Origin of the sequence: Rhizobium leguminosarum bv. viciae USDA 2370, assembly GCF_002008365.1 — a bacterium.
GTDB classification, from domain to species: domain Bacteria; phylum Pseudomonadota; class Alphaproteobacteria; order Rhizobiales; family Rhizobiaceae; genus Rhizobium; species Rhizobium leguminosarum.
Window position 1 is genome coordinate 506,740 of the sequence record NZ_MRDL01000051.1, and the last position, 225,341, is coordinate 732,080.

227 protein-coding genes, 2 tRNA genes, 1 pseudogene and 1 riboswitch (2 of these 231 only partly in view) are annotated in these 225,341 nt (G+C 61.3%); of the genes and pseudogenes, 122 read left to right on the plus strand and 108 right to left on the minus strand.

Features of this window, described 5'->3' with window-relative positions; genetic code table 11:
• On the plus strand, positions 1-120 hold the end of the coding sequence (locus BS629_RS29230) for an MFS transporter (protein WP_018242242.1). Its footprint begins 1,101 nt before the window's first position; the window shows 120 of its 1,221 coding nt (coding positions 1,102-1,221); its start codon lies off the left edge, out of view; the stop codon is at positions 118-120.
• Here the strand turns inward: BS629_RS29230 and dgcA are convergent.
• On the minus strand, positions 72-1,055 hold the full coding sequence (dgcA, locus tag BS629_RS29235) for an N-acetyl-D-Glu racemase DgcA (protein ID WP_018242241.1): 984 nt from the start codon (positions 1,053-1,055) through the stop codon (positions 72-74). The genes BS629_RS29230 and dgcA overlap by 49 nt on opposite strands.
• Positions 1,056-1,155: 100 nt before the next feature.
• On the opposite strand from dgcA, the gene BS629_RS29240 reads away from it, so the two are divergent.
• From BS629_RS29240 to BS629_RS29260, 5 genes are all read left to right on the plus strand, one after another.
• The gene (locus BS629_RS29240; protein ID WP_018242240.1) at positions 1,156-2,325 is read left to right on the plus strand and encodes an ABC transporter permease; all 1,170 of its coding nucleotides are present in this window, start codon (positions 1,156-1,158) and stop codon (positions 2,323-2,325) included.
• 1 nt (position 2,326) lies between these two features.
• On the plus strand, positions 2,327-3,172 hold the full coding sequence (locus BS629_RS29245) for an ABC transporter ATP-binding protein (RefSeq protein ID WP_003559847.1): 846 nt from the start codon (positions 2,327-2,329) through the stop codon (positions 3,170-3,172).
• Positions 3,173-3,181: 9 nt separating this feature from the next.
• Complete coding sequence (locus BS629_RS29250; RefSeq protein ID WP_018242239.1) at positions 3,182-4,552, plus strand: MlaD family protein; 1,371 nt, start codon at positions 3,182-3,184, stop codon at positions 4,550-4,552.
• A gap of 24 nt (positions 4,553-4,576) precedes the next feature.
• Entirely contained in the window at positions 4,577-5,188 is a 612-nt protein-coding gene (locus BS629_RS29255) for an ABC-type transport auxiliary lipoprotein family protein (RefSeq protein ID WP_018242238.1), read from the plus strand.
• 147 nt (positions 5,189-5,335) lie between these two features.
• A complete protein-coding gene (locus BS629_RS29260) occupies positions 5,336-6,589 on the plus strand; it encodes a sensor domain-containing diguanylate cyclase (RefSeq protein WP_018242237.1) in 1,254 nt (417 codons plus the stop codon).
• 145 nt (positions 6,590-6,734) lie between these two features.
• Here BS629_RS29260 and BS629_RS29265 read toward each other — a convergent pair whose 3' ends face one another.
• Complete coding sequence (locus tag BS629_RS29265) at positions 6,735-7,610, minus strand: D-alanyl-D-alanine carboxypeptidase family protein (RefSeq protein ID WP_018242236.1); 876 nt, start codon at positions 7,608-7,610, stop codon at positions 6,735-6,737.
• A gap of 371 nt (positions 7,611-7,981) precedes the next feature.
• On the opposite strand from BS629_RS29265, the gene BS629_RS29270 reads away from it, so the two are divergent.
• Positions 7,982-8,731: an aminoacyl--tRNA ligase-related protein gene (locus BS629_RS29270; RefSeq protein WP_018242234.1), complete on the plus strand. Its 750-nt coding sequence runs from the start codon at positions 7,982-7,984 to the stop codon at positions 8,729-8,731.
• Positions 8,732-8,784: 53 nt separating this feature from the next.
• Here BS629_RS29270 and BS629_RS29275 read toward each other — a convergent pair whose 3' ends face one another.
• A complete protein-coding gene (locus tag BS629_RS29275; protein WP_018242233.1) occupies positions 8,785-9,345 on the minus strand; it encodes a cysteine hydrolase family protein in 561 nt (186 codons plus the stop codon).
• Between the two features lie 113 nt (positions 9,346-9,458).
• Positions 9,459-16,370 (minus strand): apolipoprotein A-IV repeat region-like domain-containing protein, encoded by a 6,912-nt coding sequence (locus BS629_RS29280; protein ID WP_018242232.1) that lies wholly within the window; start codon positions 16,368-16,370, stop codon positions 9,459-9,461.
• Between the two features lie 462 nt (positions 16,371-16,832).
• Between BS629_RS29280 and BS629_RS29285 the strand changes: the two genes are divergently transcribed.
• Together BS629_RS29285 and BS629_RS29290 are read left to right on the plus strand one after the other, a co-directional pair.
• Positions 16,833-17,216, plus strand: coding sequence for an Hpt domain-containing protein (locus BS629_RS29285; protein WP_017964526.1), 384 nt, complete (start codon positions 16,833-16,835; stop codon positions 17,214-17,216).
• Between the two features lie 262 nt (positions 17,217-17,478).
• On the plus strand, positions 17,479-17,799 hold the full coding sequence (locus tag BS629_RS29290; RefSeq protein WP_003540151.1) for a 2Fe-2S iron-sulfur cluster-binding protein: 321 nt from the start codon (positions 17,479-17,481) through the stop codon (positions 17,797-17,799).
• Positions 17,800-18,115: 316 nt separating this feature from the next.
• Here the strand turns inward: BS629_RS29290 and BS629_RS29295 are convergent, their stop codons facing one another.
• On the minus strand, positions 18,116-18,742 hold the full coding sequence (locus BS629_RS29295) for a DUF922 domain-containing Zn-dependent protease (RefSeq protein WP_018242231.1): 627 nt from the start codon (positions 18,740-18,742) through the stop codon (positions 18,116-18,118).
• 101 nt (positions 18,743-18,843) lie between these two features.
• Between BS629_RS29295 and folP the strand changes: the two genes are divergently transcribed.
• The 3 genes from folP to folK are packed head-to-tail and all read left to right on the plus strand — an operon-like array spanning position 18,844 to position 20,586.
• Positions 18,844-19,713 (plus strand): dihydropteroate synthase, encoded by an 870-nt coding sequence (folP, locus tag BS629_RS29300; RefSeq protein ID WP_018242230.1) that lies wholly within the window; start codon positions 18,844-18,846, stop codon positions 19,711-19,713.
• Positions 19,710-20,075, plus strand: coding sequence for a dihydroneopterin aldolase (folB, locus tag BS629_RS29305; protein WP_003540148.1), 366 nt, complete (start codon positions 19,710-19,712; stop codon positions 20,073-20,075). The genes folP and folB overlap by 4 nt, the downstream gene beginning before the upstream one ends.
• On the plus strand, positions 20,068-20,586 hold the full coding sequence (folK, locus tag BS629_RS29310; RefSeq protein WP_018242229.1) for a 2-amino-4-hydroxy-6-hydroxymethyldihydropteridine diphosphokinase: 519 nt from the start codon (positions 20,068-20,070) through the stop codon (positions 20,584-20,586). Before folB ends, folK begins: the two co-directional genes overlap by 8 nt.
• Before the next feature lie 68 nt (positions 20,587-20,654).
• On the opposite strand, the gene BS629_RS29315 is transcribed toward folK, so the two are convergent.
• Positions 20,655-21,206: a hypothetical protein gene (locus BS629_RS29315; protein ID WP_003540146.1), complete on the minus strand. Its 552-nt coding sequence runs from the start codon at positions 21,204-21,206 to the stop codon at positions 20,655-20,657.
• Positions 21,207-21,215: 9 nt separating this feature from the next.
• Here BS629_RS29315 and BS629_RS39015 point away from each other — a divergent pair, with 9 nt between their 5' ends.
• Positions 21,216-21,353, plus strand: coding sequence for a hypothetical protein (locus BS629_RS39015; protein ID WP_155256908.1), 138 nt, complete (start codon positions 21,216-21,218; stop codon positions 21,351-21,353).
• A 63-nt stretch (positions 21,354-21,416) separates the two neighbouring features.
• Here BS629_RS39015 and BS629_RS29320 read toward each other — a convergent pair whose 3' ends face one another.
• From BS629_RS29320 to BS629_RS29330, 3 genes are all read right to left on the minus strand, one after another.
• Positions 21,417-22,496, minus strand: a complete 1,080-nt coding sequence (locus BS629_RS29320) for a YcjF family protein (protein WP_018242228.1) — start codon at positions 22,494-22,496, stop codon at positions 21,417-21,419.
• Positions 22,493-23,968 carry a YcjX family GTP-binding protein gene (locus tag BS629_RS29325; protein WP_018242227.1) on the minus strand — a complete coding sequence of 492 codons (1,476 nt, stop codon included), beginning with the start codon at positions 23,966-23,968 and terminating at the stop codon, positions 22,493-22,495. The genes BS629_RS29320 and BS629_RS29325 overlap by 4 nt, the downstream gene beginning before the upstream one ends.
• Positions 23,969-24,044: 76 nt before the next feature.
• Positions 24,045-24,539 carry a SixA phosphatase family protein gene (locus tag BS629_RS29330; RefSeq protein WP_018242226.1) on the minus strand — a complete coding sequence of 165 codons (495 nt, stop codon included), beginning with the start codon at positions 24,537-24,539 and terminating at the stop codon, positions 24,045-24,047.
• Positions 24,540-24,815: 276 nt separating this feature from the next.
• Between BS629_RS29330 and dksA the strand changes: the two genes are divergently transcribed.
• Positions 24,816-25,235 (plus strand): RNA polymerase-binding protein DksA, encoded by a 420-nt coding sequence (dksA, locus tag BS629_RS29335; protein WP_017964517.1) that lies wholly within the window; start codon positions 24,816-24,818, stop codon positions 25,233-25,235.
• A 138-nt stretch (positions 25,236-25,373) separates the two neighbouring features.
• On the opposite strand, the gene BS629_RS29340 is transcribed toward dksA, so the two are convergent.
• Both BS629_RS29340 and BS629_RS29345 read right to left on the minus strand, forming a co-directional pair.
• The gene (locus BS629_RS29340; protein ID WP_018242225.1) at positions 25,374-26,009 is read right to left on the minus strand and encodes a DUF1062 domain-containing protein; all 636 of its coding nucleotides are present in this window, start codon (positions 26,007-26,009) and stop codon (positions 25,374-25,376) included.
• 418 nt (positions 26,010-26,427) lie between these two features.
• Positions 26,428-27,486, minus strand: a complete 1,059-nt coding sequence (locus BS629_RS29345; protein WP_018242224.1) for a flagellar biosynthetic protein FliO — start codon at positions 27,484-27,486, stop codon at positions 26,428-26,430.
• A gap of 297 nt (positions 27,487-27,783) precedes the next feature.
• Between BS629_RS29345 and cckA the strand changes: the two genes are divergently transcribed.
• Positions 27,784-30,387, plus strand: a complete 2,604-nt coding sequence (gene cckA, locus BS629_RS29350; RefSeq protein WP_018242223.1) for a cell cycle histidine kinase CckA — start codon at positions 27,784-27,786, stop codon at positions 30,385-30,387.
• A 262-nt stretch (positions 30,388-30,649) separates the two neighbouring features.
• Here cckA and BS629_RS29355 read toward each other — a convergent pair whose 3' ends face one another.
• Positions 30,650-31,576, minus strand: coding sequence for a pseudouridine-5'-phosphate glycosidase (locus BS629_RS29355; protein WP_018445184.1), 927 nt, complete (start codon positions 31,574-31,576; stop codon positions 30,650-30,652).
• Positions 31,577-31,660: 84 nt separating this feature from the next.
• Positions 31,661-32,605 carry a carbohydrate kinase family protein gene (locus BS629_RS29360; RefSeq protein WP_018242221.1) on the minus strand — a complete coding sequence of 315 codons (945 nt, stop codon included), beginning with the start codon at positions 32,603-32,605 and terminating at the stop codon, positions 31,661-31,663.
• 229 nt (positions 32,606-32,834) lie between these two features.
• On the opposite strand from BS629_RS29360, the gene recA reads away from it, so the two are divergent.
• Both recA and alaS read left to right on the plus strand, forming a co-directional pair.
• Positions 32,835-33,929 (plus strand): recombinase RecA, encoded by a 1,095-nt coding sequence (gene recA, locus BS629_RS29365; RefSeq protein ID WP_003540131.1) that lies wholly within the window; start codon positions 32,835-32,837, stop codon positions 33,927-33,929.
• Positions 33,930-34,083: 154 nt separating this feature from the next.
• The gene (alaS, locus tag BS629_RS29370) at positions 34,084-36,738 is read left to right on the plus strand and encodes an alanine--tRNA ligase (RefSeq protein WP_018242220.1); all 2,655 of its coding nucleotides are present in this window, start codon (positions 34,084-34,086) and stop codon (positions 36,736-36,738) included.
• A 94-nt stretch (positions 36,739-36,832) separates the two neighbouring features.
• Here alaS and BS629_RS29375 read toward each other — a convergent pair whose 3' ends face one another.
• The gene (locus BS629_RS29375) at positions 36,833-37,465 is read right to left on the minus strand and encodes a LysE family translocator (RefSeq protein WP_032980421.1); all 633 of its coding nucleotides are present in this window, start codon (positions 37,463-37,465) and stop codon (positions 36,833-36,835) included.
• A gap of 128 nt (positions 37,466-37,593) precedes the next feature.
• On the opposite strand from BS629_RS29375, the gene BS629_RS29380 reads away from it, so the two are divergent.
• Positions 37,594-38,445 carry an AraC family transcriptional regulator gene (locus BS629_RS29380; RefSeq protein WP_018242218.1) on the plus strand — a complete coding sequence of 284 codons (852 nt, stop codon included), beginning with the start codon at positions 37,594-37,596 and terminating at the stop codon, positions 38,443-38,445.
• Positions 38,446-38,499: 54 nt separating this feature from the next.
• Here BS629_RS29380 and BS629_RS29385 read toward each other — a convergent pair whose 3' ends face one another.
• From BS629_RS29385 to BS629_RS29395, 3 genes are all read right to left on the minus strand, one after another.
• Positions 38,500-39,126, minus strand: coding sequence for a glutathione S-transferase family protein (locus BS629_RS29385; RefSeq protein ID WP_018242217.1), 627 nt, complete (start codon positions 39,124-39,126; stop codon positions 38,500-38,502).
• 88 nt (positions 39,127-39,214) lie between these two features.
• Positions 39,215-39,661 (minus strand): GNAT family N-acetyltransferase, encoded by a 447-nt coding sequence (locus BS629_RS29390; RefSeq protein WP_018242216.1) that lies wholly within the window; start codon positions 39,659-39,661, stop codon positions 39,215-39,217.
• Between the two features lie 71 nt (positions 39,662-39,732).
• Positions 39,733-40,944, minus strand: a complete 1,212-nt coding sequence (locus BS629_RS29395) for an NADP-dependent isocitrate dehydrogenase (protein ID WP_018242215.1) — start codon at positions 40,942-40,944, stop codon at positions 39,733-39,735.
• Between the two features lie 186 nt (positions 40,945-41,130).
• Here BS629_RS29395 and BS629_RS29400 point away from each other — a divergent pair, with 186 nt between their 5' ends.
• The 11 genes from BS629_RS29400 to BS629_RS29450 all read left to right on the plus strand — a co-directional run bounded on the left by BS629_RS29400 (position 41,131) and on the right by BS629_RS29450 (position 52,894).
• Positions 41,131-41,679 carry a hypothetical protein gene (locus BS629_RS29400; protein ID WP_026188412.1) on the plus strand — a complete coding sequence of 183 codons (549 nt, stop codon included), beginning with the start codon at positions 41,131-41,133 and terminating at the stop codon, positions 41,677-41,679.
• A 103-nt stretch (positions 41,680-41,782) separates the two neighbouring features.
• The gene (locus tag BS629_RS29405) at positions 41,783-43,816 is read left to right on the plus strand and encodes an FUSC family protein (RefSeq protein ID WP_018242213.1); all 2,034 of its coding nucleotides are present in this window, start codon (positions 41,783-41,785) and stop codon (positions 43,814-43,816) included.
• Positions 43,817-43,820: 4 nt separating this feature from the next.
• Positions 43,821-44,651 (plus strand): RNA methyltransferase, encoded by an 831-nt coding sequence (locus BS629_RS29410; RefSeq protein WP_018242212.1) that lies wholly within the window; start codon positions 43,821-43,823, stop codon positions 44,649-44,651.
• Entirely contained in the window at positions 44,632-45,435 is an 804-nt protein-coding gene (gene murI, locus BS629_RS29415) for a glutamate racemase (protein WP_018242211.1), read from the plus strand. The genes BS629_RS29410 and murI overlap by 20 nt, the downstream gene beginning before the upstream one ends.
• 97 nt (positions 45,436-45,532) lie before the next feature.
• A complete protein-coding gene (locus tag BS629_RS29420) occupies positions 45,533-46,708 on the plus strand; it encodes an MFS transporter (RefSeq protein WP_026188411.1) in 1,176 nt (391 codons plus the stop codon).
• Positions 46,709-46,839: 131 nt separating this feature from the next.
• The gene (locus tag BS629_RS29425) at positions 46,840-48,351 is read left to right on the plus strand and encodes a helicase HerA domain-containing protein (protein WP_018242210.1); all 1,512 of its coding nucleotides are present in this window, start codon (positions 46,840-46,842) and stop codon (positions 48,349-48,351) included.
• A gap of 224 nt (positions 48,352-48,575) precedes the next feature.
• A complete protein-coding gene (gene rpsD, locus BS629_RS29430) occupies positions 48,576-49,193 on the plus strand; it encodes a 30S ribosomal protein S4 (RefSeq protein ID WP_004676212.1) in 618 nt (205 codons plus the stop codon).
• A 102-nt stretch (positions 49,194-49,295) separates the two neighbouring features.
• Entirely contained in the window at positions 49,296-50,225 is a 930-nt protein-coding gene (locus BS629_RS29435; protein WP_018242209.1) for a glutaminase, read from the plus strand.
• A 60-nt stretch (positions 50,226-50,285) separates the two neighbouring features.
• Positions 50,286-51,155: a tRNA 2-thiocytidine(32) synthetase TtcA gene (gene ttcA, locus BS629_RS29440; protein WP_018242208.1), complete on the plus strand. Its 870-nt coding sequence runs from the start codon at positions 50,286-50,288 to the stop codon at positions 51,153-51,155.
• Positions 51,156-51,201: 46 nt separating this feature from the next.
• A complete protein-coding gene (locus BS629_RS29445) occupies positions 51,202-52,029 on the plus strand; it encodes an inositol monophosphatase family protein (RefSeq protein ID WP_026188410.1) in 828 nt (275 codons plus the stop codon).
• A gap of 40 nt (positions 52,030-52,069) precedes the next feature.
• Positions 52,070-52,894 carry an inositol monophosphatase family protein gene (locus BS629_RS29450; protein WP_018242206.1) on the plus strand — a complete coding sequence of 275 codons (825 nt, stop codon included), beginning with the start codon at positions 52,070-52,072 and terminating at the stop codon, positions 52,892-52,894.
• A 23-nt stretch (positions 52,895-52,917) separates the two neighbouring features.
• Here the strand turns inward: BS629_RS29450 and BS629_RS29455 are convergent, their stop codons facing one another.
• The 7 genes from BS629_RS29455 to BS629_RS29485 form a co-directional block, all read right to left on the minus strand.
• Entirely contained in the window at positions 52,918-53,391 is a 474-nt protein-coding gene (locus BS629_RS29455; protein ID WP_018242205.1) for a GNAT family N-acetyltransferase, read from the minus strand.
• A gap of 74 nt (positions 53,392-53,465) precedes the next feature.
• Positions 53,466-54,305: an acyl-CoA thioester hydrolase/BAAT C-terminal domain-containing protein gene (locus BS629_RS29460; protein ID WP_018242204.1), complete on the minus strand. Its 840-nt coding sequence runs from the start codon at positions 54,303-54,305 to the stop codon at positions 53,466-53,468.
• A gap of 102 nt (positions 54,306-54,407) precedes the next feature.
• On the minus strand, positions 54,408-55,688 hold the full coding sequence (locus BS629_RS29465) for a multidrug effflux MFS transporter (RefSeq protein ID WP_018242203.1): 1,281 nt from the start codon (positions 55,686-55,688) through the stop codon (positions 54,408-54,410).
• Positions 55,689-55,725: 37 nt separating this feature from the next.
• Positions 55,726-56,931, minus strand: coding sequence for a multidrug effflux MFS transporter (locus BS629_RS29470; RefSeq protein WP_032980411.1), 1,206 nt, complete (start codon positions 56,929-56,931; stop codon positions 55,726-55,728).
• Between the two features lie 137 nt (positions 56,932-57,068).
• Positions 57,069-57,404 carry a Grx4 family monothiol glutaredoxin gene (gene grxD, locus BS629_RS29475; protein ID WP_018242201.1) on the minus strand — a complete coding sequence of 112 codons (336 nt, stop codon included), beginning with the start codon at positions 57,402-57,404 and terminating at the stop codon, positions 57,069-57,071.
• 145 nt (positions 57,405-57,549) lie between these two features.
• On the minus strand, positions 57,550-58,371 hold the full coding sequence (locus BS629_RS29480) for a c-type cytochrome (RefSeq protein ID WP_018242200.1): 822 nt from the start codon (positions 58,369-58,371) through the stop codon (positions 57,550-57,552).
• Positions 58,372-58,420: 49 nt separating this feature from the next.
• Positions 58,421-58,651 carry a hypothetical protein gene (locus tag BS629_RS29485; protein ID WP_018242199.1) on the minus strand — a complete coding sequence of 77 codons (231 nt, stop codon included), beginning with the start codon at positions 58,649-58,651 and terminating at the stop codon, positions 58,421-58,423.
• Positions 58,652-58,816: 165 nt separating this feature from the next.
• On the opposite strand from BS629_RS29485, the gene BS629_RS29490 reads away from it, so the two are divergent.
• Entirely contained in the window at positions 58,817-60,040 is a 1,224-nt protein-coding gene (locus tag BS629_RS29490) for a hypothetical protein (RefSeq protein ID WP_018242198.1), read from the plus strand.
• Positions 60,041-60,074: 34 nt separating this feature from the next.
• On the opposite strand, the gene BS629_RS29495 is transcribed toward BS629_RS29490, so the two are convergent.
• From BS629_RS29495 to BS629_RS29510, 4 genes and pseudogenes are all read right to left on the minus strand, one after another.
• Positions 60,075-60,308: a BolA/IbaG family iron-sulfur metabolism protein gene (locus tag BS629_RS29495; RefSeq protein ID WP_003579540.1), complete on the minus strand. Its 234-nt coding sequence runs from the start codon at positions 60,306-60,308 to the stop codon at positions 60,075-60,077.
• A 19-nt stretch (positions 60,309-60,327) separates the two neighbouring features.
• A complete protein-coding gene (purL, locus tag BS629_RS29500) occupies positions 60,328-62,559 on the minus strand; it encodes a phosphoribosylformylglycinamidine synthase subunit PurL (protein WP_018242197.1) in 2,232 nt (743 codons plus the stop codon).
• Positions 62,560-62,691: 132 nt separating this feature from the next.
• Positions 62,692-63,023: pseudogene (locus BS629_RS38660) on the minus strand (acyloxyacyl hydrolase); the annotation flags it as partial.
• A gap of 169 nt (positions 63,024-63,192) precedes the next feature.
• Positions 63,193-64,611, minus strand: a complete 1,419-nt coding sequence (locus BS629_RS29510; protein ID WP_077988702.1) for an aminotransferase-like domain-containing protein — start codon at positions 64,609-64,611, stop codon at positions 63,193-63,195.
• Between the two features lie 81 nt (positions 64,612-64,692).
• On the opposite strand from BS629_RS29510, the gene BS629_RS29515 reads away from it, so the two are divergent.
• The gene (locus BS629_RS29515; RefSeq protein WP_018242195.1) at positions 64,693-64,950 is read left to right on the plus strand and encodes a DUF1127 domain-containing protein; all 258 of its coding nucleotides are present in this window, start codon (positions 64,693-64,695) and stop codon (positions 64,948-64,950) included.
• Positions 64,951-64,993: 43 nt separating this feature from the next.
• On the opposite strand, the gene BS629_RS29520 is transcribed toward BS629_RS29515, so the two are convergent.
• The 7 genes from BS629_RS29520 to BS629_RS29550 all read right to left on the minus strand — a co-directional run bounded on the left by BS629_RS29520 (position 64,994) and on the right by BS629_RS29550 (position 70,963).
• Positions 64,994-65,386, minus strand: a complete 393-nt coding sequence (locus tag BS629_RS29520) for a hypothetical protein (protein ID WP_018242194.1) — start codon at positions 65,384-65,386, stop codon at positions 64,994-64,996.
• Between the two features lie 88 nt (positions 65,387-65,474).
• Positions 65,475-66,146 (minus strand): phosphoribosylformylglycinamidine synthase subunit PurQ, encoded by a 672-nt coding sequence (purQ, locus tag BS629_RS29525; RefSeq protein ID WP_018242193.1) that lies wholly within the window; start codon positions 66,144-66,146, stop codon positions 65,475-65,477.
• Complete coding sequence (locus tag BS629_RS29530; RefSeq protein WP_018242192.1) at positions 66,143-66,697, minus strand: RNA 2'-phosphotransferase; 555 nt, start codon at positions 66,695-66,697, stop codon at positions 66,143-66,145. The genes purQ and BS629_RS29530 overlap by 4 nt, the downstream gene beginning before the upstream one ends.
• Before the next feature lie 44 nt (positions 66,698-66,741).
• Entirely contained in the window at positions 66,742-66,984 is a 243-nt protein-coding gene (gene purS / locus BS629_RS29535; RefSeq protein ID WP_018072257.1) for a phosphoribosylformylglycinamidine synthase subunit PurS, read from the minus strand.
• 15 nt (positions 66,985-66,999) lie between these two features.
• The gene (purC, locus tag BS629_RS29540; protein ID WP_018242191.1) at positions 67,000-67,764 is read right to left on the minus strand and encodes a phosphoribosylaminoimidazolesuccinocarboxamide synthase; all 765 of its coding nucleotides are present in this window, start codon (positions 67,762-67,764) and stop codon (positions 67,000-67,002) included.
• A gap of 250 nt (positions 67,765-68,014) precedes the next feature.
• Positions 68,015-70,312 (minus strand): putative bifunctional diguanylate cyclase/phosphodiesterase, encoded by a 2,298-nt coding sequence (locus BS629_RS29545; protein WP_018242190.1) that lies wholly within the window; start codon positions 70,310-70,312, stop codon positions 68,015-68,017.
• Between the two features lie 96 nt (positions 70,313-70,408).
• Positions 70,409-70,963: an RBBP9/YdeN family alpha/beta hydrolase gene (locus BS629_RS29550; protein WP_018242189.1), complete on the minus strand. Its 555-nt coding sequence runs from the start codon at positions 70,961-70,963 to the stop codon at positions 70,409-70,411.
• 175 nt (positions 70,964-71,138) lie between these two features.
• On the opposite strand from BS629_RS29550, the gene BS629_RS29555 reads away from it, so the two are divergent.
• The gene (locus BS629_RS29555) at positions 71,139-71,945 is read left to right on the plus strand and encodes a DUF2189 domain-containing protein (protein ID WP_026188409.1); all 807 of its coding nucleotides are present in this window, start codon (positions 71,139-71,141) and stop codon (positions 71,943-71,945) included.
• 121 nt (positions 71,946-72,066) lie between these two features.
• Entirely contained in the window at positions 72,067-72,546 is a 480-nt protein-coding gene (locus BS629_RS29560) for a low affinity iron permease family protein (RefSeq protein ID WP_018242187.1), read from the plus strand.
• A gap of 52 nt (positions 72,547-72,598) precedes the next feature.
• Here the strand turns inward: BS629_RS29560 and purB are convergent, their stop codons facing one another.
• From purB to BS629_RS29585, 5 genes are all read right to left on the minus strand, one after another.
• Positions 72,599-73,906 (minus strand): adenylosuccinate lyase, encoded by a 1,308-nt coding sequence (gene purB / locus BS629_RS29565; RefSeq protein ID WP_018242186.1) that lies wholly within the window; start codon positions 73,904-73,906, stop codon positions 72,599-72,601.
• A 73-nt stretch (positions 73,907-73,979) separates the two neighbouring features.
• On the minus strand, positions 73,980-74,465 hold the full coding sequence (locus tag BS629_RS29570) for a hypothetical protein (RefSeq protein ID WP_026188408.1): 486 nt from the start codon (positions 74,463-74,465) through the stop codon (positions 73,980-73,982).
• Positions 74,466-74,497: 32 nt separating this feature from the next.
• Positions 74,498-75,223, minus strand: a complete 726-nt coding sequence (locus BS629_RS29575; protein ID WP_018242184.1) for a DUF2259 domain-containing protein — start codon at positions 75,221-75,223, stop codon at positions 74,498-74,500.
• The gene (gene rpe, locus BS629_RS29580; protein ID WP_018242183.1) at positions 75,220-75,897 is read right to left on the minus strand and encodes a ribulose-phosphate 3-epimerase; all 678 of its coding nucleotides are present in this window, start codon (positions 75,895-75,897) and stop codon (positions 75,220-75,222) included. The genes BS629_RS29575 and rpe overlap by 4 nt, the downstream gene beginning before the upstream one ends.
• A gap of 64 nt (positions 75,898-75,961) precedes the next feature.
• Positions 75,962-77,044, minus strand: a complete 1,083-nt coding sequence (locus tag BS629_RS29585) for a branched-chain amino acid ABC transporter substrate-binding protein (RefSeq protein ID WP_018242182.1) — start codon at positions 77,042-77,044, stop codon at positions 75,962-75,964.
• Positions 77,045-77,330: 286 nt separating this feature from the next.
• Here BS629_RS29585 and BS629_RS29590 point away from each other — a divergent pair, with 286 nt between their 5' ends.
• Entirely contained in the window at positions 77,331-77,825 is a 495-nt protein-coding gene (locus tag BS629_RS29590; RefSeq protein WP_018242181.1) for a flavin reductase, read from the plus strand.
• Between the two features lie 32 nt (positions 77,826-77,857).
• Complete coding sequence (locus BS629_RS29595; protein ID WP_018072246.1) at positions 77,858-78,175, plus strand: TfoX/Sxy family protein; 318 nt, start codon at positions 77,858-77,860, stop codon at positions 78,173-78,175.
• On the opposite strand, the gene BS629_RS29600 is transcribed toward BS629_RS29595, so the two are convergent.
• From BS629_RS29600 to BS629_RS29620, 5 genes are all read right to left on the minus strand, one after another.
• On the minus strand, positions 78,176-78,598 hold the full coding sequence (locus BS629_RS29600; RefSeq protein WP_018242180.1) for an NUDIX domain-containing protein: 423 nt from the start codon (positions 78,596-78,598) through the stop codon (positions 78,176-78,178).
• A gap of 7 nt (positions 78,599-78,605) precedes the next feature.
• Positions 78,606-80,168 carry a DEAD/DEAH box helicase gene (locus BS629_RS29605; protein WP_018242179.1) on the minus strand — a complete coding sequence of 521 codons (1,563 nt, stop codon included), beginning with the start codon at positions 80,166-80,168 and terminating at the stop codon, positions 78,606-78,608.
• 138 nt (positions 80,169-80,306) lie between these two features.
• Positions 80,307-81,626 carry a peptidoglycan DD-metalloendopeptidase family protein gene (locus BS629_RS29610; RefSeq protein WP_018242178.1) on the minus strand — a complete coding sequence of 440 codons (1,320 nt, stop codon included), beginning with the start codon at positions 81,624-81,626 and terminating at the stop codon, positions 80,307-80,309.
• A gap of 105 nt (positions 81,627-81,731) precedes the next feature.
• Positions 81,732-82,559: a ferritin-like domain-containing protein gene (locus BS629_RS29615; protein WP_018242177.1), complete on the minus strand. Its 828-nt coding sequence runs from the start codon at positions 82,557-82,559 to the stop codon at positions 81,732-81,734.
• Positions 82,556-83,029, minus strand: a complete 474-nt coding sequence (locus BS629_RS29620) for a peroxiredoxin (RefSeq protein ID WP_018242176.1) — start codon at positions 83,027-83,029, stop codon at positions 82,556-82,558. The genes BS629_RS29615 and BS629_RS29620 overlap by 4 nt, the downstream gene beginning before the upstream one ends.
• A gap of 125 nt (positions 83,030-83,154) precedes the next feature.
• Between BS629_RS29620 and BS629_RS29625 the strand changes: the two genes are divergently transcribed.
• Positions 83,155-86,553 (plus strand): YhdP family protein, encoded by a 3,399-nt coding sequence (locus BS629_RS29625; protein ID WP_026188407.1) that lies wholly within the window; start codon positions 83,155-83,157, stop codon positions 86,551-86,553.
• Positions 86,554-86,775: 222 nt separating this feature from the next.
• Positions 86,776-87,096 carry a hypothetical protein gene (locus BS629_RS29630; RefSeq protein WP_026188406.1) on the plus strand — a complete coding sequence of 107 codons (321 nt, stop codon included), beginning with the start codon at positions 86,776-86,778 and terminating at the stop codon, positions 87,094-87,096.
• 58 nt (positions 87,097-87,154) lie between these two features.
• Here the strand turns inward: BS629_RS29630 and tyrS are convergent, their stop codons facing one another.
• Complete coding sequence (gene tyrS / locus BS629_RS29635; RefSeq protein WP_018242174.1) at positions 87,155-88,411, minus strand: tyrosine--tRNA ligase; 1,257 nt, start codon at positions 88,409-88,411, stop codon at positions 87,155-87,157.
• A 131-nt stretch (positions 88,412-88,542) separates the two neighbouring features.
• On the opposite strand from tyrS, the gene BS629_RS29640 reads away from it, so the two are divergent.
• Both BS629_RS29640 and BS629_RS29645 read left to right on the plus strand, forming a co-directional pair.
• The gene (locus BS629_RS29640) at positions 88,543-89,661 is read left to right on the plus strand and encodes an anhydro-N-acetylmuramic acid kinase (protein WP_018242173.1); all 1,119 of its coding nucleotides are present in this window, start codon (positions 88,543-88,545) and stop codon (positions 89,659-89,661) included.
• Complete coding sequence (locus tag BS629_RS29645; protein WP_018242172.1) at positions 89,658-90,185, plus strand: GNAT family N-acetyltransferase; 528 nt, start codon at positions 89,658-89,660, stop codon at positions 90,183-90,185. Before BS629_RS29640 ends, BS629_RS29645 begins: the two co-directional genes overlap by 4 nt.
• Here the strand turns inward: BS629_RS29645 and BS629_RS29650 are convergent.
• Together BS629_RS29650 and BS629_RS29655 are read right to left on the minus strand one after the other, a co-directional pair.
• A complete protein-coding gene (locus BS629_RS29650) occupies positions 90,182-91,357 on the minus strand; it encodes an acyltransferase family protein (protein ID WP_018242171.1) in 1,176 nt (391 codons plus the stop codon). The two genes, BS629_RS29645 and BS629_RS29650, sit on opposite strands and share 4 nt — an antisense overlap.
• Positions 91,358-91,501: 144 nt before the next feature.
• On the minus strand, positions 91,502-92,179 hold the full coding sequence (locus tag BS629_RS29655; RefSeq protein ID WP_003559715.1) for an alpha/beta hydrolase: 678 nt from the start codon (positions 92,177-92,179) through the stop codon (positions 91,502-91,504).
• A 217-nt stretch (positions 92,180-92,396) separates the two neighbouring features.
• Between BS629_RS29655 and BS629_RS29660 the strand changes: the two genes are divergently transcribed.
• From BS629_RS29660 to sufA, 8 genes are all read left to right on the plus strand, one after another.
• Complete coding sequence (locus tag BS629_RS29660) at positions 92,397-93,563, plus strand: cysteine desulfurase family protein (protein ID WP_018242170.1); 1,167 nt, start codon at positions 92,397-92,399, stop codon at positions 93,561-93,563.
• A 142-nt stretch (positions 93,564-93,705) separates the two neighbouring features.
• Positions 93,706-95,175 carry a Fe-S cluster assembly protein SufB gene (gene sufB / locus BS629_RS29665; RefSeq protein WP_018242169.1) on the plus strand — a complete coding sequence of 490 codons (1,470 nt, stop codon included), beginning with the start codon at positions 93,706-93,708 and terminating at the stop codon, positions 95,173-95,175.
• A 78-nt stretch (positions 95,176-95,253) separates the two neighbouring features.
• On the plus strand, positions 95,254-95,436 hold the full coding sequence (locus BS629_RS40595; protein WP_370090849.1) for a GIY-YIG nuclease family protein: 183 nt from the start codon (positions 95,254-95,256) through the stop codon (positions 95,434-95,436).
• A 239-nt stretch (positions 95,437-95,675) separates the two neighbouring features.
• On the plus strand, positions 95,676-96,431 hold the full coding sequence (gene sufC, locus BS629_RS29675) for a Fe-S cluster assembly ATPase SufC (protein ID WP_018445225.1): 756 nt from the start codon (positions 95,676-95,678) through the stop codon (positions 96,429-96,431).
• Between the two features lie 24 nt (positions 96,432-96,455).
• Positions 96,456-97,730, plus strand: a complete 1,275-nt coding sequence (gene sufD, locus BS629_RS29680) for a Fe-S cluster assembly protein SufD (RefSeq protein ID WP_018242167.1) — start codon at positions 96,456-96,458, stop codon at positions 97,728-97,730.
• Positions 97,731-97,742: 12 nt separating this feature from the next.
• Positions 97,743-98,984, plus strand: coding sequence for a cysteine desulfurase (locus BS629_RS29685; protein ID WP_077988703.1), 1,242 nt, complete (start codon positions 97,743-97,745; stop codon positions 98,982-98,984).
• 12 nt (positions 98,985-98,996) lie between these two features.
• Positions 98,997-99,377, plus strand: a complete 381-nt coding sequence (locus BS629_RS29690) for an SUF system Fe-S cluster assembly protein (protein ID WP_003559708.1) — start codon at positions 98,997-98,999, stop codon at positions 99,375-99,377.
• 93 nt (positions 99,378-99,470) lie between these two features.
• The gene (gene sufA / locus BS629_RS29695; protein WP_018242165.1) at positions 99,471-99,863 is read left to right on the plus strand and encodes a Fe-S cluster assembly scaffold SufA; all 393 of its coding nucleotides are present in this window, start codon (positions 99,471-99,473) and stop codon (positions 99,861-99,863) included.
• A gap of 66 nt (positions 99,864-99,929) precedes the next feature.
• Here the strand turns inward: sufA and BS629_RS29700 are convergent, their stop codons facing one another.
• On the minus strand, positions 99,930-100,235 hold the full coding sequence (locus BS629_RS29700; RefSeq protein WP_018242164.1) for a flagellar basal body rod protein FlgC: 306 nt from the start codon (positions 100,233-100,235) through the stop codon (positions 99,930-99,932).
• Positions 100,236-100,427: 192 nt separating this feature from the next.
• Here BS629_RS29700 and BS629_RS38665 point away from each other — a divergent pair, with 192 nt between their 5' ends.
• The gene (locus tag BS629_RS38665; protein ID WP_131585898.1) at positions 100,428-100,664 is read left to right on the plus strand and encodes a hypothetical protein; all 237 of its coding nucleotides are present in this window, start codon (positions 100,428-100,430) and stop codon (positions 100,662-100,664) included.
• A 265-nt stretch (positions 100,665-100,929) separates the two neighbouring features.
• Entirely contained in the window at positions 100,930-103,215 is a 2,286-nt protein-coding gene (locus BS629_RS29705) for an FdhF/YdeP family oxidoreductase (RefSeq protein WP_077988759.1), read from the plus strand.
• 33 nt (positions 103,216-103,248) lie between these two features.
• Here the strand turns inward: BS629_RS29705 and BS629_RS29710 are convergent, their stop codons facing one another.
• Positions 103,249-104,295, minus strand: coding sequence for a glycoside hydrolase family 25 protein (locus BS629_RS29710; RefSeq protein ID WP_018242162.1), 1,047 nt, complete (start codon positions 104,293-104,295; stop codon positions 103,249-103,251).
• Positions 104,296-104,693: 398 nt separating this feature from the next.
• On the minus strand, positions 104,694-105,317 hold the full coding sequence (locus tag BS629_RS29720; RefSeq protein ID WP_018242160.1) for a TetR/AcrR family transcriptional regulator: 624 nt from the start codon (positions 105,315-105,317) through the stop codon (positions 104,694-104,696).
• Between the two features lie 95 nt (positions 105,318-105,412).
• Between BS629_RS29720 and BS629_RS29725 the strand changes: the two genes are divergently transcribed.
• A complete protein-coding gene (locus BS629_RS29725; RefSeq protein ID WP_018242159.1) occupies positions 105,413-106,381 on the plus strand; it encodes an SDR family NAD(P)-dependent oxidoreductase in 969 nt (322 codons plus the stop codon).
• Between the two features lie 290 nt (positions 106,382-106,671).
• Here BS629_RS29725 and gcvP read toward each other — a convergent pair whose 3' ends face one another.
• The 3 genes from gcvP to gcvT are packed head-to-tail and all read right to left on the minus strand — an operon-like array spanning position 106,672 to position 111,058.
• Entirely contained in the window at positions 106,672-109,536 is a 2,865-nt protein-coding gene (gene gcvP / locus BS629_RS29730; protein ID WP_018242158.1) for an aminomethyl-transferring glycine dehydrogenase, read from the minus strand.
• On the minus strand, positions 109,536-109,898 hold the full coding sequence (gene gcvH, locus BS629_RS29735) for a glycine cleavage system protein GcvH (protein ID WP_017994172.1): 363 nt from the start codon (positions 109,896-109,898) through the stop codon (positions 109,536-109,538). Before gcvH ends, gcvP begins: the two co-directional genes overlap by 1 nt.
• A gap of 23 nt (positions 109,899-109,921) precedes the next feature.
• Positions 109,922-111,058 carry a glycine cleavage system aminomethyltransferase GcvT gene (gene gcvT, locus BS629_RS29740; RefSeq protein WP_018242157.1) on the minus strand — a complete coding sequence of 379 codons (1,137 nt, stop codon included), beginning with the start codon at positions 111,056-111,058 and terminating at the stop codon, positions 109,922-109,924.
• Between the two features lie 156 nt (positions 111,059-111,214).
• Positions 111,215-111,307, minus strand: a riboswitch (glycine riboswitch).
• Between the two features lie 157 nt (positions 111,308-111,464).
• Here gcvT and BS629_RS29745 point away from each other — a divergent pair.
• Together BS629_RS29745 and BS629_RS29750 are read left to right on the plus strand one after the other, a co-directional pair.
• Positions 111,465-111,845: a hypothetical protein gene (locus tag BS629_RS29745; RefSeq protein WP_018242155.1), complete on the plus strand. Its 381-nt coding sequence runs from the start codon at positions 111,465-111,467 to the stop codon at positions 111,843-111,845.
• Between the two features lie 73 nt (positions 111,846-111,918).
• Positions 111,919-112,920 (plus strand): DUF1775 domain-containing protein, encoded by a 1,002-nt coding sequence (locus tag BS629_RS29750; RefSeq protein ID WP_018242154.1) that lies wholly within the window; start codon positions 111,919-111,921, stop codon positions 112,918-112,920.
• Positions 112,921-113,040: 120 nt separating this feature from the next.
• On the opposite strand, the gene BS629_RS29755 is transcribed toward BS629_RS29750, so the two are convergent.
• The gene (locus BS629_RS29755; protein WP_018242153.1) at positions 113,041-113,307 is read right to left on the minus strand and encodes a hypothetical protein; all 267 of its coding nucleotides are present in this window, start codon (positions 113,305-113,307) and stop codon (positions 113,041-113,043) included.
• A 122-nt stretch (positions 113,308-113,429) separates the two neighbouring features.
• On the opposite strand from BS629_RS29755, the gene crcB reads away from it, so the two are divergent.
• The 7 genes from crcB to BS629_RS29790 all read left to right on the plus strand — a co-directional run bounded on the left by crcB (position 113,430) and on the right by BS629_RS29790 (position 119,037).
• The gene (gene crcB, locus BS629_RS29760) at positions 113,430-113,807 is read left to right on the plus strand and encodes a fluoride efflux transporter CrcB (protein WP_018242152.1); all 378 of its coding nucleotides are present in this window, start codon (positions 113,430-113,432) and stop codon (positions 113,805-113,807) included.
• A gap of 94 nt (positions 113,808-113,901) precedes the next feature.
• A complete protein-coding gene (locus tag BS629_RS29765; protein ID WP_018242151.1) occupies positions 113,902-114,894 on the plus strand; it encodes an RluA family pseudouridine synthase in 993 nt (330 codons plus the stop codon).
• Positions 114,891-115,544 carry an HAD-IA family hydrolase gene (locus BS629_RS29770; protein ID WP_018242150.1) on the plus strand — a complete coding sequence of 218 codons (654 nt, stop codon included), beginning with the start codon at positions 114,891-114,893 and terminating at the stop codon, positions 115,542-115,544. The genes BS629_RS29765 and BS629_RS29770 overlap by 4 nt, the downstream gene beginning before the upstream one ends.
• A gap of 9 nt (positions 115,545-115,553) precedes the next feature.
• A complete protein-coding gene (locus BS629_RS29775) occupies positions 115,554-116,339 on the plus strand; it encodes an ATP12 family chaperone protein (RefSeq protein WP_018242149.1) in 786 nt (261 codons plus the stop codon).
• A 67-nt stretch (positions 116,340-116,406) separates the two neighbouring features.
• The gene (locus BS629_RS29780; RefSeq protein ID WP_026188404.1) at positions 116,407-116,865 is read left to right on the plus strand and encodes a calponin homology domain-containing protein; all 459 of its coding nucleotides are present in this window, start codon (positions 116,407-116,409) and stop codon (positions 116,863-116,865) included.
• Positions 116,866-116,972: 107 nt separating this feature from the next.
• The gene (locus BS629_RS29785; RefSeq protein ID WP_018242147.1) at positions 116,973-118,505 is read left to right on the plus strand and encodes an acyl-CoA carboxylase subunit beta; all 1,533 of its coding nucleotides are present in this window, start codon (positions 116,973-116,975) and stop codon (positions 118,503-118,505) included.
• A 139-nt stretch (positions 118,506-118,644) separates the two neighbouring features.
• Positions 118,645-119,037, plus strand: coding sequence for a DoxX family protein (locus tag BS629_RS29790; RefSeq protein WP_018242146.1), 393 nt, complete (start codon positions 118,645-118,647; stop codon positions 119,035-119,037).
• A gap of 42 nt (positions 119,038-119,079) precedes the next feature.
• Here BS629_RS29790 and sugE read toward each other — a convergent pair whose 3' ends face one another.
• The 8 genes from sugE to BS629_RS29830 form a co-directional block, all read right to left on the minus strand.
• Positions 119,080-119,394, minus strand: a complete 315-nt coding sequence (gene sugE / locus BS629_RS29795) for a quaternary ammonium compound efflux SMR transporter SugE (RefSeq protein WP_018072208.1) — start codon at positions 119,392-119,394, stop codon at positions 119,080-119,082.
• A gap of 166 nt (positions 119,395-119,560) precedes the next feature.
• Positions 119,561-120,028, minus strand: coding sequence for a YaiI/YqxD family protein (locus tag BS629_RS29800; protein ID WP_018242145.1), 468 nt, complete (start codon positions 120,026-120,028; stop codon positions 119,561-119,563).
• Between the two features lie 43 nt (positions 120,029-120,071).
• On the minus strand, positions 120,072-120,470 hold the full coding sequence (locus BS629_RS29805; protein WP_018242144.1) for a hypothetical protein: 399 nt from the start codon (positions 120,468-120,470) through the stop codon (positions 120,072-120,074).
• Between the two features lie 151 nt (positions 120,471-120,621).
• Positions 120,622-121,749, minus strand: coding sequence for an S-(hydroxymethyl)glutathione dehydrogenase/class III alcohol dehydrogenase (locus tag BS629_RS29810; protein ID WP_018242143.1), 1,128 nt, complete (start codon positions 121,747-121,749; stop codon positions 120,622-120,624).
• 99 nt (positions 121,750-121,848) lie between these two features.
• The gene (locus BS629_RS29815) at positions 121,849-123,870 is read right to left on the minus strand and encodes an acetyl-CoA carboxylase biotin carboxylase subunit (protein WP_018242142.1); all 2,022 of its coding nucleotides are present in this window, start codon (positions 123,868-123,870) and stop codon (positions 121,849-121,851) included.
• Between the two features lie 75 nt (positions 123,871-123,945).
• Complete coding sequence (locus BS629_RS29820) at positions 123,946-124,650, minus strand: hypothetical protein (protein WP_018242141.1); 705 nt, start codon at positions 124,648-124,650, stop codon at positions 123,946-123,948.
• Positions 124,651-124,747: 97 nt separating this feature from the next.
• Entirely contained in the window at positions 124,748-125,698 is a 951-nt protein-coding gene (locus BS629_RS29825) for a DMT family transporter (RefSeq protein ID WP_018242140.1), read from the minus strand.
• A 97-nt stretch (positions 125,699-125,795) separates the two neighbouring features.
• A tRNA-Leu gene (locus BS629_RS29830) sits at positions 125,796-125,880 on the minus strand.
• Between the two features lie 182 nt (positions 125,881-126,062).
• Here BS629_RS29830 and lipB point away from each other — a divergent pair.
• On the plus strand, positions 126,063-126,782 hold the full coding sequence (gene lipB / locus BS629_RS29835) for a lipoyl(octanoyl) transferase LipB (RefSeq protein ID WP_018242139.1): 720 nt from the start codon (positions 126,063-126,065) through the stop codon (positions 126,780-126,782).
• A gap of 306 nt (positions 126,783-127,088) precedes the next feature.
• On the plus strand, positions 127,089-127,733 hold the full coding sequence (locus tag BS629_RS29840; protein ID WP_018242138.1) for a methyltransferase family protein: 645 nt from the start codon (positions 127,089-127,091) through the stop codon (positions 127,731-127,733).
• 61 nt (positions 127,734-127,794) lie between these two features.
• Here BS629_RS29840 and BS629_RS29845 read toward each other — a convergent pair whose 3' ends face one another.
• The 3 genes from BS629_RS29845 to BS629_RS29855 form a co-directional block, all read right to left on the minus strand.
• Positions 127,795-128,160: a hypothetical protein gene (locus BS629_RS29845; protein WP_018242137.1), complete on the minus strand. Its 366-nt coding sequence runs from the start codon at positions 128,158-128,160 to the stop codon at positions 127,795-127,797.
• A gap of 321 nt (positions 128,161-128,481) precedes the next feature.
• A complete protein-coding gene (locus tag BS629_RS29850; RefSeq protein ID WP_018242136.1) occupies positions 128,482-128,991 on the minus strand; it encodes a BON domain-containing protein in 510 nt (169 codons plus the stop codon).
• An 83-nt stretch (positions 128,992-129,074) separates the two neighbouring features.
• A complete protein-coding gene (locus BS629_RS29855) occupies positions 129,075-129,569 on the minus strand; it encodes a peptide deformylase (protein ID WP_018242135.1) in 495 nt (164 codons plus the stop codon).
• Between the two features lie 242 nt (positions 129,570-129,811).
• Between BS629_RS29855 and mgtE the strand changes: the two genes are divergently transcribed.
• Together mgtE and BS629_RS29865 are read left to right on the plus strand one after the other, a co-directional pair.
• Positions 129,812-131,227, plus strand: coding sequence for a magnesium transporter (gene mgtE / locus BS629_RS29860; RefSeq protein WP_018242134.1), 1,416 nt, complete (start codon positions 129,812-129,814; stop codon positions 131,225-131,227).
• 63 nt (positions 131,228-131,290) lie between these two features.
• On the plus strand, positions 131,291-131,683 hold the full coding sequence (locus BS629_RS29865) for a MerR family transcriptional regulator (RefSeq protein WP_018242133.1): 393 nt from the start codon (positions 131,291-131,293) through the stop codon (positions 131,681-131,683).
• A 24-nt stretch (positions 131,684-131,707) separates the two neighbouring features.
• Here the strand turns inward: BS629_RS29865 and BS629_RS29870 are convergent, their stop codons facing one another.
• The 3 genes from BS629_RS29870 to rpiB form a co-directional block, all read right to left on the minus strand.
• Entirely contained in the window at positions 131,708-132,697 is a 990-nt protein-coding gene (locus tag BS629_RS29870) for a heparan-alpha-glucosaminide N-acetyltransferase (RefSeq protein WP_018242132.1), read from the minus strand.
• Positions 132,697-133,461: a DUF599 domain-containing protein gene (locus BS629_RS29875; RefSeq protein WP_026188402.1), complete on the minus strand. Its 765-nt coding sequence runs from the start codon at positions 133,459-133,461 to the stop codon at positions 132,697-132,699. Before BS629_RS29875 ends, BS629_RS29870 begins: the two co-directional genes overlap by 1 nt.
• Before the next feature lie 246 nt (positions 133,462-133,707).
• Positions 133,708-134,157, minus strand: coding sequence for a ribose 5-phosphate isomerase B (rpiB, locus tag BS629_RS29880; RefSeq protein ID WP_018242130.1), 450 nt, complete (start codon positions 134,155-134,157; stop codon positions 133,708-133,710).
• Between the two features lie 312 nt (positions 134,158-134,469).
• On the opposite strand from rpiB, the gene BS629_RS29885 reads away from it, so the two are divergent.
• Complete coding sequence (locus BS629_RS29885; RefSeq protein ID WP_018242129.1) at positions 134,470-135,666, plus strand: acyltransferase family protein; 1,197 nt, start codon at positions 134,470-134,472, stop codon at positions 135,664-135,666.
• 3 nt (positions 135,667-135,669) lie between these two features.
• Here the strand turns inward: BS629_RS29885 and BS629_RS29890 are convergent, their stop codons facing one another.
• Positions 135,670-136,107: a VOC family protein gene (locus tag BS629_RS29890; RefSeq protein WP_018242128.1), complete on the minus strand. Its 438-nt coding sequence runs from the start codon at positions 136,105-136,107 to the stop codon at positions 135,670-135,672.
• A gap of 447 nt (positions 136,108-136,554) precedes the next feature.
• On the opposite strand from BS629_RS29890, the gene BS629_RS29895 reads away from it, so the two are divergent.
• Together BS629_RS29895 and BS629_RS29900 are read left to right on the plus strand one after the other, a co-directional pair.
• Positions 136,555-137,958 (plus strand): L-serine ammonia-lyase, encoded by a 1,404-nt coding sequence (locus tag BS629_RS29895; RefSeq protein WP_026188401.1) that lies wholly within the window; start codon positions 136,555-136,557, stop codon positions 137,956-137,958.
• A gap of 61 nt (positions 137,959-138,019) precedes the next feature.
• Positions 138,020-138,457 (plus strand): DUF1489 family protein, encoded by a 438-nt coding sequence (locus tag BS629_RS29900; protein WP_026188400.1) that lies wholly within the window; start codon positions 138,020-138,022, stop codon positions 138,455-138,457.
• Between the two features lie 90 nt (positions 138,458-138,547).
• Here BS629_RS29900 and BS629_RS29905 read toward each other — a convergent pair whose 3' ends face one another.
• The 7 genes from BS629_RS29905 to BS629_RS29935 form a co-directional block, all read right to left on the minus strand.
• Positions 138,548-138,823 (minus strand): hypothetical protein, encoded by a 276-nt coding sequence (locus BS629_RS29905; protein WP_003559631.1) that lies wholly within the window; start codon positions 138,821-138,823, stop codon positions 138,548-138,550.
• Between the two features lie 113 nt (positions 138,824-138,936).
• Positions 138,937-140,535: a D-alanyl-D-alanine carboxypeptidase gene (locus BS629_RS29910; RefSeq protein WP_018242125.1), complete on the minus strand. Its 1,599-nt coding sequence runs from the start codon at positions 140,533-140,535 to the stop codon at positions 138,937-138,939.
• 134 nt (positions 140,536-140,669) lie between these two features.
• Positions 140,670-141,455, minus strand: coding sequence for a hypothetical protein (locus BS629_RS29915; protein ID WP_018242124.1), 786 nt, complete (start codon positions 141,453-141,455; stop codon positions 140,670-140,672).
• A gap of 204 nt (positions 141,456-141,659) precedes the next feature.
• Complete coding sequence (locus tag BS629_RS29920) at positions 141,660-142,265, minus strand: transglutaminase-like cysteine peptidase (RefSeq protein ID WP_018242123.1); 606 nt, start codon at positions 142,263-142,265, stop codon at positions 141,660-141,662.
• 383 nt (positions 142,266-142,648) lie between these two features.
• Positions 142,649-143,614 carry a prolyl aminopeptidase gene (gene pip, locus BS629_RS29925; protein ID WP_018242122.1) on the minus strand — a complete coding sequence of 322 codons (966 nt, stop codon included), beginning with the start codon at positions 143,612-143,614 and terminating at the stop codon, positions 142,649-142,651.
• Between the two features lie 371 nt (positions 143,615-143,985).
• Positions 143,986-144,597, minus strand: a complete 612-nt coding sequence (locus BS629_RS29930; protein ID WP_018072182.1) for a PilZ domain-containing protein — start codon at positions 144,595-144,597, stop codon at positions 143,986-143,988.
• A 124-nt stretch (positions 144,598-144,721) separates the two neighbouring features.
• Positions 144,722-145,366: a PAS domain-containing protein gene (locus BS629_RS29935; protein WP_018242121.1), complete on the minus strand. Its 645-nt coding sequence runs from the start codon at positions 145,364-145,366 to the stop codon at positions 144,722-144,724.
• Between the two features lie 260 nt (positions 145,367-145,626).
• On the opposite strand from BS629_RS29935, the gene BS629_RS29940 reads away from it, so the two are divergent.
• Complete coding sequence (locus BS629_RS29940; protein ID WP_018242120.1) at positions 145,627-146,418, plus strand: rhomboid family intramembrane serine protease; 792 nt, start codon at positions 145,627-145,629, stop codon at positions 146,416-146,418.
• A 91-nt stretch (positions 146,419-146,509) separates the two neighbouring features.
• Positions 146,510-146,944 carry a CBS domain-containing protein gene (locus tag BS629_RS29945; RefSeq protein ID WP_018242119.1) on the plus strand — a complete coding sequence of 145 codons (435 nt, stop codon included), beginning with the start codon at positions 146,510-146,512 and terminating at the stop codon, positions 146,942-146,944.
• 68 nt (positions 146,945-147,012) lie between these two features.
• Here the strand turns inward: BS629_RS29945 and BS629_RS29950 are convergent, their stop codons facing one another.
• The 3 genes from BS629_RS29950 to folE form a co-directional block, all read right to left on the minus strand.
• Positions 147,013-147,975 (minus strand): patatin-like phospholipase family protein, encoded by a 963-nt coding sequence (locus tag BS629_RS29950; RefSeq protein ID WP_018242118.1) that lies wholly within the window; start codon positions 147,973-147,975, stop codon positions 147,013-147,015.
• Positions 147,976-148,091: 116 nt separating this feature from the next.
• Positions 148,092-148,544: a phosphoribosyl-AMP cyclohydrolase gene (hisI, locus tag BS629_RS29955; protein WP_018242117.1), complete on the minus strand. Its 453-nt coding sequence runs from the start codon at positions 148,542-148,544 to the stop codon at positions 148,092-148,094.
• A 25-nt stretch (positions 148,545-148,569) separates the two neighbouring features.
• The gene (gene folE / locus BS629_RS29960; protein ID WP_003559608.1) at positions 148,570-149,184 is read right to left on the minus strand and encodes a GTP cyclohydrolase I FolE; all 615 of its coding nucleotides are present in this window, start codon (positions 149,182-149,184) and stop codon (positions 148,570-148,572) included.
• 307 nt (positions 149,185-149,491) lie between these two features.
• Between folE and BS629_RS29965 the strand changes: the two genes are divergently transcribed.
• The 4 genes from BS629_RS29965 to thrS all read left to right on the plus strand — a co-directional run bounded on the left by BS629_RS29965 (position 149,492) and on the right by thrS (position 152,990).
• Positions 149,492-149,938, plus strand: a complete 447-nt coding sequence (locus BS629_RS29965; RefSeq protein WP_018242116.1) for an iron-sulfur cluster assembly scaffold protein — start codon at positions 149,492-149,494, stop codon at positions 149,936-149,938.
• A gap of 5 nt (positions 149,939-149,943) precedes the next feature.
• The gene (yidD, locus tag BS629_RS29970) at positions 149,944-150,357 is read left to right on the plus strand and encodes a membrane protein insertion efficiency factor YidD (RefSeq protein ID WP_018242115.1); all 414 of its coding nucleotides are present in this window, start codon (positions 149,944-149,946) and stop codon (positions 150,355-150,357) included.
• The gene (locus BS629_RS29975) at positions 150,354-150,881 is read left to right on the plus strand and encodes a DUF1697 domain-containing protein (protein WP_026188399.1); all 528 of its coding nucleotides are present in this window, start codon (positions 150,354-150,356) and stop codon (positions 150,879-150,881) included. The genes yidD and BS629_RS29975 overlap by 4 nt, the downstream gene beginning before the upstream one ends.
• A gap of 123 nt (positions 150,882-151,004) precedes the next feature.
• Positions 151,005-152,990 carry a threonine--tRNA ligase gene (gene thrS / locus BS629_RS29980; RefSeq protein WP_018242113.1) on the plus strand — a complete coding sequence of 662 codons (1,986 nt, stop codon included), beginning with the start codon at positions 151,005-151,007 and terminating at the stop codon, positions 152,988-152,990.
• Between the two features lie 226 nt (positions 152,991-153,216).
• Here the strand turns inward: thrS and BS629_RS29985 are convergent, their stop codons facing one another.
• Complete coding sequence (locus BS629_RS29985) at positions 153,217-154,314, minus strand: hypothetical protein (RefSeq protein ID WP_018516374.1); 1,098 nt, start codon at positions 154,312-154,314, stop codon at positions 153,217-153,219.
• A 114-nt stretch (positions 154,315-154,428) separates the two neighbouring features.
• Between BS629_RS29985 and BS629_RS29990 the strand changes: the two genes are divergently transcribed.
• From BS629_RS29990 to BS629_RS30000, 3 genes are all read left to right on the plus strand, one after another.
• Complete coding sequence (locus BS629_RS29990; protein ID WP_018242111.1) at positions 154,429-155,013, plus strand: nitroreductase family protein; 585 nt, start codon at positions 154,429-154,431, stop codon at positions 155,011-155,013.
• The gene (locus BS629_RS29995) at positions 155,013-155,624 is read left to right on the plus strand and encodes a flavin reductase family protein (RefSeq protein WP_018242110.1); all 612 of its coding nucleotides are present in this window, start codon (positions 155,013-155,015) and stop codon (positions 155,622-155,624) included. Before BS629_RS29990 ends, BS629_RS29995 begins: the two co-directional genes overlap by 1 nt.
• A gap of 108 nt (positions 155,625-155,732) precedes the next feature.
• Positions 155,733-156,875 carry a DUF2336 domain-containing protein gene (locus BS629_RS30000; RefSeq protein WP_018242109.1) on the plus strand — a complete coding sequence of 381 codons (1,143 nt, stop codon included), beginning with the start codon at positions 155,733-155,735 and terminating at the stop codon, positions 156,873-156,875.
• Here BS629_RS30000 and BS629_RS30005 read toward each other — a convergent pair.
• Positions 156,872-157,294: a hypothetical protein gene (locus BS629_RS30005; protein WP_018242108.1), complete on the minus strand. Its 423-nt coding sequence runs from the start codon at positions 157,292-157,294 to the stop codon at positions 156,872-156,874. The two genes, BS629_RS30000 and BS629_RS30005, sit on opposite strands and share 4 nt — an antisense overlap.
• Positions 157,295-157,423: 129 nt before the next feature.
• Here BS629_RS30005 and BS629_RS30010 point away from each other — a divergent pair, with 129 nt between their 5' ends.
• On the plus strand, positions 157,424-157,882 hold the full coding sequence (locus BS629_RS30010; protein WP_018242107.1) for a GNAT family N-acetyltransferase: 459 nt from the start codon (positions 157,424-157,426) through the stop codon (positions 157,880-157,882).
• A 19-nt stretch (positions 157,883-157,901) separates the two neighbouring features.
• Here the strand turns inward: BS629_RS30010 and BS629_RS30015 are convergent, their stop codons facing one another.
• The 3 genes from BS629_RS30015 to parE form a co-directional block, all read right to left on the minus strand.
• Complete coding sequence (locus BS629_RS30015; RefSeq protein ID WP_018242106.1) at positions 157,902-159,098, minus strand: AI-2E family transporter; 1,197 nt, start codon at positions 159,096-159,098, stop codon at positions 157,902-157,904.
• Positions 159,099-159,214: 116 nt separating this feature from the next.
• Positions 159,215-160,348: an esterase-like activity of phytase family protein gene (locus BS629_RS30020; RefSeq protein ID WP_026188398.1), complete on the minus strand. Its 1,134-nt coding sequence runs from the start codon at positions 160,346-160,348 to the stop codon at positions 159,215-159,217.
• A 160-nt stretch (positions 160,349-160,508) separates the two neighbouring features.
• On the minus strand, positions 160,509-162,608 hold the full coding sequence (parE, locus tag BS629_RS30025) for a DNA topoisomerase IV subunit B (RefSeq protein WP_026188397.1): 2,100 nt from the start codon (positions 162,606-162,608) through the stop codon (positions 160,509-160,511).
• Between the two features lie 208 nt (positions 162,609-162,816).
• On the opposite strand from parE, the gene BS629_RS30030 reads away from it, so the two are divergent.
• The gene (locus BS629_RS30030; protein WP_018242103.1) at positions 162,817-163,716 is read left to right on the plus strand and encodes a phospholipase; all 900 of its coding nucleotides are present in this window, start codon (positions 162,817-162,819) and stop codon (positions 163,714-163,716) included.
• Positions 163,717-163,767: 51 nt separating this feature from the next.
• Here the strand turns inward: BS629_RS30030 and BS629_RS39405 are convergent, their stop codons facing one another.
• Complete coding sequence (locus BS629_RS39405) at positions 163,768-163,992, minus strand: hypothetical protein (protein ID WP_163925544.1); 225 nt, start codon at positions 163,990-163,992, stop codon at positions 163,768-163,770.
• Here BS629_RS39405 and tpiA point away from each other — a divergent pair.
• The 4 genes from tpiA to BS629_RS30050 all read left to right on the plus strand — a co-directional run bounded on the left by tpiA (position 163,940) and on the right by BS629_RS30050 (position 167,615).
• Complete coding sequence (tpiA, locus tag BS629_RS30035) at positions 163,940-164,710, plus strand: triose-phosphate isomerase (RefSeq protein WP_018242102.1); 771 nt, start codon at positions 163,940-163,942, stop codon at positions 164,708-164,710. The two genes, BS629_RS39405 and tpiA, sit on opposite strands and share 53 nt — an antisense overlap.
• Positions 164,711-164,849: 139 nt before the next feature.
• A complete protein-coding gene (secG, locus tag BS629_RS30040; RefSeq protein WP_077988704.1) occupies positions 164,850-165,299 on the plus strand; it encodes a preprotein translocase subunit SecG in 450 nt (149 codons plus the stop codon).
• 143 nt (positions 165,300-165,442) lie between these two features.
• Complete coding sequence (locus tag BS629_RS30045) at positions 165,443-167,071, plus strand: CTP synthase (RefSeq protein WP_018242100.1); 1,629 nt, start codon at positions 165,443-165,445, stop codon at positions 167,069-167,071.
• Between the two features lie 73 nt (positions 167,072-167,144).
• Complete coding sequence (locus tag BS629_RS30050) at positions 167,145-167,615, plus strand: SRPBCC family protein (RefSeq protein ID WP_018242099.1); 471 nt, start codon at positions 167,145-167,147, stop codon at positions 167,613-167,615.
• 41 nt (positions 167,616-167,656) lie between these two features.
• Here the strand turns inward: BS629_RS30050 and BS629_RS30055 are convergent, their stop codons facing one another.
• The gene (locus BS629_RS30055; RefSeq protein WP_018242098.1) at positions 167,657-168,745 is read right to left on the minus strand and encodes a citrate synthase/methylcitrate synthase; all 1,089 of its coding nucleotides are present in this window, start codon (positions 168,743-168,745) and stop codon (positions 167,657-167,659) included.
• An 84-nt stretch (positions 168,746-168,829) separates the two neighbouring features.
• Here BS629_RS30055 and BS629_RS30060 point away from each other — a divergent pair, with 84 nt between their 5' ends.
• The 6 genes from BS629_RS30060 to BS629_RS30085 all read left to right on the plus strand — a co-directional run bounded on the left by BS629_RS30060 (position 168,830) and on the right by BS629_RS30085 (position 175,823).
• Complete coding sequence (locus tag BS629_RS30060; protein WP_018242097.1) at positions 168,830-169,975, plus strand: citrate synthase; 1,146 nt, start codon at positions 168,830-168,832, stop codon at positions 169,973-169,975.
• A 139-nt stretch (positions 169,976-170,114) separates the two neighbouring features.
• Positions 170,115-170,633: a FecR domain-containing protein gene (locus BS629_RS30065; protein WP_018242096.1), complete on the plus strand. Its 519-nt coding sequence runs from the start codon at positions 170,115-170,117 to the stop codon at positions 170,631-170,633.
• 5 nt (positions 170,634-170,638) lie between these two features.
• On the plus strand, positions 170,639-172,495 hold the full coding sequence (locus tag BS629_RS30070) for a CHASE2 domain-containing protein (RefSeq protein WP_018242095.1): 1,857 nt from the start codon (positions 170,639-170,641) through the stop codon (positions 172,493-172,495).
• A gap of 99 nt (positions 172,496-172,594) precedes the next feature.
• Entirely contained in the window at positions 172,595-174,550 is a 1,956-nt protein-coding gene (locus tag BS629_RS30075; RefSeq protein WP_018242094.1) for a DEAD/DEAH box helicase, read from the plus strand.
• A gap of 144 nt (positions 174,551-174,694) precedes the next feature.
• The gene (locus BS629_RS30080; RefSeq protein ID WP_026188396.1) at positions 174,695-175,129 is read left to right on the plus strand and encodes a GNAT family N-acetyltransferase; all 435 of its coding nucleotides are present in this window, start codon (positions 174,695-174,697) and stop codon (positions 175,127-175,129) included.
• Between the two features lie 28 nt (positions 175,130-175,157).
• Positions 175,158-175,823, plus strand: a complete 666-nt coding sequence (locus tag BS629_RS30085; RefSeq protein WP_018242092.1) for a class I SAM-dependent methyltransferase — start codon at positions 175,158-175,160, stop codon at positions 175,821-175,823.
• A 78-nt stretch (positions 175,824-175,901) separates the two neighbouring features.
• On the opposite strand, the gene BS629_RS30090 is transcribed toward BS629_RS30085, so the two are convergent.
• From BS629_RS30090 to BS629_RS30115, 6 genes are all read right to left on the minus strand, one after another.
• Positions 175,902-176,579 (minus strand): hypothetical protein, encoded by a 678-nt coding sequence (locus BS629_RS30090; protein WP_018445289.1) that lies wholly within the window; start codon positions 176,577-176,579, stop codon positions 175,902-175,904.
• Positions 176,580-176,673: 94 nt separating this feature from the next.
• Entirely contained in the window at positions 176,674-177,897 is a 1,224-nt protein-coding gene (locus tag BS629_RS30095; protein WP_018242090.1) for a molybdopterin molybdotransferase MoeA, read from the minus strand.
• Positions 177,894-178,391, minus strand: coding sequence for a cyclic pyranopterin monophosphate synthase MoaC (gene moaC / locus BS629_RS30100; protein ID WP_018242089.1), 498 nt, complete (start codon positions 178,389-178,391; stop codon positions 177,894-177,896). The genes BS629_RS30095 and moaC overlap by 4 nt, the downstream gene beginning before the upstream one ends.
• Before the next feature lies 1 nt (position 178,392).
• Entirely contained in the window at positions 178,393-179,205 is an 813-nt protein-coding gene (gene trpC / locus BS629_RS30105) for an indole-3-glycerol phosphate synthase TrpC (protein ID WP_018242088.1), read from the minus strand.
• A 9-nt stretch (positions 179,206-179,214) separates the two neighbouring features.
• A complete protein-coding gene (gene trpD, locus BS629_RS30110; protein WP_018242087.1) occupies positions 179,215-180,231 on the minus strand; it encodes an anthranilate phosphoribosyltransferase in 1,017 nt (338 codons plus the stop codon).
• Between the two features lie 8 nt (positions 180,232-180,239).
• Positions 180,240-182,132: a peptidylprolyl isomerase gene (locus BS629_RS30115; protein WP_018242086.1), complete on the minus strand. Its 1,893-nt coding sequence runs from the start codon at positions 182,130-182,132 to the stop codon at positions 180,240-180,242.
• Between the two features lie 219 nt (positions 182,133-182,351).
• Between BS629_RS30115 and BS629_RS30120 the strand changes: the two genes are divergently transcribed.
• Positions 182,352-182,633 (plus strand): hypothetical protein, encoded by a 282-nt coding sequence (locus tag BS629_RS30120; protein WP_026188395.1) that lies wholly within the window; start codon positions 182,352-182,354, stop codon positions 182,631-182,633.
• A gap of 79 nt (positions 182,634-182,712) precedes the next feature.
• On the opposite strand, the gene BS629_RS30125 is transcribed toward BS629_RS30120, so the two are convergent.
• Complete coding sequence (locus BS629_RS30125; protein ID WP_018242084.1) at positions 182,713-182,967, minus strand: GlsB/YeaQ/YmgE family stress response membrane protein; 255 nt, start codon at positions 182,965-182,967, stop codon at positions 182,713-182,715.
• Between the two features lie 899 nt (positions 182,968-183,866).
• Here BS629_RS30125 and BS629_RS30130 point away from each other — a divergent pair.
• The 3 genes from BS629_RS30130 to BS629_RS30140 all read left to right on the plus strand — a co-directional run bounded on the left by BS629_RS30130 (position 183,867) and on the right by BS629_RS30140 (position 186,346).
• Positions 183,867-184,022 carry a hypothetical protein gene (locus tag BS629_RS30130; protein ID WP_018242081.1) on the plus strand — a complete coding sequence of 52 codons (156 nt, stop codon included), beginning with the start codon at positions 183,867-183,869 and terminating at the stop codon, positions 184,020-184,022.
• A gap of 517 nt (positions 184,023-184,539) precedes the next feature.
• A complete protein-coding gene (locus BS629_RS30135; protein ID WP_018242080.1) occupies positions 184,540-185,421 on the plus strand; it encodes a transglutaminase family protein in 882 nt (293 codons plus the stop codon).
• A 97-nt stretch (positions 185,422-185,518) separates the two neighbouring features.
• The gene (locus BS629_RS30140) at positions 185,519-186,346 is read left to right on the plus strand and encodes a transglutaminase-like domain-containing protein (protein ID WP_018242079.1); all 828 of its coding nucleotides are present in this window, start codon (positions 185,519-185,521) and stop codon (positions 186,344-186,346) included.
• Between the two features lie 18 nt (positions 186,347-186,364).
• Here BS629_RS30140 and BS629_RS30145 read toward each other — a convergent pair whose 3' ends face one another.
• Together BS629_RS30145 and BS629_RS30150 are read right to left on the minus strand one after the other, a co-directional pair.
• Positions 186,365-186,586 carry an alkylphosphonate utilization protein gene (locus tag BS629_RS30145; protein WP_018242078.1) on the minus strand — a complete coding sequence of 74 codons (222 nt, stop codon included), beginning with the start codon at positions 186,584-186,586 and terminating at the stop codon, positions 186,365-186,367.
• 574 nt (positions 186,587-187,160) lie between these two features.
• Complete coding sequence (locus BS629_RS30150) at positions 187,161-187,886, minus strand: 3-keto-5-aminohexanoate cleavage protein (protein WP_018242077.1); 726 nt, start codon at positions 187,884-187,886, stop codon at positions 187,161-187,163.
• Between the two features lie 881 nt (positions 187,887-188,767).
• Here BS629_RS30150 and BS629_RS30155 point away from each other — a divergent pair.
• Positions 188,768-189,100, plus strand: coding sequence for a hypothetical protein (locus BS629_RS30155; protein ID WP_018242075.1), 333 nt, complete (start codon positions 188,768-188,770; stop codon positions 189,098-189,100).
• 758 nt (positions 189,101-189,858) lie between these two features.
• Here BS629_RS30155 and BS629_RS30160 read toward each other — a convergent pair.
• Together BS629_RS30160 and BS629_RS30165 are read right to left on the minus strand one after the other, a co-directional pair.
• Positions 189,859-191,103, minus strand: a complete 1,245-nt coding sequence (locus BS629_RS30160; RefSeq protein ID WP_077988705.1) for a tyrosine-type recombinase/integrase — start codon at positions 191,101-191,103, stop codon at positions 189,859-189,861.
• Positions 191,096-191,746, minus strand: a complete 651-nt coding sequence (locus tag BS629_RS30165; protein WP_077988706.1) for a hypothetical protein — start codon at positions 191,744-191,746, stop codon at positions 191,096-191,098. The genes BS629_RS30160 and BS629_RS30165 overlap by 8 nt, the downstream gene beginning before the upstream one ends.
• A gap of 168 nt (positions 191,747-191,914) precedes the next feature.
• On the opposite strand from BS629_RS30165, the gene BS629_RS30170 reads away from it, so the two are divergent.
• From BS629_RS30170 to BS629_RS30220, 11 genes are all read left to right on the plus strand, one after another.
• The gene (locus BS629_RS30170) at positions 191,915-192,133 is read left to right on the plus strand and encodes a hypothetical protein (protein WP_077988707.1); all 219 of its coding nucleotides are present in this window, start codon (positions 191,915-191,917) and stop codon (positions 192,131-192,133) included.
• Positions 192,134-192,325: 192 nt separating this feature from the next.
• Positions 192,326-192,595, plus strand: a complete 270-nt coding sequence (locus tag BS629_RS30175; protein WP_077988708.1) for a hypothetical protein — start codon at positions 192,326-192,328, stop codon at positions 192,593-192,595.
• On the plus strand, positions 192,585-193,823 hold the full coding sequence (locus BS629_RS30180) for an AAA family ATPase (RefSeq protein WP_077988710.1): 1,239 nt from the start codon (positions 192,585-192,587) through the stop codon (positions 193,821-193,823). The genes BS629_RS30175 and BS629_RS30180 overlap by 11 nt, the downstream gene beginning before the upstream one ends.
• A gap of 201 nt (positions 193,824-194,024) precedes the next feature.
• Positions 194,025-194,285: a hypothetical protein gene (locus tag BS629_RS30185; protein WP_077988711.1), complete on the plus strand. Its 261-nt coding sequence runs from the start codon at positions 194,025-194,027 to the stop codon at positions 194,283-194,285.
• 69 nt (positions 194,286-194,354) lie between these two features.
• Positions 194,355-194,678 carry a hypothetical protein gene (locus tag BS629_RS30190; RefSeq protein WP_077988712.1) on the plus strand — a complete coding sequence of 108 codons (324 nt, stop codon included), beginning with the start codon at positions 194,355-194,357 and terminating at the stop codon, positions 194,676-194,678.
• Positions 194,679-194,767: 89 nt separating this feature from the next.
• Positions 194,768-195,793, plus strand: a complete 1,026-nt coding sequence (locus BS629_RS30195; protein WP_077988713.1) for a phage major capsid protein — start codon at positions 194,768-194,770, stop codon at positions 195,791-195,793.
• A 15-nt stretch (positions 195,794-195,808) separates the two neighbouring features.
• Positions 195,809-196,006, plus strand: a complete 198-nt coding sequence (locus BS629_RS30200) for a hypothetical protein (protein WP_077988714.1) — start codon at positions 195,809-195,811, stop codon at positions 196,004-196,006.
• Positions 196,003-196,212 (plus strand): hypothetical protein, encoded by a 210-nt coding sequence (locus BS629_RS30205; RefSeq protein WP_077988715.1) that lies wholly within the window; start codon positions 196,003-196,005, stop codon positions 196,210-196,212. Before BS629_RS30200 ends, BS629_RS30205 begins: the two co-directional genes overlap by 4 nt.
• Positions 196,213-196,451: 239 nt before the next feature.
• A complete protein-coding gene (locus BS629_RS30210; protein WP_165422532.1) occupies positions 196,452-196,712 on the plus strand; it encodes a hypothetical protein in 261 nt (86 codons plus the stop codon).
• 127 nt (positions 196,713-196,839) lie between these two features.
• Positions 196,840-197,622 (plus strand): hypothetical protein, encoded by a 783-nt coding sequence (locus BS629_RS30215; protein WP_077988716.1) that lies wholly within the window; start codon positions 196,840-196,842, stop codon positions 197,620-197,622.
• A gap of 178 nt (positions 197,623-197,800) precedes the next feature.
• Positions 197,801-199,252 (plus strand): HEPN domain-containing protein, encoded by a 1,452-nt coding sequence (locus BS629_RS30220; RefSeq protein ID WP_077988717.1) that lies wholly within the window; start codon positions 197,801-197,803, stop codon positions 199,250-199,252.
• 48 nt (positions 199,253-199,300) lie between these two features.
• On the opposite strand, the gene BS629_RS30225 is transcribed toward BS629_RS30220, so the two are convergent.
• From BS629_RS30225 to BS629_RS30235, 3 genes are all read right to left on the minus strand, one after another.
• The gene (locus BS629_RS30225; protein ID WP_077988761.1) at positions 199,301-199,828 is read right to left on the minus strand and encodes a hypothetical protein; all 528 of its coding nucleotides are present in this window, start codon (positions 199,826-199,828) and stop codon (positions 199,301-199,303) included.
• A gap of 52 nt (positions 199,829-199,880) precedes the next feature.
• Positions 199,881-199,968, minus strand: a tRNA-Ser gene (locus BS629_RS30230).
• Positions 199,969-200,407: 439 nt separating this feature from the next.
• Positions 200,408-200,725: a hypothetical protein gene (locus tag BS629_RS30235; RefSeq protein ID WP_018242074.1), complete on the minus strand. Its 318-nt coding sequence runs from the start codon at positions 200,723-200,725 to the stop codon at positions 200,408-200,410.
• A gap of 309 nt (positions 200,726-201,034) precedes the next feature.
• Between BS629_RS30235 and BS629_RS30240 the strand changes: the two genes are divergently transcribed.
• Together BS629_RS30240 and BS629_RS30245 are read left to right on the plus strand one after the other, a co-directional pair.
• Positions 201,035-202,090, plus strand: coding sequence for a type I restriction endonuclease (locus BS629_RS30240; RefSeq protein ID WP_020493390.1), 1,056 nt, complete (start codon positions 201,035-201,037; stop codon positions 202,088-202,090).
• Between the two features lie 234 nt (positions 202,091-202,324).
• On the plus strand, positions 202,325-202,651 hold the full coding sequence (locus tag BS629_RS30245; protein WP_018242072.1) for a GYD domain-containing protein: 327 nt from the start codon (positions 202,325-202,327) through the stop codon (positions 202,649-202,651).
• A 93-nt stretch (positions 202,652-202,744) separates the two neighbouring features.
• Here the strand turns inward: BS629_RS30245 and BS629_RS30250 are convergent, their stop codons facing one another.
• The gene (locus BS629_RS30250; protein ID WP_018445297.1) at positions 202,745-202,948 is read right to left on the minus strand and encodes a hypothetical protein; all 204 of its coding nucleotides are present in this window, start codon (positions 202,946-202,948) and stop codon (positions 202,745-202,747) included.
• 116 nt (positions 202,949-203,064) lie between these two features.
• On the minus strand, positions 203,065-203,574 hold the full coding sequence (locus BS629_RS30255) for a hypothetical protein (protein ID WP_018242070.1): 510 nt from the start codon (positions 203,572-203,574) through the stop codon (positions 203,065-203,067).
• 395 nt (positions 203,575-203,969) lie between these two features.
• On the opposite strand from BS629_RS30255, the gene BS629_RS30260 reads away from it, so the two are divergent.
• The 4 genes from BS629_RS30260 (at position 203,970) to BS629_RS30275 (ending at position 208,177) form a co-directional block, all read left to right on the plus strand.
• Positions 203,970-205,064, plus strand: coding sequence for a septal ring lytic transglycosylase RlpA family protein (locus tag BS629_RS30260; RefSeq protein WP_018242069.1), 1,095 nt, complete (start codon positions 203,970-203,972; stop codon positions 205,062-205,064).
• Between the two features lie 71 nt (positions 205,065-205,135).
• The gene (locus tag BS629_RS30265; protein WP_018242068.1) at positions 205,136-206,329 is read left to right on the plus strand and encodes a D-alanyl-D-alanine carboxypeptidase family protein; all 1,194 of its coding nucleotides are present in this window, start codon (positions 205,136-205,138) and stop codon (positions 206,327-206,329) included.
• Between the two features lie 133 nt (positions 206,330-206,462).
• Positions 206,463-207,143 (plus strand): dTMP kinase, encoded by a 681-nt coding sequence (gene tmk / locus BS629_RS30270; RefSeq protein ID WP_018242067.1) that lies wholly within the window; start codon positions 206,463-206,465, stop codon positions 207,141-207,143.
• An 8-nt stretch (positions 207,144-207,151) separates the two neighbouring features.
• Positions 207,152-208,177, plus strand: a complete 1,026-nt coding sequence (locus BS629_RS30275) for a DNA polymerase III subunit delta' (protein WP_018242066.1) — start codon at positions 207,152-207,154, stop codon at positions 208,175-208,177.
• A gap of 39 nt (positions 208,178-208,216) precedes the next feature.
• Here BS629_RS30275 and BS629_RS30280 read toward each other — a convergent pair whose 3' ends face one another.
• Positions 208,217-209,005 carry a sulfite exporter TauE/SafE family protein gene (locus tag BS629_RS30280; protein WP_018242065.1) on the minus strand — a complete coding sequence of 263 codons (789 nt, stop codon included), beginning with the start codon at positions 209,003-209,005 and terminating at the stop codon, positions 208,217-208,219.
• Between the two features lie 234 nt (positions 209,006-209,239).
• Here BS629_RS30280 and metG point away from each other — a divergent pair, with 234 nt between their 5' ends.
• From metG to BS629_RS30295, 3 genes are read left to right on the plus strand one after another with little or no spacing between them, the layout of a single operon-like run.
• Positions 209,240-210,790 (plus strand): methionine--tRNA ligase, encoded by a 1,551-nt coding sequence (metG, locus tag BS629_RS30285; RefSeq protein ID WP_018242064.1) that lies wholly within the window; start codon positions 209,240-209,242, stop codon positions 210,788-210,790.
• A 4-nt stretch (positions 210,791-210,794) separates the two neighbouring features.
• Entirely contained in the window at positions 210,795-211,577 is a 783-nt protein-coding gene (locus BS629_RS30290; RefSeq protein WP_018242063.1) for a TatD family hydrolase, read from the plus strand.
• Positions 211,578-211,581: 4 nt separating this feature from the next.
• Positions 211,582-212,406, plus strand: a complete 825-nt coding sequence (locus tag BS629_RS30295; protein ID WP_018242062.1) for an MBL fold metallo-hydrolase — start codon at positions 211,582-211,584, stop codon at positions 212,404-212,406.
• Between the two features lie 39 nt (positions 212,407-212,445).
• Here the strand turns inward: BS629_RS30295 and BS629_RS30300 are convergent, their stop codons facing one another.
• Entirely contained in the window at positions 212,446-213,051 is a 606-nt protein-coding gene (locus BS629_RS30300; protein ID WP_018242061.1) for a TerC family protein, read from the minus strand.
• Positions 213,052-213,315: 264 nt separating this feature from the next.
• On the opposite strand from BS629_RS30300, the gene BS629_RS30305 reads away from it, so the two are divergent.
• Positions 213,316-213,981 carry a hypothetical protein gene (locus BS629_RS30305; protein ID WP_018242060.1) on the plus strand — a complete coding sequence of 222 codons (666 nt, stop codon included), beginning with the start codon at positions 213,316-213,318 and terminating at the stop codon, positions 213,979-213,981.
• A 66-nt stretch (positions 213,982-214,047) separates the two neighbouring features.
• Positions 214,048-214,425, plus strand: coding sequence for a hypothetical protein (locus BS629_RS30310; protein ID WP_018242059.1), 378 nt, complete (start codon positions 214,048-214,050; stop codon positions 214,423-214,425).
• A 79-nt stretch (positions 214,426-214,504) separates the two neighbouring features.
• On the opposite strand, the gene BS629_RS30315 is transcribed toward BS629_RS30310, so the two are convergent.
• Positions 214,505-215,767, minus strand: a complete 1,263-nt coding sequence (locus tag BS629_RS30315) for an MgtC/SapB family protein (protein WP_018242058.1) — start codon at positions 215,765-215,767, stop codon at positions 214,505-214,507.
• A 288-nt stretch (positions 215,768-216,055) separates the two neighbouring features.
• On the opposite strand from BS629_RS30315, the gene BS629_RS30320 reads away from it, so the two are divergent.
• The gene (locus tag BS629_RS30320; protein ID WP_018242056.1) at positions 216,056-216,877 is read left to right on the plus strand and encodes a universal stress protein; all 822 of its coding nucleotides are present in this window, start codon (positions 216,056-216,058) and stop codon (positions 216,875-216,877) included.
• Between the two features lie 148 nt (positions 216,878-217,025).
• On the opposite strand, the gene BS629_RS30325 is transcribed toward BS629_RS30320, so the two are convergent.
• Positions 217,026-217,550: a PAS domain-containing protein gene (locus BS629_RS30325; protein WP_018242055.1), complete on the minus strand. Its 525-nt coding sequence runs from the start codon at positions 217,548-217,550 to the stop codon at positions 217,026-217,028.
• A 367-nt stretch (positions 217,551-217,917) separates the two neighbouring features.
• On the opposite strand from BS629_RS30325, the gene BS629_RS30330 reads away from it, so the two are divergent.
• The 5 genes from BS629_RS30330 (at position 217,918) to BS629_RS30350 (ending at position 222,303) form a co-directional block, all read left to right on the plus strand.
• Positions 217,918-218,697: a LamB/YcsF family protein gene (locus BS629_RS30330; protein ID WP_018242054.1), complete on the plus strand. Its 780-nt coding sequence runs from the start codon at positions 217,918-217,920 to the stop codon at positions 218,695-218,697.
• A gap of 105 nt (positions 218,698-218,802) precedes the next feature.
• On the plus strand, positions 218,803-219,510 hold the full coding sequence (locus tag BS629_RS30335; RefSeq protein WP_026188393.1) for a 5-oxoprolinase subunit B family protein: 708 nt from the start codon (positions 218,803-218,805) through the stop codon (positions 219,508-219,510).
• Positions 219,498-220,469, plus strand: coding sequence for a 5-oxoprolinase subunit C family protein (locus BS629_RS30340; protein WP_018242051.1), 972 nt, complete (start codon positions 219,498-219,500; stop codon positions 220,467-220,469). Before BS629_RS30335 ends, BS629_RS30340 begins: the two co-directional genes overlap by 13 nt.
• Positions 220,470-220,565: 96 nt before the next feature.
• Positions 220,566-221,255: a DUF599 domain-containing protein gene (locus tag BS629_RS30345; RefSeq protein WP_026188392.1), complete on the plus strand. Its 690-nt coding sequence runs from the start codon at positions 220,566-220,568 to the stop codon at positions 221,253-221,255.
• Between the two features lie 166 nt (positions 221,256-221,421).
• The gene (locus BS629_RS30350) at positions 221,422-222,303 is read left to right on the plus strand and encodes a LysR family transcriptional regulator (RefSeq protein ID WP_018242049.1); all 882 of its coding nucleotides are present in this window, start codon (positions 221,422-221,424) and stop codon (positions 222,301-222,303) included.
• 19 nt (positions 222,304-222,322) lie between these two features.
• On the opposite strand, the gene BS629_RS30355 is transcribed toward BS629_RS30350, so the two are convergent.
• A complete protein-coding gene (locus tag BS629_RS30355; protein WP_018242048.1) occupies positions 222,323-223,276 on the minus strand; it encodes an alpha/beta fold hydrolase in 954 nt (317 codons plus the stop codon).
• 302 nt (positions 223,277-223,578) lie between these two features.
• On the opposite strand from BS629_RS30355, the gene BS629_RS30360 reads away from it, so the two are divergent.
• On the plus strand, positions 223,579-224,022 hold the full coding sequence (locus BS629_RS30360) for a VOC family protein (protein WP_018242047.1): 444 nt from the start codon (positions 223,579-223,581) through the stop codon (positions 224,020-224,022).
• 84 nt (positions 224,023-224,106) lie between these two features.
• Positions 224,107-225,341, plus strand: the 5' portion of a protein-coding gene (locus BS629_RS30365; protein WP_018242046.1) for an epoxide hydrolase family protein. 76 nt of this gene lie beyond the right edge of the window; only the first 1,235 of its 1,311 coding nucleotides appear in the window; its start codon is at positions 224,107-224,109; its stop codon lies beyond the right edge, outside the window.

The window sequence follows — 225,341 nt, forward strand, 5'->3', positions numbered from 1 at the left end:
GTCGTCAGCTATTACGTCATGGCCGTGGTCGCGTTCTCCGGCCTCGGCCTCGTCATCTCAGCCTATTATCTTCAGCCCCAGAGGGTGGTTTCGGGCGGAAAGACCAGGGAAGCGGCGTAACGAAGACCGGGTTCGCGGTCGCGGGCAAGCAGCAGCGGACCGTCGAGATCGACAAAATCGGCATTCTGAGCAAGCAGAACGGCGGGCGCCATGGCAAGCGAGGTGCCGACCATGCAGCCAATCATGATGCTGAATCCAAGCCGTTCGGCCTCGGCCTTCATCGACAGCGCCTCCGTCAGGCCGCCCGTCTTGTCGAGCTTGATGTTGATCGCGTCGTAGCGGTCGGCAAGGCTTGCGAGATCGCCGGTGTGGTGGACGCTCTCGTCGGCGCAGACGAGGAGCGGGCGGCGGATTTCAGCAAGCAGCCCATCGCGGCCGGCCGGCAGCGGCTGCTCGACGAGGGCCACACCCGCTTGCGCCGCGATATTGAGGTGACGTTCCAACACCGCTTCCGGCCAGCCTTCATTGGCGTCGAGGATGATTTCGGCATCGGGCGCGGCGGCGCGGACGGCGCGGATGCGGCTTTCATCGTCGCCGGTGCCGACCTTGACCTTGAGCAGGGCGCGGCCGGCATGCTCGCGCGCCTGGGCGGCCATCACCTCCGGTTCGCCGAGCGAGATGGTGTATGCGGTGGTGAGCGGCTGCGGAGCGGAAAGGCCGAGGCGGGCGGCGACGCTGTCTCCTGTCTGCTTCGCCTCGAGGTCCCAGAGGGCGCAATCGACGGCGTTGCGGGCCGCACCCGGCGGCATGGCGGACAGCAGGTCGCTGCGTGAGATGCCGGCCTCGATCAGCGGTCGAGCCGCCTCGATTTGGGCGAAAACGCTCTCCATCGTCTCGCCGTAGCGGCGATAGGGCACGCATTCGCCGAGCCCCTGCGCTCCCTCTTCGACAAGCGTGCAGGTGATGACCTCGGCTTCGGTCTTTGCCCCGCGCGAGATGGTGAAGGTCCCGGCAATCGGAAAGGAATTCATCTGGATATCGAGGGTGCGCGGCATTATTGCTCTCCTGCAAGCATGGAAATTGCACGGTGCTTCTGTATATTGACGCGCCGGGCGAACGATCTGCTTCGCGATTCGCGCAATGTCGCTGTAAGCCTTGAAAGACACAAGTATCTTGAACGCCGAGAATCGCAACGCCGCCTCACTGCAAGTGGACGACCAGGCTGATGGCTCGGGACAGCGTGTGCGTCTTCAGGGAAATTGGCGCAGCGCCTACATCCATCTGGTGCTGCGCGATTTCGAAAAGCTCCTGCAGAAGAAGACCGGCGACCTGACGGTAGACCTCTCGGACATTGCGGAGATCGACACAGCCGGCATCTGGCTGCTGTGCCGGCTGAAGAAACAAGAAGAGGCTGGCGGGCGTACGGTTCGCTTCGAAGGCACCAACCCGCATATCGACGAAATGCTGGAGATGTTTTCCGAGGAGCCGGCCAAGCCCGAGCCGGAGCAGACTGAAAAAGTATCGCTTGCCGCGCGCATCTTCGCGCCGATCGGCAAGATGACCTACGACCTCTGGGACAATTTCGCCGCCTCCATGTATATCCTCGGCTCGGCGGTGCGCGGCGCGCAGATGAAGTTCGGCCGCGGCAGCGGCGTTTCGCCAGCCTCCATCGTCAACCAGATCGACCATATGGGCGTTCGCGCCGTTCCGATCATCTTGCTGATGTCTTTCCTGATCGGGGCCATCATCGCCCAGCAGGGCGCCTTCCAGCTGCGTTACTTCGGCGCTGAGGTCTTCGTCGTCGATCTCGTCGGCATCCTGCAATTGCGCGAAATCGGCGTGCTTCTGACGTCGATCATGATCGCCGGCCGTTCGGGCAGCGCCATCACCGCCGAAATCGGCTCGATGAAGATGCGCGAGGAGATCGACGCGCTGAAGGTGATGGGGCTGAACCCGATCGGCGTGCTGATTTTCCCGCGGCTGGTGGCGCTGACCATCGCGCTGCCGCTCTTGACGGTGCTCGCAAATTTCGCTTCGCTGGGCGGGGCTGCCGCTGTCGCCTGGGGCTATTCCGGCATCACCTTCGCCAATTTCCTCTCGCGCCTGCATGAGGCGGTGACCCTGTCGACGGTGCTCTCAGGCATGATCAAGGCGCCGTTCATGGCGCTGGTGATCGGCATCGTCGCCGCCGTCGAGGGGCTGAAGGTTGGTGGCAGCGCGGAATCGCTCGGCCAGCATGTGACGGCCGCGGTGGTGAAGGCGATTTTCGTCGTCATCCTGATGGACGGGCTTTTTGCGATGTTCTATGCAGCGATCGATTTCTAGGATGGCGGACCGCGTGGACGAAAAACCGATCGATACGGAAGACAAGGACGAAAGGGACATCGTGCTGTCGGCGCGCGACGTCACCGTCGGCTTCGGCTCCAAGGTCGTGCTCGACAATCTGAACCTCAATATCTACCGCGGCGAGATCCTGGGCTTCGTCGGCGCGTCCGGCACAGGCAAATCGGTGCTGATGCGCACCGTGCTCCGGCTGCTGCCGCGCCGCTCCGGCACGATCAAGATCCTCGGCCAGGATTTCGACGAACTCGACGAGCCGCAGCGCAACGCGCTCGACATGCGGCTCGGCGTGCTGTTCCAGCAGGGGGCGCTGTTCTCGTCGCTGACAGTCAAGGAAAACATTCAGGTGCCGATGCGCGAGTATCTCGACCTGCCGACCTCGCTGATGGACGAGCTGGCGCATCTGAAGATCCGTATGGTCGGGCTTGCAGCCGATGCCGCCGACAAATATCCATCCGAACTGTCCGGCGGCATGATCAAGCGCGCAGCCCTTGCGCGCGCGCTGTCACTCGATCCGGAACTCGTCTTCCTGGACGAGCCGACCTCCGGCCTCGACCCGATCGGCGCGGCCGAATTCGACGAACTGATCGCCAACCTGCGCGATAGTCTGGGATTGACCGTGTATATGGTCACGCACGACCTCGACAGCCTGTTTTCGGTCTGCGACCGTATTGCCGTGCTCGGAAAGAAGCGAGTAATGGTGGAAGGCACGATCGACGACATGCTGGCCTATGACGATCCGTGGGTGCAGGCCTATTTCAAGGGCAAACGCGCGCGGTCGATCGTGCCGCAGAACGCTGCTGCCGCGCGGCACGACAGCAGCGGAAAGTGACCGGATAAGATGGAAACCAAAGCCAATTACACGATTGTCGGTTTTTTCACGGTGCTGGTGATCGCAGCCGCCTTCGGCTTCGTCTACTGGATGGCCGAATATGGCCGCGGCGGCCCGATGACGGAACTGATCGTTCGTATTCCGGGCTCGGCCAACGGCCTCAGCGTCGGCTCGCCGGTGCGCTTCAACGGCATCCAGATCGGCTCGGTGCAAACGCTGTCGATCGATGCCGACGATCCGCAATATTCGCTGGCCTTCACCCAGGTGCGCACCGATGCGCCGATCTACCCCTCCACCAAGGCCGCCCTGGAAATCCAGGGTTTGACCGGGGCTGCCTATATCGAACTGTCAGGCGGCCGCAAGGGCGAGGAAAGCATCCTCCAGCATGCGATCGACAACGGCAAACGCGCCGTCATCGTCGCCGACCAGTCGAGCGTCACCAATCTTCTGGCGACGGCCGACAAGATCCTCGATCGCGCCAACGACGCCGTCGGTGAACTTCAAGGTTTCATCGAGGATTCGCGCGGGCCGCTGACCGAGACGTTCAAGAATGCCGAAACGTTCTCGGATGCACTGGCCAAGAATTCCGGCAATATCGACGCCTTCCTGCAGAGCGTCGGCCAGCTCTCGGAGACGGTGAAGGCGGTTTCCGGCCGAGTCGATTCGACGCTTCAAGCCGTCGAATCGCTGGTCAAGGCGGTCGATGCGCAGAAGATCGACAACATCGTTTCCAATGCCGAGAAGATTACCGCCAATGTCGCCGATGCCTCGGGCGACCTCAAGGGCGCGATCCAGAAGTTCGACCAAACGGCCACCACCTTCAATGATTTCGGCAAGCAGGCGCAGGCGACACTCGACCGCGTCGATACGCTCGTTGCCCAGATCGATCCGGCGAAGGTGAAGGGCTCCGTCGACGATATCTCGCAGGCGACCAAGGATGCGCGCGCCGCCGTCGCCTCGATCCGCGATGTCGCCAACACGGTTTCGGCGCGTCAGAAAGATATCGACCAGACGATCCAGGACGTGTCGCAGCTTTCCAACAAGCTGAATTCGGCCTCGACCCGCATCGACGGCATTCTCATCAAGGTCGATGCGCTGCTCGGCACCGACAATACGCAATCGCTGTTCGCTGAAGCGCGCGATACGCTGGAATCCTTCAAGAAGGTCGCCGACAACCTGAATTCGCGCATTGGGCCGATTGCCGACAATCTGCAGAAATTCTCGAGCGGCGGCTTGCGCGACGTGCAGACTCTCGTCAACGACATGCGCGGAACCGTGAGCAATCTGAACGATACGATCACCAACTTCGACCGCAATCCGCAGCGCCTGATCTTCGGCGGGGACACGGTGAAGCAATATGACGGCCGGACGCGGCGTTAACTGGGAAATCAAGGGTAGCCTAATATGGTCGCATCGCATCTGTTGTCGCACCGTTCTTGGATCAGGGGAACGGTGATCGCGCTGCCGCTGACGGCGATGATTCTTTCGGGGTGCGGCACCGCGGCCAAGAACGACACCTATGACCTGCCCGCCGCCGTCGACGGCAGCGGACCCGCGGCCAAATCCCGCCAGATCCTGATCGCCAGCCCCACAGCGCTAAGGTCGCTCGACAGCGAGCAGATCGTCATCCGTGTTTCGCCTTCGGAAATCCAGTATCTCTCAAAGGCGCAGTGGGGCGACAAGCTGCCGCGCATCGTGCAGTCGAAGCTGGTGGAAGCCTTCGAGAACTCGGGCAAGCTCGGCGGCGTCGGCATGCCGGGGCAGGGGCTGGCGATCGACTACCAGATCGTCACCGATATCCGCTCCTTCGAGATCGATGCTTCGAACGGCAACCAGGCGGTGGTCGAGATCTCCGCCAAGATCCTCAACGATCGCAATGGCTCGGTGCGCACTCAGAAGGTTTTCCGGGCCATGGCGCCGGCCGGCGGCGACAATGACGGCTTCGTCAAAGGCCTCGATCGCGCCTTCTCCACGGTTGCCTCCGAGATCGTCAGTTGGACCCTGCGCTCAATCTGAACTGGAATTCCGCGGCCACCCCGTGAATATCGGGGGTTGTCGATTGTGAAAATTATTTGATCCCATGGCATAGGGGTCGTCATCGTATTCAATTTCTTCATGAATTTGTGGAACGCATCATGTTATCGCTGTCAGGAGGCATGCTGCATGGTGGCTGCACGAGTATTCGGGAAATCGTCATTGGAGGCGATCCAACGCGAAAATGATCGCCTGGCTGCGCTGCAGCAGCTCGATCTCCTCGACACTCCGAGGGACGAGGGCTTCGAGCGCATCGTACGCCTGATAAAGGAAATCTTTTCCATCGACATCGGCATTGTGTCGCTGATCGATGCGCATCGGCAATGGTACAAGGCTTGCTCCGGCCTTTCGGCCGACGAAGTGTCGCGCGAAGACACGTTCTGCCGCTACGTCGTGGACTGTGAAAGGCCTGTTGTCGTGCAGGACGCCACCAAGGACTCGCGGTTTTCACAGCATCCTTCGGTGACGGGCGACGACAATATTCGTTTTTACGCCGGCGTGCCGTTGAGAACAAAAGCCGGGCACATGATCGGAACGGTATGCGCGATCGACCGCAGGCCACGATCGTTCGGCAACAGAGATCTCGGCATTCTCGAGGAACTGGCCGGGGCTGCGATGGACCGCATCGAGCTCATGCAGTCGGCCGCGATTGACAGCCTTACCGAGGCGATGACGCGGCGGGCCTTCAAGCAGGAGGCCGATCAGCTCATTTCGCTCGCTCTTCGGCACAAGCACGACCTCTCATGCATCGTCTTCGATATCGACCATTTCAAGAAGGTGAACGATACGCATGGACATGCCGCCGGAGACGAGGTCCTCAAGGTGGTGGCATCGACCTGCAAGGCGACCCTTCGAGCCGGTGATCTGTTCGGCCGTCTTGGCGGCGAGGAATTTGCCGTCATCCTGCCGCATGTCGATCGGGAAGGTGCCGTCGCAGTCGCCGAGAAACTCAGAGCCGCCATCGCCTCTGAGATCATTCGCGGCGATCATGGCGCTCTGACTGTTACAGCCAGCTTCGGAACTTCGGCACTCTCGATCGTCAGCAAAGAGATCGAAACCCTGCTGGCTCAGGCGGATGCGGCGATGTATCAGGCCAAGCATGGCGGACGGAATCGTTGCGTGTCGTGGAGTTCCATCCACGCCGATCACGCCATTGGCGCTCGACGGCGGGTGCTGAAGGCGGGTTCGATCCTGTTCAACGATCGACGCTCGACCATCGACTGCACAGTCAAATCCATTGGATCGGAGAGCGCCGGCATTTCGGTCTCCAATACATCAGGCATTCCTTCGGAATTCATTCTGGCCATCAAAGGCGAAGGATTCGAAACGAATTGCAGGGTGATCGCGCAAGACCGGCAGCATCTGGAAGTGGCTTTCAGTTAACCCGTTAGAGCGCCGTGCGTCCTTTCGGACGCATTAAGGACGCTCTAACTCTTTCAATCCTCGTATCGTGCTTTCCGAAAATCGATTCCGATTTTCGGGCCGATGCGCTAGCAAAAACCTGCCGGCAGGTGTCTGCTCATCGGGCCTATTTGGTCGGCTGCGAATCCGTCATCGTCGCTCCCGGCTGGCTGCCCGGTGTCGTGGAAGCTGTGGCGGTCGATGACGGCGAGAGAGTGCTGTCCAGCAGGCTTGCCATCTTGTCGTCGCGTATGCTCGCGGTCTTTTCGCCCATGACGACGCCGACCACGCGGCGGCCATCCTTCAGCGCCGACGTCACCACATTGTAGCCTGATGCGTCGGTGTAGCCGGTCTTGATGCCGTCGACGCCGTTATAGCGATACATGAGGTTGTTATGTCCGCGCAGCTTCATGCCGCGGAACTGGAATCCGCGCATCGAGAAGAGCTTGAACTCCTCTGGAAAGTCGCGCATCAGCGAAACGCCGAGTGTCGCCATATCACGCGCGGTGGTGACCTGCTCAGGATCGGGAAGGCCCGATGGATTCTTGAAGACCGTATCCTTCATGCCGAGCTGACGTGCCTTGTCGGTCATCGCCTTGGCGAAAGCCGGTTCGGAGCCGCCAAGCTGCTCGGCGATCGCCACGGCCGCATCGTTGGCGGACAGCACGACAATCCCTTCGACCGCTTCGCGCAGCGTCACCTTGCGGCCGGCGCCGACGGCGAGCTTGAAAGGCTCCTTGCTCTCGGCATTTTCCGACATGGTGAGCTTCTGATCCCAGTTGAGGCGTCCGTCATGCAGGGCCTCGAAGGCGAGATAGAGCGTCATCATTTTGGTCAGCGACGCCGGATAGTTCAGATCGTCCTGATTGGAGCCTTCAAGGACCTGACCGGACTGCACATCAACGACGAAGCTTGCCTGGCCTGCCTGAGCCAGAGTGAAAGCGCCCATCAGGAAAACGGAAGAGAGCGCGGTGGCAAGGAGCCGGGATGTCGTCTTGGTCATCAATGTTGCTGTCTCTATCGTTTGGATGGTGGAGTGAGCCATTCGCTTTAATGTGAGCGGATCAGAAAAGTTTGTGACGGAATGAAGGACAGGGGGCAATAAAAAAGGGTCATCCACAACTGATTCCTTTTGTCTCACCCTCTTCGGTTTTGACAATGATGCGCTCGGCTCGTAGAAAACTCGCCATGAGCATGAAGCGCGCGCCTTTCTCCCGTCATATCAGCACCTGCCTGCAGGTCGCGATCGCGCGCGCTTTTGGCGGACGAGGTCTTCGCGTCCTGCTGTGACGTTGGGGCGCTCAGGCGTCCGGCGCGCTGCTGGACGTAAAGCCCCTCACCACGTCAATCAAGGCTGCCAGGGAGACAGGCACCGTGCTCAATATTTATCATGTCAATTCGCTCGTCCATTGGGAGGAGCGCGAGATCAATCTGCGCGATCATATGGTCGGCTTCCTCTCGCAAGAGGTCCGCAGTTTTCTTAGATCCGTCAATCCGGCCTGGGATGTCAGGAGGGTCGAGGCGCCGGCCCTGATGCCGCGGTCGCTGGTTTCAAGCGCCTATTCGAACGCCGATATCTGGGTTCAGGAACAGCTCTCCGCCAGCGATACTATGCTGGTGCTGAGACCGGAGACGACGCCGTCGACCTACATCTACATGCAGCATATTCTCGGCAATCACTCGAAAACACGGCTGCCCCTCTGCGTCTGGCAGGCCGGCAGATCCTATCGTCGCGAGCAGGAGCAGCCGACCAAGCAAATGCGGCTGAAGGAATTCTGGCAGCTCGAATTCCAGTGCGCCTTCACGGCCGACAGCGGCAACGACTATCACGCCGCCTGCCTCGAGCCGGTCCGCCGCATGATCGCATCGCTGATCCATCTGCCGACGCGGATCGTACCCTCCGATCGGCTGCCGGCCTATTCCGAGGTGACGATGGATATCGAGGTCGACAATGGCGACAAGTGGATGGAGGTCTGCTCGATCTCGCGACGCACGGATTTTCCCCAGCGTTACCGGTCGCAGCCGAAGAAGGGAGCGGCCGTCGACCACGACGTGCTGGTGCTTGAGATCGCCATCGGCCTCGATCGGTGCATTTATAACTGGAGCGTAGCCGCCGATCGATGAGATATCGGGAACCGGGACCGCCAAACGGTCCCGGTTCCCGGTGGTCTGAAAATTTATGAAAAGTCGATCTCGGCGGCGAGGCGGATTTCTACCGTCGCCTTGCCCGCATCGAAACCATCGAGTGTTTCATTGTGGTAGGCAATGATCTCGGAGAAGGTGAAGGTCGCCGTGTCGCCTGTCGTGTGGCCATCGGCAATCAACGTCACATCATATCCGAGCGACACGGCTCGCCTGACTGTCGTGTCGACGCAGAATTGCGACATGCATCCACCGACGACGAGGTGTGTGACCGATCGTTCGCCCAGGCGTTCTGCAAGATCGGTCTCGAAGAAGGAGTCGGCGCTTTTCTTGCGCACAACGACGTCGGCCTGCCTCGGCGCGATCTCGTCGCGCAGCGCCCAACCCGGCGTGCCGGTGGCCAGTCGATGGCCGCTGTCGCCGTCATGCTGAACGAGCACGATCGGCGCGCCCGCCTGCCGAGCTTTTTCCTGCAGCACGGCCAGCCGTGCGACGGTCTCGTCGAGTGCGGCATCAATATCAGGTTGCCGCTCCGGCGAGGCTTTGCCGGAGAGGATGGCATTCTGGACGTCGATGATCAGAAGGGCCTTGGTCATTTCGGGCGAGGTTTCCGCGGCTGGATGGCGAATGGACAACACTCGCGCTTCAAAGAGCGAAAGCCGCCCGACACGTGGTCAAGCGGCTTTCCAATTGCGGGCACCAGTCAGGCTCAGCCGAGCCTGCCTGCGGCGTGGGCGAGCATGGTGTAGACCTTGCCCGTATCCGAGGTGAGGTAGGACTGCGTCACCGTCCGGTTCGGGTCGGTGCGGGCGACGTCGGCGAGCAGCTTTTCGAAATCACCAATGTAGCGGTCGACGGCGGTGCGGAACTCCGGTTCGCGGTCGTATTTGCGCTTGATCTCGTCGAAGGTCTGTTGGCCCTTCAGCGTGTAGAGGCGGCGGGTGAAGACGTCGCGCTCGCCGCGCTGGTAACGGCGCCAGAGATCGACCGAGGCGTCATGGTCGATGGCGCGGGCGATATCGACCGAGAGCGAGTTCAGCGATTCGACGACGTGACGTGGATTGCGGCTGTCGTTGCTGCGCGCGACCGGTGCGGCAGTTTCCGCCGGGCGGGCCGGAACGCGGGCAGCCGCCTCGTCGGCGGCCTCCTCACGCGATGCGCCACGCAGGAGGTCGCTGATCCAGCCGCCGCTTTCCGGACGCGCCGGCTCCTGACGGCCTGTTTCCTGGCGAGTGGGGACAGGCTGCGGGGCGGCGCGCTGGGGAGCGGCAGCCGGCGCAGATGGTGCGATCGTTCCGCGCAGACCTGCCGCTTCGATCGGCGGGGGTGCTGCCGGCTGCGGCGGCTGGGCTGCGACCGGCTGGGCGGGACGCGGGGCAGGCTGCACCTGAGCGAGCGTACGGGCGACAGGCTCGGAGATCTCGAGCTGCTGGCTGGAGCGGCCGACGAGCTGGGAGATATCCTGCAGCGCCTTGATCTGCTCGGCGACGGCCCGGCGCATGGCCGAGGCGCTTTCCTTGGCTTCCTCGGGAAGATCGAAGGCGCCACGCTTCAGCTCGGCGCGAGTGGCGTCGAGCTCGTTACGGATGTCGGCGGCGGAGCGGCGGATATCCTCGGTGGCGCCGGAGAAGCGGCCGACGGCATCATCGATCGCTTCGCGCAGCGCTTCCCGCATGTTCTGGGCGGCACCGTCGGAGGCACGGCCGGCTTCCCCGAGCATACGCTCGACTTCCGACAGCGAGGCCGTGAGACCGCCGCGAATGCGATTGGAGAGATCGCCGGAACGGCGTTCGACATTGGCGAAGGTGCCGTCGATCGTCGTATTGGCCTCGTCGCCGGCGCGGGTGATCGCCTCGCGCATCGTCTCTGCCGCTTCCTGGGCACGCTTCTCGGTTTCGGTGAGAATGCGGCCGATATCGGCGAAGGAGGATTGCACACCTTGGCGCAGATTGCCGGTGACCTGGTTGGAGCGTTGCTCTGCCCGCTCGAACACAGTCTCGATCATGCTGCCGAGGCCTTGCATGGTCTTTTCGATCTCGGCGGAGCGCTGGACGAGGCCGACGGAGAGTGTCTGCAGCGCGCTCTCGCGCTCTTCGAGCGTCGAGGCGAGGTTGGACTGGGCGGCGCCGAGAAGCTGCGAGGCCTGAGTCAGGACCTTGGAGTGTTCGTCGAAGCGGCCGATGATCCCGCCGACCTGCGCCAGCGTCTGGCCCGAGATGTCGGAGAGGCGGTCGATCTTGCCTTCGAGGAGCCTGGTCGAGGCGGAGACCATTTCAGCGGCCTTGGTGGCGGAGTCGGCAAAGCGCGTGGTGGTGTCGCCGAGAAGGCCGTCGACGCTGGCCAGTTGTTCGGCGGAGCGGTTCATCATCATCGCCATCGCCGCACTGCTTTCCGACATGCGCTGGACGAGGCCGTTGACGTTGCCGACCAGGCTGTTTTCGATGGCGCTGACGGCATTGGCGACATTCTCGGTGCGGGCGGCAACGGCGCTGGCGAGTGCTTCGTTTTCGGCGCGCAGACGGTCGGCGCTGAGATTGGCCGCGGCGGTGATGCGGGCGGCGGCCTGCTCGCCGGCATCGGTATAGCGGTCGATGATCGGGCGGGCCGTTTCGTCGAGGATGCGCGTCAATTCGACCGAACGGCCTGATAGCATCGAGTTGAGGTCGCGGGTGCGCTCTTCGAGCGTCGAGCGGATCGAGTTGCCGCGCGTTTCCAGTGCCCGGTCGATGTCGGAGAACGTCGTATCGATCTCGCGGGCACGCTCCTCGAGATTGGTGCGAATGGCGCTGCTGCGCGCTTCGAGCGCCCGGTCGACATCCGCCATGGTGGCGGAAATCTCGCTGCCGGCGCCCGACAGTGTCGAGCGGATGGCATTGCCGCGTGTCTCCAGAGACTGGCCGGCATCCGACAACACCTTGGAGATGGCATTGACCTGCGTGCCGACGATGGTCTCGGCCTCGGCGACCTTGTTGACGATGGCGTTACCGGCTTCCGAGAAGGTCTGGGCGACGGCAGCGGCCTGGCTTGCCAGCCGGTTCTGAGCTTCAGCGACACGGGTGACGATCTGCGACGAGCGCTCATCCATGGTGCGGGTGAATTCGTCGCTTTTCGCATTGAGATCCTCGGCGAATTGCTGGCCGGTCTTGCCAAGCAGTTCGGTGGTTCTCGTCGCTTCGCCTTCCATTCCCTGGGCCGCGTCGGCAACCGCGCTGCGCAGCGTCGAGGCGAGACCGGCGGCCTTGCCTTCGATGGTGCGGTTGACGGCCTCGAGACCGACGGTCAACGCACGGTCCATGGTGGAGAGGCGTTCCTCAATGCGTTCATTGCCGCGGTCGAGCGTTTCGCCGAGGCTCGCGGTGCGGCCCTCGATGGCGCCCGTCAGGCTGGTGGTGCGGCTGTCCAGCGTCTCGGCCAGATTGGCGGTGCGGCTGTCGATCGCCTGGGTGAGGTTTGCGGCACTGCCTTCGAGCGTCGCCGAGATGCGCCGAGTGGTATCGTCGCTGAGCGCGCCGAGACGGGAGACGCCGTCGGCAAGCACGCCGGACAGCTGGCCGGTGGCCGCTTCGACCTTTTCGGCAACGCCGCCGACGCCGTCGCGGATGCGGGTCTCGATCGCTGCGAGACCGGTTTCCACACGTGATCCGGTTTCTTCAAAACGGCCCGTCAGGCTTTCGACCGACCGATCGAGATGGGCGGAGAAATTCTGGGTGGAGCTCGAAATCGCATGTGCCGCCTCCTGGAAGCGGCTGGCGATCTGGCCGGCGCCGGCATGCATGCGATCTTCCAATGTCTGGGCGCCGGCATCGATCGCCTGGCGGATCGCGGCTTCACGGTGCTCCAGCGACAATTCGAGCATGCCGACACTCGTCGCCACCGATGTGCCGATGCTGGTAGCCTGTTCGGCCAGCGTATCGCTGATCAGCGCATGGGCCTGGTTCAGCGATAGGTCGATGGCGTTGGCGCGGTCTTCGAGCGTCGTGCGGATGCGCTCATGGGCAGAGGCGAGCCCACCCTCGATGCGCGCTGCGGCCTCGTCGGCGAGGCCTCCGAGCCGTGTATGTGCATCGGTCAGACGGCCTTCGATGCGGCCGGTCAAACCGCCGACGAGATCCTCGAAGCGGGCGCCGCCCGTATCGAGAACGCCCGAGAGGGCGGCGCTATGTTCGGAAAGCGCATTTTCGAGCCGCTGCTGATTGTCGGTATAGGCGGTGCGGATCGCATCGGTCTTGTCGGAGAAGGCGCCGGCGACTCGTGCCTCGGCACCGGAGACGGCCTCCATAATGGCGTTGCTGCGGGCTTCGAGCACACTGTCGAAGCGGCTCTGGTTATCGTCGAGCGAAATGGCGAGCGCCATGGTCTTTTCATCGAGCGTATCGGTGAGCCGGTCGTGGGTTGCCGTCACGGCGCCGATGATCGCGGCGGTGCGGTGCCCCAAGGCTTCCTCGAGGCGGGCCTGGCCTTCATTCAGCGAGGCGGCAAGGGCGGCGGCCTTCTGGTCGAGCACACCGTTCAGGCCTTCGTGCGTGCCGGAGACCGCATTGGTGATCGCTTCGGCGCCTGTTGTCAGCGTCTCCTCGAGACGGCTCTGGCTCTCGTTCAGCGAGATGGCAAGCGCCATCGCCCGATCGTCGAGTGTCTCGGACAGGCGGTCGTGGGTGGCGGAGACCGCATTGAGGAAGGATTCCGAGCGGCTCTCCAGCGTGTCCTGCAGGCGGCTCTGGCCCTGGTTCAGGGAGGCGGCGAGCGCCGTCGCTTTTTCGTCGAGCGTGTCCTCGATACGCGTCTGAGTTTCGTTGAGCGAAATGGCGAGCGTCATCGCCTTTTCGTCCAGCGTCTCGGAGAGGCGATCATGGGTGCTGGAGACGGCATTCAGCAGAGCTGCGGAGCGGGTTTCGAGCGTATTCTCGATACGGGCCTGGCCTTCGCTCAGCGAGGTGGCAAAAGCTGCCGCCTTGCCGTCCAGAGTCTCCGAGAGACGGTCATGAGTGCCGGAGACGGCGTTCAGCAGGGCCGCGGAACGGGTTTCGAGCGTGTCCTCGATGCGGGCCTGGCTCTCGTTCAAGGTAATGGCCAGCGCCATGGCCTTCTCGTCGAGCGTCTCGGCAAGGCGATCGCGCGTGCCGGACACGGTGTTCAGCAGCGCCTCGGCGCGCGCTCCAAGCGCATCCTCGATGCGGGCATGGCGCTGGTCGAGCGAGGTCGTAAGGGCGGCCGCCTTGCTGTCCAGCGTTTCTGACAGGCGATCATGCGTGCTTGATACGGCGTTGAGGAAGGCCTCGGAGCGGGTCTCGAGCGTATCCTCGATACGAGCCTGGTTTTCGTTGAGCGAAATGGCGAGAGCCATCGCCTTTTCGTCGAGCGTCTCGGAGAGGCGGTCATGTGTGCTTGATACCGCATGCAGCAGCGCTTCGGAGCGGGTCTCGAGCGTGTCCTCGATGCGGGCCTGGCTCTCGTTCAGAGAGATAGCGAGGGTCATCGCCTTTTCGTCGAGCGTCTCGGCAAGACGGTCATGGGTACCGGAGACGGCATTGATGATGGCGTCGGAGCGGGTCGCCAAGGCTTCCTCGAAGCGGCCGTGATGGGTGGTCAGCGCCTCGACGAGCGCGCCACCGCGCTCTGCCATGACGCTGTCGATACGGCCGTGGGCCGTGCCGAGCGCTTCGCTGATTTCGGCCGCACGGGCAGTAAGCACGCCGCTTAGCTCCTCGGCGCGACCGCCGAAGGCAGCGGTCACCTGCTCGGTGCCGGCGGCAACGGCAGTCGTCAGATCGGTGGTGGTGGTGCGCAGAGTGTCGCGGAATTCGGCCGAGCGTGTCTGAAGGTTGTTCTGCAGCTCGGAGGTACCGGTCGCAAGCGTCAGCGCGATGTCAGACGTAGCGCTCTGCAGCGCCGAGGTCAGTTCGCCGGTGCGGCTGGTGAGTACTGTGGTGATTTCGTCCGCGCGGCTGCCGAGGGTGCTTTCCAGCACTTCGTGGCCGGTGGCGAGCGTGGTGGCGAGCGCCAGCGACTGGTCGGTCATCGACGAACCAAGGCGGTCGATGCCGGAATTCAGGATGCCGTCGATCGAATCCGAGCCGCCGGTCAGCGTCTCGTTGATACGGGCGAGGCTCTCCATCAGCTTGGTGTCGAGCGAGCCTGTGCGTTTGTCGAAGGCGCTGGTGAATTCGGCGACGCGTTCGTCGAAGGCGGTCGACAACTGGGCGACAGTCGTCTGCAGCCGCTCCTCGAAGAAGCCGGAGCGCACGTCGAGATCCATGACGGCGTCGTCGGCGGTGGTTTGCAGGCTCTGGCGGAAGCTTGCACCCTTTTCGTCGAGCGCGCTGTTCAACTTCGACAGCACGTCGTCAAGCGTGCCGCCGATCGTGCGTTCGCCTGACGTCAGGCTCTCGTTGATCTCGCGGGTGCGGGCGATCAGGATCTCATTGAGCTGGTGCGTACGCTCGTTCAGCGCCGCATTCAGCTTTTCCGTGCTGCTGTCCATGGTCGAGGCGCGCGTCTCGAACTGGCTGAGCAGCCTTTCGCCATGATCGTTGAGATTGACGGAGAGGGCTTCGAGGCGGTTGTCGAATTCGGTAGCCAGCGCAAAACCCGATGCGTTCAGTGTCTGCAACAGGGTATCGGTCTTGGCTGCGAGCAGGCTGCCCATCGACTGCAGAGCGCTGTCCGACTTTTCCAGGATCGTCGCGGCGCGTGTATCGATGAGCGAGGCGAAGGCTTCGCCCGATGTGGCAAGCCGTACCGCGATCTCTTCGGTCGCAAGCGAGAGCTCTTCCTTCAACTGATCGTGTACGCTGCCGATCGAGGTGCGGATACGGTCGGCATGGTTGACGATCGCTTCGCGCTCGGAGCCGAGTTCGTGGACGAGACCGCGCACGCGCAACTCGTTGTCGGCATAGGAACGTTCAAGGGCATTGACTTCGGAATGGACGAGCGTTTCCAGCTCGGAGGCACGAGCGATGGTGCGTTCGATGCCCTCATTCATGGCCGAGACCTCACGGCGCACGGCCTGGCCGACCGTCATGATGCGCTCGGAGGCGATGGTTTCCGGCTCTGCCAGGCGCAATGCCACTTCTGCCATGGAGCGGGCGGCGTTGCGCATGTCCTGGGCGCGGGAGATCATAATGGCGAAGGCATAGAACATCATCACGGGAATGACGATGCCGACGAGGCCGGCGATGACGCCGGGCAGGGCGACGAGATCGGCGAGCGAACGGATCTGCCAGATCTGCGGAGAATAAAGCAGCGACATCAGACCGAGGCCGGCCATGACCCAAAGCACGGAAAACAGGGTGGCGGTACGCACCGCCGAGCGGCTGGAGGCGCCGTCAAAGGATTTCAGGATCGAGGCGGGCGTATTGCGGCTGGCATCGTTGGCGGGCGCGAAGGTCGGGCCCCTAGAAGCCTGCTCGCCGGCGGCACCGCGGCGGCTACGGCGCTGCGCTTCTTCCTGGGCCTGCTGATTGCGCGCATTCACTGGATCAGACACATTAGCCTCCGGGGCCTGGGGCGCGTCGCCGCGGCGAGACGGTACGTTATCCTTGCTGAAGTCGATCTGGAGCGCCTCGTCCAATGCCTTGAACGCCTTGTCCTCAATTGACTCGTTATATTTGTTGTTCGCCATTCGGGTATGCCTCGTTACTGTCAGCCGGCCCAACCGCGCATCCGGGGCTTCCGCCTCACCCGGGAACAACTTTGCCGTTCCAGCCTCCCATCCCAACGAAGGACGGATAAGCATGTCATTTCAGAGTAGATAGCCGCTTTTTCAAACGGAAGGTATCAAAACACTACCATTATCCACTCGCTCGGCAAAGGCGCGTACCATAAACCCGCTCCACCAGTATCGTAGTGACACATCTGTGCTCTTCACACAATTAATGAAGGCTTGAGATTCACGGCCCGTTAACCCGTTGTTAACATCTTTGAATCCTAGACACCGCTTAAAAACCAATAATTTAGGGATGTTTAACGGACGTTAACCATATGGCGAGATTTCCACCCTGAGTGTGCCGGAATTTAACGTGATAGCCACCCTCCTGACGCAGAACTGTTGCAACTGCGGACGACAGAGACGGGAGAATTGGCAATGGCAGCCCAGATGGCAGCATTGAACATCGTATTCGAGGCGCCGGATAATGCAAAGGGACCGTGTCCCTCGAAGGTCCGGCCGATCGATCTGGTCCATCTCGCAAAGCAGACGATGGGCGACAAGACGCTGGAAATCGAAGTCCTTCAGATGTTTGCGCGCCAGGCCCGTGCATGTCTACAGGATATTGCGAGCGGTGAAACCATCCGTATCGGGGCAGCCGCGCATCGGCTGAAGGGCGCGGCAAGCTCAGTCGGCGCGTTCCGCGTGTCGCAGACGGCGGAAGCGGTCGAGGAAACCGGTGGCGATGCCGGCGCGACGGCAGCGCTGGGTGCCGCCGTCATCGACGCCGAGAATTTCATCTTGAAGCTCTGCCGCGGCTGATCTCTAAGTCTTTATTTAATGCATGTCATTGTCCCAAAACCGCTGCACACAGTTGGACGACGTGCAGGAGATAGTGTTTTAACGAGGCCCGTTGTTCCATTGCGGAACCGCGGGTCTTTTTGCGACGTCCCGTATGACGCTTTGAAGACGGCGGGCGAAGGCCCGATCTGCGAGGCTATGGCGGATTTCGCCAATATTGACTGACGCGTCGAATTGTCGGAAGAAAATCCGCCCACCCACCTGAAGACCGGAAATAGTCCTGATGCCCAAACTTACCATCGTCGCCTTCGACGGCACGCGCTTCGACCTCGACGTCGACCAAGGCTCCACCGTGATGGAGAATGCCGTGCGCAATTCGGTGCCCGGCATCGAGGCCGAATGCGGCGGCGCCTGCGCGTGCGCGACCTGTCATGTCTATGTCGATGAGGAGTGGACGGAAAAGGTCGGCCAGCCGGAAGCGATGGAAGAGGACATGCTCGACTTCGCCTTCGATGTACGCCCGACTTCGCGGCTGTCCTGTCAGATCCGGATGAAGGCTGTCTATGACGGGCTCGTGGTCCACGTGCCGGAACGCCAGGCCTGAAGCACGTTACGCTTCAAACGTCGCCGAAACATTCGATATCAAAAAAGACGCCTCGCGCGCTTGAGCGAGCGAGGCGAGGCGGGCGCATTACCTACGGATGAGGGAGGAACATCCGCGGCTTCGGAACGCGCCAGGAGAACCCAGCGATGAAAGTGCAGATGCCGTAGCTGAACTTTCGAATGTGTTCATATTAACGCGTTCCGGTTGAGTCTGCCAGGATGAAAAATGACCATTCAATCGCTGGGGAGGGTGCAAGTTTCGCACAAGTTTCGTTGTGCAGCTAAGGTTTTCCGCTCGCAACCAGATTGAAAAAGCCTTATTTTTCGCCGGCTCGACCGTTGATTCGATTATTTAGCAACCTCAACATTCGCTTCTGAAAATTGACGGCCTCGACCCGATCGAATCGCGCCTGCTGCCGGTCGTGCTCCTCTATACCGCGAGCTGATTCGTTGGAGACGAGTTCCTGCATGGCTTCGCAGCTGCGCTGCTGGCGCAGCGCGCGAATGGCGCGCTCCATGGCGCGGGCCTGGTCGCGGGCGATCTCGGCATGGCGCTCCTCGTGGCGCTTGATATCGCTCGACAGCGCGTCCCAGATCATCGACAGCTCCTTGCTGGCGCCCTTGCGGCTGCTCCAGCGCGGCAGGATGATCTGGGTGTGGACCGTGACCTTGACGTTGCCGACGCGGCAGCGCCCGTTATCCTGGATATAGGTTGCCTCGCCGCCGAAGCGGATCTTCGTGGCGCCGGGATGGCGGGCAGAGGAACCGCTCGCCGTCGGGCCCCGCCGGCTGAGTTCGCGGTCGAGCTCATCCGCTGTTTTGCCGCGAATGTCGAAATAGGAATAGCTTTTCGATGCGATCACTTCGGCTGCCACGGGGCTGCAAAGGGAAAGAGCAATGGAAAAGGCGATAGGAAGGACCATATAACGCACTGCAAGCGGCATTCTGAACGCAACCCGTGTTGAAATCGACAGGAGCTTGGGGCATAGCCACCGCAAGCGCAATATCGGATGGCGCTTTTTTCGTCCTCAATGGGATAAGTCTGGTGACAGGGCTCGAAGGCAGTATATGGCGTGTCGGCCATGGCCGGGAGATCGAACTCGGCCGTCGTTCGACGATCATGGCGATCATCAACGTGACGCCGGACTCCTTTTCAGACGGCGGTCGCTTTGAAACCGTCGATGCGGCGGTCGAACAGGCGCTGCGAGCGGTGAGCGAGGGCGCCGGCATTGTCGATATCGGCGGCGAATCGACCCGGCCGAACGCAGCAACCGTCAGCCCTTCGGAGGAACAGGCGCGCGTGCTGCCCGTCATCGAGGCACTGCGCGGGCGCACCCAGGCGCTGATTTCCATCGACACCTATCGCGCCGAGACGGCACGGCTTGCGATCGGAGCTGGCGCCCATATCGTCAATGACGTCTTCGGGCTGCAGAAGGAGCCCGATATCGCCAATATCGCCGCGGTGACCGGAGCCGGGCTCTGCATCATGCACACCGGCCGCGATAGGGTAAAACTCGTCGATGTGATTGCCGATCAGGTACATTTTCTCGAACGGTCGCTTGCGATCGCCGCTGCATCAGGCGTCAACCGCGACCGCATCGTACTCGATCCGGGCTTCGGCTTCGCCAAGGAGACGGCGGAGGAGAACCTGGAGCTGATGGCGCGGTTTTCCGAACTTTCCCGTTTCGGCTTGCCGCTGCTCGCCGGCACGTCGCGCAAACGCTTCCTCGGCGCGGTGACGGGCCGTGAGGCACAGGACAGGGATGCGGCGACGGCTGTGACCAGCGCGTTGCTGAGACTTCAAGGGGCTGCGGTTTTTCGGGTGCACAATGTCGCAATCAACAGGGATGCGCTCGATATCGTCGATGCTATGCTCAATGCGCGCCAGGAATTCGAGAGGAAGCGGCCGACATGACCACCTACACGATCACGCTGCAGAACTGCGCCTTCTTTGCGCGCCACGGCGTGCATGACGAGGAGGAATTCCTCGGTCAGCGCTTCTTCGTCGATGCCGAACTCGATGTCGTCGCCGGCGAGGCACTAGAAAGCGATTCGATCAACGATACCGTCAATTACGGCATCGCCTTCACCGTGATCGAGCAGATCGTCACCGGCAAGCGGCGCTACCTGATCGAGTCCCTGGCGCTCGATATCGCCAAGGGGCTTTGCGAGACATTCCCGCAGATCCGGCGTGCGAAGATCACGGTGCGCAAGCCGAACGCACCGGTGCCCGGCGTGCTCGATTTCGTGCAGGTGAGCGTTGAGCACTTTGCCTGAGGCCGCATTGCAATCCGCCACACTCGGTCTCGGCGGCAATATCGGCGACCCCGTCAAGGCGATGGCGGCGGCGCTGCAGAGGCTGGACGGGCGGGACGACTGCCGGGTTACGGCGGTGTCGCGGCTCTATCGCACGCCCCCCTGGGGAAAGACCGACCAATCCTTCTTCTTCAACGCTTGCGCCGCCGTCAAGACCAGCCTGGAGCCCGAGGCTTTACTCGATGTCTGCCTGTCGATCGAACGTGAGATGAAACGCGAACGCATCGAGCGTTGGGGGCCACGGACGCTGGATATTGATGTGCTGACCTATGGCGACGTGATCCAGGACGCGCCGCGGCTGGAACTGCCGCATCCGCGGATGACCGATCGCGGTTTCGTGCTGATGCCGCTTGCCGATATCGCGCCGGGTCTTCTCGTCAGGGGCAGGGCGGTGAGTGACTGGCTTGATGATGCCGAGGTGACCGGCATCGAGGTTGCCGACAACAATCGAGACTGGTGGCGGAGCGCCTGAAGCAGGGAAGCTGAAACGGAAAACGGCGGGAAACCCGCCGCTTCAGGAAAATCCGCTGTGCGGTTTGTCTACTGGATAGAACCGACGGCCATCTCGTCGACCTGGCGGGTCAGCGTCAGGCCGATCACCGGGATCATCTGGCTTTCGACCTTGACCGAAACGGTGACGTTCATCGTCTTGTCGTCGCGCACGCGGGCGATCATCGCACCGTTCAGCTTGGCGCGGTTGATGCCAACGACGACAGTGTCCTCGGAGACGGCGCCGGAGACGACGTCAAGGCCCTTGCCGGCGGCGCCGTCGAGGAACTTGCCCTTGTAGCTCGAGCCCGACTGCGAGATGACGGCGGTCATCGGCTGCTTGAAGACGCCGACGCGGCAGGTGCCGTCGAGCTTGATGCCGGCGCTGCTGTCGCCGGTGGGCTCACCGATCAGGTTGCAGGTGAATTTCGTGCCCTTGTACTTGCCGGCGACGATTTCGCCGGGACCCTTCCAGGAGCCGGCGACGGAATCGAAGAAGGCCTTGTCACGGGTTGCAGCGGTGGCTGCCGGAGCGACATCTGCAACGGGAGACAATGCCGCGGCGGCCAGGCCGCATACGATGAGAAACTTGCGCGAATACATGGATTTTCCTTGGCAAACACCACTCACGAACTGGCTGCAAGTTTTGCCGAAGAATGGTTAATCCTTCCTTTCGATTGTGCCGAAATGCAAGGCAATACAGGGTTTTTGCGCGGTGATTATTTTAAAATACCGTCCCTAGAGCATTGAATCTGCTCAAATTTCTCTGGCATTACCCTAGGGGAGGCGAAAGCTACGGAATCGCTGCTTCGTTCAAGGATTGTTGCCGCGAGGCGACATGGAGGGGGTGAGATCGCCGATGAAATCACCGATTCCCGGCCGCTTCAGGGCGTGGAAGGCAAGCGGGCGGCAGAGATCCATCGCCGCGATTCCGATGCGGGCGGTCATCAGGCCGTTGATGACACCTTCGCCGAGTCGGGCAGAGAGCTTCGAGGCAAGCCCATGGCCGAGCACCTGCTGGACTAGGCTGTCGCCGACGGCGATCGAGCCGGTGACGGCCAGGTGCGCCAGCACGTCACGCAGCAGGCGGAACATGCCGAGCGTGCCGGGACGGCCGCCGTACAGCTCGGCCATGGCGCGGATGAGGCGTACCGCCTCGTAGAGCACATAGAGCAGATCAACGACGGCGCGCGGGCTGACGGCGGTGACGATCGAGACACGCTTGGAGGCGTTGACGATGAGCGCCCTGGCCTTGCGATCGAGGGGAGCGAGCAGTTCGCGTTCGGCTAGTGCAATCAGATGCGGGGGATCAATGACCTCGCCTTCGGTCGCCTTCAGCGTCGCGCGGCCCTTCGATGTCTCAGGATTTGCCGACAGCAGCGTGGTCAGCTGGGCGACGACGGCGCGCGCCTTGGCCGGCCGAGTCTCGAGTATCGCCGCCTCGGCTTCGGCCTTGATCTTCTGGACGGCGGCAAGGCGCATCATGCCGACGGTTTCGCGGATGACGAGGGCCAGCACGGCAAGGATGCCGATTGCCAGCACGGCAAGGGCCGCATAACCCAGCCAGTCGGCGCGGGTGAAGAGATCGCGGATCAGGCTATCGGTCCAGAGGCCAATGGCGAGAGACAGCAGAATGCCGAAGGCACCGGCGGCGATCTTGCCGAAGGAGGTCCGACGTCTCAGCGGCGTTGTAACGGGAACCGCGCTCAGATCCTTCTCGGGATTGAGGAAGGGATCGTCCTCGTCAGGTGTGACAACGATATTTTCGGAGAAGCTTTCCGGCTTGCGCCGCCGCTCACCTTGCCGGCCGTTGTCGCGCAGCTCGGCAGCCTCGTCCTCATAGGTGAAGGCAGCGGGTGCGCGGCGCGGCGGATCGGACGGGGGCTTGCTCATGCGAGACGGTCTCCGAACAGGAACTGCATGGCGCGGTCGAGGCGGATATGCGGCACCGACAGCTTGATGCCGCCGCCGGTTTCCTCGAGTTGCGGCGGGCGGAATCTGACGACGTTGACATCGGGCAGTTGCAGACCGGTGTCGCCCGCGGCGAGGCGATCGAACAGGCTTTCCGGATCCTCAGGCAGGTCGCCGGGGAAGATCGCGGTCTTTCTCTGGCCGTCAAAGCGCTCGCCGGCGATGGTTTCGCCCTCCATCGGCGTGCCGACGATGACCGGCAGTTCATGGCCATCACGTTTGACGGTCGCTTCGCGGGTGGCGCGCACGGAGGCAAGCGCCATGACGTCGATTCCGGCGCCTGCCATGCCGATGCGGTCGATGGCGCGATCCACCAGGCGGCGGGTCAGGGCATCGAGCCGGTCGTGGCTTTCATGGTGGAGATGGTCAGCCTTGGTGGCGGCGACCAGCACGCGGTCGATGCGGCGCCCGAGTAGGGAGGAAAGCAGCGAATTGGTGCCAGGGCGGAAACAGGCGAGCACATCGGTCAGCGCGCGTTCCAGATCCTGCACGGCTTCGGGGCCGCGGTTCATCGCCTGCAGTGCATCGACCAGGACGATCTGGCGGTCGAGCCGGGCGAAATGTTCGCGGAAGAAAGGTTTGACGACGACCGATTTGTAGGCCTCGTAGCGCCGCTCCATCATCGTCCAGAGCGAGCCGCGGCCGGGACGTCCGTCCGGCGGCAGCGCTAGCGGCGCGAAGGTCAATGCCGGCGACCCGTCGAGATCGCCGGGCAGAAGCAGGCGGCCGGGCGGCAGGGTGGAGAGCGAGCGTTCGTCGGCCTTGCAGGCCTTGAGATAATCGGCGAAGGCGGTGGCGAGATCGCGGGCGACCATCTCGTCGGCGCCGGCATGGATATCGGCGGTGCGCGTCAGCGCCAGCCATTGGCGTGACAGCTCGGAGCGGACGCCGGTTTCGGCAAGCGCAATCGTCTCCTCGCTGAAGGCACGATAATCCTTGCCGAGCAGTGGCAGGTCGAGCAGCCATTCGCCGGGATAATCGACGATATCGATCGACAGGCGGCCGGGCGAAAAAAGCCGGTTCCAGCCGCTGGCGCTCTGATAATCCAGCGTGATGCGCAGTTCGGATATGGCCCGGGTCGAATCCGGCCAGATACGGTCCTTCACCAGTGCGCGGATATGGTCCTCGTATTGAAAGCGCGGCACGGCATCGTCCGGCTGCGGCTCCAGCCGCACCGCTGAGACGCGACCGGATTGCACCGGCTCGAACAGCGGCAGGCGGCCGCCATTCAACAGATTGTGGACCAGCGAGGAGATGAAGACCGTCTTGCCGGAGCGGGAGAGGCCGGTGACGCCGAGCCGCACGGTCGGATTGACGAGGCCGCTCGCCCGATCGGCGAGATTGTCGAAGGCGATGCGGGCGTCATCGGCAAAAGATGTCAGGCGTGGCGGCAAGGCGCGATTCCGGTTGGTGACTGCCTCGCAATATAGGGAGGGCGCGCCGCCCGCAAAAGAAGCGGCGCGAAAGTCTTCAGACGACCACGAAATCGGTGAGGCGCCAGACGGCGGCGGAAGCATCGTAATCGACGACGGCAAGGCCTGCCGTCGGGAAGCCGCCGGGAAGGGCGCTTACCATCGCCTCGTGACCGATCAGCGCCTCCAGCGCCTGCTCCATGGTCGGATTGTGGCCGACCAGCATGACGGCAGATTCGTCCTGCGCATCGATGATCTCGAGATAGTTGTCGACCGTGGCATTATAGAGCGCGTCAACATAACGAACCTCGAGCGTGAGGCCCATCGCCCGGTACACCGCATCGGCGGTATCGCGGCAGCGCAGCGCGGTCGAACTGATCAGAAGATCGGGACGATAGCCCTTGTCGGCGGCCTTGTCGGCGATGATTTCGGCATCGCCAAAGCCCTTTTCGTTCAGCGGCCGGTCGAAATCGCGCTGCCCGGGTTCGGCCCAGGCGGCCTCGGCATGGCGCAGGAGATAGATGCGGTTGGGCGGAGGCAGGGGTACGGTCATGGGCAAATCCAGGATCCAGCGGGCTTTTTCAGTAGCGGTTGCAATCGGCCGGCGTCAACCGTCAGCGATGCTCCAACTGCCCAAAACGCGGCTGATAACACGGCGTTTTGAAGGCGAAGCAAAAAACGCAAGCCGGAATAATGATGAGAAAATAGTCTGTTAGCCGAAAACTGTGACAGATTTAAAAATCTGTTTACCTGTCGTATTTGGCTTGAATCGCGACTAGCGCTTGGGATATACACCCGGCCAGATGAGATGTTCTTCAGGAGAATCGCGTTGAGTGAGAAGATCGATCTTAGCAATTACGTTCCCTCGGAAGAGGAAGAATTCATGAACGTAAACCAGCGTGCCTACTTCAGGGCGAAGCTGGTTGCATGGAGAAATGATATCCTTAGAGAAGCGCGCGAGACACTCGACCATCTGGCCGAGGAAAGCGCAAACCATCCCGACCTCGCCGACCGGGCGTCGTCGGAAACAGACCGGGCGATCGAACTTCGCGCCCGTGACCGGCAGAGAAAGCTGATTTCGAAGATCGACGCGGCACTGCAGCGCATCGAAGACGGCACCTACGGATATTGCGAGGAAACTGGCGAGCCGATCGGCCTCAAGCGCCTCGACGCCCGCCCGATCGCGACACTATCGATCGAGGCGCAGGAGCGTCACGAACGCCGCGAAAAGGTCTATCGCGACGAATGAGAGTTTTCATGCAGGCATGAGAGCAGAATAAGCGCCGCGATCAGATCGCGGCGCTTTTTTGTTATCCATTGTCCTCGCGTGTTGGGGAACAAGCCACAAAGGCCCGGGATCGAGCCGTTGTCGCCGCAGATTCCGTGATTACAGCCGATCTCCTGATGCCAGAGGTTTCCACGATTGCTCTCGATCGGCCTGCATGGCGAGGTCGATCACGATAAGGGTGCCATTCCTGATGCGTCGCCGCATGACGTCTGATCGGTCAGGATCTGTGCGAACCATGCCTTCATCATGAAGAGCCTGCAGCCGGGAGCGCGAAACTTTCAACTCGGACGCGAGCAGACGGTCAAGCCGTATGCTGGTTGGAAACGGGACTATTAGTTCGATTGCCAAACTCGTCCAATGTGCAGTTTCGCGCTGGATTTCTTTCGCGATTTCAAATTCAGCAAACTCGTCCACACGTTGCGACTTGTGCCGGAGAGCATCCAGGTTGAAGGTTTCCGCCCGGATCCAGTCCGGATCGTTGGATTGTAACGCGTCAAGGATTGCAGGGTCGATGTCGCGAACATTGCGGCGCTCGATGATTGGCCGGTTCCATGTCCTTTCACAGGTCAGGCATTTGTAGATAAGCCAAGCATCAAGCTTGCGACCGTTGGCGTTGAGCCGGATCTTGCCGCTGGATTGGAAGGCTCTCAGGCTTCCGCATCCACTGCATGCAATCCAAGGCTGGGGAGCTGTCTTGGGAATAATGGTCCATCGGACCTGAAGCGTATTGCACATACCGTCTTGGTCTTCCGTTCGGAAGTCCACCAAGATGGTGCATGAGAAAACCCCTTGCGGGCGCGGTGTGGCGATGTTGTGGGCGGCTGAAGAGCTGAGACAGCGGAGCTGCACATGGCACATTGTAACAATGCCAAACCGGTCTCTCGCCACCACCCGATGAACATGTTCGCATGCCGCCAGCGTGTCGCTCTGCGGCAGTACGGGTGAAACTGGAGTGAGACCGGTATTTACTTAGGCAAAGTGCAACCTCGAATGCGCCAACGCTCTTCAACCCTAGAGATAACAAATGATTGGCATGAAAGGCAGCCCCCAAGCCGCTCGTGTGCTGAAAGCCAGGGCAATGCGGCTTTTATGCAACGTGATGATGAAGGAAGGGGGGCTCTGGCAATCCGATGTCAGGCAGGCGCGTTTGCCTTCACTTGTCGCGATTGACACTCATTTCGCCGAAGATGCGGGCGACTTCCTTCTGCAGCTCGGTATCGGCGCCGGTGATCGGGGCAAGCTCGGGATCACGGCGTGGCAGGTTGCCCGGCTGCGGCACCGCTTGGCGAGGCGCCTGGTTTGCCGGCGCCGGCACGATGCGTTCGGCCGTCAGATTGTTCGACATTTCCTCTTCCAGCACCCGCTGGAATTCATGACGGATCGCCGCTGCCGGCTGCGCAGCCGGCTCGTCTTCGGCCGTTGCAGGTGCGGCGCGCGCGGCCGCCGGCATGTCCTGGACAGACGGGGCTGAGACCTCGGGGTCGATTCGCTGTTGCGGCAGCACGCGCTGGCGGGCGGCATCGAGGATCTCGGCGGCACTTGAGGCATCGTGAAATGGTGCTGGCTGCGCGGCTGGGGGAGCGGCGGGACGCTCCGGCGGGCGCGGCTGGGGCGGGACGGCACGCAGAGGATTGTCGCGTTCGGCCGACAGCGGAGCTGTCACAGGCTCTGCCGGAAGAGGGCTCGTGACCACCGGCGGTGCCACGGCAGGCGGGGCCGGTGGTTGGGCCGACGGCTCTGGGCGCGGACGCGGCTCCGGCGAAACCGGCGCAGAGAAAGTGGGTTCGGCGGCCGGCTCGACACGGGCTGCGACCGGCGGGCGTGGTGGCGAGACCGGCGGCGTTTCCGGCCGCGCGACGGATATCGGACGCTGCTCGACGGGCTGCGGGCGGCTGGCACTGTCCGGCTGTTCGGCCGCTGCGGGGAGGATACGGCTCTCGATGACGATATCGCTCGGGCCGCCGATCATGATCAGGTGCTCGACATCGTCGCGGCGCACCAGCACCAGCCGGCGACGGGCATCGACGGCTGCGGCATCCAGCACCTGCAGCCGGGGCTGCCGGTTGCGGCCGCCGCGCACGAAGGGCGAGGGCGCCCGGCTGCGGATCACCCAGAGCACGATGATGAGCAGGAGAAGCGCCAGACCGACGCCACCGGCGGCAAGCAGGAAACGGCTGCCATAAGCTCCGACAACATCATCCAACATAGTCACTCACTCCATTTCGCATTCGGCACATATTGACGACTTTTCCGTTCCTTAGGCAAGGCCCGCCGATCCTGTCCAGTCACGGGAGAACGCGATTTCGTGTTCCGCTGCTTGGCACTCGACGACCTTGCGCACGGGCAGCAGCTGGGCTTCTGGGGCAGATGGCGCTGTTGCCTGTGAATTCAAGCAGTCTTGCCGACTAGCGGTGTTTTTGCCGACGCAGCAAATTGCTAAGAAGGAAAGAGTGCCTGATTCCTGCTTCGTGTTCGTGCTACGAAGCGGGAGGGCTTATGTGAGGAATACATGACGAAACCGCGTCAGGCCGACGACTATAACGCACCGCTTGTGGATCGTGGGGGGCGTTCTGGCACGGTCTTGCGCATTCTTCTGCTGGCGCTCGTGCTGATCGCTGCCGCCGGCGCCTTCGTCTTCTTCAAAAAGTCGCTCGACAACGAGGTCGTGCTTGGCGGTCTCGGCGTGCTCGCCATGGTCGGCATCTTCTTCCTGGTATCCTCGGTCATCGGCTTCATCGAGGTGATGCCGCAGCGCCAGTCCGACAGCCTGGCGCGCGCCTTCCTCAACAGCCATCCCGACGGAACGCTGATCACCGACGAAAAGGGCCGGATCATCTATGCCAATGCCGCCTATGGTGCGCTGACCGGCGCTCGCAAGGCGACCGAGGTGCAGACGCTGGAAACGCTGCTGTCGCGTCATCGCGAATCCAACGAGGCGCTCTACAGGCTGGTCAACGGGCTGCGCGAGGGCAAGGAAGGCCGCGAGGAATTCCGCCTGCTGCGTGCCGTCGGCCCCGGCAGCAACAGTTCCGGCGCCCATTGGTACCGGCTGAAGGCACGGCTGCTGCAGCCGGAGGAGAACGGCGGCAAGCCGCTGCAGATCTGGCAGATTACCGACATCACCACGGAGCGCGACGACCAGGAGCGCTTCTTCAAGGAATTGCAGAACGCGATCGACTATCTCGACCATGCGCCGGCTGGCTTCTTTTCCGCCGGCAGGAAGGGCGAGATCTTCTACCTGAATGCGACGCTTGCCGAGTGGCTGGGCCTCGACCTCACCAAATTCGTGCCGGGCTCGATGACGATCGGCGACGTGGTGGCGGGCGAGGGGCTCGCGTTGATTCAATCGGTGCAGGCCGAACCCGGCCTGAAGAAGACCGTGACGCTCGATCTCGACCTGCGCAAGAGCAATGGCCAGAGCCTGCCGGTGCAGATCATCCACAGCGTTACCTCGATGCGCGACGGCGCACCCGGCGAAAGCCGGACGATCGTGCTGGCGCGTGAAAAGAGCGATGCCGGCGGCCAGTCCGCTTCGGCCGCTGCCATGCGCTTCACCCGCTTCTTCAACAACACACCGATGGCAATCGCCTCGGTTGACGGCGACGGGCGTATCCTGCGCACCAATGCACCATTCCTGAAGATGTTCTCTGGTGTCGTCTCGCGCGATGACCTCGAAAAGGCGCCGCATCTTGAAACCATCGTGCAGGAGAGCGATCGGCCACAGCTCGCCGCGGCGCTGGCGGCGGCCAAGGACCGGCAGGGCGACATTGCGCCGCTCGACACCCGCACACCGACCGACGAGGCGCGCTATTTCCGCTTCTATGTCAATGCCGTCATCGACCAGAGCGACGAGGCGCCCGAGGAGGCGGCGATCGTCTACGCTGTCGAGGTGACCGAGCAGAAGGCGCTGGAAGCACAGATGGCGCAGACGCAGAAGATGAATGCTGTGGGAACGCTCGCCGGCGGCATCGCGCATGATTTCAACAACGTGCTGACGGCGATCCTGCTTTCCTCCGACCATCTGCTGCTGCAGGCGCGGCCCGCCGATGCCAGCTTCGCCGACCTGATAGAGATCAAGCGCAACGCCAACCGTGCCGCCGTGCTGGTGCGCCAGCTGCTCGCCTTTTCGCGCAAGCAGACGATGCGGCCCTCGGTGCTGAACCTGACCGATGTCGTCGGCGACCTGCGCATGCTGGTCGACCGGCTGCTTTCCGGCACCAATGTCAAACTCGACGTGCAATATGGCCGCGACCTCTGGCCTGTCAAAACAGACCTTTCGCAGTTCGAGCAGGTGCTGATCAATCTCTGCGTCAATGCGCGCGACGCGATGCCCGAGGGTGGCACGCTGACACTGCGCACCCGCAATCTGACCGCCGCCGAGGTCTCCGCCTTCAACTACTCCTACATGCCGGCCGAGGACATGGTGCTGGTCGAAGTCGCGGATAACGGCACCGGTATCGCTCCCGAGATCATGGACAAGATCTTCGAGCCGTTCTTCACCACCAAGGATGTCGGCAAGGGCACCGGGCTTGGCCTCGCCATGGTCTACGGCATCGTCAAACAGTCGGGCGGCTACATCCAGCCGGAATCCGAAGTCGGCAAGGGCACAACCTTCCGCGTCTTCCTGCCGCGGCACATTCCGGACCCGGCGGTGGCCGCCGAAGCGGGCTCGATCGACGGCGCCATCGCCGGGGCCGAAGTGGTGCCGCTGCCGGTATCGCCGCAGCAGCCGGAGGACCTGACGGGATCGGCCGTCATCCTTCTCGTCGAGGACGAGGAGGCTGTGCGCCGCGGCGGCAAGCGCATGCTGGAAACGCGGGGCTACACCGTGCACGAGGCGGGCTCGGGCGTCGAGGCACTCAGCATCTTGGAAGAACTCGACGGCAAGGTCGACATCGTCGTCTCCGACGTCGTGATGCCCGAAATGGACGGTCCGACGCTGTTGCGCGAGCTGCGCAAGACCTATCCCGACATGAAGTTCATCTTCGTCTCAGGTTATGCCGAAGATGCTTTTGCCCGCAACCTGCCGCCGGAGGCGAAATTCGGCTTCCTACCGAAGCCCTTCTCGCTGAAGCAGCTCGCTGTTGTGGTGAAGGAGACGCTGGATGGGTGAGTGAGGTGCTGTCGGAGGGCACGCTGTGCCGTGCCGCATCCCCCTCTGCCCTGCCGGCATCTCCCCCACAAGGAGGGAGATCGGCTGGGTGCACTGGCTCCCTAACCAAATATCCATGCAGCTCGGCGAAACGTTGATGCGATGCGAAGGTTTTGCCGCTTGTAATCTCCCCACCTGTGGGGGAGATGCCCGGCAGGGCAGAGGGGGGCTGGAACGGCACCACCTCTCTGCTAAAAATTGATACCTGCCAGCCCGTCAACCTTCATTCACTCAACGCAACCGCAATCTCAGCCGCAAGCCGCGCATTATTCTCAACCAACGCGATATTGGTCTTGAGGCTCTGGCCGTCCGTCAGGTCGAAGATGGTCGACAGAAGATAGGGCGTTACCGCCTTGCCGGTCACTTCGTCGCGCTCGGCGCTGTCGAGTGCCCGCTCGATATAGATTTCCATCTCCTCGCGCGCGATCTCGTCGGCCTCAGGCACCGGATTGGCGACGAGCATGCCGCCGTCGACGCCGAGCTGCTCGCGCACCGTCTGGAAATTGGCGATGGCGGCCGGGCTGTTCAGCGACAGCGGGCTACGGATGCCCGAGGAGCGCGACCAGAAGGCGGGGAATTCCTCGCTCTCATAGGTGACGACAGGCACGCCGCGGGTTTCCAGCACTTCCAGCGTCTTTGGAATATCGAGGATCGCCTTGGCGCCGGCGCAGACGACGATGACGCCGGTGCGCGCCAGTTCCTCGAGATCGGCTGATATATCGAAGCTTTCCTCGGCGCCGCGATGCACGCCGCCGATGCCGCCTGTGGCAAAAACGCGGATGCCGGCGCGCGCCGCCGCGATCATCGTCGCCGCGACCGTGGTGGCGCCGGTGCGGCGCTCGGCGATGGCGAAGGCGAGATCGGCGCGCGACACCTTCATCACTTCGGTCGCCTTGGCGAGTTGCTCCAGTTCCGCGGCTTCAAGACCGATATGCAGCGTGCCGTGAATGACGGCGATCGTTGCCGGCACTGCACCCTGTTCGCGGATGATCGCCTCGACGCTGCGGGCCATCTCGATATTGCCGGGATAGGGCATGCCGTGGGTGATGATGGTCGATTCCAGCGCCACCACAGGCGCGCCGCGCTGCTTGGCGCTGGCGACTTCCTTCGAATAGGCGATCGGCAAAAGAGGGGAGATGGGCTTGGTCATGGTCTTGTCCTGTGATCGACAGAGCATGATGCCGAAAAGTGTGAGCGGTTTTCGGCATCATGTTCAATTATTTAATTGGCTGCTTCAATGCAGAATTCTGATCTGGGGAACAAGGGCAAGCGCCTCATTCAACAGCTCGGGCGTCAGATTTTCGTTGACGGCGTGCCGCGACTGCACGGTCAGTGTGGCGACCGCGGTGCCGTGGCGGATGGCTTCTTCGAGCGGCAAGCCTGATATCAAGGCGGCGAGTGTGCCGGCCGCAAGAGAATCGCCAGCACCCGTGACATCGGCAACGGTGTCGGCGATCGGCGGCTGCAACGTCACGGCGCGGCCATCGCAAAGCGCGACGAGCTCGCGCCGGCCGCGGGTGACGACGGCGTTCCTGATGCCGATCTCATTCAGCAACGGCGGCCAGCCGGCAGCCTCTTCCGGCCGCTCACCGGCAAGGGCGGCAGCTTCAGCCTCATTCAGGAACAGGTAATCAATATCCCCGATGCAGGGTTTCAGCCTGACGACCTTGGCCGGCGAGATGGCGATTGCCGCAACGGGCTTCGCGAGCGAATGCGCCTTTGCGACGATCGCCGCGATCGTCTCTTCCGGCAGGTTGGCGTCAAAGAGGATGAAATCATGGGCGGCGAAGGCCTCCCGCACCCAGCGGATGGAGAGACGCCGCGGCACGAAGAAGCGGTAGAGATCCATGTCGGCAAGGGCGATCACCAGATTGCCGTCCTTCTCGATGATCGCCGTGTAGCTCGGCGTCTTGCGGTCGAGGAAGACGAAAGGCCGGTCGTCGATGCCTGCGAAATCGGCAGCTTCTCCAACCGTCTCGCCCATCGGATCGCCGCCGCGCGGCGAGATCATCGTCACCTGAAAACCGAGCCTTGCGAGGTTGCGCGCCGCATTGAAGCCGCCGCCGCCCGGCTCCTCGAACCAGGTGCCGGGATTGCTGGCGCCAGGCGCCGTCTCGCCCGAGATTCGGCCACGCCGGTCGATATGCGCACCGCCGAGAACAAGAATCTTTTTCTTCATCCGATCCGCTCTCCCGATGCCCGAAGGACGAATCGATACGGTGCGCCCTGCCGCGGCCGAGTCGGCACTTTTGGCCTAAGCCGTTGCTTTTCATTGATAAAACAAATGCAGAACACGTGTCGTTTTACCTTTTTCTTTCAACTATTTGATCGCCTATTGCGAGAATGGAACAAATAGGGTACAAACTCGACATTGCTTGAGCGGCTTCAATAACCTAAAGGTGGATCGGATGTCTCAGAATTCATTGCGGCTGGTAGAGGACAAATCGGTGGACAAAAGCAAGGCGCTTGAAGCGGCACTCTCACAGATAGAGCGGTCGTTCGGCAAGGGCTCGATCATGAAACTCGGCTCCAACGAGAATGTTGTCGAGATCGAGACGATCTCGACCGGCTCGCTTGGCCTCGATATTGCACTCGGCGTTGGTGGCCTGCCGAGGGGCCGCATCATCGAGATCTACGGGCCGGAAAGCTCCGGTAAGACGACGCTTGCACTGCAGACGATTGCCGAAGCGCAGAAGAAGGGCGGCATCTGCGCCTTCGTCGATGCCGAACATGCGCTCGATCCCGTCTATGCCCGCAAGCTTGGCGTCGACCTGCAGAACCTTCTGATCTCGCAGCCCGATACCGGCGAGCAGGCGCTCGAAATCACCGATACGCTGGTGCGCTCCGGCGCCGTTGACGTTCTCGTCGTCGACTCGGTCGCCGCACTGACGCCGCGCGCCGAAATCGAAGGCGAAATGGGCGACAGCCTTCCCGGCCTGCAGGCACGACTGATGAGCCAGGCGCTGCGCAAGCTCACCGCTTCGATCTCCAAATCGAACACCATGGTTATCTTCATCAACCAGATCCGCATGAAGATCGGCGTCATGTTCGGTTCGCCGGAAACGACGACGGGCGGCAATGCGCTGAAGTTCTATGCTTCCGTGCGCCTCGACATCCGCCGCATCGGGGCGGTCAAGGAGCGCGAAGAGGTGATCGGCAACCAGACCCGCGTCAAGGTCGTCAAGAACAAGATGGCGCCGCCCTTCAAGCAGGTCGAGTTCGATATCATGTATGGCGAGGGTGTCTCCAAGACCGGCGAACTGGTCGATCTCGGCGTCAAGGCCGGCATCGTCGAAAAGTCGGGTGCCTGGTTCTCCTATAACAGCCAGCGTCTCGGCCAGGGCCGTGAAAACGCCAAGACTTTCCTGCGCGACAATCCGGATCTCGCCCGCGAGATCGAACTGTCGCTGCGCCAGAATGCCGGCCTGATCGCCGACCGTTTCCTGCAGAATGGCGGACCGGACCCGGATGACGGCGATGGCGATGCCACTGCGGAAATGTAATTTTCGCGCTTAAACTCATCGGACAGTTCCAACCGGCCGCATTCCTGATGAGAATGCGGCCGGTTTTGTTTGTCTGCTGGACAGTGGCGGGGGCGAACGTTAAAAGCCGATGAATTTAAATTTACCTGCCTCCGGCAGCATTGAAGGGCATAGCATGAGCGGTGTGAACGATATCCGGTCGACCTTCCTCGACTATTTCAAGAAGAACGGCCATGAGATCGTTCCGTCGAGCCCGCTCGTGCCGCGCAACGACCCGACGCTGATGTTCACCAATGCCGGCATGGTGCAATTCAAGAACGTCTTCACCGGCCTCGAAAAGCGTCCCTATTCGACGGCGACGACTTCGCAGAAATGCGTGCGGGCCGGCGGCAAGCACAACGACCTCGACAATGTCGGCTATACTGCACGCCACCTGACCTTCTTCGAGATGCTCGGCAACTTCTCCTTCGGCGACTATTTCAAGGAGAATGCGATCGAGCTTGCCTGGAAGCTCGTCACCGAAGGCTTCGACCTTCCGAAAAACCGCCTGCTGGTGACCGTCTATTCCGAGGATGAAGAAGCTGCGACGCTGTGGAAGAAGATCGCCGGCTTTTCCGACGGCAAGATCATCCGCATCCCGACCTCTGACAATTTCTGGCAGATGGGCGATACCGGCCCCTGCGGCCCGTGCTCGGAAATCTTCATCGACCAGGGTGAGAATGTTTGGGGCGGCCCTCCGGGCTCACCGGAGGAAGATGGCGACCGGTTCCTTGAATTCTGGAACCTCGTCTTCATGCAGTTCGAGCAGACCGAACCCGGCGTTCGCAACCCGCTGCCCCGCCCGTCGATCGATACCGGCATGGGGCTGGAGCGCATGGCCTGCATTCTGCAGGGCGTTCAGAGCGTGTTCGACACCGATCTCTTCCGCACGCTGATCGGCACCATCGAGGACACGATGGGCGTCAAGGCGGAAGGCAGCGCCAGCCACCGCGTCATCGCCGACCACCTGCGCTCCTCGGCCTTCCTGATCGCCGACGGCGTGCTTCCGTCGAATGAGGGCCGCGGTTATGTGCTGCGCCGCATCATGCGCCGCGCCATGCGCCATGCACAGCTGCTCGGCGCCAAGGAACCGCTGGTCTACAAGCTGCTGCCGACGCTGGTGCAGCAGATGGGCCGCGCCTATCCGGAACTGGTGCGCGCCGAAGCGCTGATCTCGGAAACGCTGAAGCTGGAGGAAAACCGCTTCCGCAAGACGCTGGAACGCGGCCTGTCGCTTCTGTCGGACGCGACGACGGATCTTTCCAAGGGCGATATGCTGGATGGTGAGACCGCCTTCAAGCTCTACGACACCTACGGCTTCCCGCTCGATCTGACACAGGATGCACTGCGTGCCCGTGAGATCGGCGTGGACATCTCCGGCTTCACCGATGCGATGCAGCGCCAGAAGGCCGAAGCCCGCTCGCACTGGGCCGGTTCCGGCGAGAAGGCGACGGAAACCGTCTGGTTCGAGCTTAGGGAAAAACACGGTGCGACCGAATTCCTGGGCTACGACACCGAAACGGCCGAAGGCGTCGTGCAGGCGATCGTCAAAGAGGGCGCGGTTTCGACCGAGGCCAAGGCCGGCGACAAGGTGCAGATCGTCGTCAGCCAGACGCCGTTCTACGGCGAATCCGGCGGCCAGATGGGCGATACCGGCGTGATCTCGTCCGACCACGCCAAGATCGAGATTTCAGATACGCAGAAGAGAGGCGAAGGCCTGTTCGTGCATCAGGGTATTGTCATCGACGGCGTGGTCAAGGACGGCGATGCGGTCGTGCTGACGGTCGATCATGCCCGCCGTTCGCGGCTGCGCGCCAACCACTCTGCGACCCACCTGTTGCACGAGGCTTTGCGCGAGGTGCTCGGCACCCATGTGGCGCAGAAGGGTTCGCTGGTCGCGCCCGAGCGCCTGCGTTTCGACGTCTCGCATCCGAAGCCGATGTCGGCCGAGGAGCTGAAGATCGTCGAGGATATGGCGAACGAGATCGTGCTGCAGAATTCGCCGGTTACCACGAGGCTGATGAGCGTCGACGATGCGATCGCTGAAGGCGCGATGGCGCTGTTCGGCGAGAAATACGGCGATGAAGTCCGCGTCGTGGCGATGGGCGAGGGCGTGCGTGGCGCCAAGGCCGGCAAGCCTTATTCGATCGAACTCTGCGGCGGCACGCATGTCGGGGCCACTGGCCAGATCGGGCTGATCCGCGTTCTCGGCGAAAGCGCCGTCGGCGCAGGCGTTCGCCGTATCGAGGCCGTCACCGGCGAATCGGCGCGCGAATATCTGGCCGAACAGGACGAGCGCGTGAAGACGCTTGCCGCCTCGCTGAAGGTGCAGCCGGGCGAAGTGCTGTCGCGTGTCGAAGCGCTGATGGACGAGCGCCGCAAGCTCGAAAAGGAATTGGCTGACGCCAAGCGCAAACTCGCCATGGGCGGCGGGCAGGGCGGCTCGGTCGATGCCGTGCGCGAAGTGGCCGGCGTCAAGTTCCTCGGCAAGGCGATTTCGGGCGTCGATCCCAAGGATTTGAAGGGGCTTGCCGATGATGGCAAGACCAGCATCGGTTCCGGCGTCGTTGCCCTGGTCGGCGTGTCCGACGACGGCAAGGCAAGTGCTGTCGTGGCGGTGACACCGGATCTCGTGCAGCGTTACAGCGCCGTCGACCTCGTCCGCATCGCATCTGCCGCCCTCGGCGGCAAGGGCGGCGGCGGCCGCCCCGACATGGCGCAGGCCGGCGGCCCCGACGGATCGAAAGCCGATGAAGCGATCGAGGCGGTTGCCGTGGCACTTGCCGGCTGAACTGCCGCCTGACATCAGTTTGAAATTCAAACCGGCTGCGAGATCATGGATTTCGCAGCCGGTTTTGTTTTCAACGACGGTGGTCCCTCGATGTTCAGTTGCGCGGCTGCAACGCAAGGCGACAGGCGAGCCCGGTGAAGACCGTTGCCAGGATATATTGCGGCAACCTCGGGAAACGGCTCGCCGATTGAAGTCTCGAACGGATCGTGCTTCCGAGGAAAATCACGGCGCCATTCACGACGAGGCCGATCCCGTTCAGGACGCTTGCAAGTATCAGCATCTGCATCGTCAGCGATCCGGCTGACGCATTCACGAATTGCGGAAAGAGCGCCATGACGAAGAGCGCCATCTTCGGATTGAGCAGATTGGTGGCAAGGCCCGCAAAGAAGATGCGCCGGCCCGACAGCCGCTTCAGCGTCGATGCCGGCTGAAAGGCGGCGCCTTCCGAGCGGACCGTCTTGTAGGCGAGATAGAGAAGATAGCAACAGCCTGCCCAGCGCACTGTTTCATAGGCGGCCGGCACGGTCATGAAGAGCTGTGACAGCCCGAATGCCGCGGCAAGGGCGTGGCAATAGGTGCCGAGCGCGATGCCGGCATAGGTCAGGAAACCGGCAGCGCGTCCCTGGCCGATACTGCGGGAGGCGATCAGCAGCATGTCGGGGCCGGGCGTGGCTGTCAGCACCAGCGCTGCGGCGGCAAAGAGCATTAATGTTGAAAAATCCGGCATCTATCATTCCTTTTGGGTTCGAGCCGGAATTCCGGTCTACGCAGGATTCGCCGAAGGTTCAAGTCCGCAGGATTTGTCAAATCGGGTTATGGTTCTCTCGAGCCGATCGATTTGCACGAGGTTTTGACATGAATGGCGAAACGGCATGGGCACTTTATGAAAACCGTCTGAGACGGGTTTCGGCCTATATTCACGACCACTTGGACGAGGAGCTGGATATGGAGCGCCTTGCCGAGATCGCCTGCATGTCGAGCTATCACTGGCACAGGATCTACCGGGCGATTTACGGCGAGACGCTGGCGGCCACCGTTAAGCGGCTCAGGCTGCATCACGCGGCGGGCGAGATCGTCCGCACGGAACTTGCCGTCAGTGAAATTGCAAAGCGATCCGGCTATCCCAATCTCCAATCCTTCAATCGTATTTTCAAGTCGGTCTACGGCATGCCGCCGGCCCGCTACCGGAAAGAGGGAAGCCACACAGCCTATGAGCCCTCACCTAACGGAAAGACCAAAGTCATGTTAGACGTTACCATACGCGAGATCGCGCCGATCGAGCTGATCGGCGTTGGCCATACCGGCTCCTACATGCAGATCGACAAGGCCTTCGAGATGCTGTTCGGCACGCTTTACGCCCGCGGCCTCGCCAAGCCCGACATGCGGATGATTGGCGTCTATCTCGACGATCCCGATCTTGTGCCGGAGGAAAAGCTGCGCTCGATCGCCTGCGTCACCGGCGCTTCCGACGTGCCGGCCGATGCGCCGTTCGAGCGGCGCGTGATCGACGGTGGCGATTATGCGGTGCTACGCCATAAGGGTCCCTATGCCAATATGCCCAAGTCCTATCAGTGGCTGTTTGCCGAATGGCTGCCGAAATCCGGCCGGCAGTTGAAGGACAGGGTCATGTTCGAGGAGTATCTCAACAATCCCCGCGACGTGCCGCCGAACGAGCTTCTGACGGATATTCACATGCCGCTCGTCTAAGGCCGTGGGGGACCCGGCGGATCAGCCGCGCCCCCAAGATGCTCAAGACCACGCTCAGGCGGCCTGCATGGTCTTGATGGCTTCGTCATCAAGGGCGTTGGCCCGCTTGTAGGCCTCACGCTCGCTGATGCGGCCGACATAGTCGAGGAAGGCCTGGCGTCTTTCGATGCCGCCGAATCCGAGGCCCCAGCCGATATGGGAGCCGACATATACGTCGGCGGCGGTGAAGCGCTCGCCGGCGACATAGGTCGAAGCGGAGACGGCTTTCTCGAGTGTGTTCATGACGTCGCCGAAACCGCCGCAGCCGGCCATGCGCAGGCGTTCCTTCGGAATTTCGAAGCCGAGAGCCTTCATCGTCACCGCCGATTCGAGAGGACCGGCGGCAAAGAACATCCAGCGATAATAGCGGGCGCGCTCGTCCGGCCTCGGCGCCAGCGCCTTCTCAGGAAAGGTTTCGGCGAGATAGGCGCAGATCGCCGCGCATTCGGTGACGATGGTATCGCCGTGGCGGATCGCCGGCACCTTGCCCATCGGATTGACTGCGAGATATTCGGGCGCCTTCATGGTTTCGCCGAAGGTCAGGTATTCGGTGCGGTAGGGTTGGCCGATCTCCTCCAGCATCCAGCGCGCGATGCGGCCGCGCGACATGGGGTTCGTATAGAATACCAGTTCTTCAGTCATGACATCCTCCTCGTGTTCCCGTTATTCTACGGCCTTGCCGTTCCCCGGAATCAATAGTGCGGCAGGGCCTTTGTGCAACCCCAGACCGTTAGAGCGCCTTGCGGTACTGGATGAAACCCGAGCGCTCGGCGATCCGGTCGTAGAGCCGCCGCGCCGTTGCATTCGTTTCGTGCGTCATCCAATAGAGCCTGCCTGCGCCGTTTGCGCGGGCGAGGTCGGCGACGGCCTCGATCAAAGCGGCACCGGTGCCGAGCCCGCGCTGACTGTTGTCAACATAGAGATCCTGCAGATAGCAGGTCCATTGCGGCAGCCAGCAGGAACGGTGAAAGATGGCATGGACGATACCGACGAGACGGCCATCGTCGTCAAAGGCACCGAGCGCGTGCATCGGTTCTTCAGGATCGTGGAAGCGAGTCCAGGTGAGGTCCGTGGTTTCAGGCGGGATGACCACTTCGTAGAAGCGCTGATAGGCCTCCCACAGGGGCTCCCAAGCGGCGCGGTCCGAGGCTTCAAGCGGCCGCAGGATGACCGTCATCGGTTCATTCTCCTAAAATGAAAACGGCGGGGAAATCCCCGCCGCTTCGATGTTATCTTGGAAAGGCCGGCTTACGCCATGGCCTTCTGCAGGTTCTGGTCGATCTTGTCGAGGAAGGCGGTGGTCGAGAGCCACGGCTGGTCGGGGCCGATCAGCAGCGCCAGGTCCTTGGTCATGAAACCGGATTCGACAGTGTCGACGCAGACTTTTTCGAGCGTCGAGGCGAAGCGGGCGAGCTCGGCATTGTCGTCGAGCTTGGCGCGGTGCGCCAGGCCGCGGGTCCAGGCGAAGATCGAGGCGATCGAGTTCGTCGAGGTTTCCTGGCCCTTCTGATGCTGGCGGTAGTGACGGGTGACCGTGCCGTGAGCGGCTTCGGCTTCGACCGTCTTGCCGTCGGGCGTCAGCAGAACCGAGGTCATCAGGCCGAGCGAGCCGAAGCCTTGGGCGACCGTGTCGGACTGGACGTCGCCGTCGTAGTTCTTGCAGGCCCAGACGTACCCGCCGGACCACTTGAGCGCCGAAGCAACCATGTCGTCGATCAGGCGGTGTTCGTAGGTGATGCCGGCTTCCTTGAACTGATCCTTGAATTCGGTCTCGTAGACTTCCTCGAAGATGTCCTTGAAGCGGCCGTCATAGGCCTTGAGGATGGTGTTCTTGGTCGACAGATAGACCGGCCACTTGCGCATCAGGCCGTACATCATCGAGGCGCGGGCGAATTCGCGGATCGATTCGTCGAGGTTGTACATGGCCATGGCGACGCCGGCGCCCGGTGCGTTGAAGACTTCCTTCTCGATGACGGTGCCGTCCTCGCCGACGAACTTGATCGTCAGCTTGCCCTTGCCGGGGAACTTGAAATCGGTGGCGCGGTACTGGTCGCCGAAGGCGTGGCGGCCGACGACGATCGGCTTGGTCCAGCCGGGAACCAGGCGCGGCACGTTCTTGCAGATGATCGGCTCGCGAAAGATGACGCCGCCGAGAATGTTGCGGATCGTGCCGTTCGGGCTCTTCCACATTTCCTTGAGGTTGAATTCCTTGACGCGGGCTTCATCCGGCGTGATCGTCGCGCACTTGATGCCGACGCCATACTTCTTGATGGCGTTGGCGGCATCGACGGTGACCTGGTCGTTGGTGGCGTCGCGGTTTTCGACGGAGAGGTCGAAATAGTCGATGTCGAGGTCGAGATACGGATGGATCAGCTTATCCTTGATGAGCTGCCAGATGATGCGCGTCATTTCATCGCCGTCGAGATCGGCGACGGGATTGGCGACCTTGATCTTGTTCATGTATCTGCCTCGTTCGAGCTTGAATGGGGACGGGGTCCCGGGTGGGTGATATGATCCGGAGCGCTATAGCATTGTGAACCGGGAACGCAAAGCTGCAAGGGGTTCGACAATGCGTTTTTGCCGCCATTGCCACGCGCTGAAATTTAGCTAGTGTCCGCCGCGATCTGCCGCTCCGGACATTCGACCATGAAGACAATCGCCGTTGTTATCGCAAGCCTTATCGCCTTTTCAGGCATCAGTCACGCTGCCGGCGGCATCGGTGATGCCGCCGACATTACCGCTCCTGTGAAGGAGATCATGGAGGCGACAAGGAGCAACTGGGCCGACAACAACAGCGACTGGACCGACATCTTCGATGCGAGCCGGCTCGAGCATCTCTACAGCCGCGATTTCGTCGCGAGATACCAGGCGGCGGCGCAGTTTCCCGCCATCGATGACGACGGCATATCGCCCTTCGACTACGACGTCATCGTCAACGGCCAGGATGCGTGCCCGCTGGAGGATCTGACGATGGCGGCAGCGCCAGTGATCGACGGCGTGGCCGAGGTGACGGTGCGCTTCAGGAAATCCGCCTGCTCGGATGCGCCCGATGCCAAGGACTATACGACCGTTCGTTTCGAAGTGGTCGAGGAAGGTGGTAAGCCCGTCATCGACGATATCGTCACAGAGAATATCGAAACGCAGGCGCGCGATTCCCTGAAGACGACCATGGCGCTGATTGCCAAGGGCCAATAGGCGCGCGACATTCGAGAGCATCGAGATTCGATCTCGGGCAGTTTGATTTCCGCTGTTGCGGCGGTATCTGTTGATCCCTGGGCGGCATGAGGGGCTCTCGCATTTGTTTTCCAGTTTTCAGTTCCGCGACTGGCTGCTTGCCAACGATCCGGCGCTTTCGCGTCTGCGCATGGCCTCGCGTGTAACGCTGACGATCGTTTTCTCGTTTTTAGTCCTTCTCGCCATCCAGATGTTCATTCTGCCGTTGCCGACGGCCGCCTTCGGTCTTGGCATCGTGCTGTCGATCGAGGGCGGGGTGGCGGTTCGCGACAAGGGCAATACGCGCCAACTGGTGACGCGGCTCTTCGGTTGCGTCGCAAGCCTTGGCGTCGTCGCGATCGCGGCGGGCCTCGAAGATCAGCGTTTTCTCTCCGATCTCGTCTTCTTGGTGGTGATCGCGCTCGCATCGGCGGGCCGCGTGTTCGGGCCGCGCGGCTTTGCGATCGGCATGTTCGCCTTCACCTCTTATTTCATGGGCTCTTATTTCCGGCCTTCCCTTGCCGAGCTGCCTGATGTGGCGATCGGCCCCGTCGTCTCGGTGCTCGTCGGCCATCTGGTGAGAGCAGTGCTGCTGCCGGACGACTGGCGACGGGACCTGCTGCGCTCGCTCGAAAGCGTGCGCGGCCGGATCAACCAGATTCTCTTCAAGCTCGCCGCCCTTGCCGGCGGCGCTGAGATCGGCGAAGCCGACCGGCAGGAGCTGCGCCAGCTGGAAGACCGGCTGAAGGAAGTGGTGCTGATGGCGGAGACCTTTATTCCGCGCCCGCCCGGCGGGGTTTTCGATGGCACCGCTGATCCCGCCGCCGAGCTGGCGATCCGGCTCTTCGATGCGCATCTTGCTGCCGAGAGCGCGATCGTGCTGAGCTTCCAGAGTCCGCCGCCCTTTGCGCTCGTGCATGCCGTGATCGAGGCGGATGCGGTGGAACTTGGAAGATATGAGGAAATGGCCGAAACCATCAAGGACCAGCCGCAGGGCGAGACCGTGCGTGCGCTTCTCTGGCTCGGTAAGGCCCGGCAGGAATTGACGCAGGCGATCGGCGAGGGGCAGGCCTCCGGTTTCTCCGGCATTGACGCCGTCATGGATACGGCGCAACCTCAGCCGATCGACTTTTCGTTCGCCAATCCGCTGCTGCGCTTGGCGCTACAGATCACGCTCGCCTCGGCGATCGCCATGTGTTTCGGTCTGCTGCTGTCGCGCGAGCGCTGGTTCTGGGCAGTGCTCGCCTCCTTCCTCGTCTTCACCAATACCAATTCGCGCGGCGATACGGCGATGAGGGCCCTATCGCGCTCACTCGGCACGGTATTCGGCATCGCCATCGGCCTCGTGCTGGCAACGATGATTTCGGGCGAGCCTGATATCGCCATTCCGGTCGCCGCCATCTGCATCTTCCTCGCCTTCTATTTCCTGCAAGTTTCCTATGCGACGATGACCTTCTTCATCTCGATCGTGCTCTGCCTGGTCTACGGGATGACCGGCGTGCTGACGCTCGATCTGTTGAAGCTGCGCATCGGGGAGACCATGATCGGGGCGGCGGCCGGAACGGCGGTCGCCTTCGTCGTTTTCCCCACGCGCACGCGCGGCGCGCTCGATACTGCACTCGCGCACTGGTTCCAGGCGCTGCGCGACCTGCTTGCCGGGATCGGCGAGGGCAAAAGCGGTTTCGAGTTGATGGCGCTGTCGCAGACGATCGATGCCTGCTACCGCGACGTAACGGTGGCGGCGCGCCCGCTTGGCTCGTCCTGGTCGGTGGTGACGCGCCCAGGCCAGATCCGCCAGACGCTGGCGATCTTCCTCTCTTGCACCTATTGGGCGCGTATCCTGGCGAAGAGTTACGACGCGCCGGCCGCCGACGACAATCTGAAGACGCTGATCGCGGCGGATCTGGCGCTGATCGACAATGCGGCGCCGCGCGGCTCGACCTGTTTCCTCATTCAGCGCAAGGCATCGCGGACAACAGGCCGGCACCTGCCGCTGTCGCGCGAGGGTGCGAGACTCGGGCTCGAAATGATCGGTTCGGCGCTGGAAAGGCTTTATCCTGACGCAGACGTCTTGCCGTTTGCAGCAGGCGAGGCTATTGCGCGCTCGAAACAGGGATAGGACCATGGCAGGCACGAACAGCGAGCGTCAACTTCTGGCCGAAGGCCCGGCCATCATTCTGGTCGAGCCGCAGATGGGCGAGAATATCGGCATGGTGGCGCGCGCCATGGCGAATTTCGGCCTTGCTGAACTGCGCCTCGTCAATCCGCGCGACGGCTGGCCGAACGAGAAAGCCCTGGCGACTGCCTCCAAGGCCGATCACGTCATCGAGGCGACCAAGGTCTACGACACGCTGGAACAGGCGGTCGCCGATCTTAATTTTGTCTATGCGACGACCGCGCGCGAGCGCGACGGCTATAAGCCGGTGCGCTCTCCCGTCATCGCCGCCGAGACGCTCCGGGCGAGGTTCCGCGCCGGTGAGGGCACCGGCATCCTCTTCGGGCGTGAGCGTTGGGGGCTGACCAACGAGGAGGTGGCGCTTGCCGACGAGATCGTCACCTTTCCGGTCAATCCGGCCTTTGCGTCGCTGAACATCGCCCAGGCGGTGCTGCTGATGTCCTATGAATGGATGAAATCCGGCATGGAGGATCTCGGCGCCGTGCCTTTTCAGGCGATGGGGCAGACGCCTTCGACCAAGGACCAGCTGTTCGGCCTGTTCGATCAGCTGGAAGAGGCGCTCGATGCGCGCGGTTATTTCCATCCTGCCGGGAAAAAGCCGAAAATGGTCGACAATCTGCGCGCTGTTCTATCCCGCCGGGCCTTCACGGAGCAGGAAATCAGCGTGTTGCGCGGCGTCATCTCCTCTCTCGACCGCTTCTCGCGCAAGAGCCCGCGCGGCGGCAGGTTCCCGACCGCGACCAAGGAAACACCGCCAGATGACAGCGCCGACGCATGAGCTGAAACCCGTCCTCGTCTTCGATTCCGGCATCGGCGGGCTGACCGTCTTGCGCGAAGCGCGCGTGCTGATGCCGGAACGTGGCTTCATCTATGTCGCCGACGACGCCGGCTTTCCCTATGGCGGCTGGGAGGAGCAGGCGCTGAAGGAACGGATCATCGGGCTTTTCGGCCGGCTGCTCGAACAACACGATCCCGAGGTGTGCATCATCGCCTGCAACACCGCCTTCACGCTGGTTGGCGCCGATCTCCGCGCCGCCTTTCCTCAGATGACCTTCGTCGGCACCGTGCCGGCGATCAAGCCGGCGGCGGAGCGCACGCGCTCCGGCCTGGTCTCGGTGCTCGCGACGCCGGGTACGGTCAAGCGGGCCTATACACGCGATCTCATCCAGTCCTTCGCCCAGCAATGCCATGTCCGCCTCGTCGGCTCGGAGAACCTTGCGCGCATGGCAGAGGCCTATATACGCGGTGACGCCGTCTCCGACGACGCCGTGCTTGCCGAAATCCACCAATGCTTCGTCGAGAAGGACAGTCAGAGGACCGATATCGTCGTGCTTGCCTGCACGCACTATCCCTTCATGGCCAATCTATTCCGCAGACTGGCGCCTTGGCCGGTGGACTGGCTGGATCCGGCAGAAGCCATTGCCCGGCGGGCGCGCACACTCGTTCCGCAGATCGCCGATGCCGTTCACCCCGATAATTTCGACTTTGCCGCCTTTACATCCGGCAATCCCGACTTTGCGACGCGCCGACTGATGCAGGGTTTTGGTCTCAGCACGCGATAAGGCACTGCACGCTTTATTTCACTGATCTCATCGCGCAAGATCTCCGCGGGGAATCGCGGGCGGGTGTTTACCGCTCAAGACTTAAAAGGGATGCGCCGTGCCGCTGCAAAGACTTGTCATGCTGATCTTTTTTCTGCAGCCGATAGCCTTTGGCGCCTGGTTACCGCGCATTCCTGATATCCAGGCGAAGCTTGAACTCGGCACCGCCGATCTCGCCGTCGCACTTCTGGGATTGCCGATCGGCACGCTGATCACCCTGCCGTTTGCCGGCCGCCTCGTCTCGCGCATCGGCGGGCGCATGGCGATCATCTATGGTTTCATCTTCTTTCTTGCCGTGGTTTCGCTTCCAGCCTTCGCGCCCAGCGCCATGCTTCTATTCTTCGCCTTGATTGTCGTTGGGGTCGCGCTTTCGACGGTGGAACTCGGTATGAATGTCGAGGCCGATGTGACGGAGAAGGCGACGGGGCTGATCATCATGAGCCGCTGCCACGGCTTCTGGAGCTTTGGCATCATGGCCGGCAGCCTGATCGGCGTTGGTGCCATAGCCATCGGGCTTTCGCCGCACTGGTCGATTCTGATCACGGCGCTCGTCATCCTGCCGGCTGCGCTGATTGCCAGCCTGCGCCTGCCGAAATTGCCGGAAAGTCACCATGCGGAGAATTCGCAGGCAATGACCGGCTTCAAGCTGCCCAGTCTCGCTCTGCTCGGGATCTGCGCCTTCGTCTTCGGCGTGACGATGACGGAAGGTGCGATGGCCGATTGGTCGGCGGTCTACCTCCGCGATGTCATGAATGCAGAAGGCGCGCAAACCGGCCTCGGTTATTCGGTTTTCGCTTTCATGGTTGCGGCTGGGCGCTTCAGCGGTGATTACATGAAAGGCCGTTTCGGCGCGATTGCCATTGCCCGTGGTTGCGGCATCGCCTCGCTTGCCGGCATGCTCGTCGTTCTCCTTGCACCGGCGACGCCGCTTGCGCTACTCGGCTTTGCCGCAGTTGGTGTCGGTGTCTCGGTCGGGTTTCCGCTTGCGGTGACGGCCGTTGCTTCGCTGACTGACCGCCCGCCCGCTTCAAGCGTTGCGACGCTCTCCTTCGCAGCCCTGACCGGTTTTCTCATCGGGCCGCCGATCATCGGCTTTCTCGGCGAACTCCTGGGCTTGCGCGCGGGGCTTGCGGTCTTGCTGGTACCGCTTTTCGTCAGCCTGCTCTGCACACGTTTGCTGATTCCGACGCAGAAGGACATGGCGGGCGACCTCGTCGAGCGCGAGGCGGTGTGAAGCCTTATGTCCCTAGAGCGCAGAGCCGATGCTATAGGGCTGGGTTTCCCTGTGGGTTCTTGAAGGTTTGACGACAACAGTGCCTGCGAATCTGCTACAGACGGGCCGGGAATTTGTAAGGGGAATGGGACGTGCAGGTTGGCATCGATATGGGATTGGCGTCCGGCAGCCCGGCGACGCTCGATATCGAGGAGCTGCTGGCGACCCGTCTGCTCGTGCAGGGCAATTCCGGATCGGGCAAGTCGCATCTGTTGCGCCGCCTGCTCGAGCAATCGGCACAATGGGTACAGCAGGTCATCATCGATCCCGAGGGTGATTTCGTCACGCTCAGCGACAGGTTTGGCCACGTCGTCGTCGACGGTGAGCGCACAGAGGCGGAGTTGGCCGGCATTGCCAACCGCATCCGCCAGCATCGCGTTTCCTGCGTGCTGACGCTCGAAGGCCTCGATCTCGAAGATCAGATGCGTGCTGCCGCCGCTTTCCTCAACGGCATGTTCGATGCCGATCGCGAATACTGGTATCCGGTTCTCGTCGTGGTCGACGAGGCGCAGATGTTTGCGCCGTCGGTTGGCGGCGATGTCTCGGAGGATGCGCGCAAGATGTCGCTCGGCGCGATGACCAACCTGATGTGCCGCGGCCGCAAGCGCGGCCTTGCCGGTGTGATCGCGACACAGCGGCTTGCCAAGCTCGCCAAGAACGTCGCCGCCGAGGCCTCGAACTTCCTGATGGGCCGTACCTTTCTCGATATCGACATGGCGCGCGCTGCCGACCTGCTCGGCATGGACCGGCGCCAGGCCGAGATGTTCCGCGATCTCAAGCGCGGCAATTTCGTCGCTCTCGGACCGGCGCTGTCACGCCGGCCGCTGCCGATCCAGATCGGCGCCGTGGAGACCTCGGCGCGCTCTTCCAGCCCGAAGCTGATGCCGCTGCCGGATGCGCCTCAAGATGTCGAGGACCTGATCTTCACGCCCGATCCGGAGGAATTCCAGCGCCCGCCCGTGCGGCGCGCCCCGCCGGCGCCGCGGCCGACGACCGACATTCTCGCCGAGCTCTCGCGCTCGACGCCGGCGGCATCGGCAGCACCTGCCGAGGCGAGGGCGAGCCAGGTGGAAGTCTCCGCCGAGGAGCGGGAGGAGCGCCTAGCCGGCGTTCTTGCCGAAATACTCGACGATCCCACCTCCGCCTTCCGCACCGATTCGGTGCTCTACCAGGATTTTCTCGTGCGGCTGCGCATGCGCCGCGTGCCAGGACCGCCGATCGCGCTGCCGGATTTCCGTCGGCGGGTGGCGATCTCGCGTTCCGGCGTCGATGCGACGACAGCTGCGACTGTTGCCTGGGCGACGGCACTGTCGCTGTCATCGGGTGTCACCGACGACCTGCAGGGCGTCTTCCTGATGCTCGCCAAGGCCGCCGTCTGCGGCGAGCCGTGCCCGTCGGATGCGCGGATCGCCCGCGCCTACGGCACCCATTCCGCCCGCCGCGCCCGCCGCCTGCTCGGTTATTTCGAGGAGCAGGGCATCATCGTCGTGCACGCCGATTTTTCCGGCAAGCGTATCGTCGCTATCCCGGATATGGACTGCCAGACGGCGCCGGGCGATGCCAACGCCCCCGACACGGGCGACCAGCCGCTGGCGGCGGAATAGTGGCGCTTTCGGGGTTTGCCGCTGTTGACATTTTCATGACGGCCCTCTAAAGACCGCCGCAAGCACCGGGCAGCAATGTCCGGTGTTTCATTTGACATGTCCCGTGGATCGTTCCTGTTCGCTAACCGGAACATCCTGTCAGATCTCGGCAGAGATCAGAGGAGGGCGTGTTTCCTTCGTGCGGTTTGGCAACAAACCGTCATAAACCTTTGAAAGGAAATACGATGAGCAAGCGCGAATCGTCCAAGTACAAAATTGACCGCCGTATGGGCGAAAACATCTGGGGCCGTCCGAAGTCCCCGGTGAACCGCCGCGAATACGGCCCGGGCCAGCATGGCCAGCGCCGCAAGGGCAAGCTTTCGGATTTCGGTGTGCAGCTGCGCGCCAAGCAGAAGCTCAAGGGTTACTACGGTGACCTGCGCGAGAAGCAGTTCCGCGCGATCTTCGCCGAAGCCGACCGCCGCAAGGGCGACACCTCTGAAAACCTGATCGGCCTGCTGGAATCGCGCCTCGACGCAATCGTCTATCGCGCCAAGTTCGTTCCGACGGTCTTTGCTGCCCGTCAGTTCGTCAACCATGGCCACGTCACCGTCAACGGTGTGCGCGTCAACATCGGTTCCTACCGTTGCAAGGCCGGCGACGTCATCGAAGTTCGCGAAAAGTCGAAGCAGTTGGTGACCGTTCTGGAAGCCGTCAGCCTCGCAGAGCGCGACGTTCCCGACTATATCGAAGTCGATCACAACAAGATGGTCGCAACCTTCGGCCGCGTTCCGACGCTCAGCGACGTTCCGTTCCCGGTCGTCATGGAACCGCACCTGGTCGTCGAATTCTATTCGCGTTAATGCATTCGTCTCGCAGTCGAAACCGATTGCGAGACAACAGCATGCGTCGATATACGGAAAGCCGCTCTTTCGAGCGGCTTTTTTGCGATCTGGAGAGAAGCGATGGCAGATTTGCAGGCGATCCTCGATAGCATCTACGCCGATATCCAGCCGCGGATCGGCGAGGGCAAGGTCGCGGACTATATTCCCGAGCTCGCCAAGGTCGACCCGAAGCAGTTCGGCATGGCGATCGTCACCGTCGACGGCAAAGTCTATCGCGTCGGCGATGCCGACACTGCCTTCTCGATCCAGAGCATATCGAAGGTCTTCATGCTGACGCTGGCGCTCGGCAAGGTCGGCGAGGGGCTGTGGAAGCGGGTCGGGCGCGAACCCTCCGGATCGGCTTTCAACTCGATCGTCCAGCTCGAGCATGAGAGCGGCATCCCCCGCAACCCCTTCATCAATGCCGGCGCGATCGCCGTCAGCGACGTCGTCATGGCCGGCCATGCGCCGCGCGAGGCAATCGGGGAGCTGCTGCGCTTCGTGCGTTATCTGGCCGATGACGAGTCGATTACCATCGATGACAAGGTGGCGCGCTCGGAAACGCAGACGGGATACCGCAATTTCGCGCTTGCCAATTTCATGCGCGCCTACCGCAATCTCGACCATCCCGTCGACCACGTGCTCGGCGTTTATTTCCATCAATGCGCCTTGTCGATGAGCTGCGAGCAGCTCGCCCGCGCCGGGCTGTTCCTGGCGGCGCGCGGGAGCAATCCGACGACCGGCCATTCGGTGGTTTCACCGAAGCGGGCGCGGCGTATCAATGCGCTGATGCTGACCTGCGGCCATTACGACGGCTCGGGCGACTTCGCCTATCATGTCGGCCTGCCCGGCAAGAGCGGCGTCGGCGGCGGCATCTTCGCAGTGGCGCCCGGTATTGCCTCGATCGCGGTGTGGTCGCCGGGGCTGAACAAGGTCGGCAATTCGCAGCTCGGCGCCGCGGCGCTGGAAATGCTCGCAGCGCGCACCGGCTGGTCGGTTTTCGGCGATTGATGCTGTGTTGCGAGGCGCGTTTCTGCTAGAGCAAATGTGGAATTTCTGTAGGACGAAGCAATGAATATCGCAGCCAATATCGCCGACGAGTTGGAGAGTGGCGAGGCCGACACCAGCGGCCATGCGCTGTTTGCCGATGCGCCGCGTTCCGTCTCCTTCAACAAGCTGCGCAAGCGGCTGCTGCGGCAGGTGCGCCAGGCCTTCGACGATTTCGACATGCTGAAGGGCCAGAAGCGCTGGCTGGTCGGCCTTTCCGGCGGCAAGGATTCCTACGGGCTGCTGGCGCTGCTGCTCGATCTCAAATGGCGCGGCCTGTTGCCGGTCGAACTCATCGCCTGCAATCTCGACCAGGGCCAGCCGAACTTCCCCAAGCACGTGCTGCCGGATTATCTCACCAAGATCGGCGTTCAGCACCGGATCGAGTATCGGGATACCTATTCGATCGTGAAGGAGAAGGTGCCTGAAGGCGCTACCTATTGCTCGCTCTGTTCGCGGCTGCGCCGCGGCAATCTCTACCGTGTCGCGCGGGAAGAGGGTTGCGATGCGCTGGTGCTTGGCCACCACCGCGAGGACATTCTCGAAACCTTCTTCATGAATTTCTTCCATGGTGGCCGGCTCGCCTCGATGCCGGCGAAACTTCTGAACGACGAGGGCGATCTGATGGTGCTCCGGCCGCTCGCCTATGCCGCTGAGGACGATCTCGCGAAATTCGCCGCCGCCATGCAGTTTCCGATCATCCCCTGCGATCTCTGCGGATCGCAGGACGGGCTGCAACGCAATGCGATGAAGGACATGCTCGCCGATATCGAGCGGCGGATGCCGGGCCGTAAGGAAACAATGCTGCGGGCGCTTTCGCATGTGAACCCGTCGCATCTGCTCGACCCAAAACTCTTCAACTTTTCCACCCTTGGTGTCACCGATCCTTCATGAAACGCCGGCTATGGAGGCTGGCTATTGAATGAAGGCAGGATTTCGCATGACTATTTCAGACCAGGATATTCTCTTTCTCGGCGATTGCGTCAGGGAGGCCGCGCGAGCCGAGATCATGCCGCGTTTCCGCAATCTCGGCGCTGCCGATGTTTCGGAAAAGACTTCGGCAATTGATCTGGTGACGCAGGCGGACGTGCTTGCCGAACACCGGATCACCGCGGCGCTAAGAGAGCGCTTTCCCGCAGCACTCGTCGTCGGCGAGGAGGCTTATGATGCCGACCGGTCGGTCGTGCCGGCCCTTGCCGATGCGGAGCTCGCCTTCGTCATCGACCCTGTCGACGGGACGTTCAATTTCGCCGCCGGGCTTCCCGTTTTCGGGACGATGCTGGCGGTGACGATCAAGGGCGAGACGGTCGCCGGCATCATTCACGATCCCGTTCTCGGCGATACAGTGACCGCGATCAGGGGCGCAGGCGCCTTTCTGACGCGTCGGGACGGGCAGTCGACAAAGCTGAAGGTCGCTGAGCCTGCTAGCCTGAACCAGATGGTCGGTGGCCTGTCATGGAGCCACATGGACGAACCGGATCGCGCGCGTATCTGCGCCAACATGGCAAAGATCCGGATGACCTTCGCCTTCAACTGCTCGGCCTACGAATACTGGATGGTCGCCTCCGGCAAGATGCATTTCATCGGCCATGCGAAGCTGATGCCCTGGGATCACCTGGCCGGCGTGCTCGCGCATCAGGAGGCCGGTGGCCATACGGCGAAATTCGACGGTACGCCCTATCGCCCCGGCGAGACGACGGGTGGCATCATCTCTGCGCCCGACCGGGAGAGCTGGCAGCTCATCCGGCGCGAGATCGTCGGCATCTGATTCAAGGTTCTCCGAAGAGACCTAAGCGTGAGGATTTGACATGACTTCGACTGTTGACGTGAGCGTTCTGGCCGATCTGCTGCGCCGCGCGGCGAAGGCAGAGATCCTGCCACGCTTCCGCCGGCTCGGTCAGGACGATGTGCGGGCCAAGAGCGAGGCGACCGATCTCGTCACCGAGGCCGATGAGCAGGCCGAGCGGATGATCAAGGCGGAAGCTCAGCGGCTCTGGCCGGGCGCGCTGTTCCTTGGCGAAGAATCGGTCGCGGCCGATCCTGATTTGCTCGGCAGCCTCGAACATGCCGATCTTGTGATCGTCGTCGATCCGGTCGACGGCACGTTCAATTTTGCCGCCGGTATCCCGGCCTTCGGCGTCATGGCGTCCGTCATCTCCGGCGGCGAGACGGTTGCCGGTATCATCTACGATCCGATGGGCGACGACTGGGTGATGGCGGAAAAGGGCGGCGGCGCCTGGCTGCGGCGGCCGGAAGGCGGCGCCGAGCGGCTCTCGGTCGCAGCGCCCGTGGGACTGGAGCATATGGTCGGCATGGCCTCGACCGGCTACCTGCCGAAGGAGAAACGCGCCGAAGTGCTCGGCAATCTCGCAAAGGTGCGCTTCCTCACCAATTACCGCTGTGCGGCCCACGAATACCGCACCTTTGCCGGCGGCCATGTGCATTACCTCATGTACAACAAGCTGATGCCCTGGGATCACCTTGCCGGCACGCTGATCTCGCAGGAGGCAGGCGCCTATGCGGCGCGCTTCGACGGCTCGCCCTATCTGCCGCATCATCTCGATGGCGGGTTGCTGATTACCCCCGACAAGGCCTCGTGGGAGGTGCTGCGGCGCGAGGTTTTCACGGTCTGAACAATCGCTCGACCTGCCGCATATTACTGGTAGAGCTTTTCCATGAGAAAGTTTTCCAGGCCTTGCCCACGCTTCTCGACGATTTGCTTCGTTATGACGCGGAACCCTTTGCGCTCAAAAAACGGTCGGGCCGTTCGGCTGGCTTCGATATAGATTCGGCTAAACCCCAGCTTCAGGGCTTCGTCTTCGACCCTGCTCAATAGCCGGCTTGCTATTCCAAGCCCCTGAAACTCGGGGTGCACAAACATCATGTCCAGGCATCCGTCGCCGGTCAGGTCGGAAAACCCGGCAGGCTGTCCGTCAAATTCTGCGATCCAGGCAGGCCTGCTTGTCCTTCGCTCTGCCCATAGTCCGCGATCTTCCACCTTTGCCCAAGCCTGGATCTGAGCGGGTGAGTAGTCTTTCGACGCGACCTCTCGTATGGCGCTCAGAAAAATTTCAATCGTCGCGTCCACGTCGCCTGGCGCGTAAGGCCTGATCAGAATTCGGTCGTCCATCGAGAGCGCCTTTCGCGCAATGCTGCGCCAATCCGATGGATTGAACCATCGATCAAATCGCTGCAGCGCTCACGCTACAGCATCTCAAGAATATGTTCCCATGCGGGTCGTCCCAATTTGGCGTCGGCCTCGTCACTTCCACCATGAGCGCGCAGCGATGATCGGGGGGTGGTTTCGCCCGGCAGCAGAATGCGATGGCCCGCATCTTCTCCCAACACAAGCTGGGTGAGTAAGCCCGAAGCTGCGCGCCGCCGAACAAGTGACGCGGCAAATTTGTCTGATGGCCAGAGCGCGTCATCGCATCCTGCTACGAGCAGAATTTCGGCATTCGTTCTCTCCAAAGGGATAGCCGCTGCTTCGATCTCAGACTCGTGCACCTGAAGGCATCTTTCGAACAGGCCTCGATAGGAGACCAGCTCGTCTCTGTATTCTCGCACCCATTCTGGGTCCGACGAAACAAAGGGAAGCGGTGTGCCTCGCAATGTCCACGACGAGCGTTCCGGCCAGCTAATGCCATCAAGCCCTGGACCAATATTTCCCCACACGACTGACGAAGGGCTCATCGCGACGACCGCGCTGATGCGCGGATCGTATACCGCCGTGAGCAGCGCAGCTTCGGCGCCTTTCGATGTCCCCACCAGGACGATGCGTTTGCAACCGAGTTCGATCAAATAATCAGTAGCAGCGAAGAAGGTTTCCAGCGGCACCTCGCAAATGCTTGGCGCCTGGCCTTCGCCGCCGAACCAGCGAAGCGCGATGACCGTTGCCCCTTGGCTGGCAAACAGCCTGGCACGTGCCACATCCACCCGGCCACTGGAGCCGCCGAGCACCACCACGCCGGTGCCAGTATCTGGTTTGACTTGAAATATCTCGCCCTGCAATGGCGGGGGGAGACGTTGATATCCTGCATCCAAAACTAGGCTCCTTCTTCCAGGGGCATCCAGATTTAGGAACGTGCCGAGTTGCCAACTAATGCAATGCCGCCGGCGATCAATCGCTCCGGCATATTTCCTATTTCAGAAGTGGGCAGCACCCGGATCGAGCTGCGGGCTGTCTCCCGGATGGGTGAAGAGCTTACCGTTCTCAGCCCAGAGGGTTGCTGCGATGGTGACCGCACCGAAGAGGGCGAAGCCGCCAAAGAGCGGCTGCACCGTGCCGTTGAACATCTGGCCAACCAAGCCACCGAGAATGGCGCCGGCCGTCGTCGAGACGAAGCCGGTGATGGCGGTCGCCGTGCCGGCGAGATTGCCCATCGGCTCGAGGCTGATGGCGGTGAAATTGGTGGCGATCACGGCAAACATCATCAGCACGATGGTGAAGATGCCGTAGGCGACGGCGAAATCCGGCTTGCCGGCCAGTGAGAGGAAAAAGCCGGCGGCTGACAGGGCCGTGAAGATCAGCAGGGCGGCGTGCGAGATGCGGCGCATGCCGAATTTGCGCACGAAGAAGCCGTTGGCGAAATTGGCGACGGCGATGCCGCCTGCGGTGGCCGCAAAGGCGATCGGCAGCCAGTCGCCAAGGCCATAGACCTCGCCGAAGACCTGCTGCACCGAGATCACATAGGCGCTGATGACGCCGGTGAACATGGTGAGGCCGATCATGTAACCGCAGGTGATGCGGTTGGTGAGCACGGTCTTGAAGCCCTCCAAGACAGAGCTGACCGACAGCGGCAGCCGCTCTTCCGGTGGCAGCGATTCCTTCAGCCGCAGAAGAGCCCAGACGAACAGGATGGTGGCGATGATACCGAGCAGGATGAAGATCCAATGCCAGTTGGCATAGAGGATGATGAGTTGGCCAACGGAAGGGGCAACGATCGGCACGATCATGAAGACGATCATGACATAGGACATCACGCGGGCCATTTCACGGCCGCCGAAGCAGTCGCGGACGATGGCCATGGTGGTGATGCGCACCGCCGCTCCGCCCACGCCCTGAACGAAGCGCATGACCAGCAGCATTTCGAAGCTGCCGGTTGCTGCTGCGGCAAACATTCCGACAATGTAGCAACCCAAGCCGCCGAGCAGGATGTTGCGGCGGCCGAACGTATCCGAAAGGCTGCCGAAGAAGATCTGCGAGACACCGAAGCCTAAGAAGAACACGCCGATGATGAGCTGGGCGTCGTTGGTATTGGTGACGCCGAGGGAATGGCCGATATTGGGCAATGCCGGCAGCATGCTGTCGATCGCCATGGCGATGCTGGCGGTCATGATGGCGATGGTGACGATGAATTCGCCAAAGCCCATGCCGATGCGGCGAGAGCCCTGGTTTTCCTGGTGCGGTTTATGCGGCGGCGTCATGTGATTGGAAATCCCGGATGCGGAGGAGGGCGGCCGTTCAGACGGCGGGGTTCTGCGATTGGAAGAGGCGACCCTTCTCGGCGATCAGCACGAAGACGAGCCCGATGATCGACACGGTGAAATAACCGGCAACCATCGGCAGCGCCGTGCCGTCGAAGGCCTGGCCGATGCCGGCGCCGATGATGGCGCCGCCGACCGTGCTCATGAAGCCGAGGACGGAAGAGGCGGTGCCGGCGACGTGGCCAAGGGGCTCCATGGCGAGCGAATTGAAGTTCGAGCCGATCCAACCGAACTGGAACATGGCAAGGCCGAAGAAGGAGATGAACAGAGCGAAGGGCATCGGCTCGGTGCTGGCCATCTGGACGATCAGCCAGATGGTGTTGATGGCGATGAAGCCGATGAGCGAGCCGTGCGACAGGCGGCGCATGCCGAGCTTACCGACGAAGCGCGAATTGAAGAAGGACGACAGCGACATGAAGATCGCCACACCGGCGAATGCGAAGGGGAAATAGACGCCGAGATCGTAGATGCCGACATAGACCTGCTGGGCCGAATTGATGAAGCCGAACAGCGCGCCGAAGATAAAGGTGCTGGCAATGGTGTAACAGAGCGCGACGCGATTGGTCAGCACCAGCTTGAAGGCGCCGAAGATCGAGCGGGCGGTAAATGGGCGGACATTCTGCGGATGCAGGGTTTCCGGCAGACGGAGATAGGCCCAGACGGTGATGCCAGTCGCCATGGTGGCGATGAAAAGGAAGATCAGGTGCCAGTTGCCGAAAAACATGACGATCTGGCCAGTGCCGGGCGCAATGACCGGCACGATCATGAAGACCATCATGATCAGCGACATGACCTCGGCCATCTGCCGGCCGCCATAGATATCGCGAACGATGGACACAGTGATGACGCGGGTTGCGGCTGAGCCGACACCCTGGATGAAACGCAGCATCAGCAAGCCGGCGAAGGTGGGGACGAAGACGATGCCGATGGCGGAAACGATATAGATGACGAGACCGACCAGAAGCGGCGTGCGGCGGCCGAAGCGATCGGAGAGCGGGCCGTAGAACAGCTGGGCGCAGCCAAAGCCGAGCAGATAGGTGGAGACGACGAACTGCCGGTGATTCTCACTCTCGACGCCGAGGCTCGCGCCGATCTGCTGCAGGGCCGGAAGCATGATGTCGATCGCCAGCGAGTTGACGGCCATCAGGAAGGCTGCGAGCGCGATGAATTCACGCTTGCCCATGGGCAGGCGGCCCGCGGACACGGCTTGTGATGAATCTGTCACAATGAAATTCCCATAAACAGGTCAAGGCGCTGCTGGCCGCAGCGCCTCGAACTCAAGAAACAGATTTGGAAACCGGGCGGACGTCCGGTGACCGGTCAGGCGGCGCCGCGAACGGTGATGCCATTTTCCTGAAGATGCTGCTGCAGCTCACCAGCCTGGAACATTTCCCGGACGATGTCACAGCCGCCGACGAACTCGCCTTTTATGTAAAGCTGCGGGATTGTCGGCCAGTTGGAATATTCCTTGATGCCCTGGCGGATTTCCGAATCGGCGAGCACGTTGACGCTCTTGTAGTCGACACCGATGTAATCAAGAATCTGCACGACCTGACCGGAGAAACCGCACTGCGGAAACTGCGGCGTGCCCTTCATGAAGAGGACGACGTCGTTGGTCTTGATTTCGTTGCCGATGAATTCGTGAATGCCGCTCATGGGATCTACTCCTTTCAACAGGCGGGTTAAAGGCCCACCGTTTCAATCGTTGCCTTTAGATAGCATGCGACGGCAGGAATTCCAGCCGCCCGAACCAAAAAAAGACCAGTTCGCGCAGGCCGTTGCCGGGGTTGTTGCCGTCGCGTTACGGTCGAATGGCGAGATAGGTCTGAATCTGTTCGATTTCGACATCGGTGAAATGGCTGAAATCCCATTGGGAAACCTGTGTCATCACGCCGAGATCCCGGCCGCCGACGCCCTTGCCGGTGCGCAGCAGCGTCTTGAAATCGGCAGCTGAATAGGATTGCGCCAGGGGCTTAAGCGCCGGCGCCAGGAAGGCTTCCGACTGCTTTGCCGTATCGAGATTATGACAGTGGCTGCAATCGGTCCTGAAGGCGTATTCGCCGATATCGGTCGGACGCGTCGCGGCAGGGGAGACGACGGCAGGCACCAGATCGGCCTCGAAGGGGATCTTGTCGAGCGCCAGGCCGATTCGCCCGAGCGGTCCCCATTGCGTCGTTCCGGCCACAGCATCGGGAAGCTGCTTCAAACTGCGCATCCACGCAATGATCGCCGCCATATCGTCATCGGTGATATTGGCGAAGTTGCTTGCCGGCATGATGAAGGCGCCGGTACCGTCCTTCTTGACGCCATGGCGGATGAGGCGCACGAGTTCAGCATCGCTGTACATGGGCACGAAGCGGGTCAGGTTCGGCGCGACGATGCGGCCGATGCCCGGCTCGTCGATGAGCACGTTGCCGGCATCGTGATGACAGCCGCCGCACATCAGCGTGCGGGCACGACGTTCGGCTTCCTCGGCAGGCAGCGTCGTCTTGACGGTGAAATCGGCAACCGCAACGTCATAGGTCCTGGAAAGGCGCATCTCCGACAGGGCGTAGACGCCGGCGACGGCGATGAGACAGATCGCGACGACGGCCGCGAGAGTGATTTTCAGAATGCGTTTCATCGGTTCAGTCCCCCAGTGTCCCGAAGATGCAGCTTTTGCTCGAAAGATATCAGCTGCGTCGCTGACGGCTGCGGCCAGCGGCGGTGCGGCGCTTGCTGACCTGTTTGCGGGCGGGCTTAGGCTTGGCCGAGGTCGTCTTGCGCGCAACCTTCGTCGTCGCGGCGGGGCGTGTCTTACGCCTCCTGCGCTTCGTCGTGGCGCGGCCGGTGGTTTTTTTCAGGATCTCCTTCAGCACGCTGTCGACGACGCCTGATATCAATTCTTTGACTAGGTCGACCACAAACCCCCTCCGTTCGTGATGGAAACGACATGGATGCTATTGAATTCCGGAAGAGTTCGGTTAGCAAGACGGCTTCGAGACCATAGCTGCTTTTTTGCCCCTATCAGCGGCGCAGCAGCCGGATCGCAGCAACATGCCGGCCATTTGCCCGGCCGGAAGAGTGGAATGAAACTGATCGAGAAGCGGGTCGTCCTGCATTTCACGGGCTTCGAGCCGCTCGACGGCGTTGCCCACAGGGCGCGCTACGAGCGTTCGGCCAGGCAGAGTGCCGCCGTCTGGGGCTATTCGCTTGAAACGGGCGCGCCGGAGGCGGGAAGTGATCCCCTCAGTTTCGTGGTCACGACGGGCGAACGGGCAGCCAAAGCGGCGCCCGCGGCAGCGCCGGTGGCAGCCGACAAGGCGGCGACCGGGGAAGGGACCGGTTCCCACGGCTGGCAGACGAAGAGCCGGATCCACATGGTCGATCACGATACGCTGGTAATCAGGCTGCGCGGCGGAAACACGCTGAGCCAGATCATGGCAGGCTTCCGGAGCTGCGCCGAGATCATGCTCGAAGGCGGCATGCGCGGATATTTCCGCCACGCCTGGCGCTTCGGCCTGTTCTTCCTCTTCCCGTTCCTGCTGACGGCGCTGGCGATCGCACTGACGGCGCAGATTGCCATCCTGCCCTATGGTCTCGGCTTTTCGCCGTGGCACATGCTCTGGAGCGGACCGCTGGCGCTTTGTTTCTTCATCTTCGCCTTCCTGCCGTTTTCCGAACGCTTCCATACGCTGCATCTGTTCGCCGATTGGGCAATGGCCGTGGCGCTCGGCCGCATGGACCGGACAGATTTCAACGACTGGCTGGAAGGCCGGGCCACTGCCGTGCGCAAGGCGCTTGACGAACAGGCGGACGAATATGTGATCTCCTCGCACAGCATGGGATCGAGCGTCGCCGCCCATGTCATCGGCATATTGCTGGAAAGGGAGCCGGAGATCTTCAAGGGCAAGCGTGTGGTGTTTGCCACACTCGGCAGCGCCATCCTGCAATGCGCGCTCATGTCATCGGCAACACTGCTTCGCGCCCGCGTCGGGCTGATCGCCCGCTGTCCCGACATTTCCTGGCTCGATGTGCAGTGCCTGACGGATTCGATCAATTTCTACAAGGTACCGGTCGTTGCCGTCTCCGGCCATACGGATGCGCCTCAGGCGAAAATGATCCTGATCCGCGTCAAGCAGATGCTGACGCGCGAGCACTACCGCAAGATCCGCAAGGACCAGCTACGCGTCCACCGGCAATATGTGCTTGGGCCTGATCTGCAGGCACCCTTCGACTTCACGCTGCTGACATCTGGGCCGATGCCGGCCTCGGTCTTTGCCAATCCCGACGAAAAGAGAATGCCCGGCTGAGGGCCGGGCATCGTCATCGGGATCGCGTCGGGCTCTATTCCGGCGCGGAGGTCTGCAACGCCAGCGCGTGCAGTATGCCGCCCATATTGCCCTTCAGCGCCTCGTAGACCATCTGGTGCTGTTGCACGCGGCTCTTGCCGCGGAAGGCTTCGGCGACGACTTCGGCGGCGTAGTGATCGCCGTCGCCCGCCAGATCGCGGATCGTCACCTTGGCACCGGGAATCCCAGCCTTGATCATGTCTTCGATATCGCCGGGTTTCATGGCCATGATCGTTACTCCTTGCGCATCATTCCGCAGCAAGTTCGCCGCGGCCTTCCATGAAATCAGGGAACCACGATTCATGGGCATCGCGCAATTGCTGAATCGGCAGCGAGATGAGATCGCCGACGATGAGCGCCGTTCCCCCGACCGTGCCGAGACGGCGGAAGGGAACGCCGCCACCTTCTGCATTGACGCAGACGAAATCGGCGACATCGGCAGGCAACGTCAGGACGTAGCGCGCCTGATCCTCGCCGAAGAGCAGCGCATGCGGCGCACCCTTGCCTTCGCTCAGATCAATCGTCAGGCCTTTGCCCGAGGCCATCGCCATTTCGGCGAGCGCCACGGCAAGTCCGCCCGAGGAGATGTCGTGGCAGGCGGTCGCCTGACCGTTGCGGATCACGGAGCGAACGAAATCGCCGTTGCGGCGCTCGGCAAACAGATCCACCTCCGGCGCCGGACCCTCGCGGCTGGAAAGCACATCGCGGAGATAGACGGACTGGCCGAGATGGCTGCCGTCGACGCCGATCATGATGACCTTATCGCCGTCGTTGGCAGCGCCGATGCGAGCCATTTTGCGCCAGTCCGGCAGCAGGCCGACGCCTGCGATCGTCGGGGTCGGCAGGATGGCGACGCCGTTGGTCTCGTTGTAGAGCGAGACGTTGCCGGAGACGATCGGGAAGTCGAGCGCGCGGCAGGCCTCGCCGATGCCCTTCACCGCCTGAACGAACTGGCCCATGATCTCGGGCTTTTCGGGATTGCCGAAATTGAGGTTGTCGGTGGCGGCGAGCGGTTCGGCGCCTGTCGCGGTGATGTTGCGCCAGCATTCGGCGACCGCCTGCTTGCCGCCTTCGAAGGGGTCTGCCTCGACATAACGCGGGGTGACGTCGGAAGAGAAGGCGAGCGCCTTGGAGGGATGGCCGTCGACGCGCACGACGCCGGCATCGCCGCCCGGAAGCTGCAGCGAATTGCCCTGGATCAGCGTATCGTATTGCTCATAGACCCAGCGGCGGCTCGACTGGTTGGCGGAACCGACGAGCTGAAGCAGCGCCTGGCCATAATCCTCGGGTGCGGCGACGAGATTTGCCGGCAGGGGGCCATGCTTGCCGGATTCGCGCCAGGGGCGGTCATATTCCGGCGCCTGGTCGCCGAGATCCTTGATCGGCAGGTTGGCGACTTCCTCGCCCTGATGCATGACGCGGAAGCGCAGATCGTCGGTCGTCTTGCCGACGATGGCGAAATCGAGGCCCCACTTGACGAAGATCGCCTTGGCTTCCTCTTCCTTTTCCGGCTGCAGCACCATGAGCATGCGCTCCTGGCTTTCCGACAGCATCATTTCGTAGGCCGTCATTCTCTCTTCGCGCACCGGCACCTTGTCGAGCTCGAGCAGGATGCCGAGATCGCCCTTGGCGCCCATTTCGACGGCCGAGCAGGTGAGGCCGGCTGCACCCATATCCTGGATGGCGATGACGGCGCCGGTCTTCATCAGCTCGAGGCAGGCTTCCAGCAGGCACTTCTCGGTGAAGGGGTCGCCGACCTGAACGGTCGGGCGCTTCTCCTCGATCGATTCGTCGAATTCGGCCGATGCCATCGTCGCGCCACCGACGCCGTCGCGCCCGGTCTTGGCGCCGAGATAGACGACTGGAAGACCAACGCCCTTGGCTTCGGACAGGAAGATGGCGTTGGACTTCGCAATACCGGCAGCAAAGGCGTTGACGAGGATGTTGCCGTTGTAGCGGGCGTCGAATTCGACTTCGCCGCCGACCGTCGGCACGCCGAAGGAATTACCGTAGCCGCCGACGCCGGAGACGACGCCGGAGACGAGATGGCGGGTCTTCGGATGATCCGGCTCGCCGAAGCGCAGGGCGTTCATCGCGGCAATCGGGCGCGCACCCATGGTGAAGACGTCGCGCAGGATGCCACCGACGCCGGTCGCAGCACCTTGATAAGGCTCGATATAGGAGGGGTGGTTGTGGCTCTCCATCTTGAAGACGACGCAATCGCCGTCATCGATGTCGACCACGCCGGCATTTTCACCCGGGCCCTGGATGACGCGCGGCCCCTTGGTCGGCAGCGTGCGCAACCATTTCTTCGAGGATTTGTAGGAGCAGTGCTCGTTCCACATGGCCGAGAAGATGCCGAGCTCGGTGAAGGTCGGTTCGCGGCCGATCAGATCCAGAATACGCTGGTATTCGTCGGGCTTCAGGCCATGACCCGCGATGAGTTCCGGCGTGATCGGGATGGTGTTTGGAATGGTCATGAGCTCTCGAAAGTCCCTGCCGTTGCGCGTTTTCCGCTCTTTAGCCTATGTAGGGACGGCGCGCGACAGGAAAATGCCCGCCGTCAACAGCGGGCGGTCAACTTCTTCCTGACGATGAAATGCGGTCACTGCCTAGAATTTGTAGCCGATCTGCAGACCGGCGCGTGTCATGCCGTCGTTCGGCCCATCGCAGAGATTGGCATGCGAGGAGTGGGCGATCTGGGCCATGATGTTCCAGTGGGCGTTGAAACGATAGCCGGCGCCCAGATATTCGTGGAAGTGGACGCGACAGCCGAGTTCCGGGCAGTCACCATCGCCCTCGAGATCGCCGGTATGAATGACGCCGCCGAAGCCGGCTTCGGCAAAAAAAGCTTCTCGTTCAAATCGACCGTCCAGGTGAAGCCGGTGAAGAACTGGCTGGCCTCGCCTGACGTGCCGATCGAGGTGCCGAGATGCACACGAGGTGCCATACCCAAAAAACGCAACGGGATCTTTCCGAAGTCGACCTCATTTGCTGTCCTTTGATTCGCGTCAGACGGGAACAACAAGGAGGTAATATGGAGGTTGAGTCGGTGAAGCGCTCCGAATAGGCTCCGGCGTTTTTTCCAAATTATGACGTGTAATTGCAACACGTCATATTTCGCCGTCATAGGCGGAGCCGCCATTTTCCAGCAGCCGGCGCAGGATCATCAAGCCCGAGATCAGTTCCTGCCCCGTCTTCGGCGAGGAAAAACCGATGCGAACGCGATGATAGGGTCTCTCTCCGCGCGCCGACTTGAACTCGTCCTCATCGTCGACGAGCACGCCGTCGCGGAAGGCGGCATTTTTGAATGTGCCGGACATCCAGGGCTCCGGCAGTTTCAGCCAGAGGAAGGGCGCGTGTACGTGCGATTCGAAATCGAAGCCCTGCAGCTGCTCGCGGGCGAGACGGACGCGCCGTGAAAGTTCCTCAACACTTGCCTTGCGGATCTCGTGCGCCATGCCGCTTTCGACGAGGCGCGCGCAAGTCTCGGCCAGGATGAAGGGCAGGCCGCCGGTAATCATCCTATGCGTCACCTTGATGCGCTGGGCAAAATGCGGCGGGCAGGCGACCCAGCCGCCGCGCACGCCGGCGGCGACCGATTTCGACAGGCCGTTGACGAGGAAGGTGCGATCGGGCGCAATCGAGGCGAGCAGCGGCGTATCGTCGTCGGCCATGCCGCCGTAGAGGTCGTCCTCGATCAGCCAGACACTGTGTTTCCTGGCGATTGCGGCGATATCAGCGCGCCGCTCATAGGGCATGATCGCCAGCGTCGGATTGTGGACGGTCGGCATCAGGAAGGCGATCTTCGGATGCTGCTGCTGGCAGAGCCGCTCGAAATCCTCGGGGATCACGCCGAGCTCATCGGAATCGACCGTGAGTGTGCGGCGGCCGAGCAGGCGGGCGCTGCGGCTGACCTGCGTGTAGGTGAGATCTTCGAAGACGATCTTGTCGCCCGGCGCAGAAACGGCGGCGATAACTGATATCGCCGCCGCATGGGCGCCGAGCGTCGGCACGATGGTTTCGACCTCCGGCGTCCAGCCGCTGCGGGCAAGCCAGAGGCGACCGGCCTCGAACCAGTTGCGCGGGAAACTGCGGGAATAAGAGGAGATTTCAGAAAGATGCTGTTCGCCGATCTCGGCGAGAATGCCTGCTATGATCTTGCCCTGGCCGAGATCGGGCGCGGCTGTCGTGTCGAAGCGGATCTTGTTCGCCGGCGCATCCTGGACGCGGGTACCGCCGAGCGAGACGGTCAGCGGATCGATCTGTTCGCCGGGCGCCGTCTCCGAGCGGTTCAGCACATAGGTGCCGCGCCCCACTTCGCCGGCGACCAGACCCCGCTCATGCACCAGCGCATAGGCGCGGCCGATCGTGCCGATCGTCACGCCGATATCATAGGCGAGGTTGCGCTGCGGCGGCAGTTTGCTGCCAGCGGGCAGGGCGCCGCTTGATATGGCGGATTCGATGCTGTCGGCAAGCCGGAGATAGACCGGCCCGGAACCGCGGGAAATATCGGGAAGCCAATTTGTCATGGTGACAATTGTATATATTGGCACATTGTATCGGTCAAGCGTATGAGTCAATTCCAACGGCACGCCGAGAGGATTCCTGGAATGTCTGCCTTGCCTGAGATCAAAATGCCGATTGTACCGATTGTCTCTTATGAAGACAGGAGACAGATTGTCCTTCCCGTCGCGCCCGCCGAGGCGACGACGCGTTTGGGCCGAATCTGGGCTGCCATTCTTCTCTGGCATCAGAAGCGGGAAGGCCGGCGCGCTCTGAGGGGCCTGACGGCGACCGAGCTCAAGGATATCGGAGTGTCACAGTCCGAAGCCGCGCGCGAAGTCGGCAAGTCGTTTTTCTGGGACTGATCTTGCTTTCGAGCAGATCATTCTTTCAGGGCCGATTGGGCGATCAGCTGCAGGCCTTGTTGCCCGCCGACCAGCGATTGACGTCGGTGGTGATGCGGCCGGCGACCGGCTCCTGCATCATCGGCCCGAAGGCCTGCAGGCGCGACGGGCTTCCCTCGGCCTGAACGACCAGTAGCGGCCGGCTTTCCGGGCTGCCCTTGTGGACAAGCAGGATGCGTGGACGGCCGGAGAAGGAGTTGAGCTCCGGCGCCAGCTTATAAGCAGCAAAAGCCGGATCGCCCGATTTGAACCAGCAGGCATTGGCGCCGAGCGCCACGCGTTCCATCGTCGGCAGTGCGGCGCGGTTCGGGCCTGTCGTCGGCGCCGGCGTCTGGCAGGCTGTCACCATGGCTGCGAGAGCGGTCAACAGGGCGGCGTTTGCGAGGCGAGGGCGCATTAATCTTGCTCCAGATCCGGACGGAAGGATTTTCGGGTGCATGCCGTTGCCCAAGACCGCTGCGCGGTTTTTGGGCGACGTGCAGGGCTCAGGCGGCGATGACGTCGAGCGCCGAGGCAAAGAGGCCGCGGCCGTCCGAACCGCCATGGGCGGCCTCGATCAGGTTCTCGGGATGCGGCATCATGCCGAGCACGTTGCCCTTTTCATTCATAACGGCGGCGATATCGTTGATCGAGCCATTCGGATTGGTGCCCTCGGCATAACGGAAGACCACCTGGCCATTGCCTTCGATCGCAGCCAGCGTCGCTTCGTCAGCGAAATAATTGCCGTCATGATGGGCGACCGGGCAGCGGATGACCTGACCCTGCGCATAGGCGCGGGTGAAATCCGTCTCGGCATTGACGATTTCCAGCTTGATCTCGCGGCAGACGAATTTCAGCGAGGAATTGCGCATCAGCGCGCCGGGCAGCAGGCCGGCCTCGACGAGGATCTGGAAGCCATTGCAGACGCCGAGCACCTTCACACCCTTCGCAGCCTTGTCGATGATTGCCTGCATGACCGGCATGCGGGCGGCGATCGCACCGCAGCGCAGATAATCGCCATAGGAAAAGCCGCCGGGAATGACGATCAGATCGACATCGGGGATCTCGGTTTCCGTCTGCCAGATCGTCACCGGTGGCTGGCCGGAGATCTTGGTCAAGGCGGCGATCATGTCGCGGTCGCGGTTGAGGCCCGGAAGTTGAACGACGGCTGATTTCATGGGGTCCCTGCGTTTCGCGAAAGATATTGAACTGGAACGCTTTCGGCGAGCCATACTCCATTGTCGGAGACAAAGAAAGAATGACCCTCTGAAAACATGCGGGCCGCGTCTACGCATAGGATGAGATGTTCACCCTTGCGGCGCATTGCGACGATTTTCGCCGTTTCGACATCTGCTGACAGATGAACGTGGTGCCGTTGCATCTTCTTCAAGCCTTCGCGCTCGATCGACTGCCAGTTCGTCAGAGACGTGCCGTGAAAAAGAGCGGCAGGCGGCTCGAGCTGGTTCAATGCGAGATCGACGTCGACACTATGACCTTGGTTTGCGCGAATTCTATTATCGGCGAGCGAGAAGCGCTTCCTTGGATTGTTTTCGACAATCTCGATGATCTCGGCGCGGGAAACGTCGTATTTCGACGACAACGCTTTTTCGAGTTCGTCGAACGCCACCCAACCCTCGCTATCAAGCGTCAAGCCCGAAGATTCCGGCGCATGACGCAAAACATAGCTCATATATTTCGAGACTTCCGTCTCCAGCTTTGCTTTCATCATGACGCCAAATCCTCAAAGTCCGCCAGACGACGGGTCTGTGATCATCAGTCGATCGCGATTGCGTAGTTCTCGATCACCGTGTTGGCGAGCAGTTTTTCGCACATGGCCTTGAGGTCGGCCTCGGCCTTGCCCTTGTCGGCGCCTTCCAGCTCCAGGTCGAAGACCTTGCCCTGTCTTATATGGCCGACGCCCGAGAAGCCGAGGGCGCCAAGCGCACCCTCGATAGCCTTGCCCTGCGGATCGAGAACGCCGTTTTTCAGCGTGACGGTGACACGAGCCTTGATCACTTTGTCTTTCCTGCCTTACTTGACGAGAACCGGGCCGGTGCCGCGCACGGGCTCGTTTTCATTGATGATGCCGAGACGGCGCGCAACTTCGGAATAGGCTTCGAGCAACCCGCCGAGGTCACGGCGGAAGCGGTCCTTGTCCATCTTCTCGTGGGTTTCGATATCCCAGAGCCGGCAGCTGTCCGGCGAGATTTCGTCTGCAAGGATGATGCGCATCATATCGCCTTCGAAGAGGCGGCCGCATTCGATCTTGAAATCGACGAGCTGGATTCCGACGCCGAGGAAGAGGCCGGTCATGAAGTCGTTGACGCGGATGGCAAGCGCCATGATGTCATCGAGTTCGGCGGGATTTGCCCAGCCGAAGGCAGTGATGTGCTCTTCGGAGACCATCGGATCGTCGAGCGCGTCGGACTTGTAATAGAATTCGATGATCGAGCGCGGCAGCACGACGCCCTCGTCGATGCCGAGGCGCTTGGCGAGAGAACCGGCCGCGACATTGCGCACGACGATCTCAAGCGGGATCATCTCTACTTCCTTGATCAACTGCTCGCGCATGTTGAGCCGGCGGATGAAATGAGTGGGGATGCCGATCTTGTTCAGATGGCTGAAGATATACTCGGAAATGCGGTTGTTGAGGACGCCCTTGCCATCGATGACTTCGTGTTTCTTCTTGTTGAAGGCAGTGGCATCGTCCTTGAAGAACTGGATCAAAGTGCCCGGTTCCGGGCCTTCATACAGAATCTTTGCCTTGCCCTCGTAAATACGGCGGCGACGGTTCATCGTGGTCATTCTCTGTTGTTGGCGCTCTTGGGATAGCGCGAGTGGATCGATCTCGTGGCGTCCCCTTAAAGGAAAAGAGAGGGTTTCACAATCCGCCTGTCGCTCCTTCCCTGGTTTCCGGATTTCGCGGCCCTGGTTTCCAATTTTACGGAATACCGCAAAGAGAATCGAATGAATTCGCAAGACAAGTGTAGCGCCTTTTCCTCTACGGTGGAATGAAGGCAAAATGGCGGGCCGCTTATGCAGGTTTTTATTTGGCGGCTCTGCTTCGCAGCGCGCGACGAAGTTGCGTCTGCAGGGCGCGAGCGGCGATTTGCCCGTGGCGCCAGCTTCCGGCGCGGATGAAGGAGGGGATCTGCATGGCCGGCATCGGCCGGGCGAGCGCGTAGCCCTGCAGTGTGTCACAGTCGAGTTCTTCGAGAATGCGGATATGATCCACCGTCTCGACGCCCTCGGCGATGACGAGGATGTTCAGCGAACGGCCGATATCGATGATCGAGCCGACCAGTTTGCGCTGCTCGGACGATTGCGGCAGCATGCGGATCAGTTCGCGGTCGATCTTCAGCGTCTTCGGGCTCAGGCGCAGCAGGCTGACGATCGAGGCATGGCCGGTGCCGAAATCGTCGATCTGGATGTCGATGCCGAGCTTGCGCAGCTTTTTCAGGTTGGCGGCCACCGCCTCGTCGCAATCGTCGAGCGAGATCGATTCCAGCAGCTCGAAGGAGATGGTGCCGGGCTCGATCTTCAGGGCGCGAAGCTTCTTGCCGAGATCGGGGTCGGCGAGCCGCCTGGCGGAGACGTTGACCGATATCTTCGGGATCGGCAGCCCGTCCTTGATCCAGACGCTGCGGTCGGCCAGCGCTCGCTCCAGGATCAGGGCGTCGATGGTCGAGACGACGTCGAGATCCTCGGCGATATCGAGGAAGCGGTCGGGCGTCAGCAGCCCGTGCACCGGGTGCTGCCAGCGGGCAAGCGTTTCAATGCCTGCGACATCGAGTGTGCGGGCATCGAACTGCAGCTGATAGAAGGGCACGAATTCATTGCGCTCGAGGCCGATCAGGATCTCGTCGGCGAGGTGCTTGGCGGAGATGATGTCGCGGCGGGCAGAGGCCGAGAAGAATTCGAAGCGGTTGCGGCCCAGGCCCTTGGCCCGATAAAGCGCGATATCGGCGTCGAGCAGCATCTGCTTGGCGTCGAGCGTCGATCCGCTATCGATGGCGATGCCGATGCTGGCGCCGAAACGGCAATCGTGACCCTCATATCTGACGGGTTTGCGCAATTCGCGGATAACACGTTCGGCAAGGCCGGCGATCTTCTTCGACGCGGGATCGACGGCGCAGAGGATGACGAATTCATCGCCGCCAATGCGGGCGACGAAATCGGTGGCGCGGACGGAATTTCTCAGCACGCTTGCGGCATGCTGGAGCATGGCGTCGCCAGCCCGGTGGCCAAGCGTGTCGTTGATCTGCTTGAAGCGGTCGAGATCGATATGCAGGATCGCCAGCGCCAGGCCCTTTGCCCGGCATTCGGCCGAACGCTCGCCCAGCATCTTGTCGAGATAGCGGCGGTTCGGCAGGCCGGTGAGATAATCGTGCAGCGCCAGGTGCTCGATGCTCTCCTTGGCGGCTTCGAGCTCGCGGTTGCGCGCCTCGGCCAGATCCTTGGCGCGCTGCAGCTCGTTGCGGAGCGCGACTTCCTCGGTGACGTCCCAGTTGGCGCCGATAAGCTTGCGGTGGCCGTTGCCGTCGATGAAGAAGGCCGAGCGGGCACGGATGACGCGTTCGACGCCGTCGCCGCGAATGATGCGGTATTCCTGCTGGAAATCACTGCCGCTTTCGACGCTACGGTCGGACAAGCCAAGCACGCGCTCGCGGTCGTCGGGATGCAGGCTTTTCGCCCAGGCGTCGCTGCCGATCTGCCGCGAGGCGCCCTGCAGGCCGTAAATGGCAATGAGGCGCTCGTCCCATTCGACGACATCATGCTCGATATCCGCCTCGAAGACGCCGATGCGGGAAATCTCCAGCGCCAGATCGAGCCGGCGCGACAAACGCGACAGCGTCTCCTCGGCCTGCTTGCGGGCGGTGATATCCGTATCCGTGCCGACGATGCGCGTCGGCACGCCACTCTCGTCCCATTCCACGCAGGCGCCGCGACACTCGATCCAGACCCAGTGGCCATCCTTATGGCGCTCGCGATACTCGAAGATCTGATAATTGGGATCGCCGGCATTCTGCCGGTCGATGGCATGGACGACGAAATCGCGATCATCGGGATGGACCAGTTGCAGCCAGGCATCGTAATCGCCGGCGGCTTCCTCGTCGGGCGCCATGCCGCGGATAGTTTTCCACGTCTGCGAGTAATATTTTCGGTCGAGACGGTAGTTGTGATCCCATACGCCAAGGCCCGAGCCGACGAGCGCATGGTTCCAGCGGCTTTCCCGCTCTGCCAGGTCGCAATCGTCGGTCGCCCCATTGCCGATACCTGCCTCAGCCGCTGCGGCATCGCCATGCGGATCACCGGCCTCTGAATGGGCTTTCTTCACGGGCATTCTCGCTTATCTCACCTCGGCGCAGTCTGCGGTCATTCCATTAAGAAAGACTTAGAAAGCACTTGCTCAACAAGCGGGATAGCGCCTTTTCCTCGATCAGGTGGAGAGCCGGCCGAGGAACTGGGCAAAGACCATGGTGCCTTCCGGCCAGGGACCGTGACCGGAATCGGCATTGATATGACCGGACTCGCCGGCATCGACGAGGAAGGAGCCCCAACTGCTGGCAATCTCGTCGGCATGCTCGTAGCTGCCGAACGGATCGTTGCGGCTGGCGACCGTGATCGACGGGAAGGGCAGCGGATCACGCGGATAGGGACCGAAAGTCATCAGGTGCTTTGGGCGGATGTCGGGATTGGCCACATCGGGCGGGGCGACCAAGAAAGCGCCCGCCACGCGGTTGCGGAAATGCGGGATGGCGTGGATCACCGAGGGCACGCCCAGCGAATGGGCGACCAGGACGACCGGACGGGTCGAGGCGTTCACCTCCTCGGCGATGCGGGCGATCCAATCCTCGCGAACCGGCTTCGTCCATTCGGCCTGTTCGACGCGCCGCGCCGTGCTGAGCTTTGCCTCCCAGCGGCTTTGCCAGTGGCTCGGGCCGGAATTGGTGTAACCGGGGATGATGAGGATATCTGCGTCTGAGGCTTTCATAGTGCCGCCGATGTGAGAAAGCTGGTCCAAGATGTCAAGAGGGGGTGCCAAGGGAGAGAGCGACACGGGCGTTGAAAGTTGCTATATTGCTCCAGTGCCGGTTGCGGATTTCGTGTCGGCTTGCCCGCCGATGCTGTCCGCCGCCGATCAGGTCTCGGCTGAGGAGGAGAAAACCATGGCGGCATTTCATGTCATGACGGGTGCTAGCGAAAGCTTGGCGCGGCCCGTCGTCAATCGCATCGGTATAGCTGACGTCTTCGACGCGCTGAAGCGCGGATACGAGGATTTCATGGAGAAACCGTCCCACTATGTGTTCCTGTGCCTGATGTATCCGATCGCCGGCGTCTTCCTGACGCTGTGGACCTCGGGCGCCAACCTTTTGCCGATGGTCTTCCCGCTTATGGCGGGTTTCGTGCTGATCGGCCCGATCGCTGCGATTGGCCTCTATGAAATCAGCCGCCGGCGCGAGGCCGGCCTCGACGCGTCCTGGACGCATGCGCTCGATGTGCGCCATTCGCCGGCACTGCCGTCGATTGTGGCGGTCGGGCTGATGCTCTGCGGCCTCTTCGTCGTCTGGCTGGTGACCGCACAGACGCTCTACAGCAATCTGCTCGGCGAGGTCTTTCCGCGCAGCATGGCGGATTTCTTCCGCCAGGTCTTCGGCACGTCAGAGGGCATGCAGCTGATCATCTGGGGCAATCTCATCGGCTTCGTCTTTGCGCTCGTGGTGCTGGCGATGACCGTCATCACCTTTCCGCTGCTGCTCGACCGCGATGTCGGGGCGGTAGCCGCCGTCACGGCGTCAATCCGCGCGACGATTCTCAATCCGGTGCCGGTGCTGCTCTGGGGCCTGATCGTCGCAGCACTCCTCGTCATCGGCACCATCCCGGTCTTTGCCGGGCTTGCGCTGGTTATCCCGATCCTCGGCCATGCGACCTGGCATCTCTATCGCAAGCTGATTGCGCGGGAAACCACAGCGTAACCACAGCCCTTTCAGCAGGGAATCTCGGATCCCTGGGGAACCTCGAACCTGCCTCGGAGTTTGTTTAGCCAGAGCATGATGTCGTCGACATCATGCTCTGGAGACTTCGAGGGATGTGACGATGAAGCATCTGTTTGCCCACTTCGCAACAAAGGTATCGGAATGGGCGGGCAAACCCGTCATCTTCATCCTGGCACTGATCGCCGTCGTCATCTGGGCGGCACTCGGCCCCTTCTTCGATTATTCGGAAACCTGGCAGCTGGTCATCAATACCGGCACGACGATCATCACCTTCCTGATGGTTTTCGTGCTGCAGAACGCCCAGACACGCGACACGCGGGCGATCCAGGCCAAGCTCAATGAAATCATCCTGACCAGCCATGCCGAGAACCGTTTCATCGGTATCGAGAATCTCGACGAGGAAGAGCTGAAACGTCTCGACGAGCTGGTCGCCAAGGCCGCCAAAGGCAGGGGCGAGACGGAGGCTTGCCGGACAGCGGAGACAGTGAAAGCGGCGCCGTTGAAAAAGGCGGAGGCACGCAAGCGTCCTGTGGCTGCCAAAGCACCGAAGCAAAAACAACGGCCGCTTGAGAAAAGCTAGACATAAAAACGGCGCCTGCAAGGGCGCCGCCATATCGTTGATCTCGAACCGCTCACGCGTTGCCAAACACCCGTCGGAAAATCGTGTCGACATGTTTGGTGTGATAGCCGAGGTCGAATTTTTCGCGGATGTCCTCTTCCGACAGAGCAGCGCGGACTTCGGCGTCGGCAAGCAGTTCTTCCAGGAAGTCCTTGCCCTGTTCCCACACTTTCATGGCGTTGCGCTGGACGAGGCGGTAGGCATCCTCGCGGGAGGTGCCGGCCTGGGTCAGCGCCAGTAGGACGCGCTGCGAATGGACGAGGCCGCGGAATTTGTTGAGGTTCTTCTCCATATTCTCAGGGTAGACGAGCAGCTTTTCGATGACGCCGGCAAGCCGCGACAGGGCGAAATCGAGCGTCACGGTGGCATCTGGGCCAATCATGCGCTCGACCGAGGAATGCGAGATATCGCGCTCGTGCCAGAGGGCGACGTTTTCCATCGCTGGCATTGCGTAAGAGCGGACCATGCGGGCAAGGCCGGTCAGGTTTTCGGTCAGAACCGGGTTGCGCTTGTGCGGCATGGCCGAGGAGCCCTTCTGGCCAGGCGAGAAATATTCCTCGGCTTCCAGCACCTCGGTGCGCTGCAGGTGGCGGATCTCGGTCGCTAACCGCTCGATCGACGAGGCAACGACGCCAAGCGTGGCGAAATACATGGCGTGGCGGTCACGCGGGATGACTTGCGTCGAGACCGGCTCGGCCTTCAGGCCAAGCGCCTCGGCGACATGTTCCTCAACGCGCGGATCGATATTGGCGAAGGTGCCGACGGCGCCTGATATGGCGCAAGTCGCGACTTCCTCGCGGGCGGCGACGAGGCGCTGGCGGCAGCGTTCGAATTCGGCATAGGCGAGCGCCAGCTTGACGCCGAAGGTGGTGGGCTCGGCATGGATGCCATGCGATCGGCCGATAGTGACGGTGTCCTTGTGTTCGAAGGCGCGGTTTTTCAGCGCTTCGAGCAGCCGGTCGATATCGGCAATCAGGATGTCGGTGGCGCGCACCAGCTGGACGTTGAAGCAGGTGTCGAGCACGTCGGACGAGGTCATGCCCTGGTGGACGAAGCGCGCATCCGGGCCGACGATCTCGGCGAGATGGGTGAGGAAGGCGATGACGTCATGTTTGGTCACGGCCTCGATCTCATCGATGCGGTCGACGTCGAAGGTGGCGGCGCCGCCTTTCTCCCAGATCGTCTTTGCCGCCGATTTTGGGATGACGCCGAGTTCGGCCAGCGCGTCGCAAGCATGCGCCTCGATCTCGAACCAGATGCGGAACTTGGTTTCGGGAGACCAGATGGCGACCATTTCGGGCCGGGAATAACGCGGGATCATGGGCGGCTGCCTTCACTTCAAGGGGTTTGCTTTATTGAGGTTAGCGCCCCTGTAGCAAAGACGGGCGGCAATCTCAACGCATGCGTTTGGCAAGATGATAGCTGCTTGCGACAAGGCAGACGAGGCCAAGCGGCAGAAAGAGGCGCAGGCCGATCACCAGAAACTGGTAGACGGCGCTGGCACCGGTGAAGACGAACTGGAAAGCCCAGACGACGCTGCCGAAGGGCGCATGCCAGCGCGAATAGAAGACCCGGTATTCCATGGCGAAGAGGAAGGCGGTCATCAGGATCGTTGCTGCTGTCAGCGTCACGAAAAAAGCGGCAAAACGCGCTTCCGGCGGCCTGCCATAAGCAAAGAAACGGGCGACCGGCAGGGCAAATGGCCAAGCGAACAGACCGCCGGCGAAATAGAGTGCTGCGACCTCGGCAAGGCGGCTCGTCTGCAGGCCGTTGCGCAAGTAAAGGCCGAGCATGGCGGCGGCAAGCATCTGCATGCCCCAAAGCAAAGCGCCGGCGATCAGATCGGGGTAGGGTGGCCGTGCAGCTCTTAGACGATCCATCCTGGGGCGATCCGTCCTCGGGTGATCCGTGCTCAGGGATGAACCGGAACGGCGATCCAGCGGCCGTTCCGTTCGGCATCGAAGGCCAGGACGAGGGCGATATGGACCTGGTTTCCGGTTTCGGGCTGGTAGACCAGAGCGCCGCCGATCCGGTATTCGACGGAACATGCGCGCTCGGCCGGAACCGCCGTCGCCTGGCGCGCCGCCTGCCGGTTCGGAGCGCCTTCCTTTTCGATCATTTGCAGGCTGAAGCCGATGACCCGCTTGTTGACCGCAGCGCAATCCTTCGGCGTCGGTACCGGCATCTCGCCGAGCGAGAGCGTATAGGGCGATTTCGGCGGACCGTCGGTCGCAAGTGTCGTGTAGCGGATCGTCTTCGAAGGGGAGCCGAGTTCGGTCGGCGGATTGAAGGCGGCGATCAGGCCGGGATTGGTCAGAAGATCGTATTTGTCCATCTGGCTGCGCGCCGCCGTCAGGTTCTGCCGCCGCGCCTTGGAAAGATTGGCGTCCTTATCGGTCAGCTCCGTGTGGAAGGGCGTGCCCTCCAGATATTGGCCGCTGTCGGTATCGACAAAGTAAGTGTTGGAGTAGGGGACGCCGCCGCTCTGCTCGATGCCGAACTCCTGGAATCCGAAAACCTTGCCGTCGGCGGAAAAGCCGATCGGCTGGATATTGGCGATGTCGCCGGCAAGTGACAGGCCGGGCAGGCCGGCAAATGCGACGGCAAGCATGCCGCCGATGATCAGACGTTTTTTCATGCTCGTGCCCCTTCGGCTGCCTGACGCAGATCGGCGACAGTCCGGCGATAATCCTCGACCGTATCGCCCTTGAAAATTGCCGAGCCGGCGACGAGAACGTTGCCGCCTGCCCGGGCGATATCAGGCGCCGTTTCCACTGTGACGCCGCCGTCGACCTGGAGTTCGATCGGCCGGTCACCAATCAGTGACTTCGCCGCGGCAATCTTTGCCGCCATCGCAGGAATGAACTTCTGTCCACCGAAACCGGGATTGACCGACATGATCAGGATGAGGTCGACATCGTCGAGCACGTTCTCGATGGCGCTGAGCGATGTCGCCGGATTGATCGTCACGCCGACCTTCTTGCCGAGATTGCGGACGGTCTGCAGCGAGCGGTGCAGATGCGGTCCGGCTTCGGCATGGACGGTAATGCGGTCGCAGCCGGCCTTGGCGAAGGCTTCGAGATAGTCGTCGACCGGCGAGATCATCAGGTGGCAGTCGAAGGTGGCTGATGTATAGGAGCGCAGCGACTTGATGACATCGGGGCCGAAGGAGATGTTCGGCACGAAATGCCCGTCCATGACGTCGAGATGGATCCAGTCGGCGCCAGCGGCCGTCACGTCGCGCACCTCCTCGCCAAGCCTGGCGAAATCCGCTGCGAGGATCGAGGGGGCAATGCGAATGGGCAGCGTCATCGAATCTTACTCCGTATGGGCCGCCATTTGACCGCGGCGCCCGAATTCAAGGCTGGCGCGCCGCTCATTGTGTCGGTGCGCCAGGTGGAAAAAAGCCGTTGCCCCGCCATTCGAGCAGGCGGTAGGGGTTTTGCGAAAGCTCATGCGCATCGGTGAAGGCGATGGCGCCGACCGGCGTCTGGAATGTCGTGCCGAGAAGCGTCTCCTGCAGGGGCTTGCCCGCCGCAGCGGCGGCTTGCCCCGCCTGGCCGGCAATGAGTGCCGCGGCCAGCGACGGCAGGACATAGCCTTCCGGCTCGATGCCTTTGGCGCGCAGCGCGTCGGCCGCAGCCGTGCCTTCCGGTAGAACGGCGTATTCGGGCAGGGCGACAGCGCGCACGCCTTCATTCAGCGGCAGCGGCTGGTCGGCAGCGCGCATGGCATCGCCGCCGAGGATGGACAGCGGGATATTCTCAGCCTTGGCATCGCGGGCGATGACGGCGACGTCGTTGCGGTCGCCGCCGATGAAGACCCTGGTGGCACCGGCCCGTTTCAGGCGGCGGACAAGGGCAATCTGCTGCTCCTGTCCTGGCCGGTAGGTATCGGTAAAGACCGGCTTCAGGCCGTTCTGCTCCAGCGCATTGCGCACCGCTTCCGTCAGTTCGCGGCCATGAATGGTGCCGTCCTCGATCAGGGCGATCGGATCGGCGGCCCAGTCCTTCAGGATCGCCTCGATGATCTTTGCCGCCTCGGCACCGTCGGCGGGTGCTGCCCGGAAGAGCGGCCAGCCGTTCTTCAACGCATCCTCCATGAGGATGCGGGAGCGCACCGAGACGGTGATCGCGGGAATGCTGGCGTCCTTCAGCTTCGGCAGCGCGCCTTCGAGCGTTTCGCTACAGAGAAAGCCGATCGCGACCTGCACCTTGGCATTGACAAGCGCATCGGCGACCGCAGCACCGCTATTGTCCTCGCAGGTCTCGTTGATGGCGACGAGGGTATTTTCTGACTGCTGAATCTCGAAGCCGGCACCGGCGGTAATCTGGGCGCCGAGCAGGGCGAGCGGGCCGTTCTGGGGGGCGACGACGCCGATTGTCACGCCGGCCGCATGGCCTTGCGCCGCCGCTCCCAGCAGCGCCAGAAAAGCTGCTATGCCACGCAGGTTGATCATGAAAGGCGGAGATCCCTAGCCATCGTCCATGCCCTTTTATCCGCAAGGCCGCGATCGTCAAAGAAAAACAAGCGCAACACAGCGCTTTTCACCGGTCCTATTGTAGAAAAGGTAACCGATGCTCGCCATATTGGCGCGATAGCAAGTCGAACTACAGCGCCGCGCGTCTTTTCAGGCGCGCAAACGACGCTGTAGCACTTTGAATGGCTGCATAATTTTGTCCTTAAATCGATTCCGATTTAAGGATTTATGCAGTAGGCAGAATAAGCGCGTACGGGAGAAGCAGGTGTTGAACAGGCAGCATATCGACCCTGGCCTTTATCGCGATGCCATGAGCCGTTATGCCGGCCATGTACAGCTCGTGACGACGGCGATGGGCGAGCTGCGCCGCGGCGTCACCATCACGGCCGCCTGCTCGGTTTCGGACAATCCGGCCTCGGTGCTGGTCTGCCTCAACAACACCAATCCGAAGAACGAGATCTTCTTTCGCAGCGGCATTTTCGCGCTGAACACGCTCGGCGCCCATCATCAGGGCGTTGCTGATGCCTTTTCCGGGCGCACGTCGCTTGCCAATGACGACCGTTTCGCCAGCGCCCGTTTCGAGATGCTTGCCACCGGTGCGCCCGTGCTCGCCGACGCGCTTGCCGCCTTCGATTGCCGGGTGATCGATATCAAGGAACTGCCGACGCACAACGTCATCTTCGGCGAGGTCGCGGCTGTCCGTTTCAGCGAAAAACACCCGGCGCTCATCTATCTGAACCGGGATTATCACGCGCTGTGATTGGAGTGGCCGGGATTTCGAAGGAATAGCGAATGGACAATGCCGGGATCGAGGAAATGTTTCAGGGGCTTGGCCCCGTTACGGTCAAGCGCATGTTCGGCGGCAAGGGCATCTATCATCTCGGGCGCATCATCGCGCTCGAAGTGCGTGACGAGATGCTGCTGAAGGCCGATGAGACGAGCGCCCCGGAATTTGCCGCGGCCGGCGCCACCCAATGGACTTATGAAGGAAAGAACGGCAAGCCTGTGAAGATGCCCTATTGGTCGATCCCCGACGAGGCCTACGATGATCCCGATCTGATGGCGAAATGGGTGCGGCTTGCCTATGAGGCGTCGCTTCGCGCCGAATGACTAGCCGCGTTCGGCGGTCGGCAAGGCTGCTATGGCAGCCTTGGTGAAGGCCGACAGCGGCTCGGGCAGATCCGTCAGGGGAAACCAACCGAAATCCGAAAGCTTGTCCGGTTCGGTCAGTTGCGGCTCGCCGTCGACGTCACGGGCGAGATAGAGGATCGAAATCCAGTGCTGGCGATCGGCCTCGATGATCTGCTCGCTCATGCAGAGGCGCTCGATGCGGCCGATCGTCAGGCCGGTTTCCTCTTCGGCCTCGCGGCGCGCAGCTTCCTCAGCCGGCTCCATGTGATCCACCTTGCCGCCGACGATATTCCAATAGCCGGCTTCAGGTGGACGCATGCGTTTGTAGAGAAGGATCCTGGCGTCGCGCAGAATCACCAAGCCGACGCCGAGACCCGGAAAATCAATACCGGGCCTGCCCATCGGAAGTTCAGACCTTGGCGCTGCCGGCGATCAGCATGAAGGCGGGGATATCGTCTCCGAAGCCGATCGGGGTCGGGCCGTCGTCGTGATCGCGATGACGGCGGCGGTCGCGGCTGTCATCATTTGCCGGGTAAGGCCGATTGTTACGCGCATTGTTCTGCGGCTTCTGCTCTGCTTTGCGCTCGTTCTTCACGATGTCGGCCTTTACTGGTGCTGCTTCGATCACGTCTACGCCATTATCCTGGATGTCGTTGTCAGATTTATGACTCGCAGCGCTGCGACTGCCGCGTCCGCGGCCACGATCCCTGTCGCCATTCTCTCTCGGCGCGCGATCTCGGGCTGCGCCATCTCTGGCACCACGCTCGCGGCTGTTGCGCCGCGGGCGTTCAGTTTCCCGGCTTTCTTCTGCCGGTGGCAGGGAATTCAGGTCGCCGCTCAGCCATTCGACCTTTTCGCCGATCAGCTTCTCGATGGCGTCGACAAATTTGGTATCGCGCTTGGTGACCAAGGTGAAGGCGGCACCCGAGCGGCCGGCACGGCCGGTGCGGCCGATGCGGTGGACGTAATCCTCGGAATGGATCGGCACGTCGAAATTGAAGACGTGGCTGACATCGGGAATGTCGAGGCCGCGGGCGGCGACGTCGGAGGCAACCAGAAGCTGCAGGTTGCCGTCGCGGAAGCTTTGCAGCGTCATCGTGCGGGAACGCTGGTCCATATCGCCATGCAGGGCGCCGACGGAGAAGCCGTGGCGTTCAAGCGACCGGAAGAGATCGGCGACATCCTTCTTGCGGTTGCAGAAGACGATAGCGTTCTTGAGCTCGGTCTGGGCGCGGACGAGTTCGCGCAGAACCGCTCGCTTCTCGTAATCCTTGCCGTGCGAAGCGACGAAGCGCTGCGTCACGGTCGCAGCAGCGGAAGCCGGCTTTGCGACCTCGATGCGCTCTGGATTCTGCAGGAAGCGGTCCGCGAGCTTCTGAATCTCCGACGGCATAGTTGCCGAGAAGAACAGCGTCTGGCGGGTGAACGGGATCATCTTGGCGATGCGTTCGATATCGGGGATGAAACCCATGTCGAGCATGCGGTCGGCCTCGTCGATGACGAGGATCTCGACGCCGCTCATCAGCAGCTTGCCGCGCTCGAAATGGTCGAGCAGGCGGCCGGGCGTGCAGATCAGCACATCGGCGCCGCGCTCGAGCTTGCGGTCCTGGTCCTCGAAGGAAACGCCGCCGATCAGAAGGGCGACGTTAAGGCGGTGGTTCTTGCCGTATTTCTCGAAATTCTCGGCGACCTGAGCGGCGAGTTCGCGCGTCGGTTCGAGAATCAGCGTGCGGGGCATGCGCGCACGCGCACGGCCCTTCTCCAGAAGCGACAGCATCGGCAGAACAAAGGATGCCGTCTTGCCAGTGCCGGTCTGCGCGATGCCGCAAATATCGCGGCGCTCGAGCGCAAACGGGATGGCGCCCGCCTGAATAGGCGTTGGGATCGTGTAGCCCGCGTCCGTAACAGCGGATAGCACTTTTTGGCTTAAGCCAAGGTCAGCAAATGTCGTCAAAGGGAAAACTGTTTCCATTCCGTTCGGCCGAGCTCTGAACGAGTCGGCGGGATTGCATGCCGCAATGCAGCGCGACATAGCCCCGAATGGCCGGCAAGTCAAGAAATAGAGACGCCGCACCCATTGCAGAGTGAAGCGTTGGTTACCGGGCAGGAGTTACTTGATATAGGTGGCGAGTTTAAGGCCGGCATTCATGAAATATACTGGATCGACCGCGTGGCCGTCCTGGCGCACTTCATAATGCAGGTGCGTGCCCGTCGAGCGGCCGGTGCTGCCGGCAAGGCCAATGACGTCATCGCGATCGACCGTGTCGCCGACCTTGACCAGGACCTGGGACATATGCCCGTAGCGCGTCGAGATGCCGTTGCCGTGATCGATCTCGACCATGTTGCCGTAGCCGCCGGTCCAACCGGCCGAAATCACCTTGCCGGGGGCCGTCGGGCGGATCCTTTCGCCCGGCGAAAAGCGGAAGTCGATGCCGGAATGGAGCGCGAGGCGGCCGAGGAAAGGGTCGCGTCGATTGCCGAACGGGCTCGTCACGTCCTTGCCGATAGCGGGATTGCGGAAAGGCAGGGATTCGGCGGTGCTGCGCACCTCTTCGAGACGGGTCAACGCGCCGTCGAGCGCGACCAGAGAATTGTTGAAGTCGTCGTTGCTTTCGGGCTCGACATAGGGGCCGCCGACGGCATCGTCATCGTCTTTCTTGGCGGCGGTCTCGGGCATCGGAATCTTGAAGCGGGTCAGCACGGTCTCGATGGCGTTGGCGGCATTGCCGGCATCGCTCGTCAGCTGTTCGACACGGCTGCGCTGGTCCTGTTCGACATCTTTCAGCGATAGCGTCACCTTGGAGAAGATGCGGTCGGCACGGTCGCCGACCGTGTCGGTCGCCGGCACATAGGCAAGCGTCGAATTGTCGGGCGTCGCATCGGCGGGCGCGCCGCTTGCCAGCTGTTTCTCGATCGCCTCGATGCCGCCGCCGGTGAGTGAAGCACGCTTGTCCTTGATATCAGGCGCATAGGACTGAACGGGCGAGGACGGCGCAGGCAGGGCGCCATCTTTTTCCGTCAGGCCGGAGCTTTCGGCCCGGTCGAGCAGATTGTCGAGTTTGCCATGGCGCGAGGTGAGCGCCATCTGCTGCTCCATCAGCTTGTCGACCTTGTCTTCGACCACCTGCTGGTCGAGAAGCTGGCGGGAGGTGATGCGGTCGACCTGCGCGCGGAGGGCAGCGATGCGGTCTTCATAGTCGTGCTGCATGCGGGCCTGGCGGGCCATGGTGGCGCCGATCAGGTCGTCGCGCAGCACGAGATAGGACGTGGCCAAGAGGTAGCCGATCGAGAAGACGCCGAGGAAGCAGAAGGCCACCGCAGCCATCCAGGGCCGGACCGTCATATGGCGAACCTTGTCACCGCTTGCCAGGATGAGGATATGTTCCTGTGCCCGCCTGCCGAATACCCGGTGCTGATGTCCGCTGTTCACGCAGGCTCTCCCGATTGATGCTCTACGCCTCTTTCGGAAAATTAGACACTGTTATGGTTAATGAATGCTTTCATTGTCGCCGTGGCATCATAAATTTCAGTGACTTCAAGCGTGGCTGATCGATGCCAACGATCTGTAGAAGGACGGCGTCAGCCCGGCTTCGGCGCGGGCAAGGTCGTTGAAGGGCGGCTTCAGCGGTCCGCGGAAATTGGCCCGTACCAGCTCCTGGAAGGCTTTTGCCGGGTCGCGTTTCTCGCGGGCGCAGAGGAAGCGGAACCATTTGGCGCCGACGGCGACATGGCCTTTCTCGTCGTTATAGATGACGTCGAGGACATCGGCACTTTCGAGATCGCCGGTCTGGCGCATCTTTGTCTGCAACGACGGCGTAACGTCGAGGCCACGGGCTTCCAGAATCAGCGGCACGACGGCCAGCCTTGCCGTCAGGTCGTTGCGCGTCGAATGGGCGGCCTGCCAGAGCCCGTCATGCGCGGGTAGGTCACCGTAATCAGCACCGAGATCGTTTAGCCTGGCGCGCACCATGCGGAAATGCTTCGCCTCCTCGAAGGCGACCTGCATCCAGCCGTCGAAAAAGGAATTCGGCACCTGCTCGGTCGCGAATCGCGCAACGATATCGAGCGCCAGATCGACGGCGTTAAGCTCGATATGAGCGATGGCGTGGAGCAGAGCGATCCGTCCTTTGAGCGTATGCAGCGAGCGCTTCTCCACCTGGGTCGGCGGCGTCAGCACCGGTTTGTCGGGCCGGCCGGGCCTGTCGGGCAGGGCCGCATCGAGCGGCGAGCGCAGCGACACCCGGCGAGCGAACCAGCGGGTGGCGCTTTCCTGCGCAAGTGCCGTCTTGCGGTCGAGATCGGCCGAGCTGATCGCATCGATGGCGCCGCCGCGCAGCGAGCTTATCGCCAGATGCCCGGTCACGCCGCCAGATTCCTCACGGCCTCGAGTACGGTTTCGGCATGGCCCTGCACCTTCACCTTCTGCCAGATGGTGGCGATCGTGCCGTCCTGGCGGATCAGGAAGGTGGTACGCTCGACGCCCATGAAATTGCGGCCGTACATGCTCTTTTCCTTCCAGACGCCATAGGCCTGCAGCGTCGTCTTTTCCTCGTCCGAGGCAAGCGCCACCGAAAGACGGTGCTTCTTGATGAACCTGTCATGGCAGGCGGCCGAATCGGGCGACATGCCGATGACGGCAGCACCGGCCGCTTCGAACTCGCTTGCTAACGCGGTGAAAGCCAATGATTCTGCGGTGCAGCCCGTCGTGTCGTCCTTGGGATAAAAGAACAATACGAGCGGCTTGCCGTGGAATTCGGCCAGCGTGACGCGGCCGCCGCCGTCGCGGGGAAGGTTGAAATCAGGGGCCGAGACGCCGATGCCGGGAACCGCCATTGGGAAAACCTTTCTTTTGCCGGGTTTGTGGATGACACTTTCTCTCCCCGAATTATATAGTGGACGGATACCCGTCCAGCATGGCCGGGTTCAATTCTTCACTTAAAGGGAGAGCCCGAGGGCGCATGTCAGCCATCCGCGGCGAAAAGGTCACGTTTCGCAAGAAGGATATCGTTGCGCTGGACCGCTTGCCGTCCGCCCAGGCCGAGGATCCGATCATCGTCCATTGCCCGCCGCCGCGTTCGCCGATGCGCCGCACGGCGAAGCTGACCTCAGGATTTCTGGGACTGATTCTCCTTATTCTCGCTGGCATCGTTTTCACCGTCGAGAGCGGCATGTTCGACAAGCCGCTGTCGCAGCAGGCTCAGGCGGCGCTGAATGGTGTGGCCGGACCGCGCTACCGCGCCGAGGTCGGCTCCACCGTCATCCGCTTCACTTCGGATTTTCGGCTGGCACTTGAAGCGCGCAACGTCAACATGATCGACCAGGAGAGCGGCCAGCACCTGTCGACGACGGGTTCGGTGCGGCTGGGGCTCGATCCGCTGCAGCTTTTCCGCGGCCGCATCGCCGTCGCGGACATCGAAGCGGAGGATATCGCGCTCGATACCGCGCTTCTGCCCTCCGGCAATCCCGTCAAGCTCGACGATCTGCGCATCGACGCCGTGCCGGCTGCGATGGAGAGGATCTTCTCGCAGTTCGACATGTTCGACAGCATCGTGACGCGCGGCTCGACGAATTCGGTGCGCATCTCCGGCATCGACATCAAGCTTGCCGATACCGCCAACGGTCCGCTGTCGCTTGTCATCGACAATCTCGTCTTTGCCCATGCCGGCCCGTCCTCGTTGCAATTGACCGGCGAAGTCGCGCTCAACGGCGAGGTGGCGGAGCTCGACGTGCTGGCCGAGAAGGAAGACGGCCACGTGTCGAAGGTCGTGGCGACGCTCAAGCATGCGGACCTCACGCCCTTTGCGCTGAAACGCAACGATCAGGGCGTGATACGGCAGGGGCTCAGCGCCTTTGTCGACCTGACGGTGTCGGCCACCAGAGCGCGCGATGCGGTGCCGCCGGCGCTTGCGGCGACGATCGACATCGATCCTGGCCAGATCTATGCGGATGGCGATCCGCAGGAGCTGTCGGGCGGCCAAATCAATCTCGTCTATGATTTCTCCAAGCAGACGCTCGAGATCGCCCGGTCGAACGCCCGATTCGGCGCGACCACGCTTCCCATCAACGGCGCCCTGATCGATCTCGACAAGCTCGACCCGCAGGCCGGCAAAGGCTTCGGCATCGACCTGCTCGTCAGCGGCGGCACGGCAGCCCCCGGCGGCTCCGGCGAGCCGCCGCTCTCCTTCGACATCCAGGCGACGGGGCGCTACATGGTCGCCGGCCGCGAATTCCAGTTTCCCAACATGACGGTTTCCAGCCCGCTTGGGGCGCTCTACGGATCACTTGATGTCAAGCTCGGCGAAAAATCACCGGAGATCAGCTTCGCCGGCCAGTCGTCACAGTTGCAGACGATAGCGATCAAGCAGCTCTGGCCGTTCTGGATGGCGCCCAAGGTGCGCAACTGGGTGCACGGCAATCTCTTCGGCGGCACCGTCACCGATGCCGCCATTTCCGTCTTCATTCCCTTTGGCAGGCTGGACGAGGCAGCCGGCGGCAAGGGATTGAAGCTCGACGCCAACCAGATCCGCATCGGCTTCGACATCACGGGTGCGCGGATGAACGTCGCCGGAGACATTCCGCCGATCCGCGACACGTCAGCACATTTCGACCTGACCGGCCCGGTTGCGACGATCGCGATCAAGAGCGGCACGTCTTATTTCCCCTCCGGCCGGTCCGTCGGTCTCGGGCAGGGGACGTTCATCTTGCCTGCCACCTACGATAAACCACTGATGGCCGATATCGATCTTGCGGTCTCCGGAGCGGCGGACGCCGTTGGCGAGCTTCTGACCTACAGGCCGATCCGGGTGCTGCAGCGCGCCGGCTTTACGCCCGACGATCTCAAGGGCCGGATCGAGGCGAATGTGAAGGCGCATTTCGGCCTGCTCTCCTCGCAAAACCCGCCGCCGGCCGAATGGACGGCGGCAATGAAGCTCACCGATATCGATCTTGCCAAGCCGTTTTCCGGCCGCACGATCAGCAATCTCGACGGCACGCTGAACGGCAATCCGAAACGGATCACGCTCGACGCCAAGGCCCAGATCGACGGTGTCCCGGCCGATATCGATCTTACCGAACCGGTCGAGGCATCCGACACAGCGGTGCGGCAGCGGGTGATCACCGCGACGCTTTCAGAAGACCAGCGCAACAAGCTGATACCCGGCCTTTCCGGCATCGTCGGCGGCAGCGTGAAGATGGTGCTGACGCGGATCGATGACGACCGGCAGGACGTCCAGCTCGACCTCACCAAGTCGCTGCTCGAACTGCCTTGGATAGGCTGGTCGAAGGGCAGCGGCATTGCCGCCACGGCCGAATTCGAAACGTCCGGCCCGGCCGACAATACCCAGATCAAGAATTTTCGACTGAAGGGCGATGGTTTCGGCGCCAACGGATCGCTGAACATTGGCAAAGGCGGGCTGATCTCGGCTGATTTCGACAGCGTCAAGCTGTCCTCGCTCGACGATTTCGCCCTGTCGGTGAAACGTAGCAAGGGCAATTTCGACGTCTCGGTCTCCGGCGACAGCGCCGATGCGCGGCCGGTCATCGCGCGGTTGAAATCGGGCTCGGACGGCGATGATGATGGGGATGCCGGCGACACCGGCGTATCGGTGCGTGCCAGGCTGAAAAATGTCATCGGCTTCAATGACGAGAAGGTCGGCAATTTCCAGGCGCAAATATCACTGCGCGGCGACAAGCTGCAGGCGCTCAATTTCTCCGCCGTTACCGACAGCGGCGAGGCCGTGGTCAGCCAGATGAAGGACGGCGGCGTCATCAACATCACCAGTGGCGATGCCGGCGCGGTGTCACGTTTCGCCGATCTCTATCAGCACATGCAGGGCGGCCTGCTTAATCTGGCGATCCGGCTGGGGGCAGAGGGCGGCTGGGATGGCTCGCTCGACGTGCGCCGCTTCGCGATCGTCAACGAACAACGCCTGCGGTCGATCGTTTCGACACCTGTGGGAAATGAGCAGCGCAGCCTCAACGAAGCCGTCAAACGCGATATCGATACCTCGTCGCAGCGCTTCCAGCGCGGCTTTGCCCGTGTCGTCTCGCGCAATGGCATGGTCGGCATCGAGAACGGCGTGCTGCGCGGCGACCAGATCGGCGCAACCTTCCAAGGCATCGTGCGCGATCGCAAGGGCAACATGGACATGACCGGCACCTTCATGCCGGCCTACGGCCTCAACCGGCTCTTTGCCGAATTGCCGCTGATCGGCGTCATTCTCGGCAATGGCAGCGACCGCGGCCTGATCGGCATCACCTTCAAGCTGACAGGCAAGTTCGACCAGCCGAACCTGCAGATCAACCCGCTGTCGATCATCGCGCCTGGCGTTTTCCGGCAGATCTTTGAGTTCCAGTGAGGCGGGTGAAGCCGGGAGGTCGCAAATCCCGGCAGGTGCAAAAGGTTCCGACAAAGCGTCCGGTGTGTGACTTGTTGCCGGATCGCAGCAGAGGAATGCGCGGGTTCGTTCTCGGCAAGGCCAATTCCGACCTATCCTGACAAGTCCGACATTGATGCTTTGCCTATTTTAGGAAAATCTGATGTACTATATTGTCCCGGCCAGGAAGCAACGGTCGGTGCAATGTCGGAGGATGCGATGCAGTGCGCCCGGACAGTTTCTTTCGCATCGGCCGCCATGATGGCTGTGACAATTGCCGACACTTCGCTTGCCGCGGAAAAGGTCGTGCGGCTGAAGTCGCAAGAGGCGGTCATCCGTTCCGACCACGTCCTCATGGTTCCCCTCGACGCGATGATGACGCCGCCGATCTTCTCGATCAGTTGGTGGTCGCGAGTGAAGCCCGATTCAAGCGTCGATCCGCCGGCTATCTTCTCCGGGAGACCAAACGAGATGACGCGGAATGCCGACGGGGAGCTGAATGATCTTGCTCGCCGACCCGAATAGTGAGGCACAGAAAAAGCCGGCGCGGGCGCCGGCTTTGGTATCTGTTCGGTAAAGCCGCTTACGCCGCGCGGCGGATCAGGATGTGTTTCTTCTTACCGAGCGAGAGCTTGATGATGCCGTCGGCGGTGATTTCGCCGCTGCCGATCATCTTGCGTTCGTCGCTGACCGCCTCGTCGTTGATGCGGACCGCACCGCCCTGGACGTGACGGCGCGCTTCGCCGTTCGAACCGGCAAGGCCGGCACGTACGATCAGCGACAGAAGGCCGATGCCAGCGTCGAGCTCGGAGGCGGGCACGTCGACCGACGGAAGATTTTCCGAGAGGCCACCTTCCTCGAAGGTCTTGCGTGCCGTTTCGGCGGCCTGTTCAGCGGCCTGGCGGCCGTGCAGGATTGCCGTCACCTCGGTCGCAAGGATCTTCTTGACCTCGTTGATCTCCGAGCCGCCGAGTGCGGAGAGACGGGCGATTTCATCCATCGGCAGCGTGGTGTAGAGCTTCAGGAAGCGCGAGACGTCGGCATCCTCGGTGTTGCGCCAGTACTGCCAGAAATCATAGGCCGAGAGCATGTCGGCGTTCAGCCAGACAGCGCCTGTTGCCGACTTGCCCATCTTGGCGCCGGATGACGTCGTCAGCAGCGGCGATGTCAGCGCATAGAGCTGCTGTGTCCCCATGCGGTGACCGAGATCGATACCGTTGACGATATTGCCCCACTGGTCCGAACCACCCATCTGCAGGCGGCAATCGTAGCGCTTGGCAAGCTCGACGAAGTCATAGGCCTGGAGGATCATGTAGTTGAATTCCAGGAAGGACAGGGACTGTTCGCGGTCGAGACGCGTCTTGACGCTGTCGAAGGACAGCATGCGGTTGACCGAGAAGTGCTTGCCGACATCGCGCAGGAATTCGAGGTAGTTCAGCGAGCGCAGCCATTCGGCATTGTTGATCATCAGCGCGTCCTTCGGACCGTCGCCGTAGTTCAGGTAATTGGAGAAGACGCGCTTGATCGAGGCGATATTGCCTTCGATCGTATCTACGGTCATGAGCTGGCGCGCTTCTTCCTTGAAGGAGGGATCGCCGACCATACCGGTGCCGCCGCCCATCAGCGAGATGGCGCGATGACCGGTCTTCTGCATCCAGTGCAGCATCATGATCTGGATCAGCGAGCCGGCGTGCAGGCTGGGCGCCGTCGGATCGAAGCCGATATAGGCCGTCACGGTTTCCTTGGCGAACAGGTCATCGAGGCCGCTTTCATCGGAGACCTGATGAATGAAGCCGCGCTCTTTCAGCGTGCGGAGGAAATCGGACTTGAACTCGGACATAGGTTTCGTCTCTTGGTGTCTGCGCTTACCCGAGTGGGCCTCACGCAAGTTCGTTGTTGTTGATCTGTCGCGGCGCGTTTAGCACTGTTTTTATAAAAGTGCATCCGGGAATCGCATGGGAGGCAAGCCTCATGGATATCATCAGGACCGCGATCGGTCTGATGAGCGGCACGTCGATGGACGGAATCGACGTCGCGCTGATCAGGACCGACGGCCGCGGCTTCATCGAGCGCGGACCATTCATGGGCGTGCCCTATGATGCCGATTTTCGCGGGCAGCTCAAACGGGCGCTGGAAATCGCACGTCCACTGAGCGACAGGAACGAACGGCCCGCTGAGCTTCGTGCCATCGAGTTGGAACTGACCTTACGGCATGCAATTGCCGTTACGGCATTCATGGAGCGTTTCGAGCTCTTAGCCGATGGCGTCGATGTTCTCGGCTTCCATGGCCAGACGGTGCTTCATCGCCCTGATGAGGGATTGACGATCCAGATCGGCGACGGTCCGGAACTGGCGCGCCGAACCGGCATACCGGTGGTCTACGACATGCGCGCCAACGACATGGTCCATGGCGGGCAGGGTGCGCCGCTGGTGCCGGCCTATCACGCAGCACTTGCGGGAAAATTCCAACAGCAGGGACAGGCGGTGTGCTTCGTCAATATCGGCGGCATCTCCAATCTCACCTCTATCGGCACGGACGGCCGGATATCGGCCTTCGACAGCGGGCCGGGCAATACGCTGATCGACCAGTGGGTGGAGACGCAGATCGGCAGAACCTATGATCCCGGCGGCGAGATCGGCGGGCGCGGCAAGGTCGTTGCCAGCCTGGCGGAGCGTTATCTGCAAAGCCCGTTCTTTCGCGGCAATGTTCGTCGTTCCCTCGACCGCGGCGATTTCGCCCCGCTTCGGCCCGAGGAAGCAAGCCTTGAAGACGGCGCCCGGACGCTGGCGCATGTGGCCGCCGCCTCGATCATCAAATCCGCCAGCTTCCTGCCCGAGACCCCAGCGGTCTATATCGTCTGCGGCGGCGGGCGGCTGAACGCCACTCTGATGGCGGAATTTTCGGTCATGGCCGAAAGGTTCGGCTCGAAGGTACTGAGCGCCGAGGAGGCAGGCTTCGATGGCGACGCGATGGAAGCCGAGGCCTGGGCCTACCTCGCCGTCCGGTCGCTGGACGGGCTGCCGTTGACATTTCCTGGCACAACGGGAGTGGGCGTCCCAGTCAGCGGCGGGGTGGTGGCAACGCCATGAGAGAGCAGAGGGTCATACTGAAGACACCGCGGCTGAGCTTCGTCATGTGGGACAAAGGCGATGCGGCCCTGGTACAGCAGCTGCATTCGACGATGGCGACGACCCGCTATCTGTCCGGTAACGCGCCGTGGAGCATCGAGAAGGCTGAGCAGCGGCTGAGGGGCTGGTTCGAGGAGCAGGCGCGCGACGGCACGACCAAATACAAGCTCCTCGCCGAAGACGGCAACTTCATCGGCCGCGCGGGCATTTCGAAGTTCAGGAGCGAGCAATTTGAACTCGGTTATTCCCTGCGCGAGGAGGCGTGGGGCAAGGGCCTGGCAACCGAGGCGGCAGGCGTGTTGGCCGACTGGTTTTTCGGAAGGCAGTTTGCGCAAGGCTTCATCGCCTTCACGCATCCCGAAAACATCGCCTCGCAACGCGTCCTCAGAAAGATCGGCATGCGCGAACGCGCGCCGATCCCGATCGACGGAGTGCTTGGCACGACTTTCGAACTCACCGCCGACATGCGGCCGCCAATGCCCTAGCTTTTTACCGCGACCGGCCGGACATTTGATTCGCGACCAGCCCGGTTGCTATCCTCGACGCCCCTGACCTGAGCGATGAACGAGAACTTCTTGCGAAGGCCAAGGATCGGCTTCTCGATGAAATGCCAGGACAGCACCGCGACGGCGAGAGCCGATGGCAGACCGACGAGATAGAGCGCGAGCGCACCATATTTCGGGTAGAGAAACACCGACGGGAACGAGCTGATCCAGATCTGCAAAAACGGGTCGTGATAGAGATAGACGCCGTAGGAATAGTCGCCCTTCCTGAAAAAGGCCGGAATGGGCACCTCGGACAGGCCGACGAAGACGGTGATGTAAACGAGAGAAGTGATCACCAGTGGCCGGTTCATCACCGACTCCGTCGCCCGGCTGTCCAGGGTCAGAATGGCGACGATGCAAATCAGGCAGGCGGCGGCGAACAGCCAGCGGGAATGCGGAATGACCGCTTTGAACTGAAAGGCGACGATGCCCATCATGAAGGCGGTTATCAGCTGGGAGCCTCGGCTCATGAACAGGAAGCGAGCGATCGGCTTGATTGTATCAGGTAACAGATAGGGCATCTTCTGCACGATAAGGCCGATGGCGATGTAGGCGATCGTCACCGCGAGCAGCTTGTAGCGCGTCTTGACGATGGCGGTGATCATCAGGAACGACATGATGATGTAGCAGAAGATCTCCCAGGGAACCGTCCAGAGAGCGCCATTGACGCGCTGGCTTGGATTATTCTCGAACACGCCCGGAAGCTCGTAATGGATCCAGCCGACGATATTCAGGAAGTATTTGAAAAACCGCTGATCGGTAAAATATTCGGAATGATAAACGACCGTTATGATCGGCCCGATAATCAACGAACAGACGACGATATCGACCGCAAGGGCCGGGACGATGCGCAAGCCTCGGTTGATCAGGAAATTCCGGAGGCTCAGTCGCTGGGCGCTGCCGGCGATGAGAAATCCGCTCAAAGCGAAGAACATCGGAACAAGAGCGTATTCAGTAAACCAGAATACCGACCCCCTGATGAAGTCATTGTTCTCGGTTAACAAAAAGGAATGGGTCAATACGATGGAAAAGGCGAGCCCTATTCGAAGAAAATCGAACCCCGGACCAATTCCCCTATACTTATCCAGGACTTCCCCGAACGACTTGGTCATTGCGGACCTCGCTTTTGTTAGGATCGCGAGGACCCTACCGCACTGCAACATACATTGCAACACGGTAGGTGATCTGTTCTGACACATCCGGCCCGGTGGTGTTCCGGACCGTCACGGCATCGATGAGGCCGAGATTTTGTGGTGTCAGCGAATCCGCTTGGCGGCCGGTTCCGGCACCAGTTCGCCGTTGAGGCGACGGTCGAGGTAATCCTCGCATTCGCCCATCAGCGTTTCCACCTGGCCATTGAAGAAGTGGTTGGCGTTGGCAACGGTGCGGTGGGTGATGAGGATGCCCTTCTGGGTCTTCAGCTTCTCGACCAAGCCGTTGACATCCTTTTCTGGCGCCACCTTGTCGGCTTCGCCGTTGATGATCAGGCCAGAAGAGGGGCAGGGCGCCAGGAAGGAAAAGTCGTAGGTGTTCGGCTGCGGCGCGATCGACATGAAGCCTTCGATCTCCGGCCGGCGCATCAGGAGCTGCATGCCGATCCAGGAGCCGAAGGAATAACCGGCGACCCAACAGGTCTTGGAATCGGGATGCAGGCTCTGCACCCAGTCGAGCGCCGAGGCGGCATCCGAGAGTTCGCCGGCGCCATGGTCGAATTCACCCTGGCTGCGGCCAATGCCCCGGAAGTTGAAGCGCAGCGTCGTGAACCCGCGCTTCTGGAACATGTAGAAGAGCTGATAGACGATCTGATTGTTCATCGTGCCGCCGAACTGCGGATGCGGATGCAGAATCAGGGCGATGGGCGCGCTTTTTTCCTTGGAGGGCTGGTAGCGGCCTTCAAGACGGCCGGCTGGGCCGTTGAAAATAACTTCGGGCATTGGTACTCCGGGTTTTATTTCGCGTTCGCGCTGCGCTGGATGACAACATGACTTGACTAGTGTTGTCAGCTTTTCTAAAACGCAGTTTAGAACAATTCGAAACTTGCATGGCGATCCACGCATCGTGGAACGTGTCATAAGGCAAGCCCGGCGGAAATTTCAAGAAAAATGAACCGCGGCCGCTGAAGCAAGCTCGTCAAGCGCAGGACTGAAGATCATGGCGCCGCCACGCCTTTATCTCGACTGGAATGCCACAGCGCCGCTGCACCCCGCAGCACGCGCGGCGATCATGCGCGCCATCGATGTGTTTGGCAATCCGAACAGCGTGCACGGAGAGGGCCGCGCCGCGCGCGCCGCCATCGAAGGCGCACGGCGCAAGGTGGCGGCACTTGCCGGCACCGGTCCTGGCAATGTGGTCTTTACCAGCGGTGCGACCGAAGCCGCTAACCTGGTGCTGACACCGGATTTCCGCATGGGCCGCACGCCGCTTCGGCTCGGCCATCTTTATTTTTCGGCGATCGAGCATCCGGCTGTGCGCGAAGGCGGCCGCTTCGCCAGGGAGAGTATGACGGAGATCCCGGTGACGGAAGCCGGTATCGTCGATCTCGATGCGCTCGGCCTCCGGCTTGATGCGCATGACAAGGCCGCCGGCCTGCCGATGGTCGCTATCATGCTCGTCAACAACGAGACGGGCATCGTGCAGCCGGTTGAGGCGGCGGCAAAGATCGTCCACGCCCATGGCGGGCTCTTCGTCGTCGACGCCGTTCAGGCGGCAGGCCGCATCGCGCTCGATATCGAGAAGATCGGCGCCGATTTCATGATCGTCTCCTCGCACAAGATCGGTGGGCCGAAGGGGGCCGGCGCGCTCATCGCACGCGGCGAGGCGCTGATGCCCAGGCCGCTGATCCAGGGCGGCGGGCAGGAGCGGGGTCACCGCTCAGGGACACAGAATTCTCTGGCGCTGATCGGCTTCGGCGCGGCGGCAGAAGCTGCGTCCGACGAACTCGAGGCGCGCAATGCGACGATCGGCGCGCTGCGCGAGCGGCTGGAAGCCGGCATGCGTGAGGCGGCATCCGATGTGATGATCCACGGCGAGGGCGGCGAGCGCGTCGCCAATACGATCTTCTTCACCCTGCCGGGGCTGAAGGCTGAGACCGGGCAGATCGCCTTCGATCTCGAAGGCGTTGCCCTTTCTGCAGGTTCGGCCTGCTCATCCGGTCGGCTCGGGGAAAGCCACGTGCTGACGGCAATGGGACGTGACGCCAAGCTCGGAGCGCTACGTATCTCGCTCGGCTTTTCGACGACGGAAGACGATGTCGACAGGGCGATTGCGGCTTTCGCGAAGATTGCCTGTCGGCGGAGGTCGGCGGGCGAGGCGGCTTGACCCGTCAAAACTTGCGGAAACGCAAATTTCTGCTTGCCAATCGGGCTGAAAAGTCCCTTTTGGCCTCTTACATAAAGGGCAGGACAATTGCCCAAACGCTACAAGCTGCCGGACCTTGTATCCGGCGAGATTGGAGAATGAGATGGCTGCCGTGCAGGAAACAATCGACCAGGTCCGCCTGATCGATGTGGACCAGTACAAATACGGTTTCGAGACCGTCATCGAGATGGATAAGGCGCCAAAAGGCCTGTCCGAGGACATCATTCGTTTCATTTCGGCGAAGAAGCAGGAGCCGGAGTGGATGCTGGAATGGCGTCTCGAGGCCTATCGTCGCTGGCTGACGCTGGAAGAGCCGACCTGGGCGCGCGTCAACTATCCGAAGATCGATTTCAACGACATCTATTATTACGCCGCGCCGAAAAGCACGCCGGGTCCGAAGTCGCTCGACGAGGTCGATCCGGAGCTGTTGAAGGTCTATGAGAAGCTCGGCATTCCGCTGCGTGAACAGGAGATTCTTGCCGGCGTCGAGAAGCCGAAGATCGCCGTCGACGCCGTTTTCGACAGCGTCTCGGTCGTCACCACCTTCAAGGCAGAGCTGAAGAAGGCCGGCGTGATCTTCATGTCGATCTCGGAAGCCATCCGCGAATATCCCGATCTCGTCCGGAAATATCTCGGCTCGGTCGTGCCGACCTCGGACAATTATTACGCGACGCTGAATTCGGCGGTCTTTACCGACGGCTCCTTCGTCTTCGTGCCGAAGGGCGTTCGTTGCCCGATGGAGCTGTCCACCTATTTCCGCATCAATGAGAAGGGCACCGGCCAGTTCGAGCGCACGCTGATCATTGCGGAAGAGGGCGCCTACGTCTCCTATCTCGAAGGCTGCACGGCGCCGCAGCGCGATGAAAACCAATTGCATGCCGCCGTGGTCGAGCTGGTTGCGCTCGATGACGCCGAGATCAAATATTCGACGGTGCAGAACTGGTATCCGGGCGACAAGAACGGCAAGGGCGGCATCTACAATTTCGTCACCAAGCGCGGCGATTGCCGCGGCGACCGTTCGAAGATCTCCTGGACGCAGGTCGAAACCGGCTCGGCGATCACCTGGAAGTATCCGTCCTGCATCCTGCGCGGCGACGACAGCCGCGGCGAATTCTACTCGATCGCCGTTTCGAATGGCCATCAGCAGATCGACAGCGGCACCAAGATGATCCATCTCGGCAAGAACACGTCGAGCCGCATCGTCTCCAAGGGTATCGCCGCCGGCGTTTCCAACAACACCTATCGCGGCCAGGTCTCGGCTCACCGCAAGGCGTCGAATGCGCGCAACTTCACCCAGTGCGATTCGCTTTTGATCGGTGACAAGTGCGGCGCCCACACCGTGCCCTACATCGAGGCGAAGAATTCGACGGCGCAGTTCGAGCATGAAGCGACGACTTCGAAGATCTCCGAGGACCAGCTGTTCTACTGCCTGCAGCGCGGCATCCCGACCGAAGCCGCGATCGCACTGATCGTCAACGGCTTCGTCAAGGAAGTCCTGCAGGAACTGCCGATGGAATTCGCCGTCGAGGCACAGAAGCTGATCAGCATCTCGCTCGAGGGTTCGGTGGGGTAAACACGGTTTCCGTCATCCTCGGGCTTGTCCCGAGGATCTGCAGCGGCCAGAGAACAAAGGATGAGTGGTTTCGTCTACATGATGTCCGACAAACCGCGAGGCGTGATCTACACCGGCGTTACGAGTGATTTGCACGGACGCATTGGGAACACCGCAACGAGATCCAGAAGGGCTTTACGCAGAAATACAGAGCAAAGAATCTTGTCTGGTTTGAGAACCACCCGAACATCGTGTTGGCGATCCGACGAGAGAAGTCTTTAACGCTACCTGCGTGAATGGAAAATCAAGCTTATAGAGGGCATCAATCCGACCTGGATCGACCTCTACGAGCGGATCGATGAAATCGAGAATATCTATCGACCGCATCCGAATACGCGGGAGTGGAGCGATTACAATTGAAGGCTTAGATCCTCGGGACAAGCCCGAGGATGACGATCGAGACCGATGAGCACGGTCAATCAGGCGGCACTTGGACCCGCCTTATGGACAGGAAGAACGAAATGCTTGAAATCAGAAACCTCCATGCCCGCATCGCCGAAGACGGCACCGAGATCATCCGTGGTCTGAACCTGACGGTGAAGGCCGGCGAAGTTGCTGCCATCATGGGGCCGAACGGCTCCGGCAAGTCGACGCTCTCCTATGTGCTCTCCGGCCGCAGCGATTACGAAGTCACCGAGGGCGACATTCTCTATAATGGCGAGAGCATCCTCGAGCTCGATCCGGCCGAGCGCGCGGCCAAGGGCATCTTCCTGGCCTTCCAGTATCCGGTCGAAATTCCGGGTGTTGCCACTATGCAGTTCCTGAAGGTGGCGATGAACGAGCAGCGCAAGGCGCGCGGCGAGGACGAGTTGACGACGCCGGATTTCATGCGCCGGGTCAAGGATGCCGCCGGCAAGCTGCAGATCAATACCGAGATGCTGAAGCGGCCGCTGAATGTCGGCTTTTCCGGCGGCGAGAAGAAGCGCGCCGAAATCCTGCAGATGGCGCTGCTCGAACCGAAGCTCTGCGTGCTTGACGAAACCGATTCCGGCCTCGACATCGATGCGCTGAAGATCGTCGCCGACGGCGTCAATGCGTTGCGTTCGCCGGACCGCGCGGTTGTGGTCATCACCCATTACCAGCGCCTGCTCGACTATATCGTGCCGGATACCGTCCACGTGCTCTACAAGGGCCAGGTGATCAAGTCGGGTGACAAGACGCTGGCGCATGAGCTGGAAGCCAACGGCTATGCCGACATCATCGGCACGGCAGCCTGAGTTCGGGTGGAAAGGACGACGTCCATGAACATGCAGACGACGAGCCGCCTGACTGCGGCCGAGACAGCGTTGATCGAGGCCTTCAACCAGCAGATCGGCGAACTGCCGGGCAATGGTGCGGTGACGGCCCTGCGCGACCGGCTTCTCGACGACCTGAAGAAGGCCGGCCTGCCGACGCGCCGCGTCGAGGCTTGGCATTATACCGACCTCAAGAATCTGCTGCGCACCGTTCCGCCGCAGGCGGGCGATGCCGGCTCGGAGGCTTTGGAGCCGCTCGTTGCTGATGCCACGGTGCTGGCGGTGATCCAGGGCCATTCCAACCAGAAGGCTACGGCCGACGGTCTTGGCGTTTCGGCCTATTTTGAACGTCTGCTTGACGGCTCTGCCGCAGGCGGGCTCGATGCGCTCGGCAGCGACGACGCCGTCGGCCGCATCAATGGCAGCTTCGTGCGCGACGGCTATGTCATCGACGTGCCTGCCGATGCCGAGCTTGAAAACCCTCTTGAAATCCAGTTCATCCATGCGGGTGGGCAGGCACATACGCGCCTTCCCGTGGCCTTCGGCGCCGGTGTCAAGGCGACCGTCATCGAGCGTCACCTCACGGTGACCGGTGATGCGGCTCTCGTGTCCCACGTCAGCGACATCACGGTGGGCGAAGGCACGGAACTGACCTGGATCATCCTGCAGCAGCAGGGGGCCGACGATACGCATCTCGGGCAGATCCGCATCGATCTCGGCGCTGACGCCAAGCTCCGGCTTTTCGTCATCAATGCCGGCGGCAGGCTGGTGCGCCAGGAGCTTAACATCAAGGTGACGGGCGAGGGCGCCGATCTGACGTTGCGCGGCATCAACCTGCTCGGGGGCGACAGCCATACCGACGTGACGATGGTGCTCGGCCACGACGTGCCGAACACCGGCTCGACCGAAGTGATCCGCAACGTCGTCTTCGACCGCGCCAAGGGCGTCTTCCAGGGCATGATCCGGGTCGCGCCCGATGCGCAGAAGACCGATGCCAAGATGGCCTGCAACACGCTGTTGATGTCCGACGATGCCGAATTCTCGGTCAAGCCCGAGCTTGAAATCTTCGCCGACGACGTGCAGTGCGGCCACGGCGCGACGGTGACCGATATCGACGCCAATCACCTCTATTACATGATGGCGCGCGGCATTCCGGAGAACAAGGCGCGGGCGATGCTCGTCAACGCCTTCGTCGCCGAGATCGTCGAGGAACTGGAAGACGAGGCCCTGGTCGAGGCGCTGGAAGGCGTGATTTCGGCCTGGCTCGAAAAGCACGCCTGATCGGATATATCAATGGACAAGATAGTGCCGGCCACCCAATACGACGTCGAAGCCATCCGTCGGGATTTTCCGATCCTGGCGGAGAAGGTGCACGGCAAGCCGCTGGTCTATCTCGACAACGGTGCCTCGGCGCAGAAGCCGCAGGTGGTGATCGACGCCATCTCGCATGCCTATAGCCATGAATATGCCAATGTGCATCGCGGCCTGCACTATCTTTCGAATGCGGCCACGGACGCCTATGAGGCAGCGCGCGAGAAGGTGCGCCGCTTCCTTAATGCACCTTCGGTCAACGACATCGTTTTCACCAAGAATTCGACGGAAGCGATCAACACCGTCGCCTATGGCTGGGGCATGCCTAGGATTGGCGAAGGCGACGAGATCGTCCTGACGATCATGGAGCACCATTCCAACATCGTGCCCTGGCACTTCATCCGCGAGCGGCAGGGCGCCAAGCTTGTCTGGGTGCCCGTCGACGACGAGGGCGCCTTCCATATCGAAGATTTCGAGAAAAGCCTGACGGAGCGCACCAAGCTCGTCGCCATCACCCATATGTCGAATGCGCTCGGCACTATCGTTCCCGTCAAGGAGGTCTGCCGGATCGCGCATGAGCGCGGCATCCCGGTGCTGATCGACGGCAGCCAGGGCGCCGTGCATCTGCCGGTCGATGTGCAGGATATCGATTGCGACTGGTACGTCATGACCGGTCACAAGCTCTACGGCCCGTCCGGCATCGGCGTGCTCTACGGCAAAAAGGAGCGGCTTTTCGAGATGCGGCCGTTCCAGGGCGGCGGCGAGATGATCTTCGAAGTTGCCGAGGATATGGTGACCTATAACGACCCGCCGCATCGTTTTGAGGCCGGCACGCCGCCGATCGTGCAGGCGATCGGGCTCGGTTATGCACTCGACTATATGGAGAAGGTCGGACGCGAGGCGATTTCGCGCCACGAGGCCGATCTTTCTGCCTATGCGGTCGAGCGGCTGAAATCGGTCAATTCGCTGCGGGTCTTCGGGACGGCGCCCGACAAGGGGAGTATCTTCTCCTTCGAGCTTGCCGGCATTCATGCCCATGACGTCTCGATGGTGATCGACCGGCAGGGTGTTGCGGTCAGGGCCGGCACGCATTGCGCCATGCCGCTCTTGAAACGCTTCGGCGTCACATCCACATGCCGTGCATCCTTCGGCATGTACAATACCCGCGCCGATGTCGATGCCCTGGCCGATGCGCTTGAATATGCGCGCAAGTTCTTTGCTTGAGGAGTGTCCGTGATGAGCCTGGACGAAAGCGAACAGAAGATCGACGTGCGCGAAGGCATCGTGCATTCCAGCATTCCGGCCGATGAGCTGGCGCGGCTGAGCGACGACGTCATCAGCGCGCTGAAGACCGTCTACGATCCGGAAATTCCAGCCGACATCTTCGAACTTGGTCTGATCTACAAGATCGACATCGAGGACGACCGGATGGTGAAGATCATGATGACGCTGACCGCCCCGGGCTGCCCGGTTGCCGGCGAGATGCCAGGCTGGGTCGAAAACGCCGTCGGCGCCGTCGAAGGCGTATCAGGCGTCGAGGTGGCCATGACCTTCGATCCGCCGTGGACGCCGGATCGAATGTCCGAAGAGGCGCAAGTCGCCGTCGGCTGGTACTGAGATCCCGCGGTATTGATCCGTTTACCTCAGGGTACTACATTTGAGTCACGATGCGCCGGATCTTGACCCCGGTTGCGGAAGGAGAATGAGCCGATGGGCTTTGCAATCATGAGCATGACGGACGGGGCTGCGGCCCGCGTCAAAGCGATCGTCGACAATTCTGGGCCTGATGCCAAGGGCGTGCGCGTCGGCATCAAGAAGGGCGGCTGCGCCGGGATGGAATATACCATCGACCTGGTGACCGAGCCCAATGCCAAGGACGATCTGATTGAGCGCGATGGTGCCAAAGTCTGGGTCGAGCCGTCGGCAGCCCTCTATCTGCTCGGTACCGAAATGGGCTTTGAGACGACGAAGTTGCGCTCCGGCTTCACCTTCACCAATCCGAACCAGACGTCGGCCTGCGGCTGCGGCGAATCCGTCGAGCTGAAGCCTGCCGATCTCGCTGCCCTTGCTGCCCAGCGCCAGGGTGAGCCGGCGCATTCCTGATAGCCGCGACTTTCAGGCTGGCGGGAAATTCTCAGCCAGCCAATTCTCGATGAAATTAGGGCGTGCTCAATCGCGCTTGATGCTCATCAGCATTTCCCACATGTCGGCGCCGGTCTCGAAGACCACGGCGTTCGCCTTGTAGCTCTGCTCGGCTTCGATCAGATCGGTCAGTTCGGTGGTCGGATCGACATCGGATGCGGTCGGGTCGACGAGGGCCTGGACGCCGCCTGATACAACGGAGGTGAGGCTGGTATTCAGCCTGGCATAGTCCGGCGTGCTACTGTTTGCGATGTTGTTGGCAATTGCGCCGACACGTGTGGTCTGCGCCCGCATTCCCGAAAGAGCAATGCTCGTAATACCCGATATGCTCATCAGCCGTTTCCCCAGAACTGGATGGTAACCTTCTAGCTGTGAGGGTTTAGGAAATGCTGAAGGCTTTGCGTTAGCAAAAGCCTTAGGTCAGGGCCTTGTGCCGTCGCCTCTGTGCAGGATCGGCACGGGACTATATCCAGGATAGGCGGCAGTGGAGCGCCTTTGCGACGATTTTCAAGTTCGATATGGTCCATGGCTATTCTCCTTGGCTGGAATGAACGGATTTCGGAATGGGGCGATCTGGTTGCGCGGCTGTCAGTTTTGCGTTCCTGTTCGCTGGCCTTGAAAGAACCGTCGAGCAGGTTTGAAATGCAGGACATTCAATGCTGGTGTAGCTCGGCCTATACTTCTGTCCAGGTTTCAGCGGGGCCGACGAGATTGGGATGCGATGACCGGATCAACAAGATCATCCCCAATACCTATGTATAGTTTCGTTACCTGCTATCGGGACGGTAAGGTCTGGGTGTCTCTCGGAAGTGACTTCCATGTGGAGACCGGCACCGCGAATGTGCCGATAGACATCGGCATGTCCCCTCCCGCGCCGAAGTCTCGTGGATCCGACGATCCGCCAGGACCGCTCCGCCGCCCCTTGGAGCGGTCCGATCTTTTTTAAGTGGATGTCCGCGCCATCTATCGCATGGCATCCCTTTGCATTGATAATGGGCTGACCCTCGGCGGATTTGTGGAGCAGGTGATGACCAAGAAGCGGCCGAAAGGCATTGAGAAATACACGGCCCCCGCCGGCGGCTGGGGTGCACTCAAAGCCGTTGCCGAAACCCTTGCGCGCCAGCAGGTCATTGCGCAGGGGGCTGCGACGCTGCTGAAAGCCAATCAGCCCGAGGGCTTCGATTGTCCGGGCTGCGCTTGGCCCGATCCCAAACATACGAGTTCGTTCGAGTTCTGTGAAAATGGCGCCAAGGCGATCACCTGGGAATCCACGGCGAAACGTGCCGGGCCTGACTTTTTCGCGGCGCATACGGTCGCCGAGCTGTGGCAATGGAACGACCATCAGTTGGAAGACCAGGGCCGCCTGACGCACCCGCTGGTCTATGATCACGCCAGCGACCGTTACCTGCCGATCGGCTGGGAGGAAGCCTTCGCGCTGATCGGCGCGGAACTGCGCAAACTGCCCGATCCTGACATGGCTGAATTCTACACATCGGGACGCGCCTCGAACGAGGCGGCATTCCTGTTCCAGCTTTTCGTCAGGGCCTACGGCACCAACAATTTTCCCGACTGCTCGAACATGTGCCATGAGGCAACCAGCGTCGGCCTGCCACACTCGATCGGGGTCGGGAAGGGCACGGTGACCCTCGAAGATTTCGATCATGCCGATGCGATCTTCAGCTTCGGCCACAATCCTGGCACCAACCACCCGCGGATGATGACCACCCTGCATGATGCCGCGAGGCGCGGCGTCCCGGTCGTGGTCTTCAATCCCCTGAAAGAACGCGCGCTCGAGAAATTTGCGGCACCGCAGAACCCGGTGGAAATGGCGACGATGTCTTCGACGCCGATCGCATCGGCTTATCATCAGCTGCGCACCGGCGGGGATCTCGCTGCCCTCAAGGGCCTGATGAAGCGGATATTCGAGCGCGACGATGCCGATATCGCGGCAGGCGGCAAAGGCTTTCTCGACCGTGAATTCATCGAAGCCCACACGATCGGACTGGAGGCTCTCAAGGCCGATATTGCAAAGACGGAGTGGGTGTCGATCCTGAAGAGATCAGGACTGACGCTCGAAGCGCTCGACAGCGCCGTTGATGTCTATCTCAACGCCCGCAATGTCATCCTCTGCTATGGCATGGGCATCACCCAGCACAGCCACGGCACCGCCAATGTCCAGCAGCTTGCCAACTTCCTGATGTTGCGGGGAAATATCGGCCGCCAGGGTGCTGGTATCTGCCCGCTGCGGGGGCATTCGAACGTTCAAGGTGACCGGACCGTCGGGATCACCGAGATCCCCAACAAGGCGCTTCTCGATGGTATGGAGAAGGCCTTCAGTTTCCGCCCGCCCGAGGAGAAAGGCCATAATGCCATCGAGGCCATCGAGGCGATCATCGAAGGCCGGTCGAAGGCGCTTGTCTGTCTCGGCGGCAATCTCGCCGTCGCCATATCCGATCCGGAAGCGACGTTCGAAGGTATGCGCAAGCTCGACCTTGCGGTCCATCTCGCGACAAAACCCAATCGCTCGCATCTGCTGATCGCCCGAAACTCCATCATCCTTCCTGTCCTCGGTCGTACCGATCAAGACATTCAGAAGACGGGACCACAATCGGTGACCGTCGAGGATTCCATGTCGATGGTGCACGCCTCACGCGGCTTTCTGAAGCCGCCCGGCGACGAACTAAGGTCCGAACCGGCCATTATCGCCGGCATCGCCAAGGCAACGCTCGGCGCCAAATACGATATCGATTGGGACGGGATGGTCGCTGACTACAACCGCATTCGCGAAAAGATCGAGGTGGTCTTTCCCGATTTCCATGATTTCAACACAAGGGTCAGGAAACCCGGCGGCTTCCGGCTCACGGTGGCCGCCTCCGATCGGCAATGGCGCACGCCCTCAGGAAAAGCGCAGTTCCTCATCGCGCCTGGACTGGAGGAAGATCCGCGCCTTGCAGACGCAGACACACTGGTTCTGACAACGCTGCGCAGTCACGACCAGTACAACACGACAATCTACAGCCTTGACGACCGCTATCGAGGTGTCTTCGGCCGCCGTGACGTGATCTTCATGAACAGCGGGGATCTCTCCGCACGCGGCCTCGCCGACGGCGACAAGGTCGATATCGAGTCGGTCGCTGAAACCGGCAGCAGGGCGGTCAAAGGCTTCACCGCAGTGGCCTACGACATCCCTGTTGGCTCCATCGCCGGATATTATCCCGAGATGAACAGGGTCATCGCGCTTGGTGATTACGACCGGAGATCGGGAACGCCTGCCTACAAGGGCGTGCCGGTCAAGGTGCAGAAGTCCGCGTGAGGTCAGGCAAGCGGACTGACCTGGCGGGCTCGGCTACCGCGACGCCACCCAGTCGTGCCAGTCGCTTTCGTTGCCGTTGAACACGTTGAGATCGATCTTGCCGTCGACGCCATCGGAAAGGCCGGAGCCGGAATACTGCCAGAAGAGCCACTTGCGGCCCGGATAAACCTTGGAGGGATGAGCGGCGACCGAGCGCAGCCAGAAGGGATAGTCGAGCAGTTGACCCTTCAAATTGTCGCGGTAGAAGTCCGGCGCCGTGTAGATGATCGGGCGTTGGCCGTAATAGCGCTCCAGCTTGTCCATGAAAACCTGCATCTTTTCCCGGACACGTGCAGGCGAGATGCGCCTCTTGCAGCTCGATTCGCCGTTCCATTCAACGTCGATGACGGGTGGAAGAGCGTTGGCTTCCCTCGGCACGTTGCGGATGAACCAGTCGGCCTGTTCGCCGGCTGTCCGGCACCAGTAGAAGAAGTGATATGCGCCGTGTTTCAGGCCGGCTTCCTTGGCCCGGCGCCAGTTTTTCTTGAACATCGGATCGAGGTGATCGCCGCCGTCGGTGGCCTTGATGTAGACGAAGTTCGCGCCTTGCCGCCGCAAGGTCTCCCAGTCGATCTCGCCCTGCCAGCGCGACACGTCGACACCGTGGACGGCTAGCTTTCTGGGCGAGGTGGAGCCGAAGTTGATCGGCTTGGCATCGCGGAACCGGTGGCCGTAAATTTGCCCGCGGGTCGGCGACCTCGTGCCGAGATCGGGCATTGTATTGCCGGCGGGATTGGTCGGCATCAGCAGGGCGACCGGCTTTTCCATCGGCATCGGCATGCCGACCGGCCTGTCTGCGGGCACGAGCGCCTGCGGCTCTGGAACCTCTCCTGTCCAGCTCAACGCCTGCGGCGGCGGGCTTGCCTGGGGCGCAGGATCGCCCACGGCGGCAGCCGGTATCGGGCCGCTCGGCTGGGTGATGGCGTTGGTCGTTTCCCGCGACGGTACGGGGGTGAGCACATCTTCGGCGCCAGAACTTGCGGCGCATCCCGACAGGATCAAGGCGGCGAGGAGGATTGCTAGCACAGCCGATGGACGCATAAGAACCTGCACGCAAAACAAGGGACCGACGATGATCCATGTTGATGGAAGCCGCCTTTATGAATTGCTAACAGAGACTTGCTAAGAAAGGTTAAATTTGATCCTTGAGCGCCAAAAGCATAAAGCCCCTCCCAACCCGTGGGAGGAGCTTTGGCTAACGCTGCTATTCGGCCGCCTCGACGTAGATTTCCACCAGCGGGCAGCTGCAGATGAGGTTGCGGTCGTCGTAGACGTTGTCGACGCGGAAGCCGCCGGGCGAGAAGCAGGCCTGTTCGCGGCTATGGGGGCGATCCCAATCGCCGACGAGGTTCTTCCAGCTTCGCGGAGATCCTCCATGTCGATGTTGCCATTCTTGCGCAACTCCATCTGAGACGGCCGTGCCGGATGGTACGACAGCCTCAGCGACTGGCTTTCATGCCCGCTATCAGAATATCGATGAGTTGCCTTGCCGCATCCCGCCAGGCGGGGCCACAGCTGATGCTCGCGCCGCCCGCCAGGGCGCGCAGGATATCGAGTGGGTCCATCGCCAGACGGATTTCACCGGTGGCGACTGCGCGATCCACCAGCAGATTGACGGCACCTATGATCAAATCGGCAGAATCGGCATAGAGCTCGGAGGTGCCGCCGACCAAAGAATCCAGCACCTCGGACATGCCGTGTTTCGTCACGACATAATCCACGAACTGCACCAGCCACAGGCGAAGCGCTTCGACAGGCGGATGTGTATCGGCAAGACTTTTGGCGGCAGCGGCAAGCTGCGTCGTCTCGTTGCGGTAGATGGCGGAAACCAGTGCATCGCGCGTCGGGAAATGGCGATAGAGTGTGCCGATGCCGACGCCCGCGATGCGGGCGATTTCCTCCAGGCTGGCGCTGGAACCCTTGTCGGCAAAGACGGTCTTTGCCGTTTCCATCAGCAGAAGACGATTGCGTTCGGCATCCGCACGCGGCTTTCGGACGGTGGGTCCGTCACTTTTTTCAGCCATTTCCGAGAAGTCCCCTTGATAACCGGAGGCACCCTCCATATTTATCTGGAGGCATCCTCCTTTTATTTCATTTGAGGCCGGCGGGCAATGGTCCACCAGCCCGGAGCGGTGCGTCCATAATCAAGGAGATAATCATGAGTGGACTTTTTGGCGCGACATCAACCACCGATGAGGTGCTCGCCGGCGTCGATCTCAAGGGCAAGCGAGTTCTGGTGACGGGTGTTTCGGCCGGCCTCGGCGTGGAAACCGCGCGCGTGTTGGCAGCCCATGGAGCGCAGGTGGTGGGTACGGCACGTGACCTTGCAAAGGCGAGGGCGGCAACGGAAGTCGTGCGCGCCGGTGCGGCCAATGGCGGCAGCCTGGATATCGTCGAGCTTGATCTTGCCTCTCTGGCAAGCGTGCGCGCCTGCGCCGATGCGCTCATTGGGGATGGCCGGCCCTTCGATGTCGTCATTGCCAATGCCGGCGTGATGGCGGCTCCTTTCGGCCGCACCGCCGATGGCTTCGAAACGCAGTTCGGCACCAACCATCTCGGTCATTTCGTGCTGGTCAACCGCATCGCGCCGCTGATCAAATCGGGCGGCCGAGTGGTGATCGTCGCATCCTCGGCCCATCGCATGGCGCCCTTTAGCCTCGACGACCTCAATTTCGAGAGCAAGACCTATGAGCCCTGGGCGGCCTATGCCCAGTCGAAAACCGCAAATATCCTGTTCGCAGTGGAACTCGACCGGCGCCTCAAGGAGCGCGGCATCCGTGCAACGGCACTGCATCCCGGCGGCATCCAGACCGAACTCGACCGTCATCTCGACCCTAATATGATTGAAGGCATGATAACGCAGATCAACGCAGCACTCGCCGCCGAGGGCAAGCCGTCCTTCCAGTGGAAGACGATTCCTCAGGGTGCGGCTACCTCCGTCTGGGCAGGTTTCGTCGCCCCGGCAGACGCGGTCGGCGGCAAATATTGCGAGAATTGCCACATCTCCGAAGTGACGGATGCGGAGATCAGCCCGATTTCCGAAGGCGTGCGCACCTACGCGCTCGATCCCGAGACGGCCAGGGCATTGTGGGCCAAAAGCGAGGATATGGTCGGCGAGCGCTTCTAGGCCGTAAACCGGCACGCTTCGAGCTGATAGAGAGCAGGGGAACTGGGAAACTGGTGCCCCTGCCGAGGAGTTGAACCTGGATCAGCGGCTAACCAGACAGCTGCTCTGACGTTGAGCTACGCAGGGCGTAGCATGTTATGCCAGAGATGACGTTCGCAGGCGAACGGAGCTTCGAGAGACGGTTAGAGGCTAAGGTTAACCGCGCATCTCTATCAGAATTAGAAAAGCCCCTCCCATGATGGAAGGGGCTCGGATTGTTCGGCCCTTCGCTACAGCATCGGCCTCGACCGCTATTCCGCTGCCTCTGCGTAACTTTCCACCGGCGGGCAGGTGCAGATCAAGTTGCGGTCGCCATAGACGTTGTCGACGCGGTTGACCGGTGACCAGTATTTGTCGACGCGGAAGGCGCCGGGCGGGAAGCAGGCCTGTTCTCGGCTGTAAGGACGATCCCATTCGCCGACGAGGTCTTCCACCGTGTGCGGGGCGTTCTTCAGCGGGTTGTTCACCTTGTCCATGCGGCCATCCTCGATGGCGCGGGCTTCCTCGCGGATCGCCAGCATCGCCTCGCAGAAGCGGTCGAGTTCGGCCTTGGTCTCGCTTTCCGTCGGCTCGATCATCAGCGTGCCGGCGACCGGCCAGCTCATGGTCGGCGCGTGGAAGCCGCAGTCGATCAGGCGCTTGGCGACGTCGTCGACCGTAACGCCCGAGCTGTCGACCAGCGGACGGGTGTCGATGATGCATTCATGCGCGACGCGGCCGGCAGCCGACTTGTAGAGCACGTCATAGGCGCCCTTCAGCCGGGTGGCGATATAGTTGGCGTTGAGGATCGCCACCTTGGTCGCCTGCGTCAGGCCTTCGCCGCCCATCATCAGGCAATAGCTCCAGGAGATCGGCAGGATCGAGGCGGAGCCGAAGGCGGCGGCCGAGACCGCACCCGAACGGCCGTCGGTTTCCGGATGGCCAGGCAGGTAGGGAGCCAGATGCGCCTTGACACCGATCGGGCCCATGCCGGGTCCGCCGCCACCATGCGGGATGCAGAAGGTCTTGTGCAGGTTGAGATGCGAAACGTCGGAGCCGATGTCACCGGGGCGGGACAGGCCGACCATGGCATTCATGTTGGCGCCGTCGAGATAGACCTGGCCGCCGTGCTCGTGCACCAGATCGCAGATCTCCTTGACGGTCTCCTCGAAGACGCCATGCGTCGAAGGGTAGGTGATCATGCAGCAGGAGAGGTTTGCCGCATGCTGCTCCGCCTTGGCGCGGAAATCGTCAAGATCGATATCGCCATTTTCGCGCACCTTGACGACGACGACCTTCATGCCGACCATCTGGGCCGAGGCCGGGTTGGTGCCATGCGCAGAGGTCGGGATCAGGCAGACGTCACGATGGCCGTCGCCATTGGCGATATGATAGTTGCGGATCGTCAGCAGGCCGGCATATTCGCCCTGCGCGCCGGAATTCGGCTGCATGGAGAAGGCGTCGTAGCCGGTGACGGCGCAGAGCTTTTCGATCAGGTCGTCGATCATCTCGCGGTAGCCGAGCGCCTGGTCGGCCGGCACGAAGGGATGGATGTCGGAAAACTCCGGCCAGGTGATCGGCAGCATTTCCGCCGTCGCATTGAGCTTCATCGTGCAGGAGCCGAGCGGGATCATCGAGCGGTCGAGCGCCAGATCCCGATCGGACAGCCGGCGGATGTAACGCGTCATCTCGCTTTCGGCACGGTTCATGTGGAAGATCGGATGGGTGAGGTAATCGCTGGTTCTGAGCAGGCCCTTCGGCAGGCGGTAGGAGGGCTCGAAATCGGCGATAGTGAAATTGCCACCAAAGGCGCGCCAAACGGCTTCGAGCGTCGCCGGCCGGGTGCGTTCGTCGAGGCTCATGCCGATCCCGGTTTCGCCGACCTTGCGCAGATTGACGCCTTCGGCGACGGCGGCACGCAGGATGAGGCCTTGCATGTGGCCGACATCGACGGTGATCGTGTCGAAAAAGGTGTCGGGTTCGACCTTATAACCGAGCTTTTCCAGGCCCTTGGCCATCAGCACGGCTTTCTGGTGCACTTGCTGGGCGATCGCCTTGATGCCCTTCGGGCCGTGGAAGACAGCGTACATCGAGGCCATGACGGCAAGCAACACCTGGGCGGTGCAGATGTTCGACGTCGCCTTCTCACGGCGGATATGCTGTTCGCGGGTCTGCAGCGACAGGCGATAGGCGCGGTTGCCGCGGGCATCGACGGAGACGCCGACGAGGCGGCCGGGCATGGAGCGCTTGATGGCATCCTTGACCGACATGTAGGCTGCATGCGGGCCGCCGTAGCCGACCGGGACACCGAAGCGCTGCGAGGAGCCGACGGCGATATCGGCACCCATTTCGCCGGGCGATTTCAACAGCGTCAGCGCCAGGATATCGGCGGCGACGATTGATATGGCGCCCGCCTGGTGCAGGCGCGCGATCAGGCCGGTAAAATCATGCACGTGACCGTGCGTGCCGGGATACTGGAAGATCGCGCCGAAGACATCGACAGGATCGAGATCGGTGAAGGGATTGCCGACGATGACGCTCCAGCCGAGCGGCTCGGCGCGGGTGCGGATGAGGGCGATGGTCTGCGGATGGCAGTCGGCATCGACGAAGAAGGCCTTTGCCTTCGACTTGGCGACACGTTCGGCGATCGCCATGCCTTCGGCGGCGGCGGTTGCCTCGTCGAGCAGCGAGGCGTTGGCGACGTCGAGGCCGGTGAGGTCGCAGATCATCGTCTGGTAGTTCAGGAGCGCTTCCAGGCGGCCCTGGCTGATCTCCGGCTGGTAAGGCGTATAGGCGGTGTACCAGGCCGGGTTTTCCAGGATGTTGCGCTGGATGACCGGCGGTGTGATCGTGCCGTAATAACCCTGGCCGATCAGCGAGACCAGCACCTTGTTCTTGTTGGCGGTCTCGCGCAGCTTGTCGAGCGCCTCGCGCTCGGTCATCGGCGCGCCCCAGACGAGCGGCGCCTTCTGGCGGATCGAGGGCGGCAGCGTCGCGTCGATCAGGCCGTCGAGGCTGTTGTAGCCGATCACCTTCAGCATGTCGGTCATCTCGGCCGGCGAGGGGCCGATATGACGGCGATTGGCGAAATCGTAGGGCTGATAGTCGGTGAACTGGAATTCTGTCGGCGTCGTCATTACGCAGTGAGCTCCTTGTAGGCCGCTTCGTCGAGCAGACCATCGGCGTCGGCAGCATTTGCAAGCTTCAGCTTGAAGAACCAGCCGGCGCCCTGAGGATCGGAATTGACCAGCGACGGATCTGCAACGATGGCCGGATTGACCTCGGTGATCTCGCCATCAAGTGGACAATAGACGTCGGAAGCAGCCTTGACCGATTCAACGGTCGCGGCATTGCCGTTCTTGGAGAAGGTTGCGCCGACTTCCGGGAGTTCGACGAAAACCAGGTCGCCGAGCTGATCGACGGCATAAGTGGTGATGCCGACCGTCGCAACGCCGCCTTCGATCTTCAGCCATTCGTGTTCTTCGGTAAATTTCAGCATTGTTCGTCCTCTCTGGAAAAGGTTTAGCGTTTGTAGGTCGGTGTGACGAAGGGCAGGGCGCTGACGGTGGTCGGCAGATATTTGCCGCGCACCTCGGCATAGACCAATGTGCCTACGGCAGCATGGGAGACCGGCACGTAGCCCATGGCGACGGGGCCTTCGACGCTGGGGCCGAAGCCGCCCGAGGTGACCTCGCCGATTTCGATCTTGCCTTCGGCATCGGCATAGAGCTTGGCATGGCCGCGCACCGGCGCCTTGCCTTCCGGCTTCAGGCCGACGCGGCGGCGCGCAGCACCGTTTTCGAGTTCGGACAGGATGCGGCCAGAGCCCGGGAAGCCGCCGGCGCGCGCGCCGTTGCCGCGCCTTGCCTTCTGCATGGCCCATTCCAGCGCCGCCTCGACCGGCGAGGTGGTCGTGTCGATATCGTTGCCGTAGAGGCAGAGGCCGGCTTCGAGGCGCAGCGAATCGCGGGCGCCGAGGCCGATCGCCTGAACGTCCGGATGTTCGAGCAACCGCATGGTGACATCCTCGGCCTTGTCGACGGGGATCGAAATCTCGAAGCCGTCCTCGCCGCTATAGCCGGAGCGCGAGACCAGACAGGAAACATCGTGCAGGCGGCAATGGCGCACGTCCATGAATTTCATCGCCGCGACGTCGGCCCAGAGCTCGGCGAGAACTTCGACCGCGCGCGGTCCCTGTAACGCGATCAAAGCGCGATTGAGGAGCGTGATGTCGCACCGGTCGCCGATATGGGCCTGCAGATGAGCGAGATCGGCCTCCTTGCAGGAAGCGTTGACGACGATGAAAAGGTGATCGTCGAGATGGGTGATCATCAGATCGTCGAGAATGCAGCCGGTATCATCGGTGAAGAACCCATAACGCTGGCGGCCTTCGGCAAGGCCGAGGATATCGACCGGCACCAGGCTTTCGAGCGCCAGCGCCGCATCCTCGTAGCTGCCAGATTTCGCCTTCACGATGACCTGGCCCATGTGGGAGACATCGAAGAGGCCGGCTTCGGCGCGGGTATGAAGATGCTCCTTCATCACGCCTGCGGGGTATTGCACCGGCATGTCGTAACCCGCGAACGGCACCATGCGGGCGCCGAGCGAAAGATGCAGGGCATGCAGCGGGGTTTTCTTCAGGGCAGCAGTATCGTCCAAAAGACGCCTCCGGGGTTTGCGCCTTCTCACGAAGGCGCGGGCTCAAATCTGAAGGCGCGGCTGCGCACTTCTCTCCTGAGCCCCCTCTGTCCCTTTGCCTGAGATTGTTATCCCTTCGGCGAGCGTTTCGAGAACGCTTCTCTCCAGAGTTCCGTCTGCCCCTTGCTGGTCCTTTTGCCTGAGAGTTTCCGGGGCGGTTGCTCCTTCGGCACCGGTGGCGAAAGCACCGGCTTCTCCCAACAAGGTTGGCGCAATTATCCGGCGGGTGTAGCGCTTGGCAAGGCCAAATGTCGTGACCGGACAATTTTTTGTCGCCATATCCATGCCAAGCCCTGATCTGCGGCAAATCTGCTTTTGCATTCCGTGGGGAAACCGGCTATCGCGACATGCTGTTGAAGGGGATCTCATGCGGCAGACCGGACTGAAAGCGACGCTCTTCCTGCGCATGCTTTGCGCATTGAGCCTGCTTTTGCTTGGCCTCGCCCATCAGGCACATCAGGCTGTCGCCTCCGAAGGCTACGATGCAGCGACCTATGTGCTGCCTGACGGTACCTTCGCCTCGCTCTGCGTCACCGTGAAGGACACCGACGGCAAGACCGTCGCCTTCAAGCCGAATTGCGAAGCCTGCCGGCTGTCGTCCTCCGTCATCCTGCCGGCGCCGGATGCGGGCTCCTGGCTCGAGCGCAAGCTCGCCGCGCTGATCAACGCGCCGATCGAAACTTCAGCCGTTGCCAGCGTAAGCGCCGTCAGCCGGCCGAATTCCCGCGCACCTCCCGTCCTCGCCTGATCTGCTTCCGCAACCCATGATGCAGCATGCCGGTCCGCCCGAGAGAGGTCCGTGGCCGGCGAGGAGATATCCGATGAAAACTATCAAGACATTTGGCAAGACATTCGGGCTTGCCGCCGTTCTTTCCGCGACCGCCTTTGCCGGCGCCGAGGCGCATGTGACCTTCCTCGACAGAGAGGCGAAGCAGGACAGCACCATTCTTGCCACGCTGCAGGTGCCGCACGGCTGCGACGGCAAGGCGACCACGGAAGTGCGGGTCAAGCTGCCGGAAGGCTTCGTCTTCGCCAAGCCGCAGCCGAAGGCAGGCTGGGAGCTCGAGGTGATTAAAGGCGACTACCAGAAGACCTACGACAATCACGGCGACAAGGTGAAGACGGGCGCGATCGAAGTGCGCTGGAAGAACGGCAATCTCTCCGACGATTTCTACGATACTTTCGTCATCCAGGGTAAAGTGTCAGGAGTCGAGGCCGGCACCTCGCTCGCCTTTCCGGTGACGCAGATGTGCGGCGATACGGTCACGGCCTGGGATCAGGTGGCAAAGGAAGGTGGCGACGCGCATGGACTGAAAAGCCCGGCGCCGCTGTTGAAGGTCGTCGCCGGCGAAGACCATGGTCACGACCATGACGATATGACCGGCATGGACATGTCCGGCATGGCTGGCATGGCCGCTGCCGCACCGGCTGGCGAAACGGTCAAGGCCGGCGATCTCGAGATTTCCGGCGGCTTCGCCAAGGCAATGCTGCCCGGCCAGCCGGTCGGCGGCGGCTTTTTCACGGTGAAAAACAACGGCAAGACGGACGATCGCTTGCTGTCCGTGACCTCGCCTGTATCAGGCGAAGTTCAGATCCACGAGATGGAGACCAAGGACAACGTCATGCGGATGCGCCAGCTGAAGGACGGCATCGCCATCGCCGCTGGCGAGACGGTCAAGCTTGAGCCCGGCAACCTGCACCTGATGTTCCAGAAGGTGAAGACGCCGTTCAAGCAGGGAGACACGGTGCCGGTGACGCTGACCTTCGAAAGGGCCGGCAAGGTCGATCTGGTCCTGCAGGTGCTCTCCGCTCAAGGCAAGTGAGAGCAGCGATTCAAAGTGCTACAGCGTCCTTTGCGCGTCTGGAAAGACGCGCGGCGCTGTAGTTAAAAAAGCCCGCGACAGCAATCGCAGTCGCGGGCTTTCGTTTGGAAGGCGATCGCCTCAGAAGTCTTCGTAGGATCGCAGCGCCTGTTTCAGGCCGGACTGCGGCTGGCGGTTGCCTTTCGCCATCAAGTCGAGTGCAACTTCGGTCGACTGGATGATGCTGGAGGGCTCGTCTATTTCCTCAGTGCCTTCGGCCTTCAACTGCCGGTCGGCAACCCGCCGTGCGTCGCGCGCCGCAGTGCTCGTCGCGACACGCTGCGGGATTCGGAGCGACTCGAAAGCAACAGCGGCGGTGTTGGCCGATATGGACAGGAGCTGGGTCATGCCAGTCACCGTATCGGCATGATCTTGGCGCCATCATAAGAAAATCATTGGCATTTTACAAAATGGTAAGAATTCATATGAGCTCGATTGGAATCACTTTCGCAACGCGGTAAATCCGGCTCATGATCCAGGCTCTCCTTGTCGCCTTCGGCGGCGCTATCGGTTCCGTTCTCAGATATTACGTCGGTCAGTGGACGCTACGTCTCATGGGGCCGGCCTTTCCCTGGGGAACGCTTGCCGTCAATGTTGTCGGCTGCTTCGTCATTGGCGTCTTCGCCGAGCTGATCGCGCGGAAGTTTAACGCCTCGACGGAACTGCGCCTTTTGCTGATCACCGGCTTCCTCGGTGGCTTCACCACTTTTTCGGCCTTCTCGCTGGATGCCATCTCGCTATTCGAACGCGGCGAGGCTGTTGCCGGCGGCATTTATATCGCTGCGAGCGTCGGACTATCGATGGCGGCCGTCATCGCAGGCCTTGCTGTCATGCGCGCTTTGGCCTGATCTCTTTTCCGGTTTCCGTTTTGCGTGAAAATGCTCTAAAGGCTGCGGCAAGAACGCCGGCTTGGCCCGCGCAGCAATTTCCGAAAGATTTTTTATGGCTGGCATTGAACATATCAAGGTTGAACCCGACGAAGCCGGCATGCGGCTCGATCGCTGGTTCAAGGTACACTTTCCGGGGCTCGGTTTCGGCCCGCTGCAGAAGCTGCTGCGCTCCGGCCAGGTGCGCGTCGACGGCGGACGTGTCAAATCGGATGCGCGCGTGCAGCCCGGCCAGACGGTGCGCGTGCCGCCGCTGGATGTCGATGCCAAGCTGAAGTCAGGACCGATCGCCGGCAAGGATCTCAAGCATTCGACGGATTTCGAACTGCTGTCGCGCATGGTGCTGCATGAGGACGAAAAGGTGATCGTGCTCAACAAGCCACCCGGTCTTGCCGTGCAGGGCGGCTCCGGCGTCGCCAGGCATATCGACCAGATGCTCGAAGCCTGGACCAGCCCGAAGGGCGAGAAGCCGCGGCTCGTCCACCGTCTCGACCGCGATACTTCTGGTGTTCTCGTCATCGCCCGCACCCGCGGTGCCGCGCAGAAGCTGACGGCGGCCTTCCGCGAGCGCGATACCAAGAAGACCTACTGGGCGCTGGTCAAGGGCGTGCCACGCAAACACGAGGACAAGATCTCGACCTGGCTCGTCAAGGAGCCGACGGCTGACGGCGACCGCATGCGTATCGCCAAGCACGGCGAGGATGGAGCAGATCACGCCGTTTCCTTCTATCGTGTGCTCGAAACCGCCGCCCAGAACCTCGCCTGGCTGGAGATGGAACCCTATACCGGCCGTACCCATCAGCTGCGTGTGCACGCGCTGCATATCGGCCATCCGATCATCGGCGATCCGAAATATTTCGACGACGATCCGAATTGGGATTTTCCAGGCGGCGTCCAGAAGAAGCTGCATCTGCACGCACGTCACATCGACATCCCGCACCCCTCCGGCGGGCGCCTGCGCATCAGTGCGCCGCTGCCGTCGCATATGGTGCAGACCTGGAATCTTCTCGGCCTCGATCTCGCCAGTGCCGAAAGGGACGCCGAATGAAACTGGCGCTTTTCGATTGCGATGGCACACTGGTCGATAGCGCCGGTCTGATCCACGAAACTATGCGCAGGACCTTCGATAAGTTCGGCAGGCCGGAACCGCGCTTTGAAGACACCAAGGCCATTATCGGCCTGTCCCTCGATATTGCGATTGCCCGCATGCAGGGCAGGCAGCATGTGGAGCAGGAAGACATCGACATGACGGCGCATTACAAATCGCTGTTCTCGATCGTGCGGCAGGACCTCGATTACAGGGAGCCGCTGTTTCCCGGCATCCGCGAGATGATCGACGCGATCAGCGGGCGCGATGACCTGCTGATCGGCGCGGTGACGGGCAAATCCCGCCGCGGGCTCAAGCTCGTGATGGAGACACATGGTTTCGACGCGCATTTCATCGTCGCACGCACCGCCGACGATTGCCCCTCCAAGCCGCATCCAGCCATGGTGACGGAATGCTGCGATGAAACCGGCATGAATGCTGCCGACACCATTGTCATCGGCGATGCGGTTTACGATATGCAGATGGCAAAGGCTGCCGGCGCCAAGGCGATCGGTGTTGCCTGGGGCTATGCCAGCGTGGATGAGCTGATCGCCAACGGCGCTGATGCGATCGCCTACCATCCGAACGAGATATTGCGTCATTTTTCTTGAGGTGAGCCCATGCGCGATCTGCTGAACGACCTTTCCGAAGGCCTGAGCCATCCCGATCCCATCCGCCGCGCGCAGATTCAGATGAAGAAGCCGCTGCCCAAGCGCTTCTATACCGACGTCTCCATTGCCGAACACGAGGGCGGTTTTGCGATCACGCTCGACGGCAAGATGGTGCGCACGCCGGCACGGCAGGTTCTGGCCGTTCCGACCGAGGCGCTCGCGCAGCTTGTCGCTGCCGAATGGCAGGCGCAGGGCGAGGAGATCAATCCCGTGAGCATGCCGGTAACGCGGCTCGTCAACACCGCACTCGACGGCGTTGCCGCCAACGCGCAGGCGATCTTCGAGGATATCCTGCGCTTTTCCTCCAGCGACCTCATCTGCTACCGAGCGGGGGAGCCGGAACTTCTGGTCGAACGCCAGGCCGAGCACTGGGATCCCGTGATCGACTGGGCGGCGAATGATCTCGGCGCCCGGTTCATCCTCGTCGAAGGGGTGATGCCTCAGGAGCAGCCGCGCGAGGCGACTGCCGCCTTCGCTGTCACGCTCGCGAGATATGATAGCCCGATGGCGCTTGCCGCGCTCCACACGGTCACCACGCTGACCGGCTCGGCGATCCTGGCGCTCGCCTTCGCCGAGGGCCGGGTAACGACTGAGGAGGCCTGGTCGCTTGCCCATCTCGACGAGGATTGGACGATCGAGCATTGGGGCAGCGACGAGGAAGCCGAGGAGCGGCGGGCCAAGCGCTTTGCCGAGTTCAAAGCCGCAGCGGATGTTTTTTTCGCCCTAAGCGCCTGAAACATATTGCCTTCCAATGCATTATGACGAAGTCTGCGACTCCAACGGGGTGGTGCGGGATTTTGCAATGAATTGGCTGAGGTCGTGTTTTTGCCGGGCCGCACTTGTCTGTATCGCGCTTACGGCCTGCGTCGGCCTCTCGGCCACCAAGCCGGAGGCACCGGTCTATGATGTGCGCAGCGCCGTCGTTCTCTCCGGTCCGAACATGCCGGCCGAGCTGCTTTCCGGCGTCAACGACCGCGTCAACGCAGCGATCAACGCCACCGTGCGCGACACTGTGCTGCCGCGGGTGGTGCTGACAATCCGCGTGGTTTCCATCCAAAAAGGCCTCGGCTTCCAGAAGGACCGCAACGTCGCCAAGATCAGCATCGACGCGGCCTCGGTCGAGGACGGCTCGGTCATCGCCATCAGCGCCTTCGACGTGACCAGCATTGCTGCCGATCCCAAGCTTGCCGACGAGATCCTGGCCGAGGACGTCGCGGCAAGGATACGCTCGGTTTTCTCACTCAGCGGGCGCGGGCGCTAAATAGTTAGAACATGATGTTGTCCGAAAACCGCGCTCACTTTTCGGCATCATGCTCTAGCGCATAATCCAACCGCCGGATTGCCGCCCGCAGCGGCGAGGGAGATCGCATGAAGGAAATTCTCGAGGAACTGGAACGGCGCCGCGGCATTGCCCGCCTTGGCGGCGGCGAAGCACGCATCGACGCCCAACACAAACGCGGCAAGCTGACGGCGCGCGAGCGTATCGACCTCTTCCTCGATGAGGGCTCCTTCGAGGAATTCGACATGTTTGTCGAACATCGCTCCACCGATTTCGGCATGGATAAGAGCCGGATTGCCGGCGACGGCGTCGTCACCGGCTGGGGCACGGTCAATGGCCGCACGGTGTTCGTCTTCGCCAAGGACTTCACCGTCTTCGGCGGCTCGCTATCGGAAGCGCATGCCGAGAAGATCATGAAGGTGCAGGACATGGCGCTGAAGAACCGCGCGCCGATTGTCGGTATCTATGATGCGGGCGGCGCCCGTATCCAGGAGGGCGTGGCGGCTCTCGGCGGTTATGCCGAGGTATTCCAGCGCAATGTGCTCGCCTCCGGCGTCATTCCGCAGATCTCGGTGATCATGGGTCCCTGCGCCGGCGGCGACGTTTATTCGCCTGCGATGACAGATTTCATTTTCATGGTGCGTGATACCTCCTACATGTTCGTCACCGGTCCCGATGTGGTGAAAACCGTGACCAACGAGACGGTGACGGCCGAAGAACTCGGCGGCGCCGTGGTGCATACGGTGCGCTCGTCGATTGCCGATGGCGCCTATGACAATGATGTCGAAACGCTCTTGCAGGTACGCCGGCTGATCGATTTCCTGCCGCTTTCAAATACCGCGCCGCTGCCCGAGATCGAATGTTACCAGTCGGTGACAGAGGTCGACACCTCGCTTGACACGCTGGTGCCGGCGAGTTCCAACAAGCCTTACGACATCAAGGAACTGATCCGGAAGGTGGCGGACGAGGGGGATTTCTTCGAGATCCAGGCAAGTTTTGCCGGAAATATCGTCTGCGGCTTCGGCCGCGTCGAAGGCTCCACCGTCGGTTTCGTCGCCAACCAGCCGATGGTGCTGGCCGGCGTGCTCGACAGTGACGCATCGCGCAAGGCGGCCCGTTTCGTGCGCTTCTGCGACTGCTTCAACATTCCGATCGTCACCTTCGTCGACGTGCCGGGTTTCCTGCCGGGTACGGCGCAGGAATATGGCGGCCTCATCAAACACGGCGCCAAGCTGCTCTTTGCCTACGCCGAGGCGACGGTGCCGAAGCTCACCGTCATCACCCGCAAGGCTTTCGGCGGCGCCTATGACGTGATGGCGTCGAAGCATCTGCGCGGTGATCTCAACTATGCCTGGCCGACGGCGCAGATCGCCGTGATGGGCGCCAAGGGCGCCGTCGAGATCATCTTCCGCAAGGATATCGCCGATCCCGAAAAGATCGCCGCCCATACGAAAATGTATGAGGACCGGTTCCTCTCGCCCTTCGTTGCCGCCGAGCGTGGTTATGTCGACGAGGTGATCATGCCGCATTCCACCCGGCGGCGGCTGGCGCGCGGGCTGAAGATGCTGCGCAACAAGGATCTCGCCAATCCCTGGAAGAAACACGACAACATCCCGCTTTGACGTTTTCCGCCGAACAAAGCTGCGCGATCGGGTGTTTACCCGCTGTCGAAAAAGTGAACGGCCGTCAGCGATCCGTGTGTTCAATCCTTGCGAGGGACAGGCTAACGCTCGGCTCTTATTGTTTTAATGGAGAGGTTTAATGTCAACTTTCGAGCGTCTTTCTGCCTATCGCCCCTATGGGCTGGCCGCTCTCAGAATCATCACCGCGCTGCTGTTCATCGAACACGGCACGATGAAGCTTTTCGCTTTCCCGGCTGCGCAGATGGCCGGCCCGCTGCCGCCGCTGATGCTTTTCGCCGCCCTTCTTGAGCTTATCGGCGGTATCCTCATTCTCGTCGGCCTGCTGACGCGCCCTGTCGCCTTCCTCCTCGCCGGTGAAATGGCCGTCGCCTATTTCATGGCGCATGCTCCGAACAGCTTCTTCCCGGCCGTCAACCAGGGCGACGCCGCGATCCTGTTCTGCTTCGTCTTCCTCTACCTGTTCTTCTCCGGTCCCGGCGCTTTTGCCGTCGATAACCGCAAGACAGCCTGAACGATAGACTGAGGGGCGTCGCGACGCCCCTCAACCTTCACATCAGGCAGTAAGCTTGAGACCGGCGATGCCCGCGACGATTAGCGTGATGCAGGCAAGACGGGAGACACTTGCCTCATCGCCGAGCAGCCAGATGCCGAGAAATACGGTGCCGACCGTGCCGATGCCGGTCCAGACCGCATAGGCGGTGCCGATCGGCAGGTGCTTCACCGCCAGGCCGAGCAGCACGATGCTCACCACCATGGATATGACGGTCAGCGCCGTCGGCAGCGGCCGCGTGAAACCATCGGTATATTTAAGGCCGATTGCCCAGCCACATTCAAAAAGACCGGCGAGAAAAAGCAGAAACCAGGCCATGCGACTCTCCTTGTTCAAGAGCGAGGCCGTCCCCGCGACAGTTGCATCCTGGAGGATGCCGCAGTCGTCTGCGATAACGCCTATATGCGTGAGGCGGCGGCGGTGTTCAAGGTCGGAATCGGCACGGCTGCCATGCCACCCGTTTCTCGCGGGCTTGGGAGCCGGATCAGGATTGCCCGCCAGCCTCGGCGGAAAGGCTCTTGGCGCGGCGGCAGAGGCGATCGAAGGTTTCGAGGAAGCGTGAACGGTCTTTCGGGCTGAAGGCGGCGTTGTAGCCCTTGCTCTCGCCGGTTTCACGCAAGTGCGCGCCGAGATCGCGCATGGCGCTCGCCATGCCGATATTGGTCTCGTCGAAGACGCGCCCTGTGGGTCCGCTGACGAAGGCGCTAGCGGCGACACAGCGTACGGCAAGCGGCACATCGGCGGTGACGACAACATCGCCCGCACCGGCTCGTTCGGCGATCCAGTTGTCGGCGGCGTCAAAGGCGTTGGAGACGATGACGTTGTGGATCATCGGATCGCGCGAGGGGCGCAGGCCGGAATTGGCAACGAAGGTGACTTCGAGGCCGAGACGTTCGGCCACCTTCAGGATTTCCGGCTTCACCGGGCAGGCATCGGCGTCGACATAGATCAAAGGCTGTTTACCTCATTCAATGCCGACGCCTGATACGCGCGGATTACTCGCGAGTCCAGATTTCGCTCGCAACCTTTTCTGAGCCGCCATAGGTCCAGACACCCTGCCAGCTGCCGTCCGGCTGCTCGAAATACATGGCGATGCCGAAATTCTCCTTGGAGACGTAGCCGACGGAGATCGCCGTATCCTCGTCGCTTGCCGGACCCATTTCGAAACGATCGCCGCTGAATTTTGCGCCGAGGCCGGTGCCGATCGACTCGTTCTTGCCGATCATCCAGTCGACGATATAGGTCTCGCCGTTGCGAAGCACCTTGACGGTGCCCTGATATTTGCTGCCGTCCTCGCTGGTGCCAGCGACCTTGTAGGAACCTGTGGGGTCCGCAAATGCAATGGCGGGCAGTAACACAAATGCACAGGCCGAAATAATAGTCCGAAAAATCATAGGGCCTCCCTTTTGGCGAAGCACGATTGCCAAGCACCGAAGCGGTAACATGAAAGGGCTTCACACTTGGTGAAGCCCTCTGCAGATCAGGCCCGTTATTTTTGGGGTATCGAGCGGTTTTACTTCAAGCCCGCAGTCTTTGTGTCATGCATTAGTACACCACTACGCCGCGGATGCTTTTGCCTGAATGCATCAGCTCGAAGCCCTTGTTGATCTCCTCGAGCGGCATGGTGTGGGTGATCATCGGATCGATCTGGATCTTGCCCTGCATGTACCATTCGACGATCTTCGGCACGTCGGTGCGGCCGCGCGCGCCGCCGAAAGCGGTGCCCATCCAGTTGCGGCCGGTGACCAGCTGGAACGGACGGGTGGAGATTTCCTGGCCGGCACCGGCAACGCCGATGATAACCGACTTGCCCCAGCCGCGGTGGCTGGCTTCCAGGGCCTGGCGCATCACCTTGGTGTTGCCGGTGCAGTCGAAGGTGTAGTCGGCGCCACCGATCAGGTCGCCGTTGCGTTTGGTCAGGTTGACGAGGTAGGGCACGATGTCGTCGCCGACCTCCTTCGGATTGACGAAGTGGGTCATGCCGAACTTTTCGCCCCAGGCCTTGCGGTCAGGGTTGATATCGACGCCGATGATCATGTCGGCACCGGCAAGACGCAGGCCCTGAAGCACGTTGAGACCGATGCCGCCGAGACCGAAGACGATCGCCGTGGCGCCGATCTCCACCTTGGCGGTATTGATGACCGCACCGATGCCGGTGGTGACGCCGCAGCCGATGTAGCAGATCTTGTCGAACGGCGCGTCGGGATTGACCTTGGCAAGGGCGATCTCCGGCAGCACGGTGAAGTTCGAAAAAGTCGAGCACCCCATATAGTGGTGGATCTTGTCCTTGCCGATCGAGAAGCGGCTCGTTCCATCCGGCATCAGCCCCTGGCCCTGGGTAGCGCGGATCGAGGTGCAGAGATTGGTCTTGCGGGAAAGGCAGGAATAGCATTCGCGGCATTCCGGGGTGTAGAGCGGAATAACGTGGTCGCCCTTCTTGACCGAGGTGACGCCGGGACCGACATCGACGACGATGCCGGCGCCCTCATGGCCGAGGATGGCCGGAAACAGGCCTTCCGGATCGGCGCCCGACAGGGTGAAATCGTCGGTGTGGCAAATGCCCGTCGCCTTGACCTCGACCAGCACTTCGCCGGCCCGCGGTCCTTCCAGCTGCACGGTCATCACTTCCAGCGGTTTTCCTGCCTGAACGGCAACGGCGGCGCGAACGTCCATCTTGATATCTCCCTGTCGATTTTTGTTGGTTCCCAGCTGATTTATTGGGCTGAGCTTGGCATGGTCGGCGAACTCGGCTCAAGCGACGGTCTTTTCCTCTCAGGCGAATTCCATGATGACGGCATCGACGGCCAGGCTTTCGCCGGCCGCGGCATTGATCTTCGAGATGACGAGATCGCGGTCGGCGCGCAGCACGTTTTCCATCTTCATAGCTTCGACGATCGCAAGCGTCTCACCGGCCTTGACCTCCTGGCCCTCGGCAACCGCGATGGCGACGACGAGGCCAGGCATCGGGCAGAGCAGGAGCTTGGAGGTATCGGGCGGCAGTTTCACCGGCATCAGCCTGTCGAGCTCGGCATGACGCGGCGAAAAGACCTTGGTAATCACTGAAAGCCCCTGCCAGTCGATACGCAACCCGTTCAGAACGGGGCGAATCTGCGCGGTGATGTCGCGACCGCCGACCTTGCCGCTCCAGACGGGATCCCCCGGTCTCCAATCGGTGACAACACTCTTGCTCTGGCCCTCTATCGCCCCCTCGATCGCGATGTCCATATCGAAGGGGATGGTGACGAGCCCATCGAGCAATCTTGCAGCGACGTGGTTGTCGCCGATCTTGACCACCCATTCCTCGCGCAGCGCGCCCGATGCGGCGCGCAGACGATCGGCGAAACGTTCGCGGCGGTTTGTCTCGATCAGCGAGGCGGAGAGGGCGATGCCGGCAAGCACGGCTTCTTCCGCCGGGTCCGGTTTCATCGGCGCAAAACCATCGGGATATTCCTCGGCAATGAAGCCTGTGGACAGCCGGCCCTCGCGCCAGCGCGGATGTTTCATCAGCGCCGACAGGAAAGGCACATTGTGCTCGATGCCATCGACGACGAAGCCGTCGAGCGCCCGGCCCATGGCGTCGATCGCCTCGGGCCGGGTCGGCGCCCAGGTGCAGAGCTTGGCGATCATCGGATCGTAGTACATCGAAATCTCGGCACCCTCGAAGACGCCGGTATCGTTGCGGATAACGACATTGCCGGTCCTGCCTTCCGCCGGCGGGCGGTAGCGCATCAGGCGGCCGATCGAGGGCAGAAAGTTGCGGTAGGGATCTTCGGCATAGAGCCGGCTCTCGATCGCCCAGCCGTCGAGCCTGATGTCCTCCTGAGCAAAGGGAAGGGGCTCTCCGGCTGCCACCCGGATCATCTGCTCAACGAGATCGATGCCGGTGATGAGTTCGGTCACCGGATGCTCGACCTGCAGGCGGGTGTTCATTTCAAGGAAATAGAAATTGCGGTCGCGGTCGACGATGAACTCGACGGTGCCGGCGCTCTGGTAATCGACGGCCTTCGCCAACGCCACCGACTGTTCGCCCATGGCCTTGCGGGTGGCTTCATCGAGGAAGGGCGAGGGCGCCTCTTCCGCGACCTTCTGGTTCCGCCGCTGGATCGAGCATTCGCGCTCGCCGAGATAGACGACGTTGCCATGCGCGTCGGCCAGCACCTGGATCTCGATATGGCGCGGCTCGACGACGAACTTCTCGATGAAGACGCGGTCGTCGCCGAAGGAGCTTTTTGCCTCCGAGCGGGCGCGCTCGAAGCCGTCGCCCACATCACCCTTGTTCCAGGCGATGCGCATGCCCTTGCCGCCGCCACCGGCCGACGCCTTGATCATGACGGGATAGCCGATCTCGCCAGCGATCACTACCGCATGGGCGGCATCTTCGATGATGCCGAGATGGCCGGGCACGGTGGAGACACCGGCGGCATTGGCGAATTTCTTCGATTCGATCTTATCGCCCATCGCCATGATGGCCTTCGGCTTCGGACCGATGAAGATGATGCCCTGTTTTTCCAATTCAGCGCAGAAGGAGGCGCGTTCGGAGAGGAAGCCGTAACCGGGGTGGACGGCCTCGGCCCCCGTCGCCTTGCAGGCGGCGATGATCTTTTCGGCGACGAGATAACTCTCCGACGCCGCGGCCGGGCCGATATGCACAGCCTCGTCGGCCATTTCGACATGCAGCGCGTCCCGATCCGCATCCGAATAGACCGCGACGGTCAGAATCCCCATGCGGCGCGCAGTCTTGATCACGCGGCAGGCGATTTCGCCGCGATTCGCGATCAGGATTTTCTTGAACATGGAGACTCCACCCAGAAATGCATCCCGGAGTTTTACGCACAAAACACCGGAACGCACAATCAGGCTTGCGGAGCGTCAGGCGACGGCAGCTTCGGAGACAGGTTCCTCGTCGACGATGCGCAGCCAGCGGCTGCGACGCGGCTCGGCATAATCGCGCAGCTCGACGGCAGCCATGATCCCCGCCCAGTGCGGATGATTGGCGCCGGACAGCGTTGCCTGCTCGATCTGCTGGAGAACGCCGTATTCGACCGACGAGACGGGGATGATGCCGCCTTCGGCGACGCTTCTGAAGATGCGCATTGCGTAGTCGACGTCCTGGCGCGTGATGCCCCGGCGATCGATGGCGCGCGACAGCTTGTAGCCACCGATATTGTCGGTGATCGCCAGACGAAGCTGATCGAGGGCAAGCGCTCTCAACTCAACTGGGACATCGGTCGAAATCTCCATAACGTGGAGAATGAGCTCGAGCTCGAGCGCCGAGTTGACGACACCATCGGTCGTGAACATGCGCATGATCCAGGCGACGTTGATTTCATCCAGCGAGCCCTGCGGATAGGTGTAATGGACGATGAAACCGGCGAGCTGCTCCACGAAGAAAGCGTTCCAGTCGGCACATTTTTCAGGGCAGGAATTGTTGAGCGCCAACATCGCCACGACGTCGTCGGATGTCCGGATACCCTCCGGAAAACTATGTTTGCGCAGCAGTACTATATCTTCGGCCGTCAGCCGATGCTTGCCGGCCACGACACAGGCCGGAAAAGCGAGACGAAATTCGCTCATGTTTTAACTCCAGGCTTCATCATGAAACCGGAGACAGTTTTAGCGCCTGCGAATTGACGATCCCTCAAGAAGAGGAGTTAATCTGATATTCCCGAGGTCAGGAAGATTTTAACGTTTGCGCCTGCAGCCGCTCGCGCCAGATGATGAAAAGGCCTGATGCAACGATGATGAAGATGCCGATCCATTTGGAAAAGCTGGGGAAATCGTTGAACAACGCATAGCCGAGAACGGTCGCCGAGATAATCTCGAAGTACTGGAACGGCGCAAGCAGCGACAGCGGAGCGAGGCGGAAAGCCCGGACCACGAGCATATGCGCATATCCCGAGATCGAGCCGAGGGCGAGAAGCAGGATAAGGCCGAGACCGGAGGAGGGCAGAGAGACGGCAAAATCGGCATTGCCGAAACTGTTTCCGACGAAAAGCGCAGCCGCCATGAAGATCGTTCCGCCGATGCCGGCCATCGTCTGCATGGTCAGCGGCGAATCGGCCTCGCCAATGGCGCGGTTGAGGAAGAGATAGAGCGAGAACAGAAAGGCGCAGGCGACCGGGAGCAGCGCCTTCAGCCCAAAGATCTCGTAGCTTGGCTGAATGACGATCATTGCGCCGCCGAAGCCGACGATGATCGCCATCCAGCGCCGCCAGCCGACCTTGTCGCCGAGAAACAATGCCGACATCGCGGTCAGCATGAAGGGCTCGACGAAATAGATGGCGAAGACATCGGCGAGCGGCATGTATTTGACGGCGACGAAGAAAAGCAGGCTCGCAGCGCCATGCAGCACGCCGCGCAGCAGATTCATCCATGGCCGTTTGGCCGAAAGCGCCTTAAGCCCGAAGAGGGCGAAAAGAATCGGCAGGGTACAGGCGATCTGAAAGAAGAATCGGTAGAAGGTCACCTGGCCCGGCGACATCGCCTCGAAGGTCGCCATGTATTTGGCGATCGCATCCATGGTCGGCAGGATGAGCATGGCGCCGGACATGATGGCCATGCCCTGCAGGGAATTTTGATGGGGCTCTGACATGGCTGCTGATTCTTGCGACGATGACGCCATCAATCACGGGAAAGCCAGGCAATCAAGCCAAGCAACCGCAAATAGCTTCGAGGTGAAATCGAAATCATCGCTTAGAGAGCGTTTCCCTGAAGGGAAATGGTGCGGTCGAGAAGACTCGAACTTCCACGGGTTGCCCCACAGCGACCTCAACGCTGCGCGTCTACCAATTCCGCCACGACCGCATCGTGGTAGGTGCCGATTTGCGTCGGCGGGGCAGCATGTAGCAAAAGCATCTGGGGTGCACAAGGGCGATATGACAGTTTTTTTGAAAACCGCTCACAGCATTTGAATTGGCCCCGAAACAGGTCCATATAGCTGTCCTGCCGCCCCTTTTTCGCAGGCATTTCGGGGAGAGCGGCAAGGAATGACCATGCTTCGCACCGATCTCGAATTCTCTATGCTTCCCCGACTCGGAACCCGGCCGGTACGCTGGCGCATCGCCGATGGCCTCGTTCCCTATGAGGAGGCGGTGGAGACGATGGAGCGCGAGGTGGCGGTGATATCAGATGGCGGCGATGAACTCGTCTGGCTCGTCGAACATCCGCCGCTCTATACTGCCGGCACCAGCGCCAATGCGAGGGACCTCGTCCAGCCGAACCGGTTTCCGGTCTTTGCGACAGGGCGTGGCGGTGAATATACCTATCATGGACCCGGCCAGCGCGTCGCCTATGTCATGCTTGATCTGAAAAGGCGGCGCCAGGACGTGCGCGCCTTTGTCGCCGCCCTTGAAGATGTCGTCATCCGCACGCTCGACATGATGAATGTCCGCGGTGAGCGACGTGAAGATCGCGTCGGCGTCTGGGTGCGCCGGCCGGAAAAGCCGTTGCTGGCCGATGGGACGATGGCCGAGGACAAGATCGCCGCTCTCGGCATAAGGCTGCGGAAATGGGTGACCTTCCACGGACTGTCGCTCAACGTCGATCCGGATCTTGATCATTTCGGCGGCATCGTGCCCTGCGGGATATCAGCCTATGGCGTGACCAGCCTCGTCGATCTTGGCCTGCCTGTGATGATGGCTGATGTCGATATCCGGCTGCGCACCGCCTTTGAGGCGGTTTTCGGCGAAACGACCGGCGAAACCTGACTGATCATGGCGACCGGGGCAATTTGTATCAGAAAGAAGGGCTGGTTTCGGTCTTTTCTTAAGTGAAACAATGCTTCGTGGCAGATTTGGCGGTCGCGCAGCGTTGAGGTCGCTGTGGAAGAATCCGCGGAAGTTCGAGTCTTCTCGACCCACCATTTTCCTTCGGCGAAACGCTCGCCGGGCGCATTCTGCCGTCAGACTCGGCAATCGCTTCACTGTCAGATCTGAGCCAACGTTTTAACCTATAATTAGCGATTGAAAATATATACGAGATCACAGCTGTGTGAATATGGAAGTCCGAGGACAATGAGAAAAAAAGCAGCGGCAAGCTGGTCATTCCTCGATGTGTATTTCGCTCTCGATATTATCGAGAAGGTTCTCATCGGCTATTTCTTCGTCGGGATTGTCATGCGTGTCCTGCCGCAGATGCAGGACAATCGGGCGATCATCGATTGCCTGCTGATCGTTTCGGAGGGAGCTGCCGCCTTCCTCATCCTGACCCGCCGGACGACGAGAAATGCGTCGCTGCGCCTCTCTGATTGGGCGGTCACCGCCATCGGGACGATCTTCCCGCTGCTTGCCGCGCCCTCCGCGACACAGCCGCTAGCGCCGCTCGCGTTCTGCGGGACGGCGATGGCACTCGGTTTTGTCCTGCAGATATCGGCAAAGCTGACATTGCTGCGAAGCTTCGGCCTGGTGCCGGCCAATCGCGGCGTCAAGATCGGCGGGCCTTACAAATTTGTCCGCCATCCGATGTATGCGGGTTATCTGATGACACACATCGGCTTCTTCCTGGTCCATCCGAGCCTTTGGAATTTTGCCATCTATGCGACGGCCCTGACCGCCCAATGTTTCCGCTTGTTGGCGGAGGAGCGTCTGCTCAAGCAGGATCCTGCCTACGAGGCCTTCATGGCCACGACCCGTTACCGGCTCGTTCCATTCGTATTCTAAGACGACATAAAGATGGATTGAAAAAGAGAAGGGCCGGTTTCCGGCCCTTTCTTTTATCGGATCAATGGGTTGCGCGGCATGCTTCAGTGCGGGAAGCGCCGCTGTCGGCACCCTTGGTATGGGAGCCCTTCGGGCCGATCATGCTATGGCATGGGGGCAGCGGCGTGATGCTGGCCGTTGCGGTCTTGTCGACGGCAGGGGCTGCCATGGCGCTCGGTGCGAAGCCGTCGCTGTCATTGGTGTAGTCGCTGGAATAGGACGGAGCCTTGCGGCTGCTGTAGTGCACTGGGGCCGGCTTCGAGGTGGGGCTCGGCGCGAAGCCGTCGCTGTCGTTGGTGTAGTCGTCGGAATAGGTCGGCTGGGCGAAGGCAGCGCCTGCAAGGCTGACGGCGAACAGGGACGCGGCAAGGGCAAATTTGATGCGCATGGGTTTATCTCCTCAATCTGCTGTTGAATTCCACAACATAAACTAACCCTCGGCACACACGAGTTCGCGCCCCAATTCAGGCAATTTTGTGATAATATGGCGACGCACCCGCGACCTTTTGTCCAAATGAAATCACAGTGTTGTCAACGAAATTGACCTTCGCGTGACAGAAGCCGCCTAACAAAAATAGGCGATTGGTGTCACGAATAAGACAGCTGGTGCTGCAATCTTAAATTGTTAACTTTTGGTAATATTGGGAAAGATCACCAACGGCAGACGGCAGCCCGCCTTCGGTTGGTGATCTGCGCCTTGGGCGTGAACTCAGTCCTCGTTCGGGATATGCGCATCGACACCGGTCAGCTGCAGTTTGTTGCGGACGTGACGGACGCCATCGACCGAAAGCGCGCCGAGTTCGACCTTGCGAGCGATGCCGATTGTCTCCACCGACCCTTCCAGGGTGACGACGTGACCATCTGCATGAACCTCGATGCTGTCGATGTCGACCTCAGGAATGTTTTCGAGATTGTCGTTCACCCGCGCTTCGAGATCGTCGCTTTCATCGCGGTCGATCGTATCGGCGCGCAGGGAATCCTTCAGGCGATTCTCGTTGCCGTCCTCATCCGTGCCATCGACCCGGAAGCCCTTGTTGGGATCGCTGTCGAAATTGGCTGCGGTCTCGCCATAAGGGCGGTTGGCGGGGTCGGCGCCGCTGCCGTCGGCATAGGGCCAGCCGTCGTCGAGATTGCGCTCTTCGAGGTCGCGATAATCTTCCTCCCGGGAAAGCTCAGGCTTTTCCCGGGAAATCGGGGGCTTGTCACCGATTCTTGCCATTGCAGTCGCTCCTTGTTTCTTTGCTGGAAACGCCGGCAACGGCGAATGGTTCGGCATGGACGGCGATTTGTCGGCCGTGATTGTCAGCCCTGGGCCTTCTCCCATTTTTTCACGAGACGGTCGCGTTTCAGCCGTGAGAGGCGCTGTAGCCAGAAAATGCCGTCGAGCTGGTCGACCTCGTGCTGAATGCAGATGGCAAGGAAATCTTCGGCACCGTCCTCGTGCATGGCGCCCTCGGCATCCTGATAGCGGAAGCGGATCGCCCGCGGGCGCGTGACCTCATCGGTCGCACCGGGCATGGAGACGCTGCCTTCGGTATGGGTCAACGTCTCCTTCGAAAACCAGGTGATATGAGGATTGACGTAGAGGCGCACGCCGTCGGCCTTGTCGAGTTCCAGCACCGTGACACGGTTGAAGACACCGATATGGGCGGCGGTGATGCCGACGCCAGGGGCAGCGCGCATCGTCACCAGCAGGTCGTCGGCAAGCGCGGCGAGCGAGGAATCAAAGGCCGTCACCGGTGCGCAGACAGTCTTCAGGCCCGGATGTGGATAGCGCAAAATTGGACGGATGGGCATGGGGCAGGCTTCCTCTGCTTGGACGGGTGAGGAAACTATCGCCGGCCACGAGCATTGTCATCACGAAGCGCGGTTTGCCGCTTTACGACACGGGTGCTTTGGGCTAGCAGGGGCCAAGAATTCCGGCTGCGGGAGCCTCGCGCGGGATTCGCTTATCCGCTTGTTGATAATGTGTTTTCAGCCGACATTTGCGAATGCGGCGCGGCAGTCGTTGAAATTCGAACCAGATGCGAGGGCGGCAGATGACGACGACCGATGAGGAAGACCGCATCCGCAGGCGTCCCGATGACGAGGACGCTGATATCTACGACGAGGACGGCAATGTCCGCAGCGATTTCCTGGCGCTCGTCGGTGCTGCGATCGCCGATCGCGACACGCTGTTCCTGCGTCAGAACGTTGCTCGCCTGCATGAATCGGAAATAGGCGACCTGTTGGAATCGATCCAGCCGGATCAGCGCCTGGCGCTGGTGCGCCTGCTCGGCGACGATTTCGATATGACGGCGCTGACCGAGGTCGACGAGGCGATCCGCCGCGAGATCGTCGACCAGATGCCGAACGCGCAGATCGCCGCGGCGATCGGCGAACTCGATTCGGACGACGCCGTCTACATTCTCGAGGACCTCGACAAGGAGGACCGGGAGGAAATCCTTGCCCAGCTGCCGTTTACCGAACGGGTGCGGCTGCGCCGGGCTCTCGACTATCCCGAAAGCTCGGCCGGGCGCCGCATGCAGACGGAATTCGTCGCCGTGCCGCCGTTCTGGACAGTCGGCCAGACGATCGACTACATGCGCGACGAGGAGGATCTGCCCTATTCCTTCTCGCAGATCTTCGTCATCGATCCGACCTTCAAGCTGCTCGGCGCCGTCGATCTCGACCAGATCCTGCGCACCAAGCGGCAGACGAAGATCGAGCAGATCATGCGTGAGACCAACCATCCGGTCCCGGCCGAGATGGACCAGGAGGAGGCGGCCCAGCTCTTCGAGCAGTACGACCTTCTCTCGGCTGCCGTCGTCGACGAAAACGGCCGGCTGGTCGGCGTGCTGACCATCGACGATGTCGTCGACGTCATCCATGAGGAGGCGGACGAGGACATCAAGCGCCTCGGCGGCGTCGGCGACGAAGAGCTGTCGGACAATGTGCTGTCGACGGTGCGTTCGCGCTTCCTGTGGCTTTTGATCAACCTCGGCACGGCGATGCTGTCGGCAAGCGTCATTGGCCTGTTCGACGCCTCGATCGAGAAGATGATCGCGCTTGCGGTGCTGATGCCGATCGTCGCCTCGATGGGCGGCAATGCCGGCACGCAGACGATGACGGTGACGGTGCGCGCGCTCGCCACTCGCGATCTCGACATCTACAATGCCGGCCGCATCATCCGCAGGGAGGCGGGTGTCGGCATCTTGAACGGCATCGTCTTTGCGACGATCATGGGCGCGATCGCCGGTACCTGGTTCCACGACTACCAGCTCGGCGGGGTGATTGCGGCGGCGATGATCATCAATCTGATAGCGGCAGCCCTTGCCGGCATCCTGCTGCCGCTGCTGCTCGACAAGATGGGGGCCGACCCGGCGATCGCCTCTTCCGTCTTCGTCACGACGGTGACGGACTGTACCGGCTTCTTCGCCTTTCTCGGCATCGCCACATGGTGGTTCGGCATCTGAACCGCCAAAAATTGACTATTACGTAAAAGTCAATATTATCGTCTGTCCGACGACGGGGAACACATGCCGGTGAACAAGTTTTATAGCATAACGGAGCTGACGCGCGAATTCGGGGTCTCGACGCGCACGCTCCGCTTCTACGAGGACGAGGGATTGATCCATCCGGAGCGGCGCGGGCGCACCCGTCTGTTCCGGCAAGCCGACCGGCGGCTCATCGCCGAAATCCTCCGCGGCCGGCGCATCGGTTTCACCATCGCCGAAATCCGTGAGATCATCCAGGTCTACAAGGAGCCGCCGGGCGAACTCGGCCAGCTGAAGCTCCTGATGAAGCGCGTCGACGAGAAGCGCGACGACCTGCGCCAGAAGCGCAAGGATATCGACGACACGCTGGCGGAACTCGACGCTATCGAAGAGACCTGCCTCGGCCGCCTCGCCGAAATCGGCGTCACCACCTGATCAAGCGCCGTATTGTCGGCGAATTCATTCTGCCTCGGCGCTGCATTCGGCGGCAATGGTCTGGACCCGCTCGTCGTTCTGTATATCGATCGTGCCCGCCTGAAGCGGCGTGAACAGGGCTTGCGCCTGCAATTTCTCCAGCGTGCACCGGCAGAAGCTGCGGCAGAGCGCTTCGCCTTGCTGCATGACGCAAGAGGCGTTGCATTGCCTTAGGTAAGTCGCAACCGGATCCGGCGCCTGCGGTGGGACGACGAGGGACAGCCCGTAGGCGATAGCGATCAACACCGGCTGGTGGATGAGGTAAAAGGCAAGGCTGTGGCGGCCAAGCCTCGCCGGCCACCAGGAGCCGGTGCCGATGGCCGCAAGCCGGTGCAGCAACCGGGTTCTGATGGCGATCGAGGCGATGCTCAATCCAGCGAAGAAGGGCGTTGCCCAGGGAAACAGCGGCACGTAGTCGTTGGACCGTTCCGGCATCACCGCAAGGCCGATCCAGGCGAGATATCGGGGATCGAAGAAGGATGAGCGCAGCAGGCCGGGCGGGCCGAAATTGTCGGTGATCCAGGCGGCAAAGAGCGCGAGCGTGGCGATGAGGGTGAGGGCCAGCGGCAGTCTCAAGAAGACGATGCCGATGAGCGAGAGCACCGCGATACAATGCAGGATGCCGAAATAGATCCACTCGTCCGGCATCGCGATGCGCGTGGCGATCGAGATCACCGCGGCTGCCGCGGCAATCATGCCGAAGCGCTTCCAGAAGGAGGGCCAGCGAATCTCGGGCTTGCTCGACAGCACCAGGCTGATGCCGACGATGAAGAGAAAGGTCGTGGCGATCGCCCGGGCATAGATCTTCAGCCAGCCGGTCTCGGCCGTGCCCGGCGCGAGATAGCCCATAAATTCCATATCCCAGCTGAAATGGTAGCTCGCCATGGCGATCAGCGCGACGCCGCGCGCCGTATCCAATAGACCGATGCGCGGTGGCCTTGCCGCCGCATCGGTTTCCGTTGCCGGCAATGTCATCAAAGTCCCTCGGGCAAATCACGTCCGTCGCTCGACGGCATATCGCGGCGAATAGCAGAAAGGTGGAGATTTGATGGCGGGCCGGCATCCATGATCGCCAGTCGCGCCTCCGAGAAGAATTGCCGCCGCGCCAGCACGAAGATGACGATCGCCGTCGTCATCATGAAGACATAAGGGTTGATGAACCAGCCGAGATAACCAATCGACAGGAAGATCGCCCTGAGGCCCTCGTTGAAATTGCTGCCGGCAATGACATTCATGCGGATGACGCGTTCGGCGGCCCGCTCGGCGGCGATGATGTCGCGCTCGCTGTCGCGCATCATCGGGATCGAGCCGAAGAGAATAGTGCAATAGTTGAACAGCCGGTAGGACCAGCCGAACTTGAAGAAGGCATAGCCGAAAAGCGCTGCCAGCCCGCCGACCTTCATCTCGAAAACGGCATGGCCGCCATGGAAGACGAAGGGCAGGTCGGCGAAGACGGCGTCGACTTTCTCCGTCGCGCCGAGCAAAGCAAAGCAGCTGCCGATCGCGAAGATCGAGGTCGAAGCGAAGAAGGCGGTGCCGTTCTGCAGGCCGGCCATGATCTGCGTGTCGATCATCTTCAGGTCGCGGCGCAGCGAATTATAGATCCACTCCCGCCGCCGCTCGGTCATCGCATGGGTGAGGCTGGTGCGCCCGAAGAAGGTACGGCCACGCAGCAGCCAGGAATAGCCCATCCAGACCCAGGCAAAGAAGGCCAGAGCGATATAGTCCGCCGTCGTCATCAGTGATCCAGTCTCCGCATGAATGCGGCCAGTATGCCGCAAGTTGAATTTTGCCGCATGGCCGAGTTGGGCGGCTTGACGCGGGCTTTTGGCCATGCGGCAGTTCGGCATAATCGAGTCGTCGGGAAACGACGAGGCTTGGTGGATAGCCGACCGGCATCTTCTGGACCTAAATGTAGCAATGCGGTGATCCGTCAGCTTGGAGATTCGGGGCGGGACCCAAAGAAGAAGAAGAAAAGGACGGCGCTACCCCTCCAGCGCCTCAATCATCTCCACCCGCGTTGCATGCCGGCCGCCTTCGAACTGGGCGGTCAGGAACGCATCCACGATATCGAGCGCCAGCCCTTCGCCCACCACGCGGACGCCAATCGATAGCATGTTGGCATCGTTGTGTTGGCGGATCATGCGGGCCGAGAATGTGTCGACGCAGACGCCGCAACGGATGCCCTTGACCTTGTTCGCCGCCATCATGATGCCCTGGCCGGTGCCGCATAGAATGATGCCAAACCGGCAATCGCCGGAGGCGACGAGCCGCGCCGCCGCTTCACCCTGCTTAGGATAGTGTGTGCTCTCCGGCGTCGTCGGTCCGATATCGACTGCTATCCAGCCTTGCGCCGCGATATGACCGGCAATGGCCTGCCGGAGCTGAATGGCGGCGTGGTCGCTGGAGAGGGCAATGCGGTTGGTGGCTGTCATGGAGAAGCGGTTCCGTTTTCCAAAGCAATTTGCCGTCTTGGAGATGCACCCTAGCGCATCGGCCCGAAAATCGGAATCGATTATCGGAAAGCACGATGCGAGAGTTAGAGCGTCGCGATCTTTCAGATCCGCTTCTCGTGCTTGAGGCCTTTGTTTTACGCATGTCGCTGTCGGAAAACCGCTGCACAGTTTTGCGCGACATGCTTTAGCGTAACGCCAGTCTAGAGGTGCACGGGCAGGGCACCGCGTTAACCGCTTGTAAAGTCGTGATAGCCAATGTTCAGGACTGAAAACCTGATTCAAAAGTGACCCATGAGCCGGCCGGATTACATTCCCAGTCTCGATGGCCTGCGCGGTGTCGCTGCGCTCCTGGTCGTTGAAGCCCATATTGGCTTTATCTTTCCAATCACAGCGCCGCATCTCGTGACGGTGGGCGACGAAGCTGTCGGTTTGTTTTTTGCTCTCAGTGGCTTCCTGATGGCTCATCTCTATGGTTCACGGCCGGTGACGAGAGAAAACGTCTTGGATTTTCTTGTGAGCCGCTTTGCTCGCATCTATCCGGTTTACCTGGCGGCCGTCGTTTTCGTGGCGATGCTGTCGATCATGCAAAATCTGCATTTTGTTCAGCCTATCGTTGGCGTCACAGATTTTGTGCGTCATGTCTTTCTTCTCGGCTCGAGCGGTGTTTTCTGGTCGATACCACCCGAGATCCAATTCTATCTGCTCTTTCCTGTCCTGTGGCTTTGCCTGGCCCGACCGCACCGCTATAGCGGCGTGATTGTCGGCCTCACGGTGGTCGTCATCGTGGATGGCCTGGTTGAATTGCCAGGCCCGGGAATAGTGCTCGTCTCCAAGCTTCCTTACTTTCTTTTCGGCGCAATTGCCGGGATGATGCATTCCCATTGGAATAGATGGAATCCATCTGCCCTCACAGGAATTTTAACGCTTTTCCTTCTGGCGGTGTTCTTCACTTACAGGCATGTCTCGTCGGGCTTTTCCCCTGAATTTTGGAGCCTGCAAAGTGCGGTGGCCGCGGCCGTCATTGTCGGGCTCGTCGCTCGACAACCGCCCATCGCTGCACATGCCCTGGCAGCTGCACCAGTACGGTTTCTAGGGAAGATCAGCTTTTCACTTTACCTTTTTCATGTCCCCATAATGTTCCTGACGCGTCTGACCTTTGATGCCTTGATGCCAGAACCGGCGCTCATCGTGGTGACGCTTTTCGTTGCGGCAATCGGGGCATGGTTCATCCACGAGACGATCGAGGTTCCCGGTCGGCGGCGGCTGGTCCAGCTATGGCAGGATAATCGCTTGCGGATGGTTCCGCGCGAAACTCCGGCTGATCAAATGGACAGCGCGATCCTCAACCTGCAAGAGATCGAAAAGCGCCTGCTGCACGGCGCAACTTCAACCATGGCCGATCAACGACAAATCTCGACGACGCCCGAACCCGATGCCGCCGACGGCACGGTCATTCAGGATAATCGCAACGGGAAGCTTCGCGCATAGCGCTCAGCTGAGTTCTTGGGCGAGTCCGATGAGAAGCCCTTCTGGCCCGCGGATGTAGCAGAGCCGATATGTGTCTTGATAATCCACTATGTCGCCTACGAGCTGCGCGCCGCGCTTGCGGAGCCTTTCAAGCGTCTCATTGATGTCGTCTACGGTGAACATGACGCGGAGGTAGCCTAGAGCGTTCACCGGGGCATTGCGGTGATCCTCGACGACAGGCGGCGTGAGAAAGCGGGAGAGCTCGAGCCGGCTGTGGCCATCAGGTGTGCGCATCATGGCAATCTCGACATGCTGATCGCCCAGTCCAGTGACACGTCCGGCCCATTCTCCTTCGATCGTGGCCCGCCCTTCGAGCTCGAGGCCGAGTTCGCGAAAGAAATCAATCGTCACTCCGAGGTCTTCGACGACGATTCCGATGTTGTCCATCCGTTTGAGCGCCATAAGTCCAATCTCCCAATCTGCAAGGTGTCGTCTCGTCTAAGAACGGACAGGTTTCTCAACCTTGCCCGACCCCCATCCGGGGAGCCCGCATCAACGAAGGAGTTCAACTTGCCGGGCGCTGTCCAGGCCGGCCTCCGTCAGTCCTGTTGCATCGACGTCTGTAGGACATTGGGAGCCGGTGCAGACTGTCAAGATAAGGCAACCAGTTCTTCCGCCGCATAGTCTTCATCACCCCAGCGCTTACGGCCAGATCGCGATTCCGAAAATCGGATTCGATTTTCGGAAAGGATTATGCGCAAGCTCAAAGTGCTAGCGCGTCCTATTGGAGTCGCGGCGCTCTAGTCTGCAGTCCGAATGTCGCACCGGCTCCATGCGATGTCGGTGCGCCGCACGGATTCGAAACCGGCCTCGCTTAAGCTTGCATCCTCATATTCAGAAGGCGCACCCATGTTTCTCTCGGTATTCGATGTCTTCAAGATCGGTGTCGGGCCGTCGAGCTCGCACACGATGGGTCCGATGTCGGCGGCCAACCGGTTTCTCGAGCTGATCCTGTCGAACGAATGGCCGCGCCCGTCATCGGGTGCACAGGTCACAGCGATCAAGGTCAGCCTGCACGGCTCGCTCGCCCATACCGGTATCGGCCACGGCACGGGCAGGGCTGTCATTCTCGGGCTGATGGGCGAGGCGCCCGACAGCGTCGATCCCGACAAAATGGACGGCATCGTCGACACGGTAGAGCGCACCGGCCGCATCATACCGGAGGGCCATCCCGGCTATCAGTTCCAGCCGAAAACCGACCTGATCTTCGACAAGAAACAGCCGCTGCCGGGGCATGCCAACGGCATGGTCTTTTCCGCCTATGACAGGGACGGCCGGCTGCTCGTCAAGCGCATCTATTATTCGGTCGGCGGCGGCTTCGTCGTCACTGACACCGAGCTGGAGCAGATGCGGGCGAAGAAAAACGCGGCTGGTGGGACGCGCGTGCCCTATCCCTTCTCCACCGCCAAGCAGATGCTCGAGATGGCGGCGCGCTCCGGGCTGTCGATCGCGCAGATGAAGCGGGCGAATGAGGAGAGCCAGCGCAGCCAAGAGGAGCTCGATCAGGGGCTCGACCGCATCTGGGAGGCGATGCGCTCCTGCATCGAGCGCGGCCTCAAGGTCGAGGGCATCATGCCCGGCGGCCTCAACGTCAAGCGGCGCGCCCGCAGGATTCACGACAAGCTGGAAGAGGAATGGCGCAGCAACCGCATCAACCCGCTGCTCGCCAATGACTGGCTGAGCGTCTATGCGATGGCGGTCAACGAGGAGAATGCAGCCGGCGGGCGCGTCGTCACGGCGCCGACCAACGGCGCGGCCGGCGTCATCCCGGCGACGATCCGCTACTACGAGCATTTCCATGAGGACTGGGACCAGAACGGCATCCGCGACTATCTGCTGACGGCCGCTGCGATCGGCGGCATCATCAAGCACAATGCCTCGATCTCCGGCGCCGAGGTCGGCTGTCAGGGCGAGGTGGGCTCGGCAGCGGCAATGGCTGCCGCGGGCCTTGCCGCGGTCATGGGCGGAACGCCGGAGCAGATCGAGAACGCCGCCGAAATCGCGCTCGAACATCATCTCGGCATGACCTGCGATCCGATCGCGGGCCTGGTGCAGGTACCCTGCATCGAGCGCAACGCGCTCGGCGCCGTCAAGGCCGTCACGGCAGCCTCGCTCGCCATCAAGGGCGACGGCCAACATTTCGTGCCGCTCGACGCCTGCATCGAAACAATGCGCCAGACCGGGCATGACATGAGCGAGAAATATAAGGAAACCTCGACCGGGGGGCTCGCCGTCAACGTCGTCGAATGCTGAGTTTGTGGATGCTTGATGCTTGAAGCTTGACGCTCGCTGCCAAAAGGATTTCAACGGCAGCATGGCATTGCATCTCATCAAACTCTGTGTCGGCGCCGACTCGATAGACGATCTGCGCGAATGGGTGGCGGAACGCTCACTGCGCGCCATCGCCGCCGGACTCGAGCCGCATTCGGTGCATACGACGCGCATGGCGCCGAAACGTGTGGAGGAGCTGCTTGACGGCGGCTCGCTCTACTGGGTGATTAAGGGGCAGGTGCAGGCGAGGCAGAAGCTGCTCGACATCGAGACCTTCACCGACGGCGAGGGGATTTCGCGCTGCCGCCTGATGCTCGGCCCGGAGGTCATCGAGACGGTCGTGCAGCCGAAGCGTCCGTTCCAGGGCTGGCGTTATTATACTGAGGATGACGTGCCGCGCGACCTGACAAGCCTTGGCGCCGGCATTGCCGAAATGCCCGCTGATCTTCGACGCGAACTTACGGACCTTGGTCTGCTCTAATCCCGGAAAACCGGAGCCGATTTCCGGAAAGGTTTATGCGTGGATTGAACGTCTTCCGCGCGTCCTTTCGGACGCGCGGCGCTCTGCAGTTCAGCGCAGGCGCAACTGCACCGGCGCGCTGCCGTCCGGCGAGGTCACATGCAGATGGATGCGGGCTTCGGGCTGGGAGTAACGCCAGGCGCGGGCGCCATGGCACAGCAGCAGATTGATGAGATCCCGGGTCTTCGGAGACTTCGCCTTCGGCCGCTGCAGGCCGATCTCGGCAAGGCGTAAGGCCGCCTCGTGCAGCGGATGGAGGGATGAGCGCCCTTTAGCCGCCATGCGGCGGTCGGCTGGCACTCCTGGAAAATTCTCATTGATCGCCATTGTTTTCCCCGTACGCAATACTGATCGAGTTCAAGAAAGGTGGCCGGAAACGCAAACACCGATTCCGGCCGTCACCGATGCCGCCGGCCATCTTGCAGGCAGCATCGAATAGCTCATTGGGCAGCCGCCCAGCACTTGATGCCGGCCTTCTTCAAGGCCTTGCAGGCATTGACGGCGTCGCGCTGGTCACCGAAGCCGCCGAAGCGGGCGCGATAAAGCTGGTCACCGCCAGCGGCATAGACGACCGCGAAGGGCTTTGCCGAGGCCAGCGCCTTGCCGCCCTTGCTCTTGGCGCTTTCCAGAAGATCCATGGCCATCTGCCGGCTCGGCGAGACGCCGACCTGCACCACCCAGCCGGCCGGACCGTTGCTGGTTGAAGCAGCACGAGTCGGGGAGGGAGTGGTCGAGGCGGTGGTGACCTCATCGACCGAGGTATCGCCCTGTTCCGGCGGCATATAGGCGGGTGCCGGCGTCGGCACAGCGACCGATGCCTGCTGCTTGAAGGTCATGGTCTTGACTTTGGTCGGCGCCGGCATCGGCGCCACCAGCGGATTGTCGGATTTCGACTGAGCGGTCTCGGCATAGGCGACTTCGGTTTCGGCAACCTGATAGCGCGCATCCGGCAGCGGGCCTTTGTGCGGCAGGCTGAGATCGGCAGCCGCTGCTGAAATCGGCGGCTGCGCTGCGGTGATCGTCTTTGCGACCTGCTGTTGGGCCATTTGCGGCTGAGCTTTCTGCTGGGCCTTCTTCGGCAGGACCGGAGCGGGCGTCTCGATCATCGCCGGGGCAGGGGCTGCCTGGGCGATCAGCGCCGACGATCCGCCGCGGCTCGATGCCTTCGGCAGGTAACTGGCGATCAGATTGCGCATCTGGGCATCGCGGGCAGGCGTCGAGGCGCCACCGAGAACGACGCCGACGATCGACTTGCCGTCGACCTGCACCGAGCTCACCAGATTGAAACCGGCAGCGCGCGTGTAACCGGTCTTGATGCCGTCGACGCCGCGCACCGAACCGACCAGGCGGTTGTGGCTGCGGATCGTGCGGCTGCCGAACTTGAAGGCGCGGGTGGAGAAATAGCCGTAATATTGCGGGAAATGCTGGCGAAGGGCGATGCCAAGGCGGGCCTGGTCGCGCGCCGTCGTCATCTGCGCCGTATTGGGCAGGCCGTTGGCGTTGCGATAGGTGGTGCGCGTCATGCCGAGCGCATGCGCCTTGGCGGTCATCAGCTGGGCGAAGCGATCTTCGCTGCCACCGCCCAGCATTTCGCCGAGCGCAGTTGCGGCATCATTGGCCGACAGGGTGACGAGACCGAGAATGCCCTGCTCGACGGTGATCGTGCCACCGGCGCGCACGCCGAGTTTGGTCGGCGCCTGGGCTGCCGCATGGGCGGAGAAGGGGACCGGCGTATCGAGGCGGATGCGACCCTGCTCCAACGCCTCGAAGGTCATGTAGAGGGTCATCATCTTGGTCAGGGAGGCGGGGTATTGCAGCCGGTCGGCATTCTCACTGTAGAGAACGTTGCCGGTCTTGGCGTCGACGACGATGCCTGCATATTTCGGATTTGCCGCTTCCGCGTCGGCATTCACCGAATCGACCAGGACGATCGTGACGGCCACCGAAAGGATCGCCAGCAGCTTTGCGAAAAAACTGCCGGATCGGGACGATGATACGGAGGAGACTGACCTTGACACTATTCCACTCTTCGCTTGCATTTCAGATATTTGGCACTTCACATTTCGGCAGGAACCGCACACCTCCCGCCGCACAGCTCGTCTTCTAAAATTACCGGTTGGGCGTTACCAATCCGTTTATGATGAATCGTTTATTTCGCTGTCCGGAGAGCATTTTAGGGACTTGTCGCAGAACGGTTCACAAGACGCGCGTCCACAAAGGTGCGGATAGCGGCATCAATATGTTCCCAGTCGTCGAGATGGCTGCTTGAGAAACGGTAGAGAACGCTGAGATCCCTGCCGACCTTGATATCGCGCTGACAATCTCCGCCCGCAGCCTTATCTGGGGCTGAAGGCAATATGCAGCGCACGACGTAATCCTGCCCACCCTTGATGGGCGCCGTCAGCAGCACCTCATCGCCGTAACCCGCATCGGCGCGAAGACGGTGCAGCGTCAGCCCGTCCCGGAAGGACTCGGCCGGGCCTTCAAGCAGATGCGAATAGATCGGTTCCAGCCGCCCGGACATGTCGCGCGACATGGTGCTCTGGGTGATCTGCAGGAAGATCAGCCCGGAGGATTGAGCGATATCGTCGAATCGAAGGTGGTTTTCCTTGCCGTAACCCTGCATTTCAGGCCAGGCGAGGTAGAGATCGACGCGCTCGGCCGCGCCTTCGTGTCTTTGACTCGGGAAGCGGATGGCATTCTCGGGGAATTTCACGGTGTCGCGGCCGATGGCCAGCTTGATTTCAGCCGTGCTGTCGGTGTTGCCGGCAAGCGAGATATGCCGGCCGAACCAACGGCCGCCAATGCTGATGGCAACAGTCAGGACCGCCAGAACGGCGATCACCGCCATCGTGCGGAGGAGAAACCCCATGGAAAGAAGCGGCTGCTCGTCGGGTGCGCTGTGCGCGGCATGGCTCATGGCGGTTCTTCGGGTTTCGGTCCGCCGCAGGAAGAACATGAGCCGCCGGTGCCGATGATGAATCTCATCGTCATGATCGGACCAGCAGGGTTAATAATTCGCTAATGCGCTGATGGCGTAAGGCTCAAAAAGGAGCGAGCCGTTCCCGGGACAGCGGGAACGGCTCTTGGGCACCGGTCGGGGACGGGATGCGGGGACTGACCGGGCCGCAGGCAGCAGCCGGCATTGGCCGGCAGGCTGTTCTTACTTGACGCTACCGACCGCGACAGCGCGGCCGTCCTGAAGCTTCGACCAGCGGGCCGGATCGTCGGCGGACTGGCGCTTCAGATAGGTGTATTCGGTATCCGACCACAGCAGCACCTTGTTGCGCATGTTGTCGAGGATGAAGTCGCCGTGATCGGTGCGGACCGTCAGCACGGCATGGCCTTCGCCATTCGGCTGCAGCACGACGGTGATCAGCGTGTCGGACGGCGAGAAACCGTCGTCGATCAACATCTTGCGCTTCAGCAGGGCGTAATCCTCGCAGTCGCCGACGGTGCGCGGATAGGCCCAGCGCTCTTCGACCCCGTAGATCTGCTCATCCGTCATCGGCTGGATCGTCGAATTGACGGTGTAGTTGACCTTGAGAATTTCCTTCCAGCGATCCTCGTTGAGGATGGCCGGTCCGGCATCGCCGCCAACTTCGACACATTCCGTCGGATTCGCCTTGCAGAATTCATAGTGTCCGATCGGCGGGCTGGCATTGCCTGCCAGTACCATGCTGGCGGGCATTGCCTGTCCCGAACCCGCCATTGCCATCATGATGGCACCGGCCAGAAGGCCGCCTTTCAGGATATTCGCAGTTGTCATTGCCGTCTCCCCGTAAGTTGAGGTGACAATGGCACAGACGTTTTTATCTCACGCAAAATTACGCAATAGAATTAAAGGCTTAGTTGATTCAAATGCCGATAAAACTTGGCTAAAAACAGATTCGAATGCGCATAAAATTTGACGCGGATTTGTTGCGAAATCGATTAAAATTGTAATCAACGCAACAAGGCTTTCGCCCGCGAAGGGGTTGCGTTGCCGCCCGCATGTTAAGGATTTTCGTTGAGCCGGGTAAATCTCAGCTGCCGGCTGGCGATCTGCGGCAACGCGCAGCCGGCCGGCGATGCCGCTGGAATGGGCCGATTCGGCCGGTTCAAAAGCAGAATGTCGCTCAGATCCTCGATTCCGGCAGGAAATTATTTTTGCTAGTTATCGCGAAATCGATCGGTGGCACCGACGATCGCCGCGCTCATATCGGGATTTGCGGTGGAATGGGCCGCATGCGCAAGGATGCTGAGCTCGCTTTTCGGCCAGGCGCGGGCCAGTTCCCAGGCCGTGACGAGCGGCGCCTCGATGTCGAACCGTCCCTGCAGCAGGATACCGGGGATGCCGGTGAGCCGCGCGGCGTTCTTCAAAAGCTGGGCGTCCTCCAGCCAGGCGCCATTGCTGAAGTAGTGGGTGATGATGCGGGCCCGTGTTAGCAAATAGGCCGGATCGGCCCAGCGGCGCGGCAGGCCTTGGGGATCGGCGAGGAGAATCGAGGCCGCCTCCCAATCATGCCAGTCGCGCGCCGCCTTGAGGCGCGTCTCCGGGTCCGGATCGTTGAGGAGACGATGATAGGCGGCAACCATGTCCTCATCTCGTCCCTGGCTGCCTGGGGAAACCGCCTGGCGGAAACGGTGCCATTCTTCAGGAAAGAGCGGCGCCATGCCGCGATAAAGCCAGTCGATTTCCGAGCGCCGGGTGGTGGTCACGCCTGACAGGACGACCGCGGAGACACGCTCCGGATGGGTTTCGGCATAGGCCAGCGCCAGCGTCGAACCCCAGGAATTGCCGAAAAGGAGCCAGGCCTCGATGCCGAGACAGGCCCGCAGCCGCTCGATATCGGCAACGAGATGCCAGGTGGTGTTGAGGGAGAGATCGGTTTCGGGATCGGCAGCGCTCGGCAGGCTGCGGCCACAATTGCGCTGATCGAACAGAATGATTCGGTAGGCATCGGGATCGAAATAGCGGCGCGCCGTGGGCGAACAGCCGGAGCCAGGGCCGCCATGCAACACCAGCGCCGGGCGGCCCGCCGGATTGCCGCAGGCCTCCCAGTAGATCTGGTTGCCATCGTCGGTATCGAGCAGACCATGATCATAGGGTTCGATTTCGGGATAGAGAGCTGACATCGGTGCGCCTGCGGTCGAAGCGGACCTTATCCATCATCTCGCTGACAAAGGGAAGACGGGTGAGGGCGGAGCGCTCTGGGACGCAAAATCACCGCACAATTTTGGGCGACCTCGTTGGGTGCCGATCGGTGTCGCAGCTTGTTCCACACATAATATAATCTACCGCCTGGGTGGAACGACTTGCGACAGGAATTCACGCTGCGTTCCAAAGCCAGATTTGTAGCCGCTTGCAAAGTCGTCGCGGTGAAGTGCAGGCTTTTCAACACGACCTGACCGGGTGCGCACCGGACCTGGCAATCGCGTTCGATGGAAGTCTGTCGAGAATTGGCACCCGCCACGGAATCCGTGGCATCGCCCATTTTCAGCAGCTCTTAAAGGAATTCCCGCAGCGTCTCGCGGGACTGGATCGACAGGAATTCGATCGCCACGCCTTCGACGAAGTGGCGCACGACGCGACCACGCATGTTGCCGAGGCGCACGGCCGTTCCGATCGAAGGGCGCATCTCGACGTCGACGGCAGCGCCCGACAGCGAAAGGTCCATGATGCGGCAGGAATAACGCGTGCCGTCCTCGAGCGTCAGCTCGGTCTTCGTGTCGCGTGGCGTCAGACGGTCGTGGCGGCGATCCTCGGGCAGGCCGAGTTCGTGCTTGTTGGCAAGCCAGGTGAGCTGGGCCGCGAGTTTCTCGCGTTTCCGGTCGGTGGCGTTGATCGACATGGTGAAGCCACGGCCATCGATCGTCTGGACATAACCTTCGACGCGGCCGAGATGGTCGATATAGGCGACGACGCGTTCGTTGGCGCGCGGCCGGCCGGGGCAGGTGACGTACATGTCGCCAGGCGACATGTCGATCACCATGCATTCGAATTCCTCGTAGTTCGCAAGCATCAGCCGGCCCTGCATATTGATGGGCACGCGCTGGAAAACGCCCTGTTCAGGGCGCGGCGCAGGTCGTTGCGTCTGAGCTGGCTGGAACGAGTGCATCAAAGGGCTTCTTCATCAAAATCGCAGAGACCGATCTTTACCCACAATCCATTAACAGAAGGTTGTTTCGCCCAGTCCCGACATAGCGGAAAACGAGTATATCAGATGTCCTAAAATGGGACCGTCAGCGAACCTCCACGCTCAGCAGCTGCGACACCATGCGGCGCATGACCTGCCCGAAATGGATGCTTTTGCCGGCGACGATCCTGTTGGTGGGGCGCAGTTTGGCCGGCGCTGGCTTGTCGAATTTACCTGGCAGCAGGCGGCTGCGGTCGAGCGCCAGGAATTCGAGCGGTACGATCTCCAGCCAGCTCGCGGCCACGGCCGGCGCGATCGCGCCGAGCAGCCGGTCGCAGGCGCCGTCCGGCGAACGCAGCGGCATCATGATAATCTCGAAGGAGGCCTGATGACCGACGGTGCTGTAGCCGGTGGCGTTGAACAGGGCCGGCATGGCATGGTCCATGACGCCCATCGCCGTGCGTTCGATGTCCGCGAGCTGACTATTTGCCCAGAGAGACGAAAAACGTTCGCCGCGCAGGTCACGCCCAAAGAGATCACAGATGCGGGTGCCGGCGAGCCGGAAACCGATATCTCCGCCCTCGCGCCTCTCAAGAATAAACAGACTCTGGAGCAGGTGGGGGACGGCGGAGGGTTCGACCTGTGATTTCAGCGGCGCATCGGCAGCGCCGCGGATACGGTTCCAGTAGTCAAAAATTTCGATGGTCGTTTGCACACGCATTTCACACCAACCTGTCCCATTCCGGATCATTTTCGGGCAGTCATTGCCCGTACAGGCTCTACTATGCGGATTTCATGCCAGATCGCGGCGGTTAAGGTTAAGAAAGGGTTTCGGTTGAGATGCGGTGCCCGTCGTGACACTGTTCCGCATCGCTTCGACTTTCGAAGTTCAGCACAACCTACGGGCCGAGGTCTTTCCTGGAGCTCCCGGTACGCCGTCCGGCACTTCGGACGGCTTTTTTTTTGACAGTCGCTCCTGTATGGCTGTGGCCTCAACGAGGCGAAACACAGATGAATGAGCAGACGGCCGAGCCGCATAGGGCGCCCGAACCTCCCGAGGTCCAGCCGCCGGCACGGCCACCGCGCGAACCGGTCTTCAACCTTCCTCCGGCGCTGTTCTTCAGCCTTTGCCTGCTTGGGGTCATCTATGCGGTGCAGGAACTCCTGCTCTCCGACGATGCGCTGAACTGGCTGTTCTTCACCTTCGGCTTCGTTCCCGCCCGTTATGTGATTCCGCTGTCGCAGCAAGGGCTGGAGCTGTTCTGGACGCCCGTCACCTATTCGCTGCTGCACGGCAGCGTCCAGCATATCCTCTTTAACGCCTTCTGGCTGATGGCCTTCGGCGCGCCGGTCGTGCGCCGCATCGGGACGCTGCGTTTCGTGCTCTTCTGGGTTTTTTCCGCCGTCGCCTCCGCCGCCCTGCACGCGGTGCTGAACTGGGGGGATGTGTCACTGTTGATCGGCGCGTCGGGCGTCATCTCCGGGCTGATGGGCGCTGCCTGCCGATTCGCCTTTCCGGCCGAACGGCGGCCGATGGCGCCGGCGCATCTGAATCCCCGGCTTTCCATCGTCGGGGCGCTGAAGAGCCGCACCGTCATCATCTTCATGCTGCTCTGGCTGGTCGGCAACGCGCTGATCGCCGTCGGCATCCCGCTCGTCGGCGACAGCGATCAGGCGATTGCCTGGGACGCGCATATCGGCGGATTCGTCTTCGGCTTCTTGCTGTTTTCACTGTTCGACCGGGCGCCGCGCCCGCCGGTGATGGAACCTGACGGAACCGAGAAGGATATGTTGCAATCCTGAGCCGGGCAGTGCACCATCAACCTATCTGCGATGGGGGGAGAAACCGCCGCGGATGCCTGTGACAAGTGTTTCACGGACATAGGAGGTTCGAATGACCAGTTCAGTCAAAGCAATCCTCGACCTGAAGGGCAGAGACGTCATCACTGCCGGGCCGAGCACCACCGTCGCCGAGGCGGCCGCCATCCTCAGCAAGAAAAAGATCGGCGCCATCGTCGTCGTCGGCATGGAGAACCGGATTTCGGGCATGTTCACCGAGCGCGATCTCGTGCATGCGATCGCCAAACACGGCAAGGAAGGCCTCGACCAGTCGCTGGCCCAGGTCATGACCGCGAAGGTCTACCGCTGCCATGAGGAGACGACCGTCAACGAGCTTATGGAGCTGATGACCAGCCGCCGTTTCCGTCACGTGCCGGTGGAAAGCAATGGCAAGCTTGCAGGCATCATTTCGATCGGCGACGTGGTGAAATCGCGCATCGCCGAAGTCGAGCGTGAGGCCGAGGAAATCAAGGCCTATATCGCCGGCTGAGTATTAGCCGGCCGTGCTTGCCCGATGTCGTTGCCGCAAACCCGCTGCAGACTTTTAGACGGCCTGCATCAGGGGTGGCTCGCGTAGACTTCCTGCATGCGCTTGATCTCGGGGAGCCGGGCCCTGGCTTCCTCGTATCCGCGTTCGATCGCCTCGCCAGCCCGGTGGAATTCTGAAAGGCCGATATAGCTGAGACGCGGCTGCAGCGAAATATCCGGCGGGTCGCCGGCAAGGCGGGCGCGGGCGATCCTATCCTGGATAATGTTGAAGGCCTGCACCATGACGCCGGTCATACCGAGGCGCGCATAGGGCGCCTCTTCCTGCTTCTGCACTTCCTGCGGAGAGAGGCTGGCATTGTGCCGGACGACGGCCGAGCGGCCGTAGAGATCGTAATTGAGATTGACGGCGACGACGAGCGGCTGCTCGTAGGCGCGGCAGACGGAGACGGGGACGGGATTGACAAGCGCCCCGTCGACCAGCGTGCGATGATTGCTGCGCACCGGCTCGAAAATGCCGGGCAGGGCATAGGAGGCGCGCAGCGCCGTAATCAGCGAACCGTTGGCAATCCAGACCTCATGGCCGGTATTGACCTCGGCCGCGACCGCGACGAACGGCCGGTCGAGATCCTCGACGTTCAGGCCCTCGAGATGTTCCTGCATGCGCTTGGTCAGCCGCATGCCGCCGAACAGACCGCTGCCGCCGATGGTGAGGTCGAGGAGACTTGCGATACGGCGCATCGTCAGCGAGCGCGCGAAGCTTTCGAGTTCATCGAGTTTGCCGGCGAGATAGCAGCCGCCGACCAGCGCGCCGATAGAGGTGCCGGCAATCATGCCGATCTCGACCTTAGCCTCGTCGAGTGCGCGCAGCACACCGATATGGGCCCAGCCGCGGGCAGCGCCGCCGCCGAGCGCGAGCGCAATCTTGATTTTCTTTTGGGGCGCCGGAGGCGGGAGCATATCGAGCGTGGTCGACATGCCGGAACCAGAACCCTCGCCTTCAGAGCTTTGACGATGCAGACTCCAGCTCAACATGGCGCTCTCCCCTCCCAGCAGAACACGTGATTTCCGATAGTGTGCCCGATCAGTTTCCAAATGGTATATAGAAGCGGTTTCTGGCGCAATAAGGAGCAAGTACCGGGAAATTCGGGCTATTTTCCGTAGACATCCTGCGGATCGAATTGAAGCTCGTCGTCAACGATATCAAGCATCGGCTTTCCGTCCTGAAGCGTGATCGTCCGGTAGAAACAGGAGCGGCGGCCGGTGTGACAGGTGGCGTCGTGGCCGGCGACCTCGACCTTCAGCCAGATGGCGTCCTGATCGCAATCGGTGCGGATTTCCTTCACCGTCTGGAGATTGCCGGAGGTCTCGCCCTTCTTCCAGAGCTTGCCGCGCGAACGGCTGAAATAATGCGCCGTGCCGGTCTGGATGGTCAGCGCCAATGCCTGGGCATTCATATGCGCCACCATCAGCAACTCGCCATCGCCAGCATCGGTAACGATCGCGGTGATCAGGCCGCGGTCGTCGAAACGCGGCGTGAAATCGCCGGCGTCTTCCAACGCCGACTTGTCCTCGGATGGTTGATTGAAGATCAGTTGACTCATCGCGGCCCTCCTGAGGGAGCCGGTATCAGCGGCTCCGCACCATAGTCATGAAACGGGCCTGATCGGCCGGCTCGGTCTTGAACGTTCCCGTAAACGTCGTCGTCAACGTGGTCGAGCCCTGCTTCTGAACGCCGCGCATCGCCATGCACATATGTTCGGCCTCGATCAACACGGCGACACCCCGCGGATGCAGCGTATCGTCGATTGCCCGGGCGATCTGCGCGGTCATCGTTTCCTGCGTCTGCAGGCGGCGGCCATAGATCTCAACGACACGGGCAATCTTCGACAGGCCGAGCACACGCCCGTCCGGCATGTAGGCGACGTGAGCCTTGCCGATGATCGGCACCATGTGGTGTTCGCAATGCGAGTAAAACGGAATGTCCTTGACGAGGACCATGTCGTCGTAACCGGCGACCTCCTCGAAGGTGCGGCCGAGCACGTCTTCCGCCGCCATGTCGTAACCGGAAAAGAGTTCGCGGTAGGATTTGACGACGCGGGCCGGCGTTTCGAGCAGGCCTTCACGCGTCGGGTCATCACCGGCCCAGCGCAGCAGAACGCGAACGGCTTCCTCCGCCTCCTGCTGGGAGGGGCGATCCGAGTCGCGGTTCGTCTGCGGAAAATTCTTTACGATGGCGTCCATGAACAATGGTCTCCTGGTCCGCACCGCGGACCCATCTGTCGGAATCGCCACTGGTCAATCCCATGCGGGAATTCATGCACCTTTGGCAGGCTCCGGGGCTTTCAGGGCAAGTTCAGCCCGTCCGGCACGGTTTCCCAATCAAACTTACACGAGGCCATTGCATTTTCATGGCCTTCGAACGACATACATATAGGAAGACGGCCATCGTATGTAAGTATCCTCAGACGACACGGTGTGTTTTTTGTTTTGATGACAATAACGCCCGCATAGAGGCCGATCCGCAGTGATTTTGGAGCGGAAATCCAGCATGGACGATATCTACAACAGCAAAATCCTCGAATTCGCCGGCAATATTCCGTTGACCGGCACGCTTGATGATGCGGATGCGACCGCCCAGGCCTATTCCAAGCTCTGCGGCTCGAAGGTGCGGATCTGGCTGAAGATGGATGGCGATGCGGTGACCGGTTTTGCCCATGAGGTGAAGGCCTGCGCGCTCGGCCAGGCCTCGTCCTCGATCATGGCCCGCCATGTGGTCGGCGCCACATCGGGCGAATTGCGCCAGGCACGCCAGGACATGCTCGCCATGTTGAAGGCGGATGGAGCGGGGCCACAGGGACGGTTCGAAGACATGCGTTATCTCCAGCCGGTGCGGGACTACAAGGCCCGCCATGCTTCGACGATGCTGACCTTCGATGCGGTCGTTGACGCGATCGGGCAGATCGAGGCGAAACGGGCGGAAGTTGTCGAGGCGTAACTGACATGTGCGAGTTCTGCGCCCAGCAGGCTGACGATGAGGACGACGGTGGCGCCCCCGGATCGGACAAGCCGCGCGAAAAGGCCGCACGCACTTCCCGCAATTTCACCGGTCCTTTCCGCAAGACTCCCGACCGCCTGCTCGGCATGGGTCTCATCCGCCTCTACCAGCTGACGCTGTCCGGCTTTGTCGGCAATTCCTGCCGCCATATCCCGACCTGCTCGGAATATGGCTACGAGTCGATCGCCCGCCACGGTCTCTGGGCCGGCGGCTGGATGACGCTGTTTCGCGTCGGCCGCTGTGGCCCGGGCGGCACCAGCGGCCTCGACCAGGTGCCGGAGATACTCGGCGACGGCTTCCGCTGGTGGACCCCGTGGCGTTATTTCAACCTCGGACGCAAGAGAGGGCGAGCGCCATGAGCACCTTCATCGCCCTTCTGCACAGCATTGTCCTGACGCCCGATCGCCGCGTCATCATGCAGGATTTGCGCGCACTTGCCGAGGAGCTCGGTTATCGCGAGCCGCGCACATTGGTTTCCACAGGCAATCTCGTCTTCGAGGCCGACGATATGCGGCCGCACGAACTCGAAGTAGCCCTGGAAGAGGGCTTTGAAGAAAAGTTCGGCAAACATGTCGATATCATCGTGCGCAGCGACTGCACCTGGATGGCGCTTTGCAGCACCAATCCCTTCAAGGACGGCAACGGCGACCAGGTGATCGTCCGGGTGATGCGCCTGCCGGTCGACCCGAAGAAGGTGGAGGCGCTGAAGCCACTGATGACGGAGGGACAGCGCATCGCCGTCGTCGGCGGCGATCTCTGGATCGATTTCGCCGGCAAGCCGAGCCAGTCCAAGCTGCTTTCGGCGCTGACGACCAAGCAGCTTGGCGTCGGTACGATGCGCAACTGGAACACCGTGCGCGGCCTCACCGAAATGATCATGTAGGCCGGCTTCGTCTTTACTCACGCAGCAAATCTGGCTATCAGGCGGCGGCGCATTCAGCTCCGCGGAGGCGCTTTCGTTTCAACCACCCGCATTCGTTGGCGGGACTGGACAAGGAGAATTTCGATGTCCCAAGCTATTTCCCTGACATTTCCCGATGGTTCCGTGCGCAGCTACGATGCTGGCGCAACCGGCCGGGATGTCGCCGAATCCATTTCCAAGTCGCTCGCCAAGAAGGCAGTCGCCGTTGCAATCGACGGCACCGTGCGCGACCTTTCCGATCCCGTGGCGACCGGCCGGATCGAAATCATCACCCGCAATGACGACCGCGCGCTCGAACTCATCCGCCACGACGCAGCGCATGTCATGGCCGAAGCGGTGCAGGAGCTCTGGCCCGGCACCCAGGTGACGATCGGTCCGGTCATCGAAAACGGCTTCTATTACGACTTCGCCAAGAACGAGCCCTTCACACTCGACGATCTGCCGAAAATCGAAAAGAAGATGAAGGAAATCATCGCCCGCAACGCCGCCTTCACCAAGCAGGTCTGGTCGCGCGAGAAGGCGAAACAGGTCTTCGCCGACAAGGGCGAGCAGTACAAGGTCGAACTCGTCGACGCGATCCCGGAAGGGCAGGATCTCAAGATCTATTATCAGGGCGACTGGTTCGACCTTTGCCGCGGCCCGCACATGGCCTCGACCGGCCAGATCGGCTCAGCCTTCAAGCTCTTGAAGGTGGCCGGTGCCTATTGGCGCGGCGACAGCAACAATCCGATGCTGAGCCGCATCTACGGCACGGCCTTCGCCGAGCAGTCGGAACTCGACAACTACCTGCATATGCTTGCCGAAGCTGAAAAGCGCGATCACCGCCGCCTCGGCCGCGAGATGGATCTCTTCCATTTCCAGGAAGAGGGTCCTGGCGTCGTCTTCTGGCACGGCAAGGGCTGGCGCGTATTCCAGACGCTGGTCGCTTATATGCGCCGCCGGCTTGCCGGCGACTATCAGGAAGTCAATGCGCCGCAGGTGCTCGACAAATCGCTGTGGGAAACCTCCGGTCACTGGGGCTGGTACCGCGATAACATGTTCAAGGTGACGGTTGCCGGCGACGACACCGACGACGACCGCGTCTTTGCGCTGAAGCCGATGAACTGCCCCGGCCATATCCAGATCTTCAAGCACGGGCTGAAATCCTACCGCGAGCTGCCGATCCGGCTTGCCGAATTCGGCAATGTCCATCGCTACGAACCGTCGGGCGCGCTGCACGGGCTGATGCGCGTGCGCGGTTTCACGCAGGACGATGCGCATATCTTCTGCACCGACGAGCAGATGGCCGCCGAATGCCTGAAGATCAACGACCTGATCCTTTCGGTCTATAAGGATTTCGGCTTCGACGAAGTCACCATCAAACTTTCGACCCGGCCGGACAAGCGCGTCGGTTCGGACGAACTCTGGGACCGCGCGGAAAACGTGATGATGGGCGTGCTGGAGACGATCCAGCAGCAGTCGAATGACATCAAGACCGGCATTCTGCCGGGCGAGGGCGCCTTCTACGGGCCGAAGTTCGAATATACGCTGAAGGATGCGATCGGCCGCGAATGGCAGTGCGGCACGACGCAGGTCGACTTCAACCTGCCGGAACGCTTCGGCGCCTTCTATATCGACAGCAACTCCGAAAAGACGCAGCCGGTGATGATCCACCGCGCCATCTGCGGCTCGATGGAGCGCTTTCTCGGCATCCTGATCGAGAACTTCGCCGGCCATATGCCGCTTTGGGTATCGCCGCTTCAGGTGGTGGTCGCAACGATCACCTCGGAAGCCGACGCCTACGGGCTTGAAGTGGCCGAGGCGCTGCGCGAGGCCGGTCTCAACGTCGAAACCGACTTCCGCAACGAGAAGATCAACTACAAGGTCCGCGAACATTCGGTCACCAAGGTTCCTGTCATCATCGTCTGCGGCAGGAAGGAGGCCGAGGAGCGCACGGTCAATATCCGCCGCCTCGGCAGCCAGGAACAGATTTCGATGGGGCTAGACGCCGCCGTCGAGAGCCTTGCCCTCGAAGCGACACCGCCCGACATTCGTCGCAAGGCCGAAGCAAAAAAAGCCAAGGCGGCCTGAATAGCAGGGATCCGACAGCGCCAGGCTCGGCGCTGTCGGAAATCCGGTCTGCGCGTCGCCCGAGGCCGAGCGGCGCTTCAACGAATCTCCCCATACCAATGATGAAACCTGCTGATTTGTGCGGCCGGGGGCTTCTAAGTCGCGATAACGAGGCCGTCCTCACGATGGCGCCGCAGAAGCGCGCCTTCCAAACGTCTCGGCTGAGCCGAAACCGCGCGCGGTAAAATCAATCGAGGCTGGTGTCGTCGCCGCCCTGCGGCACGAGCTGTTCGTAAGAGGGCAGCGGCTCCACCGGAGCCGGCTGGACGCCCGGCGGTGCCGGTGTGCCCACAGGCACCTGCTGCACCGTGCGGGCAGCATCCGTCGGAGGCTGCGGCTGCTGGTCCTTCATCAGGACCTCGACATCGGTGTTCCTGCCGGCGACGACGGTGAAATCGCGCTGGTAGATCTTGTCCTTGTTGCGGGCGACGGCGGAATATCCGCCTTCGGCGAGAACCATGGTGGGGAAGGCGCTGACGCTTTCGCCGACGCTGTCGCCGGCCGCCGTCAGGATCGACCATGCCGTATCGGCGATCGCCTCGCCGCCGGAGTCTGAGACCAGCTTGAAGGTGATCTGCGCGGCGCGATGCTGGATCGTCGCTTCGGTCAGCTTGCCGGCCTCGACCTGGATGTCGGCGCGGATCACGGCGTTGACGCTGCCATATTCGGAAACGATGTGGTAGGTGCCGGCATTGAGGCGGACAACGGTATTCGGCGAGACATCGGCCATGACGAGGCCGCGCTCGCCATCGTCGCGCACTTCCGAGGAATAGATCGAGAAGCTCAACTGGTCGGGGCGGATGCGGGCATCGGTGCCGGAGACGGCATTGAGCAGCAGGCCGCCGGCATCGAGCACCATCACCTGTTTGTCGACCTCGCCTTCAGCGGGCACGGTGAGTTTTTTGGTGACGCCGGCGCGGCCGAAGGAGACGTTGACGAAATAATCGCCCGGAGCGAGCTGGAAGGCGGCGGGCCCGCCCTTGGCGCTGGCGATCAGCGGCAGCTTGCCGTCGGATCCGGCGATCGGGCTGAAGACGTACCAGGAGAGGCCTTCCTCAACCGGCGTGCCGTCCGCCGTCAGCTTGGCCTCCATCGGGACGTCGCGCAGCTTGACCCCTTCGGGCGCAGCACCAGGCGCGATGAAGGCATCGAGCTTCGGCATCTTCGGCGTCGATTCAAGCTGTTTGAATCCCTTGAAGGCATCCTGAGCGCTGGCGCCGAAGGGCGTCAGTATGATCAGGGCAATGGCAAGGCCGATGCGTGCAAAAGGCAAAATGCCAAACATCTGTTTCGTGAACCGATTGACTTCTGAAATCGCAAAGGCCACTTCAAGACCAACGCGATGGCAAATTCAAGACCCACCCTTTGCAGCAGCATAAATAATGAGAGCCTCTCCCGCATGAAATCCGATATCAAGCTGATCGACTACCTCGCCGTGCGCCGCTCCATCCCCGCTTTCCAGATGTGCGAACCGGGCCCCGAGAAGGCCGAGATCGAGGAGATCCTGCGTCTCGCCTCGCGTGTTCCCGATCACGGCAAGATCGCCCCCTGGCGGTTCATCGTCTATCGCGGAGAGCAGCGCGTGCGTCTCGGCGAGGAGCTTCTGACGCTGGCACTTCAGACAAAGCCCGAACTTTCCGAAGAGATGATCCAGGTCGAGCGCAGCCGTTTCACCCGCGCGCCCGTGGTCGTCGCCGTCGTCAGCAAGGCAGGACCGCATATCAAGATCCCGGAATGGGAGCAGTTGATGTCGGCCGGCGCGCTTTGCTTCAACGTCATTCTCGCCGCCAACGCCAATGGTTATGTCGCCAACTGGCTGACGGAGTGGTTCGCCTACGACGAGCGCGCCTATCCGCTGCTCGGCGTCGGTCCGGATGAAAAGGTGGCGGGCTTTATCCATATCGGCTCGACCACGTTTCCGGCAATCGAGCGGCCGCGGCCGGAGCTTGCCGATACGGTAACCTGGGTCGGCGGAGACGACTGATGTTCTACACCACCGACAGCAACCGGCACGGGCTCGCGCATGACCCGTTCAAGGCGATCGTGTCGCCGCGACCGATCGGCTGGATCGGCAGCAAGGGCAGGGATGGTTCGATCAATCTGGCGCCCTATTCCTTCTTCAATGCCGTTGCCGACCGCCCGAAGCTGGTGATGTTTTCTTCGGCCGGACGCAAGCACAGCCAGCGCAACGCGGCCGAGACCGGCGTCTTCACCTGCAATTTCGTCAGCCGCGATCTCGCCGAGAAGATGAACCTCTCCTCGGCGGCACTGCCCTACGGCGACAGCGAATTCGACTTCGCCGGCCTAACGCCGAAGCCGGCCGAACTGATCGACGCGCCTTATGTCGGCGAGGCTTTCGCGGTGCTAGAATGCAGGGTGACCGAGATCATCGAGCCGAAGACGCTGTCGGGCGAACCGTCCGAAAACGTCCTCGTCTTCGGCGAAGTGGTCGGTATCCGCATCGACGAAGCGATCGTCAGGGACGGCCGCCTCGACATGTCGATCGCCCGACCTTTGGCCCGCATGGGCTACATGGATTACAGCGAAGGCAGCGATGTTTTCGAGATGATCCGGCCGAAGCCACAGCAAGGCTGAGCCGAACCGGCAAGGTGTCCAAAGCCTTAAGAAATATGGTGAACCAATCTTAAACCTTTTGCCGCTACGGTCGCAGCATTGAATGGAGCGCGAGGGAATCGCGTTCAAGTGCTGGGGCGTCGCGTGATCGTAGAAGCTTTCCTTCGTTGGATCGAAACGGCCAAGACCGGTGACCGGGCCCGGGCCGCAAACGCACTCGGGCGCGCCTATCTGCAGTCCGAAATGTCCGCGGACGAGCGGGCGGCGGCCGAAATGGCGATGACCTTTCTTCTCGACGATCCGTCGCCACGCGTGCGGCTTGCGCTTGCCGAGGCGATCGCCTGGTCGCCCGACGCGCCGCGCAGCCTGATCCTTTCGCTTGCCGAAGACCAGCCCGAGGTTGCCTGCCATGCGGTGACCTGTTCGCCGCTTTTGAGCGACGCCGATCTGGTCGACCTTGCCGCGCGCGGCAACGGCGCCACCCGCATGCTGATCGCGGCGAGGGCGCATGTGACGCGCCCGGTCTCCGCCGCGCTTGCGGAGGTCGGCGACGAGGAAGAACTGCTCTGCCTGCTCGAGAATGACGGCGCGGTGATCTCCAGCCTGTCGTTGAAGCGCATCGCCGAACGGCTCGGCGATTGCTGCGATGTCCGCAACCTGCTTCTCGACCGAAGCGACCTTCCGGCCGATGCCCGCCAGTTGCTCACCCAGCATGTCAGCAATGCGCTGATCGGGCTGCCGCTGGCGCAGGCGGCGATCGGCCTGCAGCGGCTCCAGCGCATCAGCCGCGAGGCGACCGAGGCGGCCATCGTCTCGATCGCCGGCGATATTGCCCCGCGCGAAATCCCCGACCTCGTCCAGCATCTGCGCCTCAACGGCCGGCTGACGCCATCCTTCCTGATGCATGCGCTCTGCGCCGGCAAGGTGGACTTCTTCGCCGGCGCGATCGTCGATCTGACCGCGTGCAGCGAGCGCCGGGTGCGTTCGATCCTGGCAACCGGGCGCATGCATGCCGTGCGTGCGCTCTACGAGTCCGCCGGCCTGCCGAGGGATATCAGCGTGATCTTCGTCGAGGCGACGATGCTGTGGCGCGACGCCGCCAGAAAAGCGCCGGGCAGCGTGCTCGGCAATGTCTGCGGCCGTCTTCTCGAAAAATTCCGCCATCATGACGCGCATGGCGCGATCGGCGAACTGCTCGACCTGGTGGAAAAGCTGCACGTTAACGAGCAGCGACAATCGGCCCGCGTCTACGCAGCGCTTGCGGCCGCCTAATCAGCGAGCCGCGTCACCACCCAGGAATAGCTGGCGGAGACGAAATGCACCGGTTTGGTGAGTGTATCCCTGACGCTTCTGCCCGAGGGCAGATGGGCGCGGACCTGGCCGGCGATGCCTTCAGCAAAACCGGCGATCCTTCCTGCGGGTTCCTCGGGCGCTGCGACAGCGGCCTCGGGCGCAGCGGCAGGCACGGGCGCCGGCTTCGGCGGCTCGGCGGCGGCGATGGCTTTCGGCGCCTCGCACACCGCGATCACCGAGGGATAGTTGACATTGACATAGGTCTTCAGCCGTCGTTCGGCTTCCGCATCGCAGGCGGCAACGGTTTCCCAGCCTTTATCGACCGTCGCGACATAATTGCACTGGCTGATCGAATCGTCGCAGCCGAGAATGGTCATCGCGATCAGCACCGCTTGCATATTCTGCTTCCTTGATTATTGAGCACCTCATCGTCTTAGAGGGTGCAATTCCAACCGAATGAAGGCAACGGCATTAACTCTTCGTCATGTCGGAAAAAATTGTGCCCCGCGCCAGCAGAGGAAGTCAGCATGTCCGTGACCATCGCCCTGGAGCAACCGCGCCAGGAGGGCGTCATTCGCCTTCTCGATCTTTCCGATGCCTATGCACAATCGCTCTATCCGGCGGAAAGCAACCATCTGGTCGACCTGTCCGTGCTGGAGAAACCTTCGGTGAGCTTCCTCGTCGCGCGCAGCGACGATGCGATCGTCGGCTGCTGCGCGCTGGTCGAGGCCGGTGACGGCACGGCGGAGATCAAGCGCATGTTCGTCGATCCCGAGGCAAGGGGGCTGAGGATCGCCAGCGGCCTGATGAATGGGCTCGAAGCAATCGCAGAGAAAAAGGGGCTGACGGCGATCCGGCTCGAAACCGGCATCTACCAACCCGAGGCGATCGCGCTCTATCGCAAATACGGATATCGGGAAATCGAGCCTTTCGGCGCCTACCTGCCGGACCCGCTCAGCCTGTTCATGGAAAAGCGGCTGGGGTAGCCCGTCTGCGAAGGTATGTTCAGCCTTCGGCGACTCGCGGTACCGGCGGTGGGGCCGGTTCGTCGATGATGATCTGCGGCCCCGTTTCGCTCTTGTCGGCGCTGCGGGCCTCGTGGATCCATTCACGCCAGATGGCGACGATCAGCGCCATCAGCACAGGGCCGATGAAGAGCCCGAGGAAACCCATCGTTTTGACACCGCCGACGAGGCCGAAGAAGGTCGGCAGGAAGGGCAGCTTGATCGGACCGCCGACGAGTTTCGGCCGCAGCGTCTTGTCGACGATGAAGAGCTCGACCGTCCCCCAGACGAAGAGACCGATGCCGGCGACATGCGAGCCGCTCGCCAGCAGATAGATGGAGACCAGCGTGAAGGAGAGCGGCGCACCGCCCGGTATCAGCGCCATCACGCCCGTCAAAACGCCGAGCGTCACCGGCGAGGGCACGCCGGCAATCCAGTAGGCAAGGCCGAGCACAATGCCTTCGCCGATCGCGATCAACGTCATGCCCATGACGGTGGAGCTGATCGTCGCCGGCACGACGCGGGAAATGCGCTCCCAGCGGTTCGGCAGGATACGCTCGCCCAGCATGTCGATTTGCTTGGAGAAGGAGAAACCGTCGCGATAGACGAAGAATAGCGCGATCAGCATGAAGAGCAGCGTCAGCAGCAGGTGGAAGGCGCCGCCGCCGGCCGCAAGCACGGCACGATAGATGTTGCCGATATTGGCGCCGCTGACTGCCTGGATGACTTCGCCCAAGGCGCCGGGACTGCCGATATATTTTGTCCAGACTTCATCGAGGTAGGCGCCGGCCCAAGGCAGCGCGACGATCCAGTCGGGTGTCGGGGCGCCGGCGCGGTTGGCGTGGATTGCCCAGGTGACCCAGGTGCGTACTTCGCCGGTCGTATAGGTCACAGCAAGCCCGATCGGGATGACCAGGAAAGTGATGATCATGATGATGGCGATGGTCGCGGCGATCGTCGTATTGCCGCCGACGCGGGCAAGAAGCTTGCGGTAGAGCGGCCAGCTGGCAAAGCCGATGACGAGGGCTGCGAGCACCGGCACGAGGAAGCCGTAGAAGAAATAGACGCCGGCAGCGACGACCAGGACCAGCAGCCAGCGCGCCGCCGAAATGGAGGGAATCAGCGGCGTGCGCGTCTGCGCCGATGATCCGAGCCATCGCGGCTCATGATTGCTTTTCTGACGGTCGAACACACCCACGCGCGCCTCTTCTTTTTCTTGTACTCTGGTTATGGGCCATCAACCCGGCGGTTTCAAGGTCCGCACCATGAAAGCGTATACAAAGCGTCGCTATTCGACGCTCAGACCCGGGCGTCTTACTGCTGCGGGCGGCGCAGAATCTTGAAGGCGTAGAATTGCGTCTTCTGGCTGGTCGAGAAATTGTTGTCGGAGCCGAGAATGAGGACGTCGGTGCCGTCCTTGGCCTTCCCCAGCGACATGGCCTCGATATTGTCGGGAACATGGCCGATCGCCCTCAAATCAAGGACCTGGCTCTTCCGGGCGGGAACGACACGCTGGTCGTTTTTGGCGAGGGACGCGATGGCGGATACATCGGTGGCATCAGTCAGATCCATCATCATGATCTTGATGCTGTTGCCGAAGCCCTGGGCATAACTCCGCTCGACGGCGAGCAGGCGGTGATCGTCGAGGGCAAGCATCTCCGACATGCCGTTGTCGTTGCCACCGTTGGCCTTGGTGGCGGCCTGCGGGATCGGCGAGACCGGATAGACGTACTCGGCCTTCGGCTCGCCGGTAGCGCCGTCGTAGCGGATAATGCGCGACAGGCTGCCTGACGTCAGCGAGGGGTTCGGGCCGTCCTGATAGAGGGCGGCTTCGACACCGACGAAAACATCACCGGAGGGCGCGACGGCGAGATCTTCGAAGGCGAGGTTGTCGCGAATGCCGGTCGACTTGTCTGCCGTCGGGGCAAAGCCCTCCGGGAGCTTGAATTCGCGGATGAAGAAACCTTCCGGCGCAGCGACACGGACGAAGGGCGGGAGCAGCGCCTTGCCGTCGCCTTCGCTGCCCCAGTAGATGCCGTCCTTGCCGAGGCGGATCGATTCCGGATCGACGGTCCGGGCAGCGAAGGGCTCGCCGTTCTTGTCCTTCAGCGTCACCTGCTTGACGACCGAAACGCCCTTGAGACCGGACGCGTCGAGATCGACGTCGAGTTCGTAGAAGCGGGCCGGGCCTCTTTCCGAGCGATCGTCGCTGATGGCGAGATAGTGGCCGGTGGCGGCATCGAAATCGAGGCCGGAAATGCCGCCGAATTCGACGCCGTTTTCCATGTGGCCGGTGGGGATGACGAATTCACCGAGATAGGAGAGCGAAATGCCGGCGGCGCAATCGCCGAAGGGGCAGGCGGTCTCAAAGGTGGCGCCGATATCGGTGGCGCGGACGGTGCTGGACAGGAGAACGAATGCGGCAGCCGCAAGAAAACGCTTGGTCATGACAAATATCCGGCAAGGGGTTGAAAACGGTTCAAACGGGCGCAGCCCCTCCCCGAGGGGAAGGCGCGCCGACCGCTTCATGCGCCGGTTGTTTGACGGAGTTGTTACTGTTCTTCGACAGTTCCGTGAAATCGTGAATGCTAAAATGCGTGGCGACGCATTAAATATCGAGGTTCTCGGCGAAGGCCGCGCGATCTTGGATGAAGCGGAAGCGGGCTTCCGGTTTGGTGCCCATCAGATCGTCGACAGCGCTGCGGGTGCCTTCGAAATCCACCTCATCGATCAGCACCTTGAGCAGGGTGCGCTTGGACGGATCCATGGTGGTTTCCTTGAGCTGGGCGGGCATCATCTCGCCGAGACCTTTGAAGCGGCTGATCTCGACCTTGGCCTTGCCCTTGAACTCCGTCTGCATCAGCTCGGCGCGATGATTGTCGTCGCGTGCATAGGCGGATTTCGAGCCTTGGGTGATCTTGTAAAGCGGCGGCACGGCGAGGAAGAGATGACCGCCACGCACGAGTTCCGGCATTTCCTGATAGAAGAAGGTGATGAGCAGCGAGGCGATATGGGCGCCGTCGACGTCGGCATCGGTCATGACGATGATGCGTTCGTAGCGCAGGTCTTCGTCGCGGTATTTCGAGCGCGTGCCGCAGCCGAGCGCCTGGATGAGATCGGCGAGCTGCTGGTTGGCGCCGAGTTTTTCGCGGCCGGCGCTGGCAACGTTGAGGATCTTGCCGCGCAGCGGCAGAATGGCCTGGTTGGCGCGGTTGCGCGCCTGCTTGGCCGAACCACCTGCCGAATCGCCTTCGACGATGAAGAGTTCGGCGCCTTCCGCGGTGTTCTGCGAACAATCGGCAAGTTTGCCGGGCAGGCGCAATTTGCGCACCGCCGTCTTGCGGTTGACTTCCTTTTCCTTGCGGCGGCGCAAGCGCTCCTCGGCGCGCTCGATCACCCAGTCGAGCAGCTTGGCCGACTCGTTCGGATTGTCCGCAAGGTAATGGTCGAAGGGATCGCGCAGCGCGTTCTCGACGATGCGCTGGGCCTCGACGGTCGCGAGCTTGTCCTTGGTCTGGCCGACGAATTCCGGCTCGCGGATGAAGACAGACAGCATGCCGACGGCGGAGATCATCACGTCGTCGGTGGTGATCTGCGCGGCGCGCTTGTTCTGCGTCAACTCGGCATAGGCCTTCAGGCCCTTGGTCAGCGCGATGCGCAGCCCCGCCTCATGCGTGCCGCCCTCGGGGGTCGGGATGGTGTTGCAATAGGAATGGACCTGCGGATCGCCGCCATACCAGGTGATCGCCCATTCCATCGAGCCATGGCCGCTGGTCTTCTCGGTCTTGCCGGCAAAGATCTCGCGGGTGACGGTGAACTCCTTGCCCATCGTCGCCTGGAGATAGTCCTTCAGGCCGCCGGGGAAGTGGAAGACGGCCTTGTCAGGGACCTCGGAGCCTTCGGGCAGCACGCCCGCCTCGCAGCTCCAGCGGATTTCCACGCCGCCGAAGAGATAGGCTTTCGAGCGCGCCATGCGGAAGACGCGGGCGGCATCGAACTTCATGTGATCCCCAAAGATCTGGGGGTCTGGGTGGAAGCGCACCCGGGTGCCGCGGCGATTGTGGACGTCGCCCAACTCTTCGAGCCCGCCCTGCGGCAGGCCGCGGGAGAAGCGCTGGCGGTAGAGCTTGCGGTTTCGCGCCACCTCGACTTCGAGGTCGTCGGAGAGTGCGTTGACGACCGAGACGCCGACGCCGTGCAGGCCGCCCGAGGTCTCGTAGGCCTTGCCGTCGAATTTGCCGCCGGCATGCAGCTTGGTCATGATGACTTCGAGCGTCGACTTGCCCGGCACCTGCGGATGGTTCTCGACCGGGATGCCGCGGCCGTTGTCGGAGACGGTGAGATAACCCTCGAGGTCGAGATAAACCTCGATGAAATTGGCGTGCCCGGCGACCGCCTCGTCCATCGCATTGTCGATGACTTCGGCAAACAGGTGGTGCAGCGCTTTTTCATCGGTGCCGCCGATATACATGCCCGGGCGCATGCGCACCGGCTCGAGGCCTTCGAGGACGCGGATCGACGAGGCACCGTAGTCATCGGAGTTCGACGCGGCGGGCGCCGGGCGCGCGGAGGCTCCGGCAGGGGGTGCGGCGGCGGCGACGGGCGCAGCCGTCACCGGCGGCCGCTCGGCCGGAGCGGCAGGCTTCTGCGCCTCCTCGCGTTTTTCAGAGAGGGGCATTCCGGAAAAGAGGTCGTTGCTATCGTCCATGGAGCCGTTCAGATCTTCATCCTGTCTTGGGCGGGCATCCGCCGCCGACCCAAAATCACCGCATTTCATGCCACGTTTGCGAATCAGACAGATTTTGCCAGAAAGCACCTCTATACGCGACACCGCCAGTTTTAGCGGGCTTTTCCCAAATGATTTGCGTTGCCGGACGCGGAATGGCAAGCGGCGGCAGGCTTCAGGAACCATCCGAATGCGAATGTCCACAAGTCATTGCACCATCATCACCGCAATTGCGGCGTTTTTCTTGTCTGCGGCCATGCTCTCCGCTGTTGGCCCGGCACAGGCAGCCGATGTGCTAGCGCCCTTCAAGGACGATCTGTTTTCGAAGCAGACCGTGCTGCAGACAGGCGATGACGGCGCCTTCGAGGTCATCGACTATGACGAGATGCGCGATATCAACGGCCGCGACCAGATTCCGCAAAAGCGGGTGCAGCAGAAATATGTGGCGCTCGGCATCCGCAAGGCCCAGGCGGACGAGACGCTGTCTCTCGACGGCATCAAGCTCGATGTCACCAGGGTGGGACCGGCTCAGAGTGCCGCTTTCACGGTGATTTTCATCCATGGCCGCGACGGCGACCGGCGGCTCGGCGCCAACGATTACAGCTTCGGCGGCAATTTCAACCGGCTGAAGAACCTCGTTGCCGGCAATGGCGGGGTTTATTATTCGCCGACCGTCAAAAGCTTCGACAGCGGCGGCGTTGCGGCGATCGCCGGCCTGATCCGCTATGCCAGCGCGCAATCGCCCGGCCGACCGATCATCCTTTCCTGCGCCTCGATGGGCAGCCAGGTCTGCTGGGGCGTTGCGCGCGATGGTGACAGCGTCAAGCGGCTGAAGGGCATGCTGATCATGAGCGGAGTCACCGATCCCGATTTCACCAGGAGCGCGTTCTACAAGGCAAGGCTGCCGCTCTGGTTCGCCCATGGCAGCCGCGACCCGGTCTATGCCGCCTCCGACCAGCAGGCGCTGTTTGAAAGCCTGCACAAGGCAAAATATCCGGCGCGTTTCACGCTGTTTGAGACCGGCAATCACGGGACGCCGATCCGGATGATCGACTGGCGTGGGGTGCTGAACTGGATTCTTGCCGGCTAGCGTATCGGTCGGAAAATCGGAGACTATTTTTGGAAAGCACGATGCAGGAATTCAGAATGCTACCTTTGCGTGTCTTAAAAGACGCGCGGCGCTGTAGCAGTCGATATTCGGCAGAAATATGCTCCAGATCGCAGAGATTCCCCTTACGTCAAGGGCATGATGCTTTTCTTTGCTGCAGGCTTTTGATATTGCCCAAGGCATAAGCAGATTGTGGAAGGCCAGCATGACACCTGACGTGCGTCCGCTTGTGGCGGGAAACTGGAAAATGAATGGCATGCGTGCCTCCCTGGATCAGATCAAGGCGATCGCCGAGGGTGTTCGCCCGCCGCTGGCCGACAAGGTCCAAGCGCTGATCTGCCCGCCGGCGACGCTGCTATACGTGGCGACGGCGCTGTGCACCGACAGCCCGTTGGCGATCGGTGCTCAGGACTGCCATCAGAACCCGTCCGGTGCACATACCGGCGACATCTCGGCCGAGATGATTGCCGATTGTTTCGGCACCTATGTCATCGTCGGTCACTCCGAGCGGCGCACCGACCATGCCGAAACCGACCATTTGGTTCGCGCCAAGGCGGAGGCGGCCTTCGCCGCAGGGCTGACGGCGATCATCTGCATCGGCGAGACGGCGGATGAACGCCGGACGGGCCAGGCGCTCGACGTCATCAAACGCCAGCTTTCCGCCTCCGTTCCCGATGGCGCGACGGCCGAAAATACCGTTATCGCCTACGAACCGATCTGGGCGATCGGCACTGGTGTGACGCCGACATCAGGCGATGTCGAAAAGGCGCATGCCTTCATGCGGGCAGAACTTGTAGCGCGCTTCGGCGATGAGGGCCGCAAGATGCGTCTTCTCTACGGCGGCTCGGTCAAGCCGGCCAATGCCCATGAGCTGATGGGCATCGCCAATGTCGACGGCGCGCTGATCGGCGGGGCGAGCTTGAAAGCGGCCGACTTCCTCGCCATCTACCGGGCCTATGAGGCGCTGCTCGCCTGAGGCATTGTTTATTCCTGGGTTTATTCGTTTACCCCAGGGCATATTCCGGGCCGAAGGGCTTGGAATAGATGAAAGCCTCATGTAAAGAGCCGCCAGAATTCTTATTTATGCCCGTCTCCAGACGGGCAGGACTGGACCCATGCAGACAGTATTGATTGTCATCCATCTCATGATCGTGCTCGCCCTTGTTGGCGTCGTGCTCATCCAGCGCTCTGAAGGCGGCGGCCTTGGTATCGGCGGCGGTTCGGGCTTCATGTCGGCCCGCGGCACGGCCAATGCGCTGACGCGCACGACCGCGATCCTTGCGACCCTATTCTTCCTGACCTCGCTCGGCCTCGGCATACTGACGCGTTACGAGGGCCGTCCGAGCGATATTCTCGACCGCATTCCGGCAACAGGCGGCCAGGGCAACGGCATTCTCGATTCGCTCGGCGGCGCGCAGGCTCCGGCAACTGCGGCTCCGGCAACTCAGGCCCCCGCGGCCACCGCACCTGCTACGACTGCCCCGGCGACGACGGCTCCGGCAACGCCCGCAGCTCCGGCCGCGCCGGCACCGGCTCAGCCTTCCGGCGTCCCGACGGGACAGTAAGCCGGTCTTCGACATAAACCGCCGGCAGGCCCTAGGGTCTGCCGGTTTTCTTTTGTTCAGATTCCCACGCCACGCTCCGAAAGTTCCGGAAAAGAATTTTTGGGCTGGTGGAATCGTTTTTGAAAAGGTATCCGGTGAATCCCATGGCGCGATACGTATTCATCACTGGCGGCGTGGTTTCCTCTCTCGGAAAAGGAATTGCGGCCGCGGCTCTCGGAGCGTTGCTGCAGGCCCGTGGATATCGGGTTCGGCTTCGCAAGCTCGACCCCTATCTGAACGTGGACCCGGGCACGATGAGCCCGACCCAGCACGGCGAGGTCTTCGTCACCGACGACGGCGCGGAAACCGATCTCGATCTCGGTCACTATGAACGCTTCACAGGGCGTTCGGCGACCAAGACCGACAACATCACCACTGGCCGCATCTACAAGAACATCATCGACAAGGAACGGCGCGGCGACTATCTCGGCGCGACGGTGCAGGTCATTCCGCACGTCACCAACGAGATCAAGGATTTCGTTGTCGAGGGCAATGACGACTACGATTTCGTCATCTGCGAGATCGGCGGCACGGTCGGCGACATCGAGGCGATGCCATTCATGGAGGCGATCCGCCAGCTCGGCAACGACCTGCCGCGCGGCACCGCCGTCTACGTCCACCTGACGCTGATGCCCTATATTCCGGCGGCCGGTGAGCTCAAGACCAAGCCGACGCAGCATTCGGTCAAGGAACTGCAGGCACTCGGCATTCATCCCGATATCCTGCTAGTGCGCGCCGACCGCGAAATTCCGGAAGCCGAACGCCGGAAGCTCTCGCTGTTCTGCAACGTTCGCCCGTCCGCCGTTATCCAGGCGCTCGACGTCGCCAACATCTACGATGTGCCGATAGCCTACCACAAGGAAGGTCTGGACGACGAAGTCCTTGCCGCCTTCGGCATCGAGCCGGCGCCGAAGCCACGGCTCGAGCAGTGGGAAGAGGTCTGCAATCGCATCCGCACGCCGGAGGGCGAGGTGACGATCGCGATCGTCGGCAAATATACCGGCCTCAAGGACGCCTATAAGTCGCTGATCGAGGCTCTGCATCACGGCGGCATCGCCAATCGCGTCAAGGTCAACCTCGAATGGATCGAATCCGAGGTCTTCGAAAAGGAAGACCCGGCGCCCTATCTCGAAAAAGTGCATGGCATCCTCGTGCCCGGCGGCTTCGGTGAACGCGGTTCCGAAGGCAAGATCCACGCTGCCCGCTTTGCTCGCGAGCGCAAGGTGCCGTATTTCGGCATCTGCTTCGGCATGCAGATGGCGGTCATCGAGGCGGCGCGCAATCTCGCCGACGTGGCTGGTGCCTCCTCGACAGAATTCGGCGCGACGAAAGAACCCGTGGTCGGCCTGATGACCGAATGGGTCAAGGGCAACGAATTGCAGAAGCGCACGGCAGCCGGGGATCTCGGCGGCACGATGCGCCTCGGCGCCTACAAGGCGGCGCTGAAGAAGGGCACGAAGATCTCGGATATCTACGGTTCCACCGATATTTCCGAGCGTCACCGCCACCGCTACGAGGTCAATGTCGACTACAAGGATCGGCTCGAAAACTGCGGTCTCGTCTTCTCCGGCATGTCGCCGGACGGCGTGCTGCCGGAGACGATCGAATATCCCGACCATCCCTGGTTCATCGGCGTGCAGTACCACCCGGAACTGAAGAGCCGGCCTCTCGATCCGCATCCGCTGTTTGCGAGCTTCATCGAAGCGGCGACGGAACAGAGCCGTCTCGTCTGACGAATGCCACCACCAGATCGCGCGCTTTCAAGCGCGATCTGGATCACATCCGTGCTCGCGCTATCTTGCCGGCATGACCACTCCACGCAGCACGACCGTCTCACGCTTCATCGCAGTATCGCGCGAGCGCATCTACCGTGCCTTCCTCGATGCAGATGCCGTCGCCACCTGGCTTCCGCCCGGTTCGATGAAGGGCATCGTTCATGCCTTCGAGGGCAGGGAAGGCGGCGCCTTCAGCATGTCGCTCGTCTATCCCGATGACGAGACATCGCAGCCGGGCAAGACCTCCGACAAGACCGACAAGTTCGAAGGCCGCTTTGCCAAGCTCGTGCCTGACGAAAACATCGTCTGGGCTACGGTCTTCGATTCCGAGGATGAAGGTTTTTCCGGCGAGATGACGGTCAGCACGACACTGGCGTCTGCGGACGGCGGCACCGATGTGACGATGGTCTGCGACAACATCCCCTCCGGCATTCGCCTCGAAGACAATGAGGAAGGTTGCCGTTTGACGCTCGACAACCTCGCCGCCTTCGTCGGCGGTTAATGATCGGCGGCAGAAAGATGCTCTGCCGCCGAATTCAACTTTCAGGCAGCGGCCGGTAGTGGCCCGATATAGACCGAACGTGGGCGGATCAGCCGGCCGTTGAGCGCCTGTTCACGCGCGTGCGCCAGCCATCCGACGGTGCGGCCGATCGCGAAGACACCGGTGAAGGCCTCACGGGGAAAGCCGAGCGTTTCGAGCAGCAGCGCGGTATAAAATTCGACATTGACGTCAAGCGGCCGGTTCGGCTTGCGCGCCTTCAGGATCGCCAATGCGGCGGCCTCCACGGCTTCCGCCAGCGCGCCGCGGGCGCTGTTTACCTGTCCGGTTGATATCAGCGGCTTCAGCGCGCCCTTCAGCGCATCGGCGCGCGGATCGCGGACGCGATAGATGCGGTGGCCGAAGCCCATCAGCCTTTCGCCGCGGTCGAGTGCTTCCTCGATCCATCGGCCAGCATTCTCCGCCGTTGCGATCGCATCCAGCATGTCGAGCACGGGACCGGGCGCGCCGCCATGCAGCGGCCCCTTCAGGGCGCTCAGCGCCGCCAGCACCGAAGAGGTGAGGCCAGCCTGAGTCGAGGCGATGACACGCGACGCGAAGGTCGAGGCATTGAGGCCATGGTCAGATATCGTCACGAGATAGGCATCGAGTGCCGCCGTCTGCTCCCTGGTCGGCATTTTTCCGGTCAGCATGCGCAGGATATCGGCCGCCTGCGGCAGCGAGGCGTCCGGTGCGATCGCCTTTTCACCGCGTTGCAGGCGCAAAACCGCCGGCAGAAAGACCGCAGGCGCCGCCAGAAGGTTGAGCGCGGTATCGAAATCCTCGCCGTCAGGCAGCCGGGCGATCAGCGCACGCATCGCATCGACCGGAGGCAGGGCGAGCAAAGAGGCATCGGCGGCCTTGATGTGGTCGAACACCCCAGTTCGCGCCTGCGCCAGCCAGTCGCGCAATTCCACTTCATTGAAGCTTCGCTCCATCAACCCGTCCAGCAACAGGGCTGCGACGCCTTCATAGGTGCCGTCTGCGACCAGATGATCCAGCGATACGCCGCGGATGATCAGTCGTCCCGCTTCGCCATCGACATCCGAGAGCTGCGTTTCGGCGGCAATGACGTCTTCCAAGCCATTTTTCATGTTGTTTTCTCCTTTACGATCGGGATGATCCAACCTAGTCTCATTGACGTCAATCTTGACGTAATTGATCAATGTGAGGCTCCAATGTCGTGGCTGACTGCCGAGGAGGCGTTGCGAGCGCTGACGACCAAGCCGCAGACGCTCTACGCCAATGTCAGTCGCGGGCGCATCCGTGCCAAGCCTGATCCCACCGACCCGCGCCGCAGCCTCTACCAGGCTTCCGACGTACAGCGGCTTGCCGAACGCCATGCCGGCCGCCGCAAGACCGAAACGGTCGCCGCCGAGGCGATCCGCTGGGGCGATCCGGTTCTCTCCTCGGCAATTTCCACCATCATCGGCGGACGGCTTTTCTATCGCGGAAAAGATGCGGCCGATTTCGCCGAAGTCGCGACGCTGGAGCAGACGGCGGCACTGCTCTGGAACGGCGCGGAAACACTTTCCTCCGGCAGCGGGACCGGACATGCCTCTCCGTCGCTTCAGGTTGCCTTCCTGGCGCTGGCAGGGCGGGTGACCTCGGACCTGCCATCGCTCGGCCGCTCGCAGGCAGCACTCCGCCGCGAAGCAAGTGGCGTTCTCCGCACCGTCGCCGATGCGCTGGCGCCAGGTCCTTCCGACCAGCCGCTGCATTTGCGGCTTGCGGCAAGCTGGCAGCGGCCGGACGCTGCCGATTGCCTGCGTCGCGCGCTGGTGCTGCTTGCCGATCACGAACTCAACGCCTCGACCTTTGCGGCGCGGGTCACGGCATCGGCGGGTGCAGCCCTTTCGGCCGTCGTGCTGTCCGGTCTGGCGACGCTGACAGGGCCGTTGCATGGCGCCGCCTGGCAGGGCGTCGACGCCTTGATCGAGACCGCTTCCGCCCTTGGGGCGGAAAAGGCGATCCGCCGCACGCTCGCCCAGGGTAATCGCCTGTCGGCCTTCGGTCATCCGCTTTATCCCGACGGCGATGTCAGGGCTCTGGCGCTGCTTTCGCACTTTGCCTTGCCGCCACAGTTTGCCGAGATCCGGGAAACCGGCGAGGAGATGGTCGGCGAGAAGGTCAACGTCGATTTCGCGCTTGCCGCAATGGCCGCCGCCTTCGACCTCCCAAGGGAGGCGCCGATCATCATCTTCTCGCTTGCCCGTTCCGCCGGTTGGCTTGCACATGCGATGGAGCAGATCGACAGCGGCGAATTGATCCGGCCGCGGGCGCGTTATGCCGGACCCGTGCTTGAAACGGATAGTAGAACGTAAGAATTCCGCCGGCGATTGCGCCGGTTTACTTTTTTTGCCTAGGGAAATATTTGAATTCGTCTATCATCCCTCACATGGAAGAAGACGGTTGGCGGGCGCTTTCGAAAAGAGCTGTTCCGCATGGTCAAGGGGACTTTCCATGAATACGACGCTTCGCAGCCTGCTTGCCGCCGCACTCGCTCTCGGCCTCATTCCGCATGGGGCGGCCTTTGCGCAGTCTGCCGGCTGCACGGTATCGCGTGATGCCGGCGCCCGCCAGGTGCTCAGTTGTCCAGGCGGCGTCACGGTGACGGCGGAGGCCGGCGCCGCCTACAGCCTCATCGACCGCAACCGCGACGGCAGCCCTGATTCGGCATCGCTGCGGCGCAAGGCCATTCTCGTCGATGTCGACAGCAACCAGCACGCCGGTGGTTTTCAGGTCGTGACGCCGCAGGCGATCGCTGCCGTGCGCGGTACGCAATGGGCTGTCGATGTCGCAGGCGGCAAGACCTCGGTGCTGGTCGTCAGAGGCAGTGTCGCGGTCCGCCGGCCGGCCGGCGAGGCAGTGGTGTTGTCGCCGGGCGAGGGCGTCGACGTTACCGACGGAACAGAACCCCTCGTCGTGCGCCGCTGGCCGGCGCCACGCGCCGCCGCCCTTCTTGCCCGCCTCGGCCAATAGATCCCATGAACCATCGTCTACTGACCGTGATCGCGCTGCTGCTCGCCGGTCTTTGGGCGGCTGCGCTCGGCTATACCCATCTCAATGCCGGAAGCGGCCTTCTCGACCGGATGGAGGCCTCGCTTGCCGATATCCGCAGCGCCATCGTCGGCGCGAAAACACCGCCGCCCGTCGTCTCGATCGTTGCGATCGACGACCGCACCGCTAGGGCGCACGGTTATCCGCTCGATCGGGCGACACTTGCGCGCCTCGCCGAGGCGATCACCGCGTTGAAGCCGAAGGCTTTGGCGATCGACATTCTGCTCGTCGATCCGGGGCCGGAGGCGGGTGATGCTGCGCTGACTGCTGCCCTTCGCCAGGGGCCGAGCGTGATTGCGGCCGCTGCCACTTTCGCGCAAAGCAGCCAGCGGGTCACGGATGCGGCCGGCGATCCGCTTGCCGCCATCCCTGAGGCAAACCAGCTGCTCTTGCCGCTTCCGCGCTTTGCCGAGGCAGCGGCGGTCGGCATCGTCAATGTCGCAACCGACCAGACCGGCACGCCGCGCTTCATTCCGCTGATCTCGCGTTCCGCAGACCGGCTGGATCCGGCTTTTCCGCTGCGTGTCGCGTCGGTGGCGCTCGGCGTCGACCCCACCATCGAACCCGATGCCATCATGCTCGGAAAGCTGCGTATTCCCACCGATATCGGCCAGCGCCTGCCGGTGACTTTTTATGGCGGGCATGGCAGCATCGCCACCTTCAGCGCCGCCGATGCGCTGGATGGCAAGCTTTCGGCGGATGCGATCACTGGTCGCATCGTCGTCATCGGTTCGACGGTGACTGGCGGTGGCGACGTCTTTCCGACGCCGTTCGATCCCGTCATGCCGGGCGTCGAGGTGATGTCGACCGCGATCACCCATCTCGTCACCGGCGACGGCATGGTGCGCGACCGTAGGATAAGGCTGATCGATGCCGGCATTGCCGTCGGTCTGACGCTCGTGCTCGTTTCGCTGATTGCCTGGCGCCGCAGTGCGGCAGGCTACATCATCATCGTGCTGACGCTGATCGTCTGGGCGATGATCAATCTGTCGGCTTTTGCGCATGGCTACTGGTTGAGTGCGGCGCTGCCGATCGCCGCAGCGCTGCCGCCGGCGCTGATCTACGGGGCGGCCGAGCTCTGGCTCGACCGCGGCCGCGCCCGCCATTTCGCCGAGCAGAGCGCGCTCCTGCAGCGCATCGAGGCGCCCGGCCTCGGCGAGTGGCTGGCGCGCGATCCGAATTTCCTTGCTGCGCCGGTGCGCCAGGACGCCGCCGTCATCTTCATCGATCTCTCGGGTTTCACCGGCCTCAGCGAAAATGTCGGGCCAGTGGCGGTCAGCGAGATGCTGAGCGGCTTCTTCGAACTGGTCGACGAGGAGGCGCGCGCCCATGGCGGCGCCATCACCAGCTTCATGGGCGATGGGGCGATGATCCTGTTCGGCCTACCGGAGCCGGCCGATGATGATGCCGGCCGCGCCGCTGCCTGCGCGGTCAGCCTCTGCGAGCGCACACGGGCCTGGCTTCAAGCGCATGCGGGCTTTGCCCCGAAGAAGATCGGCTTCAAGGTCGGCGCCCATTGCGGCCCGATCGTCGCCTCGCGATTGGGCACCGGCGACCGGCAGCAGATCACGGCGGCGGGAGACACCATCAATGTCGGCAGCCGGCTGATGGAGGTGGCTGCCCGCCATGGTGTCGAACTGGCGCTGAGCGCCGAAATCGTCCGCGCTGCCGGCTCCGATAGTGTGCTCACGCAGTCCGGCCGCATGGAGGGACCGTTGGAAACGGCGCTGCGCGGCCGGGCAAGCCGCATCGACGTCTGGCTGTGGCGTAGCCGTACGCTTTGACAATCGCCGCGGGAGCGGCTAGGAACGGCGCAAATACCCCGCCGGCTGGCTCCGGCCATGGCGCAGCAACGCGCCTGACAGCTCCGAAAGATCGAATCCATGACAGAATTTAACGGCGTCGTCCCGGCGATCGCCAAGGCGTTGCAGAAGCGCGGTTACGCCGAACTCACCCCGGTGCAGAAGGCGATGCTCGATCCGGCGCTTGCCGCTTCCGACGCGCTGGTCTCGGCCCAGACCGGTTCCGGCAAGACCGTCGCCTTCGGCTTGGCGCTGGCGCCAACGCTGCTCGAAGGCAGGGAGCGCTTCGGCAATGCCGGCGCGCCGCTCGCCATCGTCATCGCCCCGACGCGCGAACTTGCCCTGCAGGTGAAGCGTGAGCTCGAATGGCTCTTTGAGATGACTGGCGCGGTGATCGTCAGCTGCGTCGGCGGCATGGACATCCGCAGCGAGCGCCGCTCGCTCGAACGCGGCGCCCACATCGTCGTCGGCACGCCCGGCCGGCTCTGCGACCATATCCGCCGCAGGGCGCTCGACATGTCGGAACTGAAGGCTGCCGTGCTCGACGAGGCCGACGAGATGCTCGATCTCGGCTTCCGCGAGGATCTCGAATTCATCCTGGATGCGGCACCGGACGAACGCCGGACGCTGATGTTTTCAGCAACGGTGCCGGCGGCGATCGCCAAGCTTGCCAAGAGCTACCAGCGCGATGCCGTGCGCATCAGCACCGCGGCCGAGGAAAAGCAGCATATCGACATTGAATATCGCGCGCTCATGGTGGCCCCGAGCGACCGCGAGAATGCGATCATCAACGTGCTGCGTTATTACGAGGCGACCAACGCCATCGTCTTTTGCTCGACGCGCGCTGCCGTCAATCATCTGACCGCGCGGTTCAACAACCGCAATTTCGCCGTGGTGGCGCTGTCCGGCGAGCTGACGCAGAACGAACGCAGCCATGCGCTGCAGGCGATGCGCGACGGGCGCGCCCGGGTCTGCATCGCGACCGACGTCGCCGCCCGCGGCATCGACCTGCCGGGCCTCGATCTCGTCATCCACGCCGACCTGCCGACCAATCCGGAAACGCTGCTGCACCGCAGCGGCCGTACCGGCCGGGCCGGACGCAAGGGCATCAGCGCCATGATCGTGCCGCTCAACGCACGGCGCAAGGCAGAGCGCCTGCTGGAGAATGCCGGTATTTCGGCTGCCTGGGCGCGACCGCCCTCGGCCGAGGAGGTGAGCGAACGCGACGACGAGCGGCTGCTCGCCGACCCGATCTTCAACGAAACGCCGCAGGAGGAAGAGCAGGGGCTGGTACAGCAGCTTCTTGCCAGCCACGGCGGCGAAAAGCTTGCCGCCGCCTTCCTGCGTCTTTACCGCACCAATCATTCGGCGCCGGAAGATCTCATCGAAGTTACCGTGCAGGACGAACGCAGCCGCAAGCGCCGCGACAATGCCGAGCCCTACGAGCCGGCGCAGAAGGGACCGCGCGAGGATTTCGGCGCTAGCGTCTGGTTCTCCGTCTCGGTCGGGCGCAAGCAGAATGCCGAGCCGCGCTGGCTGATCCCGATGCTCTGCCGCAACGGCAATGTAACGAAGCGCGAGATCGGCGCGATCAAGATGCAGCCTGAGGAGACCTTCGTGGAGATCGCTGCGGCGAGCGCCGAAAGCTTCCAGGCCGCGATCGGACCGAACAAGGCGCTCGAACGCGGCATCCGCGTGACCAGGCTTCCCGGCACGCCGGATTTTAGCCGGGCGCCGTCGCCGAAGCCTTATGCCGGCAGGCCATCCCGCGACGAGCGGCCGGACGATACGTTCCGCGGCGAGCGGCCGAAGAACAAGTTCGGCAAGGGTCCTGGCGGCGGATACGCCGCAGCCGACAATGCCGGCCAGGAGAGACAGGATAGCAAGCCCTGGAGCAAGAAGCCGGGCAAACCCGGCTTCGATGGCCCGAAGTCAGACAAGCCGAAATTCGACAAGCCGAAATTCGAAGGCGCCAAATATGACGGCAAAGGCGGCGCCGGGCCGAAGGGCAAGTTTTCGAAGAAGAGGCCCGGCTGATTTTGTCGCTGCAGCACCGCGCTGTAATGCTTTGAATTAATACATAATTTGTCCTTAAAATCGTTTCTTATTTGAGGAATTATGCAGCAACCCTTCGCCGGTCCTGGCGGAGGGTTTTGGGTCGTATCCCTCAGCGAGGCAAGGATGATGTTGGAAACGGCAATCCTCAGCGTTCCGGTTTTCAGTACGCTCTGCAATGAGGCCTTCCGGCTGCGACGCGCAGTTTTCGTATATGAGCAGAAGGTTCCCGAAGCCGAGGAATTCGATGCCGACGATCTCAGCGCCCATCATCTCGTCGCTGTCACGGCGGGCGAGGTTTCCGGCACGCTGAGAGCCATTTACGCCGAGGAACATGTGAAGATCGGCCGGGTTGCGGTTGCTGGCCGATGGCGCGGCCGCGGCATTGCGGCTGATATGATCGGGCGTGCAATGGAACTGCATCGCGGCGCACGCGACAACCGCTTCTATCTCACAGCGCAGGCGGACAAGCTGCCGCTCTACGAGCGTTTTGGCTTCGTTGCCTATGGCACTGAATTCCTCGACGGTGGCATGCCGCATCTTGCCATGAAGAACTATTGAGCTTCGGTGGCGGCAGGAGCAGACGACGATGAAACGCCCGGGCATGCAGCAACCCGATCCGGTCGCCTTTATCAAAGCTAATCTGCCGATCTCACCCGTTCCGTCCATTCCCGAGATCCGGCTTCATACGGCAGGCCCCGCAAGCGGGCTCTGGCGGCTTGCAGGCCGCAGAGAAGCCGATCCGGCACCTTATTGGGCCTATCCCTGGGCCGGCGGCGCCGTGCTTGCCCGCTATCTGCTCGACCGGCCGGAAATAGTCGTGGGTCGCCGTGTCCTCGATCTCGGCGCCGGCTCGGGGCTCGTCGCCATCGCGGCGGCGAAGGCCGGCGCAGCGGCGGTGACGGCGGTCGACATCGATGCCAATGCCATTGCCGCGATCGGCCTCAACGCGGCGATCAACGGCGTGGATATCGTAGCCCGGGCCGCCGATATCATCGAGGATCCGCCACCGGAGATAGACCTCCTCGTGGTCGGCGACCTGTTCTACGATCCCACGCTCGCCTTGCGGGTGATGGCCTTCCTGCGGCGTTGCCAGGCGAGCGGCATCGAGGTGCTGATCGGCGATCCCGAACGGGCCCACCTGCCGCAGGGCGAACTCAGCCGAATCGCCACCCATGCAGTTGCGGATTTTGGCGGAGGCAGCAGCGGCGGGGCGGTGCCGGCGGGCGTATTCTCGCTCTTCGGCAATAGCTGAAGGCAAGATTTAAACTCGCTTTGGCTGATGCGTTACCCTCTATAAAATGACTGCGTGCTCAATGCAGACACCATGCTTTTATTTTCGGTCGTGAACGCAGATTCCGGCAGACTCACAGGAAAAAGGATGGATGCCGAAAGTTGCTGGAAGCGTCACATCAAAACATCTGTTGTCGGGGGAGTCGTCCACGTCGATCAGCGCAAGCCATTTCTTTGTATTCCTAGTCGGATAATAGTCTTCGGTTTGATAGTAGAATCTTGAATAACATTGCCGCGGCCGTACTTCCCTGGGAAGTATTCCAATCCTTATAAGGTTCTTAAACTCATCTTGTTGGGCCGATATTCCCTTTTCGATGAAGTCACTCACAAGCGGCTGGAGTTCCGGGTAATTCGCGACACAATTGCTTACTGTCTGATCTTGCTTGCCTTTGTGTGCCGAGACGATGTAGCCGACGCTGCCGGTCGCCGACTTGTACGCCCCAAGTTTGCTTCCATCCAAGATCGTATAGCCTTTCAGCACACCTGACTTCTCAATCAGCGACCAATACCGCCTGAGATGCTCGTCCATATGATCCGAGCAGAGAATAAGAGTTTTGGGTGTCATCTCGTCTTTGCGATCAGGCATGCTCCACTCGATCGCCCAGGGGGCACCGGGATCGGACGGTGGCTCCAGCGCGGGACCTCCTTGTACCGCGGCAACGGCGGACGAATAGGCCGTGAGAAGGACGACAGCCGACATCATGTAGCTAGATAACATTGGCATCACCTACAAACACAAACGTTGCTCCTGCGCGTTCATTAGCAGCCAGAAGCGAATTACGCTCAGACGTGGAAATAAATTGCAACTATAATCAGGCTAGAAGGTCCGGCCGCAGCAGCATGACCGGGCAGGGCGCTCCGGCCGGCAGTTCCGGCGCATGCGGCGGGCGGATGACAAGGCAATCGGCTGCGGCGAAGACCTTCATCATCGAGGAATCCTGCTTGCCGAAGGGCTCGGCAAGCCAGTCGCCGGCAGCGGATTTCGAAAGCTTCGCCCTGATATAGTCCTGCCGGTGGTCATTGGCGCGCAGTGTGACGGCCGCCTCCACCGTTGCCTCGCGCCGCACCGGCGGCAGGGAGGCGAGCTTGCGGATCAGCGGCTCAAGGAAGAGCAGCGAACAGACGAGGCTAGAGACCGGATTGCCGGGCAGGCCGAGCACGTGCGTCTCACCGAAGCTGCCGACCATCAGCGGTTTGCCGGGGCGCATGGCGATGCGCCAGAAATCGAGCTGCATGCCGGCCTCGATCAGCGTGGCCTGCACCAGATCATGGTCGCCGACCGAAGCGCCGCCGAGCGTGACGATCACATCGACCTTGGCGTCCCGCGCCGTGCCGATCGCCGCGGTGATCTTGGCCTTGTCATCAGGCACGATACCGAGATCGAGCACATCGGCGCCGGCTTTGCGGGCAAGGGCTGCAATACCAAACGTATTGGATGCGATGATCTGCGAAGGGCCGGGCGTGCTTCCGGGCGGCAGCAGTTCGTCGCCGGTTGCGAGGATGGCGATCAGCGGGCGCCGCAGCACCTCGACATCAGGCCGGTTCATGCCCGCAGCGACCGTCAGCCGCGAGAAATCGAGCACGGTGCCGGCCGACAACACGGCTTCGCCTTCGGCGAAATCCTGGCCGCGAGGACGCACATGCTGGCCATGCCGCACAGGGAAATTGGTCCTGATGCCGCCCTCGATCTTCTCCACATCCTCCTGCAGCAGGACGCTATCAGCGCCTGGCGGAACAGGCGCGCCGGTGAAGATACGGACGGCCTCTCCCTGGCTGACGCTTCCCTCGAAGCCGTGGCCGGCGGAAGACATGCCGATGACCTTCAGCACGGCGCCCGGCTCCGGCGCGTCTTCACGGCGTAGCGCATAGCCATCCATGGCAGAGGCATTGAAGGGCGGCTGGGTCAGGCCGGCCGTCAGATCGACGGCCAGGACGCGGCCCTCAGCCTCGGCAAGCGACAGCGTCTCGGACGCCGCGACGGGCTTTGCGCGAGAGAGCAAGCGGTTCAGAGCCTCGGTGACCGGGAGAAGGTTCATCTTGCCTCCGGATGACGGAAATCGCCGGATTTTCCGCCGGACTTTTCTAGAAGTCTGATACCGCCGATCTCCATTGCCTTATCGGCCGCCTTGGCCATGTCGTAGATCGTCAGACAAGCGACCGAGACGGCGGTCAGCGCCTCCATCTCCACACCGGTCTTGCCGGTCAGCTTGGCGGTGGCCGTAACGCGCAGACCGGGCAGGGCGGCATCTTCCGCGATCTCGACCGTGACCTTCGTCAGCATCAGCGGATGGCAAAGCGGGATGAGATCGGCGGTGCGTTTTGCCGCCATGATGCCGGCAAGGCGCGCCGTGCCGACCACGTCGCCCTTCTTGGCATTGCCTTGCCGGATGAGAGCGAGCGTTTCCGGCGCCATCTTCACATGGCCCTCGGCAGTGGCGATGCGAACCGTCTCGACCTTATCGGAGACATCGACCATATGCGCCTCGCCGGAGGCATCGATATGAGTGAGCCCTGGCTTTTGGCCGCTCATATCATTCGGCCGCGATGGCGGCTTCGCCAAAGAGCAGCGCGCGGGTGGCGGCGGCTACGTCGTCCTTGCGCATCAGGCTCTCGCCGACAAGGAAGGTATTGATGTCGACGGCCTGCAGGCGCTTGCAATCCGCATGGGTGAAGATGCCGCTTTCGCCGACCAGCAGCCGGTCGTCCGGCACCATGGGGGCAAGCGTCTCGCTGACGCTGAGGCTGACTTCGAAGGTCCGCAGATTGCGGTTGTTGATGCCAATGAGTGGCGAGGAAAGCTTCAGCGCCCGCTCCATCTCCTCGGCTTCGTGGACCTCGACCAGCACGTCCATGCCGAGGCTGAAGGCTTCGTCCTGCAGGCGTTCGGCCTCGTCGTCAGAAAGCGAAGCCATGATCAGCAGGATGCAATCGGCACCCCAGGCGCGGGCCTCGTGCACCTGATAGGTCTCGAACATGAAATCCTTGCGCAGCGCCGGCAGCGTGCAGGCAGCGCGGGCGGCTGTCAGAAATTCCGGCGCGCCCTGGAAACTCGGCCTGTCGGTCAGCACCGAAAGGCAGGCGGCACCGCCGGCCTCATAGGCGCTCGCCAGCGACGGCGGATCGAAATCCGGGCGAATGAGACCCTTCGACGGGCTCGCCTTCTTGATCTCGGCGATCAGGCCGAAGCGGCCGGCATCACGCTTGGCAACGAGCGCCTTGTGGAAGCCGCGCGGGGCGGACTGATCAGCCTGCATCGCCTTCAAGTCGGCAAGCGACACTGTCGCCTTGGCGGCGGCGATCTCCTCGCGCTTGTAGAGTTCGATCTTCTTCAGGATATCGGTCATCGGGCAATCCTAGTCGATATCGTTGGAAACGGCGATGAGTTTGTCGAGAGCGAGCGCGGTAGAGCCGCTATCCAGCGATTGCGTGGCCAGCGTCATGCCGTCGCGGATCGTCGCGACCTTGCCCGCGATCACGAGCGAGGCGGCCGCATTGGCGAGCGAGATATCGCGATAGGCATTCTTGGCGCCGCCGAGCACCTCGCGAAGGGCTGCGGCATTGGCGACACCGTCACCACCCTTGATGTCGGCGAGCACGCAAGGGCTGACGCCGAAATCGGCGGGCGAGAGCTCGAAGGTGCGGATCTTGCCGTCTTCGAGTGCCGCGACGTGTGTGATGCCGGTCGTGGTGATCTCGTCGAGGCCATCACCATGGACCACCCAGACGCATTCGGAACCGAGATCACGCATGACTTCGGCAAGCGGCACCAGCCATTGCGGCGAGAAGACGCCGAGCAACTGGCGACGGACGCCGGCCGGGCTGGAAAGCGGCCCGAGCAGGTTGAAGATCGTGCGCGTGCCAAGCTCGACCCGGGAGGGGCCGACATGACGCATGGCGGAATGATGCAGCTGGGCGAACATGAAGCCGACGCCGGCTTCCGCGATGCAGCGGGAAATGATCTCGGGACCGACGTCGAGCTTGACGCCGAGTGCTGCCAGATTGTCGGCCGCGCCCGATTTCGAACTCAGCGCCCGGTTGCCGTGTTTGGCGACAGGAACACCGGCGCCGGCGACGATCAGCGCCGCCAGCGTCGAGATGTTGTAGGTGCCGCTGGCATCACCGCCGGTGCCGACGATGTCGATCGCATCGGCCGGGGCCTCGACGGTCAGCATCTTCGAGCGCATCGCGGTGACGGCGCCGACGATCTCATCGACGGTCTCGCCGCGCACGCGCAGCGCCATCAGGAAGCCGCCGATCTGCGAGGGCGTCGCCTGGCCCGACATCAGGATGTCGAAGGCGGCTCGGGCCTCCTCTCGCGTCAGCGGCTCGCGGCTTGCGGCCTTGGCCAGGAACGGCTTCAGATCGGTCATAGAGCCTCCTAGCGGACCGTCGCCTGTTCGGCGAGGGTCTGGTTGATCTGCGCACCGTATTGCGTCTGCAACAGGTTGACCATCTGATCGAGAATATCATCGCCGGCAGCATTGGCCATGGCTGTGATCTTGGCATCGCGGTTGTTCAGCACATCGCCGGTCGGCTGGGTGTTGACCTCGGTGACCTTCAGCAGGATCTGCGTCGAGGGATCGGCGCCGACAGCACTTGCGACCGTGTCGACGGGGCCGGAGAAGGCGGCGGTGATGCCTGCCCGGCCGAGGACCGCATCATCGGTGGAGCGGGTGACGCCGCTCTTGCTCTCGACGGCGATGCCGAGCGGCGTCGCGATATCGGCAAGTGCCGTGCCCTTGGCCGCTTCGGCCTTCAATTCACCGGCCTTCTTGGCGAGCTCGGCCTTCTGCTGCTCCGCCGTCCAGTCTTCGACGGCCTTTTCGCGCACCTCGGCCACCGGCCGCTCGCGGTCCGGCGTGATTTCGCGGACGTTGAACCAGACATAGCCGTCATTACCGATCGGCAGCGGCGGCGCATCGACGCCGACCTCGGTCTTGAAGGCTTCGCCGAGCAGCTGCTGCTTGGCGGGGAGATCCTTGACCTCCTTGCCGTCCTTGTCGGCGCCGGTCATATCGACGGCGTCGACGGCCACGGCGGTGAGCTTCAGCTGGCCGGCAATATCCTCGAGCGTGGAACCGCCCGCGCGCAGGTCCTCGATGCGATCGTGAACGTTGATCACTTCCTGAGAGGCATTGGAGAGTGCCAGCTGCTTGCGGATATCCTCCTTCACCTCGTCGAAATTCTTCGTCGTTTCAGGCTTGATGTTGGTGACGCGCAGGATGACGGGGCCGAAGGAGCCATCGACGACAGGCGTCGTGCCGCCATCGCGCGAAACCGCAAAGGCCGCATCGGCAACGGCCTGGTCGGGAACCTTGTCCTTGGTGAACTCGCCGAGCAGCACGTCGCTTGCCGTCTTGCCCTGGTCGGAAACCAGCTGGTCGAAGCCGGTGCCGCTCTTCAGCGCCGTTTCGGCGGCGACGGCGAGATCCTTGCTGGTGAAGGTCAGTTGTTCGATGGTGCGGCTTTCCGGCGTGCGATAGGTATCCCTGCTCTTGTCAAACGCTTCGTGGATCTGGTCGTCGGTGACGGTCGCCGCATCGGCGATATCGGCGGGCTGCAGCTTGAGATAAACGAGCTTGCGGTATTCCGGCGCCCGGTAGCGCTGCTTGACGCCATCGAACCATGTCGCCAGCACGTCGTCGGCAGGCGCCTTGATCGGTTCGATATTGGCGTTGGTCAGCAGCAGGTAGTCGATACTGCGGCTTTCATCGCCATAGAGTTTCAGGGCATCGACCAGCGTCTTCGGGGCCGTGAACCCGTTGGAGATGGCATCGACCACCTGGCTGCGGACAGCGACCTTGCTGCGCTCCTTGATGTAATCGTCCTGGCGGATGCCGGCATTGCGAAGACGCGAGACGAAGAGCTCGCGGTCGAACTGGCCGTTGACGGCCTTGAAAGCCGGATCGTCGGCAATCAGCTGGGCGAGGCGATCCTGCGACAGGCCGAGGTTCATGTCTTCGGCGAGCTGGTCGAGCGAGGCACCGGCGACGAGCTGGGCGAGCACCTGCTGCTCGATGCCGAAGGCGCGGGCCTGCTCGGGGGTGAGGCGCGTGCCGAACTGCTGGCTGACGCTTGCCACCTGGCGCTGATAGGCGAGGTGGAATTCGTTGACGTCCACATGCTGATCGCCGACGGTCACGACCGTGGTGCTATTGCTGCCCGTTATCAGCGACCGGGAGACGCCCCAGATGCCGAAGGACGCGACCAGCAGAAGCATCAGCAGCTTGGCGACCCAGGTCTGAGCGGCCCTTCTCAGGATATGGAACATAGAAACGCAAACCTCGCAGTATCATTGACCCGCGCGCGGGCAGACATTCGACGTTCCTTAAAACAAACCCGACAGGAAATGAAGGGTTTGTCACGCGAAAAGCTGCGCGGACCGACGGCAGCGCGGCAGCAGCTTTGCGGCGAACAAAAGATCGGCTCCAACGGAACCTTTTTGGCCGCCATTTCGTTGAAGCGGCATCCCATGAAACAGGAGCAGACCATGGCAGAATTGAAAACCGCTTCCGCCGAATCCACCGCTGCGCGCGTCAAGGCTGACATAGCAGCAGACGATCTGTCGGCGCAGGTCGCAGCCCTTCGCAACGATCTTTCCCGGCTGACGGAAAGCGTGGTGGCGCTGGGGCAGGGGGCGAAGTCGGCGGTTACCGACGAGGCTTCGCTGATGACGGAGCAACTGCGCGACAAGGTGCGCGAAGAACCGCTCATGGCACTCGCGGTGACGGCAGGCATTGCCTACGTGTTCGGCCTGCTCAGCCGCCGTTGAACGGGAATATAGGGTGAAGAAAGGCCGGACGTCATGAACGCCCGGCTTTCAATATTTCCGATGACGGCAAAAGCTACCGTCAACGGCGGATGACGCGCCCGATCGCGATCAAGATGCAGGCACCGACGAAACCGGTGATCAGATAACCCAGCCAACCGGCGAGCGGCTGGATGTGCAACAAACCCAGGATCCAGTTGGCGACAATCGCGCCGATGATGCCGAGCAATATGTTCATGAGCAGGCTCATGCTGCTGCGCATGGCCTTTTCCGCCAGCCATCCGGCGACACCGCCGATAATGATGGCTGCAATCCAACCCACGCCTGCGTCTTCCATGGTTATCTCCCTCCTGGCAAAACGAGTCACAGAATGCACGAAACGAAAGGAAGTTCCACTCCCAGTTACTGAGATTGCTTGCAGGTTCAGCAACTTATGTGACTCACGGCTGCAGCAAGGTGACCGGAGAGTTCAGCGCGTGGGCGGCAATCTGGAAGAGCAGGCCGGCAATGGCGAGCATTGCGAATCCGAAAGGCATGATCAGGCTTTTGCTAAACATCTTTCCTCTCCCCTTTTGCGTAAAGCATAAGCGGAAGCGGAAGGAGCGCAACTATATTGTTAACAGATAGTTAAGCCTCACAATTGATTAAACTTTAACACATTTTTTATTGTCATAATACTTTCGGATGTCGAAACACTTCTTCTTCACGCTTCCTGTGTTTGTTGACGGATCTTCGGCGATCTATGCTCGCCAGACCTTCCGGTCTACGCCGCCTAATCAACGCCGACTGCAGACGCAATAGCACTTGGTGCTGCCATCTCTCCGGATCGCAAAGTGGGTCGGCGATGGTCAAGTGATCGAGCGCCTCAAGCCCAATCCGCCGCCGGCTGGCAATCAGGTCCGGTGGACGATCAACATGAAGAAGAGGAAGGATGCTGTTGCGACCGTCGCAGCGAAGGCAATCTGGTAATCCATGTCGTTAACCCCGGTTGGATAGCTCCCGTTAACGCCGATCCGCGTCATGGAGTTCCATACCGCCAGTTCGCGCTTATCTCCTGCGGATTGATTTTGGCGAGGAGTGCATCATTTTCTCTAGAATAGGATGATTTAGGCTCAGTCGGCCTAAAATCTGAATCCTGTTCTAAATTAAGAGTTAGAGCATGATGTCGTCCGAAAACCGCTCACACTTTTCGGCATCATGCTCTGAAACGCCATTCAATCCGGGGGAAAACACTTGATGCCAAAAGCTGCAATCGCCATCGCCTGCATCTGCTTGCTGACACTTTCCGGCTGCGGCAATACCGCATACGGGCTGAAGAAGGATGGACAGGAAGCGAGCCACGCCATGGACAACGCGACCCACCGGGTGCTTTCCGCCGGCGCAAAGAGGTGACGCAGGCGACAGAATAAAAAAGCCCGCCTGGGGTGAGGCGGGCTTAGAATAACAGGGAGAATGGACGGATAGACTCCGTCTCAGCTAATAAAGCACTTTCTTAAACGTGTGGCTTTACGTCATTCGACGTAACCGCGACCGGCAACGATCCGATGCGCACCATGATTCAAAATTGAATCAGAGATATCCGGATCGCATCAATGATATTGGGATCAGGTCAGAAGTTGCCCCAGTTTTGAGCGCGGGCACGGGCGCGAATAATCCGGTATTCGCGACCGCCATAGAGCGAGCCGATTGTCAGCAGAAGCGTCAGAACGTCCCAGATGATATGCATGTTATCCTCTTAGGTTGGACGGCCCTGCCGTCGATCGGTTGAAGATACAATAGCAATCTTTCGAATGTGCTTATATGACAAGAAATCGGGATGAGCGGGAAAGCGGGCTAGGCGCTTCCGCAGAGGAGGGGCGGCATCGCCGTCTTGGAGCAGCAAAGTGAACAGATTACCGGACGGCGGCTCATGACGATTTTCTCCGTCCGCCACATCACGTCCTATCGCTACGTCAGGGAGGTCGAATTCGGCGAGCACCGCTTGATGTTCCGACCGCGCGACAGTTTCGACCAGCGGCTGATCGAAGCGTCGTTGACGATCTGTCCTGAGGAAAGTCATGTGCGCTGGATCCACGATGTTTTCGGCAATTGCGTGGCGCTCATCAATATTTCGAGGCCGGCGTCCGAGCTTCGTTTCGAAACCTGGATCACGCTCGATCATACGCCGCAGGTCGCCCTGGATCTTAAGGTCGACGACGAGGCCCTGACCTATCCATTCTCCTACGACAAGGATGAGATTGCCGATCTGACGCCGGCGATGCAGCGCCATTATGCCGATCCGAACGACGAGGTCGGACGCTGGGCGCGCCAGTTCGTGCGCGTTGGACGTCCGACGGAGACCGGGCACCTGCTGATGACGCTCTGTTATGCCATTCGGGAAAGCTTCGTCTATGCGCGGCGCCAGGAACATGGGACTCAGACGCCGGTGCAGACCTTGCAGCTTCGTTCCGGCACCTGCCGGGATTTTGCGCTGCTGATGATGGAGGCGGCACGCGTCCTCGGCCTCGCGGCGCGGTTCGTCACGGGTTATGTCTATGTTCCCGACCGGGACGGCTCCACCGTGCTCGGCGGCGGCTCGACGCATGCATGGTGCCAGATCTATCTTCCCGGCGCCGGCTGGACGGAGTTCGATCCGACCAACGGTATTGTCGGCAACCGCGATCTCATTCGTGTCGCGGTTGCCCGCGATCCGCGCCAGGCAGTCCCGTTGAGCGGCAGTTACGACGGGGATGGGAAGGATTTCGATAGCATGACGGTGCAGGTGAACGTCACCACAAGGCAATCTGGCTAGCCAGGCGGTGACAGTCCCGGTCTTGCGGGAACCGGGTAGCGCGATCAGCGTTCCCTACTCACCTCTGCCAATGCGGAGACGCGACAAGGAAGCCACCATGAAGATACGCGCCGGGTTTCATCTGGGCTACGAATGCATGCAGCCAACGCCAATGCTGCTCGTCCTCAATATCCACCCATCCCGTCGTGCCGATCTTCTCAGCGATCAGATCCTGACATTCGACCAGCCGATCGAGGCCTGGAGCTATACTGATGTGTTCGGCAATGCCTGCAGCCGGATCGTCGCCCCGCCGGGCCTGACGACGATCTCGACGGAGTTCGAGATCTACGACAGCGGTCAGCCCGACATCGTTCCCGACGATGCCGTCCAGCACGCGATCAATGACCTGCCAGATGATGTGCTGGTCTTCCTGCTTGGCAGCCGCTATTGCGACACCGACAGGCTTGCCGATTTTGCCTGGGCCACATTCTCATCGACGCCGCTCGGCTGGGCGCGCGTCCAGGCGATCTGCGATTTCGTCCATGACCACATCACCTTCGATTACCTGAAGGCGGACGTTCTCCGGACCGCGCATGGCGGCTTCACCGACAAGGCGGGCGTCTGCCGCGACTTTGCCCATCTCGCCATCGCGCTTTGCCGATGCATGAATATCCCAGCCAGATATTGCACGGGCTATCTCGGTGATATCGGCGTTCCGATCGATCCCAATCCAATGGATTTCAGCGCCTGGTTCGAGGTGTTTCTCGGGGGGCACTGGCATACGGTCGATGCCCGCCACAACACGCCGCGCATCGGCCGGATCCTGATGGCGACCGGGCGTGACGCTACCGACGTCGCCATGTCGACGGCCTTCGGCCCGGCAACGCTTTCCCGCTTCGAGGTGATCACCGAGGAACTGCCGCAGGAGGCACTCAAGGACGATTGATGATGGGCAAGGGAGATCCTATGCCTTCTTCAAAAACTCGGTTTTCAGTACGAGGCCTTTGACCTGCTTGGTGTTACACTCGATCTCACCAGGATTGTCGGTCAGGCGAATGCCCTTGACCAGGGTTCCGCGCTTCAGCGTCTCCGAAGTTCCCTTGACCTTGAGGTCCTTGATCAGCGTCACGGAATCGCCGTCTTGAAGCTGAGTCCCGTTGCTGTCCTTTACAATGATGTCGGCCATGATGTCCCCGCAGTAATTCAAAGTGCTGCAGCGTCCTTTGCGCGTCTGAAAAGACGCACAGCGCTGTCGTGATCCGGACGGGAAATCATGTTGGCATGGGATAGTCAATGCGAAGGGGCCGGCCAGGCTGATCTTCAGTCCTACCCGACCCTTCTTCAATCAACTGATGCGCAGGCCTCCCGAACGCCGGCGATCCCTTACCGGCTGCGCTCAGTGCGCGGGGATAAATGAGCCCGGCGCTCATCCGCCGCAGCAAGCTCAGACCAAGGTCCGACCTGTCTCGGACTTCATGCCCATACTAACGCTTCGGCCGCTGCCATAGATTTTGCGCCGGGGCGGAGTTTGCGGAGTTTTTGCTGTGACTAAAATTATTGTCGCCGGGATGATACTGGCACCGCTTATCTTCTGGGGTTCTATTGGCGTCCTCATATACTCGTATTTTTCGTGAATATTTATCAGGCGCCCCGAATTCCGAAAACCGGAAAGCTTCTATTCAGTTGTCATGGTTCTAGTTCGCGAGCAACGATCGGCCGGGATCAAGGGGACCGACGACGGCGAAAATTCGACGGTGGGATCAGTTCGATTGGCCGCGGAAGATTGCAACGGCCGCAGCGACCAATGCGGCGTTGTCACTCGCAATCGTTCCATCCGGGAGGTGCTTGCCATCTTCCAGGCCGATGCGGGTGGAATAGTGCCGCTCACGCGCCGATCTGACGAAGGGCCAGACAGTCCCGTCGAAACCGTGCAGAAGGATCGGCCGATTGACGCGGCTGCGCTCGAGTACCTCGATGATGCCATCCCTGATAGCGCATGCGCGCTGCAGATCCTGTTCGTCGTCAAGCTCGATCAACAGTCGAAAGACCCGCTCATGATCTTCGAGGCTGGTGTAGCGCTCCGCATCGGCGACCGATGCCAGCCCGACTTCAATCCCGACGCCCTTCTGCCGGAGTAGCTGTATGACACCAGGCGCATCGTCTTCCGACAGGTTCACCGACGCATAATCCGGCAGAACGCGCCAGCAGCGGATGCCTGCCCGCGTTTTCTCCCGATCGCCTTCGATCCAGGCGCCTGTGGACACACCGATCAGCGTTCCCGGACAGGCGCGGCGGATCGCGCCAAGCGTGTCGTCTACGGCGGTAAGGCTCTCCTTGCCGTCGACTCCGCGCGGATGAATGTGGAGCTCCGCGGCACCCGCCGCGACCGAAGCGGCGGCATCGCGCACCATGGCATCGATCGTCAGCGGAATGAGCGGATGGAAATCCCTCGGCCGTGCGCCGTTGATGCAAGCTTGAACGATCATAAGGGAGCCTCGCGCTTGTTGGGCCGCTTAAGACACTGGGTATACCAAAATCTGGAAAATTCGAAGAACCTTGGCGCCGCCGCTATCACGGCTGTTTCCCCTGCTATCGTTGCAGCCCCAGTGATATCAAATCAGCCGAGATAGGCGGCTGCTGGTTCTGGCCCAGGATCAAGCTGCGCGAACGCCGAGAACCTAAAGCGGCGCAAGGTTGCCGTGTCATGTCAGGACGTCTTTACGACTCCGGCTCAGAGGACGGCCACGTGATCTCGTGGCAGCGACGTGACGTCAATCTGCCGCCCGACCCCATTCTTGAGTTAATGGCAGTCGCGTCCTGCCGCAGCCTGTACATCATCTCATCATCGACGCAAAGGTCGCCGGTCGGTCTTGGTCTTCTCGCGTTGCTCCAGCCGCAATGCGGACGTTATTTCCCAGCCTCGCCGTTCACGGAGAACTCGATCTCACGCCACCAATGACAATGGTGTGGCGTTTGTAGCGGTGCTGGCGATAGCCGGCGTCTGGTTGGCGGCTCGACCTGCATAGAGACAGGTCGAGCTCCTGAAGATCCAAACTGCCGGGCTAACAAGGGAGCGCCTGGCGGAGCGCTACAGGATGATTAGAGACGCAATCAAAGCATTGGAATGGGACCAGTGGGTACAGGAGCATCGATTGCATCCCGGCACGCCGGTAGACAAAGATGCTTTCGTGGAGGAGATGCTGGATACTTTTCGTAATCGAAAGAAAAGGCTTCACTTTGGTTTGTGAAAGAGGTGGCTAGACGCGGCGTTACAAGCCGCCGCGATGGCTAGATCAAGGCAGCGCCCATCCGTTCATCCTAGGTTAATGCTTATTAACCCAGGCTAGACGCCTGAAAGGATGCGCCGATGATGAAGAAACTTTTTCCCGCACTTGCAGCCGTAGTCCTGGCTGCATCTTTCGCCCTGCCGCTAAACGCCACACCGATCGTCGTGCCGAAAGCAGTGCCAATGCACGCCGCCGACATCGAGCAGGTCAAACACCGCAGCCATGGCAAAAAGCATGCGAATGGCCACTGGAAGCACCGGCGATACGCTTACCGAGACTGTCGGTATTACGGCTCATGCTACCGTCCGCGGAACTATGGCTATCCCCGAAATTATGAATACCCCCACTACGGCTATCGCGACTATTACCCCTACCAACGTAGGTCAGGTGTGAGCCTGTATTTTAATTTCTAGCCGTCCGCGCAGGACGACGAGAAGTACGACACGGGCATCAGAGGTCGTTATTTCGGTGCCGATCCGTCCAGTCGATCATCGGGGCGACAGCAAAACGGAAGCCCTCCCTTAGCGCTGTCAGCCTCACCCTCGGGCGGGGCTTTTTTTGCTGTCGGCGCCAGCAAAGAAAAAGGTCGGGGCGAGTGCTCGCGCCGACCCTTCTTTGATTGCATCAGCACGGTGCCAGTACATCCGTGGTCACCAGCAAAAGCTATCTGATGGACTTAATCTATTCGCCTTGTAAATTTTTGCAAGGATTAGGGGGTGCCGATTTAGGGCTAGGTGAGGGAGGCCCAATACCCACGGTACGACGAGAAGTACGACTTAACACGAAGTCACCTTGTTTCTGGGCCGATCCGTCCAGTCGATCATCGGGGCGACAGCAAAACGGAAGCCCGACCACTGCGCGCCGGTTCCGCTTAGATGGCATCCTATCGTTATGATAAGCGTACAACTTTTGGGCAGAAAGCGGAAATTATGCAGCAAATTCAATGTTGCATGGCGGAAGAGGTGGGATTCGAACCCACGGTACGGTTTCCCGCACGCCGGTTTTCAAGATTACCGGCAGCATTTGCGCCGTTTTGCAGCTTGTTGCAAAAATTGGCGTAACTTGCCGAATTCCTTAGGCTTTTCTTCGCATCGTTTTTCGAACGTCGCGTCGATTTTTATCGCATGGCGGGGCATTACACACCGAATGGGCGCAGATTTGGCGCAGATTTTCACGGTCTTTTTTCCGCTCTTTCGAGGCCGGAAATAGCCTTGAATTGCGCGCCCATAGTATCAGCCGCAATCTGATCCCGTCCTGGCGATTTATGGACATAGCGCGATAGCGTGAATGCCACCGTTCCGTGGCCCAACCTATCGGCCACCGCTCGAACATCGAGCCCGCTTGCGACCAAAGCGGTGGCCATTCCGTGCCGGTACCCGTGCGTCGGCATCACCCCGGTTACTTTCGCAAGCCGCTGAAACTCGCGCATGCGCGTCGTCAGCGTTCCCGGCTTCAACGGACCGCCACCAAACGTAGTGAATAGCAACAGCGGTTCCCTTGAATATCCCTTGCCCCATTCCAGCGCCATTGCGCCGATCGTGGCTTTATGGCGTTTCAACATTGGCAGGAGCTCGGCGGGAAGCCGCACGGTTCGCAATGAGCCTTTGGTCTTCGCCTTGTTCTCACGCATGATTGGTGCGCCGTCTTTCGCCGCGACAACGGTGCGTCTGATGGCCATGTCCCCGGTTTCCATGTCCACGGCGTCGAACGCCAATCCCAACACTTCGCTACGTCGCAATCCGCATGTCAGAAGGATGGCAACCAACAGGTCATAGCCCGGCCACTTGCCGCTATCAGACGCCTTAACCGCCTCAGCAAAGACTCGCCTGGCTTCCTCTTCGCTCATGACAGAAATCGGCCGGCGATCGGGCGAGGGGGCGTCAACCATTGTGAACGGGTTTTCAGTGACGAGGCCCCACCTGTGCGCCTGTTTGAAGGCGGCCGAACCGCAGCGATGAAGATGCAGCAAGGTTTGCTCTGAAAGCGGTCGCGTTCCCTTGTCCTTGCTATTCCTTGGACCTTTGCGCGACACCCCGCCGGAAACCCGCAATGTGGCAAATGCTTTATCGATGTGCCAAGGCGTTATGCGATCCATTCGCAAGCTGCCCAGTTCACGGGAGAGCGTATTTAAGTTGCGCTCATATGCGACAATCGTGGTGGATGCCAGCTTCGGCTTGCTTCGCCAGTGCTCCATAATACGCTCACGAAATTCATCGAATGTTAGTTTCGTTGGATCGCTGACCGCCCGCTTTTCGTTCTGCAGTTCCATCTTTGCAGCATATTCGCGCGCCGCCGATTGTTTTGAGAACGCTTTCGTCTTTCGATGGCGCTTGCCTTTGGAGTCGTAGACGCTCCAGTCCGCCTGGTAAAAAACCTTGCCGGTCGATGGTTCGACCCGGCGCCTGACACTAGCCATGGTTGTTCCTTCCTTTCTTCGCTTCGGTTGATGCAGCTGCTCGGCAAGACGGGCTGCAATACATGCTGCCCCGCCGCTTGAGTTCGAACCAATCTCCGCAGTGCTGGCAGATGGCCATTGCGACTTGGTCCTCAAGGTGAAGGACAGCGCTCGCAACCATGTAGGCGCCCAGGTCTTTGGGGATGATATGCACGTTCAGGCCACGGCGCACACTCGCGCCGATTCTGATCTCGGCGACATGCGGAACGAAGGTAACGTCGAACATCGGCGAGGCGAGCAACGCCTCAATGATGTGGCCGTTGTCAAAGTTGGTGCAGAGGCTGGTTGGCGGTATGATCGTCGTCCAGCAAGAAGCGGCAAGTTTCAGCAAGCCGGAGAGGTATTTCCAACCGCCGGTGTCTCCCTGCGTCGTCGGCGACAACAGGCCGAACGGGTCACCGCGACGACGTGTGAAGTCGAGGATTGCACTGGGATCATCGAGATTTAGGTCGGAAAAATTGCGCCACCAAGCGGCTGGACCGACAAGTTCCAGCGGCCGACCCTTGCCGCCGGTCCTGAAGGCAAAGGTTTCGCCGGTCTGGCCGACGATTTCCGCAGCAGGCCATGCGCGACCTTTCCAAATTAACTCCCCGGCAAATTGCATCCCTGATCCTCGCTCCGCGTTATTGCGCATCTTGTCGCAGTATATAACGCAGAATTTAAGCGAAGAAAATATAGGTATTGCGGATATCGGAGGCTTTTGGCATATTTCACTTCGTTAAAGGACACTATGCGGCGAGGCGGGCTCGACCGGCTAAAAAGGAGGAACCAGATGATCAAGAGCCAGCAGAAGCAACTCAAAAGGCACGGTCCGGGATATTCGATTGCGGCGTTCGCCAGGGCGAGCGGCCTTCCATATCGGCGCGTCGAGCGAGCCGTTGCGGCGGGGGAAATCAATTGCGTAGAATTGGGCGGCGTTAAGCGAATTCCGGAAACTGAGCTGCCCCGCGTGCTCCGCGCTTACGGCATCGAAACGGTACCCGCAGAATAGAAAACGGCCCCGCCGCGCTGGTGACGCGAAAGGGCTCGATCAGACGCTAGAAGGTTCTCTTGGACGAGTTCGAAATTCTAGGCTGACCCTTGCCCTGCGTCAATTTGGCGGCGGTTTCCCAGGTGGAGACCGTCCATGATGAACCGACCCCCCGGCATTTCGAGGGTCAGCAGTTGCCGGCCCGAAGCTGGGGTGGCGAAGGTGATCGCCGACAAGTCCGAGCACCAACTCGACCGTGCCCGCCGCCACAAATGGCTGCTCGCGCACATCCGCTCATCGCGCGCCGATTTCACACGCGAATTTGAATCGCGACGCCGGCTGTTGGCAACGCTTAAACCGCTGGCGCCCTCCGATCCATTCGTTGCTGATATCGAAGCGGCGTGGCAGCGTCTTTCGGCCGATTACCACAAATTCCGGAACGTGAACCACTCTCCTGCGAGGAAGTGGCGCCATGGCAGATGAATTCTGGCCGGAGTTCCCGGACGATCTTGCGTCTAGCCCCGAGGTCGGGTCGCGAGAGCGGTACCGGCGGCGAGACGACGGCGGCGACAGCAACGCCAAGTCAAAGCCCGATGATCGAAGCGGAAACCAGCAGCCGCCGCAAGAGGAAGACCAGCCGCTTGAACCGCTCGAAACCTTCTCGATCGCCGACTTCGCCGGAAAGCCTGTTCCCGAACAGGAATTCCTCGATCGGCGGCAGATGTTCCCTGCCCGTAACGTCACGCTGTTACAAGGCGACGGTGGCACCGGCAAGTCGCTGCTCGCCATGCAGCTTTGCATGGCTGTCGTAGGCCGCAGCACATGGCTCGGAATCAGCGTCCGCCACGGCGCGGCGCTCTATGTGTCCGCCGAGGACGACAAGACGCAAAACCATATCCGCGCGGTCGGGATTGCCGCTGCCGAAGACCTCGATCTCGCCGCCATGTCAGGACTGCGGATCGCCGGCCTCGCGGGAGAGGACGCGACGCTGGCGATCGAGGACCGCAAGGGCCGGCTCTCCGTTACCTCGCTTTTTAAGCGCCTCGAACTAACGCTCGCGAACGTCAAACCGCAGATCGTCGTGCTCGACAACCTCGCCGACGTTTTCGGCGGCAACGAGATTTCGCGCTCGCAGGCAAAACAGTTCATCGGCATGTTGCGCGGTCTCGCGATCCGCTTCGATTGCTGCATCCTGCTTCTCGGGCATCCCTCACTCACCGGGCTGAATAGCGGTTCGGGGACATCTGGCTCGACCGGCTGGTCGAATTCCGTTCGGTCACGGCTCTATCTGTACAAACCGACCGACGAGGATGCGGATGAGAAAGGGCGTGTGCTTGAAATCATGAAGGCGAACTACGCTTCGCGCGGCAATCCGATTAACCTGAAGTGGGACATGGGCCGCTTCATCTGCACCGACAAGCCGGAACGGGCGGGGTCGGACATCGGTAAGGCGGATCGCGCACAGCGCGTGTTCATGCGGTTGATGCGCGCCGGTCTTGAACATGCGCAGACGTTTTCGCCATCCATCAGCGCCCGCACCTATCCGCCGACGCAGTTCGCCGGCAGCAATGAAAGAGAGGGCGTAAACAAGCGCGAATTCGAGCGCGCCATGCACGTTTTGCAGGACAGGGGCGACATCAAAACTGTCGTTCGTCATCCCGGAACAAGCCGGGAAAAGACCCTACTGGTGATTGCAGATGAGAACGGCTGATTTTCTACCTCAGGTAAGCCGCGCACACTGCTATGTCGCTGTGTGCTGCACCCCCACCTATCCGTTTGTTTTTATTGCGCAATCGCCGTGTGGTGCACACCCACCCTATTACTACGTAATACCCCCGCCTCGCGGGCGGGGTTCATTTACGTAGGAGACGGCAATGCCGGAGCCGCGATCCGGCGAAAGAGGAGAATGAAAATGACACCAGCTGAAGCCTTACAGATCGTTTCGACCCGCCTCGGTAAACCGATGGTCGATCGTACCGACGCTCTCGTCACCAAAATCCAGCAGCTTCAAATGAGGAGCCCGCACAGTAGCGTGATAGCCATGCTGCCCAACTTGTTGGAGGCGTTCGACGACTTAACGCTGGCGGAGTTTGCCGGGGCGGCGCGCGCTTACGGGAGGCGAATGCTCAACGAAGCCGATGCGATGGACGAAATCGTCCGCAGACTGAATTAGTCAAAGTGAAGAGTTGGCCGCCCCGGTCTTTAAGGGTCTGGGCGGCAATCCCCCAAGGAGGAGGCGATCATGACGGGCGACGATGCGCTTGCCTTAATCGACAGTGCTATCGCGGCCTTGCGGCGCTTGCGAGAGCGGGTGGCGGAAGCGGCGGAACCGGCGCCGGCCCCGGCAAGCGATCTCGATGACATCCGCCAGGCCGCAGCCGACATGGGTATTTCAGTGTTCTCAGGCACAGTCTCCGAACCTGACGCGGCGAGACTTCTCGGTCGATCTTACTTAACGTTGCGAAACCGTCGCTTGACCGATCAGCCTATCCCGTTCGAGCGCGTTGGTCGCAGCGTCCGATACAGGCTCGAAGTGCTCGCCAAGCATCGTGGAACCGGTACGTAACGAACCGGAAAATCGGTACGAATCGAACTTTCGCGACCACGTCAAAGCGCCGATCCTTGAGCAAATCATTCGAATGCAGGATCGCCACCATGGTTTCCGTTGAAATTCTTCCAAAGGGCATGACCTTCACCCGCATGGCGCTCGCCAAGGCGCTCGGTGACGGTGACGATTTCAATGCGGCTGGGATAGCGGAGGCGCGATGGGGCGCTTCGAGCGCACCGGCACGAATCCTTCGAGCGGTCGGCGCCGGCACCTATGCAGATATGGGCGGTGAGTTTAGAGCTGCCGTAACCGAATTTTTCTCCGTCGTCGGGCAACTGTCAGTTCTCGGGCGCCTAGCCGGGATTCGCCGCGTTCCGCTGCGGACGCGCATGCTGACCGCCACCTCGGGGGTATCCAGCTACTGGGTTGAAGAGGGCAGACCGAAGCCGGTGAGCAAGATGGCGTTCACGTCCGACTCGCTCGCCTCGCTCAAGGTCGCCAGTCTTGCTGTCATCACGGAAGAGCTTGCAACGTCCTCTGATCCGGCGGCCGAAATCGTCATCCGCCGGGACATGATGCGCTCCATGGCCGAAGCTATCGACGCGGCACTGCTCGACCCGGCAAATGCCGGTTCTGCCGCGTCGCCTGCATCGATCACAAACGGCGTTACGCCGATTTCCGCTGGCACCGACCCCGCCGCCGATCTCCGACTTCTGATTGAGAACTTCGCGGGCGATCTGGAGTCTGCAATCTTCATCATGATGCCGAGCGTGGCGGTTTCACTCGCTTCCGCCGACCGGCCGGGCATTGGCCTTCGTGGCGGCGAACTGCTCGGTGCCCCTGCTGTCACCTCTCGTTCGGCACCTGCTGGCGCTATCATCCTTGCGGACGTGTCGGCCCTCGCTCTTGGTGAAGGAGCGAGCGAGATTCGCACGAGCCGTGCGGCCACGATTGAAATGCTCGACGCCGATCTTGTCCAAGACGCCACAACCGGCACCGGCACATCGACGGTCAGCCTCTGGCAGTGCAACGCGCTCGGTATCCTTTCCGAGCGGGAAATGAACTGGGAGGTTCAGCGAGCTGGTGCGGTCTCGATGATCGCTGGCGCCGACTACGCGCCGGTCGTCAGCTAATCGGAGGTCATGCAGATGGGCACGTTCAACGGACAAGAATTCGGCAAGGAAGTCGTCGCTATCGTGACGGATTATCTCGAACGGACCTTGGCACCCATGGCGGCTCGGATCGAGCAGTTGGAAAGCCGCCTGCTTCTTGTCGAAGGTCAGGTCGGTGCGACCAAGGCCAAGCCGACTATCCGCATCGCGGCGGGCTCGGGACCGGCAACATGATGACGGTCTATGACGTCCAGCAGATCGATCCTGAGCTTGTCGAGGGCGGCAGAAGCGTTTGCTTTTACGCTTGGTCGGCCGACGACGATCTTACGCTTGTCTGGTCGATCACGTTGCCGATGATGGTCCAGGAGGACGCCTTCGAGGACTTGTTGGTGGAATGGCGCCGACTAGGATGGTTGCTGCTCAAGCGGCAGAGTGATTGAGCGCGGAGCCGGCAAATGTCGCACATGTGCGACGTCTCGCAGCCGTCAGTGAAGATCACCGGGGGGGGGTGGGGCCAACGCCAAAATAGCCGCCGTCAGAAGGCCCGCGCGCATTCCCACGGCCGGATTTTTTTCTCGCGCCAGAAAAACATCGCCCAAGGATAAGAGACTTTTTCCCGTGTGTGGATATGAAAAACTCCAGACCTACCCTTGGCCGACCTAGGCACAACCGTACGCCTGTGAATTGCCGTGTCGTCCGTGTTCTTGCCGAACACGGTATCCCGCAATTCCAAATCGCCCGTGTCCTCGATATCGACGAAAAAACACTGCGATTGCACTACCGGCGAGAGCTTGATGTCGGCGCCGCTCGCCTTGAGGCGGCCCTCGCGTTGCGTCTCTATGCGATTGCCGGCGGCAAGGGCGCGATCGCTCTCCGGGCTGCGATCTTCATACTGAAGGCGCGTTTCGGATGGTCGCCGTATTTGCCGCCGCCTCGCTGACTTAAAGTGCGCCCAGCGACATCCCCTTATTGCTCGTCTTGCCCTTGGCCGTTGATCCGGCCGGGTCTGAGCAGAAATTGACGGCCCACCCTTGGTTGTGAGAGGTTCGCAGCAATGGAGGCTTGCAATGGCTGCTTATGATGAAGCGTACGAACGCTCCCGCAATGCACTGGACAATGCGCTTCTGGTCATGGGTCGCACAGTGCCGAGGCCATCTATCGTTCGAACGGCAATGGGAGAGGCGTATCGCTACAAGGAGCAGTCTCCACAGCAAGCGCTGGTCCTCAAGTGTGTACGGATGCTTAGTGCCCTTAAGGCGCTAAGAGCACTCCTGGCGCGGGGGTTAGTATTGGACGCCGGATCAATGATGAGGATATCCGACGAGGTCGGCTCCGACATCATGTTCATTGCAGGTCCGATATTGTTTAATCATCCACCGGAGGCTCGTCACACGCAGTTCCTTCAGGAGCTATTCCAGGAGGAGCTCGGGCCAAGAAATCCCTTACCGTCACGGATTAAGAGGGACCGCGTTAGCCGCAGACACATGAGGGCATACATCGCCAGAACATTTTCGGCAGCTGACGGCGATACCAGCACGGTGGTGGCTGTAACTGAGCTTATCGACGGGGTGTTCTCCGGCTTCATCCACGGGGCAGGCGCTCATATAATGGATTCGTTCGATGGCGTAGACTTCCACACAGAATTGAGCCAGAGCAGCCATCCCCTCGCTGACATGAAGGACCAATTCAGCCACTATATCCAGAGGACCATTATGGGCTTCTGCTTCAGCGCGAAGGCGATGGGGCGAGAAGACGTGTTTCAAGCCTTATATACGCTCAACAGCGAGCTATTCGACGAGTATGGCGAGCTTATACGCCAAACGGCTGCCCAAAGCCCCCTTCGCTCTTGATCCCTTCCGCCGCTTATCCATGACGTTGGGTTTATGGCCGCGCTTTGCCGCCTGTGGGGACGGCCAGTGCGAGGTCGGGCTTTGGCCGGGGAAAAGATAGCAGGAGGGAAAACAGCTTTTGTAAATGGCCTTAAGAAAAGAATACGTTCGCCTGAAGAATCTAGCGAGGTGAGTCGTAGTGGACGAGGCGGCAGTCGAGCGTGTGAGATCGCTATACCGGGCTTTTGAAGCCGCCTTCGACGAACTGCATGCGGCCGTCCTGGAGAAGATTGAAAACCCAGACCAATATTTCAGCCCGCATCACGACTATCCAATCTTGTCTCCCGTGGATAGCGGATTCCCAATTTTCCATGAGCATGGCTTCTATTCGGATAATGCGCCGAGAAACTACGTCGGAGTGTTTCGGCCGTTGTCAATCCTCGGCGCACTTACGCACCGCCATCCCAAGAAGGAATTCCCCGAAGGCGCAAAGCTCATCTCGCTGCTCAAAGGAAGTGAGTTTGGTAAGCGGCTCCAGCTAGACGAGCCGTTCTCGGGGCATGATGTCGATCGGATGGTCGCTACAGCGGTCGAGCGGTACCTGCACGTCTATGGCACGGGTCCACTCAATCCTGATAATCGCCGAAAAGTGCTTCGCCCTATCTTCATGGGCGTAATCCGCGACGATTACCCCGTGACCGTGATGGTGCCGATCGCGCTAACCCACTTCGCGGCAGACCGGTTTCCGCTCAGCGGAAACGCCTATGTCGCCCGCATCCCCCGTGGCCTGCAGTTGGCTCGTTCTCGCATCGACCGTCGTGGCTCCGGAGCGGTGGCTGGCGTCGTCAGCGCGGCGACCCATGCATACGTTTCGACTGACTGGAGCCTGCCGGCGTCAACCATTCGAGGAGTGCGAGATGGACTCAATGATCCATCCCAAAACGTCCTAGAAGAAATCGACGTTTTTTTCGCGGCCCTTCGCGCCGCAACCGGTGCAATTACGGGTTACGCTCAGGTCTGCATGGTGCCGAGGCGGTGGTCCGTCGGTTACTTCGTAGATCTTCCGCCGGTCTTTGGCGCGACCTACCGCCGCTATCCAAATAGCTTCGACAATTATGGCTGGGCTGGCGTCGGTCAGAGTGTGGTTACAGCACGGGAATTGGAAGACGTTAGGAGGCTCTACAACCTCATCCTTGGACGGCGGGAAGAGAGGGTCGCGATAGCTCTCAAGCGACTGAACAGTTGCATGACGCGAGACGACGCCGTGGACGCGATTCTTGACGCGACGATAGGCCTTGAAGTGCTCCTCGGTGACCAGGAGAATCAAGCGCTCTCTTACAAGCTCCGCTTACGTGCGGGAGCGCTAGCAAGACACAGTGGAACGCGAAAACCATCAGACGTCGTTGCGAGCGTAAAAAAAATCTATGAAGTCCGGTCAGCGATAGTCCACGGGCTGAAAACCAAGAAACCGAAAAAACGCCTCCTGGAACCCCAGGCGGAACCATATGTTGCTGAGCGTGCGATGGCGGCGGACATGTTGCGATTCGTCATCGACATCTTGCTTGAGCATCCAGTCTACTTGGATCCGCTAAAGATTGACGCGGACCTGCTAATCGAGCCAGCATTGCCCGAGGGGCAGGGGCTGCGCTAAGGTCGAGCCGCGGCGCGGCCGGCATTCCTCTAGCGGCAAAGCGGGACATCAACGCCGGGTGGACAGGTTCCAGAATTCACAGAGCAGATCGAGGTATTCGCGGAGGTCGCGGGCGGCTTTCAGCTTGGCCCGCTTGCTGGCACCTGGGCCGACGATTTCACCGAGGGAATAGCCCTCGCCACATATCCGGGATACCAACCAGTAGCCCTTCTCGCAAAGCAGAGGTCGGATGCGCCGAAGCTCCTCGGCCGCGTGCATCTGGCGGTGACCGATCGGGTCCGCCTGACCGCCGCCGTCTACCGGCTCGCGGCCGTAATCGATCCCCCGCGTGCTCCGGCACACGGCTTCCCATAAGGCGCGGAACCTCGTCGCGGCTGCGAGCTGAGCGGCGTCGATCCGGCCGCGTGAGGCCAGCATCGTGATAGCGCTTTCCTTGAGGTTGACGATCGCCGGAACCGTTCGCGGGTTACTCGCCTCACCGTCATGCGCCGGGGAGTAGTACGGATTCGTGATCGTCACCGCCCGCAGGGAGCGATGCGGATCGGAGGACGGCGTTCTTTTCGAGGAGACGGGCATGTCGCCGAGAATGACATAGCTGGGCCGAACCGTCACCCTGCTGCGTTCGGATTGGCGGATGGAGTGGGATTCGAACCCACGGAACCTTTCGGTTCGCTGGTTTTCAAGACCAGTGCCTTAAACCACTCGGCCATCCATCCGCATTGCGATTCTGCGCCAGATTGCAAAACTGGCGCAGATTGGGCGCAGATTTTTTCTGAATGCCCTTGAAAACAAACGATAAAACCGAAATTTTATCTAATTTTCAAGACCGGTTCCTTAAACCACTCGGACACTCTTCCATCTGCTTGAAAAGGTGGTGAAATCGACATTCTGTTGATTTCTGCGAACCGGCTATTGCGACCGATTTGCTACCCAATCACTCGATGGCTGGCTTTTTAGCAGCTTTGATAGCAGCGTCAACTTGCTCTGCAGCATTTGCCAGCACTCCCGGCCTCACTTGCGAATATAGGTCGAGCGTGGCTCGGCACCAAGCTGGGTCGAAGAGGGAGCCAACCCACGTCTGCCGCACTGTGGAGGCGCGCTTTGACCTCAACCAGACGGCGAGAAGACGCTCCGTTGCTGACTAAGAGCTCCTGCTTAGTTGCCTGCTCTCGTATTGAAATCATTGACGGCCTGGCTGTGATCAGAACTGAGCCTTTCAACTTCATTCTTGGCCTTGCTCGCAACGTCTTGTGCCTCAGTGGCCTTGCTCCTAGCTTCCTCCGCAGCTTGCTCCGCCTCATCGTCAGCTTCATTGATTTCTCGTAGCTTGCAGTCAACGAAGCTCTCAATCTCCGATTTGAAGTTCTCGACATTGCGTTGGCAATTGTCGAAGTCGTATTGGTCATCAAATCTGCCGGACCCGTTCACGCATGATGGTGCGGTCGGCTCAATATGCCCAAGCTCGGTCTGCAACTGACACGCCGATCAGCATGGCCAATGCTACAATCTCAAACTTCATGATCCCCCATCGTTAACGCCGCCGTTGTAGCACCGGATCTGAAATAAAGCGCTGAGGCTGCAAAAGGTACCGGACGCATCCAATCCCCGCTCATTAAGTCGGTGTCTTCTGCATCTTGAATGGAGATCTAGGACTGGCAGGAAAGCTTTTTGTCGATAACCACCCGATCGCGCATACAATCAATTCGTCATTTGCCCCGCAATTCTGGATTGACTGGAATTCGTACTTCAGCAACTCTTCCTTTTATAACTGCTGGGGGAATCATGAGCACGATAGAAGAAAGTCTGCGCGCGATATCTGAACGCGTGAAATCGCATTCAAGCACCATGGCTACGGAAGAAGCCGTAAAGACAGCCGTCGTGCTGCCTTTCCTTCGGTCCTTGGGCTACGATGTCTTCGATCCAACTGAGGTGGTGCCGGAGTTCACCGCCGATGCCGTCGGGAAAAAGGGCGAGAAGGTCGACTATGCGATCAAGATCGATAACGAGATCCGCATCCTGATCGAATGCAAGCCGATCTCAGTGTCACTCGACAAGAAGCACCTCGATCAGCTTTACCGATATTTCAGCGTAACCAACGCGAAATTCGCAATCCTAACTAATGGACGGACATTCAATTTTTACACCGACCTCGACGCTCCCAATAAACTCGACACTAGGCCATTTTTTGTTTTTGACGTGACAGACTTCAGTGCTGGCATAGTCACCGAACTACGAAAATTCGAGAAGTCCGCATTTGATGTTGCGGCGATCCTGGCGACGGCCGAGCGCCTGAAATACACCTCCGGTATAAAGCAGGTAATCTCCAAGCTGATCGAAGAGCCGACCGATGATTTTGTGCGCACCGTTTCTGGCGGCGTCTACGAGGGCCGAATGACCGCACAGGTCAAAGAAATGCTGACCGGCGTTGTTAGGACAGCCTTTCGTGAAGTCATTATGGACACCGTGAAGAGTAGGCTTTCCAGTGCCCTCGCTGACACCGAGGAGGTAATTGAGAAGATCGATACGCCCGTCGAGGAGGAGCCTGATGTCGTAACGACAGAAGAAGAACGCGAGGGCTATATGATCGTGAAGGCAATTGTCCGCGACACCATCTCTTCGAAGCGCGTAATCATGCGAGACCAAAAGTCCTATTGCGGTATCTTGATCGACAACAATAACCGCAAACCGCTCGCTCGACTTTGGTTCAATCGATCGGTCAAATACATCGGTCTATTCGACGGCGAGAGTGAGGAGCGGCTAATCGTGGATAGTCTTGACCAGATCTATGACTACAGCGACCGGCTTCGGGTTACGGCCAAGAAATACGCAGATTCGTGATGGGATGGGTTTTCTGGCCATCCGGTAGGCGTCTACTACCGCTTTTCCCGTAGTTATTACGTCCTCAATGAATGCAAGGCGACATCCCGTCCCTCATTCGCGCGACACGTTCGCTCAGTCTCTGCCTCTTTGCGAAACGAAACAGGCAGGGCGGCCTGTTCCGTACATTGGAAATGACTCGCGTTCGCCCCGGCTTGAGCGTTTACTGTGTTGTTCTGGCGGAGGAAACGAACCATGGCCATGTATCTCACGCGCTTCAGCTACACGCCCGAGACGTGGGCGCGAATGATCGAAAACCCCGAGGATCGCCGAGAGGCGGCACGCAGTTACATCGAGTCTGTGGGCGGAAAGCTCCATGGATTCTGGTACGCCTTCGGCGAGCGTGATGGTTGGAATCTGTGGGAGGCGCCTGACAACGTATCGATGGCGGCAGTCGCGCTTGCTATCGGTGCAGGAGGCGCGCTCAGCTCCATGGAGACCACTGTCCTCCTCAGCGTCGAGGATACGATCGAAGCCTTGGAAAAGGCGAAGTCTATTCGGTATCGTCCACCGGCAGCGTAGGTGGCGGTCCACCGATGTGGAAGAAGTGTTTCGCGCGTATCACGCGTTCCCCGGCGCAAGCTCTCCGTGAATTGCGCCGGAGACATGAGAGAGCTAGCCCCCGTCGGATCCGAGGCCCTTCGGACCGTTGAGCTGGTTCATATCCTCGCAGAGAGAGCGAACCGCATCCATCGTCACGGCGAGTGCCGACATCAGGATTGCGATGTCGTTGTCTTTATCTGGTTGGGAAAGCGCGAGAGATCGGGCATGCAATTGTTGGCTGACCGTGTCGAGCTGCGTCAGGGTTTCATCGTTCATGGTGATCCTCCAAAGGTCTAAACCTTCAAAGCCTGCGGCGGCCATTTCGTTCCCATACAGCCACGAAGAGTCAAATACGCGATCCGCGTTGCATCATAGCCAGTCGGCGGGGTGACCTACCCATTCGGCTTGCGCAGGGGTGGAAGCCGCAGGTAGGGATTTTGGGGATCGTAGGGTCCCTTCGGTTCACCCTTGCCGGCCTTTACCAGATTGGGCACCAGCTTTCCCTTCGGCCCGAAAATATAGTCGATGCCGGCGCAGAGATGGGCGAGGGAGCGGTAGTTGAAATATTTGAACCAGTCGTCGGCAAGGAAGGCGGCTTCGTCCCACGTCTTTCCGCGGATGCGGTCATAGCCGGCCCGCTGCAGATAGGCTTCGCCTGTTCTCCTATCGACGGCGGCACCGAGGCATAGGTTGCCGGCGATCAGCGACAGCCTGAGCACCTTGAGGGTTTCGGCATCCTTGTTCGGCAAGGGTTTCAAGGTCTCCGCAAGATAAAAATTCGTCGAGGGATCATTGGTCATCGTCTTGCGCCAATAGGCGGGGAAACTCTCCGTGGCGGCGCCGACCGCCGATGAGGCTGACATCACCACCAACAAGATCAAGCTTTTGAAAATTCGGCCCATTCTCATGCCCCCAACCCGCGATGAGCGTGCATAGCGTCATATCGCCGGGATAGGCAAGGAGTGCCGGACTGCCGCTCGCGAAATACGCGCAGACCGTGTTTCAATATGGAGCTTTTGGGGCATGCGGAAGCGCCCAGATGTTCACCATATGCCCCGCATCGGCACGATGATTTCGGGCCTCATTGCGGCGGCGGAAGGGTAGGCGGAAAGGGCTCGCGTTAGTGATTTATAAACCATAATCATTAGAATTGTCGCTATCGCTGCGAAATCGTTCGTAAATTTGCCATGAACTTAACAAGATTAAAGCCTCGTTAGGCGGGTGGGGATAAGGCGTTATTGGCCCAGGATGGGGCAAGGTTCCTTAACCATAACGATCTTTGAGCGGCGTGGGACATATGAAACTGGAATACGGGGCGGCGTCTTTCGCAACGACAGCACGGTGGCTGGCGATCTCGGCGATGTGTGCAACGGTTGCGGCGTGTGGCACGACGCAGGCAGTGCCGAAGAAAAAATCCCACGGCAAAGAATATTTCTCCGAATCCGAATATGGCGTGAAGGCGAGCCCGCGGGTCGCCACCGGCAACAATATCCCCAAGGGCGGCGGCCGCTACATCGTCGGCAACCCCTACGAGGTGAAGGGCAGGTGGTACTACCCGAAGGAAGACTTCGCCTATAACAAGGTCGGCGTCGCCTCCTGGTATGGTTCGGCCTTTCACGGGCGTCTAACGGCGAACGGCGAAGTCTACGACCAGATGCATCTTTCCGCCGCGCATCCGACCTTCCCGCTGCCGAGCTATGCGCGCGTCACCAATCTCGAAAGTGGCTCCTCCGTCATCGTGCGCGTCAACGATCGCGGCCCCTATCACGAAGGCCGTATCATCGACCTTTCCAACAAGACGGCCGATATGCTCGATCTGCAGCACAGCGGCACCGGCAAGGTGCGCGTGCAATATGTTGGCCGCGCCCGTATGGACGGCCACGATATGCCCTATCTGATGGCTTCCTACGTGCCGAAGGGCAGCCGTATTCCCGGCGTCAATCCGGAAGGCCAGATCGCAACCGGCGTGATGGTCGCCTCCAACAGCCGCAAGATCACCCGCGACCAGCTGCAGAGTTCGGAAGATTACGAGACGCCGGCCAACGTGCCGGTGCCGATGTCGGCAACCTCCTATGCCGGCTCGACGCCGAGCGCACGCTACAACGCAGCACCCGCTCTGGCACCGGCTGCCCATGTTCTGGTCGCGCCATCGCCGCCGTCCTTCAACAATGGCGCGCAGGCCATGGATCAGATGGTCGTACTGCCCGAGATCGGTCCGATGCCTTATGAGCGGCCTCATAATTCGCTGGCGCTCGGCTACCAGGACGAAGAGGTGAAGACGGTGACAGTCGATCTCGCTTTCGATGCGGTGATGGTGCGCAATGACGGGCTGACGCAGGATTCGATCCTTGCGGCAGCCAAGCGTCATCAGGCCAAATCCGTCGCGCGCTGAGCATGGCATTGCATCGGATTCTCGCTGGCTCTAACCTCTCGACATACGCCGCTCCATAAATGGAAATTGCGATGCTGAAGCCTGCGCTTCGCCTGCTTGCATGCCTGATGCCGTTTGCCACCGGCGCGTTTGCAGCCGATGGCGGTGCCGCCGGTTTCGCTACCAAGGCGGCGCAGGCCTATATGATCGAGGCTGCCACCGGCACTGTGCTTCTCGCCAAGAACGAGGACCAGGGCTTTTCGCCGGCTTCGCTCGCCAAGCTGATGACGATGGATCTCGTCTTCGAGGCGGTGACGAAGGGCCAGATCACGCTCGATACCGAATATCCCGTTTCCGAATATGCCTGGCGGACGGGCGGCGCGCCGTCGCGGACGGCAACGATGTTTGCCAGCCTCAAATCGCACGTGCGCGTCGAGGACCTGATCAAGGGCGTCGCCATCCAGGGCGCCAATGACAGCTGCATCATCCTCGCCGAAGGCATGGCCGGTAGCGAGCAGCAATTTGCCGTGTCGATGACGCGCCGGGCCCACGAGCTCGGCATGGAGAAAGCTGAGTTCGGCAATTCCACCGGCCTTCCCGACGGCAAGAGCAAGGTGACGGCGCGCGAAATGGTCACGCTTGCCGCGACCCTGCAGCAGACCTATCCGAACCTCTATCCCTATTTCGCCCAGCCGGATTTCGAGTGGAACAAGATTTTCCAGCGCAACCGCAACCCGCTGCTCGGGCTCGATCTCGGCGCCGATGGGCTGGCGACCGGCTTTACCGAGGGCGAGGGGTATTCGATCGTCGCGTCGGTTGAGCGCGACGGCCGGCGGCTGTTTCTGGCGCTTGCCGGCATCGATTCCGACAAGGAGCGGACGGAGGAGGCCAAGCGGGTGCTCGAATGGGGGCTGACGGCCTTCGAAAACCGGCAGATCTTCGCCGAGAAGGAAGTGATCGGTGCCGCCAGCGTCTATGGCGGCACGGCACGCACCGTCGATCTCGTCGCCAAGGCGCCGGTCAGCGTCTATATTCCGATCAGCAATCCCGACCGGCTGTCGGCGCGCATCATCTATCGCTGGCCGCTGACGGCGCCGGTCAAGCCGGATACCCAGGCAGGCACGCTGAGGATTTTTGCCGGCAGCCGGCTGCTCAGGGAAGTGCCGCTCTATACCGTGCAGGCGGTCGGCGAAGGCTCGCTCAGCAGCCGGGCGGTCGACGCCGTGTTGGAACTCGGCGAATCGCTGTTCTTCTCCTGGCTCTGGGATAAGTCCGCGCCCGGCTAAAAGCCCGGTCCTTTCATGCAATTTGCCGGGAAAGGTGAATATGTCGCCGCGGCAAAAGGTTTTCCTACCTGATATCTTCGGATAGATAGAAGGAGCAGGGCGCGTGCGGCGCCTGGAATGCGGGAAGTTGTCATTGTCATCCGGTACGGGATTGTTCGTTACGTTTGAAGGCGGGGAAGGCGCTGGGAAATCCACGCAGATCCGCCGCCTCGCCGAGGCGCTGAAGGGCGAAGGTCACGACGTGCTGGTGACGCGCGAACCAGGCGGATCGCCGGGCGCCGAAGCGGTGCGCCATGTGCTGTTGTCGGGGGCTGCCGAAGCCTTCGGCACGCGAATGGAGGCGATCCTCTTTGCCGCGGCCCGCAACGACCATGTCGAAGAGGTGATCCGGCCGGCCCTTGCATCAGGCAAGGTCGTGCTCTGCGACCGCTTCATGGATTCCTCCCGGGTCTACCAGGGCGTCACCGGCAATCTCGAGCCCGATTTCATCGAGACGCTGCAGCGCATCGCCATCAATGGCGTCATGCCGGATTGCACCGTGATTCTCGACATCCCCGCCAAGGTCGGGCTGGAGCGGGCGCAAAAGCGTGCTGCGGCCGATGCTCCCGATCGCTTCGAGAAGGAGCGGCTGGAAACGCACGAGAAACGGCGCGAGGCCTTTCTCGATATCGCCGCCCGCGAGCCGGAGCGCTGCCACGTGGTCAACGCCATGCAGGCGGAAGAGACGATCGGCGCCGAGATCCTGGCGATCGTCAAACAGTTGCTATCGCCCGCAGGCCGTGCCCGAATGCCGGAAGCCGCACATCATGAGTGAGGCCCGGTATGAGTGAGGAAAGGCCCGGACTGCTCGACGGCGCCATCTGGCCGGGAGAAAATACCAGGCTGTTCGGCCATAAGGATGCGGAAGCCTTCCTTGCGCAGTCCTACCGGTCCGGCAAGGGCCATCACGCCATCCTGATCGAGGGGCCGGAAGGCATCGGCAAGGCGACGCTCGCCTTCCGCTTCGCCAATCACGTGCTCTCGCATCCCGATCCCGAGACAGCGCCGGAGACGATCGGCGATCCGGATCCTGCCTCTCCCGTCAGCCGGCAGATCGCGTCGGGCGCCTCGCACAATCTCCTGCACCTTGCCCGGCCGGTGGACGAAAAGACAGGCAAGGTGAAATCAGCGATAACAGTCGACGAGGTGCGCCGCGCCGGCAAATTCTTCTCGCAGACCTCCGGTACCGGCAACTGGCGGATCGTCATTATCGATCCGGCCGACGACATGAACCGCAATGCGGCCAACGCCATCCTGAAGATCCTGGAAGAACCGCCGAAGCGGGCGCTTTTCCTGGTGCTCTCGCATGCGCCGGGACGGCTGCTACCGACGATCCGCTCGCGCTGCCTGCCGCTGAAGCTGGCGCCGCTCGCCGACGATGAACTCGTCGCGGCCCTTGCCCATCTCGGCATATCAGGCGAAGGCGGGGCGGTGCTTTCGGCCGCCAAGGGCAGCGTCGGTGAGGCGCTGAAACTCTTGAACTACGGCGGCGGCGAGATCATCGCCGCCTATGACGAGATGCTATCCGCCGAGGGACCGACAGCACGCAAGGCAATGCATCGGCTGGCCGACGCGCTTTCGGGGAGGGAAAGCGACACGATTTTCGATTTCTTCGTCAGCCACGTCGGCGACGACATCATGAACCGGGCTCGCGTGGCAGCGGGCGAAGGGCAGATCACTGCTGCGGAGCGGCTGGCGCGGCTCTATTCCGAGATCACCGAACGGCTCACCGTTTCCGATGCCTACAACCTCGACCGCAAGCAGACGATCATCAGCATTCTCGCCGATATCAAGCAGCCAGGCCTCTAAAGCGCGTCACCGCTGATACTTTTCGGCACCATGCTCTGATCAGCCGGTCAACAGCTTCAATGCGACGACAGCAAGCGTGGCGGCAAGGACGATGCGGATGGTGCGTTCGTGCAGCTTCGGCGCCAGAAGGCTTCCAATGATGATGCCGGGGATAGAGCCGATCAGCAGGGCAAGCAGCATCGGCCAGTCGATCTCGCCGATCAGCCAATAGCCCGTGCCGCCGATCAAGGTCAGCGGTACCGCATGGACGATATCGGAACCGACGATCTCGCGCACATCGAGCCGGGGATAGAGGACCAGCAGGATCGTCACACCCAGCGCGCCGGCCCCGACCGAGGTCAAGGTGACGAGTACGCCGAGAACGAACCCGAGAATGACAGTGAGGGCGAGGATGGTCGTCGGCTTTGGCGGCGTTCGATCACCGATGGCGCGGCGCGCCAATTCGAGGATCGGGCCACGGAAGACCAGCATGATCGCGGTCATGACGAGAAGCCAGCCGAGCGCGGTGGTGATGGTATTGGTCACGCCGATGCTTTTGCGATCGACGCCTGCCAGCAGCCACAGCATCAGCAGGGCGGCCGGCAGGCTGCCGGCTGCGAGGCTGCCGACGATCTTCCAGTTGACCCGCCCATGCATGCCGTGAACGGCTGTGCCCGCCGTCTTGGTGATCGCCGCATAGAGAAGATCGGTGCCGACGGCAGTGGCCGGATGAACGCCGAAGAGCAACACCAGCAGGGGCGTCATCAGCGAACCGCCGCCAACGCCGGTGATACCGACGAGGGCGCCGACACACAGACCGGAAAGCGAATAGAGCGGCTCGAATGTCAAACAAGCGCCCCTGGCTGCGCGGGGCCGCGACAAATCCGGTAGATGAAAACTGGCACTTCGTTCTTGTCCCGCCCTCTTTCCCAAGACGGGTAGATTGGGCGAGAAGCCGAGTCAAGTTCACCACGCCAGCGTCTGGGAAATCATCGACAGCTGGAAAGTTGAGGTTTCGCTCGGCGGTGACATGCGCTAAGAGCGGCTGACCATTTTTATAGAGTTAGCCGGACATTGGCCGCCATGACAGACAAGACACCCTTCTACATCACCACCGCGATTTCCTACCCTAACGGTAAGCCGCATATCGGCCATGCCTATGAGCTGATCGCGACCGATGCGATGGCGCGTTATCAGCGCCTGGATGGCAAGGATGTCTTCTTCCTGACCGGCACCGACGAACACGGCCAGAAGATGCAACAGACGGCGCGCGCCGAAGGGATCACCGCGCAGGCGCTCGCCGACCGCAACTCCGGCGAATTCCAGGCGATGGCGACGCTGCTCAACGCCTCGAATGATGATTTCATCCGCACCACGCAGGAGCGTCATCACGAAACGTCGCGGAACATCTGGAAGCTGATTGCCGACAATGGCGACATCTACAAGGACAGCTATGCCGGCTGGTATTCGGTGCGCGACGAGGCCTATTACCAGGAAAACGAGACGGAGCTGCGCGCTGACGGCGTGCGCTACGGGCCGCAGGGCACGCCTGTCGAGTGGGTGGAAGAGGCAAGCTATTTCTTCAAGCTCTCCGAATACCAGGAAAAGCTGCTTGCGCATTATGAGGCGAACCCCGACTTCATCGGTCCGGCCGAGCGCCGCAACGAGGTGATCTCCTTCGTCAAGTCGGGCCTCAAGGATCTCTCGGTCTCGCGCACGACCTTCGACTGGGGCATCAAGGTGCCGAACGATCCGGCCCACGTCATGTATGTCTGGGTCGACGCACTGACCAACTACATCACCGCAACAGGCTATATCGAGGACAGGAACGGCCCGCGGGCGAAATACTGGCCGGCCGACGTGCACATCATCGGCAAGGACATCATTCGCTTCCATGCCGTCTACTGGCCAGCCTTCCTGATGTCGGCGAAGCTGCCGCTGCCGAAGCGGGTCTTTGCCCACGGCTTTCTGCTCAACAAGGGCGAGAAGATGTCGAAGTCGCTCGGCAACGTCGTCGATCCGGTCAATCTGGTGAACCATTTCGGCCTCGACCAGGTGCGCTACTTCTTCCTGCGCGAAGTGTCATTCGGCCAGGACGGCAGCTATAGCGAAGAGGCAATCGGAACCCGCATCAACTCCGACCTCGCCAACGGCATCGGCAATCTCGCCAGCCGCTCGCTGTCGATGATCGTCAAGAATTGCGACGGCAAGATCCCGGAATGCGGGGTCCTCAGCGACGAAGACAAGGCGATGCTGGCACAGGTCGATGCGCTGCATGCCTCGACCCGCGAAGATATGGGCAAGCAGCAGATCCATCGGGCGCTCGCCTCGATCATTTCGGTCGTCTCCGAGACCGACCGCTATTTCGCCGGCCAGGCGCCGTGGGCACTGAAGAAGACCGATCCGGAGCGGATGGGCACGGTGCTCTACGTGACCGCCGAAGTCGTGCGCCAGATTGCCATCCTGCTGCAGCCCTTCATGCCGGAATCATCCGGCAAGCTGCTCGATCTTGTCGCAGCACCTGCAGACAAGCGCGATTTTGCTGCCCTCGGCGAAGCCGGCCGTCTGGTTGCCGGAACGGCGCTCGAAGCGCCGACGCCGGTCTTCCCGCGCTACGTGGCTCCGGAGGCTTGAGGCCGTGTTGATCGACACGCATTGCCATCTTGATTTCGCCGACTTCGAGGCGGAGCGGGACGAGATCGTCGCGCGCGCCCATTCGGCCGGTGTTGCGCAGATGGTGACGATCTCGACGCGGGTGCGCAAGCTCGAGACGCTGCTTGCCATCACCGAGAAATATCCCTCGGTGTTCTGCTCGGTCGGCACGCATCCGAACAATGCCGACGAAGAGCTGGATATCCAGACGGAAGAGCTGGTGCGTCTCGCCAATGCCCATGAGAAGGTGGTGGCGATCGGCGAGGCCGGTCTCGATTATTTCTACGACACGCAGAAGCCTGAGGATCAGCAGACCGGCTTTCGTCGGCATATTGCGGCGGCGCGCGAGACCCGGCTGCCGCTCGTCATCCACAGCCGCAGCGCCGACGAGGACATGGCTGACATACTGACAGAGGAAAGCGGGAAGGGGGCCTTCCCCTTTATTCTCCACTGCTTCTCCGCCGGCCCGGAGCTTGCCAAGACCGGTGTCGCACTCGGCGGCTATATTTCCTTCTCGGGCATCCTGACCTTCCCGAAGTCGGAAGAGCTGCGCGAGATCGCCAGGACGATCCCGCATGAGCGGCTGCTTGTGGAAACAGACGCGCCCTATCTCGCGCCGAAGCGCTGGCGCGGCAAGCGCAACGAGCCGTCCTACGTCGTCAACACGGCAGAGGTGCTCGCCGATACGATCGGCCTGTCCTACGAAGAGGTCGCGCGGATCACGACGGAGAACGCTTTCCGGCTGTTCTCGAAGATGCCGAGGATCTAGCGGCGTGCTCTACCGGCGGCGTTTCACCATTCTCGGCTGTTCGTCGTCACCGGGCGTGCCGCGCATCACTGGCGACTGGGGCGCCTGCAATCCCGACAATCCGAAGAACCGGCGCACGCGCGCAGCCTTCATGGTGCAGCAATTCGCACCCGATGGTGGGGTGACCACCGTCGTCATCGACACCGGGCCGGATTTCCGCGAGCAGATGATCAGGGCAGGGGCCGACCATGTCGACGCCGTACTCTACAGCCATCCGCATGCCGATCATATTCACGGCATCGACGATCTGCGCGGCTATTTTCACAATACCCGCCGCCGGGTCCCGATCTTTGCCGACCAATTTACGATGGACAGGTTGCGGGAAGCCTTCGGCTATTGCCTGGAAACGCCGCCGGGCAGCAATTATCCGCCGATCGTGCTGCCGATTGTCATCGAAAATCTCGACGAACCTCTGGAAATCCGCGGCCCGGGAGGCACGATCGCCTTCCATCCGCATATCCAGCAGCACGGCGACATCCACTCGCTCGGCTTCCGCATCGGCGATGTCGCTTATTGCAGCGATATCAGCGACTTCCCGCCGCAGACAGTCGAGAAGCTTCAAAATCTCGACATGCTGATCATCGACGCGCTGCAATATACCTACCATCCGAGCCATCTGTCGCTGGAACAATCGCTCGACTGGATAGGTCGGCTGAAGCCGAAACAGGCGATCCTCACGCATATGCACACGCCGCTCGACTACGACGTGGTGATGGCTGAGACGCCGGACCATGTGGTGCCGGCGTATGACCAGATGAGCTTCGAGACCGAGGTCAGGATCGAGACCTGAGCCGCGTTACTGCATGCCCGGTCCCAGCATGCAGGGTCACTACATGTAGGGCAGAACCTCGACGGCGCCGCGGTGGATCATGTCGAGCGAGACATAGAGGATGATCAGCAGACCGACATAGGCGATCCAGCGATGGTTGGTGAGCAACCGGGCGATCAGGTTTGCGGCAATACCCATCAGCGCGATCGACAGGCCGAGACCGATGACCAGCACGCTCGGATGTTCGCGCGCCGCACCGGCAACAGCCAGAACGTTGTCGAGCGACATCGAAACGTCGGCGATGACGATCTGGGTCGCCGCCTGGAAGAAGGTCTTTTTCGGCGCGCCTACGGCACCTGCGGCTTCGTGGTTCTCGCCATGGCCGGCGCGAAGCTCACGCCACATCTTCCAGCAGACCCAGAGCAGCAGCAAGCCGCCGGCCAGCAGCAGGCCGACGATTGCCAGCAGATAGACTGCGACGCTGGCAAAGAGAATACGCAGAACGGTCGCGGCCAGAATGCCGACGATGATCGCCTTGCGGCGTTGCGTGGCCTCGAGGCCGGCTGCGGCAAGACCGATAACTACGGCGTTGTCGCCGGCGAGAACGAGGTCGATAGCGATGACCTGCAGCAAAGCCGTCAGACCGGCTGCCGTAAACATGTCCATATGAATTATCCCCAATGCGTCAAAGCCGTGCTAGCGTCTCGACGGTTTGACGTCAACCGCTGAGGGATTTCGCGAGCGGCGCAATTTGCGACTTTGCGTATCTGATGGCAGGCGGCAACGTTATGGAACGCGCGCGACATGCGGAGTCATTCCCATGCCATTCCCTTGGAACATTCAACTCAGCCGCCGGTTCTTCAAGTCAGGACACCAGACTTCGCCAAACTTCGGATTGGCGGCTGGGCCAGACATCGAGAGGAGAGTCCCATGGGCAGCATTTACAACGATACCAACCCGGCTTTTTCAGGACCGACAGGCGGCAGCAGCCTTACGGCATTCTTCGACAGCCGGTCGGCGGCCGAATCCGCCGTCTCCCGTCTTGAAGATGCGGGCGTGCCGGTTGCGAGAATAAGGCTGATGCCTGGATATGAGGCGGACGGAAAAAATGCCGGCGCGATGAGCGACGACCGCAGCGGCTTCTTCGACGCGCTGGCAGACTTCTTTTTCCCCGACGAGGATCGTGCGGTCTACGCAGAAGGGCTGCGGCGCGGCGGCTTCCTCGTCCAGGTCAATGATATCGATGACGCGCTTTATGAGACCGTCCACGATATTCTGGACGACGAGGGCAGCATCGACATGGATGAGCGGGCAGATCTCTGGTCGTTGGAGGACAGACAGCAAGGCGCATCCAATACCGGCTTTGCCGGCCAACCCTCTGGCGGCAAATCGTCGGAAGATCTCGCTGTGTCCGAGAGCGCGTTCGACGATGCGCGCCCGGTTGCAATGCGCGACACCACGCATGGAAGCGCCAAGGTGCGTGCCTATACCTTGCCCAACCCCGACACCCCGTCATCGGACGAAACCAATCGCCAATCGCAGACCCAATCGCAAGGCGGATCTCACCAGAGCCAGGGTTTCCGGCGCGACCACTGATATTATGAGGCCCGGCCGCAATGCCGGGCCTTATTGCCTCTCGCTCACCTATTCGAGGATACGTCCATGCAATCATCCATCAACCGCCACGGCCTTCCGCCAGATCCCGACGAACTGATCGCGGAAGGCGATCCGCCCTTTGCCGATGCCGCTGAGCAAACCGCGCGTGAAAAGGCCGACGAGAGCCTGAACGCTCTGCAGCATGAGGTCAGGCTGCTGAATGCCCGCATAGGCATGCTGCGCGAGGATGCGGAAGCGGCGCTGAAAGCCAAGGCCACATCGGTCGATGCAAGCGCCCATGTCCAGCTCGGCGACTATCCCTGGCTGAAACTTGCCGCGGCGATCGGCGCAACCTTCATTGCGGCCAGACTGGTTCGACGTCTTCCGCTCGGCGTGCTGCTTGCGGGATTTGCCGGTCATCTTTCTGAGGCGAGACCGCGGTGACGATCGTTGATGGTGTCCCCAGGCACCGACTGGTTGGACGAACGTCATTGGAGCCGGTGATCGAAATGCGAACAAGCGCTCATGTCAAAACCAAGCCGGCAATTCCGGCCAAGGTCGCGACACCACCTGCGATCGCAAAACGAACCGCATAGGCGATGCTCCCCATACTTGCTGCAAGAACGGCTTTCGCCAGAAGATTGGCGAAAGCGGCGACCGCGATGGCTCGAGCGGCCGCATCTGCAGGCACCTGGATGGATGACAGTTTCGCAACGGCTAGCGTTATCGCATCGAGGTCGCCCAGTCCTGTGATGAATGAAAGGGCGATCAGCGACTGAGTTCCAAAGACGATCAAGGTCATTCGCGTCAGGACTGTCACGACGGCGAGAACGAGTGCGAAGCGCAGCACGACCATCACCTCGAGCGGGTTTCGGGGTGAAAAATCGGTGCTGTCATCCGGGCGTTGCAGCAATGCGGCGAAGCCGCCTGCTATGGCGAGGGTGGCAGCAGCCGGAGCGAGTAATGGAGCAAGCTCCCCGAAAACAGCTGGTGCAATGACGCCGCAAATTAAAAGCACGCGGGCGAGAGAAACGGCTCCCGCCAGCATTGCTCCGGCAGAAAGGAGTGGCGAGAGGGCAGGCATCTCTTTCGACTGACGGGCGAAGGAAAGCGTCAAGGCCGTCGAGGAAACGATGCCACCGCTGGTCCCGGTCAGCAGTATTCCGGCGCGGGCGCCGCTCAGCCTGATGAGGATATAACCGGCAAAGGAAACGGCTCCCACCAGGATTGTCATCATCCAAAGCTCGAAAGGATTGATTGTCAGCCAAGGATCAATCGGTTCGTTGGGAAGGATAGGGAGGATGACGATGGTCATCGTCAGCAGGATGAGAGCGGCCCTGAGTTCAAGCCAGGTCAATCGGCGAAGAAATCCATGCAACGGCTCCCGCGCTGCAAGAAGGGCCGTTATTGCCACAGCGCTTGCGGCCGTTACCGTCATATCCGCCACGACCGCACCAAAGCCGAGCGCAAAGACCGCCAGGGCGGCGATGGTGCCGGTGGCGCTGTAATCCTCTTCTTGTGCCGCCTGCATGCGGCTGAAGAGGAGTACCGTGATGCAAAAGAATATAAAGATAGCTGTCGGCAGAATCGGCCCTGTCACCGGCTGCAGGAAACCGCAGAAGCCGCCGAGGAAACTTGACAGGCCATAGGTGCGGATACCGGCAACTCTTTTACCTGGCGCAGCCTCACGATCCTGCCAGCCGCGCTCAATGCCGACAAGAATGCCGATTGCAAGCGCCAGACTGAGGCGCTGGAATGCTTCTGTCGTCACCAATGATGTCATCATCCGATGGGTCCAGGTGCGCCGGCCGATTCATCGAAGGCAGCTGCGCCGTATATGCCATTGCTGTTCATCCACAAGCTGCTCTGCGAAGTGCTGATATTCAATCGTGCATCGCACTTCATCGCTTAGCATAGATCTTTGCCGTTTCGCCCAACGAATTCCGCTTCCTTCCGGTTGAGGACGTTCATTATCACGCTCGCGCTTTCGCGGTTTCGCGACCTTGATCTTCGTCAAAGCGCGAGAGACCCCCCATATGTAATGATACCTGCAAGCATTCGGAGGACTTCAGCCATGAAAGCGCAATTCCATTTACCGCTGGCCACCTATCCAGACGCAAGCTCCTTCTCGCTTCTTCAGAATGCTGTCGATTTTTGCCTTCACCAAAAGGCCGGTTTGACGGCAAGTATACCGCTGGTCAGGATCGAACCCGTTCAGCCGCGATTTCCATCACTCCTTGACGTCGCCAACATGCGTGCGGAGGCGGAGCGCTTGAGTAAAGACAATGGAACCGTTCTCGGGCAGACGCTCCGTGATTATGCGAAAAAAGCCGAGGTCGAGGTCGAGATCCAGCCATTAGATGTGAGGCAGCCGTTTGTCGCACAAACGCTTGCCGAGCTGTCGCGCGCATATGATCTTTCTATTTTGGAAGCATCTGAGCTGATGAAGCCGCTGATCGAGAGCGTGCTGTTTGAAAGCGGTAGACCGCTCCTGCTTTTTCCCCCGGATAATTTCTCCGGCCGGATCGATGCTGTTGCCGTCGCCTGGGATGGAGGAGCCACTGTCGCGCGGACACTGGCGGGTGCCAGGTTCTTGCTGGAACGGGTTTCGCGTATCGTCCTGATTTCCATCACCGATGATAAGCAGATTGACGAGGGCGGCCGAGATCACCTTGCGACGGCGCTCCGCAAGGCTGGTCTTGCCGTCGATGTCGCCGCCGTGCAAGCGAAGGGAGACTCGCCAGCTAACGTCATTCAAGGCGCAGCCCTGGAACGCAAGGCAGATTTGCTCGTCGCCGGCGCATACGGCCATTCGAGGCTACGCGAGTTCATCTTGGGAGGGGTTACACGGTCCCTGTTGACCCGCCTCGAAATGCCCACTGTCCTTTGCCACTGACTGCGGTGCGCGCGGCGCGTTGCTGATGACCGAAACATCGATCACTGCCCGGAGAAGAGCGTCCTCTGCGGGTGTCAAGTATCAAAGGCTCGCACAGACCATCGCAATCGCCAAAAATCTGATGCGACAACTAGCACTTGGGAAGGAATCAATGAACCTGCGCGACGTCTGAAGGCATCGGCTTGGCAAGCTCTTTGAGAATCGCTTCAAGCGCATCGGCCGTCGCCTGCAGGCCGGATGACCGCGCGATTTTCAGTGCCGCACTGCAGTGAGCAGACAATTCGTCCTGCTGGACGTGATCATTCGTCGGAAATACGATGCCCGCATATTGCGACGGGTTTCCGTCTTCATCCCTGAAGCAGCGACCTAAGGCAGCCACGGCTACTATTTGCCCGCTTCGATCAAACACCCGATAGTCACAGCGATACGGATTTCCTGTGATCACCGATTCGGAAATCGCCTTGGCCACAGATGGCTTGTCGTCAGGATGAATTCGGTCGAGGTATCGTATGACCGGCAGCCCTGTGAGGGTCTGTTCCGGATCAAGCCCAAAGAGGTTTGCCAGCGCCGAATCCGCATAAACCTTGTCGGTCGCCAACTCCCAGGTGAAAATCCCAGGCTCTTCGGCATCCGAAAATTCGGACGCTCCGAAAGCTCTGTCGACAAGGTTCATTCCGCATCCCCAGTCTGCGCGCCAATGCTGCCGGTCGATCACGTCACCCCGGCTCTTCAGAGAATACGACGTGCTCGACCATTTCGCCGCCGATCTTACTGCATAATTCCTCAAATCGGAATCGATTTAAGGATTCCTCGCTTGGCAGGAACCTACGCTTGATGGGTTCGATCTGTGCCGAATGAGTGGTAAGCTTGCCACCGAAGCTCCGCGCGAAAGTCGGCCCGTGACCGCCACACAAGCTCGCCACGCGCAGCCAGCAGCGTCGTTTTCTTGACGCGTACGGCGAAGGTGTGCTCCACCTCGGCTTCGACGTTCCAGAATGCGACGAAGCTGACAAGACCGGCGCGAAGGGTTGAGGGAAATCATGACGAAAATCGATCTCAATTCTGATCTCGGGGAGGCGTTTGGACCTTGGCGCATGGGCGACGACAAGGCGATCCTTGACGTCGTCACCAGTGCGAACATCGCATGTGGCGGCCATGCCGGAGATCCGGCGACCATGGTGGAGACGCTGGCGCTCGCAAGCCAACGGGGCGTCGTCGCCGGGGCCCACCCGGGCTTTGCAGATCGCGAGGGCTTCGGACGACGCCTGATCCCCTTGAGCGTCCGGGAAGTGGAGCAGCTTGTGGCGACGCAGACAGGGGCGCTGATGGGCGCTGCGGCTCTGGCGGGCGCCCGCATCCGTTACATCAAACCGCACGGCGCACTCGCTAATTGGGCGGCCGACGAACGGCCGGTCGCTGACGCGATCATCCGTGCAACCCGGGCGGTTTCGCCGGAACTTGCCGTACTGGCGATCTCCGGGACGGAGCTGGAACATGCGGCCCGCGATGCTGGCATGACCGTCTTCAGCGAGATTTTTGCCGACCGCGGCTACCTCTCCACGGGTCGGCTCGTTCCGCGCAACTTGCCAGGAGCGATGATCGATGATCCAGCACAGGCGGCATCGAGATTGATCGGGTACCTCTCCAGCGGCCTCATGCCGACGGTCGACGGCGTTCCGATCCCTCTCGATGCGCACTCGATCTGCGTTCACGGGGACAGCCCAGGAGCGCTCGCCATGGCCGTCCACGTGCGAAGGGAATTGCAAAAGGCAGGCATCGAGGTGGCTCCATTCCTCCAACCGACACAGGAAAACAGGTGATGGCCAAAGGCTATCTTATTGCCCGGGTTACCGAGCCGGATGCCTACGGGACCTGCGCGCGAGCCGCGGATGCGGATTTCATTCTGATCGAAGGCGCCGACTGACGTGTCACAGACCCCGTTCGCAGCGTCCGGCACCGGTCCGAACTACCGTCCGGTGGGCGGCCACGCGGTGCTCGTCGAATTCGGCGCGACCATCGATAAACGGATCCACGATCGGGTCGTCAAGTTGGATGCCGCCTTGAAGGCGGCACCCTTTCAAGGATTCGTCGAAGCTGTACCGGCCTATGCCAGCATTCTCGTATGCTTCGATCCGCTCGTGGCCGATCACCGCACGACGGAGGCGGCCATTGCCGAGCGTCTGGGAGCTGAGGTTCCAGCGACGATTGGAGCGATGCGCGAAGTCGAAGTCTGCTACGATCCTGATCTTGCGCCCGACCTTGCCGCCGTCGCCGAGGCAAGCGGATTATCGCCGGAAGACGTTATATCCGCCCATCTCTCGGGCGACTACAGCGTCTTCTTGTACGGCTTCGCTCCGGGATATGCATATCTTGCAGGCGTGCCCGAAGCCATTCAACAGCCGAGGAAGCCGGCGCCCATTCGCGGCATAGCTGCCGGAAGCGTGCTGATCGCGGGGCCGCAGTGCCTGGTGAGCACGCTCACCATGCCGACCGGCTGGTGGATCATCGGCCGCTCGCCGACGAAGATCCTCGACGCCGCGTCCGACGACCGTCCGTTCCTTTTCGACGTCGGCGACGCGGTGCGTTTCCGCCGCATATCGAGAGCCGAATTCGACGCGAGGTGCCCCGAATGAGCGAAGCCGTCCTTGCAATCGACTTCGCGGGTCCTCACGTCGCGGTCCAGGACGGAGGACGTCACGGATTGATGCGGTATGGCGTTCCGGCCTCCGGTCCGATGGACAGAACCTCGTTTGCAGCCGCCAACGCCGCCGTCGGCAATCCTGCTGGTCAGCCGGCAATCGAAGTCTCCATGGGCGGCCTGGTTCTCGACTGCCTGTCGGGAGAGGTTACATTCGCCGTCGCGGGAGGAGGCTTCATCATAGAGCATGCCGGCGACAAGCGCGGCGCGTGGATGGTCGCCACCTTGAAGGCCGGGGAACGGCTGGCAATCCGTCCGGGACACTGGGGAAGCTGGACCTATCTGGCCTTCGCCGGTCATATCGAGGCGAAGACCTGGCTGGGCAGCATGTCGACTCACAGTCTCTCCGGCCTCGGCGGCGGGCGCCTTGCAGCCGGTCAAACGCTCACTCTCGCCGATCCGGAAGTGCGAGATGATCGAAACGGTCCGATCACATGTCCCGTCATAGCAAGACCGCGATCCGAGTTGCGTGTGGTGGTTGGTCCACAGGATAGGTTCTTCTCGAAGGAAACCTTGTCGAATTTCCTATCGTCGCCCTTCCGCCTGAGCGACGCCTATGATCGCATGGGAGTACGCCTCCAAGGTCCGTCGCTTGCGCCAAGCGTCGCGTTGGACATGCCATCGGAAGCGATCGTCCGGGGCTCGGTGCAGGTGGCCGGAGATGGCGTCGCCACCATTCTGCTGGCCGATCACCAGACGACCGGAGGCTATCCCAAGATCGCAACGGTGGTGGATTCGGATCTGGACGCTTTCGTCCAGCTCCGCCCACGCGACCATGTCGGTTTCCTGGCCGTGACACCCCAACAGGCGGTCGAGCACATTCGACTTCGGGCTGCGACGATGTCCCGTTACCTCGCGGCAGTCCGCGACGGACCATGCAACGCCATTATATAGGCGTGTCGATCTGAAGGGCAGGGCGGCGATAGACGCTTGGAGCTGCCGTTAGCTCGAAGTAGTGTTCAGAAAATCCAGATTCAGTTCGGGGGCACCATGGATTTTCTGAATGTCGCGGCGATCGTTTTCTTCATTCTCGTCTGGGTGGCGGTCGAGCCTTTGATGGCAGCAGGGTGGCCGAGGAGGAACGATAGCCTTTCCGTTGATATGGTGCGCGTTCGAGCGGCCTGGATGCGGGAGGTCCTGACGCGAGACAACAACTTCATCGGCGACGCCGCGATCCTGGGACACACGATCAATTCAGCATCCTTCTTCGGATCCGCCAATCTCATCGTCATCGTCGGGCTGAGCGGCGCGTTGTTCATGGAGCCGAACTATGGATCGGGTGGCCTGATTGCGATGTTTGCGGCTCAGGACCCCGCGTGGTTTTTCCAGTGCAAGGTCTTGTTGGTCATGGCCACACTGCTGCGGGGACTATCCGATTTCATCTGGGCGGTCCGGCAGATCAACTACTGCCTGGCGGCGATCGGGGCGAGCCCGTCCCGCGATGAAGACAGGGACATCGCCAGCTGGACGAACGCCCTGACCCTGGTTTTGAATCCTGCTCTTCGATCCTTCAGCGTCGGTGTCCGATCTTACTACTTCACCGTTGCAGCCGCCTTCTGGTTCATCGGGCCAATCCCCTTCGCTGTGGCGACCATCCTCAGCGTCGGCGTGTTGATTTGGCGTCAATCCTGGTCGGACGCTGCAAAAGGGATCATGGCCATACGGAAGCTGCTTGACTAGAGCATGATGCCGAAAAGTGTGAGCGGTTTTCGGACGACATCATGCTCTAACTATATAATGTAGAACAGGATTCAGATTTTAGGCCGACCCGGCTTAAAATCATCTTGTTCTAAAGCCAAGCCTTAAGCTGGGCTGAACAGAAGCGATATCTTACTGGCGGTGTCCGATGGATCGTCTAGAAGCGATGCGCATATTGCTGGCCGTCGTCGATGCCGGAAGCATCTCTGCCGGCAGCAGGAAGCTGAACGCGCCCTTACCCAGCGTCAGTCGCAAGGTGGCGGACCTTGAACGACATCTTGGGGCGAACCTGATCGTCCGCACCAGCCGCAATCTTCAGCTCACCGATGCCGGGCGTGACTATGTCGACGCCGCCCGAAAGATCATGGCGGATCTGGAGGAGGCCGAACGAAGGGCGTCCGGGGAATACCAGACGCCCAGAGGCGTGCTGACGATCACGATGCCGATCGAATACGGGAGCCGCTACGTGCTGCCCGTTGCTCTGAGCTTCATGGACAAATATCCCGAGGTATCGCTGAACCTGCTGTCGCTCGACCGCACGGTCGATCTCGTGTCCGAGCAGGTGGATATCGCGATCCGTCTCGGCAACCTCGCCGACAGTTCGCTCCATGCCGCCAAGGTCGGGGAATTCCGCTTGATGACCTGTGCGAGTCCTGCCTATCTCGAGCGGCATGGCATGCCGGAGCGTCCCGGCGATCTCATCGATCGCGACGGGATCATCTTCAACAAGCGGACATTCTTCTGGACCTTCGACGTCGACGGCACGCCGCTTGAGGCGGTGCCCCGCAACCGGCTGGAGGTGAATACGGCGGCGAACTGTGTTGCGGCGGCCGTCGGCGGGGCGGGGATCGCGCGGCTGTTCGATTATCAGGTTCCCGACGAGCTGGCGTCTGGCGCGCTCGTTCCCATCCTCCGCAATTTCGACGGCGCGCCGCAGCCTATTCATATCGTCTACGCCCGCCAGGGGCTTCTCGCCTTGAAGGTACGGGCTTTCGTCGACTGGGCATTGCCTCACTTGCGCGCTATCTAAAAACGAAAATAATCAAACATTATCTGAATGATGTGTTGATCTCTTCAACCGTTTGTTTCGAGTTCTGAAGATGCGGAAAGTGGCCGATACCTGAGAGGATATCGACTTTTGCACCGATTTTGCCGGCGAACTCGATGCCCATCTCCCTTGCGATGTAGATGTCCTTCTCGCCCCAGATCACCTTCACGGGCGTCTTCAGCCGGGTGAGGTTGGCCTCGAGATAATGCTGATCGCCGGTGAAATTCGCGTAGTAGTGGGCGAAGGCATCCGCTGAAGTCATCCCGTCAAGGCTCCACGAACGGGTCATGTCCCGCTGGACGTCAGCCGGCAGATCGAATTGTTCAGCGGGAGATAGGCCGCGCCTGTGCACGTTCTGGAGGATCTCGTCGCTCGTCTTGTTCATGTAGGCACGGGTCGGCGAGGCGGTCGGCTCGGCTTTAAGGTTCTGCAGGTTCTCCCACATGTAGTGCGGCCGGTCGAACGGCGCGAAGTCTCCGACGATGATCTGCCTGGCGATCGTCGGCTCGTCGAGAGCAAGCAGCAGGACGGGGAGGGCACCGATGTCAGTGGCGTAGATCACGAGCTTCGACCGATCGATGCCTGCCCGTTCGATATAGGCCTTCAACACCTGGGCGTACGCCATCGGCGCATAGGAAAACCGTTCCGAAGCCGGGCGCGACGACTGCCCGTAGCCCGGCCAATCGAAGGCATGGACGTCGTAGTCGTGAGCAAGGGTTGTCGCGATGTCGTTCCACACCGTCAGCGTTTCCGGAAACCCATGCAGCAAAAGCACCGTGCCTTTTGGCGCGGGGGCGCGGACAATCATCCTCCTCAGCGTGAGGACCTCATCGATCTCGATGAAGTCGACGGCGTCTTGCGCGGCCTCTCTGGACGCGGAAGTGAAGGCTCCAGCCGCCTGGGAAGAGAGAGTTGCTGCGGCCGATGCAGCATTTACGGTTTTGTCCTTAGACATAGGATGTCCTTTCTGAACGGCGGTCAGCCAAAGCCCAAAAGCCGGCTGTCGCCACAAATAATTGAGCACGGCGTCAGCCCGCGGTAGCCGGAGAAAGTGAGAGGAACCCTCTCGACGGCGGCACGCTGAAACCCGGCAGCCCAAGGCTGACATCTGAACGAGAGGGTGCCTCTCACTTTGGCGAGGTGCCGGCCGGCCATCGACCCGCCCAAATATCCACCAGCCGCCGATTTGAGACAGCTCGTTGGCGTTTGCGTGCGGAAGGCAGAGCGTCGGCCGCGACAATATAAGGAAGAACTGATATGAACGACATTTCCCAAAGCAGACAAGTTGCGGCCGCCCCCAACAAGGTCCGCAGCCTCCCGGGCCACGCCACTGTCGGCACGAATGATCTGGATGCCGCGTCGGTATTCTACGACAAGCTTCTGGCCGTGTTCGGGATCGGACGAGTCCTCGTCCAGCCCAACCGAGCCATCTACTACGGTCATCGCACGCTCGAATTCGGCATCATCAAGCCGTTCGATGGCCGCCCTGCCACCGTCGGCAACGGTGGAATGATTGCTTTCGAAGCTCCGTCCCGTTCAAAGGTCGACGAAGCCCATGCAACGGCATTGGCGGCGGGTGGCTCGGACGAAGGAGCGCCTGGCCCACGTGGCGAGAATGGCACGGGTCCTTACTGCGCATATTTTCGCGATCCGGAAGGCAACAAGTTTCTGATCTTTCGTTCCGGAGCTGACGAGACCTGACGTTTTCGGCATTGAAGCGGGGCAGGGCCATCGTTTCCCCTCCCGCCCCAGGAAGACCCTCGATGTCATGAAAGGACACGTGCCATGGCACTGCCGAACTCTTTGAAACACAGGGATATATCGCGACGCTCGCTGTTGTTGGGGGTTGCCGCGGCCGGCATATCCGCCGCTCTCCTCCCACGCACGTCCGCCGCTGCAGATGTCGTCGTCGCCGCATCCGGAGAGATCCGACCGTTCAAGGTTGAGGTCTCCGAGGCGGCGCTTACAGACCTCAGGCGGCGTCTCACCGAGACCCGCTGGCCCGACGGCGAAACCGTGATGGATCGTTCGCAGGGCGTCCAGCCGGACAGGCTGAAGGAACTGGTGCGTTACTGGCAGTCGTCCTATGACTGGCGGAAGGCAGAGAGCAGGCTGAACAGTTTTCCACAGCTTCTCACCAATATCGATGGACTGGACATTCATTTCATCCATGTCCGCTCCCGCCATGAAAACGCGCTGCCGCTGATCATGACCCACGGCTGGCCGGGTTCGGTCTTCGAACTGCTTGACGTCATCGGGCCGCTGACGGATCCGACGGCGCATGGCGGCAGGGCTGATGATGCCTTCCACCTGGTGATCCCGTCGATTCCAGGATTCGGTTTCTCCGGGAAACCACCAGCAACAGGTTGGAACCCCCAGCGGATAGCGGCTGCCTGGGACGTGCTGATGAAGCGGCTTGGCTATGACCGCTATGTCTCGCAAGGCGGCGACTGGGGCGCGATCATCAGCGACGCCCTGGGTCGCCAGGCGCCCGATGGGCTACTCGCGATCCACGTCAACAGGGTCGAGCGTGCGACGACTTTCCCAGCGGACGCAGCGCAGGCTCTTAAAAATGGAGGGCCGGCTCCCGATAGCCTGTCTCAGGATGAGAAGGTCGTCTTCGACGAGGCCCGGGACTTCCTCAACAACGGCTTCGGCTACGCAGCGATCATGAGCACACGGCCGGAGACGGTCGGCTACGGGATTGCGGATTCTCCAGTCGGCCTCGCCGCCTGGCTTTACGACAAGATCGCCGACTGGGTGTATACACGCGGCGATCCCGAACAGGTTCTTGGCAAGGATGCAATCCTTGACAACATCACACTGTATTGGCTGACGAACACCGGCCCTTCAAGTGGTCGGATCTATTGGGAAAACGTCATGTCGGGCGCCAAGCTCACGGCCGTCAAAGTACCGGTCGCCGTCACGGTGTTCCCCGGCGAGGTCTACAAGCCGCCAAGGCATTGGCTGTCGAAGGCTTATCCGAAGCTCATCTACTACAATCGCGCCTCCAAGGGCGG

Excerpts from the sequence above, each read along its gene's own strand:
- dgcA (WP_018242241.1), bottom strand. The coding sequence starts at position 1,055 with ATGCCGCGCACCCTCGATATCCAGATGAATTCCTTTCCGATTGCCGGG.
- BS629_RS29245 (WP_003559847.1), top strand. The coding sequence starts at position 2,327 with ATGGCGGACCGCGTGGACGAAAAACCGATCGATACGGAAGACAAGGAC.
- BS629_RS29250 (WP_018242239.1), top strand. The coding sequence starts at position 3,182 with ATGGAAACCAAAGCCAATTACACGATTGTCGGTTTTTTCACGGTGCTG.
- BS629_RS29255 (WP_018242238.1), top strand. The coding sequence starts at position 4,577 with ATGGTCGCATCGCATCTGTTGTCGCACCGTTCTTGGATCAGGGGAACG.
- BS629_RS29260 (WP_018242237.1), top strand. The coding sequence starts at position 5,336 with ATGGTGGCTGCACGAGTATTCGGGAAATCGTCATTGGAGGCGATCCAA.
- BS629_RS29265 (WP_018242236.1), bottom strand. The coding sequence starts at position 7,610 with ATGACCAAGACGACATCCCGGCTCCTTGCCACCGCGCTCTCTTCCGTT.
- BS629_RS29275 (WP_018242233.1), bottom strand. The coding sequence starts at position 9,345 with ATGACCAAGGCCCTTCTGATCATCGACGTCCAGAATGCCATCCTCTCC.
- BS629_RS29280 (WP_018242232.1), bottom strand. The coding sequence starts at position 16,370 with ATGGCGAACAACAAATATAACGAGTCAATTGAGGACAAGGCGTTCAAG.
- BS629_RS29285 (WP_017964526.1), top strand. The coding sequence starts at position 16,833 with ATGGCAGCCCAGATGGCAGCATTGAACATCGTATTCGAGGCGCCGGAT.
- BS629_RS29290 (WP_003540151.1), top strand. The coding sequence starts at position 17,479 with ATGCCCAAACTTACCATCGTCGCCTTCGACGGCACGCGCTTCGACCTC.
- BS629_RS29295 (WP_018242231.1), bottom strand. The coding sequence starts at position 18,742 with ATGCCGCTTGCAGTGCGTTATATGGTCCTTCCTATCGCCTTTTCCATT.
- folB (WP_003540148.1), top strand. The coding sequence starts at position 19,710 with ATGACCACCTACACGATCACGCTGCAGAACTGCGCCTTCTTTGCGCGC.
- BS629_RS29315 (WP_003540146.1), bottom strand. The coding sequence starts at position 21,206 with ATGTATTCGCGCAAGTTTCTCATCGTATGCGGCCTGGCCGCCGCGGCA.
- BS629_RS29320 (WP_018242228.1), bottom strand. The coding sequence starts at position 22,496 with ATGAGCAAGCCCCCGTCCGATCCGCCGCGCCGCGCACCCGCTGCCTTC.
- BS629_RS29330 (WP_018242226.1), bottom strand. The coding sequence starts at position 24,539 with ATGACCGTACCCCTGCCTCCGCCCAACCGCATCTATCTCCTGCGCCAT.
- BS629_RS29340 (WP_018242225.1), bottom strand. The coding sequence starts at position 26,009 with ATGTGCAATACGCTTCAGGTCCGATGGACCATTATTCCCAAGACAGCT.
- cckA (WP_018242223.1), top strand. The coding sequence starts at position 27,784 with ATGACGAAACCGCGTCAGGCCGACGACTATAACGCACCGCTTGTGGAT.
- BS629_RS29355 (WP_018445184.1), bottom strand. The coding sequence starts at position 31,576 with ATGACCAAGCCCATCTCCCCTCTTTTGCCGATCGCCTATTCGAAGGAA.
- BS629_RS29360 (WP_018242221.1), bottom strand. The coding sequence starts at position 32,605 with ATGAAGAAAAAGATTCTTGTTCTCGGCGGTGCGCATATCGACCGGCGT.
- recA (WP_003540131.1), top strand. The coding sequence starts at position 32,835 with ATGTCTCAGAATTCATTGCGGCTGGTAGAGGACAAATCGGTGGACAAA.
- alaS (WP_018242220.1), top strand. The coding sequence starts at position 34,084 with ATGAGCGGTGTGAACGATATCCGGTCGACCTTCCTCGACTATTTCAAG.
- BS629_RS29375 (WP_032980421.1), bottom strand. The coding sequence starts at position 37,465 with ATGCCGGATTTTTCAACATTAATGCTCTTTGCCGCCGCAGCGCTGGTG.
- BS629_RS29380 (WP_018242218.1), top strand. The coding sequence starts at position 37,594 with ATGAATGGCGAAACGGCATGGGCACTTTATGAAAACCGTCTGAGACGG.
- BS629_RS29385 (WP_018242217.1), bottom strand. The coding sequence starts at position 39,126 with ATGACTGAAGAACTGGTATTCTATACGAACCCCATGTCGCGCGGCCGC.
- BS629_RS29390 (WP_018242216.1), bottom strand. The coding sequence starts at position 39,661 with ATGACGGTCATCCTGCGGCCGCTTGAAGCCTCGGACCGCGCCGCTTGG.
- BS629_RS29395 (WP_018242215.1), bottom strand. The coding sequence starts at position 40,944 with ATGAACAAGATCAAGGTCGCCAATCCCGTCGCCGATCTCGACGGCGAT.
- BS629_RS29400 (WP_026188412.1), top strand. The coding sequence starts at position 41,131 with ATGAAGACAATCGCCGTTGTTATCGCAAGCCTTATCGCCTTTTCAGGC.
- BS629_RS29410 (WP_018242212.1), top strand. The coding sequence starts at position 43,821 with ATGGCAGGCACGAACAGCGAGCGTCAACTTCTGGCCGAAGGCCCGGCC.
- murI (WP_018242211.1), top strand. The coding sequence starts at position 44,632 with ATGACAGCGCCGACGCATGAGCTGAAACCCGTCCTCGTCTTCGATTCC.
- rpsD (WP_004676212.1), top strand. The coding sequence starts at position 48,576 with ATGAGCAAGCGCGAATCGTCCAAGTACAAAATTGACCGCCGTATGGGC.
- BS629_RS29435 (WP_018242209.1), top strand. The coding sequence starts at position 49,296 with ATGGCAGATTTGCAGGCGATCCTCGATAGCATCTACGCCGATATCCAG.
- ttcA (WP_018242208.1), top strand. The coding sequence starts at position 50,286 with ATGAATATCGCAGCCAATATCGCCGACGAGTTGGAGAGTGGCGAGGCC.
- BS629_RS29445 (WP_026188410.1), top strand. The coding sequence starts at position 51,202 with ATGACTATTTCAGACCAGGATATTCTCTTTCTCGGCGATTGCGTCAGG.
- BS629_RS29450 (WP_018242206.1), top strand. The coding sequence starts at position 52,070 with ATGACTTCGACTGTTGACGTGAGCGTTCTGGCCGATCTGCTGCGCCGC.
- BS629_RS29455 (WP_018242205.1), bottom strand. The coding sequence starts at position 53,391 with ATGGACGACCGAATTCTGATCAGGCCTTACGCGCCAGGCGACGTGGAC.
- BS629_RS29465 (WP_018242203.1), bottom strand. The coding sequence starts at position 55,688 with ATGACGCCGCCGCATAAACCGCACCAGGAAAACCAGGGCTCTCGCCGC.
- BS629_RS29470 (WP_032980411.1), bottom strand. The coding sequence starts at position 56,931 with ATGGGCAAGCGTGAATTCATCGCGCTCGCAGCCTTCCTGATGGCCGTC.
- grxD (WP_018242201.1), bottom strand. The coding sequence starts at position 57,404 with ATGAGCGGCATTCACGAATTCATCGGCAACGAAATCAAGACCAACGAC.
- BS629_RS29480 (WP_018242200.1), bottom strand. The coding sequence starts at position 58,371 with ATGAAACGCATTCTGAAAATCACTCTCGCGGCCGTCGTCGCGATCTGT.
- BS629_RS29490 (WP_018242198.1), top strand. The coding sequence starts at position 58,817 with ATGAAACTGATCGAGAAGCGGGTCGTCCTGCATTTCACGGGCTTCGAG.
- BS629_RS29495 (WP_003579540.1), bottom strand. The coding sequence starts at position 60,308 with ATGGCCATGAAACCCGGCGATATCGAAGACATGATCAAGGCTGGGATT.
- purL (WP_018242197.1), bottom strand. The coding sequence starts at position 62,559 with ATGACCATTCCAAACACCATCCCGATCACGCCGGAACTCATCGCGGGT.
- BS629_RS29510 (WP_077988702.1), bottom strand. The coding sequence starts at position 64,611 with ATGACAAATTGGCTTCCCGATATTTCCCGCGGTTCCGGGCCGGTCTAT.
- BS629_RS29515 (WP_018242195.1), top strand. The coding sequence starts at position 64,693 with ATGTCTGCCTTGCCTGAGATCAAAATGCCGATTGTACCGATTGTCTCT.
- BS629_RS29520 (WP_018242194.1), bottom strand. The coding sequence starts at position 65,386 with ATGCGCCCTCGCCTCGCAAACGCCGCCCTGTTGACCGCTCTCGCAGCC.
- purQ (WP_018242193.1), bottom strand. The coding sequence starts at position 66,146 with ATGAAATCAGCCGTCGTTCAACTTCCGGGCCTCAACCGCGACCGCGAC.
- BS629_RS29530 (WP_018242192.1), bottom strand. The coding sequence starts at position 66,697 with ATGATGAAAGCAAAGCTGGAGACGGAAGTCTCGAAATATATGAGCTAT.
- purC (WP_018242191.1), bottom strand. The coding sequence starts at position 67,764 with ATGAACCGTCGCCGCCGTATTTACGAGGGCAAGGCAAAGATTCTGTAT.
- BS629_RS29545 (WP_018242190.1), bottom strand. The coding sequence starts at position 70,312 with ATGCCCGTGAAGAAAGCCCATTCAGAGGCCGGTGATCCGCATGGCGAT.
- BS629_RS29550 (WP_018242189.1), bottom strand. The coding sequence starts at position 70,963 with ATGAAAGCCTCAGACGCAGATATCCTCATCATCCCCGGTTACACCAAT.
- BS629_RS29555 (WP_026188409.1), top strand. The coding sequence starts at position 71,139 with ATGGCGGCATTTCATGTCATGACGGGTGCTAGCGAAAGCTTGGCGCGG.
- BS629_RS29560 (WP_018242187.1), top strand. The coding sequence starts at position 72,067 with ATGAAGCATCTGTTTGCCCACTTCGCAACAAAGGTATCGGAATGGGCG.
- purB (WP_018242186.1), bottom strand. The coding sequence starts at position 73,906 with ATGATCCCGCGTTATTCCCGGCCCGAAATGGTCGCCATCTGGTCTCCC.
- BS629_RS29570 (WP_026188408.1), bottom strand. The coding sequence starts at position 74,465 with ATGGATCGTCTAAGAGCTGCACGGCCACCCTACCCCGATCTGATCGCC.
- BS629_RS29575 (WP_018242184.1), bottom strand. The coding sequence starts at position 75,223 with ATGAAAAAACGTCTGATCATCGGCGGCATGCTTGCCGTCGCATTTGCC.
- rpe (WP_018242183.1), bottom strand. The coding sequence starts at position 75,897 with ATGACGCTGCCCATTCGCATTGCCCCCTCGATCCTCGCAGCGGATTTC.
- BS629_RS29585 (WP_018242182.1), bottom strand. The coding sequence starts at position 77,044 with ATGATCAACCTGCGTGGCATAGCAGCTTTTCTGGCGCTGCTGGGAGCG.
- BS629_RS29595 (WP_018072246.1), top strand. The coding sequence starts at position 77,858 with ATGGACAATGCCGGGATCGAGGAAATGTTTCAGGGGCTTGGCCCCGTT.
- BS629_RS29600 (WP_018242180.1), bottom strand. The coding sequence starts at position 78,598 with ATGGGCAGGCCCGGTATTGATTTTCCGGGTCTCGGCGTCGGCTTGGTG.
- BS629_RS29605 (WP_018242179.1), bottom strand. The coding sequence starts at position 80,168 with ATGGAAACAGTTTTCCCTTTGACGACATTTGCTGACCTTGGCTTAAGC.
- BS629_RS29620 (WP_018242176.1), bottom strand. The coding sequence starts at position 83,029 with ATGGCGGTTCCCGGCATCGGCGTCTCGGCCCCTGATTTCAACCTTCCC.
- BS629_RS29625 (WP_026188407.1), top strand. The coding sequence starts at position 83,155 with ATGTCAGCCATCCGCGGCGAAAAGGTCACGTTTCGCAAGAAGGATATC.
- BS629_RS29630 (WP_026188406.1), top strand. The coding sequence starts at position 86,776 with ATGTCGGAGGATGCGATGCAGTGCGCCCGGACAGTTTCTTTCGCATCG.
- tyrS (WP_018242174.1), bottom strand. The coding sequence starts at position 88,411 with ATGTCCGAGTTCAAGTCCGATTTCCTCCGCACGCTGAAAGAGCGCGGC.
- BS629_RS29640 (WP_018242173.1), top strand. The coding sequence starts at position 88,543 with ATGGATATCATCAGGACCGCGATCGGTCTGATGAGCGGCACGTCGATG.
- BS629_RS29645 (WP_018242172.1), top strand. The coding sequence starts at position 89,658 with ATGAGAGAGCAGAGGGTCATACTGAAGACACCGCGGCTGAGCTTCGTC.
- BS629_RS29650 (WP_018242171.1), bottom strand. The coding sequence starts at position 91,357 with ATGACCAAGTCGTTCGGGGAAGTCCTGGATAAGTATAGGGGAATTGGT.
- BS629_RS29655 (WP_003559715.1), bottom strand. The coding sequence starts at position 92,179 with ATGCCCGAAGTTATTTTCAACGGCCCAGCCGGCCGTCTTGAAGGCCGC.
- BS629_RS29660 (WP_018242170.1), top strand. The coding sequence starts at position 92,397 with ATGGCGCCGCCACGCCTTTATCTCGACTGGAATGCCACAGCGCCGCTG.
- sufB (WP_018242169.1), top strand. The coding sequence starts at position 93,706 with ATGGCTGCCGTGCAGGAAACAATCGACCAGGTCCGCCTGATCGATGTG.
- BS629_RS40595 (WP_370090849.1), top strand. The coding sequence starts at position 95,254 with ATGATGTCCGACAAACCGCGAGGCGTGATCTACACCGGCGTTACGAGT.
- sufC (WP_018445225.1), top strand. The coding sequence starts at position 95,676 with ATGCTTGAAATCAGAAACCTCCATGCCCGCATCGCCGAAGACGGCACC.
- sufD (WP_018242167.1), top strand. The coding sequence starts at position 96,456 with ATGAACATGCAGACGACGAGCCGCCTGACTGCGGCCGAGACAGCGTTG.
- BS629_RS29685 (WP_077988703.1), top strand. The coding sequence starts at position 97,743 with ATGGACAAGATAGTGCCGGCCACCCAATACGACGTCGAAGCCATCCGT.
- BS629_RS29690 (WP_003559708.1), top strand. The coding sequence starts at position 98,997 with ATGAGCCTGGACGAAAGCGAACAGAAGATCGACGTGCGCGAAGGCATC.
- sufA (WP_018242165.1), top strand. The coding sequence starts at position 99,471 with ATGGGCTTTGCAATCATGAGCATGACGGACGGGGCTGCGGCCCGCGTC.
- BS629_RS29700 (WP_018242164.1), bottom strand. The coding sequence starts at position 100,235 with ATGAGCATATCGGGTATTACGAGCATTGCTCTTTCGGGAATGCGGGCG.
- BS629_RS38665 (WP_131585898.1), top strand. The coding sequence starts at position 100,428 with ATGGCTATTCTCCTTGGCTGGAATGAACGGATTTCGGAATGGGGCGAT.
- BS629_RS29705 (WP_077988759.1), top strand. The coding sequence starts at position 100,930 with ATGACCAAGAAGCGGCCGAAAGGCATTGAGAAATACACGGCCCCCGCC.
- BS629_RS29710 (WP_018242162.1), bottom strand. The coding sequence starts at position 104,295 with ATGCGTCCATCGGCTGTGCTAGCAATCCTCCTCGCCGCCTTGATCCTG.
- BS629_RS29720 (WP_018242160.1), bottom strand. The coding sequence starts at position 105,317 with ATGGAGGGTGCCTCCGGTTATCAAGGGGACTTCTCGGAAATGGCTGAA.
- BS629_RS29725 (WP_018242159.1), top strand. The coding sequence starts at position 105,413 with ATGAGTGGACTTTTTGGCGCGACATCAACCACCGATGAGGTGCTCGCC.
- gcvP (WP_018242158.1), bottom strand. The coding sequence starts at position 109,536 with ATGACGACGCCGACAGAATTCCAGTTCACCGACTATCAGCCCTACGAT.
- gcvH (WP_017994172.1), bottom strand. The coding sequence starts at position 109,898 with ATGCTGAAATTTACCGAAGAACACGAATGGCTGAAGATCGAAGGCGGC.
- BS629_RS29745 (WP_018242155.1), top strand. The coding sequence starts at position 111,465 with ATGCGGCAGACCGGACTGAAAGCGACGCTCTTCCTGCGCATGCTTTGC.
- BS629_RS29750 (WP_018242154.1), top strand. The coding sequence starts at position 111,919 with ATGAAAACTATCAAGACATTTGGCAAGACATTCGGGCTTGCCGCCGTT.
- BS629_RS29755 (WP_018242153.1), bottom strand. The coding sequence starts at position 113,307 with ATGACCCAGCTCCTGTCCATATCGGCCAACACCGCCGCTGTTGCTTTC.
- crcB (WP_018242152.1), top strand. The coding sequence starts at position 113,430 with ATGATCCAGGCTCTCCTTGTCGCCTTCGGCGGCGCTATCGGTTCCGTT.
- BS629_RS29765 (WP_018242151.1), top strand. The coding sequence starts at position 113,902 with ATGGCTGGCATTGAACATATCAAGGTTGAACCCGACGAAGCCGGCATG.
- BS629_RS29770 (WP_018242150.1), top strand. The coding sequence starts at position 114,891 with ATGAAACTGGCGCTTTTCGATTGCGATGGCACACTGGTCGATAGCGCC.
- BS629_RS29775 (WP_018242149.1), top strand. The coding sequence starts at position 115,554 with ATGCGCGATCTGCTGAACGACCTTTCCGAAGGCCTGAGCCATCCCGAT.
- BS629_RS29780 (WP_026188404.1), top strand. The coding sequence starts at position 116,407 with ATGAATTGGCTGAGGTCGTGTTTTTGCCGGGCCGCACTTGTCTGTATC.
- BS629_RS29785 (WP_018242147.1), top strand. The coding sequence starts at position 116,973 with ATGAAGGAAATTCTCGAGGAACTGGAACGGCGCCGCGGCATTGCCCGC.
- BS629_RS29790 (WP_018242146.1), top strand. The coding sequence starts at position 118,645 with ATGTCAACTTTCGAGCGTCTTTCTGCCTATCGCCCCTATGGGCTGGCC.
- sugE (WP_018072208.1), bottom strand. The coding sequence starts at position 119,394 with ATGGCCTGGTTTCTGCTTTTTCTCGCCGGTCTTTTTGAATGTGGCTGG.
- BS629_RS29805 (WP_018242144.1), bottom strand. The coding sequence starts at position 120,470 with ATGATTTTTCGGACTATTATTTCGGCCTGTGCATTTGTGTTACTGCCC.
- BS629_RS29810 (WP_018242143.1), bottom strand. The coding sequence starts at position 121,749 with ATGGACGTTCGCGCCGCCGTTGCCGTTCAGGCAGGAAAACCGCTGGAA.
- BS629_RS29815 (WP_018242142.1), bottom strand. The coding sequence starts at position 123,870 with ATGTTCAAGAAAATCCTGATCGCGAATCGCGGCGAAATCGCCTGCCGC.
- BS629_RS29820 (WP_018242141.1), bottom strand. The coding sequence starts at position 124,650 with ATGAGCGAATTTCGTCTCGCTTTTCCGGCCTGTGTCGTGGCCGGCAAG.
- BS629_RS29825 (WP_018242140.1), bottom strand. The coding sequence starts at position 125,698 with ATGGCGTCATCGTCGCAAGAATCAGCAGCCATGTCAGAGCCCCATCAA.
- lipB (WP_018242139.1), top strand. The coding sequence starts at position 126,063 with ATGACCATGCTTCGCACCGATCTCGAATTCTCTATGCTTCCCCGACTC.
- BS629_RS29840 (WP_018242138.1), top strand. The coding sequence starts at position 127,089 with ATGAGAAAAAAAGCAGCGGCAAGCTGGTCATTCCTCGATGTGTATTTC.
- BS629_RS29845 (WP_018242137.1), bottom strand. The coding sequence starts at position 128,160 with ATGCGCATCAAATTTGCCCTTGCCGCGTCCCTGTTCGCCGTCAGCCTT.
- BS629_RS29850 (WP_018242136.1), bottom strand. The coding sequence starts at position 128,991 with ATGGCAAGAATCGGTGACAAGCCCCCGATTTCCCGGGAAAAGCCTGAG.
- BS629_RS29855 (WP_018242135.1), bottom strand. The coding sequence starts at position 129,569 with ATGCCCATCCGTCCAATTTTGCGCTATCCACATCCGGGCCTGAAGACT.
- mgtE (WP_018242134.1), top strand. The coding sequence starts at position 129,812 with ATGACGACGACCGATGAGGAAGACCGCATCCGCAGGCGTCCCGATGAC.
- BS629_RS29865 (WP_018242133.1), top strand. The coding sequence starts at position 131,291 with ATGCCGGTGAACAAGTTTTATAGCATAACGGAGCTGACGCGCGAATTC.
- BS629_RS29870 (WP_018242132.1), bottom strand. The coding sequence starts at position 132,697 with ATGACATTGCCGGCAACGGAAACCGATGCGGCGGCAAGGCCACCGCGC.
- BS629_RS29875 (WP_026188402.1), bottom strand. The coding sequence starts at position 133,461 with ATGACGACGGCGGACTATATCGCTCTGGCCTTCTTTGCCTGGGTCTGG.
- rpiB (WP_018242130.1), bottom strand. The coding sequence starts at position 134,157 with ATGACAGCCACCAACCGCATTGCCCTCTCCAGCGACCACGCCGCCATT.
- BS629_RS29885 (WP_018242129.1), top strand. The coding sequence starts at position 134,470 with ATGAGCCGGCCGGATTACATTCCCAGTCTCGATGGCCTGCGCGGTGTC.
- BS629_RS29890 (WP_018242128.1), bottom strand. The coding sequence starts at position 136,107 with ATGGCGCTCAAACGGATGGACAACATCGGAATCGTCGTCGAAGACCTC.
- BS629_RS29895 (WP_026188401.1), top strand. The coding sequence starts at position 136,555 with ATGTTTCTCTCGGTATTCGATGTCTTCAAGATCGGTGTCGGGCCGTCG.
- BS629_RS29900 (WP_026188400.1), top strand. The coding sequence starts at position 138,020 with ATGGCATTGCATCTCATCAAACTCTGTGTCGGCGCCGACTCGATAGAC.
- BS629_RS29905 (WP_003559631.1), bottom strand. The coding sequence starts at position 138,823 with ATGGCGATCAATGAGAATTTTCCAGGAGTGCCAGCCGACCGCCGCATG.
- BS629_RS29910 (WP_018242125.1), bottom strand. The coding sequence starts at position 140,535 with ATGCAAGCGAAGAGTGGAATAGTGTCAAGGTCAGTCTCCTCCGTATCA.
- BS629_RS29915 (WP_018242124.1), bottom strand. The coding sequence starts at position 141,455 with ATGTTCTTCCTGCGGCGGACCGAAACCCGAAGAACCGCCATGAGCCAT.
- BS629_RS29920 (WP_018242123.1), bottom strand. The coding sequence starts at position 142,265 with ATGACAACTGCGAATATCCTGAAAGGCGGCCTTCTGGCCGGTGCCATC.
- pip (WP_018242122.1), bottom strand. The coding sequence starts at position 143,614 with ATGTCAGCTCTCTATCCCGAAATCGAACCCTATGATCATGGTCTGCTC.
- BS629_RS29930 (WP_018072182.1), bottom strand. The coding sequence starts at position 144,597 with ATGCACTCGTTCCAGCCAGCTCAGACGCAACGACCTGCGCCGCGCCCT.
- BS629_RS29935 (WP_018242121.1), bottom strand. The coding sequence starts at position 145,366 with ATGATCCGGAATGGGACAGGTTGGTGTGAAATGCGTGTGCAAACGACC.
- BS629_RS29940 (WP_018242120.1), top strand. The coding sequence starts at position 145,627 with ATGAATGAGCAGACGGCCGAGCCGCATAGGGCGCCCGAACCTCCCGAG.
- BS629_RS29945 (WP_018242119.1), top strand. The coding sequence starts at position 146,510 with ATGACCAGTTCAGTCAAAGCAATCCTCGACCTGAAGGGCAGAGACGTC.
- BS629_RS29950 (WP_018242118.1), bottom strand. The coding sequence starts at position 147,975 with ATGTTGAGCTGGAGTCTGCATCGTCAAAGCTCTGAAGGCGAGGGTTCT.
- hisI (WP_018242117.1), bottom strand. The coding sequence starts at position 148,544 with ATGAGTCAACTGATCTTCAATCAACCATCCGAGGACAAGTCGGCGTTG.
- folE (WP_003559608.1), bottom strand. The coding sequence starts at position 149,184 with ATGGACGCCATCGTAAAGAATTTTCCGCAGACGAACCGCGACTCGGAT.
- BS629_RS29965 (WP_018242116.1), top strand. The coding sequence starts at position 149,492 with ATGGACGATATCTACAACAGCAAAATCCTCGAATTCGCCGGCAATATT.
- yidD (WP_018242115.1), top strand. The coding sequence starts at position 149,944 with ATGTGCGAGTTCTGCGCCCAGCAGGCTGACGATGAGGACGACGGTGGC.
- BS629_RS29975 (WP_026188399.1), top strand. The coding sequence starts at position 150,354 with ATGAGCACCTTCATCGCCCTTCTGCACAGCATTGTCCTGACGCCCGAT.
- thrS (WP_018242113.1), top strand. The coding sequence starts at position 151,005 with ATGTCCCAAGCTATTTCCCTGACATTTCCCGATGGTTCCGTGCGCAGC.
- BS629_RS29985 (WP_018516374.1), bottom strand. The coding sequence starts at position 154,314 with ATGTTTGGCATTTTGCCTTTTGCACGCATCGGCCTTGCCATTGCCCTG.
- BS629_RS29990 (WP_018242111.1), top strand. The coding sequence starts at position 154,429 with ATGAAATCCGATATCAAGCTGATCGACTACCTCGCCGTGCGCCGCTCC.
- BS629_RS29995 (WP_018242110.1), top strand. The coding sequence starts at position 155,013 with ATGTTCTACACCACCGACAGCAACCGGCACGGGCTCGCGCATGACCCG.
- BS629_RS30005 (WP_018242108.1), bottom strand. The coding sequence starts at position 157,294 with ATGCAAGCGGTGCTGATCGCGATGACCATTCTCGGCTGCGACGATTCG.
- BS629_RS30010 (WP_018242107.1), top strand. The coding sequence starts at position 157,424 with ATGTCCGTGACCATCGCCCTGGAGCAACCGCGCCAGGAGGGCGTCATT.
- BS629_RS30020 (WP_026188398.1), bottom strand. The coding sequence starts at position 160,348 with ATGACCAAGCGTTTTCTTGCGGCTGCCGCATTCGTTCTCCTGTCCAGC.
- parE (WP_026188397.1), bottom strand. The coding sequence starts at position 162,608 with ATGGACGATAGCAACGACCTCTTTTCCGGAATGCCCCTCTCTGAAAAA.
- BS629_RS30030 (WP_018242103.1), top strand. The coding sequence starts at position 162,817 with ATGCGAATGTCCACAAGTCATTGCACCATCATCACCGCAATTGCGGCG.
- tpiA (WP_018242102.1), top strand. The coding sequence starts at position 163,940 with ATGACACCTGACGTGCGTCCGCTTGTGGCGGGAAACTGGAAAATGAAT.
- BS629_RS39405 (WP_163925544.1), bottom strand. The coding sequence starts at position 163,992 with ATGCCATTCATTTTCCAGTTTCCCGCCACAAGCGGACGCACGTCAGGT.
- secG (WP_077988704.1), top strand. The coding sequence starts at position 164,850 with ATGCAGACAGTATTGATTGTCATCCATCTCATGATCGTGCTCGCCCTT.
- BS629_RS30045 (WP_018242100.1), top strand. The coding sequence starts at position 165,443 with ATGGCGCGATACGTATTCATCACTGGCGGCGTGGTTTCCTCTCTCGGA.
- BS629_RS30050 (WP_018242099.1), top strand. The coding sequence starts at position 167,145 with ATGACCACTCCACGCAGCACGACCGTCTCACGCTTCATCGCAGTATCG.
- BS629_RS30055 (WP_018242098.1), bottom strand. The coding sequence starts at position 168,745 with ATGAAAAATGGCTTGGAAGACGTCATTGCCGCCGAAACGCAGCTCTCG.
- BS629_RS30060 (WP_018242097.1), top strand. The coding sequence starts at position 168,830 with ATGTCGTGGCTGACTGCCGAGGAGGCGTTGCGAGCGCTGACGACCAAG.
- BS629_RS30065 (WP_018242096.1), top strand. The coding sequence starts at position 170,115 with ATGAATACGACGCTTCGCAGCCTGCTTGCCGCCGCACTCGCTCTCGGC.
- BS629_RS30070 (WP_018242095.1), top strand. The coding sequence starts at position 170,639 with ATGAACCATCGTCTACTGACCGTGATCGCGCTGCTGCTCGCCGGTCTT.
- BS629_RS30075 (WP_018242094.1), top strand. The coding sequence starts at position 172,595 with ATGACAGAATTTAACGGCGTCGTCCCGGCGATCGCCAAGGCGTTGCAG.
- BS629_RS30080 (WP_026188396.1), top strand. The coding sequence starts at position 174,695 with ATGATGTTGGAAACGGCAATCCTCAGCGTTCCGGTTTTCAGTACGCTC.
- BS629_RS30085 (WP_018242092.1), top strand. The coding sequence starts at position 175,158 with ATGAAACGCCCGGGCATGCAGCAACCCGATCCGGTCGCCTTTATCAAA.
- BS629_RS30090 (WP_018445289.1), bottom strand. The coding sequence starts at position 176,579 with ATGTTATCTAGCTACATGATGTCGGCTGTCGTCCTTCTCACGGCCTAT.
- BS629_RS30095 (WP_018242090.1), bottom strand. The coding sequence starts at position 177,897 with ATGAACCTTCTCCCGGTCACCGAGGCTCTGAACCGCTTGCTCTCTCGC.
- moaC (WP_018242089.1), bottom strand. The coding sequence starts at position 178,391 with ATGAGCGGCCAAAAGCCAGGGCTCACTCATATCGATGCCTCCGGCGAG.
- trpC (WP_018242088.1), bottom strand. The coding sequence starts at position 179,205 with ATGACCGATATCCTGAAGAAGATCGAACTCTACAAGCGCGAGGAGATC.
- trpD (WP_018242087.1), bottom strand. The coding sequence starts at position 180,231 with ATGACCGATCTGAAGCCGTTCCTGGCCAAGGCCGCAAGCCGCGAGCCG.
- BS629_RS30115 (WP_018242086.1), bottom strand. The coding sequence starts at position 182,132 with ATGTTCCATATCCTGAGAAGGGCCGCTCAGACCTGGGTCGCCAAGCTG.
- BS629_RS30120 (WP_026188395.1), top strand. The coding sequence starts at position 182,352 with ATGGCAGAATTGAAAACCGCTTCCGCCGAATCCACCGCTGCGCGCGTC.
- BS629_RS30125 (WP_018242084.1), bottom strand. The coding sequence starts at position 182,967 with ATGGAAGACGCAGGCGTGGGTTGGATTGCAGCCATCATTATCGGCGGT.
- BS629_RS30130 (WP_018242081.1), top strand. The coding sequence starts at position 183,867 with ATGCCAAAAGCTGCAATCGCCATCGCCTGCATCTGCTTGCTGACACTT.
- BS629_RS30135 (WP_018242080.1), top strand. The coding sequence starts at position 184,540 with ATGACGATTTTCTCCGTCCGCCACATCACGTCCTATCGCTACGTCAGG.
- BS629_RS30140 (WP_018242079.1), top strand. The coding sequence starts at position 185,519 with ATGAAGATACGCGCCGGGTTTCATCTGGGCTACGAATGCATGCAGCCA.
- BS629_RS30145 (WP_018242078.1), bottom strand. The coding sequence starts at position 186,586 with ATGGCCGACATCATTGTAAAGGACAGCAACGGGACTCAGCTTCAAGAC.
- BS629_RS30150 (WP_018242077.1), bottom strand. The coding sequence starts at position 187,886 with ATGATCGTTCAAGCTTGCATCAACGGCGCACGGCCGAGGGATTTCCAT.
- BS629_RS30155 (WP_018242075.1), top strand. The coding sequence starts at position 188,768 with ATGATGAAGAAACTTTTTCCCGCACTTGCAGCCGTAGTCCTGGCTGCA.
- BS629_RS30160 (WP_077988705.1), bottom strand. The coding sequence starts at position 191,103 with ATGGCTAGTGTCAGGCGCCGGGTCGAACCATCGACCGGCAAGGTTTTT.
- BS629_RS30165 (WP_077988706.1), bottom strand. The coding sequence starts at position 191,746 with ATGCAATTTGCCGGGGAGTTAATTTGGAAAGGTCGCGCATGGCCTGCT.
- BS629_RS30170 (WP_077988707.1), top strand. The coding sequence starts at position 191,915 with ATGATCAAGAGCCAGCAGAAGCAACTCAAAAGGCACGGTCCGGGATAT.
- BS629_RS30180 (WP_077988710.1), top strand. The coding sequence starts at position 192,585 with ATGGCAGATGAATTCTGGCCGGAGTTCCCGGACGATCTTGCGTCTAGC.
- BS629_RS30185 (WP_077988711.1), top strand. The coding sequence starts at position 194,025 with ATGACACCAGCTGAAGCCTTACAGATCGTTTCGACCCGCCTCGGTAAA.
- BS629_RS30190 (WP_077988712.1), top strand. The coding sequence starts at position 194,355 with ATGACGGGCGACGATGCGCTTGCCTTAATCGACAGTGCTATCGCGGCC.
- BS629_RS30195 (WP_077988713.1), top strand. The coding sequence starts at position 194,768 with ATGGTTTCCGTTGAAATTCTTCCAAAGGGCATGACCTTCACCCGCATG.
- BS629_RS30200 (WP_077988714.1), top strand. The coding sequence starts at position 195,809 with ATGGGCACGTTCAACGGACAAGAATTCGGCAAGGAAGTCGTCGCTATC.
- BS629_RS30205 (WP_077988715.1), top strand. The coding sequence starts at position 196,003 with ATGATGACGGTCTATGACGTCCAGCAGATCGATCCTGAGCTTGTCGAG.
- BS629_RS30215 (WP_077988716.1), top strand. The coding sequence starts at position 196,840 with ATGGCTGCTTATGATGAAGCGTACGAACGCTCCCGCAATGCACTGGAC.
- BS629_RS30225 (WP_077988761.1), bottom strand. The coding sequence starts at position 199,828 with ATGCCCGTCTCCTCGAAAAGAACGCCGTCCTCCGATCCGCATCGCTCC.
- BS629_RS30240 (WP_020493390.1), top strand. The coding sequence starts at position 201,035 with ATGAGCACGATAGAAGAAAGTCTGCGCGCGATATCTGAACGCGTGAAA.
- BS629_RS30245 (WP_018242072.1), top strand. The coding sequence starts at position 202,325 with ATGGCCATGTATCTCACGCGCTTCAGCTACACGCCCGAGACGTGGGCG.
- BS629_RS30250 (WP_018445297.1), bottom strand. The coding sequence starts at position 202,948 with ATGAACGATGAAACCCTGACGCAGCTCGACACGGTCAGCCAACAATTG.
- BS629_RS30255 (WP_018242070.1), bottom strand. The coding sequence starts at position 203,574 with ATGGGCCGAATTTTCAAAAGCTTGATCTTGTTGGTGGTGATGTCAGCC.
- BS629_RS30260 (WP_018242069.1), top strand. The coding sequence starts at position 203,970 with ATGAAACTGGAATACGGGGCGGCGTCTTTCGCAACGACAGCACGGTGG.
- BS629_RS30265 (WP_018242068.1), top strand. The coding sequence starts at position 205,136 with ATGCTGAAGCCTGCGCTTCGCCTGCTTGCATGCCTGATGCCGTTTGCC.
- BS629_RS30275 (WP_018242066.1), top strand. The coding sequence starts at position 207,152 with ATGAGTGAGGAAAGGCCCGGACTGCTCGACGGCGCCATCTGGCCGGGA.
- metG (WP_018242064.1), top strand. The coding sequence starts at position 209,240 with ATGACAGACAAGACACCCTTCTACATCACCACCGCGATTTCCTACCCT.
- BS629_RS30300 (WP_018242061.1), bottom strand. The coding sequence starts at position 213,051 with ATGGACATGTTTACGGCAGCCGGTCTGACGGCTTTGCTGCAGGTCATC.
- BS629_RS30305 (WP_018242060.1), top strand. The coding sequence starts at position 213,316 with ATGGGCAGCATTTACAACGATACCAACCCGGCTTTTTCAGGACCGACA.
- BS629_RS30310 (WP_018242059.1), top strand. The coding sequence starts at position 214,048 with ATGCAATCATCCATCAACCGCCACGGCCTTCCGCCAGATCCCGACGAA.
- BS629_RS30315 (WP_018242058.1), bottom strand. The coding sequence starts at position 215,767 with ATGATGACATCATTGGTGACGACAGAAGCATTCCAGCGCCTCAGTCTG.
- BS629_RS30320 (WP_018242056.1), top strand. The coding sequence starts at position 216,056 with ATGAAAGCGCAATTCCATTTACCGCTGGCCACCTATCCAGACGCAAGC.
- BS629_RS30325 (WP_018242055.1), bottom strand. The coding sequence starts at position 217,550 with ATGAACCTTGTCGACAGAGCTTTCGGAGCGTCCGAATTTTCGGATGCC.
- BS629_RS30330 (WP_018242054.1), top strand. The coding sequence starts at position 217,918 with ATGACGAAAATCGATCTCAATTCTGATCTCGGGGAGGCGTTTGGACCT.
- BS629_RS30345 (WP_026188392.1), top strand. The coding sequence starts at position 220,566 with ATGGATTTTCTGAATGTCGCGGCGATCGTTTTCTTCATTCTCGTCTGG.
- BS629_RS30350 (WP_018242049.1), top strand. The coding sequence starts at position 221,422 with ATGGATCGTCTAGAAGCGATGCGCATATTGCTGGCCGTCGTCGATGCC.
- BS629_RS30355 (WP_018242048.1), bottom strand. The coding sequence starts at position 223,276 with ATGTCTAAGGACAAAACCGTAAATGCTGCATCGGCCGCAGCAACTCTC.
- BS629_RS30360 (WP_018242047.1), top strand. The coding sequence starts at position 223,579 with ATGAACGACATTTCCCAAAGCAGACAAGTTGCGGCCGCCCCCAACAAG.